General features: G+C 58.5%; 209 protein-coding genes, 7 tRNA genes, 1 other RNA gene, 3 pseudogenes and 1 riboswitch (2 of these 221 running past the window's edge). Of the genes and pseudogenes, 126 read left to right on the forward strand and 94 right to left on the reverse strand.

The annotated features are described in order from the left end of the window. The 9 genes from quiC to BLU25_RS18325 all read left to right on the forward strand — a co-directional run. On the forward strand, positions 1-245 hold the 3' end of the coding sequence (gene quiC, locus BLU25_RS18285) for a 3-dehydroshikimate dehydratase QuiC (RefSeq protein WP_016779344.1). The gene continues 1,666 nt to the left of window position 1, outside the view; 245 of the gene's 1,911 nt are visible here — the last part of the coding sequence; its start codon lies beyond the left edge, outside the window; the stop codon is at positions 243-245. 67 nt (positions 246-312) lie between these two features. Further along, a complete protein-coding gene (locus BLU25_RS18290; protein WP_016779345.1) occupies positions 313-990 on the forward strand; it encodes a TetR/AcrR family transcriptional regulator in 678 nt (225 codons plus the stop codon). A 103-nt stretch (positions 991-1,093) separates the two neighbouring features. Then, the gene (locus BLU25_RS18295) at positions 1,094-1,600 is read left to right on the forward strand and encodes an RNA polymerase sigma factor (protein WP_016779346.1); all 507 of its coding nucleotides are present in this window, start codon (positions 1,094-1,096) and stop codon (positions 1,598-1,600) included. 89 nt (positions 1,601-1,689) lie between these two features. Beyond that, on the forward strand, positions 1,690-2,688 hold the full coding sequence (locus tag BLU25_RS18300) for a FecR family protein (RefSeq protein WP_016779347.1): 999 nt from the start codon (positions 1,690-1,692) through the stop codon (positions 2,686-2,688). 128 nt (positions 2,689-2,816) lie between these two features. Next, a complete protein-coding gene (locus BLU25_RS18305) occupies positions 2,817-5,597 on the forward strand; it encodes a TonB-dependent receptor (RefSeq protein ID WP_016779348.1) in 2,781 nt (926 codons plus the stop codon). 106 nt (positions 5,598-5,703) lie between these two features. Further along, positions 5,704-6,333: a heme acquisition protein HasA gene (locus BLU25_RS18310; RefSeq protein ID WP_016779349.1), complete on the forward strand. Its 630-nt coding sequence runs from the start codon at positions 5,704-5,706 to the stop codon at positions 6,331-6,333. A 149-nt stretch (positions 6,334-6,482) separates the two neighbouring features. Continuing rightward, positions 6,483-8,228 (forward strand): type I secretion system permease/ATPase, encoded by a 1,746-nt coding sequence (locus BLU25_RS18315; RefSeq protein ID WP_016779350.1) that lies wholly within the window; start codon positions 6,483-6,485, stop codon positions 8,226-8,228. Further along, positions 8,225-9,553: an HlyD family type I secretion periplasmic adaptor subunit gene (locus BLU25_RS18320; RefSeq protein WP_083369764.1), complete on the forward strand. Its 1,329-nt coding sequence runs from the start codon at positions 8,225-8,227 to the stop codon at positions 9,551-9,553. Before BLU25_RS18315 ends, BLU25_RS18320 begins: the two co-directional genes overlap by 4 nt. Then, complete coding sequence (locus BLU25_RS18325) at positions 9,550-10,869, forward strand: TolC family outer membrane protein (RefSeq protein ID WP_037000944.1); 1,320 nt, start codon at positions 9,550-9,552, stop codon at positions 10,867-10,869. Before BLU25_RS18320 ends, BLU25_RS18325 begins: the two co-directional genes overlap by 4 nt. 118 nt (positions 10,870-10,987) lie before the next feature. On the opposite strand, the gene trmA is transcribed toward BLU25_RS18325, so the two are convergent. Continuing rightward, positions 10,988-12,076 (reverse strand): tRNA (uridine(54)-C5)-methyltransferase TrmA, encoded by a 1,089-nt coding sequence (gene trmA, locus BLU25_RS18330; protein ID WP_016779352.1) that lies wholly within the window; start codon positions 12,074-12,076, stop codon positions 10,988-10,990. Then, positions 12,073-13,368 (reverse strand): NCS2 family permease, encoded by a 1,296-nt coding sequence (locus BLU25_RS18335; protein ID WP_016779353.1) that lies wholly within the window; start codon positions 13,366-13,368, stop codon positions 12,073-12,075. The genes trmA and BLU25_RS18335 overlap by 4 nt, the downstream gene beginning before the upstream one ends. Positions 13,369-13,578: 210 nt before the next feature. Between BLU25_RS18335 and BLU25_RS18340 the strand changes: the two genes are divergently transcribed. Further along, positions 13,579-14,016, forward strand: a complete 438-nt coding sequence (locus BLU25_RS18340; RefSeq protein WP_016779354.1) for a DUF4879 domain-containing protein — start codon at positions 13,579-13,581, stop codon at positions 14,014-14,016. Between the two features lie 153 nt (positions 14,017-14,169). Here BLU25_RS18340 and BLU25_RS18345 read toward each other — a convergent pair whose 3' ends face one another. After that, positions 14,170-15,411, reverse strand: coding sequence for an MFS transporter (locus BLU25_RS18345; protein ID WP_083369765.1), 1,242 nt, complete (start codon positions 15,409-15,411; stop codon positions 14,170-14,172). Positions 15,412-15,804: 393 nt separating this feature from the next. Between BLU25_RS18345 and BLU25_RS18350 the strand changes: the two genes are divergently transcribed. From BLU25_RS18350 to BLU25_RS18360, 3 genes are read left to right on the forward strand one after another with little or no spacing between them, the layout of a single operon-like run. Then, positions 15,805-17,244 (forward strand): cytochrome ubiquinol oxidase subunit I, encoded by a 1,440-nt coding sequence (locus BLU25_RS18350; protein WP_016779356.1) that lies wholly within the window; start codon positions 15,805-15,807, stop codon positions 17,242-17,244. 3 nt (positions 17,245-17,247) lie between these two features. Further along, positions 17,248-18,255 carry a cytochrome d ubiquinol oxidase subunit II gene (cydB, locus tag BLU25_RS18355; RefSeq protein WP_016779357.1) on the forward strand — a complete coding sequence of 336 codons (1,008 nt, stop codon included), beginning with the start codon at positions 17,248-17,250 and terminating at the stop codon, positions 18,253-18,255. A 57-nt stretch (positions 18,256-18,312) separates the two neighbouring features. Beyond that, complete coding sequence (locus BLU25_RS18360; RefSeq protein ID WP_016779358.1) at positions 18,313-18,480, forward strand: DUF2474 domain-containing protein; 168 nt, start codon at positions 18,313-18,315, stop codon at positions 18,478-18,480. A gap of 247 nt (positions 18,481-18,727) precedes the next feature. On the opposite strand, the gene BLU25_RS18365 is transcribed toward BLU25_RS18360, so the two are convergent. After that, on the reverse strand, positions 18,728-19,852 hold the full coding sequence (locus tag BLU25_RS18365; protein WP_016779359.1) for a methyltransferase: 1,125 nt from the start codon (positions 19,850-19,852) through the stop codon (positions 18,728-18,730). A gap of 26 nt (positions 19,853-19,878) precedes the next feature. Between BLU25_RS18365 and BLU25_RS23475 the strand changes: the two genes are divergently transcribed. Next, positions 19,879-20,019, forward strand: coding sequence for a hypothetical protein (locus BLU25_RS23475; RefSeq protein WP_016779360.1), 141 nt, complete (start codon positions 19,879-19,881; stop codon positions 20,017-20,019). Here the strand turns inward: BLU25_RS23475 and BLU25_RS18370 are convergent. Beyond that, entirely contained in the window at positions 20,005-20,718 is a 714-nt protein-coding gene (locus tag BLU25_RS18370; protein ID WP_081481012.1) for a helix-turn-helix transcriptional regulator, read from the reverse strand. The two genes, BLU25_RS23475 and BLU25_RS18370, sit on opposite strands and share 15 nt — an antisense overlap. A gap of 373 nt (positions 20,719-21,091) precedes the next feature. Here BLU25_RS18370 and BLU25_RS18375 point away from each other — a divergent pair, with 373 nt between their 5' ends. Then, a complete protein-coding gene (locus BLU25_RS18375) occupies positions 21,092-21,868 on the forward strand; it encodes a ferredoxin--NADP reductase (protein ID WP_016779362.1) in 777 nt (258 codons plus the stop codon). Between the two features lie 70 nt (positions 21,869-21,938). On the opposite strand, the gene mscL is transcribed toward BLU25_RS18375, so the two are convergent. Beyond that, positions 21,939-22,352 carry a large-conductance mechanosensitive channel protein MscL gene (gene mscL, locus BLU25_RS18380; protein ID WP_016779363.1) on the reverse strand — a complete coding sequence of 138 codons (414 nt, stop codon included), beginning with the start codon at positions 22,350-22,352 and terminating at the stop codon, positions 21,939-21,941. 266 nt (positions 22,353-22,618) lie between these two features. Here mscL and katB point away from each other — a divergent pair, with 266 nt between their 5' ends. The 6 genes from katB (at position 22,619) to yjiA (ending at position 29,770) form a co-directional block, all read left to right on the forward strand. Continuing rightward, positions 22,619-24,160: a catalase KatB gene (katB, locus tag BLU25_RS18385; RefSeq protein ID WP_016779364.1), complete on the forward strand. Its 1,542-nt coding sequence runs from the start codon at positions 22,619-22,621 to the stop codon at positions 24,158-24,160. A 135-nt stretch (positions 24,161-24,295) separates the two neighbouring features. Further along, positions 24,296-24,826 (forward strand): ankyrin repeat domain-containing protein, encoded by a 531-nt coding sequence (locus BLU25_RS18390; RefSeq protein WP_016779365.1) that lies wholly within the window; start codon positions 24,296-24,298, stop codon positions 24,824-24,826. Between the two features lie 45 nt (positions 24,827-24,871). Next, positions 24,872-26,239: a DNA repair protein RadA gene (gene radA / locus BLU25_RS18395; protein WP_083369766.1), complete on the forward strand. Its 1,368-nt coding sequence runs from the start codon at positions 24,872-24,874 to the stop codon at positions 26,237-26,239. A 136-nt stretch (positions 26,240-26,375) separates the two neighbouring features. Further along, positions 26,376-28,442: a carbon starvation CstA family protein gene (locus BLU25_RS18400; RefSeq protein WP_083369767.1), complete on the forward strand. Its 2,067-nt coding sequence runs from the start codon at positions 26,376-26,378 to the stop codon at positions 28,440-28,442. 15 nt (positions 28,443-28,457) lie between these two features. Further along, on the forward strand, positions 28,458-28,655 hold the full coding sequence (locus tag BLU25_RS18405) for a YbdD/YjiX family protein (RefSeq protein ID WP_007937254.1): 198 nt from the start codon (positions 28,458-28,460) through the stop codon (positions 28,653-28,655). A gap of 146 nt (positions 28,656-28,801) precedes the next feature. Beyond that, a complete protein-coding gene (gene yjiA, locus BLU25_RS18410; protein WP_016779368.1) occupies positions 28,802-29,770 on the forward strand; it encodes a GTPase in 969 nt (322 codons plus the stop codon). Between the two features lie 96 nt (positions 29,771-29,866). Here yjiA and BLU25_RS18415 read toward each other — a convergent pair whose 3' ends face one another. The 3 genes from BLU25_RS18415 to BLU25_RS18425 all read right to left on the reverse strand — a co-directional run bounded on the left by BLU25_RS18415 (position 29,867) and on the right by BLU25_RS18425 (position 35,779). Further along, entirely contained in the window at positions 29,867-30,421 is a 555-nt protein-coding gene (locus BLU25_RS18415; RefSeq protein ID WP_083369768.1) for a hypothetical protein, read from the reverse strand. A gap of 145 nt (positions 30,422-30,566) precedes the next feature. Then, on the reverse strand, positions 30,567-31,820 hold the full coding sequence (gene glyA, locus BLU25_RS18420; RefSeq protein ID WP_016779370.1) for a serine hydroxymethyltransferase: 1,254 nt from the start codon (positions 31,818-31,820) through the stop codon (positions 30,567-30,569). Between the two features lie 98 nt (positions 31,821-31,918). Next, positions 31,919-35,779 (reverse strand): sensor domain-containing protein, encoded by a 3,861-nt coding sequence (locus BLU25_RS18425; RefSeq protein ID WP_083369871.1) that lies wholly within the window; start codon positions 35,777-35,779, stop codon positions 31,919-31,921. A gap of 475 nt (positions 35,780-36,254) precedes the next feature. On the opposite strand from BLU25_RS18425, the pseudogene BLU25_RS18430 reads away from it, so the two are divergent. Next, positions 36,255-36,530, forward strand: a pseudogene (locus BLU25_RS18430) (transposase); the annotation flags it as partial. A gap of 1,158 nt (positions 36,531-37,688) precedes the next feature. Here the strand turns inward: BLU25_RS18430 and tnpC are convergent. Both tnpC and BLU25_RS18440 read right to left on the reverse strand, forming a co-directional pair. Then, positions 37,689-38,507, reverse strand: a pseudogene (gene tnpC / locus BLU25_RS18435) (IS66 family transposase); the annotation flags it as partial. Positions 38,508-39,074: 567 nt separating this feature from the next. Continuing rightward, on the reverse strand, positions 39,075-40,001 hold the full coding sequence (locus BLU25_RS18440; RefSeq protein ID WP_016779374.1) for an alpha/beta hydrolase: 927 nt from the start codon (positions 39,999-40,001) through the stop codon (positions 39,075-39,077). Positions 40,002-40,122: 121 nt separating this feature from the next. Here BLU25_RS18440 and BLU25_RS18445 point away from each other — a divergent pair, with 121 nt between their 5' ends. Continuing rightward, positions 40,123-41,061 carry a LysR family transcriptional regulator gene (locus tag BLU25_RS18445; protein ID WP_016779375.1) on the forward strand — a complete coding sequence of 313 codons (939 nt, stop codon included), beginning with the start codon at positions 40,123-40,125 and terminating at the stop codon, positions 41,059-41,061. A gap of 180 nt (positions 41,062-41,241) precedes the next feature. Here the strand turns inward: BLU25_RS18445 and BLU25_RS18450 are convergent, their stop codons facing one another. Further along, positions 41,242-42,153, reverse strand: a complete 912-nt coding sequence (locus BLU25_RS18450; RefSeq protein ID WP_016779376.1) for an AraC family transcriptional regulator — start codon at positions 42,151-42,153, stop codon at positions 41,242-41,244. 110 nt (positions 42,154-42,263) lie between these two features. Between BLU25_RS18450 and BLU25_RS18455 the strand changes: the two genes are divergently transcribed. Next, positions 42,264-42,605, forward strand: a complete 342-nt coding sequence (locus tag BLU25_RS18455; protein ID WP_016779377.1) for a carboxymuconolactone decarboxylase family protein — start codon at positions 42,264-42,266, stop codon at positions 42,603-42,605. Between the two features lie 177 nt (positions 42,606-42,782). Then, on the forward strand, positions 42,783-43,358 hold the full coding sequence (gene rclC / locus BLU25_RS18460) for a reactive chlorine resistance membrane protein RclC (RefSeq protein WP_016779378.1): 576 nt from the start codon (positions 42,783-42,785) through the stop codon (positions 43,356-43,358). Positions 43,359-43,622: 264 nt separating this feature from the next. Here rclC and BLU25_RS18465 read toward each other — a convergent pair whose 3' ends face one another. Together BLU25_RS18465 and BLU25_RS18470 are read right to left on the reverse strand one after the other, a co-directional pair. After that, positions 43,623-44,336 (reverse strand): DUF3987 domain-containing protein, encoded by a 714-nt coding sequence (locus BLU25_RS18465; RefSeq protein WP_016779379.1) that lies wholly within the window; start codon positions 44,334-44,336, stop codon positions 43,623-43,625. A 305-nt stretch (positions 44,337-44,641) separates the two neighbouring features. Further along, complete coding sequence (locus BLU25_RS18470; RefSeq protein WP_016779380.1) at positions 44,642-45,172, reverse strand: hypothetical protein; 531 nt, start codon at positions 45,170-45,172, stop codon at positions 44,642-44,644. Positions 45,173-45,638: 466 nt separating this feature from the next. Between BLU25_RS18470 and BLU25_RS18475 the strand changes: the two genes are divergently transcribed. Next, complete coding sequence (locus BLU25_RS18475) at positions 45,639-46,619, forward strand: IS5 family transposase (protein ID WP_034113392.1); 981 nt, start codon at positions 45,639-45,641, stop codon at positions 46,617-46,619. 394 nt (positions 46,620-47,013) lie between these two features. Next, on the forward strand, positions 47,014-47,283 hold the full coding sequence (locus BLU25_RS18480; protein WP_011077892.1) for a hypothetical protein: 270 nt from the start codon (positions 47,014-47,016) through the stop codon (positions 47,281-47,283). Positions 47,284-47,426: 143 nt separating this feature from the next. Here the strand turns inward: BLU25_RS18480 and BLU25_RS18485 are convergent, their stop codons facing one another. From BLU25_RS18485 to BLU25_RS18505, 5 genes are all read right to left on the reverse strand, one after another. After that, the gene (locus tag BLU25_RS18485) at positions 47,427-47,702 is read right to left on the reverse strand and encodes a type II toxin-antitoxin system RelE/ParE family toxin (RefSeq protein WP_016502317.1); all 276 of its coding nucleotides are present in this window, start codon (positions 47,700-47,702) and stop codon (positions 47,427-47,429) included. Continuing rightward, positions 47,702-47,974 (reverse strand): CopG family ribbon-helix-helix protein, encoded by a 273-nt coding sequence (locus tag BLU25_RS18490; protein ID WP_016502318.1) that lies wholly within the window; start codon positions 47,972-47,974, stop codon positions 47,702-47,704. The genes BLU25_RS18485 and BLU25_RS18490 overlap by 1 nt, the downstream gene beginning before the upstream one ends. A gap of 13 nt (positions 47,975-47,987) precedes the next feature. Then, entirely contained in the window at positions 47,988-48,401 is a 414-nt protein-coding gene (locus tag BLU25_RS18495) for a hypothetical protein (protein ID WP_016502319.1), read from the reverse strand. Positions 48,402-48,407: 6 nt separating this feature from the next. Then, entirely contained in the window at positions 48,408-49,148 is a 741-nt protein-coding gene (locus BLU25_RS18500) for a GIN domain-containing protein (RefSeq protein ID WP_016779382.1), read from the reverse strand. 426 nt (positions 49,149-49,574) lie between these two features. Beyond that, positions 49,575-50,906, reverse strand: coding sequence for a hypothetical protein (locus tag BLU25_RS18505; RefSeq protein ID WP_139803977.1), 1,332 nt, complete (start codon positions 50,904-50,906; stop codon positions 49,575-49,577). Between the two features lie 183 nt (positions 50,907-51,089). On the opposite strand from BLU25_RS18505, the gene BLU25_RS18510 reads away from it, so the two are divergent. Further along, complete coding sequence (locus tag BLU25_RS18510) at positions 51,090-52,352, forward strand: hypothetical protein (protein ID WP_016779384.1); 1,263 nt, start codon at positions 51,090-51,092, stop codon at positions 52,350-52,352. Here BLU25_RS18510 and BLU25_RS23990 read toward each other — a convergent pair. The 7 genes and pseudogenes from BLU25_RS23990 to BLU25_RS18545 form a co-directional block, all read right to left on the reverse strand. Then, positions 52,349-52,582 carry an ATP-binding protein gene (locus BLU25_RS23990; RefSeq protein ID WP_081481013.1) on the reverse strand — a complete coding sequence of 78 codons (234 nt, stop codon included), beginning with the start codon at positions 52,580-52,582 and terminating at the stop codon, positions 52,349-52,351. The genes BLU25_RS18510 and BLU25_RS23990 overlap by 4 nt on opposite strands. A 10-nt stretch (positions 52,583-52,592) precedes the next feature. Beyond that, positions 52,593-52,742 (reverse strand): annotated as a pseudogene (locus BLU25_RS23995) (heavy metal sensor histidine kinase); the annotation flags it as partial. Between the two features lie 205 nt (positions 52,743-52,947). Next, positions 52,948-53,991, reverse strand: coding sequence for a YVTN family beta-propeller repeat protein (locus BLU25_RS18525; RefSeq protein WP_016779387.1), 1,044 nt, complete (start codon positions 53,989-53,991; stop codon positions 52,948-52,950). A 153-nt stretch (positions 53,992-54,144) separates the two neighbouring features. After that, positions 54,145-56,481 (reverse strand): heavy metal translocating P-type ATPase, encoded by a 2,337-nt coding sequence (locus BLU25_RS18530; RefSeq protein ID WP_050483177.1) that lies wholly within the window; start codon positions 56,479-56,481, stop codon positions 54,145-54,147. 2 nt (positions 56,482-56,483) lie between these two features. Then, positions 56,484-56,738 carry a DUF2933 domain-containing protein gene (locus BLU25_RS18535; RefSeq protein ID WP_029611223.1) on the reverse strand — a complete coding sequence of 85 codons (255 nt, stop codon included), beginning with the start codon at positions 56,736-56,738 and terminating at the stop codon, positions 56,484-56,486. Between the two features lie 97 nt (positions 56,739-56,835). Continuing rightward, complete coding sequence (locus BLU25_RS18540; RefSeq protein ID WP_016779390.1) at positions 56,836-57,372, reverse strand: cupredoxin domain-containing protein; 537 nt, start codon at positions 57,370-57,372, stop codon at positions 56,836-56,838. A 169-nt stretch (positions 57,373-57,541) separates the two neighbouring features. Then, the gene (locus BLU25_RS18545; RefSeq protein WP_029611224.1) at positions 57,542-57,895 is read right to left on the reverse strand and encodes a co-regulatory protein PtrA N-terminal domain-containing protein; all 354 of its coding nucleotides are present in this window, start codon (positions 57,893-57,895) and stop codon (positions 57,542-57,544) included. A 208-nt stretch (positions 57,896-58,103) separates the two neighbouring features. On the opposite strand from BLU25_RS18545, the gene BLU25_RS18550 reads away from it, so the two are divergent. The 5 genes from BLU25_RS18550 (at position 58,104) to BLU25_RS18570 (ending at position 63,208) form a co-directional block, all read left to right on the forward strand. Next, entirely contained in the window at positions 58,104-58,793 is a 690-nt protein-coding gene (locus BLU25_RS18550) for a heavy metal response regulator transcription factor (protein ID WP_016779392.1), read from the forward strand. Continuing rightward, positions 58,790-60,178 carry a heavy metal sensor histidine kinase gene (locus BLU25_RS18555; RefSeq protein ID WP_016779393.1) on the forward strand — a complete coding sequence of 463 codons (1,389 nt, stop codon included), beginning with the start codon at positions 58,790-58,792 and terminating at the stop codon, positions 60,176-60,178. The genes BLU25_RS18550 and BLU25_RS18555 overlap by 4 nt, the downstream gene beginning before the upstream one ends. 359 nt (positions 60,179-60,537) lie before the next feature. Then, complete coding sequence (gene copC, locus BLU25_RS18560) at positions 60,538-60,921, forward strand: copper homeostasis periplasmic binding protein CopC (protein WP_016779394.1); 384 nt, start codon at positions 60,538-60,540, stop codon at positions 60,919-60,921. A gap of 3 nt (positions 60,922-60,924) precedes the next feature. Further along, positions 60,925-61,863 (forward strand): copper homeostasis membrane protein CopD, encoded by a 939-nt coding sequence (gene copD, locus BLU25_RS18565; protein ID WP_016779395.1) that lies wholly within the window; start codon positions 60,925-60,927, stop codon positions 61,861-61,863. Between the two features lie 541 nt (positions 61,864-62,404). Then, complete coding sequence (locus BLU25_RS18570) at positions 62,405-63,208, forward strand: AbiJ-NTD4 domain-containing protein (RefSeq protein ID WP_016779396.1); 804 nt, start codon at positions 62,405-62,407, stop codon at positions 63,206-63,208. 395 nt (positions 63,209-63,603) lie between these two features. On the opposite strand, the gene BLU25_RS24000 is transcribed toward BLU25_RS18570, so the two are convergent. Next, positions 63,604-63,870: an MbcA/ParS/Xre antitoxin family protein gene (locus tag BLU25_RS24000; protein WP_081481014.1), complete on the reverse strand. Its 267-nt coding sequence runs from the start codon at positions 63,868-63,870 to the stop codon at positions 63,604-63,606. 341 nt (positions 63,871-64,211) lie between these two features. Then, the gene (locus BLU25_RS18580; protein ID WP_016779399.1) at positions 64,212-64,547 is read right to left on the reverse strand and encodes a helix-turn-helix domain-containing protein; all 336 of its coding nucleotides are present in this window, start codon (positions 64,545-64,547) and stop codon (positions 64,212-64,214) included. Between BLU25_RS18580 and BLU25_RS18585 the strand changes: the two genes are divergently transcribed. Continuing rightward, a complete protein-coding gene (locus BLU25_RS18585; protein WP_228795879.1) occupies positions 64,533-65,039 on the forward strand; it encodes a hypothetical protein in 507 nt (168 codons plus the stop codon). The two genes, BLU25_RS18580 and BLU25_RS18585, sit on opposite strands and share 15 nt — an antisense overlap. A gap of 516 nt (positions 65,040-65,555) precedes the next feature. Here the strand turns inward: BLU25_RS18585 and BLU25_RS18590 are convergent. Genes BLU25_RS18590 through BLU25_RS18605 form a run of 4 tightly spaced genes read right to left on the reverse strand, consistent with a single transcriptional unit; the run spans position 65,556 to position 71,039 of the window. After that, positions 65,556-65,954 (reverse strand): hypothetical protein, encoded by a 399-nt coding sequence (locus tag BLU25_RS18590; RefSeq protein WP_016779401.1) that lies wholly within the window; start codon positions 65,952-65,954, stop codon positions 65,556-65,558. Positions 65,955-65,956: 2 nt separating this feature from the next. Then, entirely contained in the window at positions 65,957-68,194 is a 2,238-nt protein-coding gene (locus BLU25_RS18595; RefSeq protein WP_016779402.1) for a hypothetical protein, read from the reverse strand. Continuing rightward, positions 68,191-69,777, reverse strand: a complete 1,587-nt coding sequence (locus BLU25_RS18600; RefSeq protein ID WP_016779403.1) for a tyrosine-type recombinase/integrase — start codon at positions 69,775-69,777, stop codon at positions 68,191-68,193. Before BLU25_RS18600 ends, BLU25_RS18595 begins: the two co-directional genes overlap by 4 nt. After that, entirely contained in the window at positions 69,774-71,039 is a 1,266-nt protein-coding gene (locus BLU25_RS18605) for a site-specific integrase (RefSeq protein ID WP_016779404.1), read from the reverse strand. Before BLU25_RS18605 ends, BLU25_RS18600 begins: the two co-directional genes overlap by 4 nt. Positions 71,040-71,186: 147 nt before the next feature. On the opposite strand from BLU25_RS18605, the gene ettA reads away from it, so the two are divergent. Further along, positions 71,187-72,881, forward strand: a complete 1,695-nt coding sequence (gene ettA, locus BLU25_RS18610) for an energy-dependent translational throttle protein EttA (protein ID WP_016779405.1) — start codon at positions 71,187-71,189, stop codon at positions 72,879-72,881. Between the two features lie 362 nt (positions 72,882-73,243). Next, the gene (gene gdhA / locus BLU25_RS18615; protein ID WP_016779406.1) at positions 73,244-74,581 is read left to right on the forward strand and encodes an NADP-specific glutamate dehydrogenase; all 1,338 of its coding nucleotides are present in this window, start codon (positions 73,244-73,246) and stop codon (positions 74,579-74,581) included. A 118-nt stretch (positions 74,582-74,699) separates the two neighbouring features. Here gdhA and BLU25_RS18620 read toward each other — a convergent pair whose 3' ends face one another. The 3 genes from BLU25_RS18620 to BLU25_RS18630 all read right to left on the reverse strand — a co-directional run bounded on the left by BLU25_RS18620 (position 74,700) and on the right by BLU25_RS18630 (position 77,429). Further along, complete coding sequence (locus BLU25_RS18620; protein WP_016779407.1) at positions 74,700-74,993, reverse strand: chorismate mutase; 294 nt, start codon at positions 74,991-74,993, stop codon at positions 74,700-74,702. Between the two features lie 14 nt (positions 74,994-75,007). Then, positions 75,008-76,861: an Lnb N-terminal periplasmic domain-containing protein gene (locus BLU25_RS18625; RefSeq protein WP_016779408.1), complete on the reverse strand. Its 1,854-nt coding sequence runs from the start codon at positions 76,859-76,861 to the stop codon at positions 75,008-75,010. Between the two features lie 79 nt (positions 76,862-76,940). Continuing rightward, positions 76,941-77,429, reverse strand: coding sequence for a DUF3015 domain-containing protein (locus BLU25_RS18630; RefSeq protein ID WP_029611228.1), 489 nt, complete (start codon positions 77,427-77,429; stop codon positions 76,941-76,943). Between the two features lie 273 nt (positions 77,430-77,702). On the opposite strand from BLU25_RS18630, the gene BLU25_RS18635 reads away from it, so the two are divergent. Beyond that, positions 77,703-80,141 (forward strand): Lon protease family protein, encoded by a 2,439-nt coding sequence (locus BLU25_RS18635; RefSeq protein ID WP_083369769.1) that lies wholly within the window; start codon positions 77,703-77,705, stop codon positions 80,139-80,141. Between the two features lie 283 nt (positions 80,142-80,424). Beyond that, a complete protein-coding gene (locus BLU25_RS18640; RefSeq protein WP_016779410.1) occupies positions 80,425-80,742 on the forward strand; it encodes a PA4575 family protein in 318 nt (105 codons plus the stop codon). A gap of 8 nt (positions 80,743-80,750) precedes the next feature. Here BLU25_RS18640 and BLU25_RS18645 read toward each other — a convergent pair whose 3' ends face one another. Beyond that, on the reverse strand, positions 80,751-82,583 hold the full coding sequence (locus tag BLU25_RS18645; RefSeq protein WP_016779411.1) for a hypothetical protein: 1,833 nt from the start codon (positions 82,581-82,583) through the stop codon (positions 80,751-80,753). 142 nt (positions 82,584-82,725) lie between these two features. Here BLU25_RS18645 and BLU25_RS18650 point away from each other — a divergent pair, with 142 nt between their 5' ends. After that, a complete protein-coding gene (locus BLU25_RS18650; protein ID WP_016779412.1) occupies positions 82,726-83,214 on the forward strand; it encodes a TIGR00645 family protein in 489 nt (162 codons plus the stop codon). Between the two features lie 143 nt (positions 83,215-83,357). Next, positions 83,358-83,975, forward strand: coding sequence for an FKBP-type peptidyl-prolyl cis-trans isomerase (locus tag BLU25_RS18655; RefSeq protein WP_016779413.1), 618 nt, complete (start codon positions 83,358-83,360; stop codon positions 83,973-83,975). A 62-nt stretch (positions 83,976-84,037) separates the two neighbouring features. Here the strand turns inward: BLU25_RS18655 and BLU25_RS18660 are convergent, their stop codons facing one another. The 3 genes from BLU25_RS18660 to BLU25_RS18670 all read right to left on the reverse strand — a co-directional run bounded on the left by BLU25_RS18660 (position 84,038) and on the right by BLU25_RS18670 (position 85,990). Then, positions 84,038-84,310 (reverse strand): PA4570 family protein, encoded by a 273-nt coding sequence (locus BLU25_RS18660; RefSeq protein ID WP_083369770.1) that lies wholly within the window; start codon positions 84,308-84,310, stop codon positions 84,038-84,040. A 189-nt stretch (positions 84,311-84,499) separates the two neighbouring features. Continuing rightward, entirely contained in the window at positions 84,500-84,841 is a 342-nt protein-coding gene (locus BLU25_RS18665) for a zinc ribbon domain-containing protein YjdM (RefSeq protein ID WP_016779415.1), read from the reverse strand. A 180-nt stretch (positions 84,842-85,021) separates the two neighbouring features. After that, positions 85,022-85,990 carry a polyprenyl synthetase family protein gene (locus tag BLU25_RS18670; protein WP_016779416.1) on the reverse strand — a complete coding sequence of 323 codons (969 nt, stop codon included), beginning with the start codon at positions 85,988-85,990 and terminating at the stop codon, positions 85,022-85,024. 240 nt (positions 85,991-86,230) lie between these two features. Between BLU25_RS18670 and rplU the strand changes: the two genes are divergently transcribed. The 5 genes from rplU (at position 86,231) to BLU25_RS18695 (ending at position 89,996) form a co-directional block, all read left to right on the forward strand. Then, a complete protein-coding gene (gene rplU, locus BLU25_RS18675; protein WP_007901869.1) occupies positions 86,231-86,545 on the forward strand; it encodes a 50S ribosomal protein L21 in 315 nt (104 codons plus the stop codon). A 34-nt stretch (positions 86,546-86,579) separates the two neighbouring features. After that, positions 86,580-86,855 (forward strand): 50S ribosomal protein L27, encoded by a 276-nt coding sequence (gene rpmA / locus BLU25_RS18680; protein WP_003443913.1) that lies wholly within the window; start codon positions 86,580-86,582, stop codon positions 86,853-86,855. Between the two features lie 197 nt (positions 86,856-87,052). After that, positions 87,053-88,279, forward strand: a complete 1,227-nt coding sequence (cgtA, locus tag BLU25_RS18685; RefSeq protein WP_016779417.1) for an Obg family GTPase CgtA — start codon at positions 87,053-87,055, stop codon at positions 88,277-88,279. 122 nt (positions 88,280-88,401) lie between these two features. Continuing rightward, positions 88,402-89,520, forward strand: a complete 1,119-nt coding sequence (gene proB, locus BLU25_RS18690) for a glutamate 5-kinase (protein ID WP_029611229.1) — start codon at positions 88,402-88,404, stop codon at positions 89,518-89,520. Between the two features lie 14 nt (positions 89,521-89,534). Further along, positions 89,535-89,996, forward strand: coding sequence for a CreA family protein (locus BLU25_RS18695; RefSeq protein ID WP_016779419.1), 462 nt, complete (start codon positions 89,535-89,537; stop codon positions 89,994-89,996). 275 nt (positions 89,997-90,271) lie between these two features. Here BLU25_RS18695 and rpsT read toward each other — a convergent pair whose 3' ends face one another. Next, a complete protein-coding gene (gene rpsT, locus BLU25_RS18700; RefSeq protein ID WP_003443902.1) occupies positions 90,272-90,550 on the reverse strand; it encodes a 30S ribosomal protein S20 in 279 nt (92 codons plus the stop codon). Between the two features lie 251 nt (positions 90,551-90,801). Here rpsT and murJ point away from each other — a divergent pair, with 251 nt between their 5' ends. From murJ to ispH, 6 genes are all read left to right on the forward strand, one after another. Further along, entirely contained in the window at positions 90,802-92,340 is a 1,539-nt protein-coding gene (gene murJ, locus BLU25_RS18710; RefSeq protein WP_016779420.1) for a murein biosynthesis integral membrane protein MurJ, read from the forward strand. Between the two features lie 118 nt (positions 92,341-92,458). Next, entirely contained in the window at positions 92,459-93,409 is a 951-nt protein-coding gene (ribF, locus tag BLU25_RS18715) for a bifunctional riboflavin kinase/FAD synthetase (protein ID WP_016779421.1), read from the forward strand. Beyond that, a complete protein-coding gene (gene ileS / locus BLU25_RS18720) occupies positions 93,406-96,237 on the forward strand; it encodes an isoleucine--tRNA ligase (protein ID WP_016779422.1) in 2,832 nt (943 codons plus the stop codon). The genes ribF and ileS overlap by 4 nt, the downstream gene beginning before the upstream one ends. Next, complete coding sequence (lspA, locus tag BLU25_RS18725; protein ID WP_016779423.1) at positions 96,230-96,748, forward strand: signal peptidase II; 519 nt, start codon at positions 96,230-96,232, stop codon at positions 96,746-96,748. Before ileS ends, lspA begins: the two co-directional genes overlap by 8 nt. Further along, complete coding sequence (gene fkpB, locus BLU25_RS18730) at positions 96,741-97,178, forward strand: FKBP-type peptidyl-prolyl cis-trans isomerase (RefSeq protein WP_016779424.1); 438 nt, start codon at positions 96,741-96,743, stop codon at positions 97,176-97,178. Before lspA ends, fkpB begins: the two co-directional genes overlap by 8 nt. Before the next feature lie 65 nt (positions 97,179-97,243). Further along, positions 97,244-98,191 carry a 4-hydroxy-3-methylbut-2-enyl diphosphate reductase gene (gene ispH, locus BLU25_RS18735; RefSeq protein WP_016779425.1) on the forward strand — a complete coding sequence of 316 codons (948 nt, stop codon included), beginning with the start codon at positions 97,244-97,246 and terminating at the stop codon, positions 98,189-98,191. Here the strand turns inward: ispH and BLU25_RS18740 are convergent. Continuing rightward, complete coding sequence (locus BLU25_RS18740; RefSeq protein ID WP_016779426.1) at positions 98,188-98,694, reverse strand: GspH/FimT family pseudopilin; 507 nt, start codon at positions 98,692-98,694, stop codon at positions 98,188-98,190. The two genes, ispH and BLU25_RS18740, sit on opposite strands and share 4 nt — an antisense overlap. A 249-nt stretch (positions 98,695-98,943) precedes the next feature. On the opposite strand from BLU25_RS18740, the gene pilV reads away from it, so the two are divergent. The 5 genes from pilV to thiO are packed head-to-tail and all read left to right on the forward strand — an operon-like array spanning position 98,944 to position 101,931. Beyond that, the gene (pilV, locus tag BLU25_RS18745) at positions 98,944-99,153 is read left to right on the forward strand and encodes a type IV pilus modification protein PilV (RefSeq protein ID WP_081481015.1); all 210 of its coding nucleotides are present in this window, start codon (positions 98,944-98,946) and stop codon (positions 99,151-99,153) included. Beyond that, positions 99,150-99,833: a PilW family protein gene (locus BLU25_RS18750; RefSeq protein ID WP_016779428.1), complete on the forward strand. Its 684-nt coding sequence runs from the start codon at positions 99,150-99,152 to the stop codon at positions 99,831-99,833. The genes pilV and BLU25_RS18750 overlap by 4 nt, the downstream gene beginning before the upstream one ends. Before the next feature lie 9 nt (positions 99,834-99,842). Next, a complete protein-coding gene (locus BLU25_RS18755; RefSeq protein WP_016779429.1) occupies positions 99,843-100,385 on the forward strand; it encodes a pilus assembly PilX family protein in 543 nt (180 codons plus the stop codon). Positions 100,386-100,395: 10 nt separating this feature from the next. Continuing rightward, entirely contained in the window at positions 100,396-100,797 is a 402-nt protein-coding gene (locus tag BLU25_RS18760) for a type IV pilin protein (protein ID WP_016779430.1), read from the forward strand. 33 nt (positions 100,798-100,830) lie between these two features. Then, positions 100,831-101,931 carry a glycine oxidase ThiO gene (gene thiO, locus BLU25_RS18765; RefSeq protein ID WP_016779431.1) on the forward strand — a complete coding sequence of 367 codons (1,101 nt, stop codon included), beginning with the start codon at positions 100,831-100,833 and terminating at the stop codon, positions 101,929-101,931. Between the two features lie 254 nt (positions 101,932-102,185). On the opposite strand, the gene BLU25_RS18770 is transcribed toward thiO, so the two are convergent. Further along, positions 102,186-102,416: a PP0621 family protein gene (locus BLU25_RS18770; RefSeq protein ID WP_016779432.1), complete on the reverse strand. Its 231-nt coding sequence runs from the start codon at positions 102,414-102,416 to the stop codon at positions 102,186-102,188. 118 nt (positions 102,417-102,534) lie between these two features. After that, the gene (locus tag BLU25_RS18775) at positions 102,535-103,548 is read right to left on the reverse strand and encodes an outer membrane protein assembly factor BamD (RefSeq protein WP_016779433.1); all 1,014 of its coding nucleotides are present in this window, start codon (positions 103,546-103,548) and stop codon (positions 102,535-102,537) included. Positions 103,549-103,696: 148 nt separating this feature from the next. On the opposite strand from BLU25_RS18775, the gene rluD reads away from it, so the two are divergent. The 9 genes from rluD to BLU25_RS18820 all read left to right on the forward strand — a co-directional run bounded on the left by rluD (position 103,697) and on the right by BLU25_RS18820 (position 109,083). After that, positions 103,697-104,659 carry a 23S rRNA pseudouridine(1911/1915/1917) synthase RluD gene (rluD, locus tag BLU25_RS18780; protein WP_029611231.1) on the forward strand — a complete coding sequence of 321 codons (963 nt, stop codon included), beginning with the start codon at positions 103,697-103,699 and terminating at the stop codon, positions 104,657-104,659. After that, complete coding sequence (pgeF, locus tag BLU25_RS18785; RefSeq protein WP_016779435.1) at positions 104,656-105,390, forward strand: peptidoglycan editing factor PgeF; 735 nt, start codon at positions 104,656-104,658, stop codon at positions 105,388-105,390. Before rluD ends, pgeF begins: the two co-directional genes overlap by 4 nt. A gap of 120 nt (positions 105,391-105,510) precedes the next feature. Further along, positions 105,511-108,078: an ATP-dependent chaperone ClpB gene (gene clpB / locus BLU25_RS18790; protein WP_016779436.1), complete on the forward strand. Its 2,568-nt coding sequence runs from the start codon at positions 105,511-105,513 to the stop codon at positions 108,076-108,078. A gap of 306 nt (positions 108,079-108,384) precedes the next feature. Next, positions 108,385-108,460 (forward strand) — tRNA-Asn (locus BLU25_RS18795). A gap of 9 nt (positions 108,461-108,469) precedes the next feature. Then, positions 108,470-108,546: transfer RNA gene (locus tag BLU25_RS18800), tRNA-Pro, on the forward strand. A 5-nt stretch (positions 108,547-108,551) separates the two neighbouring features. Next, positions 108,552-108,627 (forward strand) — tRNA-Lys (locus tag BLU25_RS18805). A gap of 92 nt (positions 108,628-108,719) precedes the next feature. Next, positions 108,720-108,796, forward strand: a tRNA-Pro gene (locus BLU25_RS18810). 119 nt (positions 108,797-108,915) lie between these two features. After that, positions 108,916-108,991, forward strand: a tRNA-Asn gene (locus BLU25_RS18815). A 16-nt stretch (positions 108,992-109,007) separates the two neighbouring features. Beyond that, positions 109,008-109,083: transfer RNA gene (locus BLU25_RS18820), tRNA-Lys, on the forward strand. Between the two features lie 252 nt (positions 109,084-109,335). Here the strand turns inward: BLU25_RS18820 and BLU25_RS18825 are convergent. Continuing rightward, a complete protein-coding gene (locus BLU25_RS18825) occupies positions 109,336-110,868 on the reverse strand; it encodes an amino acid permease (RefSeq protein ID WP_083369771.1) in 1,533 nt (510 codons plus the stop codon). Positions 110,869-110,883: 15 nt separating this feature from the next. Continuing rightward, a complete protein-coding gene (gene glsA / locus BLU25_RS18830) occupies positions 110,884-111,837 on the reverse strand; it encodes a glutaminase A (RefSeq protein WP_016779438.1) in 954 nt (317 codons plus the stop codon). Between the two features lie 171 nt (positions 111,838-112,008). Between glsA and BLU25_RS18835 the strand changes: the two genes are divergently transcribed. Continuing rightward, the gene (locus tag BLU25_RS18835) at positions 112,009-113,406 is read left to right on the forward strand and encodes a glutamate decarboxylase (protein WP_016779439.1); all 1,398 of its coding nucleotides are present in this window, start codon (positions 112,009-112,011) and stop codon (positions 113,404-113,406) included. 197 nt (positions 113,407-113,603) lie between these two features. Here the strand turns inward: BLU25_RS18835 and BLU25_RS18840 are convergent, their stop codons facing one another. From BLU25_RS18840 to BLU25_RS18855, 4 genes are all read right to left on the reverse strand, one after another. Further along, positions 113,604-114,905 (reverse strand): NAD(P)/FAD-dependent oxidoreductase, encoded by a 1,302-nt coding sequence (locus BLU25_RS18840; protein WP_016779440.1) that lies wholly within the window; start codon positions 114,903-114,905, stop codon positions 113,604-113,606. A 66-nt stretch (positions 114,906-114,971) separates the two neighbouring features. Beyond that, positions 114,972-115,145 (reverse strand): DUF3094 family protein, encoded by a 174-nt coding sequence (locus tag BLU25_RS18845; protein ID WP_016779441.1) that lies wholly within the window; start codon positions 115,143-115,145, stop codon positions 114,972-114,974. Between the two features lie 54 nt (positions 115,146-115,199). Continuing rightward, positions 115,200-115,727, reverse strand: coding sequence for an MOSC domain-containing protein (locus BLU25_RS18850; RefSeq protein WP_083369772.1), 528 nt, complete (start codon positions 115,725-115,727; stop codon positions 115,200-115,202). Continuing rightward, positions 115,724-116,353: a DUF1780 domain-containing protein gene (locus BLU25_RS18855; RefSeq protein WP_016779443.1), complete on the reverse strand. Its 630-nt coding sequence runs from the start codon at positions 116,351-116,353 to the stop codon at positions 115,724-115,726. Before BLU25_RS18855 ends, BLU25_RS18850 begins: the two co-directional genes overlap by 4 nt. Positions 116,354-116,462: 109 nt before the next feature. On the opposite strand from BLU25_RS18855, the gene BLU25_RS18860 reads away from it, so the two are divergent. Further along, positions 116,463-117,149, forward strand: a complete 687-nt coding sequence (locus BLU25_RS18860) for an energy-coupling factor ABC transporter permease (RefSeq protein WP_083369773.1) — start codon at positions 116,463-116,465, stop codon at positions 117,147-117,149. A gap of 102 nt (positions 117,150-117,251) precedes the next feature. On the opposite strand, the gene yacG is transcribed toward BLU25_RS18860, so the two are convergent. From yacG to BLU25_RS18880, 4 genes are read right to left on the reverse strand one after another with little or no spacing between them, the layout of a single operon-like run. Continuing rightward, positions 117,252-117,455, reverse strand: coding sequence for a DNA gyrase inhibitor YacG (gene yacG, locus BLU25_RS18865; RefSeq protein WP_016779444.1), 204 nt, complete (start codon positions 117,453-117,455; stop codon positions 117,252-117,254). Next, a complete protein-coding gene (coaE, locus tag BLU25_RS18870) occupies positions 117,452-118,075 on the reverse strand; it encodes a dephospho-CoA kinase (RefSeq protein WP_016779445.1) in 624 nt (207 codons plus the stop codon). The genes yacG and coaE overlap by 4 nt, the downstream gene beginning before the upstream one ends. 1 nt (position 118,076) lies before the next feature. After that, positions 118,077-118,937 carry a prepilin peptidase gene (locus tag BLU25_RS18875; RefSeq protein ID WP_016779446.1) on the reverse strand — a complete coding sequence of 287 codons (861 nt, stop codon included), beginning with the start codon at positions 118,935-118,937 and terminating at the stop codon, positions 118,077-118,079. Between the two features lie 2 nt (positions 118,938-118,939). Beyond that, entirely contained in the window at positions 118,940-120,157 is a 1,218-nt protein-coding gene (locus tag BLU25_RS18880; RefSeq protein WP_016779447.1) for a type II secretion system F family protein, read from the reverse strand. Between the two features lie 211 nt (positions 120,158-120,368). On the opposite strand from BLU25_RS18880, the gene BLU25_RS18885 reads away from it, so the two are divergent. The 4 genes from BLU25_RS18885 to BLU25_RS18900 all read left to right on the forward strand — a co-directional run bounded on the left by BLU25_RS18885 (position 120,369) and on the right by BLU25_RS18900 (position 123,053). Continuing rightward, positions 120,369-120,776, forward strand: a complete 408-nt coding sequence (locus tag BLU25_RS18885; RefSeq protein WP_016779448.1) for a pilin — start codon at positions 120,369-120,371, stop codon at positions 120,774-120,776. Positions 120,777-120,876: 100 nt separating this feature from the next. Next, positions 120,877-120,952, forward strand: a tRNA-Thr gene (locus BLU25_RS18890). A gap of 116 nt (positions 120,953-121,068) precedes the next feature. Then, the gene (locus tag BLU25_RS18895; protein WP_016779449.1) at positions 121,069-122,559 is read left to right on the forward strand and encodes a DNA-3-methyladenine glycosylase 2; all 1,491 of its coding nucleotides are present in this window, start codon (positions 121,069-121,071) and stop codon (positions 122,557-122,559) included. Positions 122,560-122,561: 2 nt separating this feature from the next. Next, positions 122,562-123,053 (forward strand): methylated-DNA--[protein]-cysteine S-methyltransferase, encoded by a 492-nt coding sequence (locus tag BLU25_RS18900; RefSeq protein WP_016779450.1) that lies wholly within the window; start codon positions 122,562-122,564, stop codon positions 123,051-123,053. A gap of 154 nt (positions 123,054-123,207) precedes the next feature. Here the strand turns inward: BLU25_RS18900 and nadC are convergent, their stop codons facing one another. Further along, complete coding sequence (gene nadC, locus BLU25_RS18905) at positions 123,208-124,056, reverse strand: carboxylating nicotinate-nucleotide diphosphorylase (RefSeq protein WP_016779451.1); 849 nt, start codon at positions 124,054-124,056, stop codon at positions 123,208-123,210. 401 nt (positions 124,057-124,457) lie between these two features. On the opposite strand from nadC, the gene BLU25_RS18910 reads away from it, so the two are divergent. The 3 genes from BLU25_RS18910 to ampE all read left to right on the forward strand — a co-directional run bounded on the left by BLU25_RS18910 (position 124,458) and on the right by ampE (position 127,380). Further along, the gene (locus tag BLU25_RS18910; RefSeq protein ID WP_016779452.1) at positions 124,458-125,900 is read left to right on the forward strand and encodes a DUF1631 family protein; all 1,443 of its coding nucleotides are present in this window, start codon (positions 124,458-124,460) and stop codon (positions 125,898-125,900) included. 83 nt (positions 125,901-125,983) lie between these two features. Further along, on the forward strand, positions 125,984-126,547 hold the full coding sequence (ampD, locus tag BLU25_RS18915; RefSeq protein WP_016779453.1) for a 1,6-anhydro-N-acetylmuramyl-L-alanine amidase AmpD: 564 nt from the start codon (positions 125,984-125,986) through the stop codon (positions 126,545-126,547). Beyond that, positions 126,544-127,380, forward strand: a complete 837-nt coding sequence (ampE, locus tag BLU25_RS18920) for a regulatory signaling modulator protein AmpE (protein WP_016779454.1) — start codon at positions 126,544-126,546, stop codon at positions 127,378-127,380. The genes ampD and ampE overlap by 4 nt, the downstream gene beginning before the upstream one ends. Before the next feature lie 149 nt (positions 127,381-127,529). Here ampE and BLU25_RS18925 read toward each other — a convergent pair whose 3' ends face one another. Together BLU25_RS18925 and cra are read right to left on the reverse strand one after the other, a co-directional pair. Further along, on the reverse strand, positions 127,530-128,333 hold the full coding sequence (locus BLU25_RS18925) for a TatD family hydrolase (protein WP_016779455.1): 804 nt from the start codon (positions 128,331-128,333) through the stop codon (positions 127,530-127,532). Between the two features lie 2 nt (positions 128,334-128,335). Then, positions 128,336-129,331: a catabolite repressor/activator gene (cra, locus tag BLU25_RS18930; RefSeq protein ID WP_016779456.1), complete on the reverse strand. Its 996-nt coding sequence runs from the start codon at positions 129,329-129,331 to the stop codon at positions 128,336-128,338. Positions 129,332-129,670: 339 nt separating this feature from the next. On the opposite strand from cra, the gene ptsP reads away from it, so the two are divergent. Genes ptsP through BLU25_RS18945 form a run of 3 tightly spaced genes read left to right on the forward strand, consistent with a single transcriptional unit; the run spans position 129,671 to position 135,221 of the window. Then, positions 129,671-132,532 carry a phosphoenolpyruvate--protein phosphotransferase gene (ptsP, locus tag BLU25_RS18935; RefSeq protein ID WP_029611236.1) on the forward strand — a complete coding sequence of 954 codons (2,862 nt, stop codon included), beginning with the start codon at positions 129,671-129,673 and terminating at the stop codon, positions 132,530-132,532. Further along, the gene (gene pfkB / locus BLU25_RS18940) at positions 132,532-133,473 is read left to right on the forward strand and encodes a 1-phosphofructokinase (protein ID WP_016779458.1); all 942 of its coding nucleotides are present in this window, start codon (positions 132,532-132,534) and stop codon (positions 133,471-133,473) included. Before ptsP ends, pfkB begins: the two co-directional genes overlap by 1 nt. Before the next feature lie 11 nt (positions 133,474-133,484). Beyond that, positions 133,485-135,221 (forward strand): PTS fructose-like transporter subunit IIB, encoded by a 1,737-nt coding sequence (locus BLU25_RS18945; RefSeq protein ID WP_016779459.1) that lies wholly within the window; start codon positions 133,485-133,487, stop codon positions 135,219-135,221. 143 nt (positions 135,222-135,364) lie between these two features. Here BLU25_RS18945 and BLU25_RS18950 read toward each other — a convergent pair whose 3' ends face one another. Then, complete coding sequence (locus BLU25_RS18950) at positions 135,365-137,911, reverse strand: PepSY domain-containing protein (RefSeq protein WP_016779460.1); 2,547 nt, start codon at positions 137,909-137,911, stop codon at positions 135,365-135,367. A 234-nt stretch (positions 137,912-138,145) separates the two neighbouring features. Further along, a complete protein-coding gene (locus BLU25_RS18955) occupies positions 138,146-140,446 on the reverse strand; it encodes a TonB-dependent receptor (protein ID WP_083369774.1) in 2,301 nt (766 codons plus the stop codon). A gap of 218 nt (positions 140,447-140,664) precedes the next feature. Between BLU25_RS18955 and BLU25_RS18960 the strand changes: the two genes are divergently transcribed. The 4 genes from BLU25_RS18960 to BLU25_RS18975 all read left to right on the forward strand — a co-directional run bounded on the left by BLU25_RS18960 (position 140,665) and on the right by BLU25_RS18975 (position 144,563). Then, positions 140,665-141,345: a Fe2+-dependent dioxygenase gene (locus tag BLU25_RS18960; RefSeq protein ID WP_016779462.1), complete on the forward strand. Its 681-nt coding sequence runs from the start codon at positions 140,665-140,667 to the stop codon at positions 141,343-141,345. Between the two features lie 3 nt (positions 141,346-141,348). Further along, entirely contained in the window at positions 141,349-142,119 is a 771-nt protein-coding gene (locus tag BLU25_RS18965) for a tetratricopeptide repeat protein (protein WP_016779463.1), read from the forward strand. Positions 142,120-142,303: 184 nt separating this feature from the next. After that, positions 142,304-143,533 (forward strand): alpha-xenorhabdolysin family binary toxin subunit A, encoded by a 1,230-nt coding sequence (locus tag BLU25_RS18970; protein ID WP_016779464.1) that lies wholly within the window; start codon positions 142,304-142,306, stop codon positions 143,531-143,533. Positions 143,534-143,570: 37 nt separating this feature from the next. Further along, the gene (locus tag BLU25_RS18975; protein WP_016779465.1) at positions 143,571-144,563 is read left to right on the forward strand and encodes an alpha-xenorhabdolysin family binary toxin subunit B; all 993 of its coding nucleotides are present in this window, start codon (positions 143,571-143,573) and stop codon (positions 144,561-144,563) included. 44 nt (positions 144,564-144,607) lie between these two features. Here the strand turns inward: BLU25_RS18975 and BLU25_RS18980 are convergent, their stop codons facing one another. The 5 genes from BLU25_RS18980 to BLU25_RS19000 form a co-directional block, all read right to left on the reverse strand. Beyond that, positions 144,608-145,771 carry a type III PLP-dependent enzyme gene (locus BLU25_RS18980; RefSeq protein WP_083369775.1) on the reverse strand — a complete coding sequence of 388 codons (1,164 nt, stop codon included), beginning with the start codon at positions 145,769-145,771 and terminating at the stop codon, positions 144,608-144,610. 443 nt (positions 145,772-146,214) lie between these two features. Continuing rightward, positions 146,215-147,372, reverse strand: a complete 1,158-nt coding sequence (locus tag BLU25_RS18985; protein WP_016779467.1) for an osmoprotectant ABC transporter ATP-binding protein OsmV — start codon at positions 147,370-147,372, stop codon at positions 146,215-146,217. Continuing rightward, positions 147,369-148,022: an ABC transporter permease gene (locus BLU25_RS18990; RefSeq protein WP_016779468.1), complete on the reverse strand. Its 654-nt coding sequence runs from the start codon at positions 148,020-148,022 to the stop codon at positions 147,369-147,371. Before BLU25_RS18990 ends, BLU25_RS18985 begins: the two co-directional genes overlap by 4 nt. Positions 148,023-148,036: 14 nt before the next feature. Further along, a complete protein-coding gene (locus BLU25_RS18995) occupies positions 148,037-148,930 on the reverse strand; it encodes a glycine betaine ABC transporter substrate-binding protein (RefSeq protein ID WP_016779469.1) in 894 nt (297 codons plus the stop codon). Between the two features lie 24 nt (positions 148,931-148,954). Continuing rightward, positions 148,955-149,671, reverse strand: a complete 717-nt coding sequence (locus tag BLU25_RS19000) for an ABC transporter permease (protein ID WP_016779470.1) — start codon at positions 149,669-149,671, stop codon at positions 148,955-148,957. Between the two features lie 339 nt (positions 149,672-150,010). On the opposite strand from BLU25_RS19000, the gene BLU25_RS19005 reads away from it, so the two are divergent. The 4 genes from BLU25_RS19005 to BLU25_RS19020 all read left to right on the forward strand — a co-directional run bounded on the left by BLU25_RS19005 (position 150,011) and on the right by BLU25_RS19020 (position 155,049). Continuing rightward, complete coding sequence (locus BLU25_RS19005; protein ID WP_016779471.1) at positions 150,011-151,594, forward strand: peptide chain release factor 3; 1,584 nt, start codon at positions 150,011-150,013, stop codon at positions 151,592-151,594. A 287-nt stretch (positions 151,595-151,881) separates the two neighbouring features. After that, positions 151,882-154,131 (forward strand): S-type pyocin domain-containing protein, encoded by a 2,250-nt coding sequence (locus tag BLU25_RS19010; protein WP_016779472.1) that lies wholly within the window; start codon positions 151,882-151,884, stop codon positions 154,129-154,131. Beyond that, positions 154,131-154,394 (forward strand): bacteriocin immunity protein, encoded by a 264-nt coding sequence (locus tag BLU25_RS19015; protein WP_016779473.1) that lies wholly within the window; start codon positions 154,131-154,133, stop codon positions 154,392-154,394. The genes BLU25_RS19010 and BLU25_RS19015 overlap by 1 nt, the downstream gene beginning before the upstream one ends. 343 nt (positions 154,395-154,737) lie before the next feature. Then, the gene (locus tag BLU25_RS19020) at positions 154,738-155,049 is read left to right on the forward strand and encodes a hypothetical protein (RefSeq protein ID WP_016779474.1); all 312 of its coding nucleotides are present in this window, start codon (positions 154,738-154,740) and stop codon (positions 155,047-155,049) included. 163 nt (positions 155,050-155,212) lie between these two features. Here the strand turns inward: BLU25_RS19020 and BLU25_RS19025 are convergent, their stop codons facing one another. The 9 genes from BLU25_RS19025 to BLU25_RS19065 all read right to left on the reverse strand — a co-directional run bounded on the left by BLU25_RS19025 (position 155,213) and on the right by BLU25_RS19065 (position 167,199). Then, positions 155,213-156,187 carry a peptide ABC transporter ATP-binding protein gene (locus BLU25_RS19025; protein ID WP_016779475.1) on the reverse strand — a complete coding sequence of 325 codons (975 nt, stop codon included), beginning with the start codon at positions 156,185-156,187 and terminating at the stop codon, positions 155,213-155,215. Next, entirely contained in the window at positions 156,187-157,155 is a 969-nt protein-coding gene (locus tag BLU25_RS19030; RefSeq protein ID WP_016779476.1) for an ABC transporter ATP-binding protein, read from the reverse strand. The genes BLU25_RS19025 and BLU25_RS19030 overlap by 1 nt, the downstream gene beginning before the upstream one ends. Before the next feature lie 10 nt (positions 157,156-157,165). Beyond that, positions 157,166-158,077 carry an ABC transporter permease subunit gene (locus BLU25_RS19035; protein ID WP_029611237.1) on the reverse strand — a complete coding sequence of 304 codons (912 nt, stop codon included), beginning with the start codon at positions 158,075-158,077 and terminating at the stop codon, positions 157,166-157,168. Positions 158,078-158,087: 10 nt separating this feature from the next. Further along, positions 158,088-159,098: an ABC transporter permease subunit gene (locus tag BLU25_RS19040; protein ID WP_016779478.1), complete on the reverse strand. Its 1,011-nt coding sequence runs from the start codon at positions 159,096-159,098 to the stop codon at positions 158,088-158,090. Between the two features lie 74 nt (positions 159,099-159,172). Further along, the gene (locus BLU25_RS19045) at positions 159,173-160,768 is read right to left on the reverse strand and encodes an ABC transporter substrate-binding protein (RefSeq protein WP_016779479.1); all 1,596 of its coding nucleotides are present in this window, start codon (positions 160,766-160,768) and stop codon (positions 159,173-159,175) included. An 85-nt stretch (positions 160,769-160,853) separates the two neighbouring features. Next, positions 160,854-162,218, reverse strand: a complete 1,365-nt coding sequence (locus tag BLU25_RS19050) for an OprD family porin (RefSeq protein WP_016779480.1) — start codon at positions 162,216-162,218, stop codon at positions 160,854-160,856. A 328-nt stretch (positions 162,219-162,546) separates the two neighbouring features. Then, on the reverse strand, positions 162,547-164,145 hold the full coding sequence (locus BLU25_RS19055; RefSeq protein ID WP_016779481.1) for an ABC transporter substrate-binding protein: 1,599 nt from the start codon (positions 164,143-164,145) through the stop codon (positions 162,547-162,549). 298 nt (positions 164,146-164,443) lie between these two features. Further along, entirely contained in the window at positions 164,444-166,069 is a 1,626-nt protein-coding gene (locus BLU25_RS19060) for an ABC transporter substrate-binding protein (RefSeq protein ID WP_016779482.1), read from the reverse strand. 413 nt (positions 166,070-166,482) lie between these two features. After that, positions 166,483-167,199, reverse strand: a complete 717-nt coding sequence (locus BLU25_RS19065; RefSeq protein ID WP_016779483.1) for an SIMPL domain-containing protein — start codon at positions 167,197-167,199, stop codon at positions 166,483-166,485. Positions 167,200-167,527: 328 nt separating this feature from the next. Between BLU25_RS19065 and BLU25_RS19070 the strand changes: the two genes are divergently transcribed. From BLU25_RS19070 to BLU25_RS19090, 5 genes are all read left to right on the forward strand, one after another. Then, on the forward strand, positions 167,528-168,790 hold the full coding sequence (locus BLU25_RS19070; RefSeq protein ID WP_016779484.1) for an ATP-binding protein: 1,263 nt from the start codon (positions 167,528-167,530) through the stop codon (positions 168,788-168,790). Further along, the gene (locus tag BLU25_RS19075; protein ID WP_016779485.1) at positions 168,783-169,343 is read left to right on the forward strand and encodes a response regulator transcription factor; all 561 of its coding nucleotides are present in this window, start codon (positions 168,783-168,785) and stop codon (positions 169,341-169,343) included. Before BLU25_RS19070 ends, BLU25_RS19075 begins: the two co-directional genes overlap by 8 nt. A gap of 141 nt (positions 169,344-169,484) precedes the next feature. Continuing rightward, a complete protein-coding gene (locus BLU25_RS19080; protein ID WP_016779486.1) occupies positions 169,485-171,200 on the forward strand; it encodes an ABC transporter ATP-binding protein/permease in 1,716 nt (571 codons plus the stop codon). A 55-nt stretch (positions 171,201-171,255) separates the two neighbouring features. Further along, complete coding sequence (locus tag BLU25_RS19085; RefSeq protein WP_016779487.1) at positions 171,256-171,750, forward strand: hypothetical protein; 495 nt, start codon at positions 171,256-171,258, stop codon at positions 171,748-171,750. Between the two features lie 51 nt (positions 171,751-171,801). Continuing rightward, positions 171,802-172,089 carry a PA4642 family protein gene (locus BLU25_RS19090; RefSeq protein ID WP_016779488.1) on the forward strand — a complete coding sequence of 96 codons (288 nt, stop codon included), beginning with the start codon at positions 171,802-171,804 and terminating at the stop codon, positions 172,087-172,089. A gap of 460 nt (positions 172,090-172,549) precedes the next feature. On the opposite strand, the gene mqo is transcribed toward BLU25_RS19090, so the two are convergent. Both mqo and BLU25_RS19100 read right to left on the reverse strand, forming a co-directional pair. Further along, positions 172,550-174,058 (reverse strand): malate dehydrogenase (quinone), encoded by a 1,509-nt coding sequence (gene mqo, locus BLU25_RS19095; RefSeq protein ID WP_016779489.1) that lies wholly within the window; start codon positions 174,056-174,058, stop codon positions 172,550-172,552. Positions 174,059-174,752: 694 nt separating this feature from the next. Then, complete coding sequence (locus tag BLU25_RS19100; protein WP_016779490.1) at positions 174,753-174,986, reverse strand: hypothetical protein; 234 nt, start codon at positions 174,984-174,986, stop codon at positions 174,753-174,755. Between the two features lie 156 nt (positions 174,987-175,142). On the opposite strand from BLU25_RS19100, the gene BLU25_RS19105 reads away from it, so the two are divergent. Continuing rightward, positions 175,143-175,727, forward strand: coding sequence for a YajG family lipoprotein (locus BLU25_RS19105; RefSeq protein ID WP_016779491.1), 585 nt, complete (start codon positions 175,143-175,145; stop codon positions 175,725-175,727). Between the two features lie 60 nt (positions 175,728-175,787). On the opposite strand, the gene BLU25_RS19110 is transcribed toward BLU25_RS19105, so the two are convergent. Together BLU25_RS19110 and BLU25_RS19115 are read right to left on the reverse strand one after the other, a co-directional pair. Further along, positions 175,788-175,994, reverse strand: a complete 207-nt coding sequence (locus BLU25_RS19110) for a hypothetical protein (RefSeq protein WP_016779492.1) — start codon at positions 175,992-175,994, stop codon at positions 175,788-175,790. A gap of 178 nt (positions 175,995-176,172) precedes the next feature. Further along, on the reverse strand, positions 176,173-177,339 hold the full coding sequence (locus BLU25_RS19115; RefSeq protein ID WP_037000949.1) for a 1-acyl-sn-glycerol-3-phosphate acyltransferase: 1,167 nt from the start codon (positions 177,337-177,339) through the stop codon (positions 176,173-176,175). A gap of 105 nt (positions 177,340-177,444) precedes the next feature. Between BLU25_RS19115 and BLU25_RS19120 the strand changes: the two genes are divergently transcribed. The 4 genes from BLU25_RS19120 to BLU25_RS19135 are packed head-to-tail and all read left to right on the forward strand — an operon-like array spanning position 177,445 to position 179,434. After that, on the forward strand, positions 177,445-177,627 hold the full coding sequence (locus tag BLU25_RS19120) for a CPXCG motif-containing cysteine-rich protein (protein WP_029611238.1): 183 nt from the start codon (positions 177,445-177,447) through the stop codon (positions 177,625-177,627). 12 nt (positions 177,628-177,639) lie between these two features. Next, positions 177,640-177,900, forward strand: coding sequence for a putative signal transducing protein (locus BLU25_RS19125; protein ID WP_029611239.1), 261 nt, complete (start codon positions 177,640-177,642; stop codon positions 177,898-177,900). Between the two features lie 51 nt (positions 177,901-177,951). After that, complete coding sequence (locus BLU25_RS19130; RefSeq protein ID WP_016779496.1) at positions 177,952-178,578, forward strand: SOS response-associated peptidase; 627 nt, start codon at positions 177,952-177,954, stop codon at positions 178,576-178,578. A gap of 34 nt (positions 178,579-178,612) precedes the next feature. Next, on the forward strand, positions 178,613-179,434 hold the full coding sequence (locus BLU25_RS19135) for a M48 family metallopeptidase (RefSeq protein WP_016779497.1): 822 nt from the start codon (positions 178,613-178,615) through the stop codon (positions 179,432-179,434). 154 nt (positions 179,435-179,588) lie between these two features. Here BLU25_RS19135 and BLU25_RS19140 read toward each other — a convergent pair whose 3' ends face one another. From BLU25_RS19140 to BLU25_RS19150, 3 genes are all read right to left on the reverse strand, one after another. Continuing rightward, the gene (locus BLU25_RS19140; protein WP_029611240.1) at positions 179,589-180,173 is read right to left on the reverse strand and encodes a TMEM165/GDT1 family protein; all 585 of its coding nucleotides are present in this window, start codon (positions 180,171-180,173) and stop codon (positions 179,589-179,591) included. 90 nt (positions 180,174-180,263) lie between these two features. Continuing rightward, a riboswitch (yybP-ykoY riboswitch) is annotated at positions 180,264-180,385 on the reverse strand. A gap of 49 nt (positions 180,386-180,434) precedes the next feature. Further along, on the reverse strand, positions 180,435-181,433 hold the full coding sequence (locus tag BLU25_RS19145) for a class I SAM-dependent methyltransferase (protein WP_016779499.1): 999 nt from the start codon (positions 181,431-181,433) through the stop codon (positions 180,435-180,437). A 30-nt stretch (positions 181,434-181,463) separates the two neighbouring features. Further along, the gene (locus BLU25_RS19150) at positions 181,464-182,429 is read right to left on the reverse strand and encodes a 2-hydroxyacid dehydrogenase (protein WP_016779500.1); all 966 of its coding nucleotides are present in this window, start codon (positions 182,427-182,429) and stop codon (positions 181,464-181,466) included. Between the two features lie 80 nt (positions 182,430-182,509). Here BLU25_RS19150 and BLU25_RS19155 point away from each other — a divergent pair, with 80 nt between their 5' ends. The 3 genes from BLU25_RS19155 to BLU25_RS19165 all read left to right on the forward strand — a co-directional run bounded on the left by BLU25_RS19155 (position 182,510) and on the right by BLU25_RS19165 (position 186,015). Next, a complete protein-coding gene (locus tag BLU25_RS19155; protein WP_016779501.1) occupies positions 182,510-183,139 on the forward strand; it encodes a LysE family translocator in 630 nt (209 codons plus the stop codon). Between the two features lie 240 nt (positions 183,140-183,379). Continuing rightward, on the forward strand, positions 183,380-185,137 hold the full coding sequence (locus tag BLU25_RS19160) for a DUF1302 domain-containing protein (RefSeq protein ID WP_016779502.1): 1,758 nt from the start codon (positions 183,380-183,382) through the stop codon (positions 185,135-185,137). 155 nt (positions 185,138-185,292) lie between these two features. Continuing rightward, positions 185,293-186,015: an OmpA family protein gene (locus BLU25_RS19165; RefSeq protein ID WP_016779503.1), complete on the forward strand. Its 723-nt coding sequence runs from the start codon at positions 185,293-185,295 to the stop codon at positions 186,013-186,015. A 215-nt stretch (positions 186,016-186,230) separates the two neighbouring features. Here BLU25_RS19165 and BLU25_RS19170 read toward each other — a convergent pair whose 3' ends face one another. Continuing rightward, complete coding sequence (locus BLU25_RS19170; RefSeq protein ID WP_016779504.1) at positions 186,231-186,665, reverse strand: Z-ring associated ZapG family protein; 435 nt, start codon at positions 186,663-186,665, stop codon at positions 186,231-186,233. 139 nt (positions 186,666-186,804) lie between these two features. Between BLU25_RS19170 and BLU25_RS19175 the strand changes: the two genes are divergently transcribed. The 3 genes from BLU25_RS19175 to zapE all read left to right on the forward strand — a co-directional run bounded on the left by BLU25_RS19175 (position 186,805) and on the right by zapE (position 190,006). Beyond that, the gene (locus BLU25_RS19175; RefSeq protein ID WP_016779505.1) at positions 186,805-187,440 is read left to right on the forward strand and encodes an alpha/beta hydrolase; all 636 of its coding nucleotides are present in this window, start codon (positions 186,805-186,807) and stop codon (positions 187,438-187,440) included. Between the two features lie 24 nt (positions 187,441-187,464). Beyond that, entirely contained in the window at positions 187,465-188,820 is a 1,356-nt protein-coding gene (locus BLU25_RS19180) for a tryptophan--tRNA ligase (protein ID WP_016779506.1), read from the forward strand. A 91-nt stretch (positions 188,821-188,911) separates the two neighbouring features. Further along, positions 188,912-190,006, forward strand: coding sequence for a cell division protein ZapE (zapE, locus tag BLU25_RS19185; protein ID WP_029611241.1), 1,095 nt, complete (start codon positions 188,912-188,914; stop codon positions 190,004-190,006). 47 nt (positions 190,007-190,053) lie between these two features. Here zapE and BLU25_RS19190 read toward each other — a convergent pair whose 3' ends face one another. From BLU25_RS19190 to BLU25_RS19200, 3 genes are all read right to left on the reverse strand, one after another. After that, positions 190,054-191,076, reverse strand: a complete 1,023-nt coding sequence (locus BLU25_RS19190; protein ID WP_016779508.1) for an asparaginase — start codon at positions 191,074-191,076, stop codon at positions 190,054-190,056. Positions 191,077-191,214: 138 nt separating this feature from the next. Then, positions 191,215-192,150: a GlxA family transcriptional regulator gene (locus BLU25_RS19195; protein ID WP_169905546.1), complete on the reverse strand. Its 936-nt coding sequence runs from the start codon at positions 192,148-192,150 to the stop codon at positions 191,215-191,217. Positions 192,151-192,333: 183 nt separating this feature from the next. Then, positions 192,334-193,374: an NADP(H)-dependent aldo-keto reductase gene (locus tag BLU25_RS19200; protein WP_016779510.1), complete on the reverse strand. Its 1,041-nt coding sequence runs from the start codon at positions 193,372-193,374 to the stop codon at positions 192,334-192,336. Between the two features lie 246 nt (positions 193,375-193,620). On the opposite strand from BLU25_RS19200, the gene rplM reads away from it, so the two are divergent. The 7 genes from rplM to BLU25_RS19235 all read left to right on the forward strand — a co-directional run bounded on the left by rplM (position 193,621) and on the right by BLU25_RS19235 (position 198,528). After that, complete coding sequence (gene rplM, locus BLU25_RS19205; protein ID WP_007917032.1) at positions 193,621-194,049, forward strand: 50S ribosomal protein L13; 429 nt, start codon at positions 193,621-193,623, stop codon at positions 194,047-194,049. A gap of 14 nt (positions 194,050-194,063) precedes the next feature. Beyond that, positions 194,064-194,456 carry a 30S ribosomal protein S9 gene (gene rpsI, locus BLU25_RS19210; protein WP_003216038.1) on the forward strand — a complete coding sequence of 131 codons (393 nt, stop codon included), beginning with the start codon at positions 194,064-194,066 and terminating at the stop codon, positions 194,454-194,456. 254 nt (positions 194,457-194,710) lie between these two features. Then, positions 194,711-195,304, forward strand: coding sequence for a ubiquinol-cytochrome c reductase iron-sulfur subunit (gene petA / locus BLU25_RS19215; RefSeq protein WP_083369776.1), 594 nt, complete (start codon positions 194,711-194,713; stop codon positions 195,302-195,304). Then, on the forward strand, positions 195,304-196,515 hold the full coding sequence (locus tag BLU25_RS19220) for a cytochrome b (protein ID WP_016779512.1): 1,212 nt from the start codon (positions 195,304-195,306) through the stop codon (positions 196,513-196,515). Before petA ends, BLU25_RS19220 begins: the two co-directional genes overlap by 1 nt. Further along, complete coding sequence (locus BLU25_RS19225; protein WP_016779513.1) at positions 196,515-197,294, forward strand: cytochrome c1; 780 nt, start codon at positions 196,515-196,517, stop codon at positions 197,292-197,294. Before BLU25_RS19220 ends, BLU25_RS19225 begins: the two co-directional genes overlap by 1 nt. Before the next feature lie 186 nt (positions 197,295-197,480). After that, positions 197,481-198,098, forward strand: coding sequence for a glutathione S-transferase N-terminal domain-containing protein (locus tag BLU25_RS19230; RefSeq protein WP_016779514.1), 618 nt, complete (start codon positions 197,481-197,483; stop codon positions 198,096-198,098). A 16-nt stretch (positions 198,099-198,114) separates the two neighbouring features. Next, a complete protein-coding gene (locus BLU25_RS19235; protein ID WP_016779515.1) occupies positions 198,115-198,528 on the forward strand; it encodes a ClpXP protease specificity-enhancing factor in 414 nt (137 codons plus the stop codon). Positions 198,529-198,582: 54 nt separating this feature from the next. Here the strand turns inward: BLU25_RS19235 and BLU25_RS19240 are convergent, their stop codons facing one another. The 4 genes from BLU25_RS19240 to BLU25_RS19255 all read right to left on the reverse strand — a co-directional run bounded on the left by BLU25_RS19240 (position 198,583) and on the right by BLU25_RS19255 (position 202,026). Further along, the gene (locus tag BLU25_RS19240; RefSeq protein ID WP_016779516.1) at positions 198,583-199,164 is read right to left on the reverse strand and encodes a BON domain-containing protein; all 582 of its coding nucleotides are present in this window, start codon (positions 199,162-199,164) and stop codon (positions 198,583-198,585) included. Beyond that, positions 199,161-199,754: a phosphoheptose isomerase gene (locus BLU25_RS19245; protein ID WP_016779517.1), complete on the reverse strand. Its 594-nt coding sequence runs from the start codon at positions 199,752-199,754 to the stop codon at positions 199,161-199,163. The genes BLU25_RS19240 and BLU25_RS19245 overlap by 4 nt, the downstream gene beginning before the upstream one ends. Positions 199,755-199,888: 134 nt before the next feature. Further along, positions 199,889-200,254, reverse strand: a complete 366-nt coding sequence (locus BLU25_RS19250; RefSeq protein ID WP_016779518.1) for a YraN family protein — start codon at positions 200,252-200,254, stop codon at positions 199,889-199,891. Next, the gene (locus tag BLU25_RS19255; protein WP_016779519.1) at positions 200,254-202,026 is read right to left on the reverse strand and encodes a penicillin-binding protein activator; all 1,773 of its coding nucleotides are present in this window, start codon (positions 202,024-202,026) and stop codon (positions 200,254-200,256) included. Before BLU25_RS19255 ends, BLU25_RS19250 begins: the two co-directional genes overlap by 1 nt. Before the next feature lie 235 nt (positions 202,027-202,261). Between BLU25_RS19255 and rsmI the strand changes: the two genes are divergently transcribed. The 18 genes from rsmI (at position 202,262) to lpxC (ending at position 221,792) form a co-directional block, all read left to right on the forward strand. Beyond that, entirely contained in the window at positions 202,262-203,116 is an 855-nt protein-coding gene (gene rsmI / locus BLU25_RS19260; protein ID WP_037000951.1) for a 16S rRNA (cytidine(1402)-2'-O)-methyltransferase, read from the forward strand. A gap of 140 nt (positions 203,117-203,256) precedes the next feature. Continuing rightward, positions 203,257-203,610, forward strand: an RNA gene (gene rnpB / locus BLU25_RS19265) — RNase P RNA component class A. 355 nt (positions 203,611-203,965) lie between these two features. Then, complete coding sequence (mraZ, locus tag BLU25_RS19270) at positions 203,966-204,421, forward strand: division/cell wall cluster transcriptional repressor MraZ (protein WP_016779521.1); 456 nt, start codon at positions 203,966-203,968, stop codon at positions 204,419-204,421. Then, the gene (gene rsmH, locus BLU25_RS19275; protein ID WP_016779522.1) at positions 204,418-205,365 is read left to right on the forward strand and encodes a 16S rRNA (cytosine(1402)-N(4))-methyltransferase RsmH; all 948 of its coding nucleotides are present in this window, start codon (positions 204,418-204,420) and stop codon (positions 205,363-205,365) included. Before mraZ ends, rsmH begins: the two co-directional genes overlap by 4 nt. Continuing rightward, complete coding sequence (gene ftsL / locus BLU25_RS19280; protein WP_019823808.1) at positions 205,362-205,655, forward strand: cell division protein FtsL; 294 nt, start codon at positions 205,362-205,364, stop codon at positions 205,653-205,655. Before rsmH ends, ftsL begins: the two co-directional genes overlap by 4 nt. Next, the gene (locus BLU25_RS19285) at positions 205,652-207,400 is read left to right on the forward strand and encodes a peptidoglycan D,D-transpeptidase FtsI family protein (RefSeq protein WP_083369777.1); all 1,749 of its coding nucleotides are present in this window, start codon (positions 205,652-205,654) and stop codon (positions 207,398-207,400) included. Before ftsL ends, BLU25_RS19285 begins: the two co-directional genes overlap by 4 nt. Then, entirely contained in the window at positions 207,400-208,863 is a 1,464-nt protein-coding gene (locus BLU25_RS19290) for a UDP-N-acetylmuramoyl-L-alanyl-D-glutamate--2,6-diaminopimelate ligase (protein WP_083369778.1), read from the forward strand. The genes BLU25_RS19285 and BLU25_RS19290 overlap by 1 nt, the downstream gene beginning before the upstream one ends. Continuing rightward, positions 208,856-210,223, forward strand: a complete 1,368-nt coding sequence (locus BLU25_RS19295) for a UDP-N-acetylmuramoyl-tripeptide--D-alanyl-D-alanine ligase (RefSeq protein WP_016779525.1) — start codon at positions 208,856-208,858, stop codon at positions 210,221-210,223. Before BLU25_RS19290 ends, BLU25_RS19295 begins: the two co-directional genes overlap by 8 nt. Continuing rightward, positions 210,223-211,305: a phospho-N-acetylmuramoyl-pentapeptide-transferase gene (gene mraY / locus BLU25_RS19300; RefSeq protein WP_083369779.1), complete on the forward strand. Its 1,083-nt coding sequence runs from the start codon at positions 210,223-210,225 to the stop codon at positions 211,303-211,305. The genes BLU25_RS19295 and mraY overlap by 1 nt, the downstream gene beginning before the upstream one ends. A gap of 5 nt (positions 211,306-211,310) precedes the next feature. Then, positions 211,311-212,657 (forward strand): UDP-N-acetylmuramoyl-L-alanine--D-glutamate ligase, encoded by a 1,347-nt coding sequence (gene murD / locus BLU25_RS19305; protein ID WP_029611244.1) that lies wholly within the window; start codon positions 211,311-211,313, stop codon positions 212,655-212,657. Further along, positions 212,654-213,868: a putative lipid II flippase FtsW gene (gene ftsW / locus BLU25_RS19310; protein ID WP_016779528.1), complete on the forward strand. Its 1,215-nt coding sequence runs from the start codon at positions 212,654-212,656 to the stop codon at positions 213,866-213,868. Before murD ends, ftsW begins: the two co-directional genes overlap by 4 nt. Then, positions 213,858-214,928 carry an undecaprenyldiphospho-muramoylpentapeptide beta-N-acetylglucosaminyltransferase gene (murG, locus tag BLU25_RS19315; RefSeq protein ID WP_016779529.1) on the forward strand — a complete coding sequence of 357 codons (1,071 nt, stop codon included), beginning with the start codon at positions 213,858-213,860 and terminating at the stop codon, positions 214,926-214,928. Before ftsW ends, murG begins: the two co-directional genes overlap by 11 nt. Next, the gene (gene murC / locus BLU25_RS19320) at positions 214,921-216,381 is read left to right on the forward strand and encodes a UDP-N-acetylmuramate--L-alanine ligase (protein WP_016779530.1); all 1,461 of its coding nucleotides are present in this window, start codon (positions 214,921-214,923) and stop codon (positions 216,379-216,381) included. The genes murG and murC overlap by 8 nt, the downstream gene beginning before the upstream one ends. Beyond that, the gene (locus BLU25_RS19325; protein ID WP_016779531.1) at positions 216,378-217,334 is read left to right on the forward strand and encodes a D-alanine--D-alanine ligase; all 957 of its coding nucleotides are present in this window, start codon (positions 216,378-216,380) and stop codon (positions 217,332-217,334) included. Before murC ends, BLU25_RS19325 begins: the two co-directional genes overlap by 4 nt. 4 nt (positions 217,335-217,338) lie before the next feature. Beyond that, positions 217,339-218,205, forward strand: a complete 867-nt coding sequence (locus BLU25_RS19330; RefSeq protein WP_029611245.1) for a cell division protein FtsQ/DivIB — start codon at positions 217,339-217,341, stop codon at positions 218,203-218,205. Positions 218,206-218,220: 15 nt separating this feature from the next. Beyond that, a complete protein-coding gene (ftsA, locus tag BLU25_RS19335; protein WP_016779533.1) occupies positions 218,221-219,480 on the forward strand; it encodes a cell division protein FtsA in 1,260 nt (419 codons plus the stop codon). Positions 219,481-219,553: 73 nt separating this feature from the next. Further along, positions 219,554-220,768 carry a cell division protein FtsZ gene (gene ftsZ / locus BLU25_RS19340; RefSeq protein ID WP_016779534.1) on the forward strand — a complete coding sequence of 405 codons (1,215 nt, stop codon included), beginning with the start codon at positions 219,554-219,556 and terminating at the stop codon, positions 220,766-220,768. A gap of 112 nt (positions 220,769-220,880) precedes the next feature. Next, entirely contained in the window at positions 220,881-221,792 is a 912-nt protein-coding gene (lpxC, locus tag BLU25_RS19345; protein ID WP_016779535.1) for a UDP-3-O-acyl-N-acetylglucosamine deacetylase, read from the forward strand. A 50-nt stretch (positions 221,793-221,842) separates the two neighbouring features. Here lpxC and BLU25_RS19350 read toward each other — a convergent pair whose 3' ends face one another. From BLU25_RS19350 to BLU25_RS19380, 7 genes are all read right to left on the reverse strand, one after another. Next, a complete protein-coding gene (locus BLU25_RS19350; protein WP_083369872.1) occupies positions 221,843-223,321 on the reverse strand; it encodes a GGDEF domain-containing protein in 1,479 nt (492 codons plus the stop codon). A gap of 101 nt (positions 223,322-223,422) precedes the next feature. Continuing rightward, positions 223,423-224,916: a sensor domain-containing diguanylate cyclase gene (locus BLU25_RS19355; RefSeq protein ID WP_016779538.1), complete on the reverse strand. Its 1,494-nt coding sequence runs from the start codon at positions 224,914-224,916 to the stop codon at positions 223,423-223,425. Between the two features lie 86 nt (positions 224,917-225,002). Next, entirely contained in the window at positions 225,003-226,322 is a 1,320-nt protein-coding gene (locus BLU25_RS19360; RefSeq protein WP_016779539.1) for an OprD family porin, read from the reverse strand. A 190-nt stretch (positions 226,323-226,512) separates the two neighbouring features. Then, positions 226,513-226,737, reverse strand: coding sequence for a hypothetical protein (locus BLU25_RS19365; RefSeq protein ID WP_016779540.1), 225 nt, complete (start codon positions 226,735-226,737; stop codon positions 226,513-226,515). A 300-nt stretch (positions 226,738-227,037) separates the two neighbouring features. Then, positions 227,038-228,435, reverse strand: coding sequence for a heavy metal sensor histidine kinase (locus tag BLU25_RS19370; RefSeq protein WP_050901270.1), 1,398 nt, complete (start codon positions 228,433-228,435; stop codon positions 227,038-227,040). Continuing rightward, positions 228,410-229,084, reverse strand: a complete 675-nt coding sequence (locus BLU25_RS19375; RefSeq protein WP_016779542.1) for a heavy metal response regulator transcription factor — start codon at positions 229,082-229,084, stop codon at positions 228,410-228,412. Before BLU25_RS19375 ends, BLU25_RS19370 begins: the two co-directional genes overlap by 26 nt. Continuing rightward, positions 229,065-229,206: the final stretch of a multidrug efflux RND transporter permease subunit gene (locus tag BLU25_RS19380; protein ID WP_016779543.1), read on the reverse strand. 2,963 nt of this gene lie beyond the right edge of the window; 142 of the gene's 3,105 nt are visible here — the last part of the coding sequence; its start codon lies beyond the right edge, outside the window; the stop codon is at positions 229,065-229,067. Before BLU25_RS19380 ends, BLU25_RS19375 begins: the two co-directional genes overlap by 20 nt.

A 229,206-nucleotide genomic window follows, 5' to 3' on the forward strand; every position in this document is an offset into this window, starting at 1 on the left:
CCGCACGCTTTGACTTCGATGATGAGTTCTTGAGCGAACTGGCTTATTTCAATGTCTTGTATGACCGCGATGCGCAAGGCGGCGAGCTGTTTCATGTGTACACCGAAGCCTTTGAAGGGCGGTTTTTCTTCGAGCTGCTGCAGCGCAAAAACGGCTATGCCGGCTACGGCGCAGCGAACGTTGCGGTGCGGTTGGCGGCGATGGCCAAGTCGCGCAGTGGCGCGGCGCGTCAGGCAAAGTTGTAGGGCGACTTCCTTCATGGGGCAGGGCGCCCCATAATCGCCAGCACTTCAACCTGGCCGTGAGCCTTAAATGACCAAGACTCCAGAAGTCGACACCGGCGCCACGGCACCGGCAGTCGAACCGCGTAAAAGCCGCAAGAACAACCCCGAGAAGACGCGGGAAAACATCCTGCAAGAAGCCATTGTCGAGTTCGTCGAACAAGGCCTGGCGGGGGCGCGGGTGGACGCGATTGCCGAGCGCACCAAAACCTCCAAGCGCATGATCTATTACTACTTCACCAGCAAGGAGCAGCTCTACGTCGAGGTGCTGGAGAAGCTCTACGGCGAAATCCGCAGCATCGAAAGTTGCCTGAATCTGGATCAGCTTGAGCCGGTGGAGGCGATTCGGCGGCTGGTGGAGTTCACCTTCGATCACCACGACATGAACGCGGATTTTGTGCGCATCGTCAGCATCGAAAATATCCACAAGGGTGAATACATCAAGCGTTCGGAAGGCATCAAGGCCATGAACGACACGATCGTGCAGGCCCTTGAAAACATCCTGCAGCGTGGCGTTGAACAACGGGTCTTCCGCACCGGGCTCAACCCGCTGGACGTGCATTTGCTGGTCAGCTCATTCTGTTTTTACCGCGTATCGAATCGCTACACCTTGGGTGAAATCTTCCAGGTCGACTTTTCCGATCTGCAGGTCAAGCAGCGTCAGCGCGACATGATGTGCGATGCCGTGTTGCGCTATTTGCAGGCGTGAGCAGGCGACACACTTTGTACTAATGAAACACAATACCAATTGAAAATCATTCTCGACAAAAAGTAAGATAGCGGCCCCTTTCCTTCATGCTCAGGGAGTCGGTTTGTTGGATACGGATCTCAAGGGCTTGTTCCTCAAGCATGCCAGTACCCTGCGCGGGTATCTGGCGCGCAAGGTGCGAGACCCACAGCTGGCCGCGGACCTGGTACAGGAAAGTTTTCTGCGCATGGCCGAGCGTGGCCGCAAGGAGCAAATCGACAACTCCCCCGGTTATCTGTACCGCATTGCCGGCAACTTGCTGGTCGATCATATCCGTCAGGAAACCCGGCGCAAGACCGACTCGGTCACCCACGAAGCCCTGGCTGAAATCGAAGACGAAATGGCAGGGCTGGAGGCCCAGGCGATGGCTGAACAACAGCGCAGGGCTCTAAAGCAGGCATTGTCCGAATTGCCCGAACGCACCCAGGAAATCTTCCGTCTCAACCGCATCGAGGGCATGACCCACGCCCAGGTTGCTCGCCATCTTGAAATTTCCGACAGCTCAGTGCAAAAGCATCTGTCGAAAGCCTTGGCTTACGTCATGCAGCGCCTACAAGAACCCGAGAAATAACTTTCAACTATGTAGATGAACGGCTTACTGAGTTTTAGCCGGCGAGACGTCACTGCTTATATATAACGAGAAATAGAGATTCACACCTGATGAGCCAAGGCCCCGAACAGCAGAGCATTACTGAAGCGGCCGCCGAGTGGGCGGTGCGTCTGCACGCGGGTGCGTTGAGCGAGGAGGCGCAGGCGCAACTGGAGCAGTGGCTGGCGGCCGATACGCGCCACCCCGAGGCCTTGCGCTTTGCCGAGCAGACCTGGGCCGCGCTGGGGGATTTGGCACTTGAGCCGCGGCCTGTAGCCCATCGCCAGCGACCAGCAGAAGCCCGGCCCGCGCCGGTTACACGCCGTCGACGGCCGTTGCGCTGGGTCGGGCGTGCGGCAGTGCTGTCGCTGGTGCTGGCTGTCGGCTGGTTTAGCGGCCCGACGTTGCTGATACAGATGCAGGCCGACTACCGCACAGGTGCGGGAGAAATCCGCACGGTTCAGCTCGATGACGGCAGTTCGGTGCAGCTGGATGCCTTCAGTGCCATCAGCATCGACTACGACAGCGGCGAGCGGCGCATCAGCCTGCTGGCAGGTTCGGCGGTGTTTGATGTCGCCCCGATGGGCGAAGCTGAAACACGACCTTTTGTGGTGCAAAGCGCGGGCGGGCGTACCCGGGCGTTGGGCACGCAATTTGTGGTGGGCCGCGAAAGCCGCGATCAGGCCTGGGTCGGCGTGCTGCAACACAGTGTCGAGGTCAGCCTGCAGGCGCCACCGGCTCAAGGCGCGGCGCAGCAAACCCTGGAAGAGGGGCAGAGCGCCCGCTACAGCGCGGCGCAGGGTGTAGAAAAACTGCCCGGTTTTGATTTGAGCGCGGCCACCAGCTGGCGCCGTGGCGTGCTGGTGTTTGACCGCCAGCCACTGGGCCATGTGATCGAACAGCTCAACCGCTATCGCCCCGGCCAGATCATCTTGGCCAATCCGGCCCTGGCCAGTCGACAGGTCAGCGGCGTATTCCGCCTCGAAATGCTCGACAGCGCCCTGCACACCCTCACCCAGGAGTTGCAGGTGCAGCGCGTCGAACTGGCGGGCGTAAGCCTGGTGTATTGAGTCACCACAAAGCTCTCCAGCACTTTTTGAAAATTAATCGCAAAAACCTTTACTGACTTTTCCCCCATCTTACGTCTTGCTATTGAGATTCATTCGCAAAGCAGCTCGTAAGCCTGGGGAAAATAAAAATGATGGGTATTCAGCGCAAAGGGGTGCAGTCCGCAAGCCGGTTAGCCTTTGCAGTTCATGTCGGGATTGTCGCCCTGTTGGCGACGCAAATGCCGGTGCAGGCCGCAAATAAGATCAGCAGCGCCGTTCAGCAAGAATTTATTGCCTTCCACATCCCGGCCCAGCCGCTGGACAAGGCCGTACTGATATTTGCCGAGCAAGCCGGCCTGCAAGTGCTGTTTGACAGCCAGATGCTGCGCGGTCTGAGCTCCGTGGCGCTGAATGGCGACCTGGGTGTTCAGGAAGGCCTGGCGCGCTTGCTGGGCAACAACCCGGTGGAGTATCGCTTTACCGGCGAGCGCCAGATCACCCTGACCCGCGTCAGCGGCGAACACAACGGCGCCCTGGCCTTGGGCACTACCTCGGTGACGGCCAGTGAGGGTAATACTGCGGATTGGGTGTACCAGACTCCATCTTCCGTCGCTGTCATCACCCGCGAGCAAATCAACAAGCGTGCCCCCCGTCACGCCGCTGACATGCTTGAAGAAACCGCAGGCGTGTACACCGCCGTCAATCAGCGTGACCAGGGCCTGTCGGTCAATATCCGCGGGATTCAGGACTATGGCCGGGTCAACATGAACGTTGACGGCATGCGCCAGAACTTCAATGTCAACGGCCACCAGCAACGCAATGGCGTGATGCTGATCGACCCGGAAATGGTCTCCAGCGTTGAAATCGACAAAGGTGCCCAGTCCGGTATGGGCGGTGCTGGCGTATTGGGAGGCATTGCCAGCTTTAACACCCTGCAAGCCAGCGAGTTCCTGAAAGACGGCAAAGAGTACGGCGGGCGCATCCGGGCTGGCAGCGGTATCGGTAAATTGGGTAATGGCACCTATTTCAATGGCGGTGGCGTCTTCGCATTTGGCAATGATCTTGGCGATGTTTTGGTCGCTTATAGCGAACGCCATTTTGGTGACTACCGTACCGGTCGGCAAAACGCCGATAACCTGGGCGTAAATATTCTCAGCAAGAACAAATATCGCGAAGCCTGGAAAGACTGGCTGTCCAGTGAAGTAGGCGATACCGGCAGTGTGACCCGTTCGCAGATGGTCAAGTTCGGGCTGAACCTGCCCAACGACCAGCGAGCGCAGTTCACTTACCTGGAAACCGACAGCGATAGCGCTGACGCATGGACCAACCTCAATGCGACGAAGGATGGTTATGACTATGTTCGTACCGGTAAAAGCAATATCAATACCGGCAACCTGGCGCTGGACTACAGCTACAACCCGGATAACGAGCTGATCGACTTCAAAAGTAAACTTTATTACGTCAATACGCAGCTTGATCGACGTAATGCCCCCCACAAAGCGTCGGCTGATAGTGGTAATGCATTTGATGGTTACGAAGATGAGTTTCGCACCAGTACATGGGGCTTTCAGGTAGAAAACACGTCCCGGTTTGACTTCAACAACTACGGGCAACTGAGCTGGAACTATGGCCTGGAGAGTTATCAGGACATCTTTAAGTCCAAGAACAATCTGGTGCCTGCAGAGAATGAGACCGATCTGCCCTGGGTTGAGGGTGCTGACCCGGAAGGTAAACGTACCATGGCCAGCCTGTTCAATAACCTGCACTACCAGTACAGCTATTGGCTGACGCTGGATGCCGGGTTGCGTTATGACCGCTATCGTCTGGAAGGCAAGACAGGCATGAGCTTATGGCAAGCGCCAGTCACTCCAGGGGAGAATGGTGGCGAGGTGATGACATCGGGGAGTTCTGTAAGAAATGTTTATTTCTATGATTCCGATCGTGAAGAAGGCAAGTTTTCTCCGACGTTTGGTATAGGGGTAAAACCCGGAGTTGACTGGTTGCAGTTTTATGGGCGGTGGGGTCAGGGCTGGCGCCCGCCGGCGGTGACTGAGGTGTTTATGACCGGGCGGCCCCATGGGGGGAATGCGCCGGAGCGGGTTTACCCCAATCCATACCTGAAAGCTGAGGAAAACCAGGAATGGGAGTTCGGGTTAAATATCTTTAAAGAATCCCTGTTCTTTAATAATGATCGGCTCGGGGTGAAAGTTGCTTACTTTGATAACAACATCAAGAACTTCTCGTTTTTAAATTATGGCGTCTCTCTACCAGGTTCGGACGAAATTTCCACGCCGGGTCGTTCGGCATATGTGAATAACCTGGCTGAGACCCGTTTTCGAGGTGTCGAATATCAGTTGAACTACGACATGGGGCGGTTGTATACCAATCTGAGTTATACGCATATGATTGGCAGTAATGACTTTTGCTCAAATGAATTCTATATGGGTGGGGCCAAAAAAAGGGGTGAGGTTATTAAGATAATCAAAGTGCCCTATACCCGGCCTAATGGCACGATTGGCTACACCAATACTCGAGTCTCTGAATGGCTCGATGACCCTGACAGAAACAACGCAATCACTTGCGGGGCTATCATGGGTAATGCGGCGCATATACCCGCAGATCGAGGGTCTCTAACGGTCGGAGCTCGTTTTCTTGAGCGGCGCCTGGACACTGGGATACGCTTGCGCTACAGCCCTGGTAATGACGCGAGCCTGAATGAGTGGAGTTACAACGGTATAGAGCAAGCACTCTGGCCTAAATACAGCGTGTACGACCTGTATGCAAGTTACTGGCCGACGAACACGTTGAATATTACCTTGTCGTTAGAGAACGCTACCGACGAAGCCTACTTTGTGGCCATGGGAGATGCCAGCAACTTGAGCATGGCGCGCGGTCGGACATTGAGCGGCATGCTCGAATATAAATTCTAAATAACGGACTGTTTGCTTCGTTATATAAAAGATTGCTCGTTGTGAGCAAAGGCGTGCATCGCTGTGCGCCACTTCACTGAAACTATCTAAGGAAGAAACTCAAGTCATGACTATTTCGATTAACTACAGTTCGTTTATTGGTTCTGATTCGATTGGTGACGTACTCAGCGACTGGGCTCAAGGTTTTAAAACTGCGGGTCACGGTCTAAGTAATACCGGTGGTTTCAACAGTGGTGTTAGCGCTCAAGATGGTGAGCAGTATGCGACGCATGGTGCCAATAAGTCGGACTACGCCTTTATCGCAGGAAGCGATACCAACAATGGCCTGCATTATGTGTATGACCCTAAAGTCTCTGCTGGCGACAACATGAACCACTACCTGTGGGGTGAACTGGACAGCGTGAGTCTGGGTGAAGTGCTGACTGGCGGTTCGGGCAGCGCGTTTGGCCTGGGCGACTACACCGTCTCCTTCAATGGCCTCGACCTGTCTGCCGCCAGCGATGCCGGCCGTGCGGGCAACGCTGTTCAGGACGTGATCTACGGCCTGATGAAAGGCGACGTATCGGGTCTGGAAGGCGTGCTCAACAACCTGCTGAGCGGGTTCGGCCTGAGCACCGATTCGACCTTCGACCAGCTGGCTGCGGCTGGCCTGGCTCACGCCGATGCACCGCTGGCGGCTGATATCAGCCTGATTGGCGTGCTGGATGTGGCTCAGGACTGGGCACTGGCGGCGTAACTCCCGCCCACCTCAGTGAACTCCAATCCTGTGGGAACCGGGCTTGCCCGCGATTGCATCGGCACGCTCTGGCAGTCAGACCGCGCCGCTTGCATCGCAGGCAAGCCAGCTCCCACAGGGTTTTCGGCCCATTTCCTCGGAACCTTTCCATGACCCGGCCCAAAGCCAACGAGATGCTGGCTGCCTTGACGGCCTACAAACGTGCTTTTTTCAATATCGGCCTGTTCTCGGCCGTGATCAATTTACTGATGCTGGCCCCGGCGTTGTACATGTTGCAGGTGTACGACCGGGTGCTGGCCTCGGGCAATCAAATGACCCTGTTGATGCTGACGCTGATGATCCTCGGCCTGTTTGGCCTGATGGGCGCGTTGGAATGGGTGCGTAGCCAGGTGGTGATCCGCCTCGGCACGCAGATGGACATGCGCTTGAATCAGCGCGTCTACGACGCCGCTTTCGAGGCGCAATTGCGCACCGGCAGCCCGGCCGCAGCGCAGGCGTTGAATGACCTCACCAGCCTGCGCCAGTTCGCGACGGGCAATGCGTTGTTCGCGTTTTTCGATGCGCCGTGGTTTCCGGTGTATCTGTTTGTGATCTTTATGTTCAGCCCCTGGCTGGGGCTGTTGGCCTTGGGCGGCGCAGTGCTGTTGATGCTTCTGGCGTGGGTCAATCAACACGTTTCCCAGGCCCCGCTCAAGGCCGCCAGCGAGTTGTCGGTGCAGGCCACCCAGCAGGCCAGCGCCCATTTGCGCAATGCCGAGGCCATTGAGGCCATGGGCATGCTCGACACCTTGCGCGGGCGTTGGCTGGCGCAGCACACGGCCTTTTTGGCGCAGCAGAATCTGGCCAGCGAAAAAACCGCCACCGTCAGTGCCTGGTCCAAGGGCGTGCGCCTGGCCCTGCAATCCCTGGTGCTCGGCCTCGGCGCCTTGCTGGCGGTGCAAGGACAGATCACGGCCGGGATGATGATTGCTGGCTCCATTTTGATGGGCCGCGTGTTGAGCCCCATCGATCAGTTGATTGGCGTGTGGAAGCAGTGGAGCTCGGCGCGCCTGGCTTATCAACGCCTTGAAGCCTTGCTGCAATGCTATCCAGCCCGGGCGCCGCGCATGGCTTTGCCCGCGCCACGGGGCGAGCTGGCGGTGGAGCAATTGAGTGCCAGTGCGCCCGGCACCCGTCGCGCCACCTTGGCCAACCTGAGTTTTACCCTGCCGGCCGGGCAGGTGTTGGGCGTGATCGGGCCGTCCGGTTGTGGCAAGTCAACCCTGGCCCGGCTGTTGATCGGCGTGTGGCAGCCGCTGGCAGGCAAGGTGCGGCTGGACGGTGCCGAGCTGTCGCAGTGGGACAAACACCAGCTTGGCCCACACTTGGGTTACTTGCCCCAGGACATTCAGCTGTTTGCCGGCACCATCGCGCAAAATATCGCACGCTTTGCCGAGGTGGATGCCGACAAGGTACTGGCCGCCGCGCAACTGGCGGGGGTACATCAGCTGATTCTGCAATTGCCCGAAGGTTATGAAACGCGCCTGGGCGAGGGTGGTGCCGGGTTGTCCGGCGGGCAGAAGCAGCGCATCGGCCTGGCTCGCGCGCTGTACGGTCTGCCTGCGGTGATCGTGCTCGACGAACCCAATTCCAACCTCGATGAAGCTGGTGAGCAGGCCTTGTTGCAGGCCATTGCCCAGCTCAAACAGCACAAGCGAACCCTGATTTTGATCACCCACAAACCCAATGTGCTGACCCTCACCGATCAACTGCTGATTCTGCGCGAGGGCCAGTTGCAAGCCTTTGGCCCGACGGCCAAGGTGCTCGGTGCGCCCGTCGCGGCCAAACCTGCGGCGCCCAAAACGGCGATGAACGTGAGCTACCGGCTCGGTACGGCAGAGGCGAACAAGGCATGACGCAGTTAAATGCCAAGGTCGTTGGCGACAGCAATGTGCTGCAACTGGATGACACCCGCTATTCGCGCCTGGGCTGGTTGTTGATGCTCGGCGGCTTTCTCGGGTTTCTCGGCTGGGCGGCGTTGGCGCCGCTGGATAAAGGTGTTGCGGTGTCGGGCAAGGTGATGGTTTCAGGCCATCGCAAAGTGGTGCAGCACCCCAGTGGCGGGATTGTTGACCGTATCGACGTGCGCGACGGTGACAAGGTGGCCGCAGGCCAGGTGCTGATTCGCTTGAAGGAAACCCCGCTGCTGGGCCAGGCCCAATCCTTGCGCAGTCAGTTTTACGGCTCGTTGGCCAGTGAGGCACGGCTTAATGCCGAGCGCGACGGTGTGGCCAGTGTGAGTTTTCCCGTTGAGTTGACGGCATTGGCAGCCGAGCCGGAGGTAGCGTCCAACCTGGCATTGCAACGGCAATTGTTCGATAGCCGCCGTCAGGCATTGTTGCTGGATCAGCAGGGTATCGACGAGAGCATCGCGGGTGCCGAGGCGCAGCTGCGTGGGGTACGTGACTCCCAGGCCAGCAAGGTGCTGCAACGCACGGCCCTGACCGAGCAGTTGCAAGGTTTGCGTGAGCTGGCCCGTGAAGGCTATATCCCGCGCAACCGCCTGCTGGACAGCGAGCGGGTGTACGCCCAGGTGCTGGGTTCCATCAGTGAAGACTACGGCCGTATCGGCCAGTTGCAGCGACAAGTGCTGGAGATGCGTTTGAAAATTCGGCAATTGGCCGAGGAATATCAAAAGGAAGTGCGTACGCAGTTGGCCGATACCCGGGTGCGCACCGAAGATCTGCGTAACCGGCTGGCGTCGGCCGAGTTTGAACTGGCTAACAGCCAGTTGCGCGCGCCGGTGGCCGGGATTGTGGTGGGCCTGGACGTGTTTACCGAAGGCGGGGTGATTAAGCCCGGCCAGGCGCTGATGGAAATCGTACCCCAGGGCGAGCCCCTGCTGGTCGAAGCCCGGGTGCCGGTCGAGCTGGCCGATAAGGTGCACGCCGGGTTGCCGGTGGAGCTGATGTTCTCCGCCTTTAGCCAGAGCACCACGCCGCGGGTGGCGGGCGAAGTGACGCTGGTATCGGCAGATCGCCAGGTTGATGAGCGTACGGACGAACCGTATTACACGCTGCGTGCCCAGGTCAGCGAGGCGGGCATGGCCCAGTTGGCCGGGTTGCAGATTCGCCCGGGCATGCCGGTTGAGGCCTTTGTGCGCACGGGCGAGCGCTCGATGCTCAATTACCTGTTCAAGCCGCTGCTCGACCGCACCCACATGGCATTGGTGGAAGAATGACCGTGCGCCAGTTTGTATGTGGATTATTGATGGTGTGCGCGGGGCCGGTGCAGGCATTGGGGTTGCTGGACGCCTACGATTTGGCCGTGCGCAATGACCCGACCTTTCAGGCGGCCATCGAAGAGCGTGCCGCCGGCGAGGAGAACCGCGCCCTTGGCCGCTCCGCCTTGCTGCCGACCCTGTCGTGGAACTACAGCAACTCACGTAACGAGTCTGAAGTTACCCAGGCCAGCACCCGGACCGATCGCGATTACCGTAGTTACGCGGCGACCTTGACCTTGCAGCAACCGCTGCTGGACTACGAAGCCTACGCACGATTTCGGCAGGGCGCGGCGCAGGCGTTGTTTTCTGATGAGCGTTTTCGCAGCAAAAGCCAGTACTTGGCAGTACGGCTGCTCAATGCCTACAGCCAGGCCTTGCTGGCGCAAGAGCGCATTGAGCTGAGCCGTGCGCAAAAGCGTGCTTTTGCCGAGCGTTTGCAGCTTAACCAGCGATTGCTCAAGGGCGGCGAGGGCACCCGCACCGATGTGCTGGAAACCCAGGCACGGCTGAGCATGGCGGTGGCCGAAGAAATCGAGGCGCAGGACAACCAGGACGCTGCCCTGCGAGAGCTGGAGGCGATGCTTGGCGAGCCGTTGCAGATCGGGCAACTGGCCCCGCTGGCGGTACACTTTGCGATTGCGCCGCTGGAGCCGCAGCGCTTTGAAAGCTGGCGCGAGCTGGCCCTGGCCAATAACCCGGAGCTGGCCTCGCAGCATCATGCGCTGACTTCGGCCGAGTACGAGGTGGAGCGCAAGCGGGCCGGGCACTTACCCAAACTCAGCTTGTATGCCAGCAGCCGTCAGACCAGTTCTGACTCCGAGAGTACCTATAACCAGAAGTACGACACCAACAGTGTCGGTATTCAGCTCACCGTGCCGTTGTTTGCGGGGGGATCGGTGTCGGCATCGACCCGCCAGGCCGCGCGGCAATTGTCCCAGGCCCAGTATGAACTGGACGCGCAAACAGCCAGCACGCTGGTGGACCTGCGCAAGCAGTACAACCTCAATAGCAGTGCCGCGGCCAAGGTGCGGGCCTATGAAATGGCGGTGGAGTCTGCCGGTGCCCTGGTGCAGGCGACGCAGAAAAGCGTTAGTGGCGGTGAGCGGGTCAATCTGGATGTGCTGGATGCCGAACAGCAGTTGTTCAGTGCCAAGCGGGATCTGGCTGAAGCACGCTATGCGTATTTATTGGCACGGGTACAGCTCAGGTATTACGCGGGGGTGTTGAACGAGGGGGACTTGCGGCAGGTGGCGGGGTATTTTCGGGCCCATTAAACATGGCCCTATTGCGGCGTGGCCATCGCGGGCAAGCCCGCTCCCACAGGTATTGCGCTGATCCTGTGGGAGCGGGCTTGCCCGCGATTAGGTCGACACGGTGTATCAGAACCCGTGTTTACCGGCGAACCAGCAACACGCCCGATTCCATGTGGTGCGTCCACGGGAATTGGTCAAATACTGCGCAGCGCTCAATCCGGTGTGTATCGTGCAGTTGGGCGATGTTCTCGGCCAATGTCGCCGGGTTGCACGAGATATACAGGATATTGTCGAAACGACGGGTCAGCTCGCAGGTGTCCGGGTCCATGCCCGCACGCGGCGGATCGACAAATACACTGCCGAACTCGTAGCTTTTCAGGTCGATGCCCTGCAAGCGACGGAACGGACGCACTTCATTGAGGGCTTCGGTCAGTTCTTCGGCCGACAAGCGCACCAGCGTGACGTTATCCACAGCGTTGTCGCGCAGGTTGTTCAGCGCCGCATACACCGACGTCTTGCTGATTTCAGTGGCCAGCACTTTACGCACGCGGGTGGCCAGCGGCAGGGTGAAGTTGCCGTTGCCGCAATACAGCTCCAGCAAATCGTCCGACTTCTCACCCAGGGCGTCATACGCCCAGTTGAGCATCTTCTGATTGACCGTACCGTTTGGCTGGGTGAACGCGCCTTCAGGTTGTTGATAGGTGAAAGTGCGACCCGCCACTTCGAGCTTCTCGACCACATGGTCGCGACCAATCACGCTGCGCTTGCCCTTGGAGCGGCCAATCACGCTGATGTCGAGGTCTTTGGCTAATTGCTCGGCGGCGGTTTGCCAGTGCTCGTCCAGCGGGCGGTGATAGCACAAAGTGACCATCGCATCGCCGGCCAGGGTGGTCTGGAACTCCACCTGGAACAGCTTGTGGCTCAGGGCCGAGCTGGCTTGCCAGGCGGCCTTGAGCTGGGGCATCAGTTGGTTGATGCGCAGGCTGGCGATCGGGAAGTCTTCGATCAGGATCGGCGTGCGCTTGTCGTCCTGGGCGAACATCGCGTAATGACGGTCGCCCCCTTCACGCCACAGGCGGAACTCGGCCCGCAGGCGAAAGTGCTTCAGCGGCGAATCAAACACCTGCGGCTCAGGGGCATCGAAAGGCGCCAGCAGTTCGCGCAGGCGATTGGCCTTGGCTTCAAGCTCTACGGCGTAGGTAGCAGAATCAAACGGCAAGGCACTCATGCAGGAAACCAACCTAGCTTGACCACAAACAGAATCGACAGAATGATCAGCGGCGCATTCAGTTCACGGGCGCGGCCCGACAGCAGCTTGATCACGGTCCAGGAAATAAAGCCGAAGGCGATGCCGCTGGCAATGGAGTAGGTGAACGGCATGGCCAGGGCGGTGATCACCACCGGGGCGGCCACGGTGATGTCTTCCCAGTCGATTTCGGCCAGGCCGCTCATCATCAGCACGGCCACGAACATCAGCGCAGGTGCGGTGGCGAAGGCGGGAACACTGGCGGCCAATGGCGAGAAGAACAGCGCCAGCAGGAACATGATGCCGACCACGATGGCGGTCAGGCCGGTACGACCGCCGGCGCTCACGCCCGCTGCCGACTCGATGTAGCTGGTGGTGGTCGAAGTACCCAGCAGCGAACCGGCCATGGCCGCAGTGCTGTCAGCGATCAGGGCGCGGCCCATTTTCGGCATGTGGCCGTCCTTGCCCATCAGGCCGGCGCGCTTGGCAACGCCGATCAGGGTGCCGGAGTTGTCGAACAGGTCAACGAACAGGAAGGCGAAGATCACGCTGATCAGGCCGATGTCCAAGGCACCCTTGATGTCCAGTTGCAGGAAAGTCGGAGCCAGCGAAGGCGGCATCGACATCACGCCACCGAAATCGGTCACGCCCATGGCGATGGAGGCAATGGTCACGGCCAGGATGCCGATCAGCACCGCGCCGCGCACTTTCATCGCTTCAAGGGCCACGATCAGGGCAAAGCCCAGGGAGGCGAGGATCACTTTTGGCTGGGCCAGGTCGCCCATGCCCACCAGGGTGGCCTTGTTGGCAACCACGATGCCGGCGTTACCCAGGGCGATCAGAGCCAAAAACAGGCCGATACCGGCGGCAATGGCCGAGCGCAGCGGCAGCGGGATGCTGTTGATGATCCATTCGCGGATGCGAAAGATCGACAACAGGAAGAACAGCACGGCCGAGATAAACACCGCACCCAGCGCTACTTGCCAGGTATGGCCCATGTGCAGGACCACGGTGTAGGTGAAGAAGGCGTTCAGGCCCATGCCCGGTGCCAGTGCAATCGGGTAGTTGGCAATGATGCCCATCACCGCCGAGCCGATGGCCGCTGCCAGGCAGGTGGCAACAAATACGGCGCCCTTGTCCATGCCGGTCTCGCCGAGGATGCTCGGGTTCACGAACAGGATGTAGGCCATCGCCAGGAAGGTGGTGATACCCGCAAGAATCTCGGTACGCACATTGGTGTTGTGTGCTTTGAGTTGAAACAGCCTTTCCAGCATGCCAGTCCCCGTGGCGCCAAATGCGCCGTGATTAAATCGTTTTCAACAGCAAAGCACAGGCGCGGACCGCCTGAAGATTTTCTGTCTGTTGGAAAAAGCCGCGCATCATACCAGCAGCTCGTGGATATGGCTGCTTTGGTTACCCTGCGGGGCCATGTTTTATAACCTTGATGTGGCAGGCATACTGCGTGCCAGTTTTTGGAGGGACCCATGAAGCACTTCATCAAACATCTATCAGTCTGTTTTGGCCTTTTCCTGAGTGCTGCCGTCAGTGCCGCGCCGGCAATGCCCTTGAGTACCCTGGAAATTCTCAAGGTAGCGTCTGTTTCGTGCGCTGTAGAGGATGTATCGGATGGCCGCGAGCAGACCCGCTGCGATCATAACGGCCCGCATATCAAGGTGTATGTGCTGGAGCGCGGCTACGGCGGCCAGCCCAATGTGACCCTCGACGGCCAGGAAGTGGACGGCGTGCGGGCGCCGGTGTGCAATCAGGGCGAGGGGCTGGTGGCCTGCAACGGGGCAGGCACCACGGTGGGGCATGTGTATACCTTTGACCTGGGTAACAAGGACGGCGGCTGGTTCCAGTTCAGTAACAGCTCACTGGTACCACCGCACAACCGGCTGAGTGTGCGGCTATATATAAGGTAGGAGCGGCGACTTGCTCCCGTAGCAGCTGCCGAAGGCTGCGTTCGGCGACGCAATCGTCGTAAACCCGGTCGTCGCGGTAGATCTGAATCACCGAGTTGAATGGCTTTACGACTGCTTCGCAGCCGGACGCAGCCTCGCGCTGCTCGTCAGCTGCTACGCAGCAGGGGGCAAGTCAGATTTTTCTTCCACCATCCGGTCCCGATTGGCCAGCCCCGGGAACAGTTTTATCCACAGGCCGGTAACAACCAGCGTGCCGACACCGCCCAGCACTACGGCCGGCACGGTGCCCAGCCAGTGGGCGGTGGCCCCGGATTCAAATTCCCCCAGCTGGTTGGAGGCACCGATAAACAGGCCATTGACCGCGCTTACCCGGCCACGCATCTCGTCCGGGGTCTCCAGTTGCACAAACGAGGCGCGGATCACCATGCTGATCATGTCTGCCGCGCCCAATACCACCAGCACCGCTAACGAGAACCAGAACGAGGTCGACAGGCCAAACGCGATGGTTGCGACCCCGAATACGCCCACGGCGGTAAACATCACGCGCCCCACCTTGCGCTCCACCGGGAACCTGGCCAGCCACAATGACATCAGCAGGGCGCCGACTGCCGGTGCCGAGCGCAACATGCCCAGGCCCCAGGGGCCGGTCAGCAGAATGTCCTTGGCAAACACCGGCAGCAGCGCCGTGGCGCCGCCCAGCAGCACGGCAAACAGGTCCAGGGAGATGGCCCCCAGCACGTCCGGGCGGCTGCGGATAAAGCGGATGCCCGCCAGCAGCGAGTCCAGCGTGGCCTTGGCCTTGTTCAGCGGCAACTGACGGGCGGGCAGGGTGCTCATCAACAGGGCGGCAATCAGGTACAGCGCCACGCTCGGGCCATATACCCACACGCTGCCAAACGCATACAGCAGGCCACCAAATGCCGGGGCAACGATGGTGGCCGATTGCTGCGCCGCCTGTGCCGCCGCCACGGCCCGCGGGAACAGTTCCACCGGCACAATCGAAGGCAGCAGCGCCTGGGTGGCGGGCATTTCGAAGGAGCGGGCAGCACCCAGCAAAAATGCGAGGATAAAGATCATTTCCCGGGTGATATGGTCGCTGGCACTGCTGATGGCCAGTGTCAGGGCAATCATTGCCTGTAGCGACTGGCACACGGCAGCCACTCGGCGCCGGTCATAGCGGTCGGCCACATGCCCGGTGTGCAGCATAAACAGCAGGCGCGGGGCGAACTCGATCAAGCCCACCCAACCCAGGTCCATCACATTGCCGGTGAGCTGGTAGAGGTTCCAGCCAATGGCCACGGTGAGCATTTGAAATGCACTGGCGGTAAAGATACGGGCAAACCAGAAGGCCACAAATGGCCGATGACGGCGAAGCAGAAGAGGTTGGCTGGTCATGTAGGAAGATCGTGGTCGAGGGCAGGGGAGGTCGAGATTATCACTGTTTTGTAACAAGAAATGACTCAAAACATCACATCAGCCGAGGTCCGCATTGCGGGCTTGCGTCGATTCCCTGCACTTCTTGCAACGGTCTATATCAAGGGCTGAGGCATCATGTCACGCGACAACAAACCACATTAGCCGTGTGTCAGGAATGGACTACTCTTTCATCCATGCTTGATCCAGATCAAAGCCCTTCGGGTTTTATCTGGGTGGCCAGCCGGCCAGATCCCTTACGGTTGTGGATAAAAAGCGGGCACCGATTCGCTGCGGCCACGGCTTGCGAGGGTAGTTGGATACAGGCGCGATGCCTGTGTCCCCAACGACCTGATACCTGATAGAGGAAGACTTATGTTCGGTTTGGAGGCTCTCGATCTCGCCCGAATTCAGTTCGCGTTTACCGTGTCGTTCCACATTCTTTTTCCCGCCATTACCATCGGTCTCGCCAGTTATCTGATGGTGCTCGAAGGCATGTGGCTGAAAACCCGTGACGACACTTACCGCGATCTGTACCACTTTTGGTCGAAGATATTCGCCGTCAACTTTGGCATGGGCGTAGTGTCGGGCCTGGTCATGGCCTATCAGTTCGGGACCAACTGGTCGAGGTTCTCGGACTTCGCCGGTGCAGTCACCGGGCCACTACTGACCTATGAAGTACTCACCGCATTCTTCCTTGAAGCAGGCTTTCTGGGGGTCATGTTGTTTGGCTGGAACCGCGTCGGTCGCGGGATGCACTTTTTCTCGACCGTCATGGTGGCCATCGGCACGCTGATTTCGACCTTCTGGATCCTGGCCTCCAACAGCTGGATGCAGACCCCGCAAGGTTTCGAAATCATTGATGGCCGGGTTATTCCGGTGGACTGGCTGGCGGTGATTTTCAACCCGTCGTTCCCCTACCGCCTGGCCCACATGGCCACGGCTGCCTTTGTCGCCACGGCGTTCTTCGTCGGTGCTTCGGCCGCCTGGCACCTGTTGCGCGGTCGCAACACGCCGGCCATTCGTCGCATGTTTTCGATGGCGATGTGGATGGCCCTGGTGGTTGCGCCGGTGCAGGCCTTTATCGGTGATGCCCACGGGTTGAATACCCTTGAGTACCAGCCGGTGAAAATCGCCGCGATCGAAGGCCACTGGGAAAACAAACCGGGTGAGCCAACGCCGCTGATCCTGTTCGGCATTCCCAACATGAAAACCGAGACCACGGACTACAAGATCGAGGTGCCGTACCTGGGCAGCCTGATCCTGACCCATAGCCTGGACAAGCAAATCCCGGCGATGAAGGACTACCCGGCAGCGGATCGCCCGAACTCGACCATCGTGTTCTTTACCTTCCGCATCATGGTTGCGCTGGGCATGCTGATGATCTTTATCGGCCTGTGGAGTGTGTGGCTGCGCAAACGTGGCACGTTGTACGAGAACCGCTGGTTCCTGCGCCTGGTGCTGTGGATGGGGCCATCGGGCCTGATCGCGATCCTCGCGGGCTGGTTCACCACCGAGATTGGTCGTCAACCGTGGGTGGTCTACGGGCTGATGCGCACTGCTGATGCTTCGTCCAACCATAGCGTCACGCAAATGAGCATCACGCTGGTCATGTTCGTACTGGTGTATTTCTCGCTGTTCGGTGTGGGTCTGGGCTACATGATGCGTCTGGTACGCAAGGGCCCGATCACTCACGAAGGCGATGACGACACCCACGGTGGCCCAGGCCAGCAACGCACGCCTGCCCGTCCTCTGTCTGCGGCCCATGAGGGTACAGATGAAGGCCACAGCGACAGCCTGACTAAGGGGAATTGAGTCATGGGTATTGATCTGCCACTTATCTGGGCAATCATCATCATCTTCGGGATCATGATGTATGTGGTCATGGACGGTTTCGACCTCGGGATCGGCATCCTCTTCCCCTTTATCAAGGGTGAGAAAGACCGCGATGTGATGATGAACACGGTCGCCCCTGTCTGGGACGGTAACGAAACCTGGCTGGTACTGGGCGGTGCAGCGCTGTTTGGCGCCTTCCCGCTGGCCTATTCGGTAGTGTTGTCGGCGTTGTACCTGCCGCTGATCCTGATGCTGATGGGCCTGATCTTCCGCGGCGTGGCCTTTGAGTTCCGCTTCAAGGCGCGCCCGGAAAAACGCCATATCTGGGACAAGTCCTTTATTGGCGGTTCGCTGGTGGCTACGTTCTTCCAGGGCGTGGCGCTGGGGGCCTTTATTGATGGCCTGCCGGTCGTCAATCGCCAGTACGCCGGTGGCGGGCTGGACTGGCTGTCACCGTTCACGGTGTTCTGCGGTATTGCCCTGATCGTGGCTTACGCCTTGCTCGGCTGCACCTGGCTGATCATGAAGACCGAAGGCGAGCTGCAAGAGCGCATGCACAAGCTGGGTCGTCCGTTGGCACTGGCCGTGCTGGCATTGATGGGTGTCGTCAGCCTGTGGACGCCGCTGGCGCACACTGACATTGCAGCTCGCTGGTTTACCCTGCCGAACCTGTTCTGGTTCCTGCCGGTACCGATCCTGGTGCTGGTAACCATGTACGGTTTGATCAAGGCAATCGCGCGCAAGGCTCACTACACACCGTTCCTGTTGACCCTGGTGCTGATCTTCCTGGGTTACAGCGGCCTGGGCATCAGCTTGTGGCCGAACATCATCCCGCCTTCGATCTCGATCTGGGATGCGGCAGCACCGCCGCAAAGCCAGGGCTTCATGCTGGTGGGTACGCTGTTTATCATCCCGTTCATTCTGGGTTACACCTTCTGGAGCTACTACGTGTTCCGCGGCAAGGTCACCCACGAAGACGGTTATCACTAGTAGCAAGTGCCGCTGTGGCCCGAGGGCCACAGCCTTTTCCCCAAGAGGAGGCCCGACATGGCTGGCAAGGATTATCTACACGACGTGCAAGAGTGCGAAAAGAAGCCTTTATGGCAACGCATAGGCTGGCTGCTGGTGATCTGGACCGGCAGTGTGGCCACCCTGGCAGTATTTGCCTGGCTGATCCGCATGTTTATGACGGCGGCAGGCATGAAAAGCCACTGACTTCCCATCCCGTTGCCTTGCAGCTACGGTTTTATGACCCGCTTCGGCGGGTTTTTTTTCGGCTGGATTTTGTAGGTGTGAGGCTTTCGCGAGCAAGCCCGCTCCCACATGGATGGGCATCGCAAAACCTGTGGGAGCTGGCTTGCCTGCGATGCAGGCGCTGCGGTGAGTCAGGCAGGTTGAGGTGATGCTATCGCGGGCAAGCCCGCTCCCACATGGACGGGCATCGCAAACCTGTGGGTCTGCCTTACTTGCGCGCCTTCAGGATCACAAACTTGGGTGTAGCGGCCACTTGCTCGACGCCGCGGAACAGCTTGGCCAGCTTGCTGTGATAGCCCAGATGGCGGTTACCGACGATATACAGTGCGCCGCCCACGACCAGCGCTTCACGCGCTTGCTGGAACATGCGCCAGGCCAGAAAGTCCCCCACCACTTGTTGCTGGTGAAACGGCGGGTTGCACAGCACCACGTCCAGTGAGTCCGGCGCCTGGCTTGCCAGCCCGTCATCAGCCCGCACAGTCACTTCACGATCACCCAGCGCCGCCTGCCAGTTTTCACGCGCAGACTGCACGGCCATAAATGACTCATCGACCAGCGTGTACTGTGCCTGCGGGTTGGCCAGGGCACTGGCAATGGCCAGCACCCCGTTGCCACAGCCCAGGTCGGCGACCCGGGCCGAGCCCAGGTTTTTCGGCAGGTGCGGCAGGAACGCCCGGGTGCCGATATCCAGGTCTTCGCGGCAGAACACGTTGGCGTGGTTGAGCAGCTCGATGGCCGGCCTGTCCAGCTTGTAGCGGGTAGGGTACGGCGAGGTAAAGGGCCCCAGGCCCTGTGCAGTGGCGATCAGCAGGCGGGCCTTCTTGACCGCCAGAGACGCGTGCATCGGACCGATATAGCGTTCCAGCAGGTCGCCAGCGGCGCGAGGCAGGTGTTTGACCATCGCCCCCGCGATCACTTGGGCGCCCGGAGCCAGTTGGCCTTGCAGGCGGATCAGCTGCTCTTCAAGCAACGCCAGGGTTTTCGGTACGCGCACCAGCACACAGTCGAAAGGACCGATAAGCGGCTCGCTGGCCGGGATGATCGAGACCGCATCGTAAGCATGACCATTGCGCACCAGGTTTTTTTCCAGTGCTTGCATGGCCAGGAAAGAGTCACTGCTGCTGGTGACCTGCAGGGTCCCGACCAGGCTGACCGCCAAGGCTCCAAAACTGTCATTGAGCACCAGCACCCGGCTATTTGCGGGCAGCGCCTGTTCGGCCAAGTGATTAAGCAAATACTCATCCGCCGCATCAAAGGCCTGCAAGGGCTCATTTTGCTGCTCGGGTTGGCGGATCAGACGAAGTTGGGCGAAAGGGCTTTCTAGCACGGGCATTTATACAAACTCTGAGGAATCAACTGTTGCGTGGCCTGGCCCTGAGGGCGCCGGGCAAGCAGAAGAGTCCGTGGGTTTTACAGGTGGCCGTGATTTTACTTTTTTTTACCGCAGATTACCTGATGCGTTTATTGCCGCTGGGCAGCGCAGGTTTACAACAGGCCTAACTTGGCTGCCATGACCACTGCGGAGGTTTTGTTGTTGGCACCCAGTTTTTTCATGGCGCTGCTGATATGGAAGTTCACGGTCCGGGTGCTCAGGCCCAGGATCATGCCGATATCGGAGGCGATTTTACCGTCGGCAGTCCACTTCAATACCTCCAGCTCGCGGCACGATAGGCGGATGATATGAATCTCCAGCCGGTGATGCAGGTGGCAGCGTTCGAGCATGGCACTGTGCAGCTGGTTGCAGAGCCACAATACTTTTGCGGCTTTCTCGGAAAATTCGCCTTCGGTCACCGGATGGCTGCTTCTGGCAAGGCTCAGCATGCTCACTACACCATTGGGGTCGTGCACCGACTGCGACCATCCATACGTCAGCCCGAAGGTTTGCGTGGCTTTCCATTGATCTGGGGCTTCGCGAAAGATCTCGCTGCTCCAGAGGATGGGCGCGATCGACAGTTGGCAGTGGTTTACAAGTGGGTTCTTATGGGTGAAAGCACCTTTTTCATACCGCTCTACATAATCATTTGGATAGTTTGTTATTACTTTGCTATTCGTTGTGATATTTCCAAGTCGAGGGATCATTCGAAAGAAAAAAAAGTCAAAGCCGTACTCTTCTATCCGTTTGAGTGTATCTGAACAAAGTTCCGCTTCGCTTCTGCAAACAACAGGGGGAGTTTGGCTGATTAAATGATGTGAAGTCATAAGGCGCTCCTACGGCCCGCCAGTCAGTGGGTGGTGATGTTATGGGAGGGTGATAATTTTATTTTAGGTGCTGTTTCAGATATTGCTAAGTATTTAATAAGTTGCTTTTGCTGCATGAGAATCTATTGGGGTATAAGTGGGGTTGGAGCACTTTTTGGGCAAGTTTAGTTATGCGTTTTTGAGTGCCTGTATATAGCAGTCGCCGGATGATTAATAGGGCTGGCGCCTGAACCTGCATGGCGTCACTCTCGCCCGGCCCGCCTTTGCCCCCGTGTTTGCGACGCGGCAAGGTGTCGCAAAGCCAGCACAAACCATCGGTGTTTCTCGGCGCGCCTTTGCGCGACACTAGGGGTATTCGCCAATGGAGTGCCCCATGACTGCCAGTGCAGAAAAATTCACCCAGCAGACGATCCTCGACGTCACGCCGCTGACGCCCAGCCTGTTCACCCTGCGTACCACACGCGATCCGGGCTTTCGCTTTCGCGCCGGGCAGTTCGCCAGGCTGGGGGTGACCAAGGCCGATGGCAGCACGGTGTGGCGCGCCTATTCAATGGTCTCGTCACCCCATGATGAGTTTCTGGAGTTTTTTTCGATCGTGGTGCCAGGCGGGGAATTTACCAGTGAACTCAATCGCCTGGAAATTGGCGACACCTTGCTGGTGGAGCGTCAGGCCTTCGGTTTTCTGACCCTGGACCGCTTTGTCGACGGCCGTGACCTGTGGTTGCTGGCCACCGGAACGGGTATTGCACCGTTTCTGTCGATCCTGCAGGATTTTGAAGTGTGGGAAAAATTCGAGCGTATCGTGCTGGTTTACAGCGCTCGCCATGCCTGCGAGCTGGCCTATCAGGAACTGATCGCCGGGTTATGCAGCCGTGAATACCTGGCCGAGTATGCGCACAAATTGGTCTATATACCGATTGTTACCCGGGAACAGGTTCCCGGTGCATTGAACGGGCGCCTTACTGCGCTGATTGAAAATGGCGAGCTTGAACAGGCTGCAGGCATTGCGCTCTGCAGTGAATACTCGCGGGTCATGTTGTGTGGTAACCCACAAATGATCGATGACACGCGCAAGTTGCTCAAGGCGCGCAACATGCAATTGAGTCTAAGCCGTCGGCCAGGACAAGTTGCAGTTGAGAACTATTGGTAGTTGTTTGTATTGTGTTTGACATCAAAAAAACAATGGCGCCCCAAAGGGCGCCGTTGTTTTTATTGAGCACTTATGGCCGGTTATTCTGAACTTTGAGCAAGTCGCGAATTTCGCCCAGTAGTTCTTCTTCTTTGGAAGGCAGTGGCGGTGCGCTCGGAGCGACTGCCTCTTCGCGTTTCAGGCGGTTGATTGCCTTTACACCCATAAAGATAGCGAACGCGACGATAATAAAGTCGATCACGCTCTGGATGAATTTGCCGTAGGCCACCACCACTGCTGGCGCATCGCCAGCTGCGGCTTTCAGGGTAATGGCCAGGTCACTGAAGTCCACCCCGCCAATCAACAACCCCAGCGGTGGCATGACAACGTCCCCCACAAAGGACGAAACGATTTTGCCGAATGCCGCGCCGATGATAATACCGACGGCCATATCGACCACGTTCCCTTTGACCGCGAAGGCCTTGAACTCACTTATCACGCCCATAGGTTATTCCTTGTTACAGATGAGGTTGGTGGGTGCAGTGTAAATCAGCATGGCTGATCTTGCCCGCGCAGCTGTTTGCGGGTAATCAATCGACCCGCTTGACCGTCAGAAGTTTTCTATTGGCGCTCATTACGCGATTGAAGGGTTCAATACCAGACCTTTTTCTCAATGGCTGGCTTGAGACCTTTCTATTTAGAATTTGCCCCGCAGGCCTCTAGCCTTTGGTCAGCGCCCCATAGCGCAACCAATAACCAGAGGACTTTCGCATGACCACCCCCCTAGGCTTCGGCGCGCTTTCACAGCGCCGCCTGCTGTGTGTATTAAGCGCCAGCCTGCTGTCGGTTACGGCCCAGGCCGCCACGTTGACCCGTGACAACGGTGCCGCTGTCGGTGATAACCAGAACTCGCAAACCGCCGGGGCCAATGGCCCGGTGCTGCTGCAAGACGTGCAACTGCTGCAAAAGCTGCAGCGCTTTGACCGCGAACGCATTCCTGAGCGTGTTGTGCATGCTCGCGGCACCGGCGCTCACGGTACGTTTACCGTGACCAATGACCTGAGCGACCTGACCAAGGCCAAGGTATTTGCCAAGGGCGAAACCACTCCGGTATTTGTGCGTTTCTCGGCCGTTGTCCACAGCGCCCACTCGCCAGAAACCCTGCGCGACCCGCGCGGTTTCGCGACCAAGTTCTACACCGCAGACGGCAACTGGGACCTGGTGGGCAACAATTTCCCCACCTTCTTTATCCGTGATGCAATCAAGTTCCCGGACATGGTTCACGCCTTCAAGCCTGACCCGCGTACCAACCTGGATGACGACTCGCGCCGCTTCGACTTCTTCTCCCACGTTCCAGAAGCCACGCGTACCCTGACCGAGCTGTACTCCAACGCAGGTACCCCGGCCAGCTACCGCGAAATGGACGGTAACGGCGTACATGCCTATAAACTGGTCAACGCCAAGGGTGACGTGCGCTATGTGAAGTTCCACTGGAAGAGCCTGCAGGGGCTGAACAACCTTGACCCGAAACAAGTGACACAGGTTCAGGGCCAGGACTACAGCCACATGACCAACGATCTGGTCACGCATATCAACAAGGGCGACTTCCCCAAGTGGGATTTGTATGTGCAGGTGCTCAAGCCTGAAGAGCTGAAGACCTTCGACTTTGATCCGCTGGATGCCACCAAGATCTGGCCGAACGTGGCTGAGCGCAAAGTCGGGCAAATGGTCCTGAACCGCAACCCGGCCAATGTCTTCCAGGAAACCGAGCAGGTCGCTATGGCCCCGGCCAACCTGGTGCCAGGCATCGAGCCTTCTGAAGACCGTTTGCTGCAAGGTCGGGTGTTCTCCTATGCCGATACCCAGATGTACCGTTTGGGCGCCAATGCCATGCAATTGCCGATCAACGCTCCTCGTGTCGCGGTAAATAATGGCAACCAGGATGGTGCGATGAACCTGGGCCACACCACCTCGGGTGTGAACTACCAGCCGAGCCGCCTGATGCCGCGTGAAGAGCCGCAAGCCGCGCGCTACAGCGAAATGGCGCTGTCGGGTACTACGCAGCAGGCGAAGATCCAGCGTGAGCAAAACTTCAAGCAGGCCGGTGATCTGTACCGCTCATACAGCAAGAAAGAGCGTCAGGACCTGATTGAAAGCTTCGGCGGCTCGTTGGCGACAACGGACGACGAAAGCAAGCACATCATCCTGTCGTTCCTTTACAAGGCTGATCCCGAATACGGCACTGGCGTAGCCAAAGTGGCCAAAGGCGATCTGGGCCGGGTCAAGGCGCTGGCTGCCAAGCTGGTGGATTAACCTCTGACCCTCACCCCAACCCTCTCCCGGAGGGAGAGGGAGCTGATTTGCGGTGATTTTGAATACGCACGCGGTCAGTCCCCTCTCCCTTTGGGAGAGGGCCAGGGTGAGGGGCTTTTGATTCAGGTGAGCACCATGCGTATTTTCATTACCCTGGCCTTGATGTTGATCAGCGGCCTGAGCCTGGCTGACGGTCCCGATGTCCGGGTCCAGCTTCAGGATTACTATTTCGACGCCGCCCGCCGAGGCGATGTGGCGATGATCGATACCTTTATCGAATCCGGTTACACCCTCGATATTCAAGACAGCAAAGGCTATACCGCGCTGATTCTGGCGGCCTACAACGGCCAGCCCGAGGCGGTGGAGCATTTGCTCAAGGCCGGCGCCAATGCCTGTGTGCAGGACAAACGCGGCAACACAGCCCTGATGGGCGCGATTTTCAAGGGCGAACTCAAGATTGCCCATCGCCTGATGGCGACTGACTGCAACCCCGATCAGCGCAATGGTGCAGGGCAGACGGCGGCCATGTATGCGGGACTGTTCAAGCGGGTTGAGCTGCTCAATGACTTGTCCCGTAAAGGCGCCGACCTGAATACCGAAGACGCGGCAGGCAACAGTGCCGCCCGGCTGGTCAATGGTGAAATCCGCATGCCGGTAGCGCGCTGATCCAGGCCCAGTGGGCTATCATCGCGGTTTTTCCGTGGAGTTCAGATGGCCAAGCCCAAGCGCATTTACGGCTGCACCGAGTGCGGCGCAACGTTTCCCAAGTGGGCCGGACAGTGCGGCGAGTGCGGCGTCTGGAACACCCTGGTCGAAACCATCGTTGAAAGCGGTGCTGCCGCGCCGCCCAGCGGCCGTACCGGCTGGACCGGGCAACAGGCCCAGCTCAAGACCCTGGCTGAAGTCAGCATTGAAGAGTTGCCGCGCTTTTCCACGGCCTCCGGCGAGCTGGACCGGGTGCTCGGTGGCGGGCTGGTGGATGGCTCGGTGGTATTGATCGGCGGCGACCCTGGGATCGGAAAATCCACCATCCTGCTGCAAACCCTTTGTCAGATGGCCACCCGCATGCCGGCGCTGTACGTCACCGGCGAGGAATCCCAGCAACAAGTGGCCATGCGCGCCCGGCGCCTGGGGTTGCCCCAGGATCAGCTCAAGGTAATGACCGAGACCTGTATCGAAAGCATCATCGCCACCGCCAAGCTCGAAAAGCCCAAGGTCATGGTGATTGACTCGATCCAGACCATCTTTACCGAGCAGCTGCAATCGGCCCCCGGCGGCGTGTCGCAAGTGCGCGAAAGTGCGGCCTTGCTGGTGCGATATGCGAAATCCAGCGGTACGGCGATTTTCCTGGTGGGCCATGTGACCAAAGAAGGCGCACTGGCCGGGCCGCGGGTGCTGGAGCATATGGTGGATACCGTGCTGTATTTCGAGGGCGAGTCCGACGGGCGCCTGCGTTTGTTGCGAGCGGTAAAAAACCGTTTTGGCGCGGTCAACGAGCTGGGTGTGTTCGGCATGACCGATAAGGGCCTGAAAGAAGTCTCCAACCCTTCTGCAATTTTCCTAACCCGTGCTCAGGAAGAAGTCCCGGGCAGCGTGGTGATGGCCACCTGGGAAGGCACCCGTCCGATGCTGGTGGAGGTGCAGGCGTTGGTGGACGACAGTCATATGTCCAACCCGCGCCGCGTTACCTTGGGCCTGGATCAGAATCGTCTGGCCATGTTGTTGGCCGTCCTGCATCGCCACGGCGGTATTCCTACCCATGACCAGGATGTGTTCCTCAACGTGGTCGGCGGGGTCAAGGTGCTGGAAACCGCCTCTGACCTGGCGTTGATGGCCGCCGTAATGTCCAGCCTGCGCAACCGTCCGCTGCCTCACGACCTGTTGGTGTTTGGTGAGGTGGGCTTGTCGGGCGAAGTGCGTCCGGTGCCAAGCGGTCAGGAGCGGCTTAAAGAAGCGGCCAAGCATGGCTTCAAGCGCGCCATCGTGCCCAAGGGCAACGCCCCCAAGGAATCGCCGCCGGGCCTGAAGGTGATTGGCGTGACCCGTCTGGAACAGGCGCTGGATGCGTTGTTCGAGTAGATCTGCAACCGGGTTGCGTCGTCTGCCGAATAACCGCAAAAGAAGGCTCTAGACCAACGTTGGGGGCTGGTCTTTAGAGCCAAGAGCGCTAAACTCCGGGGGCAGTCTTTCTTGTCCAACTGGCCGGAATTAAAAAATGAATAATAAAAATAGCCTGCTACGCCACATTCCGTGGCTGGTGTTGGCAATTGTAGGAGCCTGCGCCCTTGGCGTAGTGGCATTACGCCGGGGCGAGGCGATCAACGCCTTGTGGATTGTTGTGGCAGCCGTTGCCATCTATCTGGTTGCTTATCGTTATTACAGTCTGTTTATCGCCACCAAGGTGATGCAGCTCGACTCCAGCCGCGCAACGCCTGCGGTGCTCAACAACGACGGTCTGGACTATGTGCCGACCAACAAGCACATTCTCTTTGGTCATCACTTTGCTGCCATCGCTGGCGCTGGCCCTCTGGTCGGGCCGGTATTGGCCGCACAAATGGGCTACCTGCCGGGCACGCTCTGGCTGATCGCCGGGGTGGTGCTGGCCGGTGCGGTGCAGGACTTTATGGTCCTGTTCATGTCCACTCGCCGCAACGGTCGCTCACTGGGTGACATGGTGCGCGAGGAAATGGGCAAGATCCCGGGCACCATCGCGCTGTTTGGCTGCTTCCTGATCATGATCATCATCCTCGCGGTGCTGGCACTGATCGTGGTCAAGGCCCTGGCCGAGAGCCCGTGGGGCATGTTCACGGTGATGGCGACCATCCCGATCGCGATGTTCATGGGCATTTACATGCGCTACATCCGCCCGGGTCGCATCGGTGAAATCTCCGTTGTCGGCGTGCTGCTGCTGCTCGGTTCCATCTGGCTGGGGGGCCAGATTGCGGCGAGCCCTGAGTGGGCCCCGGTGTTCACCTTCACCGGTACGCAAATCACCTGGATGCTGATCGGTTATGGTTTTGTTGCTGCAGTGCTGCCGGTGTGGCTGGTGCTGGCACCGCGTGACTACCTGTCCACATTCCTCAAAATCGGCACCATCGTTGCGCTGGCGATCGGCATTCTGGTCACCATGCCCGAGCTGAAAATGCCTGCGCTGACCCAGTTCACCGATGGCACTGGCCCGGTCTGGAAGGGCGGTCTGTTCCCGTTCCTGTTCATTACCATTGCCTGCGGTGCGGTATCGGGCTTCCACGCGCTGATTTCCTCGGGTACTACGCCCAAACTGCTGGATAACGAAAGCAACGCCCGTTACATCGGTTACGGCGGCATGCTGATGGAGTCCTTTGTGGCCATTATGGCGATGGTTGCCGCTTCGGTGATCGAGCCGGGCGTGTACTTCGCCATGAACAGCCCGGCAGCCATTGTCGGCGGTGATGTGGTCACGGTGGCGCAGAACATCACCAACTGGGGCTTTGCCATTACCCCGGATGCGTTGACCGCGCTGGCCAAGGACATCGGTGAAACCACCGTCCTGGCCCGTGCCGGCGGCGCCCCGACCCTGGCGGTCGGTATCGCGCAGATCCTGCACAACGTGCTGCCGGGCGAAAACACTATGGCGTTCTGGTATCACTTCGCCATTTTGTTTGAGGCCCTGTTTATTCTGACGGCCGTTGACGCCGGTACCCGTGCTGGCCGCTTTATGTTGCAAGACTTGCTGGGCAGCTTTGTGCCTGCACTCAAGCGCACCGAGTCGTGGGGCGCCAACCTGTTGGCCACCGGCCTGTGTGTGGCGATGTGGGGCTACCTGCTGTATCAGGGCGTGATCGATCCACTGGGCGGTATCAACACCCTGTGGCCACTTTTCGGTATCTCCAACCAGATGCTGGCGGGTATCGCGCTGATGCTGGCTACCGTTGTGCTGATCAAAATGAAGCGCCAGCGCTACATTTGGGTGACCATGCTGCCAGCTGTCTGGCTACTGATCTGCACCACCGTGGCAGGCTTTATCAAGTTGTTCGACGCCAACCCGGCGGTGGGCTTCCTGTCCCTGGCCAACAAATACAGCACTGCGCTGGAAGCCGGCCAGGTGATTGCCCCGGCGAAAAATATCGACCAGATGCAACACGTGATCATCAACGCCTACACCAACGCCGGTCTGACCGTGCTGTTCCTGTTCGTGGTGTTCAGCATTCTGTTCTTTGCGATCAAAGTGGGTGTCGCTGCATGGGGCACCAAGGAACGTACGGATAAAGAGTCGCCGTACCAAGCCATGCCGGATGTTTGATAGAGGGTTGCAAGCATGTTCAATGACCTGAGTCGCCTCGGTAAATACCTCGGTCAGGCCGCCCGCCTGATGGTCGGCATGCCCGACTACGACAACTACGTCGAGCATATGCAAACCAAGCACCCGGACAAGCCGGTGATGAGCTACGAGGCGTTCTTTCGTGAGCGCCAGGAAGCCCGTTACGGCGGCAAGGGTGGGCCCAAATGCTGTTAACCCGTCAGGGTTGAGCTGTATCTGACTGTGGGAGCGGGCTTGCTCGCGATTCAGGCGGCACGGTGTGACTGACACACCGCGCCGTTCTTATCGCGAGCAAGCCCGCTCCCACATTTGTTTTGGCGTTTTGTTTAAGGAGGCACTGCATGACCTCTCCAATCCCCGTCACCATCCTCAGCGGTTTTTTGGGGGCCGGTAAAACCACCTTGTTGCGCTACCTGCTCAAGGCCGAGCACGGCCTGAAAATCGCCGTGATCGAAAATGAGTTCAGCGATGCCGGGATCGACACCCAGTTGCTGGGCGACGAACCGGTGCAAGTCATGACCCTGGCCAATGGTTGCGTGTGCTGCACCATCCACACCGACCTGACCAAGGCGCTGTACCTGCTGCTCGAGCGCCTGGACAGCGGCGAAATCGCCTTCGACCGCCTGGTGATCGAATGCACCGGCCTGGCCGACCCGGCACCGGTGGCGCAAACTTTCTTTATCGATGGAGAACTGCGCGAGCGTTACCTGCTGGACGGCATCATCACCCTGGTGGATGCGGCCCACGCCGATGTGCATTTGAGCCAGACCATCGCCCAGGCGCAGATCGGTTTTGCTGACCGCCTGTTGGTGAGCAAGCGCGACCTGGTGGATGACGCCACCTTTGACGCGTTGTGCGAGCGCTTGACCCGTATCAACCGCCGGGCGCCGATCCGTGTGGTTGAGCACGGCAAGATCGACCTGGCCGAGTTGCTGGATGTGCGCGGGTTCAACCTCAATGCCGACCTTGGCGGTGGCCTGAGTTTGCGCCCGGTGCAACCCGCGGCGTCCGTCGACCGCATTTCCAGCCTGGTGCTGCGCACTGACAAGCCGCTGGATATCGACAGCCTCAGCGCATTCATGAACGAGTTGCTGGAAGATCACGGCAAGCAATTGCTGCGGTACAAGGGCGTGCTGAGCATTGCCGGTGAGGATCGACGCCTGGTGTTTCAGGGTGTGCTGAAGCTTTATGGGTTCGACTGGGACACCGAGTGGGCCGAAGGCGAGGCGCGGGAAAGCGTGATGGTGTTTATTGCCGATGATCTGCCCGAAGCCAAGATCCGCGAGGGTTTTGCGCGGCTTGGGGCCTGAGTGATGGCTGACCCTCTTCCTGCGGGAGAGGGTCAGGGGCTTTTGCTTTTATGTCTTAAGGTGATTAAGGAAGTTTCATACAGCTTTAAGCTGAAATTAATAAGCCACGCTCCTTGCAATAATACTTAAAAGAAATACCGCTTTGTGGTGTTCGGTTGTTTCGCCAAGGTACTGGTGGGGGGAGCTCTTGGTTCTTCTGATGCCGATAAACTTGTGGTTGTGCGTTTTAAGTGTGATCAGTGTGTGGGCTTCATTTAAGTTGCTTCCTGTAACTATCCGGTTGTCTTGGTCAAGTAATGTGAAAGTCAGTGGATGCTTGAGTGTCGGACTTCTCGCATGGAGTATATCCATATGGTTTTTCCCCAGCCGATGCCGGTCATACTGGCCCGGGTGTTTGATATGTATTTCATAACCCTTGGCGGTGTGCCGGAAGTATAGCTTGAGCGCCGCCTTGACCCCGCCTGTGGCGTGGGACTGAAGGCCCATTGTGGCGGAATCGTCCCGTAACTGTGGTTTGCCGGAAAAAACCCCGCCACTGCCGAGCAAGTCAGTCACCATGACCGGCGGGCCAAAAAGTGCCCCTAAAAGATTCAGGTTGTGGTTGGGCACTTGCAGAGTGGCGATAAAGGATTGTTGTGTATCGTTTGCCATTGTCTGAACTCTGTTGTCGATAAAAAGCGATAAGGTTCAGACTAGGTTGTTATTGTTGCGAGGTGATCAGTCATGTGTTTCAAAATAACAGAGGCAATAAAAAAGCCCGGCGTAAACGCCGGGCTTTTTATTCAGCTATTTACACTCAGTTGCCGTATACCGGCAGCTTGGCGCAAATGGTTTTGACTTTCTCGCGAACGGCGTCGATAACGGCTTCGTTGTTGATGTCAGCCAGGATGTCGCAGATCCAGCCTGCCAGTTCACGGCATTCTTCAACCTTGAAGCCGCGAGTGGTCACAGCCGGAGTACCGAAACGCAGACCCGACGTTACGAACGGGGAGCGTGGATCGTTCGGTACGGAGTTCTTGTTCACGGTGATGAACGCTTTGCCCAGAGCGGCGTCAGCGTCTTTACCGGAGATTTCCTGCTTGATCAGCGACAGCAGGAACAGGTGGTTTTCAGTACCGCCCGATACCACGTCAAAGCCACGCTCGATAAATACCGAAGCCATTGCCTGAGCGTTTTTCACCACTTGTTGCTGGTAAGCCTTGAACTCTGGTTGCAGGGCTTCCTTGAAGCACACGGCCTTGGCGGCGATAACGTGCTCCAGCGGGCCGCCTTGCGAACCCGGGAATACAGCCGAGTTCAGCTTCTTCTCGATGTCGGCGTTGGCTTTGGCCAGGATCAGGCCGCCACGCGGGCCACGCAGGGTTTTGTGAGTCGTGGTGGTCACCACGTCAGCAAATGGAACCGGGTTCGGGTAAACGCCAGCAGCCACCAGACCAGCTACGTGAGCCATGTCCACGAACAGGTAGGCGCCAACCTTGTCGGCGATTGCGCGGAAACGCGGGAAGTCCAGAACCTGCGAGTAGGCAGAGAAACCGGCCACGATCATTTTCGGCTTGTGCTCAACGGCCAGGCGTTCAACTTCGTCGTAGTCGATCAGGCCATTGGCGTCGATGCCGTACTGGATGGCGTTGTACAGCTTGCCCGAAGACGAAACGCTGGCACCGTGGGTCAGGTGACCGCCGTGAGCCAGGCTCATGCCCAGGATGGTGTCGCCAGCCGACAGCAGGGCCAGGTAAACGGCACTGTTGGCCTGGGAACCGGCGTGCGGCTGAACGTTGGCGTAATCGGCGCCGAACAGTTCTTTTGCACGGTCGATAGCCAGTTGCTCTACCACGTCTACGTATTCGCAGCCGCCGTAGTAGCGCTTGCCTGGGTAGCCTTCGGCGTATTTGTTGGTCAGAACCGAGCCTTGAGCTTCCATGACCGCTGGGCTGGTGTAGTTTTCCGAAGCGATCAGCTCAATGTGTTCTTCCTGGCGCTGAGCTTCTTGCTCCATGGCGGCAAAAAGGTCGGCGTCGAACTTGGCAAGTGTCAAATCACGGCTGAACATGGCGGTCCTCAAGGATCGGGGGCAGAAAAGGAGGGCATTCTAACCCAATGGGTTTTATCTGGCATATGAATGCGATTCACGGTGTGCATCTGAGTGCTTCAAGCTTGCAGCTGTGAGCTTGCCGCTTGCAGTTGTTCCACCAGTTGCTCGGCTGGCATCGGGCGCCCGAACAGGTAGCCTTGCACTTCGTCGCAGCCGTGTTCGCGCAGGAAGTCCAGTTGCTCGTGGGTTTCCACGCCTTCGGCGATCACCGCCAGGTTCAGGCTATGGGCCATCGCAATAATGGCCCGGGCAATCTGCGCGTCTTGCTCGCCGCTGGGCAGGCCGTCGACAAAAGTGCGGTCGATTTTCAGGACATCGATGGGGAATTGCTTGAGGTAGTTGAGCGACGAATAGCCGGTGCCAAAGTCATCCACGGCAATGCTCAGACCGAGGTTTTTCAGGCTGGCGAGGATATGCAGGGCTTCGCTGACTTCGCGCATCAGGATACTTTCGGTCAGTTCAAGCTCAAGGCAGGCCGGGGACAGGCCGGTTTCCTTGAGGATAGTGGCGATGCGCGTACCCAGTTGGCCATCGGAGAACTGGCGCGCCGAGATATTCACCGACACCTTGGGCACCCGCACCTTGGCCTGGTGCCAGTGCTTGAGCTGGCGGCAGGCCTCTGCCAGCACCCAGTCGCCGACTTCCACCACCAGGCCCAACTCCTCGAGTACCGGGATAAAGTCGCCAGGTGGCACCAGGCCACGCCTTGAGTGGTTCCAGCGCAGCAGCGCCTCGACGCCGGTCAGGCGCTTGCCGTCGCCGCTGAATTGCGGCTGGTAGAACAGGATGAACTCTTGCTGCTCCAGGGCATGGCGCAGGTCACTCTCCAGTTCCAGGCGCTCCAGGGCGCTGGCGTTCATGTCCGCCTGATAGAACTGGAAGTTGTTTTTGCCGCGCTCCTTGGCGTGGTACATGGCAGTGTCGGCGTTTTTCATCAGCTGGCTGAGTTCGTTGCCGTCTTGCGGGCTCAGGGCAATACCAATACTGGCGGTCACAAAAAACTCGCGGCTTTCGAGCACGAAAGGTTTTACCAGGCTGGCGAGGATCTGCTCGGCCACGTTGATAGCCCGGTTCAAGGCCTGCTGGCGGGTGGTGCGCGGTTGCAGGAGGAGGGTGAACTCGTCACCGCCCATGCGCGCCACGGTATCGTCGTCACCGACGCAGGCCAGCAAGCGGATGGCCATGTCCTTGAGCATGCGGTCGCCAGCGGCGTGGCCCAGGGAGTCGTTGATCGGCTTGAAACGGTCAAGGTCGAGGAACATCAGTACCACCCACGACTTGTTACGCTCTGCCTGTTGCAGCGCGGTGTGCAGGCGGTCCTGGAACAGGGTGCGGTTGGGCAGGTGGGTCAGGGCGTCGTAATAGGCCAGGCGGTGAATGCGCTGTTCACTGGCCTTGCGCTCGCTGATATCACTGAAGAAACACACATAGCTCGCCAGATCGCCTTCATCATCGAGCACCGCCGTGATGCCGACCCAGGCCGGGTAGTGTTCGCCGTTCAGGCGCTTGAGCCAGACTTCACCCTCCCAAGTGCCATGCACATGCAGTTGCTTGAGCACATAGGTCAGGTGCGCACGCTGCTGGGCATCGACGGTGAGCATGCTTGGCAGCTGGTCGAGCACCTGCGCCACGGCGTAGCCGCTGACCCGGCTGAAGGCTTCGTTGGCCTGCACGATATAGCCAGCGGGGTCAGTAATGAGGATGGCCGAGGTGGAGTGTTCAAACACCGTGGCGGCCATGCGCAGGTCTTTTTCGGCGCGGCGCTGCTGACTCATGTCGCGGCCTACGCCCAGAATCCCCTCAAAACCATCGTTCTCATTCCACACCAGAACTAGGCGCAACTCGATGGGCACCTTGTGGCCGTCGGCGCGCAGGCAGTCGAACAAAAACAGCTGGGTTTGTACCTGGGCGCGCAGGGCCGACAGTTGCTGGGGCTTGTGCAGTGCGGCGCGGATGCGCTCGATCAGGCTGTTGACCCCTTCCAGTTGTTGTGGGGTGGCGATGATCGATTGCCAGCCATTGTCGAACACCCACTGCGCCTCATACCCCAATACGGTTTGTATGGACGGGCTCAGGTAGTTCATGCGCAACGAACTGTCGGTCGAGAAAATCACGTCGCTGATGCTTTCGGCCAGCATCCGGTAGCGTTGCTCGCTGTCACGCAATGACTCGCTGGCTTCGATCTGGTCGGTGATGTCCTTGGCCACCCCGACAATGCGCGTGACCTGGTTGCCAGTGTCACGGGCGAACGCCTGCTCGCGGATGTCGAAGCGCCGCCAGGTGCCTTGCTGATGGCGAAAGCGCAACTGGCATTGCAGCAGTTGCTTGTAGCCGTTTTCCCGCTGCTCTTTGCGCAACTGGTGATAACGCTCGGCGTCTTCGGGGTGCAGCAGCAACTCCCAGAAGTACGCGCCCATTTCTTGCAGCTCGACCGCGCTATAACCCAGGGTATGACCCAGGTGGTGGTTGCTGAAGATGATCCGCTGGCTGATCACATTTTGTACATAAAGATGGTCGGGCACGGTGCGCACCACATCGGACCAGAAACTCTCGCGCTCTTGCAGGGACAGTTCGATCAGCTTGCGGCTGGTAATGTCGCTGATGCTCAGGATCACCGCGTGGTAATCCTCGTGATCCGCAGGCAGGCGCAGCACCAGCCATAAATGCTGGTCGCGGCCATTGGCATCGGTAAGTTTTATTTCCAGCTCAAGTTGCTGTTGTTGCTCAAGCACGGCCTCGACGATCTGATAGCCAATGGCCGTGCTGGTCGACGGGCAACCGTTGATCAGCTTGTGCCAGGCGCCATCACCGGAGTCGACCTCCAGCAGTTGCATGGCTACCTGATTGACCTCGGTGATGCGCAATTGCTCGAACAATTGACGGCGATGCTCGGGGTGATCGCCCAGCCATTGTTTGAGGGCGTCGCCGTTGTGAAGTTTTTCGCGGTCGAGAAACCCCGGCAGGCTGGACAGGTCGAGCACGCACAGGGCGACGCCGGTGCCTTCGAAAATATCGTGATAGCGCCGCCGGCCTTCATGCAGCTGGCGCTGACGGCGGCGCATGTTCAGCAGGGCAATGATCGGCAGCAATGAAAACAGCAGGCCAAGCAGGCATTTGCCAATCAGCCCGGGCAGCAGGTGCTCGATCGCCTGGCGGTCATTGAACAGCCCGCGCAGTTGCCAGTCGCTGTGGTTGATGGGCGTCAACAGAACGGTGTCTTCTTCATCCTCCGGGTTCAGGGTGGAGGCAGGGGTGACGTTTTTATCCGCCCGGCTGAGGACTTTGCGGGTCTGGCTGTTCTCCACCAGCCATTGCGGCCTTTGGCTGCTGGCATTCTGATGGGTCAGGTTTTGCAGCAAGTCCGGGCTCATGCGCAGCAGCCAGTAGCCATTGATGGTGCCACTGGGCTGGCGCAGCAACAGATAGATGACGCTGGCGTCACGGTTATTGCTGAAGTAATAGCCCTCGGTGCGGCTGCGCGACGGGCTGTGCCGGATCCAGTCCGCCAGGTTAGCGGCATCGGGGCTGGTGCCCAGGCTGTCGAGCAGGATTTCGCCTTCAGGGCTGACCAGTGCCAGGCTTTGCAAGGCGGGCAGGGACTGGCTCAGTTGTTTGACCAGGGCCTGTTGCTGGCGCACGGTTTTCGGCGACTTGTCCACAGGCAGCAGATTGAGGGCGGTTTCAGCGCGCAGGGCCATGCTCAGGCCAATGTGGTCGGCCAGGTCGGCACTGTAATTGATGCTGGCCTGGCGCTCTTGCTGCAGGGTTTCCTGGAACTGTTCGATCAACAACCAGAACAGCATGGCCAGCAGCAGTAAAACCAGCGCCGCCAATGCACTTTTCAGCGTTCCGCGCACAGGCGTCCCCAATAATGGGTTGGACGCTTTGACAATAGTGGGCGCGGTGACATTGGGCAACTTGTGATCCTGCAATTTGGCGGCAATGGCGCGAGGCCCCCTAAAGGCGCCAAGCATGCCTTGGGTTGTGGCAAAGTGCCAGTCCTCTGGTCTGCGCTGGTTTGCCCTGCCTCGCGCATTCAGGTAGATTCTGGCGTCTACATTTGTGCTTTTTCTGCGAGCAGGCATTGATCTCGATCAGTCCCTGACTTTCTGCTATGGCCTGATCCGGGCATTGCTCGCGCCTTATTCACCCGTCACTGACCCTAGGTTCTCCATGGCTCAATACGCTTATCTACCCTATTAGATTTTAGTCATGTTTTACGATCTGAAGCCGAGCCCTGACGGTTACTAGTTCTCCAGCCTACCCAGCATTTTTTCGCTCTCAGTCCTGCATCAGGGCAAAGATTTTAGTTAGGTTTTGATGATTTTGAGCCAATTTCAACTCCAAAACTTAACTTTTCTAAGCGTGCCTCCTTGTCAGGTATCACGATGCAGATATATACGCTGGGAACATGATGCTGTATCGGAGGAAATGCAGAACCTGCTGAGCAAATCACCGGAGATAATGCAAGTCCGAAAGCGGACGGTTGAGCATCCCTTCGGGACGCTAAAGCAATGGATGGGTGCGACGCGCTTCCTGACCCGAAGGCTGGCCGGAGTGAGCGCAGAGTTGAGCTTGAATGTGCTCGCCTATAATTTGAAACGGGTTATGAAAATCATCGGCGTTAATGGTTTGATGAAGGCGCTGTCGGCGCAAAAAAAAGGCTGACTTTGGCCCATCCGAGAGGCTGTAAAGCAGCGTTGACCTGTTCCAGGTCGCTACCCAGACCCGAGGCATTTACTGTGCGATCACTCAGCCAACGAACGTCAATGCTTCAAGACGATAGGGCCCATGAGCGTTTTTACACACTCTGGGCCGTTTTCTGCCTGTGGCGAGAGGCAAAAACCGGCCAAAAGAAGGCGGCCGGCATCGGAGCTGCTCCTAGCACGAATTCGCAAAACTCAGGTAACTGACTCCCCAGAAATGTCGACAATGCCGCACCGCACCAGCACTCTTAACGATCCGCACACTGAGCTGGCGTACAAAATATAGGAAGGTCTAGCGATATCTAGTGATGTATAGCGAATTTCGCTATACATCACTAGATATCGCTATATTTCGCGCATTGCTCGATCACCGATGACCGCGTATCTACATGCGCTGCCGCCCAAACTCAAGATTCGAGTCGCAGATGGCAGTAATTTTAGCGGAGTTCAGTTCATCGTAACGGGCGACTACCGGCCAAAAGCGGCTGCTCGGATATGTCTACGAATCAAGGGGCGATTCAATATTCAACTCATTTAGGAAACGATGATTATGAGCAAACAACCGAAAAACCCAAGCCGCCCGAGCCACGAACACGCACCTCGTCCGGTAGTTCCTAATCTGCCAAGCACCACAGGCAACAAGTCCGGCAGTGATCGCGGCAACTATCCACCAGCGAAATCTAAGTAATCGCACAGGTATGACAGGCTATGGGGGATGGATTTTTCCTCTGCCTGTCATACTTTTACACGCATCAATCGCGATGGATTAGCCTGATATTTGTAACCGTCTGGCCAAGTCACCTACCGAACTCCAGCATTAAGGGCGATGGTGTCCGCGTATTTTTAAGCGAACGCGATCACCCTTATCGCTAGGATTTCCATGCGCCAACGTAGTTCTTACCCCAAGTCGTTCAAAGCCTAGGTCGTCCAGAAAGCGCAATGCGGCAAGGTGTGGTTGCGCGGCCATTTTCGGTTAATATTTTCTGAGTGTTCGGCGCACATTTTAAGAAAATCTTGGCGCGGTTAAGAAAATCTAGCCAACGACAGGGGGAAAATGGGAAATCTAATGGGGGTTACGCCCATTAGATCAATGCGATGGAGCTACCCAATGGTGCGGCAGCTACCGCGTAAGCACATCCTTGAGATAGCCATACGGGTCATGCCCGTTCATGCGTGCCGACTGATTCAGGCTAATGATTGCCGCAGCCCGTTTTCCGCTGAGCAACGACCCTGCGAAGAGCCAGTTTTTGCGTCCAAGCGCCCATGGCCTAATTTGGTTTTCCGCCCAATTGTTGTCTATGGCTACGGCCCCGTCATTGAGGTAGCGCGACAGCGCTGCCCAGCGTTTCAGGCTGTAATTGAGTGCTCTGCTGATGGCCGTGCCTTCGGGCACCAGATCTCGCGGGGCGAGCATCCAGGCATGAAATGCGTCGATGATCGGCGCTGCTTTTTCCTGCCGTATTCGCTTCCGGACACCCGGTTCCAGTTCGCGTACGTCTCGTTCAATTTCATACACGGCAGCGATGTAGTGCAGCGCTTTTTCGGCAATCTGGCTTTTGTTGGTCGCGTGCAAATCAAAGAATTTCCGACGCGCATGCGCCATGCAGTCGATCTCGGTGACGCCCAGTTCAAAGCCTGCCTTGTAGCCAGCGAAGTCATCGCAGACCAGCTTGCCCTTCCAGTTTCCAAGGAGGTTTCGGGCATGTTCGCCAGTGCGGCTCGGGCTGAAGTCGTAAACGACCGCCGCCAGATCGGAGAACTCGCTTGTGGCATAGGCCCAGACGTAAGCGCGGTGAGTTTTCTTCCCGCCAGGCGTCAGCATCTGTACCCGAATCCATTTATGGACGAGGTTAGCGTTGAGGTTGTGAGTCAAGGTGACGTTGGCAATTGAGGTGTCAGCCTGCGCGCACTCGGAGATGACTTGGGCCTTGAAAGACTTGGAGTAAGAACGGCGTTTTTGTGGCATGGGCGTCCGCTTTAAAAAGGCTAAAAATGGTCTCCACTTAAATTTAAGTGGGCATCATTGCCTCAAGCGACGGTGTCAGGAAGATGTGTTGCCCGGACGGTTACGCTTCGACCTGGAGTTCTCCGGGGTAACATTGACGACTCATGGCACCTCCAAGTCCCATCATGGGGGTTGGAGGTGCCTACAAAACCCGAGGCGATTCATGCCTCGCATCATATGCGCGAAGAGATGCCACTTCCCTAGAAGCAAACTGAGAGCGAATCTGACGCGTCCGACACAGACGTCTGCGTCACATACACCTGGGTGCCCAAATTCTCAATGCACCAGATCATCAAGACTGGGGCGAATGCACCCTTTCGGCCAATAGCGGTCATCGACCGTCAACTAAAGCAGGGGCGACTCAACATGAGCGCCGGAAAAACTCTAGCTTTGGGCCTCGTCGTCAGCGCAGGCTCATACCCATCCTGGGTTAGCACCTTTGCTTTAATGTCAATGTGTTAACTGCGACAGCCGGGATAGTTGTCGCGGCTGATCTACGCGTTAAGGATTAGCCTCGGCCAAGCCTGCTTCAATGAAGCGCACCGAACTCTCCATGGCCTGCTGACCTTCTGGCAGCATGGTGGCGTAGAAGTGCCAGGCGTGGAACATCGCAGGCCATACTTCCAGGTTTACGCGAACGCGGTTATCAGCCAGGTGAGTTGCAAGGCGCATTGCATCACTCAACATCAGCTCGTTCTCGCCGATCTGCACCAGGATTGGTGGAAGACCGGTGACGTCCGCGAACACAGGTGAGGCCAGAGGATGATTGGCCAATGTGTCGCCTAGGAATGCTCTGGCGAGGATGTCCAGGACAGGCTTGGAGTTCAGAGGATCCAGACCTTCACGGTTGCTCATGGAAGCACCGGTGTGTTCAAGGTTCGCCCATGGTGAGATGGAGGAGCCAACCGCAGGCAATGGAAGCCCTTTCGACTTAGCAGCAACCATGATGCTGACAACCATCGCGCCGCCAGCCGACTCGCCAGAGAACGCAATTTTGTTAGCTGGGATTTTCTGCTCAAGCAGCCATTCGTAGGCGCGCAATGTGTCGTCAACAGAGGCTGGGAACTTGTGCTCAGGAGCAAGACGATAGTCTGGCATGTACACACGAGCACCGAGCATTTTCGCGTAATTGCCTCCGATGCCGTGGTAGCCGTCTGGACGACCTACAATGTAGGCGCCGCCGTGGATATACATCACTACTGCGTCAGTTTTGATCTCGTCCGGAGTAACCAGTGTGCCGGGTACGCCGCCCATGTTGACTGCTTCGAATTTAACGCCAGCTGGCGCTGGATTTTGCGCGAGCATTTTTGCGTAAGAGTCGCGGATGTCGCTCATTTTTGTGGTGGTATCAATTCCCTTAAGAACGGGTACCAGATCGCTAAGGCTGTTGGCCCAGGTTTGGACGGCTGCTTGGACTTTAGTGTTCATAATGACCTCAATTGATCGATGGGAGTGGATTAGCTAATTGAGATACTATGCTTAGTATTGGGGAATAGGGTTCCCCATAACAGGTGCTAAGCCGCCCGAACGTTGAGATCCTTGAGGCCCCATGGAACTCCATAACCTGAATGATATCGCAGCGTTTGTAAGCTCGGTAAACGCTGGAAGCTTCACTGCGGCGGCCAAGCAGCTTGGCCTTACGCGCTCTGCAGTGGGGAAGTCGATAGTCAGGCTCGAGGCTCGTTTACAGGTACGTTTACTGAATCGTACTACGCGCAGTTTAAGCATGACGGATGACGGCCAGGTTCTGTATGAGCGTTGCGTGGGCGTTCTTCAGGATCTGGACGACGTGGAGGATGCCCTTGCGTTTCGTCGTTCAACACCCAGTGGGCGACTGCGGATGAGCCTGCCGGTAGCATTAGGCAGACTTCATGTCCTTCAGCACATCGAGTGCTGTCTTAAGGATTGGCCCTCCTTGAGCGTCGATATCACATTTTCCGACAGGCTGGTCGATCTGATCGATGAGGGATTTGATTTGGCCATGCGCATCGGGCCACCGAAGGAAGACTCTCGGTTGCTCACGCGTACCGTGGCCTATCAACAAATGATTACCTGCGCTTCACCCAAGTATCTGGCTGAGCATGCCGAGCCCAAAACGCCTGAGGATTTGTCCGAGCACCAGTGCCTGCATTTCGTGAGCGGTGGGAGATTGCTTCCTTGGAATTTTCGCGTGAATGGTAGCTCCGTGCCCGTTACTCATGGTGGAAGGCTACAGATGGACAGTGCTGAGTCATTGCACCAGTCAGCTGTCGCTGGCCTAGGCATCGCGACTCTTCCTTCCTATGTGGTAAATGACGATTTGAGGAGCGGCAAACTCGTTCAATTGCTCGCAGGGTATGCAGAGGCCGCAGAGCCTATTCGGGTGATTTACCCTAGCAAGCGACATCTCTCTCCAAAAATTCGTCTCTTCATCGATAAGCTTGTGGAGGCTTGGTCGCCTTGTCCGCCATGGGAGCGTGATTCGGCAATTCCTACGTTTGCACCCTAAGCGAAGCCGTCTGGCTGAACCGACGCTCAGACACCCTAGATCACCTCGACCTTAATCATGGCGTCTGTATTTCCAACAGTTTACAACTCAAATATTTGAAGGGACGCTATTGGCCGCTCTCCGCCGATCACAACAGGCAGAAAACGGCCATCTCTGGTCACCCCTACCTAAGTGACAGCTCTAAATTCTGCGGCGCATTCTCCCTGGAGGCGCCCCATAAACCTCCTTAAATTTTTTGCTGAACGCCGCCTGCGATTGGTAACCAACCTGCAAGGCAATATCTTTTAATCCCAGATGCGAATGACTCAGCAGGCTGAACGCCAATTCCATACGGACTTGCGTAAGCAATACCCATGGCGACACACCAGCCACACGAACGAACGCCCGCATGAAAGATGCTCGGGACATGCACGCGATATCTGCTAGATTTTGGATGATCCACTCGTGCGCAGGATCAGCCAACATCGCCTGCCATACGGGGCCCAGACGTTTATCGCTGAGCAAGGCGAGCGTGCCGATGTCTTGGCCATGGCTAGATAGATGGGCGCGAAGGATCAGGGTGAATAACGCCTGAGAAAGAGCATCGAGCAAAAATTTTGCTCCAATCTGATCGCCGTCTGCTTCCCCGCGTAATAAATCGACCAGAGACTGTAATGGTCCATCCGCTGGGAGCGTGCCGCTGGGTATCAACAGGTAGTCAGGTAATGAAGCAAATAGCAACGAAGTTCGGTTGAAGTGAAAGCAGCCGCATAGCATGTCCAGATCCGCACTCACGCCGCCAATGCGATGTATGGGCAATATGCCAGCGTCGATACGCTTTGCCGATACCAATGTTGGCGCAACAGCTTTGCCCGGACTATGCAGCACATGCGGCGCACCACCCGGCAGGAGCAGAACGTCGCCGGCGCGCATAGAAAGACGCTGCCCGCTTGGAAGCTCCACCCGACACTCACCCGACAGCACCACGTGGTATGGCGCTTTGCCCAGCGCTTCCTGCTCATGCTCCAGGGACCAGTCACCCTGAAATTGGCAACGTAAATCCAGACTGCCACGAACATTGGCGAGGCTGATGAGCTTGTCGATCGAATTCATTTGAGCGCATCGCAGAAAAAACAGAGCGTATCGAACTAATCAAAATAGGACTAGGGCATACACTAAACAAGGTTAAACATTACACCCAACCCCCCTCAGGAGTTACCGCAATGTTCATTAACTGGTCCGAATTATTACCCTCCATCCAGAAAGCTTTCGGCGCGCTGGGCAAAAGTAATCCAAAAATGGTCAAAGCCTACATGGCCCTCGGAGAAGCCTCTGCCGAAAACGATGTGCTCGACACCAAGACCCGCGAATTGATCTCCATTGCAGTCGCCATCACTACACGCTGCGACGGCTGTATTGCAGCTCACACTGATGCGGCCATTAAGGCTGGTGCGAGCCGCGAGGAAGTGGCTGCGACCTTGGCCACTGCGATCTCGTTGAACGCAGGCGCCGCTTATATTTATTCACTGCGCGCTCTTGAGGCGTACGACACCTTGAAAAAATAGCTCTTTCGCCATAACTCCACCGGCCCCGCACACTTAAACGTGCCGGGGCTTACCTGATACATCCAGACGTCAGCCACTTGTTGAGACGATCGAACAATAACTTGAGCATGACGCACAAAAGCGTCTCGCGGCTAAGCCTCAGACTGGTTTCACATTCCAAATATTCGGATAAGTCTGATGCTCGCTTCATTCACTACATGGCTGCAATTCATCAGCAAGCTCGACACCCTTGGCACACACCTCATGAGACTGGCGATCGCCGTAGTTTTCTTGTGGATCGGGGCGCTCAAATTCGCGCCTTACGAAGCCGATAGCATTACCCCATTTGTCGCCAACAGCCCGTTTATGTCTTTTTTTTATGAACATCCCGAGGATTACAAGGCACACCTGACCCACGAGGGTGAATTGAATGCGGAAAAGCGCGTCTGGCAGACCGCAAATAACACATACATCTTTTCCAACGGCCTGGGCGTAGTAGAAATTCTGATCGGTCTGCTGGTGCTTTCCAACCCGATCTCGCGACGCGCCGGTCTGCTTGGTGGGGCGCTGGCCTTCGGTACACCGCTGGTGACCTTAACCTTCCTGCTCACCACACCTGAAGCCTGGGTACCGGATCTTGGTGATGGTGAACATGGCTTTCCATTCCTGTCTGGTGCAGGACGCCTAGTGCTCAAAGATCTCTTGATGCTGGCCGGCGCTCTTCCGGTGATGGCTGATTCCGCCCGTCAGTTATTGCAAGAGCGGCGCCCCTAGTTTTCTTTTAAAGCCTTGAAATCTGAATCGCCTCAAGCTTCGTAGATACCTCCGAGAGGCTGCTTGTGGCCGACTCCGGCCTGATTCGGCAGATTCAAAGCGGTCGGCTAGCAGGTACTGGCGGTTGTTTCCAGCGTTCAGGTACGTCAATTTGAGCGCTGAATTACTTCTCCCAACTAGGAAACGGTGCCTACAAAACCTACAGAACTTAGTTTCGTAGGTTTTGTAGGTGGCTTTGATGGTCTTTTGAGTGCACCCGTCGGGTCAAGGCAACGTTTTTCGCCAGACATAGCGTGTCGATGGGCGGCCACCTTTCTCACCGGCAACCTTGTAGCCAACGATGAAGTCGTGTTCAACCAGAATTGCGAGCGCATTATTCACGGCGTCTTGCGAGCCCAATCCCGTCCAATCCTTCTGACGCACCTCTCGGGCAGTAAATGCCTCGGGCAATTTCTGCTGGCGCTCCAGAATCAGTCGCGCAGCGATTAGTGGTGCGTTGATTGCCGCTCCGTACAGCCGCTGGGCGTGGCTCATCAGGTATTTCGCCCAGCTGATGGCGCGTTCAGTGGACTTAGCGCCCACGGCTTCCCGTCCGCCTTCAATCAGCTCAAATAGGAGGGCCAAGCCTGCAATGGTTTTCGGCATTTTCAGGTAATGGGATTGCAATGCGGGGTGAAGATGATCGCTCCGGCTTGCTTGCATGTGGGAGGTATACCAGGCGATAAACTTCTCCTGCGCTTCTGGAGTAAATCTGAGGGCAGAGTGAGGCTCATCAGGTATCTGGTCGAGCTGTTCGATAACCTCCGAGACGCGCTCAGCGGCGATTTTGTTCGGCCAACGGTCGATATAGCGCCACTCTCGAACATCGTCGGGATATACCGCCAGCTGCAGGCGCTGAATCAGGCCGTCATCCAGTTCGCCGCTGACGGCAGCGTTTACGAGGGACGCAATTCGTGAGGGTTGAATTCCACCGATCAACGATAAACAACATGACTTGATATAAATGGTTCCTCGGCCAACACGGTCATAGGTGAATGAGCCGATTTCTGCCTGTCACCAAGAGCTGCAATCGACCCGTAACGGACACTACGTTTCACCAGCGCTCAGGGGAGAAATTGCTGTCTGCCGATTCCATTGATTCGGCTGCCTTCCGCGGTTTTGGTGTCCAGCGTACTGGTCCGATCATCAGCAGCGATGATCTAGCCGGTGGCCTGGCCCTGGTTCGCGCAACGCGCCATGCTTGGCACTTGGCGGGGTTCTGGATAGCTCAGGAAGCAAATGAGCTATGCTTCCGCTGCAAGGCAACTACTGATGGCGCTGCTGATGCTGTCTGCTTTGGCGCGGGCGCTATCGACGTATTGGTTCGCCTCACTCGTTCCCGGCAGGGGAGCTTCATTAGCAGTCCACGTTCCTCTAATTTTCAGATTCGTGAATTCGTAAACTTGACCTACAGCAGACTGGCTTTGAGTCAGGGAAAAGGCTATTGCATAAGTTAGAGGCGTACCCATCGTCATTGGGACAATGAACGTCACCTGATCCTTACCCTGAACAGTGATTCTGGTCTTGGAGGGGTTGAACAACGGGGCGCCGTTAATCCCAGGCACATTCTGCGCAAAGCAGAACTGAAGTGCATCAGTGCCCGCCTGCTGGCCTGCCTTTGCGATCCTAATGGACTCTACGCTGTAACTGCCGTATTGATTTTTGACAATAGAAACGCCATCAGGCGCGGGCTGATAGGGTTTCACTTCCATTGCAGCACAGCCCACAAGCGATGCTGTGAGGGCGCAAACACCCAGAGCTGGGAAAATTTTCATGAAGTTCCATTTCCAAAAGATCCAAGAACCCGAAGGTATCAAATTGCCAGCTATCTGGTTTACGCCTACTCAGTAGTGTCGGTGCGATATGAGATCGATACCGGCAAGATAGTGGTCGCGTAGCCCGCAAGCGATGCTGCGGTGGCCAGCGGTGACCGCACGATTGCTGCCGTCGTGACCGTCAGTAATCGGCCAGGAGCGGACATTTCTTGACCTCCTCTTAGGGCGATGGTGTACACCTATTTTAAGTGGACACCATTTTTAGCCCCACAAGCGGATCGCCATGCGCCAACGAACCTCCTATCCAAAGCCTTTCAAAGCCCAAGTCGTCCAGGAATGCCTGCGACCGGGCGCTCTGTTGTCGATGATGTATCCCGCCTTGAGCTGATTCGTGACCTGCTAGGGAATCTCCGAACAAGTTTTCAAATGTGCTGAAATACGCCTGACCACCTGATCCGAGCCGCCTATGAGCCAGATGAGCTTTTCCGATTTCGAATACGCCGGCAAGCGCAAGCAGACACGCCGCGAACGCTTCCTCGCCGAGATGGATCAGGTCGTGCCCTGGACGGGTCTGCTGGGCCTGATCGAGCCGTTCTACCCCAAGGCCGGTGGCGGCAGAAAACCCTATCCTCTGGAAACCATGCTGCGTATTCATCTGTTGCAGAATTGGTTTTCCCTGAGCGATCCGACCATGGAAGAAGCGCTCTACGAAATCACGCCCATGCGCCAGTTTGCACGTTTGACCTTGAGCGCCCCGATACCTGAAGACACCACGATCATGAATTTCCGGCACTTATTGGAAAAGCATCAGCTTGCACCTGCAATCCTCGCGGTCATCAATGGTTATTTGCAGGACAAAGGCATGTCTCTGCGTCAGGGCACTATCGTCGATGCCACCATTATTCATGCTCCCAGTTCGACTAAAAACGAAGAGGGAAAGCGCGACCCTGAGATGCATCAGACCAAAAAAGGTAACCAGTATTTCTTCGGAATGAAGGCCCATATTGGCGCTGATGTCGAGTCCGGCTTGGTTCATCACGTCCACGGCACCGCCGCCAACGTCGCCGATGTCACACAGGTCGCCGAGCTTTTGCATGGCGAAGAAAATGCAGTGTATGCAGACGCCGGATACACCGGCGTTGAGAAGCGTGAAGAGCATGAAAATCGTGAAGTGATCTGGCAAATCGCGGCGCGCCGCAGCACCTATTCCAAGTTGAATAAACGCAGCGTGCTCTACAAGGCCAAGCGCAAGATTGAGTACTGCAAAGCCCAGACACGGGCCAAGGTCGAACATCCGTTTCGGGTGATCAAATGCCAATTTGGGTACGTGAAAGTGCGCTTTCGTGGGCTGATGAAAAACACGGCTCAGTTGACCACATTGTTCGCCCTGTCGAACCTGTGGATGGCTCGAAAACAACTGATGGGTATGGGCGAGTTGCGCGCTTAACATGGAAAACCGGGCGAAAAACGCCCTCGATGAACACTGCATCAGGTCGTTTTGAGCAAATAGCGCTGCGTGCCGTGCAAATTACGACTTGCGGCCGCCGCGCAGCAAGTTGATCGGAGCATCCCTAGAGGGGGTAATAGATAAACCGCACCGTCCACGAACTGATTGCGTCGTCGCAACCTAGTGGATTGAGCGGTTAATTCATTTATCCACCGGTAACGATATACTGTGCGTCCAATGCCATGGATTGGTTATGCGCATGGCTCGACCGACTTTCCCCATTCGCTCGAAATATATTTTTTATGATACACTATCCCAGCTGTTATTTTCTGGAACAATGAAATAATTAATATTATCATAAACAACAAATCGATAATAATAAAGAGGATCATATATGTCGGATCAAGAGTTAATACTAGAGCAACTCCGTAACGTGAATTATGATAAGTTAAGCAAACAAGATATCGTAACAATGCTAGATGCAGGGGAACAGACTCTAGAAAATATGGCAGCATCAAGAAAAACTGCCATTGATATAATAGCAGAGGCAATGAACCAAACAAAGAATACGCTTGAGGCACTTGATTATTCTGGAAAGGTAGAAGTTGAAATCAGGAAAAATCTCAGCATACTGAGAGAGCTACTGATGACTGGCGATCTATAGTCCCCTAGACTGGGCGAATTAGCACAGGAGGTTGGCCTTGGATTAGGGGAGCCTACAGAATTCGGAAAAAATCGTACGCTAAGGTTTTCTGATCAGTCGTAGGCTCGCCAGTTTGATGTATTCCGTTCCTGGCCCAGCCAAACCTATCGGTCTTCGCGGGTGTGCCACAGGCGCAGTAGGTAGATAGTGGAATCCACTATCTCGTAACGCATCTCGTAATGGCCGATCTGAATTCGGCGCACATCCCGTGGATCGAATTCTTCCAGGCGTTCGCCAATGCGCGGGTTGGCCAGCAGCGTGGAAGGTGCGGCTGTGAGTTGCTGCACTGTTCGTGCGGCGGCAGGCTGATTCACCGACGCCAGAAACTCATACAACCGGGCAATGTCGGAAAGCGCCTTGCTTGTCCACTTCAACTCCATCAGCGCGGTACCGGCAACGGAGTGTCAGTGCTGAGGCTTTCAGCCCAGGCCTGGACAGCTTGATGATCGATCACGCGACCAGCATCCACATCGGCCAATGCCTCACGGGTCAGGCGACTACGTTCTTCTTCCTGGTCTATCCAGGCGGCCAGAGCCTGCTTGACGATCCAGTTCTTGGAGCGTTCCAGGCGCTCAGCCATCAAATCGACCTTTTCGGCCAGTTGCACAGGGACGTGAGCCGTGACGGATCGGGTTTTCGCGGTGGTTGCCATGATGGGGTTACTCCTAATCAATGGTAGGTACAAGGTGCATGCTCTGCCGGCGTTCAGTAACCGCCGCTTCCGATGCCATCCGGCGCAGAGTGACGGCATGTTCGCTGGCCTGGCGGGCACCGGCCTCATCGCCATTAGTTTTGAGCTTGTTGGCCTGCCATTCAGACGCTTCAGCGCCGGCAAGTAACGACGTGGCCAGCGTTACTTTTGGACGAGACTTTTCACGCTGCTCCTGCGCGCCTCGCTGACGTTCGACAACCTGCGCGGCCTCGTTGGCCGTGATACGCAAGTTGGTGCGAGCAATGTCAAAGCTGCCATCGGCGTTTGTGGCCTCGGGCGCTTCGAGGCAGGTTTGCATCGAATCCACTGCCGTCAACAGCTTGTCGATCTGCTGCAACAGCTCGGTTCGTTCTTGGTCATTCTTCATGGAGCGTCACTTCTTCTTGAACTTGATGTCGCCTGAGCCGGCAACGGAATGGTCGCGGGTCGGCGGGTTACCGCGTACCACGATGTCACCGGAACCCGCCACGCGTGCCTTCACTGAGTCGCTGACATAGGCGTCGATATCACCGGAGCCGACTACCGACAGTTTGGCGGACGTAGCGACCAGCTCGCTGGCGTCCACGTCGCCCGAACCGGCTATCTCGGCGTCCAGAAGACCCACGCGACCAAAGGCCGTGATATCGCCCGAACCTTGGATGCCTAGATCGAGGACGGTCTGCTGAAGGTCGTACAGGGTCACGTCGCCACTGCCCTTGATGCGGATACTGGGGGCTTCAGGCAATGCGATTCCAACGATGCTTCGCCCCTTGGACTGCATAGTGACGCCGCCGTGGCGTCCACCGACATTGATCGTTCCGCCCACGAAAATGTTGCCGGTACCAGAAACGTGAATATTGCCCCCATAGCCGCTAATGGAAATGCCCTCCTGCTCGATGATCAGCTTGTCACCCTCGAAGCGGGTCTTGATGTTACGAATGGCTTCCACGTTTTCCCCTGTCACGACCAGGTGCGCTGATGACGAGCGAAAGAACACAACATCAACCGCCCCCTTGATCACAATTTTGCTAACTGGGTGGATGGGGCGCTCTTCCTTCTCGTAGTTGGCAGCACGCTCCCATGCGGAATCGCGATGGTTGGCATCCTGGTGCGTCAAAGGGCTGGATTGGCTCATCATCTATCCTTTGTGATTTATTTTGAGTGACTTTGCCATAGCTCGACTCAGGGTTAATCATAGTGAATAATAATGAGCTGTCAATCGATCCGTCAGGTTGGGCTATACCTCAATCAGGCGTCAGGACGATTACTCGCCCCCGTCAGAGTAGGGTCTATTCCTGCATTTTCTGACGCTATGGCGTCCACCTCTACGACCTCAACCTGACAGACAGAGCGCTTAGCGTACGAAATTTCCATTTTCTCTATTCGCCCCATAAAGCACCTCGCTTGTCGTGTTCGGGTTGAGTATAGGGTGTAGCCCAAAGCATCATTGCGGCTCAGAAAAAGGAAAGCGCGCAATTTGACCAGTTTTTGGCAAAGCACGGACATCCCGCAGACAAGATGAGAAAGTAACCGGTTGCTCTACCTCGACCGCCACCAATCGCTACAACGCTGACTTGGTCGACCCGGACGTTTCGGGGGTTGTGTAGACGGGCGCAAAGCCACCGCCGGAGGTGCGAAAGTTGGTGGTTTGGCCCTGATACATGCGGGCGCTCACCCATTGCACCTTGGCGTCATAAGCGTACACGCGGAGGTCGAACTTCATGGGTATGGGCAAGTTGACCTCCCCGGTTGATCTATCGCTTGGTTTGACAATCGCCTGCGCCACATAGTCGCCCGCCAGGATATCCTGCCAGACTCCTCGGGTGAGCTTGTCGCCCCGGTAAGCAGCTCGGCTGCCAAATCCTGCAACTGGTTTGAAGAAAAGACTGCGGCGCGCCGTCCATAGACGCTGCTGATCGCTGGCCCTAACCACTTCTGTGTGGGGAACGTGCTCCAACAACACTTCTTGGATGGCTTGTGGCACACCGAGAGACTCTAACTGCGCCGCGTCGCTGAAGAGGGCTAGCCGGCGTTTGTCGGCATAAAGGGCATGGGATTGAGGATGCGGCGTCAACACAACGCCTTGATGGAGATATGCCTCGCGCAAAGCCGCACTGGTGGGTTGCTCCAGGTAGAAGTCTGTCAGCCGGTTGTACACCAGATCAATGACTAGATCGTCGTGCCATAAGGCGCTTTCACGCCAGTCCAGAGTGGCCGGATCGGCAATGACTGCACGTATGCCGTGTCGTTCGAATAATTGTTGGAAGAGCAAAAACTCAGGGTACAAATATTGATCCTGAGGTGATGAGTCGACGATGGCAATGGTTTTTAGCGGCCCACTACGTCCGGCAAGCAGCCACTCGTGACGGAACATCTCCACCATGGATTTTTCGAAGAATTCAATCTGGGCCAGCGTGGGTGCCATCGCCCCCAATTCAGCACAGCAAGCCCGGTGTGCCCGGGCCATCACGGCATTGAGCATCGCGCCACCGGCGTTGGTGTTGATCTCGATGAGTCCGAGGGGGCCGTCGTTGAGGTGGAAGTCATAGCCAAAGAAAACGCCAAGCGGACCCGTCGAGGTCAGCTGCGCGACGGTTGGCGCCCCCGCCAGGACAAGCTCGCGGTATGCGGGCATGGCCACCACAGACTCAACAGCCCTTACGACTTCCGCCATGCGCTGTATCTGCTGCGCCGCCACGAATACAGGCTGGGAGGCAAACAGGTAGGGGCAGCGCTGTCGAACCATCGTCGACAGCGCTGCCGTACCCAGCTCCGAGTCCAGCGCATGAGCCAATGCATTCTGGTCAAGGCTGAGACAGAAGCACTCCTGGTTCAATAACTCAACAGCGCCGCTTGATGCGCAAAGGTCTTGCGGCGGCAAGCTGGTATTCATAACCATGTACCGACCCAGGTAAGGCTGCGTTGAACGTGAAAATTCGGTCCCGTGCGTTGATACATACCATAGTAATCGCGCAGCCCGAAAAATGAAAATCCCCGGTGCGGCCCGCTGGTGGCCTTGTCGCTGAATACGACAAAGTTCGATACAGTCAAGCGAACTGAAACGGACGGAAATCCAATGCATAACACCGTTGCCCTACTGATTGACTACTGGAAGGCAGATCCCCACGGCACGTACAACACCTGGTTTCTCTGGGAGGAACGCCTGAAGAACTTTCGCTCGATCCGGCGGGGTATTGGCCAGGTGGTACGCGATATCGATGCGGGAACTTTCGGAAATGCTTATCGAGGCTCGTCCTTGCAGACGGTCGTGGGGTCGGTTGCTGAGCAACGGCAAATATTCAAAGGCGCTGACCATGCTTTCTTGTGGAAACCCAAACTGCGCATCCCGGATATTTATGAGCATGAGATCAATCAACGCGCTTTTGCGAGGCTGCTGAATGCCTGCGACTGCTGCGACACTGCGGAGGCCGTGATTGAAGCGATCCAAAAGATCGATGCGCTCAAGATCAAGGGCCTGGGACCAGCCGTCGCCAATCTGCTCTATTTTATTCATCCGACTCTGGTTTGTCCCTTCAATACGGCTATCGTCAACGGTTTCAATGCTGTCACGGGAAGCAACGTGAAGTTGGGCCGATGGGACCATTACCTCTCCATGCGCGAGGGACTGATTCGCCTGAACGAACAACACCGCCACAAGCTGTCCAATGATTTGGGTGCTATCGCCGGCTTGATGTTTGATGTCGGCAGCGGCCGCTACGCTGCGCCCCCGCGTCTGGAGGACCCTGGCGTGATTGCCCTGTGGGAGCGCGATCTGCAACGCGTCCGTGAAGAGTCGGCCGCCGCGCAAAAGCAGTGGCTGCTGGCTCGGGAGAGTGATGCCACCCATACCCAGATCCAAGGCTGGTTGCGAGACATGGGCATGTCGCTGGGCTTCGATGTCTGGATTGCATCGAATGATCGCGGACGCGAACACGCAGACGGTTTTCTGGGGGACGGCTGCCTGCAGCAATGGCCGGGTGGCAATGGGCAAGGTCTGGATTCGGTTCGACTGATTGACGTCGTCTGGCTCGAGCGGGGCAGCGCACAGGTTGCAGCGGCGTTTGAAGTCGAGCACTCCACATCCATTTACTCGGGGATCGTACGCATGCTAGACCTTGCCCTGGGTACGCAGGTAGGCGCCGCCAGCACCTTGTTTCTGGTCGCCCCCGACAATCGCCGCGATGAGGTTGCGCGGCAACTCAAGAGACCCGCTTTCTCGCGGGTATCCGAGCTGGGCATCCGGTATCTTCCCTACAGCCAACTTAAAGAGCATAGGGAAACGATTGGGCGATTCGGCTCCAGTATCAAACCGTTGATGGAGATTTCCCAACTGCTCTAACTTTTCCTGGCCGAGGCTTGGCGGACTGCTTCATAAGCCGGAAATACCAATGTGAAAGGCGTTTCGCCATCCTTTTGGCTGCGCACCCGGACTTGTCCGCCATGGGACAACATGATGGAACGCACAATGGCCAGGCCGAGCCCGGTACCGCCACCGGAGCGCGCACGGCCGGAAAACGCAGTAAAAGCGATCAAAGACCCGCTCCAGATGGGCTGGGGCGATTCCCTCACCCACGTTGGTCACCGCCAAGGTAACGCTTGGGCCTTCTGCAGCGATGGCTAAGGTGACCTTTGAATTGGAAGCGGCATGACGGACAGCGTTAGACACCAGATTGGTGATTGCACGCTGCACCAGCAAACGGTCTCCCAAGATTTTTGCATCTCCGGTCACTTCCAAAACGATGCCCTTGTCTTCAGCGATCAGAGACAAATAGTCAGTTACCCGATTCGCTTCGTGAGTGATCGCTATGTGTCGAACATGACGGGTTTCTGAAACAGCAGGCTAAACGCCTGCTCGCAGGCGGCGTTGCGGGCTTCGCGGATTTTTTCCAGGGCTTGGGTCACGCTCCCTGCGGCTGCACGCGACGGTCAAACCGTCAAGGCGTCACGCTGATGCCGTTGGGGCCCTTGCCTACAGGAACGGTCTTCGTGACCTTGCGGTCCTTCACGTCGAGCACTGAGACCGAGTTGGCGTAGGTGTTGGTAACGTATGCGTACCGTCCGTCACGGTCGACGACCACGCCATGAGCACCGGCGCCAGTCACGACTGTCTTTACGACCTTGAAGCTCTCAAGATCGATCAGGCTGACGGTGCGGCCAGGCTTCTTGCTCGTACCCTGGTTGGCCACCAGCAGCATGCGCGAATTGGGCGTGGCGTACAGCTGGATAGGCACCGTTCCGACGGCGACCTTGCGAATCACCTGGCGCGTGGCCGGGTCTATCACGGCGACTGCGTTTTCCTCCGACAGCGACACCAAGACAAGACGACCGTCCGGCGTGAAGCCGACTTGAGCCGGACCCTTGCCTACCTGCACCTGCGCGATCTCCTTCTGGCTGACGGTATCAATGACCGACACCGTGCCGCCCTTGAGGTTGGCGACGTAGGCCTGCTTGCCGTCCGGACTGATGCGAAGACCGTGGGGAAACTTACCGACCGGAATTGTGGCGACAACACTCTGCGCCGATGTGTCAATCACACTCACCGTGTCGTCGCCGCCGTTGGTGACGTAGGCAAAGCGGCCATCTGGCGACACCACCACATGGGCCGGGTGCGTGCCGACCGGCACCTTGGCGATTACCGCGTCACTACTGGTATCAATGGCCCAAACGGCTCCTACCGTCGCCATCGCGCTGTGTTCACCTTTGACCATTTCCTTATGCACAGAGCCAGCCGCCTGATCAGGCTCGCCGTTATTGGTCACCCATACGACCTTTCCGTCGGGCGATACCTGCACGTTGTGCGGTGTCTTGCCGACGCGCACGCTTGCCAGTGTCTTGAACGTCGCGGCATCGAGCACGCTGACCGTGTCAGCGCCCTCATTGGCCACATACACCTTGTCAGCGGCCCATGTAGCGCCGGACCAGGCCAGCAGCCCGATCTGTATTGCCGTTAAAAACCACTTACCTTTACTTGTCAGCATGATTAATCCTTATTGAGAAAATAAAACTTCTATCGTCAGGCCTCAGCCTGCGGCGGCCCGTCTTGGATGCCATTACCGGCCACGCCGCCTCTAATCTTGTGATTCACCTCCTTGACCGTGACAGCCGCCGTTGATACCACCAAAACAGCGGAGTCATACGCGTCTGTTTCGCAGCCGCAAAGCGTTGCCGATCACCGACACCGAACTCAAGCTCATGGCCAGCGCGGCAATCAGCGGCGACAGCAGCCAGCCGGTCAGCGGATACAGCACGCCGGCCGCAATCGGGATGCCCAGCGCGTTGTACAAAAAGGCAAACATCAGGTTTTGCTTCATGTTGCCCACCGTGGCTTCCGACAATGCGCGCGCAATCGCAATCCCGCGCAGATCGCCCTTGACCAGCGTGATCTGGGCGCTGTTCATCGCCACGTCGGTCCCGGTGCCCATGGCCACGCCGACATCGGCCTTGGCCAGCGCCGGCGCGTCGTTGATGCCGTCGCCCGCCATGGCCACCACGCGGCCTTCCTTTTGCAACCTTTCCACCAGCAGCAGCTTGTCGGCCGGCTTGACCTCGCCATGCACCTCGTCGATGCCCAGGCGGGCTGCAACAGCCTTGGCCGTGGTCAGGCCGTCGCCGGTCGCCATCACGATGCGCAGCCCCGAAGCCTTGAGCGTCGCCAAGGCTTCCGGCGTGCTGGCTTTGATCGGGTCGGACACGGCCAGCAGGCCCATCAGCTGGCCATCGACTGCCAGGTGCATCACGCTGGCGCCTTCTGCGCGCAAGGCCTCGGCCTGCGGCACCAGGGCAGCGACCGAGACGCCGATCTGCTCCATCAGCGTGGTGTTGCCCAGCGCCAGTTGACGCCCTGCCACCTGCCCACGCACGCCGATGCCCGAGCCGGACTCGAAATTCTCGGGCTTGTCGAGCAGCATGCCGCGCTCGCGGGCGGCGCGCACGATGGTTTCGGCCAGCGGGTGCTCGCTGCCCTGGTCCAGGCTGGCGGCCAGGCGCAGCACCTCGTCGGCATCAAAGCCGGGCGCAGGCACGGCGCGCTCGAACGTCGGACGGCCCTCGGTCAGGGTGCCGGTCTTGTCGATGATGAGGGTGTCGATTTTTCGCATGTTTTCGATCGCTGCAGCATCGCGGAACAGCACGCCGTGCGTTGCGCCGCGACCGGTGGCGACCATGATGGACATCGGCGTGGCCAGGCCCAGCGCGCAGGGGCAGGCAATGATCAGCACCGACACCGCGTTGATCAGGCCGAACACCCAGCGCGGCTCGGGACCGAACAGGCCCCAGCCGAGGAAGGCCAGCAGGGCGATCCCCATAACGGTGACGACAAAGTAGCCCGCCACGACGTCGGCCATGCGCTGCATCGGCGCCCGGGAACGCTGGGCCTGCGCCACCATCTGCACGATCTGGGCCAGCATTGTGGTCGCGCCTACATGTTCAGAGCGCATCACCAGTGCGCCGCTGGTGTTGAGCGTGGCGCCGATCACCTTGTCGCCCACGCGCTTGGTGACCGGTATCGGCTCGCCCGTGAGCATGGATTCATCGACCGAGCTGCCGCCTTCAGTTACCACGCCGTCCACTGGCACCTTCTCGCCAGGACGAACGCGCAGCAAGTCGTCCACATGTACATGGTTCAGCGGGATATCCTCTTCGGTGCCGTCCTCCCGGATGCGGCGGGCGGTCTTGGGCGCCAGGCCCAGCAGCGACTTGATGGCCGCCGAGGTCTGCGACCGGGCCTTGAGTTCGAGCACCTGGCCCAGCAGCGTGAGCGAGATGATCACGGCGGCCGCTTCAAAGTACACGGCGACGCGGCCCATGGAGATGAACGAGGCCGGGAACACCTGCGGCGTGACCGTCGCGACCACGCTATAGACGAAAGCCGCACCGGTGCCCAGACCAATCAAGGTCCACATGTTCGGACTGAGGTTCACCACGGACTGCCACCCGCGCGTAAAGAACGGCCATCCGGCCCACAGGACGATGGGGATCGACAGCACCAGTTCGACCCAGCTCTGCACGGTCATGTCCATCCACTGGAAACGGTGGCCGAACATGGCGAGAACAAAGACCATGCCTGTCAGCGGCAAGGTCCACCAGAAGCGGCGCTGAAAATCGCGCAATTCGGGGTTCTCATCGTCGTCGAGTTCCGGCAGCAAGGGCTCCAGCGACATGCCGCATTTGGGGCAGTTGCCCGGATGGTCCTGACGTATCTCGGGGTGCATCGGGCAGGTGTAGATGGTGCCGGCGGCCGCTGGCGCTGTCTCCGCCGGTGGTGCCAGCGTGAGGTATTGCAGCGGATTCGCCGCAAACTTGCCCTGACACTTGGTGCTGCAGAAGTAATAAGGCCGGCCCTCGTGCGTTAACTTGTGAACAGACTGCTCCGTGACGGTCATGCCGCACACCGGATCACGTAGACCTTCACCTTGGGGGTTTAATGGATGGGAGTGACTATGGTCGTGGTGGCTCGTGTTGGTGGCCATGATTATTTTCCGTCCTCATCCTTGTTGGCTTCTGCCTGATCACCATCTCGACCATGCCCTCCATGGCCATGTCCAAAAAAATGCATCAAAGGACAAATCAACAGGATCAGATAGGGTAAATCAGGCGAAACATGGCTGAAATGTTCCCTGACCACGTAGAAAGCGCTGATCGCAACCAGCATGATCAGTAAGACACCCGTTTTGCTCCTCCAGAAAGACGAAGGAGCGTTTTCAACCGAATGCTGATGGTTAGTCATGATGTAGTCCCCACTGTCCTCGCAAAAGTTGCGGTGACGTCTGCGACTGAGAGTAGTCAACGCTCGCTTTGAGGCGGTGATATCGATCAAGCCACGTTTACTTCACTTCAAACTGACCAACCATTCCTGATTGGTAATGACCTGGTACGTTGCAGGCGAACTCCAGCCCAGCGCTCTTGGTGAACGTCCAAATGAGCTCTTTGGTTGCGCCAGGTTCGATCAAAACACTGTTGGGATCGTTGTGCTCCATCCCGACCATCTTCATTCCTCCCATGCTGTGTCCCATATCGTTCATGCTTTGCCCGGACCCAATAGGCGTGAGCGTGCCGTTCTGGAACATGGCTGCCATCTCTTTTTGGTGAGCAGCATGTGCAGCTGCGTTACCAATATTGAATTCATGCAGCAGCGAACCTTCGTTGCGCAGGACGAATCGAACCGTCTCTCCGGGTTTGACATTGATGTTTTTGGACGCGAAGAAAATGTCGCCCATTTTCACCTCAACGGTGCGGGTAACCTCGGCAGCGGTTCCAGGTTGACCAATGTCATCTTTGCCATGCCCCACACTAGCCATGGCTGTAGCACCGAAAAATAGAGCCATTGTCGCGATAACAGGGGTACAAAATTTAGCGTTCATAGTGACCTCAAGGATGAGCGAGAAAAACACTCGTTATGTTAAAGCGACTGAGCTGCCAGTTAACTGACCTGAGCACTACATTTCTGTCAGTTTTTAAAATAAACAACGGCGTCTAAGCGACGTCGTTTGTAATCGCAATTAATTGCGAAAAGCCTTGAAAACAGGATATTTACTGATGGTTTTCTGAAAGCATTAGTTTGTGTTCGCGTTGCATTTGGTTCAAAACGTCATCGACGATTTTGTCGTGCTTCTCCATCCAGGCGAGATGCTGTTGGGGCGACATTGATGCATCGGGATGGTCTTGATGGAGTTGGCTCATGATCTCGCCAAGCATTTTCATGTGGTCTGCCATGTGCACATGGCGTTGGCCCGCTGGGGCTTTTTCGGCTTGAATCAGAACGGTTTCCGCTTTATTACGCATGTTTTCCATGCGTTCCATCACTCGATCTCCGCCGCCCTCAGCCCAAGCCGAGGCCGAGAGCAGGATCGAGCCAACCAGAAACACGGTTTTGAGATAGCTCATGGGAAGCTCCTTGATAGGGATGGTGTCCGACTCCTGAGGATTTTTCTCTCTGGAGAGTCGGATGAGCACTTGACGGTGTTCATGGGCAAACTCTAGACAACGCTTGCTGACATCAACCTGAAGCCAGAATTACATTTCTGTCAGTTTCTGGTTGGCTGGGCTAATTCGTTGCAAACTCAGCCCCATCATCACTTCGAGAGCCACTCCTATGAGACTGCTGGTTGCGGAAGACGAACCGAAAATAGGTATCTACTTGCAACAGGGCCTTACTGAGGCTGGGTTCAACGTTGATCGTTTCACCAATGGTACTGAGGCCCTGCAACACGCCTTGAGCGAAGCGTATGACCTACTGATTCTTGACGTCATGATGCCCGGTCTGGATGGGTGGGAAGTGCTTCAGAAGGTGCGTTCGGCAGGAAAAGATGTACCGGTGTTATTTCTGACTGCGCGAGACCGTGTTGAAGATCGCGTTAAGGGGCTTGAGCTCGGAGCGGATGATTACCTGATCAAGCCCTTCGCATTTTCTGAATTGCTGGCCCGCGTCAGAACACTACTGCGTCGCGGTAATGGCGTGCCCTCGCCAACCAGTATGAAACTGGCCGACCTAGAGGTTGACCTGCTCAAACGCAGGGCCATTCGGGGGGGAAAACGCATAGACCTGACGGCCAAAGAGTTTGCGCTGCTGGAGTTGCTGCTCCGTCGCCGGGGCGAAGTGCTGCCGAAGTCGCTCATCGCCTCGCAAGTTTGGGACATGAATTTCGACAGCGATACCAACGTAATCGAGGTTGCGGTGCGCAGGCTCAGGGCGAAGATTGATGACAGCTTTGAGGTCAAGCTGATCCACACCGCACGTGGTATGGGCTACATGCTTGATGCACCGGATTCGGAATCAAAATGAACCGTCTGTCCCTGACTACACGCATGAGTCTGATGTTCATGCTTGCGGTAACAGCTGTGCTCACTGTCGCCGGAGTCAGCTTTAACCGCCTCAGCCAGCATCACTTCAAAATGTTGGATCAAGAGGCTCTAAACGAAAAACTCCACTCGACCCAGAGAATCCTGGGGGAGCTGAAGAGCATCGATCAATTCGGCGAGTTAAAGCCCGAGTTACAGGCTCTGCTCGGGGCTCACCGTAATTTGACAGCCGTCATCCTAGACGATGACGGGAGGCTACTTTTCGCTGACCCAGGGCCAGTCAATGTTCCGGAGGAGTTCCTCACGACCACCAACAATAATTTTTGGGAATGGCAGAACCAAGAGCAGATGTTCCGGGGCTTGACTGCTCAAGCGATGGTGACCGGTCGGGACAAGCCGCTGACCGTGATCTTGGTTTTTGATGTTACTGAGCACATGTTTTTCTTCGAGACGCTCCAGCGATGGTTCTGGATAGGGCTGGTGATCAGCGCGCTCGTCAGTGTGGGGCTGGGCTGGTTGGTTGCCCGCAGTGGCATGCGTCCTATTCGTCAGGTGACCATGGTCGCTGCGTCGATGTCGGCCAAATCACTTAAAGAGCGCATTCCATTAGCGTCTGTTCCAAAAGAGCTTCAACAGATGGTGTCGTCGTTCAACGCGATGTTGTCACGTCTGGATGATGCTTTTGTCCGGTTATCAAATTTCTCTGCCGACATTGCTCACGAACTGCGCACACCGGTCAGTAATCTGATGACCCATACCGAAGTGGTGCTCTCTAGAAAAAGGGATATTGAGGACTACGAAGACAATCTGTATTCGAATCTGGATGACTTGAAGCGTATGTCTCGGATGATCGACGACATGCTCTTTCTGGCTAAATCTGACAACGGCCTAATCCCCCATGAGAACAAACCGATAGACCTATTGGAGGTCGTGGAGAAGCTGCTTGAATACTACCGCCTGCTGGCAGATGAGCGCGGCATCAACCTGACGGTTTCAGGTGGAGGGAGTGTTCGGGGCGACGTACTAATGCTGCACAGAGCTATCTCGAATCTGCTTTCTAATGCGCTGCGGTACACCCCGGAGGGGAGGACCATCAATGTCGATATCCGACAGAGAAGTACCTCGACATTTGTGGTCGTGGAAAACCCAGGAGAAACCATTGCACCCGAACACCTTGAAAAGCTCTTCGATCGATTTTATCGCGCGGATCCGGCACGCCGTGAAGGGAGCCCCAGCAACGCTGGACTGGGGCTCTCAATTACGCGGTCGATCGTAGAAGCCCATGAAGGCAAGATCTGGTGCACCTCATCCAATCGAAAAACAGCCTTCCATATGGAATTTCCTAATGCCGGATCGAAATGTGCCTAGCCTCGCTCAGGCGCTGTCTTGGAGCAAAGGTCGCGGCCTTTGCTCCAAGACGGATTGACCGAAAGGCTTCAGAGAGAAAGCCAAGGTAACGCACATCGGGAAAATAAAAAGCCACGATGACAACCCTCAATTCTGGACCAGAGGGCACGCGCAAAGCTTACTGAAATGTAATCGAATGGTCGGCAGTCATGTGGCATCGTGTCCTAGCTCTATAACGCGGTCATCCTGATCCACTACCTGGGTTCAGTACGCGGCATACGCTTGGTATTCGCTTGTGGTTTTAACCGGAATTGAGAAGTAAAACCAGATCTCCCCCCACCCAACCTCGAACCAACAGCTTATGCTGTGAGGAGTCTTGCATGTCATTCTTTAAAACTACTACCGTAGTTGCTGCACTTACCGCCGGTTTGCTCGTGAGCGCTATCGCTCAGGCGCATCCAAAGCTGATGTCTTCGACCCCTGCGGACGGCTCGACGTCTGCGGCACCTTCCAAGATCGAGCTGCACTTCTCGGAGAACCTCACGACTCAGTTCTCGGGAGCGAAACTGATCATGACTGACATGCCGGGTATGCCGAATTCACCTATGGGCGTTAAGGCTGGTGTCGCAGGCGGCGACGATCCGAAAATGATGGTTATCACGCCCGCCGCTCCGCTAACCACTGGTACTTATAAGGTCGAGTGGCGTGCGGTCTCTTCCGACACTCATCCCGTCACTGGCAACTTCTCTTTTAAAGTGAAATGATCCATGAGCGACTCAATCAACATCGCCGTTCGTTTTGCTCTTTATATGGACCTCATGCTGCTGTTTGGATTGGCCATTTTTGGTTTGTACAGCCTTAGGGGAAAAGAGCGAGTGTCCGGCGCCGTCTTGAACTTTGAGTCGCTCATTTTCGGCACAGCAGTTATTGGTGTGCTTCTGTCTCTTATCTCTATGCTTTTACTTGCTAAAGCAATGAGCGGTGTTTCAGAGTTTAGTGAGCTTCATCGTCACATTTTTGAGATGGTCATCACGGGGACCGACGTCGGGCTCATGTGGATGGTCCGAATAGCTGCCCTGGTTCTAGCGGGTATCGGCTTGACGCTAAACAAACGCTTTCCGACCCTCAGCTTGTGGGTGGTTACCTTGTGCGGTGCGATCGCGCTAGCCACCCTCGCCTGGACTGGGCATGGCGCTATGGATGAAGGCGACCGGCGTTACATACATTTCGCCAGCGACATCTTCCACCTGTTCGCAGCAGGAGGCTGGCTGGGCGCTCTGGCGGCATTCGCTTTATTGCTACGTACGAAGGTACTCAATGGCGAACAAGAGGTGCGAATTCTCTCTCGAGTGCTTACTGGGTTTGAATCAGCCGGTGCATTGATTGTAGTGAGCCTAGGCATTACCGGCATAGTAAATTATCTATTCATTGTAGGCCCAACACTAAATGGTGTCGTGTTTAGCACTTATGGTGCACTGCTTTGTTTGAAAATTTTACTATTTGCAGCAATGCTTGTATTAGCCACGATGAACCGGCTCCACTTGAGTCCACTTTTAGAACGATCGATCAAAAGCGGAGAATACACTGTCGCCGTTAATTCTTTGCGACGCAGCATGGCCATAGAGTTCTCAGTAGCGATAATAATAGTGTGCCTGGTCGCCTGGCTAGGAACCTTGAGCCCAGAGATGGATATGGGCACCGTATAGAGGGCGGCCCAAATGCATTCCTACGGCGAACGACCGTAAAGGGTCGATTCTGTTGAAAAAATCGGATTTTCAGCTCGCCGGAGCTCAGGCAGGACCACCACCGGAGAACCTAATAACCACATTGAGTGGTTTCTCGGCCCTTCGTTGACCTTTGCTGCTCTGTTAATGGGTTAGTTTGAGGTTTTTACTTCGTGCAGGCGCACCTATCCCGTAGAAGGTGGCCCTTGAGATGCAAGTTTGGCCAGACGTCGCAGGTTCTGTACCGCATCCTCTCAATATTGATGGTGTTGTAAATGATTGACTGCGCCAGTTGCTCCTCGGCCTTACTGAATCTGATGCCCTCGCCGAGAATCCCTCGGGCCAGACCTGAGGCCGCTCCTCAAAGGTCGTGGCTTGAATCGATTGCTGCGGGTGAGTGCGTAGTCTTCAGGCCAAGTCAAGCGTCGATCCCCGTTATCTATCCCAAGCCCGGAATGTCAGGCATTATCGCGCCAGATCGCTTTGGCGATTTGCCAGTGGACTAGGTTAGGCGGAGGGTAAGGTGAAGGACTCATTTTCAAGGCGTCACGGTTTCTCGCAGGTCGATGAAGCCGAAATCACTGTCCGGGAAGACGCACCGCAAGCGCTGCAGGAGTATCTGATTCAATTGAGCTACGAATGTGGTCTCAAGCCATCAGACCTGCGCCAAATAATCTGCCAGACATTGAAGGTCTTGCCCGACAAACAGAACTGGAGTGAGAGGCCCAATATCCACGAGGAAAACGTTCGGCGGCTTGAGCAGTGCAAGTGGTTCAAGGTGTATGACGTCATTGAGCGGCTCGATGATTACCTCGGGAACCGTAACTATGACTCTGACGTGTACGAGCACTTCACTACTGAGCTGAACGAGTTCTTTATAGAGCACGGCATAGGGTGGAAGCTGCTGGAAGGTCGCATCGAAATCCGTGGTTCTGAATCCTTTGAGCAGGTTTTGACCTCGGCGAAAGAAACTGAGCATCAACATGGGCACGTCACGGCCAGCAAGGAATTGCACCAGGCGATTGCTGATCTCTCACGCCGACCGTCTCCAGACCCGACGGGGGCAATACAGCATGCCATGGCTTCGCTGGAGTGTGTCGCTCGGCAGGTCACTGGTGACCAACAAGCGACCCTCGGGAAGATCATGAATGATTCCCGAACTCTGATTCCAGCGCCATTGGATCAGGCTGTCATCAAAACCTGGGCGTATGCCTCGGAGTTCGGGCGGCACATCCAAGAGGGGCGCGAGCCGTCTTTCGAAGACGCAGAGCTCGTAGTTGGCCTGTGCGCCTCGGTCAGCAGCTATTTGATCAAGAAATCGAAGTGACTTAAGAGGGCTCACAAGATGATCTGGGAGAGCTGGTACTGGAAACAACCGCTGCTAGAGATGGCAGATCGTCTTGAGCACCTCAAAACGGCCAGTGCCCTGTCTGATGAAGAACTTGCCCAGGTGGAACGCAAGTGATGGAGGGAGGCGCGGAGGCGTTCGAGCGACGCTATCAACGCTTGGGGGAGAGGTCTGATTAGGACTGACCATCGGGCGAGCGTTGCTCTGGTGAATGCGATAAGGACTCGGCAATGACGAAGGGTTGGGGAATCCCATAGGACTTTGAAATAAATGTTAGGGCTATGCGTTTGCCGGCTGCCACAGTCGGTCATCATAGACAAGCCGGGTTCAGGATTCGACAACACCTCCACAGGGCAACGCCAATCATAAGGATGTTAGACGTAAACGCCATGTTCAATCTGATTCAAGAACCTATCCACATCTTCATAACCTAAACGCGTCGACAACATATCGCATGGGACTTGCCATCCTAGCCCGTAGGCCGGATCACGCAACCAGCGTTCGGCATGCTTGCGCGTTCCAAATACCCGCGTTGCTATCATCAGAACCTGCTCGGACCGCCCCACGAAGCACCTGTGAACCATGCTCCAGCACGCAATTGGGGCGCTAGGGCTTAACGCAACTATCTGCAAATCATTCATAGATTACATCTCGAAGATGTCACCGTTTAACCGCACAGCCTGCCAATCGGTTCTATTTCCCTACCTTTCTGCACGGCGATTTCGAGTAACCTCCCTCGTTTTTCAGACCTCTTCTGTAGCAGCTCTCGGGCTTCCGCTTCCATTTGAGCGGCATCATGCCATTTACGGGTTTTGATTTTGCGCCGGCCTTTCATTCCATCTTCTCAATGTCAGTAATCATTACTATCAGCAGCCGCCGAATTACGCACCGCGCACCATAGTCACACCGCACAGGATAGCTCAGCCCTTGCTGCGGCTCATGCGAATGATGGTAGGGCCGGAAGCGCCCACACCAAGACAGCTTATCGGGGTGAAGGCCCAATAATTTCCGTTCGAATTCGATCCATCATTGAGTCCAGCGTGACGGTTTCGTCCATAAAAAGGTAACACTGCGTCAAAATCGTCAAAGGATGTACACCCATGGCAGCGGCCAGCGCTTGAACCATTTCAAGCGTAGGGCCCTTTCCGCCGCCTTCCAATTGGCTCAGGTAAGTCTGGCTGCTATGCCCCGCGAAGTCTTCCTGGTTGAGATGACGAGACTTCCTCATCTGTCTCAACGCCTTACCAAATGCCTGTTTCAGCTCCATTTTTTTCATTCCCATAAAAGGAATGATGAAGCCGTCTTGAACGTCAGACATCCATTAACTATTGTTAATATTTTGGGAGTTTTTTCAATGTTCAAAACGTATAGACATGCAGAGCTCAGCCCTGCAGCCGTTTTCGGTGGTGGCGTCGCCAGCTACTGGCAGTTCGTTGAGCTGGAGGTACACCATCCCTGGTTCTACATCGAATTGGTGAGGGATTATGGCGACGACATCGTGGGCAGCATGTTGATGGTCCCAACGGTGCCGATACTTCAACAGATGCTTTCGGAGTTGGATGAACGCTCATGGTTCGGCCAAGCACACCTGATGTCTCCTGGCCATCTACGAGGAGGTGACAACTGGAAAATGGAGCCACTGATTGAGGTAGGTGTTGCTCAAGACAATAAAGGTGAGGTCGAAGGGTATCTGTTCAAGGTTGCGGGAGGAGTCAGTTACAGCACCCACCACTCACGCGATCACAGCAACCTAAAAGTGACTGAGATAATTTTCTCCGCAGATCGCGATTTGCGAGCTCATGGAGGGTGACAGTCCTTAGCAGTCGGCCACGAATCAGGAATCTCTTAGGAGAGGTCTGATTGCTATCAAGTTCGCTTGGCCGTTCTTTGCGTGGTGACTGCATTTGCTCCGCGAGGCAATCTGCGAACCATTGGAGGGACTCAAATTGCATCGCTGAGCGCAACAGGTGCAAATCGCTGACTCGAAAATACCCACGATGCCTGATCGAAGTTCTCCAGTGTCAAGGCCTTCATCATTTTGACCGGAAACCTTCACCCGAGGGCTGATCTGAATTGCACTCGTGCCATCCATAAGCATCACCGGGTTTAGACCTCTTTCCTACAGAAGCTGCTTAAGCACTGCCAAATCGATGAGAACGTAGCAAGCATATTTCTCCTGCATGAACAGCACTGTATTGGCAGGAGACATCGTGACGGTAACTGTCGGTCGACACTACGAGGTCGTTGACCAAACGACAGATGTGAAGATGGTCAACTCCAAGTCAGCTGGAATGCGAACGGCTGGTCAGTACGCGCTATTGCGCAATCATGTCTTCTTTTGAAGCTGTGAAACCGGCCGCTCCAACATTGATTGCGTTAGCCCATGCATATCGGCATTGGCTTGCCAGATCAAAAAACGGCTATGCATATCTCGAACAGCAGCTAACAGCTTCTGATTGTTCGCTGTCAGTTTCTCAATGTGCTCGTTGGCTGCCTGAATATCGCTAATCCAGCCCGGTTTCAGCTTCTGAGCCTTCAATGCCGCCTTGCAATTCTTCATCGCTAAATCCACGGCAGGTAGATTCATCAGAGACTGGCGAGCACGACTGATACCCAGTTTTTCTTTGCAGGCCTCAACGAGCAAAGGCCAGGTCAGCTTCGGCTCTGACCATTCCTCAATCAGCTTAATGATGCGTTTCTCATCCTTTGGCGTTAAATGCCCCATCGTTAACCCTCGATCTCATCAAGCAAAGCTAAGACGTCATCCAACGATGACAACGCCTCTTGCGCCTGGTTCTCTTCAATGACTTTGACCTCGATCAGCCCCGACATTGCGGCGGCATTTTTGGTCAGCGTCCAACCGTTATCGGCGTTCCACACAATGTCACCGTTTTCGAGTTCGGAGTTTTCCAGCATTTGGATTAGCGCCTCGCACTTAAAGAGCTTCTCACCCAGTTTTTTGGCCGACTCCGATGCCCCAAACACGCCACGAGACTGTGCATCCATGGCTTTATCTAGGCGGCGTTTAAGGTCGTCGCGTTCTTCCATGAGGTTGCCCAGCTTCACGTCATCCCCTTTGACGCAACCGAGCCGCCCGCAGTCCAAACAGGCACCCATTTTCGGGCAGGGCTCGGACGCGAAGTTGTGCACACAAACGCCGAGATGGGTTTGATGAATAATGCGGTCCTGCTCACCCTCGCGCAGTTCCCTCACCTCAACCAGGTTCAGCGGCTGATTGGTTTTGATCTTGTCCAGGCGCTGAGCAGCGGTGCTGTGCTTCGTTTTGGGGTGGTAAGCTGCAACCCTTTGGGTGCGATCCTCGATGGTCTCATGGTTGTAGACTGACCCCATCGTCGTGCGTCCGGAGAAGGCGTCAATTAGGAGCTGCGACAGACCGGCCTGGTGCATTGCCGTGTTCAATTCGTGCCGAAACGCGTGCGTGTTGACCTTGACACCGGGGTAGCCATGGCGCTCGAACAGACTTTTCCTTGCCGCAGTGTTCGTACTGCCTAATTGCGTCTTCATTCGGTTAGGGTTCGCCGCGATCTCTACGCCAAACCCGTGCGTCACAGCACTGCCACCTGCGTCTTCAGCCAGCGCTCCCGTGCGCACGGTGAACAAGGCATCACGAAACTTCACCCGCGCCTTGCCCTCCGTGTACGGCGTGGTGTAGGGAAAATCCTTTGGGAGATACTTCTCACGCAGCAGCACATTGAGCGTGCGCAGCGTGATCACACACCGATCGTCAAACTCAACACCCTGGACTCCTGGCTTGTCTTTCACGTATATCCGCGTCCCTTTACTGGCATCAAAACCATAGCGAATCTCGGCCAAGAGTACTCGGGCGGCGGGGCTGAGTGCTTTTTTCTGCTCCATGGGTTTTAGTAAACCCCTTTGGAATGTACTTCGCGGGTTGTGGTTCTCATGAACACTGAGTTTCAGCGCGGCACAGGCTTCGGCATAGGTGAGCGGTTCATCAGGCCCCTTGAGTGGCAGCCCTTCATGGGGCGGAAACTCATCGGGATGCTCTTCCAGCCAGGCGACGTAAGCCCGCGCCTCATCGGTGATCGGTTTCAGTAAGGTGATGACCCGCTCGACGACCGGCTCCATCTCGGGCTTGATGACTGGCTTCAGCGTGACCTGGTTTGTCTTTTCCGCGTACCAGCGCAGGAACATGCGCCGGTTGCCGTGGGTATCCTCTTTGAACACGCGACAATCCAATTCAACATCCGCCAACTCACCCACGCGACTCGGGGCGCTCAGCAACAGCGCACAGGCGGTTGTCACAATGATATCCAGAGGGCGGGTCAATTCGTTAGTGAACACTTCCCCGAGCGCTTTGATCGCTTCGGGGTTGGGCAGTTTCTGTTCCCGATCCGCTTTTTGCTGCTTGAGCGTGCCACGCGGTTTCAACGTCAGCGGAGAGGTCCACCGAAAATCGGTCTTGAGCAGTTTTTTGGCCTGCATAAGGGTGATGAGGGCCTCAAGCGCCTTGCTGTTAGCGTATGCGTTGTTGCCTTTTGTCCAGTGACGACTCAGGTGCTCGCACGCTCTATTGCAGACAGCGGCGGACACCTGCGTCACATCCCGCGTGCCGGTCAGCTCGACCAACGCGGCTTCCAGCACCTTCAGGGCACTCAGCCAGTCTCTAATTACCTTTTTCTGCAAATACACCCGTCGGTACACCATGATGGCCTTGGCAAACTCCGTGAAGGGTGCCTGTATCGCCCTTGGGGCTGCCTTGGTCGATCCCAACGCTGTGAAGCTACAGCTTTGGACGCCATGGCTGTGCCAACTGCCGTCCTCCCAGCAAATACTCGAGTGCACGCGACTGGGAATGCCTTTGGGCAGGGTCTGTTTTGCCCATTCGATAAACGCCGCGAGCTGAGTCTCCGCAGCAAGTTGGCTCCTGGGCTTGAAATCAAGAATGTTGTTCGTCGGTTCAGAATCAAACGCATCGGTCATTCGCCTTTCCTCCCTGATTGGCGCGTGGCCTCACAATCCAGAATCACCTTGCGGCACGCCAGAATGGCCCGATCCCAGAGCACGCCGGTCGTTTTATCCGTGGCAATGGTTTGCGCTCGCCGACGTTCCAATCGCTCAAGGACCGCGCGGTGATTGGCGTACAGAAGGGGTTGGAATTTTCCGCATGCGTAACAGGTAAAGGGCGCATCGAGATGGCAGGCGGCAGTGGCACCGCACACTGCCAGATCCTCGATTTGTCGATCCGCTCGGTCCCCGTTTTTTGCTGAGGTGCGATCCGTGACGATCATCCCGGTGAACGCATTCACAACCAAGGCCAGATGGTCGCTCATCTTCGCGTCGATCAAGGCCAGCAGCTCCGGCGACACCTGGCGGTACTTTCGCACTGTCCGAGTATTGTTGTGCATCAATGCGCTGGCCATCGTCCACTCATCCACCCCGGCATTGGACAGGTCCGTGCCGAGGGTGTGCCTGAGCCGGTGCCCCCGCGTCACTTTCAGCGGCTGATGGGTGCGAGGCGAAATCGGAAAGCCCTCCATCCGCTCGATGCGATCAAGCCATGCCTGAACCGTGCCTGCTCCAACATGAAAGATTGGCTGCGCCGCCTCTTCGAGCGCTTTTTGCAGGGGGCTATCGAGTAAAACGGGGGGATTCACCCGATCCGGAAGTTTTGCTTCATCATCCAGCTTCCGACGAAAGAGCGGCAAATTCTCAATGGCTGCATCCCAGTCGGTGCGGACTGGATAGGTTTGCCAGAGTTGCGCCAGAACCATGGCCTTGTAGGCCTGCACGGTGTTGTACAGGTCCTCATCCAGACTGAAGGTTTCGGACTTTGCTCGCCAACCCGCCTCGCCGTCTTTTTGCTTTGCCCAATGAAACCTGACCTTGCAGCCCTGATCGGTCTTCGTGAAATCACCAAAAACCATCATGCGCACCTGAGCGCCACGCTGCCCGTAAATCATCAACAGACGCAGATACAGGTATTGCTCGGGATCTAGCTGACCGTGACAGAACTGCTCATGTATCCATTGGTGTAGCGCGTCCTGCTCCACTTGGGTGAGCGGGCCCTGTTCGGGGTCCAGGCTGAGGATCACATCGTGGCTGGATCTCTTTTTTCTGGGCAGTGCCTGGTAGGCCTCGATCAGGGATTGCGGCGGACGTTGTTCGAGGGATTCGCAGGCGCTCCAAAATGCCATGAAAGCGGCGAGCTGACTGAACTCGCTGACGTTAAAGCGCTCCCGCAGAGCGATCAGGTGATCGTCGTTGAGCGGGTCAAGACCGGCCTGAGCAGCCCGCGACAACACACTGGCGACTTTAGCAACCGAGCTCGTTGCATGATCAGCCATTCGATAGGCCAGGGCAGCGTGAAACCAGGGATGCCAATCCGGCGAGACGCAAGCAAGGGCCGCTTTCCAGTTGACTGGGCTTCTGGCCGATTTATCGGGTTTCCACATGGGGTGAGTCGGTATGAACACCTCCCCACATTTCGCCAAGCGAGGCGTGCTCAGCCATGCATCGAGGCTGTCCTTCGTGGGGGCCTGAAGTGCTTCGACGGCAATGTTCACTCTGAACCTCCTTGTGTCGTGCCGGCCTTCTGACGGATGGCCTTAAACCGCTCGGCCCGTTTCTGTATCGCTTTGTCTGCCTCTTCCTTCCAGAATTTCGCGCCGTAGCGGCCTGGCATGTCCGATCCGGGACTCCAGCCGAACATCCATGTGAGGGTCTTTTGAACTTGCGTGGTGCGATCCTCTGGCGTGAGCGCTGCCAGTTCCTCACGCATGCTTTCCAGCATCGTGTAGACCGCGTCATGTCTCAGAATATGTGGGTGCACATGAGCCAGTTCCGGCGCTATTTCTCGGACCCTGGATAGAACGCCATCGATTGCTTTGATGGTCAGAGGGCCACCCTCATTTCGCTTGTGCGCCACCAGCAAAAACGGATGCTTTCTCGCTTGCGATGTGCCGCTACGGGGCTTTCTGTGGCGATAATTCGATTCGTACTCAGTGATCGCGTCATACAGGTCATCGGTCATCACCAGCATGCGCTCGTGGGTTTTGAATTGCGGGGCCATGGTTCGTGGATCGAGGCTCTCATCCTCCAGGTTGACCACCGCTAGTTGACGACTGTGCCAGTGAATATCGCTGGTCTTGATCAGCAGCATCTCGGAGCGTCGCAGCCCCATGTCGAGACCCAACAGCAAAATGATGTAGTTACGCAGCCTGATGGCTTTATCTGGAAAGGGGTTCTCGGCGCTATCCGGATGCATGATTTCCAGCAGTCGAGTTCGCTCCTGGCTTGTCAGCCCCTTCATCTCATCGACTCGCGTATTTTTCCACGCAGGGCTGGCCGCTTTGATCTTGCGGTTGATGCGCTTCTTCAGATCGTCAACCGCCGCATATCTCGTTGAGTGATCACCCAATTTGTCATAGAGGAAGGCGACATAGTCGCGTACCGCCTCGATTCGCTGCTGCGCATGAACTTTGCCAACGGATTTGTAGGCAGTCGGATGCAAACGCATCCCTGCATACTTCATGGCCAAGGTTTCCTTGCGAAACCCCGCGTCCGACACAAATCTAGAAAGCTCACTGTCTGTCAGGTATTGGCTGTGAGGGTGCTGTTCGAGGCGAGAAATCAGATCAATGGAGGAAAAGGACAGAAACTGCTCAAGCACAATCAGATGCTCAAGGTACTTCTTTGTTGTTTCCAGTGCTCTGCCGGAGTGCTCCATGGTGATGTAAAGATTGGGGTAGTAAACCGGGATGCAGTCTTGCACCAGCAGCTTTCTACGAGCACCATTCACAATCTGCTCTATGACCTGGAAATCCATGTTGCTTCCTCATAAAACATAACTTTTCTAAGTATAGTCAGGAACAGGGTAAGGTCAATGCAAAACCTAACGTTTTGCTTTCCAGAATTTAAGCGTTTTCGCTACCATTAAAGCACTGAAAACACAGGATTAAAGGCGAATCAAACCATGTCAAAAAGTGACAAAGCAGGCAAAACAGGCTCTTACGTTTTCACCATGCATCGGCTGGGCAAAGTTGTGCCGCCGAAGCGGGAAATCCTGAAAAACATCTCCCTGTCGTTTTTCCCGGGCGCCAAAATCGGCGTGCTGGGCCTCAACGGTTCGGGTAAATCCACCCTGTTGAAAATCATGGCGGGCGTTGACACCGAGTTCGACGGCGAAGCGCGTCCGATGCCAGACCTGAACATCGGCTACCTGCCGCAGGAACCGCAGCTGGATCCAAACAAGACCGTACGCGAAGTGGTGGAAGAAGCCGTGAGCGTGATCAAGGACGCCCAGGCGCGTCTGGATCAGGTTTACGCCGAATACGCCGACCCGGATGCCGACTTCGACAAGCTGGCCGCTGAACAGGCCAAGCTCGAAGCCATTTTGCAAGCTGGCGACGGCCATAACCTTGAGCGCCAGCTGGAAGTCGCCGCCGATGCGCTGCGCCTGCCGGCCTGGGATGCCAAGGTCGAGCACCTGTCGGGTGGCGAGAAGCGCCGTGTGGCCCTGTGCCGCCTGCTGCTGTCGGCCCCGGACATGCTGCTGCTCGACGAACCGACCAACCACCTGGATGCTGATTCGGTGGCCTGGCTGGAGCACTTCCTGCACGACTTCCCGGGTACCGTGGTTGCGATTACGCACGACCGTTACTTCCTGGACAACGTAGCAGGCTGGATCCTGGAACTTGACCGCGGTGCGGGCATTCCTTACGAAGGCAACTACTCGGGCTGGCTGCAAGCCAAGTCCGATCGTCTGGCTGCCGAATCCAAGCAGCAGTCGGCCCATGAAAAGGCCATGAAAGACGAGCTGGAATGGGTGCGTAAAGGCGCCAAGGCGCGTCAGTCCAAGTCCAAGGCCCGTCTGCAGCGTTTCGAAGAACTGCAATCGCAGGAATTCCAGAAGCGCAGCGAAACCAACGAAATCTACATCCCGGCCGGTCCGCGCCTGGGTGACAAGGTGATCGAGTTCAAGAACGTATCCAAGGGTTATGGCGATCGCGTGTTGATCGACAACCTGTCGTTCGCCATGCCTAAAGGCGCCATCGTCGGCGTGATCGGCGGTAACGGTGCCGGTAAGTCGACCCTGTTCCGCATGCTGATGGGCAAGGAACAGCCGGATTCGGGCAGCATCGAAATCGGTGACACTGTGCAACTGGCCTGTGTGGACCAGAGCCGTGACGACCTGGATGGCAGCAAGACCGTATTCCAGGCGATTTCTGACGGTTCCGATGTGATCCGCATCGGTAACTACGAAATCCCGTCGCGTACCTATGTAGGTCGTTTCAACTTCAAGGGTGGCGATCAGCAGAAGTTCGTCAAGGACCTGTCCGGTGGTGAGCGTGGTCGCCTGCACCTGGCACTGACCTTGAAAGAGGGCGCCAACGTGCTGCTGCTCGACGAACCGTCCAACGACCTTGACGTTGAGACCTTGCGTTCGCTTGAAGAAGCCCTGCTGGACTTCCCTGGCGCCGCCATTGTGATCTCTCACGACCGGTGGTTCCTTGACCGCGTCGCGACTCACATCCTGGCGTACGAAGACGACTCGCAGGCGATCTTCTTCGAAGGTAACTACACCGAGTACGAAGCTGACCGTAAAAAGCGCCTCGGCGAAGCGGCTACCCTGCCGCACCGTGTGCGTCACAAAAAACTGGCCCAGTAAGGGCAGTTTGCAAGAAAAGACGGAGCCCCTCGGGGCTCCGTTTTTTTTTAGCAGAGCAATACTGTCCCTGTGGGAGCGGGCTTGCTCGCGATGGCATCACCTCGGTTTGCCTGGAAGGCCGCGGCGACTGAATCGCGAGCAAGCCCGCTCCCACAATGGGATTTTGGCGTTTATAAGTTGGTGCAAAACTGGGTACAAGAAGTATTTTTTTGGTGCGCAAAACCCCGATAAATCGGTGCGATTTATATAAATGCACCATTTAAATTCATAACTGCGACATTTTGCGCTGTCGCGGTGCCACATGAATTGATAAAGTTCCGGTCAATCTCCGTTTAACGACAATAAATTTGCCGAGACTTACCATGATCGAATCCGTCGACCAGTTCCTTGCCCGCCTGAAAAAACGTGACCCGGACCAGCCTGAATTCCATCAGGCAGTGGAAGAAGTTCTGCGCAGTCTGTGGCCATTTCTTGAAGCCAATCCCCATTACCTGACTTCAGGCATTCTTGAGCGCATTTGCGAACCTGAGCGTGCGATCGTGTTCCGCGTTTCCTGGGTGGATGACGAAGGCAAGGTGCGGGTCAACCGCGGCTTCCGTATCCAGATGAACAGCGCCATTGGCCCGTACAAGGGCGGCTTGCGTTTCCATCCGTCGGTGAACCTGGGCGTGCTCAAGTTCCTGGCCTTTGAGCAGACGTTCAAGAACTCCCTGACCTCGCTGCCTATGGGCGGCGGCAAGGGTGGTTCGGACTTCAACCCCAAGGGCAAGAGCGACGCCGAAGTCATGCGTTTCTGCCAGGCCTTTATGAGCGAGCTGTATCGCCATATCGGTTCGGATGTTGATGTGCCAGCAGGCGACATCGGTGTTGGTGCGCGCGAAATCGGCTTTATGTTTGGCCAGTACAAGCGCCTGAGCAACCAGTTCACTTCCGTACTGACCGGCAAGGGCATGAGCTATGGTGGCAGCCTGATCCGCCCTGAAGCCACCGGCTTTGGCTGTGTGTACTTCGCCCAGGAAATGCTCAAGCGCAGCGGCCAGCGTATCGATGGCAAGCGCGTGGCGATTTCCGGTTCGGGTAACGTGGCGCAATATGCGGCGCGCAAGGTCATGGACCTGGGCGGCAAAGTGATCTCGCTGTCGGACTCCGAAGGCACGCTGTACTGCGAAGCCGGTCTGAGCGAGGAGCAGTGGGAAGCACTGATGGAGCTGAAAAACGTCAAGCGCGGCCGTATCAGCGAGTTGGCGGGGCAATTCGGCGTGGAGTTCCTGGCAGGCCAGCACCCGTGGAACCTGGCATGTGATATCGCGCTGCCATGTGCGACCCAGAATGAGCTGGACGCCGAGGCGGCGCGTACATTGCTGAGCAATGGCTGCGTTTGTGTGGCAGAAGGCGCGAACATGCCGACTACCCTGGAAGCGGTCGATGTGTTTATCGAGGCCGGTATTTTGTTCGCACCTGGCAAGGCATCCAACGCCGGTGGCGTGGCGGTCAGCGGGCTGGAAATGTCGCAAAACGCCATGCGCTTGCTGTGGACGGCGGGCGAAGTGGACAGCAAGCTGCACAACATCATGCAGTCGATCCACCATGCCTGCGTACATTACGGCGAAGAAAACGGCCGGATCAACTATGTAAAAGGCGCGAACATTGCCGGTTTCGTCAAAGTCGCCGACGCGATGCTGGCGCAGGGCGTGGTGTAAGCCCCTCCCAACCCCTGTGTGGGAGCGGGCTTGCTCGCGATGCAAGCGACGCGGTGTATCTGTTGCATCACGTCGATCCAATCGCGAGCAAGCCCGCTCCCACAGAGGGGGGGGCTGTCTATTTTGCAAGCGCCTGATGCTCCGTCAGTTCCTGTTCGATAAAGGCCGCGATCATGGCGCGGTACACGCTCTCAGTGACGTCCGGGTTGGCGCCCAGTTCATCGGCCAGGGCCCGTACCTTGCCGATTACCTGTTCAACCCGTTGCGGCGCCCTGACCGCATCGCTGTCTTTCTTGAAACGTGCCGCTTGCGATACGTAAGCCCCGCGCTCGGCGATCAAGCCGACAATCTGGCGATCCAGCCCGTCGATTTTCTCGCGCACTTGCTCAAGGGAATCACAGTTAACAGCCATGTCTTAAAAACTCCTTAGTAGTGATACCACTTCAACTCCAGCATCACCTCGTTGACGGGGGTGGTCAGCTTGCTGAATTCACGCTGTGCGCTCAGGCGCAGACCCAGATTGCGCGAAACTTCCCATTGCTGATTCAGGCTCAGGCTACGACGGATTTCACCGTTGGTGAAGTAGTCGCCCTTGGCTTCCAGGCTCAGGTTGCCCACCGGGTTACGCCACAGTAGCCCCGTATCAAAGCCGGCTGCAGGGGCCACAAACGCCGCGAAGTCGTTGTTGTGCTCGATGCGCACCGTCCCGAGCGCAAAACCGAGCAGGTTGTCCGCCAATTGCCAGGTACCACCTGCACCGCCGTTGACATGGCTGACCAGGTTTTCGTCGCCGTGTTTGCCCAGCACCCGCTCCAGCCCGCCGCCCACTTGCCATGACCAGGGTTGCAGCAGGTCATTGCGCGGCGTCAGGGAGCGGATATTGGCCAGGTCCAGTTGCTGCACTTGCCACTGGTTGCCTTCGTACTGGCGCAGCTTGAGTTGCAGGATTTCAATCTGCGCGCCCAGGGGGAAGCCCGGGCCGTTGTCGTTGAGGTCGTGGTAGGCCATGCGCAAGCCGTATTCGGCAAATGCCTTGTCGTCACGGCTACCGGCACCCAGTTGCCAGGTGCGCGACTCATGGCCGTTTTCGGGCAGCTCGGGTTTTTCCACCTGCAATTCGGGCGCCGGGTTCTGGTTGATCGCCCGCAACAGTTCAAAGCTGCGCTGTGAGCGCGCGGGGTCACGCTCAAGGCCATTGGCCCGGTAACGCTCAAGCCGGTAGGCGGCGTCGATAATCAGTGCCTGGCGCGCTTTGGGCAGCGCCTTGAATGTCGGGTTTTGCAACTGGGCCTGATCGGCGCTGACCTGCAATACCCATTGCTGTTCTTCGGGGTCGAGGGCTTTGGCCCGGTCCAGCAATTCACGTTCACGGGACGGGCGGTATTCGATGCTTTCCACCAGCCCGGCTTCCTTGACTGCTTTTACCGTGTCGGTAGGGATTGCGGTCAATGGAAACTGCGTGGTCAGTTGCAGGCCGGGGCGGGCCACTTGCAACAGCTCCAGCAGGCGATAGGAGCAGTTTTCGTCGAAGAAGAAATAGTCGAACTGGATCTGCTTGAGTTCCCACACATGCTCAACCATGCGCTGGGTTTCTTCGGGTGTCAGATTGAGCCGGTATTCCCACAGGTCGCGGTTTTCCAGGCTGCGGTATTCCGAGAGTTTTTCCTGGTAGGGCACCAGCGCGAACAGGCCCGGATAGCCACCGGCCAAGCCCTTCCAGGCATACAGGATGCTGTTGTCGGAACCCTCGATATAGGCGCCGAAGTTGATCGCATAGCTGAGCAGGGCGGTCTTGTTGTGTTGCACGTCGGCCTGGTCGATGCGTAGCAGGGTATGGCCGAACATGGAGGACGGGCTGTTGAGGTAGGCCGCCGGAAAAATCATCACCGTACTGTGTGGTGCAACGTCCTTGAACCACTGCGTGAACTCTGCGCACTCGGCCTTGGGCAGATCGTTCAGGTTCAGTTGGGCCTTGAGCCAGCGGGTGCGGGCCGGGTAGACGCATTGCGGGTGCTTGTCGCCCAGGCTCAAGGGCGCATACAACGCCTCGACGGTAGCGCGCAGTTCGGCATCGGGGTGATGGGCGCCGTCGGGGGCGAGAAAGAATTTGTCGTCGCTGACATAGCTTCGCCAGCCGCTCAGCTTGCCGGCTTCGTAATGCCCCAGTGAGATCCAGAACGGGTCGTTGGCCAACTGCTGCACACGTTGATCGTCGATATGGGGTGCGGCATACAGCGGGGCGCAGGCACAGAGCGCCAGGTAGGCAAGGCGTTTGAGCATGTTCGGCAACTGTTGTCAGACGAAGGGAAGTGAAGCAGGAGAATACCCGCTCCGGGAGGAGCGGGCAGGTCTCATTGACTTACGCCGCGGTGGCGTACTTGGCCAGGCGTGCATCGCCCTTGAGGATGGCCAGGGTGTTGGAGTGAACGTCTTCAGCCGTGACATCGGCCTTGCTGAAGATCTGCTGGAAGTGCTCGTGGGTGACGGCGGCGAAGTGCTCGCGGTCTTCAGGGGCGACGCCCAGGACCACCGCGTAAGTGGTCAGTGCTTCGCCATTGCCTTTGGCCATGTCTTCGGACAGCTCGTTCATCATGCCATTCATGGCAATCCACGATTTGCCGCCGTAGGTCAGGGCGTCCTTGGTGGTACAGCCGTTGGTGCCGGAGGTCATGCCGAAGGTGGCGTTGCCGGACGTGCCGTTGGTGGTGGATGCCAGGAAGTGGGCAGGGGTGCCACGCTGGCCCTCGAACAACATGTTGCCCCAACCGCAGTTCGGGCCGCCCGGTGCCTGGGCCATGGCATTGAGGGAAACAACTGTAAAGAGAGTACCAAGAAGAATCCGTTTCATAAGCTGTGTTCTCTATAGGTGTGCAACCAATGGACAAGGGTTTCTGGCCCTGAAGCGCCAGTACGGGCCAGTTATGCCTTCCAGCCGCGTAACAGCTTGGAGTCTAGGCACGATCGGCAGGTTCCGTGATTTTTTGTAAAACAATCTCTGCCGGAACACATTTCACCCCCGTAAACACTGGGGGGCGAGTTTTCCCGTGTTGTACGCCTTGCCAGTGATGTACAGCCAGCGCCAGAATGCTGCCATCTGCCCCGCCCGATGTAAGGAAGCCCGATGCCTGATTCTGTTGCCACCAGCTTGCGTCTAGCGCCTGATGCGCTAACCCGTCCTTTTTCTGCTGAACAGTTCAGCTTCTCGAACACCAATGATCTGGAACCTTTCCGCGGCATTCTCGGCCAGGAACGTGCGGTCGAAGCCTTGCAGTTCGGCGTGGCCATGCCTCGCCCGGGTTACAACGTATTTGTCATGGGCGAGCCGGGTACGGGTCGCTTCTCGTTCGTCAAACGCTACCTCAAGGCCGAGGGCAAGCGCCTGAAGTCGCCGAGCGACTGGGTCTACGTCAACAACTTTGACGAACCCCGCGAGCCCCGAGCCCTGGAATTGCCTTCCAGTAGCGCGGGCGCTTTTATTGGCGATATCAACCATTTGATCGACAACCTGCTGGCAACCTTCCCGGCCGTGTTCGAACACCCGACTTATCAACAGCGCAAAAGCGCGATCGATCGCGGTTTCAATCAGCGTTATGACCGCGCCCTGGATGTGATCGAGCGCCTGGCCCTGGAAAAAGGCGTGGCGTTGTATCGCGACAGCAGCAACGTGGCCTTCACGCCGATGAGCGATGGCAAGGCGCTGGACGAAGCCGAATTCTCGCAATTGCCTGAAGCCGATCGCGAACGCTTCCACGAGGATATTTCCGAACTGGAAGAGCGACTGAACGAAGAGCTGGCCAGCCTGCCGCAGTGGAAGCGCGAGTCGAACAACCAGCTGCGCCAGTTGAATGAAGAAACCATTACCCTGGCCCTGCAGCCATTGCTGTCGCCGCTGTCGCAGAAGTACGCCGAAAATGCTGCGGTGTGCGGCTATCTGCAGGCGATGCAGGTGTACCTGCTGAAAACCGTGGTCGAGCAACTGGTCGACGACAGCAAGACCGACGCCCAGGCGCGCAAGCTGCTCGATGAGCAGTACCTGCCGAGCCTGGTGGTGGGCCAGCCGCTCAGTGGCGGCGCACCGGTGGTGTTCGAGCCGCACCCGACCTACGACAACCTGTTTGGCCGTATCGAATACAGCACTGACCAGGGCGCGCTGTACACCACCTATCGCCAGCTGCGCCCCGGCGCCTTGCACCGTGCCAATGGCGGCTTTCTGATTCTTGAAGCCGAGAAAATGCTCAGCGAGCCATTTGTCTGGGATGCCCTCAAACGCGCCCTGCAATCGCGCAAGCTGAAAATGGAATCGCCGCTGGGCGAGATGGGCCGCCTGGCCACCGTGACCCTTAACCCGCAGGTTATCCCGCTGCAGGTCAAGGTCATCATCATCGGTGCGCGCCAGCTGTATTACACGTTGCAGGACCTGGATCCGGACTTCCAGGAGATGTTCCGCGTACTGGTGGATTTCGACGAAGATATCCCGATGGTCGACGAGAGCCTGGAGCAGTTCGCCCAATTGCTCACCACCCGCACCTCGGAAGAGGGCATGGCGCCATTGACCGCCGGGGCCGTGGCACGCCTGGCCACCTACAGCGCGCGCCTGGCCGAGCATCAGGGACGTTTGTCGGCGCGTATTGGCGATCTGTTCCAATTGGTCAGCGAGGCGGACTTCATCCGTCACCTGGCGAGCGACGAGATGACCGACGCGGGCCATATCGAGCGTGCCCTCAAGGCCAAGGCCACCCGCACCGGGCGTGTGTCGGCGCGCATCCTCGATGACATGCTGGCGGGGATCATCCTGATCGACACCGATGGCGCGGCCGTGGGCAAGTGCAACGGCCTGACCGTGCTCGAAGTCGGCGACTCGGCGTTTGGCGTGCCTGCACGAATTTCCGCCACGGTGTACCCGGGTGGCAGCGGCATTGTCGATATCGAACGCGAGGTTAATCTGGGCCAGCCGATTCACTCCAAGGGGGTGATGATCCTGACCGGGTACCTGGGCAGCCGTTACGCCCAGGAGTTCCCGCTGGCGATTTCGGCCAGTATCGCGCTGGAACAATCCTACGGTTATGTGGATGGCGACAGTGCGTCGTTGGGTGAGGCTTGTACGCTGATCTCGGCACTGTCCAAAACACCGCTCAAGCAGTGTTTTGCCATTACCGGTTCGATCAACCAGTTCGGCGAAGTGCAGGCGGTGGGCGGGGTTAACGAGAAGATCGAAGGCTTCTTCCGCCTTTGCGAAGCGCGTGGGCTGACAGGCGAGCAGGGTGCGATTATCCCGCAGGCCAACGTAGCGACCTTGATGCTCGACGAGAAGGTTCTGCAGGCAGTGCGCGAGGGCAAGTTCCATGTGTACGCGGTACGCCAGGCCGATGAGGCTTTGAGCCTGCTGGTGGGCGAGCCTGCCGGTGAACCGGATGCCGAGGGCCAGTTCCCTGAAGGCAGCGTTAACGCCCGAGTGGTCGAGCGGTTGCGGGTGATTGCTGAAATGATCAACGACGACGACCTCAAGGAAGCCGAAAAGGAGTTGTTGGCGGAAGCCCTGGCCGCAAAAAAACCGGCCTGATCCCTTAAAGCGAAACCTGTGGGAGCGGCAAGCGCGCGGATTGTGTGAGCTGGCTTGCCTGCGATGCAGGCAGGCACAGTCTGTCATGGCCCTCGCGGCGTTGGCATCGCGGGCAAGCCCGCTCCCACAGTTTTGCGATGCCAATCGACAAAGCCGTTGGTCATTGGCGACTTTTCATACTCAGAATTTCTTCTATTCTGATGGCATGGACACAACTGTCGTCACTGGATCGATGCAGCCCGTAGTCTGCGGCTGAAGACAGGCTCTACCGAGGGTCGCCGTCATGTCGCGCAACCTTTGCCTTACTCGCCAATGCTTGGGCCTGGTGACCCGTATTGAATGCAGCATTCGACCGCTGGCAGGCAATAACGGGATGTGGACGCTGCTCTTCGCCGCTGGCCTGGCAGGCGAACAACCCTCCACGATCAAGGCGCAGGGCCCTTTCCCCGGGCCGTTCGTGGCCGAAACCATTCTTGAATCCATCGTTGAAAGCCTGACCCTGCATGGCTATCAACTGGCTGACGATCCGCAAATCTGGTGCCTGCATGTGCAGGCCCAGCTGCGTCAGATCAATGGCGGGCGTTGTCAGGCCTTGCGCTAGGCAGTGTTTTAGCGTGGTGTGCTGGCTTCCGGGGCCTTGTCGAGTTTGACTTCAAACCCGTACTCGACAGGGTTGAGCGCGGTGCGGGCATAGCTTTCCAGTTGGGTCGGCTGACCATAAAAGTAATGCACGTCGAACACCGGCGGGCCATCGGGCTCGGTGCTGTGGCTGACGGCAGTCACTTCCTTCAGATAATTCCCCGTATCGTCCTTGGCAAAAAAGCGCCAGGCCTCGGCCGGGAACACGTTTTGATCAACGATCAGGGCATTGCCCTTGAGCTCAAGGCCTTTGGGCAGGTGGGCGATATCCAGCACCTGTTTGTCGATATCCGCGATAAACAGCGGGATTGAGCCAACCGCATAGGCCGGAGTTTCGGGAAACAGGTTCAGGTCGTAGGTGATAACGCCTGCGTGCGGGTCCACATCGAAGGCTTCGGCAGGCAATTCCAGCGGCTCGCTGCGATTGCCCTTGTCGTCTTCGGCAAAGAAGGTGACCGGCGCGTCAGACTTGTCCGGGAGCGCACCGAGCATTTCGCTGTTGAACGTAGCCGGGTGGCTGAACTCCAGGGACGCGGCGCTGGCATCTTCCACTGACTGGCTGATCACTACGCTCTTTTCCAGTTGCTCGGGTGCCAGCGTGGCGTCTTTTAGCGCGTTGGCGGCCTGATCGTCATACACCACGACGTTGAGCGCCAGGGGCTGGATCTCTTTACCCACCACGTTTTTGTCCAGCATGCGCACCGGCAGGTCGAGGGCCTTGCGGGTGACGATAGCGCTTGAGAAATCGAGCACATTGATATCGACATTGGCCACCGTGCCGTTGAAGAACACCTTGCTGTAGTGGTGCGGGTGCAGCTGGTCGAAGGCCTTCTGCTCGTTATCCAGTTGCTGCTCGAACGCGTCACTCCAGGCGGTTTGCTTGAGCATCTCGGCCAGTTGTTGCTGATAAAACGCCAGTTGCTCGGCATTTTCGTTGATCGATCCCGAACGTGTAAGGAACTGCCCGCTTGCGTCGCGGGCCTGGATGATCAGCGGATTGAGCGGGGTGTCGCGCACTTGCTCGGCCAGGGGAGCGCTGTTGACGATGTCCACCTCTGCAAAGTTCTTGCCCAGTGCCAGCAGGGTGACGCTGATTGTGCCGTCGGTCCGGGTTTTACCCACGTCCTTGGCCGTGAGGTTGAAGTTGACCACTTTGCCAGGCGCGATGACTTCGACCTTGCCCTGTAGGGTCATGGGCTGGGGCTGTTGGGTATTGGCGGTTTCAACCCCGTCGATATAGGGGTAAGTGACAGTCAGGTCGTCGGGGTTGCTCAGGTTGGCGCTGGAGGGGCTTAGCTGGATACCCGGGTCGCTTTCGGACCACTCCGGCTGGAAGGGCACCACTTGTTTGTTGCTCAGGGTCACCGACTGCCATTCCAGGGCATGGGGGAACGGGAACTCGGCTGCACTGTTGAGCGGAAACGGGAATACCGGTTCCAGGTCCGTCAGGTAATCGGAGCTTGAGGCCTTGCGCAGTACAAACAAGCCGTTGATATAGGTATCGGTAAGCGCCTGGCTGCTGGGGTAGTGCTTGAGCAATGCCAGGTCATCGGCGCCGTATTCGGTCTCGATCGGCTTGTCCTGCAGTTTGAGGCGCGCACGTTCGAGCAACAGCAGGGACCCGCCGAGGTCGGCCACAGCATCTTTGAGTTGCTGATCCTTGATGCCGTCCAGGCTCTGTTCGAACGCTGCACTGCGCTGCTCCAGGCTGGCCTGCTGGTGTTCGTCGTCAGGAGAACAGCCGCCGACCGCGAGCAATGCCATCGAGAACCCAAAACAAGCCAAGGGGAATCGCAGATCCATGGTTCGGTTTTCCTGTCCGTAAACAATGCTGAGGGTGTGGACACTAGCAGAAAATGTTTTTACAGGCTGTTTCCAGCCCTTTAACACGGTGCTTTTCTCACTGATATACTCGCGCCCATTTTGTTACGTCCTGTGAGATTCAATGGAACGCTTTATCGAAAATGCAATGTACGCCTCGCGCTGGATTTTGGCGCCAATTTACTTCGGGCTTTCGCTGGGCCTGCTGGCTTTGGCGTTGAAGTTCTTCCAGGAAGTGTTTCATGTAATCCCCAACGTGTTTGCGCTAACTGAGTCGGATTTGATCCTGGTCATCCTGTCGCTGATCGACATGGCGCTGGTGGGCGGTTTGCTGGTGATGGTGATGATTTCCGGCTACGAGAACTTTGTCTCGCAACTGGATATCGACGAGCACAAGGAGAAGCTCAGCTGGCTGGGCACGATGGACTCCACCTCGTTGAAAATGAAAGTCGCGGCATCGATCGTGGCGATCTCATCGATCCATCTGCTGCGGGTATTTATGGATGCACGCAATATCGAGACCGAGTACCTGATGTGGTATGTGATCATTCACATGACCTTTGTGGTTTCGGCGTTTGCGATGGGCTACCTGGATAAATTGACCAAACACTAAGGGCTGCCCGCAGGTTGCGCGCCAACCCGGGCTGCGAAGGCTTTGGGGGCTGTGGTAGTCTGCTGGCCCTTTTTTGGTTCGGGGTGTTCGCCAGCCGCGGCTAGCGCGGTTTTTCCGGGCACCCCCCACAGCGGAGCAGTGTTATGTCCGAAGTAAATCTGTCGACCGACGAAACTCGCGTCAGCTACGGCATTGGCCGTCAGCTGGGTGACCAGCTGCGCGACAACCCGCCACCTGGCATCAGCCTGGACGCCATCCTGGCTGGCCTGACTGACGCTTACGCGGGCAAGGAAAGCCGTGTAGGTCAGGAAGAAATGTCGGCAAGCTTCAAGGTGATCCGCGAGATCATGCAAGCTGAAGCAGCTGCCAAGGCAGAAGCTGCAGCAGGCGAAGGCAAGGCTTTCCTGGCTGAAAACGCCAAGAAAGACGGCATCACCACCCTGGCTTCCGGCTTGCAATTCGAAGTTGTGACTGCCGGTGAAGGCGCCAAGCCATCGCGTGAAGACACCGTGCGTGTTCACTACCACGGTACCCTGATCGACGGCACTGTATTTGACAGCTCCTACGATCGTGGTCAGCCAGCTGAATTCCCGGTTGGCGGCGTGATCGCCGGCTGGACTGAAGCCCTGCAACTGATGAACGCCGGCAGCAAATGGCGCATCTATGTGCCGAGCGAACTGGCTTACGGCGCCCAAGGCGTTGGCAGCATTGCTCCGCACAGCGTGCTGGTATTCGACGTTGAGCTGCTGGACGTTCTGTAAGAACCCCAGGGTTTGACGTTGGCTGCGGGTTTGCTGGCAAACCCGCAGCTACATCGGCGCCGTCATATTTGTAGCTTGGCGTGGTGCGGGTGAGTGTCAGTTGTACCGCACGGGCGCAATGCCCGGGCATAGCAGAACAGGAACAGATTGCGTACCAGTTCCTTGAGCACTACCGGCTCGCTTGAGTTGAGCCCGGTGAAATCCAGGTCGCCCTGATCCTGCAGCTCGTTGAGTGCTTCTTCTTCCAGTACCGCACAGACTTCCCCGGTTTCCCGATGCAGGATTCGCAGGTATGGGTGTGGACGGTCCAGCCAGGCATCAATTAAATAAGTCATGGTCGTCATCTCCTTGATGAATACCAATGAGAATAATTCTTATTCAATTAATAGCAAGTGCCTATTGGCGGATTTCTGATCTTTCTGCGTTAGAACTGCTGCGGATCAAAGTGGCTGGCTTTTTGATATTGCTTGGCGGGGAGGGTGAAGCACCTTCCTGCGCAGGGCGCAGAAAGGCATGCAGCAGAATCAGACTTTACGCACGAACTCGGACTTGAGCTTCATCGGGCCGATGCCGTCGATCTTGCAGTCGATATCGTGGTCGCCGTCGCACAGGCGGATGTTCTTGACCTTGGTGCCCACTTTGACCACCAGGGAAGTCCCCTTGATTTTCAGGTCCTTGATCACGGTGATGGTGTCACCGTCGGTCAGCACAGTGCCTGCGGAGTCCTTGTAGACTTTTTCATCGCTGGCTTCTTCAGCTACGCCATTGGCGGACCACTCATGGGCGCATTCCGGGCAGATCAGCTGGGCGCCGTCTTCGTAGGTGTATTCGGAATTGCATTTTGGGCAGGGTGGCAACGTGCTCACTAAAGCTCCTTAAGAATCAGGCTGGCTAAAAGGCGCGCATTATATAGGGTTTTAGTGCGGGGCGGGGGATAGCAGGGCAGATTGAACGTGTGGGAGCGGGCTTGCCCGCGATGCAGGCGCCGCGGTGCATGTGTTGCACCGCAGCGATCCAGTCGCGAGCAAGCCCGCTCCCACAGGTAGTCAGTGTGTACGTGCTACCGCAAATTCGCTCAATTCGACCAGCGCATCGCGGTATTCGCTTGGCGGCAGGGCTTCGAGGCATACAATCGCACGGGCCACATAGTCGCGGGCCAGTTGTGCGGTGTATTCCAGTGAGCCGGAGGCCTCGACAGCCGCGCGGATGCTTTCCAGGTCTTCGATGCCGCCTTTCTGGATGGCCTTGCGCACCAGGGCTGCCTGTTCAGGCGTGCCTTCGCGCATGGTGTAGATCAGCGGCAGGGTCGGCTTGCCTTCGGCCAGATCGTCACCGACGTTCTTGCCCAGGGTTTCAGCATCGCCGCGGTAGTCGAGCAGGTCGTCCACCAGCTGGAACGCCACCCCCAGGTGATCGCCGAAGGTGCGCAGGGCTTCGCTCTGCTCGGGCGTGGCGCCTGCCAGCGCCGCAGCACTGTGGGTCGAAGCCTCGAACAGCATCGCGGTTTTGCCGCGGATGACTTCCATGTAGGTTTCTTCGGTGGTGCTGGCGTCGCGCACCTTGGACAGCTGCAACACTTCGCCTTCAGCAATGATGCGGGTGGCTTGCGACAGGATTTTCATCACTGGCATCGAGCCAAGCTCAACCATCATCTCGAAGGAGCGCGAGTACAGGAAGTCGCCGACCAATACGCTGGGGGCATTGCCCCAGGTGGCGTTGGCGGTCTTGCGGCCACGGCGCATGCCCGACATGTCGACCACGTCGTCGTGCAGCAGGGTCGCGGTATGCAGGAACTCGATGGTTGCGGCCAGCAGGCGCAAGTCGTCGCCTTCGCGACCCAGGGCCTTGCCACACAGCAACACTAATAAAGGACGCAGGCGCTTACCGCCGGCCGAAGTAATGTAGTCGCCGATTTTTGAGACCAGCGGTACGCGTGAAGTCAGCTGCTTCTTGATGATGCCATCGACGGCGCTAAAATCGTCCGCCACCGCGCGGTAGAAAGCTTGGGGTTGCATCAGCGACAGGTGCTCCAGAAGGGTTGCGCGGCATGCTAGGTCGGGGGGCTGGGCCTGTCAAGGCGGATGGACGGCCCCTTGCAAGCCTGACTTGGCTTGCGTACAATCGCGCACCCTGAACTTCCTGGGCAGCACCTGCCTTACGCAATTGCATCTGGGCCGTTCCAGCCCCATGCAGCCATGCCAGCCAATACCTTTACCTATAAAGCGCTGGGTGAGCAGGATTATCGGAGAAATACCATGTCGTACGCAGTAATCGTTACTGGTGGCAAGCAATACAAAGTAGCTCCAGGTGAATACCTGAAGATCGAAAAACTGGAAATCGCTACCGGCGAATCCGTAACTTTTGATCGCGTTCTGTTGGTCGCCAATGGCGACGACGTTAACATCGGCGCTCCAGTTGTACCTGGCGCCACTGTTGTGGCTGAAGTGATCTCCCAAGGTCGTCACGATAAAGTCCGCATCATCAAGTTCCGTCGTCGTAAGCACCACATGAAGCGTATGGGCCACCGCCAGTGGTACACCGAGATCAAAATCACCGGTATTCAGGCTTAATTTCAGCCTAATTCCTCACTAGGAGAATTGACTCATGGCACACAAAAAAGCTGGTGGTAGTACCCGTAACGGTCGCGACTCAGAAGCCAAACGCCTTGGCGTGAAGATGTATGGCGGCCAGGCTATCATTCCGGGCAACATCATCGTGCGTCAGCGCGGCACCCAATTCCACGCTGGCTACGGCGTTGGTATGGGCAAAGATCACACCCTGTTCGCGAAAGTGGAAGGCGTGATCAAGTTCCAGGTTAAAGGCGCCTTCGGTCGTCGCTATGTAAGCATCGTTCCGAAGACTGCAGTCGTCGCGGCGTAATAGCTTGGTAGCTGGAAGAGCCCTGTCTTGCGACGGGGCTTTTTCGTTTGTGGGGTGAGTCTCTTGCAAAACTGTTTGTATGGGCTGCTGGCGCTGGATTTAACGGTCGTTGATTGAGGTCGCTGCGCTCATTTTTGCAAGAGTCTTATGTCTTGGTTTTTAACGGCTCGTCCTAATGACGAGAGGCGCGTTTTGATATGAAGTTTGTTGATGAAGTATCGATCAAAGTAAAAGCAGGCGACGGTGGTAACGGTTGCATGAGTTTCCGTCGTGAGAAATTCATCGAGAACGGTGGCCCAAACGGTGGTGATGGTGGTGATGGCGGCTCGATCTACATGATCGCCGACGAAAACCTCAACACCCTGGTTGACTACCGTTATACCCGTCACTTCGATGCCCAGCGTGGCTCGAACGGCGGCAGTACGGATTGCACCGGTCGCAAGGGTGAAGACCTGGAGCTGCGTGTTCCGGTCGGTACCACGGTGATCGACGCTGGCACCCAGGAAATCATCGGTGACCTGACCAAGGCCGGCCAGCGTTTGCTGGTGGTGCATGGTGGCTGGCACGGGCTGGGCAACACCCGTTTCAAATCCAGTACCAACCGTGCGCCACGCCAGACCACGCCGGGCAAGCCGGGTGAGCAGCGTGACCTGAAACTGGAATTGAAGGTGCTGGCTGACGTTGGCCTGCTGGGCTTGCCGAACGCTGGTAAAAGTACCTTTATCCGTTCGGTGTCTGCAGCCAAGCCGAAAGTGGCGGACTATCCGTTTACTACCCTGGTGCCAAACCTGGGTGTGGTCAGCGTGGATCGCTGGAAGAGCTTTGTGATCGCCGATATTCCTGGCTTGATCGAAGGGGCTTCCGATGGCGCGGGCCTGGGCATTCGCTTCCTCAAGCACCTGGCGCGTACCCGCCTGTTGTTGCATCTCGTCGACATGGCGCCGGTGGAAGGTACTGAAAGTGCTGCTGATACCGCTGAAGTCATCGTTAACGAGCTGACCAAGTTCAGCCCTTCGCTGGCTGAGCGTGATCGCTGGCTGGTGCTGAACAAGTGCGATTCGCTGCCTGAAGACGAGCACGATGCTCGCGTCAAGGAAGTGGTTGATCGTCTTGAGTGGACCGGTCCGGTGTATGTGATCTCGGCGATTGCCAAGATCGGTACCGACAAGCTCTGCCATGACATCATGCGTTATCTGGAGGATCGTGCTGATCGTCTGGCTGCTGACCCTGCTTACAAGCAAGAGTTGGCCGAGCTGGATCAGCGCATCGAAGATGAAGCCCGTGCGCAGTTGCAGGCCCTGGATGACAAGCGTGCCCTGCGCCGCAGCGGCGTGAAGAGCGTCCATGACATCGGTGAAGATGACTGGGACGAAGAAGATGTAGATGATGAAGATGGTCCGGAAATCATTTACGTCCGCGACTGATTCGTTGCAGTAAACTACAGCGCCGCTCAATGAGCGGCGTTTTAGCATCTACGAATTGGTAATCATAAATAATTCCATGGCAGCGCTCGGTCGCGCTGCTCTCAGGCATAGGTTGGATGAAGATGCGGAGCAAGGTGACGGGTGCGCAGCGCTGGGTTGTCAAGATCGGCAGCGCGTTGCTGACAGCGGATGGCAAAGGCCTGGATCGCGCAGCGATGGGCGTTTGGGTGGAGCAGATGGTGGCGTTGCACGAGGCTGGCGTTGAGCTGGTGCTGGTGTCTTCGGGTGCTGTGGCGGCCGGCATGAGCCGTTTGGGCTGGACGGTGCGACCGAGTGCCATGCACGAGCTGCAAGCGGCTGCGGCCATTGGCCAGATGGGCCTGGTGCAGGCCTGGGAGTCGAGCTTTGCCGAGCACTCCCGGCATACCGCGCAAATTCTGCTGACCCATGACGACCTGTCTGATCGCAAGCGTTACCTCAATGCCCGCAGCACGTTGCGTGCGCTGGTGGAGCTGGGTGTGATCCCGGTCATTAACGAAAATGACACGGTGGTCACCGACGAAATCCGTTTTGGTGACAACGATACGCTGGCAGCACTGGTGGCCAATCTGGTCGAGGCTGATCTGCTGGTGATCCTGACCGATCGCGACGGCATGTTTGACGCTGATCCGCGTATTAACCCTGATGCCAAGATGATCTACGAGGCTCGTGCCGATGACCCGGCGCTGGACGCTGTGGCGGGCGGTACCGGTGGCGCGCTGGGGCGTGGTGGCATGCAGACCAAGCTGCGTGCGGCGCGGCTGGCGGCACGTTCCGGGGCGCACACGATCATCGTGGGTGGGCGTCTGGAGCGGGTGCTGGATCGTCTGAAGGCGGGCGAGCGCCTGGGCACCTTGCTGTCCCCTGAGCGTGGTCTGTTGGCTGCACGCAAACAGTGGCTGGCCGGGCATTTGCAAACCCGTGGCACGCTGGTGCTGGATGAGGGGGCTGTAGCGGCTTTGTCCAAGGGCAATAAGAGCCTGCTGCCGGTTGGGGTCAAGGCGGTGCAGGGCGGTTTCCGTCGTGGCGAGATGGTGGTGTGTGTGGCGCCGGACGGGCGGGAAATTGCCCGTGGCCTGGCCAACTACAGTGCTGCTGAAGCGCAAAAAATCATCGGGCAGCCGTCGGATGCGATTGTCGCTGTGCTGGGGTATATGGCGGAGCCTGAATTGGTGCACCGCGATAACCTGATTCTGGTTTGATTTTGAGGTGTGATATGCGCTTGATTGGCGGTTTGTTGGGGTTGATGCTGGCAATGCCGTTGCTGGCGTCGGCTGAAGAGATTGGTTCGGTATCGACGGTTTTCAAATTTGTCGGGCCCAATGACCGCATTGTGGTCGAAGCATTTGATGATCCGAAGGTGGACGGTGTGACTTGCTACCTGTCCCGCGCCAAGACGGGCGGTATGAAGGGTGGTCTGGGGTTGGCCGAGGATCGTGCCGAGGCGTCGATTGCGTGCCGTCAGACCGGGCCGATCAGCTTCAAGGGCGACCTGAAGGATGGTGATGAGGTGTTCAAGGAGCGCACTTCGCTGGTGTTCAAGACCATGCAGGTGGTGCGTTTTCTCGATAAAAAGCGCAATACGCTGGTGTATCTGGTGTACAGCGACCGCTTGATCGAAGGCAGTCCGCAGAATGCCGTAACGGCAATCCCGATTTTGCCGTGGCCACACGAGTAACGTTGTTCAAGAAAAGCCGCGCTTGTCGCGGCTTTTTTTTGCCGATTTTTATTCCGGATCTGTAGCAGCTGCCGAAGGAGCGAGGCTGCGTTCGGCGGCGAAGCTGTCGTAAAGCCGGGTTTTGCTGTGTGTCAGACAAGCTTGGGTTTGAATATTTGCGGTCGCTGCGCAACCGAACGCAGCCTCGTTCCTTCGGCAGCTGCTACAAGGGTGTCGCTTAAATCGCAGGCAATAAAAAACCGACCCTAAGGTCGGTTTTTTAACAAGCTTGTCGCTTAAGCGGCAGTCGCAAGGTTCAACGCCTTGACGTGGCCATTCAGGCGGCTCTTATGGCGAGCAGCTTTGTTCTTGTGGATGATGCCTTTATCGGCCATACGGTCGATAACAGGTACAGCCAGAACATAAGCAGCTTGCGCTTTAGCAGCGTCTTTTGCGTCGATGGCTTTAACTACATTCTTGATGTAGGTACGAACCATGGAACGCAGGCTGGCGTTGTGGCTGCGACGCTTCTCAGCCTGTTTTGCACGTTTTTTGGCGGAAGGTGTGTTGGCCACCGTCGAGCTCCTCGAAAGACTTTTGGGAAATAACAAACAAAATAGGCCGCGAATCATGCCGATGACGAGAACTCTTGTCAAGGGCGTTTGATGCGATCCGCTGAGTGGTGGATCGAGGCAGACGGGATATTTATTTCCGGCGCTTGACCTGTAAACTCGCGAGCTTGGCTCTGTGCTGTTGCGGCGCGCAGTATCGCATAAGTGGGCGCTTTGTTCGCCAGCTCTTTCTCTAATAGGCAAAAACTCTTTCAATGAATTTGCTCAAGTCGTTGGCTGCCGTCAGCTCAATCACCATGATTTCCAGGGTTCTGGGCTTCATTCGCGACACCATTATTGCGCGTGCCTTCGGTGCCGGAATGGCCACGGATGCGTTCTTTATTGCCTTCAAACTGCCCAATCTGCTGCGCAGGATCTTCGCCGAGGGGGCTTTCTCCCAGGCATTTGTGCCCATTCTGGCCGAATACAAGAGCCAGCAAGGTGAGGAGGCGACCCGTACTTTCGTTGCTTATGTCGCCGGGCTTTTGACCCTGGTGCTGGCCATTGTCACCGTGCTGGGCATGGTGGCGGCCCCCTGGGTTATCTGGGCAACGGCTCCAGGGTTCGCCACGACTCCGGAAAAATTCGAGCTGACCAGCGACATGCTGCGGGTCACTTTCCCTTATATATTGCTGATCTCGCTGTCATCCCTGGCCGGGGCGATCCTCAATACCTGGAACCGTTTTGCCGTACCTGCCTTTGTGCCGACCTTGCTGAACGTCAGCATGATTGTGTTTGCATTGTTCCTTACGCCGTATTTCGATCCTCCGGTCATGGCCCTGGGCTGGGCCGTGCTGGTGGGGGGGCTGGCGCAGTTGCTGTTCCAGCTGCCGCATCTGAAAAAAATCGGCATGCTGGTATTGCCGCGCCTCAATCTGCGCGATACCGGTGTGTGGCGCGTGATGAAGCAGATGTTGCCGGCCATTCTGGGTGTGTCGGTCAGTCAGATTTCGCTGATCATCAATACGATTTTTGCTTCTTTCCTTGTCGCCGGTTCGGTGTCATGGATGTACTACGCGGACCGCCTGATGGAGTTGCCGTCGGGGGTTCTAGGGGTGGCGCTGGGCACGATCCTGCTGCCAACCCTGTCCAAGACCTACGCCAATAAAGACCGCCAGGAATATTCGCGGATTCTCGACTGGGGCCTGCGCCTGTGTTTTGTGCTGGTGCTGCCATGCTCGCTGGCGCTGGCCATTTTGTCCGAGCCGCTGACGGTTTCACTGTTTCAGTACGGCCAGTTCACGGCGCTGGATGCGGCCATGACCCAGCGAGCATTGATCGCTTATTCGCTGGGGCTGCTGGGGATCATCATTATCAAGGTGCTGGCCCCAGGCTTTTATGCACAGCAAAATATTCGCACCCCGGTCAAGATTGCGGTATTCACCCTGGTAGTGACGCAGTTGCTTAACCTGGTGTTTATTGTGCCGTTGCAGCATGCGGGCCTGGCACTGGCCATCAGCGTGGGCGCCTGTATCAATGCCGGGTTGCTGTTCTGGCAGCTGCGTCGGCAAAAACTGTTTGTCGCCCAGCCAGGCTGGACCAAATACCTGTTCAAGCTGGTGCTGGCCGTAGCCGTGATGTCCGCGGTATTGCTGGGCTTGATGCAGGTGATGCCGGCCTGGGATCACGGCAATATGCTGGAGCGTTTTATTCGCCTGGGCGGCTTGGTTGTCGCGGGCGTGCTGGCGTATTTCGGCATGCTGCTGTTGCTGGGCCTGCGTTTGAAAGATTTCGCGCGCAAGTCACTTATGTAAGCTAATGACGGGTCAGACGTCGATTTTGTCGAAATGACCTGATTTGCCTTGCGCTGTTGCCTGTCGTACTGGGCTGGGTGTGGTTATAATCGACCACTTTATGAGCAAGAAGCGCGTTATGCAGCTGGTTCTAGGCCTTCACAATTTGCGGCCCCAGCATCGGGGCTGTGTCGCCACTATTGGCAACTTTGACGGTGTACACCGTGGTCACCAGGCAATCCTGGGCCGGCTGCGTGAGCGTGCGCTGGAGTTGGGCGTGCCCAGCTGCGTGGTGATTTTCGAGCCGCAGCCGCGCGAGTTCTTTGCCCCGGACACGGCGCCGGCACGTCTGGCCCGGTTGCGCGACAAGCTGCAACTGCTGGCTGACGCCGGTGTCGACCGGGTGCTGTGCCTGGCGTTCAATCAACGCCTGTGCAAGCTCAGCGCCGCCGAATTCGTCGATACCATCCTGGTCGACGGCCTGGGTGTGCAGCACCTGGAGGTCGGTGACGACTTCCGTTTTGGCTGCGACCGCGTCGGCGACTTTGATTTCTTGCAACAGGCCGGGCAGATGCAGGGCTTTACCGTCGAGGCGGCGCAAACCGTCGAGCTTGACGGTGTACGCATCAGCAGCACGAAGGTGCGTGATGCCCTGGCTGGCGGCGATTTCGCCCTTGCAGAGCGCTTGCTGGGGCGTCCTTTTCAAATCGCTGGGCGGGTATTGCACGGGCAAAAACTGGCGCGCCAACTGGGCACGCCGACCGCCAATATCCAGCTCAAGCGTCGTCGTGTGCCGTTGACCGGGGTGTACCTGGCCAGCGTCGAGATCGATGGCAAGACCTGGCCCGGCGTCGCCAATATCGGCGTGCGGCCAACCGTAGCAGGGGATGGCAGCGCCCATCTTGAAGTACATCTGTTGGATTTCGCCGGCGATCTGTATGGTCGGCGTTTGAACGTGGCATTCCACCACAAGCTGCGTGATGAGCAGCGTTTCGCCTCCCTGGAGGCGCTCAAGACGGCGATCAATGCGGACGTCGCCGCCGCCCGAGCCTATTGGCTGGGTCAACCGCTTAAAAAGAGCCTGAAATGACCGACTACAAAGCCACGCTAAACCTCCCGGACACCGCCTTCCCAATGAAGGCCGGCCTGCCACAGCGCGAACCGCAAATTTTGCAGCGCTGGGACAGCATTGGCCTGTACGGGAAGTTGCGCGAGATTGGCAAGGATCGTCCGAAGTTCGTACTTCACGACGGTCCTCCGTATGCCAACGGCACTATCCATATCGGTCATGCGCTGAACAAGATCCTGAAAGACATGATCATCCGCTCCAAGACCCTGTCGGGTTTTGACGCGCCGTATGTGCCGGGCTGGGATTGCCACGGTTTGCCGATCGAGCACAAGGTTGAAGTGACTCACGGTAAAAACCTGCCTGCGGACAAGACCCGCGAGCTGTGCCGTGCCTACGCCACCGAGCAGATCGAGGGCCAGAAGTCCGAGTTCATCCGTCTGGGTGTGCTGGGTGACTTTGCCAACCCGTACAAAACCATGGACTTCAAAAACGAAGCCGGCGAAATCCGTGCCCTGGCCGAAATCGTCAAGGGCGGTTTCGTGTTCAAGGGTCTCAAGCCGGTGAACTGGTGCTTCGATTGCGGTTCGGCCCTGGCCGAAGCTGAAGTTGAATACCAGGACAAGAAATCCGCGGCCATCGACGTTGCCTTCCCGGTTGCCGACGAGGCCAAACTGGCCGAGGCCTTTGGCCTGGCAGCCCTGAGCAAGCCGACCGCAATCGTGATCTGGACCACCACCCCGTGGACCATTCCGGCCAACCAGGCACTTAACGTCCACCCGGAATTCACCTACGCGCTGGTCGATGTGGGTGACAAACTGCTGGTCCTGGCTGAAGAGCTGGTCGAGTCGTGCCTGGCGCGCTACAACCTGCAAGGTTCGGTGATCGCCACCACCACCGGTTCGGCGCTGGAGCTGATCAACTTCCGTCACCCGTTCTACGACCGCCTGTCGCCGGTTTACCTGGCCGAGTACGTTGAACTGGGCGCCGGCACCGGCGTGGTTCACTCCGCCCCGGCCTACGGCGTAGACGACTTCGTGACCTGCAAAGCCTATGGCATGGTCAACGACGACATCATCAACCCGGTGCAAAGCAATGGCGTGTATGTGCCATCGCTGGAGTTCTTCGGTGGCCAGTTCATCTGGAAGGCCAACCAGAACATCATCGACAAGTTGATCGAAGTCGGCTCGTTGATGTTCACCGAAACCATCAGCCACAGCTACATGCACTGCTGGCGCCACAAGACCCCGCTGATCTACCGCGCTACCGCGCAGTGGTTCATCGGCATGGACAAGCAGCCGACCACAGGCGATACCCTGCGCGCCCGTGCGCTGCAGGCTATCGAAGATACCCAGTTCGTACCGGCCTGGGGCCAGGCCCGCCTGCACTCGATGATCGCCAACCGTCCGGACTGGTGCATCTCGCGTCAACGCAACTGGGGTGTGCCGATCCCGTTTTTCCTGCACAAGGAAAGCGGCGAACTGCACCCGCGCACCGTCGAAATGATGGAAGAAGTGGCCAAGCGCGTTGAGCTTGAAGGTATCGAGGCCTGGTTCAAGCTGGACGCCGCCGAACTGCTGGGCGACGAAGCGCCGCTGTACGACAAGATCAGCGACACCCTGGACGTATGGTTCGATTCGGGCACCACGCACTGGCATGTACTGCGCGGCTCGCACCCTATGGGTCACGAGACCGGCCCGCGTGCCGACCTGTACCTGGAAGGCTCCGACCAGCACCGTGGCTGGTTCCACTCCTCGCTGCTGACCGGTTGCGCCATCGACAACCACGCGCCGTACCGCGAGCTGCTGACCCACGGTTTCACCGTGGACGAGGCTGGTCGCAAGATGTCCAAGTCGTTGGGCAACGTGATTGCACCGCAAAAGGTCAACGACACCCTGGGCGCTGACATCATGCGTCTGTGGGTTGCCTCGACTGACTACTCGGGTGAAATCGCGGTTTCCGACCAGATCCTGCAGCGTAGCGCAGATGCCTACCGGCGTATCCGCAACACCGCACGCTTCCTGCTGTCGAACCTGACCGGCTTCAACCCGGCCACCGACATCCTGCCTGCCGAAGAAATGCTGGCACTGGACCGTTGGGCGGTGGATCGCGCGTTGTTGCTGCAGCGCGAGCTGGAGCTGCATTACGGCGAATACCGCTTCTGGAACGTGTACTCCAAGGTGCACAACTTCTGCGTGCAGGAGCTGGGCGGCTTCTACCTGGATATCATCAAGGACCGTCAGTACACCACTGGTGCTGACAGCAAGGCCCGTCGTTCGTGCCAGACCGCGCTGTTCCACATCTCCGAGGCGCTGGTGCGCTGGATCGCACCGATCCTGGCATTCACTGCCGACGAGCTGTGGCAATACCTGCCGGGCGATCGCAACGAATCGGTCATGCTCAACACCTGGTATGAAGGTCTGAGCGAGCTGCCGGAAGGCACCGAACTGGATCGCGCCTACTGGGAGCGGATCATGGCGGTCAAGGTTGCGGTCAACAAGGAGATGGAAAACCTGCGTGCAGCCAAGGCCATTGGCGGCAACTTGCAGGCGGAAGTCACCCTGTTCGCCGAAGATGCCCTGGCAGCGGACCTGGCCAAGCTGAGCAACGAACTGCGCTTCGTGCTGATCACCTCCACCGCCAGCGTTGCACCCCTGGTGCAGGCTCCAGCGGATGCCGTGGTGACCGAAGTCGCCGGCCTCAAGCTCAAGGTGGTCAAGTCGGCCCACGCCAAGTGCGCCCGTTGCTGGCACTGCCGTGAAGACGTCGGTGTGAACCCGGAGCACCCGGAAATCTGCGGTCGTTGCGTCGACAACATCAGCGGCGCCGGTGAGGTACGTCACTATGCCTAATACCAGCACTACCGGGCGCTTCGGGCGCCTGGGCTGGCTCTGGTTGACGGTGCTGGTCCTGGTCATTGACCTGACCAGCAAGGTCTACTTCGACAACGCGCTGCAGATGTACCAGCAGATCGTGGTGATCCCGGACCTGTTCAGCTGGACCCTGGCCTACAACACCGGCGCGGCTTTCAGCTTCCTGGCCGACAGTGCTGGCTGGCAGCGCTGGCTGTTTGCATTGATCGCGGTGGTGGTCAGTGCCGTGCTGGTGGTCTGGCTCAAGCGTCTGGGGCGCAATGACACCTGGTTGGCCATTGCCCTTGCCCTGATCCTGGGCGGCGCGCTGGGTAACTTGTATGACCGTATTGTTTACGGCCATGTGGTCGATTTCATTCTGGTGCATTGGCAAAATCGCTGGTACTTCCCTGCGTTCAACTTCGCCGACAGTGCGATTTGCGTAGGTGCCGTGATGCTGGCGCTGGATATGTTCAAAAGTAAAAAGTCCGAGGAAACCGCTCATGACTGAGCAGCGTATTGGTCAGAACACGCAGGTCACGCTGCATTTTGCTTTGCGTCTGGAAAATGGCGACACCGTCGACAGCACCTTCGACAAGTCCCCGGCCACCTTCAAGGTCGGTGATGGCAGCTTGCTGCCAGGGTTTGAAACGGCGTTGTTCGGTTTCAAGGCGGGTGACAAGCGCACACTGGAGATTCTTCCGGAAAACGCCTTTGGCCAGCCAAACCCGCAAAATGTGCAGATCATTCCGCGTTCGCAGTTCAAGGACATGGAGTTGTCGCAAGGCTTGCTGGTGATCTTCAACGACGCGGCCAACACCGAGCTTCCGGGTGTGGTCAAAGAGTTTGATGACGAGCAGGTCACCATTGATTTCAACCACCCGCTGGCAGGCAAGACCCTGACCTTCGACGTGGAAATCAAAGACGTTCAAGCGCTGTAATTCAGTGCCCGGCTGTGGCCGGGCCTGATTGGCATTATTTTTCTGCGCGTCCCACGAGGCCCAGCATGCATATCAAACTCGCCAACCCCCGTGGCTTCTGCGCCGGGGTGGACCGTGCGATTGAAATCGTCAATCGCGCTCTGGAAGTATTCGGTCCGCCTATCTATGTTCGCCACGAAGTGGTGCACAACAAATTTGTCGTTGAAGACTTGCGCTCCCGCGGCGCAATCTTTGTCGAAGAACTGGATCAGGTGCCGGACGACGTCATCGTCATCTTCAGTGCCCATGGCGTTTCCCAGGCTGTGCGTACAGAGGCTGCGGGTCGCGGTCTTAAAGTTTTTGATGCGACCTGCCCGCTGGTCACCAAGGTGCATATCGAAGTGGCGCGCTACAGCCGTGACGGCCGTGAGTGCATCCTGATTGGCCATGCCGGTCACCCGGAAGTTGAAGGCACTATGGGCCAGTACGACGCCAGCAATGGCGGCGCGATCTACCTGGTCGAAGATGAAAAGGACGTCGCCAACCTGCAGGTCAAAGACCCCGAAAAACTGGCCTTTGTAACCCAGACGACCTTGTCGATGGACGACACCAGCCGAGTGATCGACGCCCTGCGTTCGCGCTTCCCGGCCATTGGCGGGCCGCGCAAGGATGATATCTGCTACGCCACGCAAAACCGTCAGGACGCGGTCAAGCAACTGGCCGACGAGTGCGATGTGGTGTTGGTGGTGGGCAGCCCGAACAGCTCCAATTCCAATCGCCTGCGTGAACTGGCTGAGCGCATGCAGACCCCCGCCTACCTGATCGACGGTGCCGAAGACCTGCAAAAAAGCTGGTTCGACGGTGTGAAGAGCATTGGTATCACAGCAGGTGCTTCGGCCCCTGAGGTGCTGGTGCGTGGCGTGATCCAGCAATTGCATGCATGGGGTGCAACCGGTGCCGATGAGCTGGCCGGCCGTGAAGAGAATGTTACGTTCTCCATGCCCAAAGAGTTGCGCGTTCGCGCCATCACCTAAGCGTGCCTGCATAACGCCTGTGCAGTTTTATCGCTGCGCAGGCTAATGCGCCCGCTCTTTGCCAGCACAACTTGATAGTGGCTCTGTGCAGTCCTTGCCTGACAAACATGCAGTGTGCCTGCTTGAAAAGCGCCCCCAATCAGCTGGGGTTCGCCCAGCGGATTAAACCGCACATACTGTTTAACCGGTGCATTGCCCGCAATGGGTATGCGTCCACCGCCCTGTGACTCGACCAGCACCGGGTTGCTCTTGTCCAGGTGGCCTTGCCCGCTCACGTCCAGAATCGTCCGCCAGCCTCGGCTCCAGTTATTTTCGCGTGGATAAACCACTACATATTGCTGGCGCAGCAGTGCTTGGGCGCGGGCGTTGCGCAGGCTGCTGGCCAGTTGTTCGGCAGCGACCTGGCGCTGTTGATGCTCGATAAGGGTGTTATAGGCCGGGCTGGCAAATCGGGCCGTAATCGCCACGATCATCAGCGTCAGCAGCAGCTGGGTCAAACTCATGCCACGTTGATGCACCTTGTCCTCCCTGGACCTTGCAGGTGTGTTTTCTCGGTATAGCTGAGCCTGGCGCTGCAGGTTTCAGGCAATGGTTTCATCATGTTTTCTGACTCTTAATTGCTCACGAAGTCAGGTGAAAAATCGGTTTGGCTTGCTTGGCTTCGTCCTACCTTGCAGCGCCGTGGAGGAGGCTAGGCTTTTATCTGGGCGGCACAGGGCGTGCCGTCGACTTTTCTGATATGGACGATTCGGATGCCTCGATTAGATAAAAGCCGGCAACGCGGGATGAGCTTGATCGAAGTGCTTATCGCGCTGTTGATTCTGTTTATCAGCCTGTTGGGCTCTGCCGGTATGCAACTCAGTGCTTTGAAGCACACGGCCAGCGCGCTGATAACTACCCAGGACAGTTTTATTGCCTACAGCCGGCAGGAGCAGGTCCGCGCGCAGACGGGTTCATCATGAGCAGCCCGCGTTCAGGTTTTGGCCTGATTGAACTGATGGTGGCCCTGGCCCTGGGGATGCTGGTGGTACTGGGCATGACGCAGTTGTTTGCAAGCAGTCGCGAGGCTTATCTGGGCCAGCAGTCATCGGCCATGCTGCAAGAGGATGCGCGCTATGTGCTGAGCAAACTGGCTCGGGAGATTCGCATGGCGGGCATGTTGGGCTGTCTGTCGGCCGATCATATTGTTGATGCGCCTGCGGCGTTCAAGACCCCGGTTTCCTGGCAAGGGGGGGTATTGCGCATGATCAGTTCGAGCGCAGGCCTTCAGTCTGCCAAACCGGACTGGACAGTGGTTTCGGACTGTACAACCGTCGCCAGGGCCTACCCCGGGGCAAGGTTGAGCTTGGCGCCGGGTGAAACAGCGTTCCCCCTGCGTGAGTTGTTTTATCGTTTTGAGCAGGGGCAGTTGAAGGTCGGGCCCAATAAAACGGTGCTGCTCGACAACGTGGCGGCATTTGACGTGAGCTTTGGCGTGGTTGATTCGGCAAGTGCGCACTCTGCGCTGCGTTATGAGCGTCACTTGGTCGAGGGGGCCCGACTGCGCAGCATCCGTATCGGCCTGACATTGCGCGACCGCACGGGGCGGGCCAAAGACCAGGCCTATCAACTGGAAGTCGCTTTGCGTAACCGGCTGGCTTAGGGGGTGCCTATGCCTGTGTCATTCAAGTGTCAGCGCGGCATGGCACTGCTGATCAGCCTGGTAGGCATGGTACTGCTCGGCCTGATCGGGATGGCGGCGATGGTCAGTGCGACGCAACAGGAAAAAATGGCAGCTGGCGTTCAGCACGCCAACCACTCATTTGAGGCGGCGGAAGCGGCGCTTGGAAGTGGCGAAGCGTGGCTTCACAGCGCATGGGCCAGGCTTTTGCCCTGCGCTTCGCCAGCAAGCTGCAACCCGCCCCTGGAAGCCCGCACCCAGACCGTGGCGGGCATTGATCCGGTATCCAGTGTGCTTTGGGTCAGTGTTGCGGATGGGTTATATGGCGTCCAGAACCTTGGCCCAAGCATTACCCCGGCCCATTTGCCGGCGACCACCACGACGGGTTTGTATCGAGTGACCGGCATTGGCTGGCATGGGCAATCACGCACGGTGCTGGAAAGTATCTATGCGCGTTATCAGGGGTCGGATAACACTTCGCAAGCGAGTGTTGCCCCGGTTTTTCAACGGGTCATGTGGCGGCAGCTGCAATAGGAAGCACCCAATGTATCGACCTGCAGCAGGTTTTACCCTGATCGAACTGATGATCGTTGTGGTGATCATCGGTATCCTTGGTGCATTCGTTTATCCGCTGTACGGCGATTATGTAAAGCGGGCCTATCGCTCTCAAATCATCGTCCTGATGATGGAGCAAGCCCAAAGTCTTGAGCGCTTTTACACCAGGAACGCGGTATACAGCGGTGTGAAAGGCCTCAGTTCAGGTAATCAGCACTACCACATAAGTGCAGAGCTTGCCGATCACGGCTACCGGCTGGAGGCGACTCCCAGGCAAGGTTCGGCAATGGCTGGGGATCCGTGCGGGAGTTTTACGCTGGCCCACACCGGTATGGCAGCAATAACCCAGGCCGCCCCTGGCCTGACACTGCAGCAGTGTTGGGGGCGCTAACGATTGATTTTGAATGACGGGCTGGATTAACAGATGGCTAGGCAGCAACGGGTGGTGATTGTCGGGGGCGGGGTTATTGGCCTGCTGACTGCGTTTAATCTGGCTGCGGATGTAGAGCAGGTGATTGTGCTGGAACGTGGTGGGGCAGGGCAGGAGTCCTCCTGGGCGGGCGGAGGTATTGTTTCGCCGCTTTATCCGTGGCGCTACAACCGTGCCGTTACGGCACTGGCGCATTGGTCGCAGGACTTTTACCCGCAATTGGCCAAGCGTTTGTTTGCCTCGACAGGGATTGATCCTGAAGTACACACCACCGGGCTGTACTGGCTGGATCTGGACGATGAGGCCCAGGCGCTGGAGTGGGCCGGGCGCGAAGGGCGACCACTGGCTGCGGTCGATATGTCGGCGGTTCATGATGCGGTGCCCGTCCTGGGCAGCGGCTATGCGCACGCAATTTATATGGCCAATGTGGCCAATGTGCGTAACCCGCGGCTGGTCAAATCACTGAAGGCTGCGTTGCAGGCCATGCCGAATGTCACTGTGCATGAACAGTGCGAGGTGCTCGGGTTTGTGCGCGAGGGCGACAGGGTGTGCGGGGTCAATACGGCCCGGGGTGAGATTCGCGGTGATGAGGTGGTGTTGTCGGCGGGTGCCTGGAGCGGCGAATTGTTGAGCGGGCTGGGGCTGGAGTTGCCTGTGGAACCGGTCAAGGGCCAGATGATCCTGTACAAGTGCGCGGCTGACTTTTTGTCGTGCATGGTGTTGGCAAAAGGGCGTTATGCCATTCCGCGTCGCGACGGTCATATCCTGATCGGCAGCACGCTGGAGCATGAAGGCTTTGATAAAACCCCGACCCTCACGGCCCTTGAGAGCCTCAAGGCTTCGGCAGTCGAATTGATCCCGGCCTTGGCCGATGCGCAAGTGGTTGGGCACTGGGCCGGGCTACGGCCGGGCTCTCCCGAGGGCATTCCGTATATTGGCCGGGTAGCGGGCTTTGACGGCTTGTGGCTTAACTGCGGGCATTACCGCAACGGGCTGGTGCTGGCGCCGGCGTCCTGCCAGTTGTTCGCAGACTTGCTGCTGGGGCGTGAGCCGATTATCGACCCGACGCCTTATGCGCCAGCGGGGCGGGTCTGATCATTGGTAAACAAAAAATCCATGTAGATACTCTGTTGCAGGTCAAACCCAGCCAAAAGCCCCTCACCCTAGCCCTCTCCCGGAGGGAGAGGGGACTGACCGCACGTGGCCTCAAAATCTCCACAGATCAGCTCCCTCTCCCTCCGGGAGAGGGTTGGGGTGAGGGGCTTTCAGCCATCACTTTTTCCCCAACTGGTAGCTGCCTCGTTCCTTCGGTAACTGCTACGAAGATCTCGTGTAGTTGCGAATTGGGCTTAACCCCTTGGCTTTGGCCCTTGCTCCAGATGCTGTTGGGTGCAATACCACTCCTGCCGCTGGCTCAGGGCGCGGTCACGGGGTAGGTGTACGCCACAGTGGGCGCAGCGCACCATTGGCTGAGCGCCCGGGTCGACCGGCTTTTTACTCTCGGCCATGCCGGCCTTGTATTTGCGCCACAGCCAAACACCCGCAGCAATCAGCGCAGCCCAGATCAGTAAACGAAGCATGGTTATTCGCTATTCGAGAAAAGATGCACCAGTTTAGCCAAGGACCTGGCAGGCGCACAGCGGCAAATCAAACATAAAAAAAGAGCCCCGCAGGGCTCTTTTTTCAGGCGCTGAACAATCAGTCGAACAGGCCCAGGGTCATGTAGCTGAACCACGAACGGCTTTTGCCTGGTGCCTCTGGCTCTTCGATGATGTTGCCATCGGCATCTTTTGGCTTCAGTTCGGCCGGGATTGCATCCTTGGCATCCTGATACTGCTTCTGGATGTCCATGTTTGCACGGGTTTCACCCGGTGGCAGCGGTGTGCTGGATTCGATCAGGCCCAGGGTGGCCTTGCTCAGCCACGAGCGGTTATCCGAGTCGGAAACCTGTGGCACAAACTGGCCGTCTACCAGGCTCGGGTGGTCCGGGTAGTTGGTTTTGAGCACTTCAAGGCTGGTGCTGGCCAGCTGGTCGAGGTGCATGCGCTGGTAAGCCTCGACCATCACCGCCAGGCCGTCGCCGACCGAAGGGGTTTCCTGGAAGTTTTCGACCACATAACGACCACGGTTGGCGGCGGCTACATAAGCCTGACGGGTCAGGTAGTAATCGGCTACGTGGATCTCATACGCGGCCAGCAAGTTGCGCAGATAAATCATGCGCTGCTTGGCGTCGGGTGCGTAGCGGCTGTTGGGGAAGCGGCTGGTGAGCTGGGCGAACTCGTTGTAGGAGTCGCGTGCAGCGCCCGGGTCACGCTTGGTCATGTCCAGCGGCAGGAAGCGCGCCAGCAGGCCCACGTCCTGGTCAAACGAAGTCAGGCCCTTGAGGTAATAGGCGTAATCAACGTTGGGATGCTGTGGATGCAGACGGATAAACCGTTCGGCAGCCGACTTGGCCGCTTCGGGCTCGGAGTTCTTGTAGTAGGCATAAATCAGTTCAAGCTGGGCCTGGTCGGCGTAGCGCCCGAACGGGTAGCGTGACTCCAGGGCCTTGAGTTTGGCGGTAGCACTGGTATAGCTGTGGTTGTCCAGGTCGGCCTGTGCCTGCTGGTACAGCTCCACTTCGCTGAGGTTTTCGTCAACGACTTCTTTAGTCGACGAGCAAGCGGCGGTCAGTGCGAGGATGGCGATCAGCAGCAGGTGTCTCACTTGCATGGCGGCTTGCGTCCCTATGACGGCCGCTGTCTTGGGCGGGTCCGTCCTGTTATGATGAGTGCCCCGTGAAAAGCCTCGGGGCAAAAGACGCCGTATTTAACCACAAGCGCGCAGCCGAAACCAAAGGCTTGGCGCGGTCCTGATGAGCATGTCCGAGAAAATTCAACTTCGCGAAGAGGTGCCGTCCGAACTGGGTGGCCAACGCCTCGATCAAGTCGCCGCACAATTATTCGCTGAGCACTCGCGCTCGCGCCTTTCCGCCTGGATCAAAGACGGCCGCCTGACTGTGGACGGAGCCGTCATACGCCCCCGTGACATCGTGCACGGCGGTGCCATCCTGGAGCTGACTGCAGAGCAGGAAGCCCAGGGTGAGTGGATCGCTGAAGACATCCCCCTGGACATCGTCTACGAAGACGATGACATCCTGGTCATCAACAAGCCTGCGGGCCTGGTGGTGCACCCGGCTGCAGGGCATGCCAGCGGTACTTTGCTCAATGCCTTGCTGCACCACGTACCGGACATTATCAATGTGCCGCGTGCGGGGATCGTGCATCGCCTGGACAAGGACACCACCGGTCTGATGGTGGTCGCCAAGACCATCCAGGCGCAGACGCAACTGGTTACACAGTTGCAGAGCCGCAGTGTCAGCCGTATCTATGAGTGCATCGTTATCGGTGTCGTCACCGCCGGGGGCAAGATCGACGCGCCCATCGGCCGTCACGGCCAGCAGCGCCAGCGCATGGCGGTTATGGAAGGCGGCAAGCAGGCGGTGAGTCATTACCGTGTGCTTGAGCGTTTCCGTTCCCACACCCATGTGCGGGTCAAGCTGGAAACCGGGCGCACGCACCAGATTCGTGTGCATATGTCTCACATCAACTTCCCGTTGGTCGGAGACCCTGCCTACGGCGGTCGCTTCCGTATTCCGCCGTCTGCCAGTGTGACGATGGTCGAGTCCCTGAAAAACTTCCCGCGTCAGGCGCTCCATGCCCGTTTCCTTGAGCTGGATCATCCGACGACCGGTAAGCGCATGAGCTGGGAATCGCCTCTGCCAGACGACTTTGTCTGGTTGTTGACGTTGCTCAAGCAAGACCGTGAGGCATTTATCGGGTGAATACCTTCCTGATTCCTGACTGGCCTGCGCCGGCAGGCATCAGGGCCTGTGTGACCACCCGTGCGGGCGGCGTCAGTGTGGCGCCGTTCGACAGCTTCAACCTGGGCGACCATGTGGGCGACGATCCAGTTGCCGTTGCACACAATCGCCAACGCCTTACCCATATTTTTGACGTACAGCCCGCCTGGCTTAGTCAGGTTCACGGGGTTGTGGTCGCACCTGCCAATCCGCAGCTGATAGTCGAAGCTGACGCCAGCTGGACTGCAACACCTGGAATTGCCTGCACGGCAATGACGGCGGATTGCTTGCCTGCGCTGTTTTGCGACCGTGCCGGTACCCGTGTTGCAGCCGCCCATGCCGGCTGGCGCGGGCTGGCGGCAGGCGTGCTTGAAGCCGCAGCGCAAAGCCTCAATGTAGAGCCCCGGGAGATTCTTGTGTGGCTTGGCCCGGCGATTGGCCCCAAGGCGTTTGAGGTCGGGGGCGAGGTGCGGGAGGTTTTTATCAAAGATCTGCCCCAGGCTGAAGCCGCCTTTGTGCCCAGCATCAATGCCGGGCGTTATATGGCTGATATCTATGAGCTGGCGCGTCTGCGTCTGGCCCGTTTCGGTATCACGGCTGTGTACGGTGGCGGTTTTTGTACCGTGACCGACCCGCGTTTCTTCTCCTATCGGCGCAGCCCCAATACTGGCCGTTTCGCATCACTGGTCTGGATCGAAAGACCGTCCAGCTGATCCAGGTCATTCGACCAACGCTTGAAACTCTCGTAATCGCCCGCATCTACTATGGTATCTGGCAGGTTTCTTCATTCAGGAGTTTCCATCCCTCCGGCCTGCTCATAAGGAAGGTGACGAATGCGTATAGATAGATTAACCAGCAAGTTGCAATTGGCGTTGTCCGATGCCCAGTCATTGGCCGTTGGCCTCGATCATCCGGCGATCGAGCCCGCGCACTTGATGCAGGCATTGCTGGAACAGCAGGGCGGTTCAATCAAGCCGCTGCTGATGCAAGTCGGTTTCGATGTAAACAGCCTGCGTAAAGAGCTGACCAAAGAGCTGGATCAACTGCCAAAAATCCAGAATCCTACTGGCGACGTGAATATGTCGCAGGATCTGGCGCGTCTGTTGAACCAGGCAGACCGCCTGGCGCAGCAAAAGGGCGATCAGTACATCACCAGCGAAGTGGTATTGCTGGCCGCGATGGACGACAACAGCAAACTGGGCAAGTTGTTGCTGGGCCAGGGTGTGAGCAAGAAAGCCCTGGAAAACGCCATCAATAACCTGCGTGGCGGCGAAGCGGTCAATGACCCCAACGTTGAAGAGTCGCGCCAGGCGCTGGACAAGTACACCATTGACCTGACCAAGCGCGCCGAAGAAGGCAAGCTCGACCCGGTTATCGGTCGTGACGATGAAATTCGTCGCACCATCCAGGTCCTGCAGCGCCGTACCAAAAACAACCCGGTACTGATCGGTGAGCCTGGCGTGGGTAAAACCGCGATTGCCGAAGGTCTGGCACAGCGGATCATCAACGGCGAAGTGCCTGACGGCCTTAAAGGCAAACGCCTGCTGTCCCTGGACATCGGTGCGTTGATTGCCGGTGCCAAGTTCCGCGGTGAATTTGAAGAGCGTCTGAAAGCGGTGCTCAACGAGCTGTCGAAACAGGAAGGCCAGGTCATCCTGTTTATCGACGAATTGCACGTCATGGTCGGCGCCGGTAAAGGCGAGGGCGCAATGGATGCGGGCAATATGCTCAAGCCTGCATTGGCTCGCGGTGAGTTGCACTGCGTGGGTGCGACCACGCTCAATGAGTACCGCCAATACATCGAGAAGGACGCCGCACTTGAGCGTCGCTTCCAGAAAGTACTGGTGGACGAGCCGAGCGAAGAAGACACCATCGCGATCCTGCGTGGCCTCAAAGAGCGTTATGAGGTTCACCACAAGGTGGCGATTACCGACGGCGCGATCATTGCCGCGGTCAAGCTCAGCCATCGTTACATCACTGACCGGCAATTGCCTGACAAGGCGATTGACCTGATGGATGAAGCGGCCAGCCGCATCCGCATGGAGATCGACTCCAAGCCTGAGGTGCTGGACCGTCTTGAGCGTCGCTTGATTCAACTCAAAGTTGAAGCTCAGGCGCTGAAGAAAGAAGAAGACGAGGCAGCGAAAAAGCGCCTCGAGAAATTGCAGGAAGAAATCGAGCGTCACGAGCGTGAATACTCGGACCTGGAAGAAATCTGGACCTCGGAAAAAGCCGAAGTGCAGGGGTCTGCCCAGATCCAGCAGAAAATCGAGCAGGCGCGCCAGGAGCTTGAAGTGGCCCGCCGCAGCGGTAACCTCAACCGCATGGCCGAGTTGCAGTACGGGATCATCCCTGATCTGGAACGCAGCCTGCAGATGGTCGACGAGCACAGCGAAAAAACTGAGAACCAGTTGTTGCGCAGCAAGGTGACCGAAGAGGAAATCGCTGAAGTGGTATCGAAGTGGACGGGTATTCCGGTCTCCAAGATGCTCGAAGGCGAACGCGACAAGCTGATGAAAATGGAAAGCCTGTTGCATGAGCGCGTGATCGGTCAGGACGAGGCGGTTGTGGCGGTGTCCAACGCCGTGCGCCGTTCCCGTGCCGGCCTGAGTGATCCGAACCGGCCAAGCGGCTCGTTCATGTTCCTCGGCCCGACCGGTGTGGGTAAAACCGAGCTGTGCAAGGCGCTGGCCGAGTTCCTCTTTGATACTGAAGAGGCGATGGTGCGGATCGATATGTCCGAGTTCATGGAGAAACATTCCGTGGCTCGACTGATTGGTGCGCCACCAGGCTATGTGGGTTACGAGGAAGGCGGTTACCTGACCGAAGCGGTACGGCGCAAGCCTTACTCGGTGATCCTGCTGGATGAGGTCGAGAAGGCTCACCCGGACGTGTTCAACGTGTTGCTGCAAGTGCTGGAAGACGGTCGCCTGACTGACAGCCATGGTCGCACCGTAGACTTCCGCAACACGGTGATCGTGATGACCTCCAACCTGGGTTCTGCACAGATCCAGGAGCTGGTGGGCGATCGCGAAGCGCAACGTGCAGCGGTGATGGATGCGGTCAGCACGCACTTCCGTCCGGAGTTTGTGAACCGGATCGACGAAGTGGTGATCTTCGAGCCTCTGGCCCGTGATCAGATTGCCGGCATCGCCGAGATCCAGTTGGGTCGTCTGCGCAGCCGTCTGGCGGAGCGTGACCTCAGCCTTGAGCTGAACCAGGATGCTCTGGACAAGCTGATTGCGGTGGGTTACGACCCGGTTTATGGCGCACGCCCTCTGAAACGGGCGATCCAGCGCTGGATCGAAAACCCGCTGGCGCAACTGATTCTGTCCGGTCAGTTCTTGCCAGGCACCACCGTGACAGCCAGCGTGAAGGACGACGAAATCGTCTTCGCATAAGGTTTGAAGGCGGTGTTTTAAGAGAGGCCTCGCTTTGCGAGGCCTTTTTTTTCTAGGGTGTTGATCTGTAAGGAAAACGCTTGTAATATGCGCCCCGCAGCAAGCAACCCGGAACGGCAACTTGGCCCAAACCGAGACGCCCGCTAGAAGAGCTAAGTAATTGTCTTCTAACGAAAAATAAGGGTTGACAAGGCTTCTAAAGCTTGTAGAATAGCCGACCTCAGAGACGCCAACGCAGCGATGCGTAGAACTCGAAGAGTGTTGCAAAGCAGTAAGGCAACAACGTTACAAATTGAAATATGTAGTTCCGCGATAGCTCAGTTGGTAGAGCAAATGACTGTTAATCATTGGGTCCCTGGTTCGAGTCCAGGTCGTGGAGCCATTTTCAAACCGGGGTATAGCGCAGTCCGGTAGCGCGCCTGCTTTGGGAGCAGGATGTCAGGAGTTCGAATCCCCTTACCCCGACCATTTTTGGGTCGTTAGCTCAGTTGGTAGAGCAGTTGGCTTTTAACCAATTGGTCGTAGGTTCGAATCCCACACGACCCACCATTTTTGGCTCCAGTTCGCTGGGGTTAGATCTTAAGATCAGAGGCCAAAAGCACTGATCGAAGAAGGCGCCTCTTGAAGGTGCTTTTTTTTACCGGGGTATAGCGCAGTCCGGTAGCGCGCCTGCTTTGGGAGCAGGATGTCAGGAGTTCGAATCCCCTTACCCCGACCATTTTCTGCCCGGCAGTAATGGGTGTAGAAAATAAGGCGCTGATGCCAGTCGCATCAGAGGCCATAAAAGAGCGTCCGCAGGGGCGCTTTTTTATTTACGTTTTAATTGAAGTATGTAGTTCCGCGATAGCTCAGTTGGTAGAGCAAATGACTGTTAATCATTGGGTCCCTGGTTCGAGTCCAGGTCGTGGAGCCATTTTCAATGTACTTTTGGGTCGTTAGCTCAGTTGGTAGAGCAGTTGGCTTTTAACCAATTGGTCGTAGGTTCGAATCCCACACGACCCACCATTTTATAAAAAAAGCGTCCATTGGACGCTTTTTTTATGCCTGCAATAAACGTAACCCTGTAGTCGCAGCCTTCGTGCCGCAATAACTACAACCGCGCGTAGCAGCTGCCGAGGAACGAGGCTGCGTCCGGCGGCGGAGCCGTCGCAGAGTCAAACTCTGCGGTGTGCCTGATAAAATCAAATCTCGGCTTTACGACGGCTACGCCGCCGGACGCAGCCTTCGTTCCTCGGCAGCTGCTACTAGGTTATTGCTTCAGCTTGGGTTTGCAGCCTTGTCATCCGCGTCCTGAAGATCCTGCAGCGCGGCCGAATACTGATCCGCTTCTGCCTTGGGCACCATCTGCCATGACGGCTTGCGCAATGCATAGAAGATAAACGGCGGTACACCTGCCACGATCAACCCCAGCAACAAGATCCCCGCATATTCGAAAAACGGCATGCTGCTGAAGCTGTTGGGCGGTATAAAGCCGAAAATCAGTGCTACGCAGGTCGAAAATAACCCCAGATAACACCAGCCGTGCAGGCCCTTGAGCACATAGCCACGTTTTACATTGGGCTGTGTTTTGCGCAACTTCATGGCCGCCATAAACATAAATACGTAAATGATCAGGTACATCAGTGCTGCCATCGCACTGATCATCCAGAAGGCATCAGATACGTTGTCGAGAAAGATGTAAATCGTCGACAGCAAGGTGACGATAATGGCCTGTAAATACAGAATGTTTTTTTGCACGCCTTTTTTGTTCACTTCCTGCATTACCGGAGGCAGCATCCCGGCCTTGCCGACAAACAGCAAGCCGGTAGACGGCCCGGCAGTCCAGGCCAGTACGCCGCCCAGTGCACCGATAATCAGCAAGATGGCCATGATCGGGGTGGCCCACGGCATGTCGAAACCCTGGAAGAACGCCGCGTAAGCCTGGATAACCCCGGCGGTGAGGCTGGTTGAGTCCGCAGGCACCACCAGCGAAATCGCCACCGTGGGCGGGATAAACACCAGCAGGATCATAAAAAAGGCCAACAGAATCGCCCGGGGCATTTCCTTTTGCGGGTTACGCAATTCGCGCGCGTGAATGGCGTTCATTTCGATACCGGCAAACGCCAGGAAGTTACTCACAATCAGGACCAGGCCGGTGATGGCGCCGGTAAATTCCTGCCAGAAGTCCGGGTGCAGGTTGCGCGAGCCGGATTTGACCGTGGAGTGGGTATCGAAAATGGCCGGGATCAGGGCATCCCAGGTCAGTGGCGTTGCCGATTTATGCCCCAGCACCAGCCAGGCCACGCCCAGCAAAACCAGGAGCGCGGCGGGCAATGCAGTGCCCAGCAGCATGAACCAGGACGTCAGTTTCGACAGTGCGGTCAGCCCGTTCAGTGCCACAAATGTCGATAGCCAGTACAAAACAATGATAACTGCCGCAGTAAATACCCCGCTTTTGGCCAGCTCCGGGTTGATCAAATAGGCCATGGTGCTGGCGCCAAACCCGAGCACGATGGGGTACCAGACCACCACTTGCACCCACATGAACCACATGATGAAAAAGCCCGGCCGGTCGCCGTAGGCTTGCCTGACCCAGCCATAAATCCCGCCATTCCAGCCTGTGCCCAGTTCAGAGGCGACCAGGGATACCGGAATGAAAAACAGCAGTGCCGGGATGACATAGAGAAACACCGAACCCAGGCCATAGACGGCCATGCTGGGCAACGAACGAATACTGGCAACAGCGGCAACCATCATGAAGCAGATGGTCAGCCAGGACATGTAGGTTTTAGCTTTGCTGGTGGTAGCCATAATTAGTCCGCCCCCTTACGCGAATTCGTGCAGCAGGCTCAGATTGAGCGTGCGGCTAAGGTATTCGGCAGCCAGTTGACCGCGAACGCTGTTACCGGCCACATCCAGCGGCGGGGCAAAGGCGGCGATGGCGCACACGCCCGGAACCACAGCCAGAATCCCGCCGCCAACCCCGCTTTTACCCGGCAGGCCGACTTTGTAGTACCAGTCCCCCGTGGTGTCATACAGGCCATTCAAGGTCATTTCGGAGAGGATTGGCGCCACGTTCCTGGCCTGCACCGCGCGTTTTCCGGTAATCGGATTGACGCCGCCATTGGCCAGGGTTGCGCCCATGATCACCAGGTCATGGCAGGTGATCGCCACGGAACATTGGCGGGTGTAGACGGCACACACTTCCATCGGGTCGGCGTGCATATAGCCGTAACTCTGCAGCAGCCAGGCAATGCCACGGTTGTGCTGGTTGGTCTTGGCTTCGGATTGATACACCTCGTCGTTGACTGTCAGGCCGCGCCCGGCGAAGAGGTTGTAGGTCGTCTGGATCTGGTCCCAACGGGCTTGCGCCGTGTCGGCCTCAAGCAAGCTGACGGTGGCCATCGCCCCTGCATTGACGAAAGGGTTGAGGGGTCGCCCCTTGTGCAATTCCAGGGCAATCACCGAGTTGAACGGCTCGCCGGTAGGGTCGCAACCGATTTTGCTGCGCAAGGCTTCAGGCCCCACTTCATCGAGCACATGGGCGAGGGTGAATACCTTGGAAATCGACTCGATGGCGAAGGCATATTCGGTATCGCCCACCTCGGCATGGGTGCCGTCGCAGAACATGATGCTGATGCCGAAAAGATGGGATGGCACTGAGGCCAGGTAAGGAATATAGCTGGCATTCTTGCCGTGCTGGTTGCTGGCAAACCGTTGCAGGGCTTGGTCCAGCGCCTGTTTTACCGTGGTGTCGACGGTCGTGGGTCTTTGCTTCATCGTGCTCGCTCCGTGAGTACTTTCAAGATCCGAGACTATAGATCGGAAAATGCACGATGGTCGGAAATCGGACGGCAGACCTCAAATGCTTGTCTATGCTGGCTTGGCCGAAGTTGAGCCAGAGTGACCAGGGCGGGCTCACAGGTTGACCACTACTCAAGGAGAGTTCATATGGCACTGCACCGTATCAAGCGCAACAAGGACGTCGATCCCGTATTTGGTTCTTCTGCGCTGGCTCATGCCGCTGCGATCAAGCTGTTCCCCGAGGCTGAGCAAGCGCCAGGGGAGGTTTATCAACTGGTCCACGATGAGTTGTATCTGGATGGCAACTCCCGGCAGAACCTGGCGACCTTTTGCCAGACCTGGGAAGAGGATGAGGTCCACAAGCTGATGGACCTGTCGATCGACAAGAACATGATCGACAAGGATGAGTACCCCCAGTCTGCGGAATTGGAAAATCGCTGTATTCATATGCTGGCGGACTTATGGCATTCGCCGGCGGCGGCCACCACCATCGGTACTTCCACGGTCGGTTCCAGTGAAGCCTGCATGTTGGGTGGCCTGGCTGCCTTGTGGCGCTGGCGTGCGGTGCGCAAGGCGGCAGGCAAGCCGACCACTGCACCGAATATGGTGTGCGGCCCGGTACAGGTGTGCTGGCACAAGTTTGCCCGTTACTGGGATGTCGAGATTCGTGAAGTGCCAATGTCTGAAGGCCATTGGTTCATGACCCCCGAGGACATGCTGGAGCGGGTCGATGAAAACACCATCGTGGTGGTACCGACCTTTGGCCAGACGTTCACCGGCCTGTATGAAACCGTAAAGCCGTTATCCGATGCCCTGGATGATCTGCAAAAAAGCACCGGGCTGAGCGTTGACCTGCACGTCGACGGCGCAAGTGGCGCGATGTTGGCACCCTTTTGTGCGCCGGACATTCTTTGGGATTTCCGCGTGCCGCGGGTCAAGTCCATCAGTACCTCCGGGCACAAGTTCGGCCTGGCGCCACTGGGCGCGGGCTGGGTAGTGTGGCGCGACGAGAAGGAGCTGCCTGAAGGGCTGGTGTTCCATGTGAATTATCTGGGGGGCGATATGCCGACGTTCGCCCTGAATTTTTCACGCCCGGCCGGGCAGATCATCTCGCAGTACTACAACTTCTTGCGCCTTGGGCGTGAAGGTTATGAGCGTATTCATTCCGCCTGCTACCAGACGGCGCAGTTTCTCGCGGCTGAGCTGGTCAAGGTCGGGCCGTTCGAGATGCTCTATAACGGTGATCCGCAGTTGGGGATTCCGGCGTTGACCTGGCGTCTGAAGCCGGGGGCGAAAACTTCTTACTCGCTATATGACCTGGCAGACCGGTTGCGTACCCGTGGTTGGCTGGTGCCCGCGTACAGCTTGCCGGCAAATGTCGAGAACGTCGTGGTGCAGCGGATTCTGGTGAAGCAGGGTATGTCGATCGACATGGCCAAGTTGTTGCTGGAGGATTTTGTGCGCGCGGTGCAATTCTTTGATGAGCATCAGCCCCACGGCTTTAAAGGCCGTGAAGCCGAGGCGGGGAATCACGCAGGGCGTTAACCCGCCCCGCAATTCTATGGTGCGCTGCAAGCCGCTTTCGTAGCAGTTGCCGAGCTTGCGAGGCTACGTCCGATGGCGAAGCAATCGTAAACACTGAGTGCAGGGTGTGACTGACACTCCATAGTGTTTGATGTTACGACTGCTACGCAGCCGGACGCAGCCTCGCAGGCTCGGCAGCGGCTACAAGCGCCACGGTGTTAGTGCAGTTTCAGGCGCGGCTCGGTGCCGCGTCCGATTCTGCTGCCCAGCATCAGCATCAAGGTGCGGAAGGTGCCATACAGTGCCATCTGGTGCATGCGGTACAGCGAGATGTAGAACATCCGCGCCAACCAGCCTTCCAGCATGACCGTACCCATCAGGCTGCCCATCAAGTTACCCACAGCCGAAAAGCTCGACAGGGAAATCAGCGAGCCATAATCGCGGTAGGTGTAGTCCGGCAGCTGAGTTTTGCCTTCAAGTCGCAATTTCAGCGACTTGGCCAGCAACGACGCCTGCTGGTGAGCGGCCTGGGCGCGAGGTGGCACCAGCTTGTCGGTGCCTGGTTGCGGGCAGGCAGCGCAATCGCCAAAGGCAAAAATATTGTCGTCACGGGTGGTTTGCAGGGTAGGGCGGACCACCAGCTGGTTGATGCGGTTGGTTTCCAGGCCCGCGATGTCCTTGAGAAACCCTGGCGCACGAATCCCCGCAGCCCAAACCTTCAAACTCGCTGGAATCACCTGACCATCTTTGGTGATCAAGCTGTCAGCTGTGACTTCGCTGACGGCGGAGTTGGTCAGCACTGTGACCCCGAGCTTCTCCAGGGTTTTATGCACAGGCCCGCCAATACGGTCCGGCAGGGCAGGCAGTACCCGTGGGCCCGCTTCGATCAGGGTGATATGCATGTTTTCCGGTTTGATCCGGTCCAGGCCGTAGGCTGCCAGTTCGTGGGCGGCATTGTGCAGTTCGGCTGCCAGTTCGACCCCGGTTGCGCCTGCACCGACAATGGCCACGCTGATCTGTTCGAGCGCATCGCTTTGCCCGGCGTGGGCACGCAGGTAATGATTGAGCAATTGCTGGTGAAATTTTTCGGCCTGCTTGCGGGTATCGAGGAACAGGCAGTGTTCGGCCGCGCCTAGGGTGCCGAAGTCATTGGTGGTACTGCCCACCGCAATCACCAGGGTGTCGTAAGCCAGCTCGCGGGCAGGCACCAGTTCCTCGCCGTTTTCGTCGAGGGTTGTCGACAATGAGATCTTTTTCAGTTCGCGATCCAGCCCGCTCATGCGGCCCAGCTGGAATTGAAAGTGATTCCATTTGGCCTGGGCGACGTAGTTGAGCTCGTCTTCCGATGAGTTCAGCGAACCGGCAGCGACTTCATGCAGCAGCGGTTTCCAGATATGGGTCAGGTTGGCATCGACCAGCGTGACGCTGGCCTTGCCGCGCTTGCCCAGAGTCTTGCCCAGGCGGGTCGCCAACTCCAGGCCGCCGGCGCCGCCGCCGACGATAACAATACGATGGGTCATGGGTATCACTCACAAGGCTAGAAAAGAATTCTGTGCCTGAGGGGGCCTGGGCGAGCGCAATGCAGCTCATAGCGCCAGGTAACTCAGGAGGCGGCTCAAAAGGCCCATGCCGATGACCGCGACCACCACGATGGCAAGGAGCAGCCAAGGCCTGAAAGGCCGGCGCTCAACCTGATTTTGTGGCAGTTGAAGGTACTCTTCGACACGCTTCAGATCATCGGGGTTCAGACGGCTGGGCATATTTTTGGCCTCGTCAAATAGACGTTGCAGGGTGTGTAAAAGCTACAGCATTGATCAACCGGGATGAAAAGAAGCATAGCCGTGCGGCCCCAACGGCTCGACCCGCAGTTCGTCGTCTAGACGAATGATCCCGCTTTCGATTACCCGGGCCGTAATCCCGCCGTGGCCGCGTACCGCCTGGAACGTCCCGCGGCCAAGGCGCTGTTCCAGGCGCGCGCAGGGCTGGCACCAGCCGGTGGTTTCGAGGATGGCCTGGCCAACCCTGAAACGCCGGCCTTTGAGGCTGAACAGGTTAATCCCGCTGACCACCAGATTACGCCGCAAGTCCTGCGCCAGGATCGGCTGATCCGCTGTGCGCCCCAGCAGCGAGTTGATAACGGCCAGATGTTCCCATTGTATCAGGGTCACCTGGCGAGCATTACAGGCGCCGGGCCGGGCATGATCGCCGGTCAGTCCGGCTTCGCGGCGGGCTTCTACCGCGTCCAGTTCGAGCATGTCTGCCCGGGACTCGGGGCGCACGCCAATCCAGCGTACGCGGCCGGTTTGCGGGACTTCGGCCATAAGCTCCTGCAGCGGGCTCACAGGCTGATGCCCACATCAAAAATAATGCTGCGCCCCAGGTTGTTGCGCAGAAAGTCCGGTGCGTCCGGCTGGGCAAACAGCACCCGGGCAAAGGTCGGGCCTACCAGCGACAGCGAACGCCAGCCCTGGCGCAAATATTCAGTGGGCGGCGGAAAGTGGCTGTTAAGGTCCAGCACTTCGCGCTTGAGGCTGGAAAATGCAATGATATCCAGCTGACTCAGGTCGATATCGCGCTCTTTGTAGTTGGTGGCTTTTTTATGCAGGGTCGGACCCAGGCGCTGCAACAGCTTGCTCGCCGGAATCCGTTTGGGCCGCGCTTCGCGCCTGACCAATTGGCTCAGGGAATAGGCGCTGCGCCTGCGCTGCAGTTCTGCACGCCATTCATCGTTCAGGCGTCGGCCTTCATCGAGCACAAAGAACACTTCAAAGCGTGCGTCGCCGAACAGCACGTCAGGAGGTTCCTGGCCCGCCTGCAGGAAATCTTCACTGTGGTAGGGGATATTCAGGCCTTGCAGCAGGCGCTGGCAGACCCAACGCTCACGCTCCCATTTGCGGGCATTGGATAAAAAGGCATTGGCTTGCTCGGCCTGGATGGTGAGCAGGCGTAGATAATCTGAGTCGTCCATGCACGCAGCTTAGCCTTGAAACAGGTGTTACTGAAAGTCCGGGTGTAGACTCAGGCGCATCCACCAGGGAGGGTTGAGCGGTGTGTTTTGAACAGGCAGGGCAAGGCAGATGATCGGTACGCAGGTGTTATCCACACAAACGCTGGTGATCGGCTGGCTGATTTATGTTCCCGTTGTGCTGTGGGCCATCTGGCGCACGCCCTGGGTTGAGCTGTTTAGCGACACACGGCGCCAGCACCTGTTGTTTGGCACGGTGTTCGGGCTGTTTTTGCTGTGGCTGGTACGGCGCGACTTTGAGGGCGGGGTGTCTTATCACTTTATTGGCCTGACAGTGGTCACGTTGCTCCTCGACTGGCCACTGGCGGTTGTCGGTGCCCTTCTGGCGCAAGTGGGTCTGGTGCTGCTGGGGCGTCAGGAACTGGCCGCGATGGGGGTCAATGGCGTGCTGCTTATTCTGTTGCCGATTGCCGTGACCGAAGGCTGTGCGCGCATGGTCGAGCGGGCGCAGCCGCGTAATCCCTTTGTGTATATCTTCTGCTCGGGTTTTTTTGCCGCAGCGTTGGCGGCGTTGCTGTGTATCGGGGCGGTACTGGGTGTGTTGTGGCTGGACGGGTTGTTTGTGATGCCGTTCTGGCTGGAGGACTTTGTCGGTTATCTGTGGCTGATCATCTTTCCCGAGGCGTTTATCAACGGGATGCTGGTTACCGCACTGGTGGTGTTCTGCCCCGAGTGGCTTGAGACCTTCAACCGCACTCGCTACCTGGCGGCACCGTGGAAGGATGATGGCCCCGAGTAAATGGCCTTGCCCTGTGGGAGCCGGGCTGCCCGCGATGGTATCGCTGCGGTTTACCTGACAGGCCGGGTTGCCTGAATCGCGAGCAAGCCCGCTCCCACGTTATTAGTGCAGGCGTTCGCTCAGGTCTTCAGAAAACAGATCATCTTCAGCATCCGGGCTGACCGGGATCTTGTGTTCCTCGCTGGCCCAGGCGCCCAGGTCGATCAGTTTGCAGCGGTCAGAGCAAAACGGGCGAAACGCGTTGGTGGTATCCCATTGCACGGCTGTGCCGCAGGTCGGGCAGTCGATGGTCATAGGTTTGGTCATGGTTGGCCTCCACGCAGAGTTAAATAAAAGTGATGCAGGCGCTCGACCTCAGTCTGCAGCGCCTTCAGATCCTTGTCATTGACCAGCACATCGTCAGCGTGGCGAAGGCGATCTTCGCGGCTGGCCTGTGCCTTGAGAATGGCCTGGACCTGCTGTTCGCTGGTGTTGTCGCGCAATAGCGTGCGTTGTATCTGCAAGGCTTGCGGTGCATCGATCACCAGTACGCGTTGGGTTGTCGTGTATTGGCCGGACTCGATCAACAGCGGCGAAACCAGAATGGCATAAGGCGATTGTGCCTGCGCCAGATTGTCCGCGATCTCTTCACGAATCAGCGGGTGCAGCAGTGCTTCAAGCCAGCGGCGTTGCTCGGGGTCGGCAAAGATCAGGTTGCGCAATGCGCCGCGGTTGAGTTGCCCGTCGGCTTGCAGCACCTGCGTGCCAAAGTGTTCGGCAATCCTGGCCAGCGCCGGGCGCCCCGGCTCAACGACCCAGCGCGCCGCATGATCAGCGTCCACCACATGTATGCCCATCGCGGCAAAGTGCTCGGCAGCGGCGCTTTTGCCACTACCGATACCGCCGGTAAGCCCGAGAATCCAGGGTTTGGAGGGTGGAGTCATCATGTCAAACCGAAACCTGCCAATAGAAGCCGGTTATTTGACCACCCCAGAGCAATGCAATCCAGCCGGCAATTGCCAGATACGGTGCAAAAGGGATCGGGGTACTGGTCCTGGCCCGGCGCAAGAGCAACAGCCCAACCCCTGCAGCGGCCCCCAGCAGTGAAGACAGCAGGATGGTCAGCGGCAGAACCGCAACCCCGCCCCAGGCGCCGAGCACGGCCAGTAGCTTGAAGTCGCCGTAGCCCATGCCGTCCTTGCCGGTGATCAGTTTGAACATCCAGAACACCGACCACAGGCAGGCATAGCCCAGCGCTGCGCCCCATACGGCCTGCCCCAGTGTGGTGAACAGGGAGAAGCTGTTGAGCAGCAAGCCCAGCCAGAGCAGCGGGAAAACCAGAACGTCGGGCACGATTTGATGCTCGGCATCGATCAGGCAAATGGCGAGTAACCCCCAGGTCAGCACCAGCATCCAGCCTGCCTGGGCGCCAAAACCGAAATGCCAGGCAACAAAAGCCGACAATGCCGCGCAGGCCAGCTCCGTAAGGGGGTAACGCAGGCTGATCGGGGTTTTGCAGTGTGAGCACTTGCCGCGTAAAAACAGGTAGCTCAGCAGCGGAATGTTCTCCCGGGCGCGCAGTGAATGCTGGCAATCGGGGCAGTGGGAGCGCGGGCGCAGCAGGTTATACACAGGGCCCCTGGCAGGCTCGGGCAAGCCCAGTATGTCGCGCGCCTGGGCCTGCCAGTCCCGTTCAAGCATCTGGGGCAAGCGCCACACCAGCACATTGATAAAGCTGCCCACCAGCAAGCCGAGAATCAGGGCGCAGGCGATAAACGCGTCGGGGTGATGGCTCAGCAATTCAATCATGCTCAGATTACCTGGCCCAGGTTGAAGATCGGCAAGTACATGGCGATGACCAGCCCGCCAACCATAACTCCAAGTACCACCATGATGATCGGCTCCAGCAACGTTGTGAGGTGGTCGACCTGTGCGTCGACCTCGCTTTCATAATAGGCGGCAACGTGGTCCAGCATGCTGTCTAATGTGCCGGATTCTTCGCCAATTGCTGTCATCTGAATTGCCATGCCCGGGAATACTCCGACTGCAGCCATTGCCACATGGATCGGGCTACCAGTCGCAACCTGTTGTTTGAGCCGCAGCACCGCGTCCTTGTGCAGGTTATTGCGCGTGGCGCTGGCGACACTGTTCAGCGCTTCGAGCAATGGCACCCCGGCAGCCAGGGTGGTCGACAGCGTGCGCGCAAAACGGGCGATGGCTGACATGTGCAGCAGATTGCCCAGCACGGGCAAATGCAGCAGCCAGCGATCAATGCGTTGGCGCAAGGCCGGGCAATGTTTGTAGCGATGATGAAGGCCGGCCAGAATGACGCCGCACACACACAGCAGCCACAGGCCATGTGCCAGCAGGCCATCAGACAGGCCGATGACCCACAAGGTCAGCGCCGGCAGTTGCGCATCGAATGAGCGGAACACGCCCTGAAACTGCGGCACCACTGCGATCAGCAAAATACTGCACACCCCCAGCGCCACCAAGAGCACGGCACTGGGGTAGGTCATGGCTTTTTTGATTTTCTTTTTCAGGGCTTCGGTTTTCTCCCTGTAGGTCGCTACCCGTTGCAGCATGACGTCCAGCGCCCCGGCCAGTTCCCCCGCTTCTACGAGGCTGCAAAACAGCGGGTCGAAATGTGCCGGTTTTTTGCGCAGTGCTGCCGCCAGGCTGGTGCCTGCGCCGATGTCCTGTTTGAGTTCGGTGACCTGCTGGCGCATGGCCCGGCTCTCGAAACCGTCGGCGATCACCCCCAGGGCTTGCTGCAAGGCAATGCCGGCGCTGATCAGGGTTGCCAACTGGCGGGTGAACAGGGTGATATCCAGCGCCGTGATGGATTTGCCTGCATCGCGATCGCGACTGTAATGGCGGCGGATTTTACTAACGGTAATACCTTGGCGGCGTAGTTGGACCCTGATCATGGCGTGGCTGTCAGCCGAGATCTGGCCACTGGTTTTAACGCCGTTGCCATCTGTGCCTTGCCACCGGTAGAGGGTGTTTTTAACGGCCTGTGTTGCCATGCATCGATCCTTGGAGCGCTGCGCGCCCGGCTGTGTTTTCAGACCAAAGACTAGATGCACTGCGCTTTGGCCCGGCAACTGGAAGGTGAGCAAACGTGTCTGCGATGCAGTTGTGGAGCAACGGCCCACTAACCTTGATAGCCTGTGCGCACTTTTTTGCCTGCACAGCATTGCCTGGCACCCGTGGGTGCCCCTTTTCTGGAGACTTCATGTGAAACAACAACAAGGCTTCACCCTGATCGAACTGATGATTGTGGTTGCCATCATCGGTCTGATTGCTTCGTTCGCATTTCCGGCTTACCACGAGCATGTGATGAAGACCCGTTTTGCCGAGGTGAACACCATCAGCAACACTTACAAGACGGCCGTTGCCCTGTGCTACAGCCAGACCAATGATTTGATGGCCTGTGATGCCGGCACCAACGGTATCCCGGGACCGGCCGAAGCCACGGAAAACCTGGCCGCGGGCATGACAGTGGTCGATGGCGTGATCACCCTGGCAGGGACCCAGGCCGCAGGCGGTTGGGTCAGCGTACTGGTACCGACCCCAGGCAATTCCGGCAGCACCCTGATCTGGACGCAAAACGGTACTTGCCTGGCCAGCGGTGCCTGCAAATAGCCAGTGATTGGCCCACTACCGATGTGCTGGCCTGCTTGCACTGCGGCCCGCATCGCCGTAATTGCCGGGCATTTGCGTCGGTGCTAGCGTTACACATACCGCCGGTGTAGCTCAGTCGGTAGAGCAGCGCACTCGTAACGCGAAGGTCGCAGGTTCGATTCCTGTCTCCGGCACCATTTCAAAAGCCATCCGGTCAATGCCGTGTGGCTTTTTTCGTTCTTGCGCAACGCCTGGCACATTGACGTCCGAAAATGGCGAGAAGCGGCAAAAGCGCGATGCTATTCTGCGGCCCATGACCACAGATAACAGCCTGTCCACGCCCAGCACCGCAGCCTGCGAAATCGCTCGCCTGAGCCGCGATGCGCGATTTGACGGGGTGTTTTTCACTGCCGTGCTCAGTACCCGGATCTACTGCCGCCCCGTGTGCCCGGCCCGTGCGCCAAAAGCCGAAAACGTGGTCTATTACCCCAGCGCAGCAGCGGCTCAAGCCCAAGGCTTTCGCCCTTGTTTACGTTGTCGGCCCGAGCTGGCACCGGGCAATCAGCTTTGGTTGCAGGGCGAGCATTTGGTGGCGCGAGCCTTGAAGCTCATTAATGAGGGTTACCTGGCCGAGCACTCACTGGAGGAGTTGGCCGAGCGCATGAACATCGGCGCGCGGCAATTGCGTCGTCTGTTTGTTCAGTACCTCGGGGCGCCGCCGATGGCCGTGCATGCCACCCAGCGCCTGCTGTTTGCCAAGCAACTGTTGACCGAAACCGACCTGTCGATTACTGAAGTGGCAATGGCATCCGGCTTTGGTAGCCTGCGTCGTTTCAATGCGGCCTTTGCCGAAGCCAATCATGCCGAGCCGCGTGCCTTCAGGCGCAGCCCAAAGGCAGGGGCAGACAAGGCACTGGTGTTGCGCCTGGGCTATCGCCCGCCTTATGACTTCGCGGCCTTGTTGGGTTTTTTGCAGACCCGCGCTTTGCCCGGTATCGAACAGGTCGATGAGCGCAGCTATCAGCGGGTGTTTGGCCATTCTGACGCCCCCGGCTGGTTGCGGGTCAGTGCCTGGCCGGGTGAACAGCATGCGTTGCAACTGGAACTGCGCAATGTGCCGCCCGGGCAGATGCTGGCGGTCGTCACGCGGATCCGGCGCATGTTCGATCTGGATGCCGACCCGCTGGCTATCGCCCGCACCTTGAGTGCCAGCACGCTGCTGGCGCCTGTGATCGGGCGTTATCCGGGGCTGCGCTTGCCAGGTGGCTGGGACGGTTTTGAGGTGGCGGTGCGAGCCGTACTGGGGCAGCAAGTCAGCGTGGCTGCTGCACGCACCCTGGCCAGTCGAATCGTGCAGCGTCATGGCGTTGCCATTGAGGCCGACCAGGGCTCGGGGCTGGATCGGTTGTTCCCCGGCCCCGAGCAGTTGGCTCAGGCTGATCTTGGGCAAATGGGCATTACCCAGGCACGGATCAACACGATTCAGGGGATAGCGCGTGCACTGATGGAGGGCCGCGTCGACTTCGCCGTGGAGCAACCCCTGGAACGTTTTATCCAGCGCTGGGTGCAACTGCCCGGCATTGGCGAATGGACCGCGCATTACATTGCCATGCGCGTGCTCAAGCATCCTGATGCGTTTCCGGCGGCGGACCTGATTCTGCGCCGCGAAGCCAACCCCCAGGGCGAGCCGTTAAGTACCAAGAGGCTGCAGGCACTGGCTGAAAGCTGGCGCCCGTGGCGAGCTTATTCAGTGATGTATTTATGGCGTGCGGCGACCGATTCGGCTGCTGCCCGCAAGGTGTGAACATGACACAGATTTACTACGACTGCATGCCATCACCGATTGGGCCGTTGTTCTTGGTCGCCGATGATGCAGGTTTGCGCGAAGTGCGTTTTGAGCTGGACCGTCGGCCCCATGCACCGCAGGAAGGTTGGGTGCATTCGCCACAAAAGCTCGCAGAAGTTCGCCGTCAGCTGGAGGAATATTTTGCGGGTGAGCGTCAGACGTTTGACCTGTTTCTCAAACCGCTGGGCACCGACTTTCAGCAGTCGGTCTGGCAGGCGCTGACCACCATTCCTTATGCGCTGACCACCAGTTACGGCCAGATTTCGCAGCAGATCCACCGGCCCAAAGCGTCCCGTGCAGTGGGGGCGGCGAACGGGCGCAATCCGATCCCGATCATCATCCCGTGCCACCGGGTGATTGGCAGCAATGGCACCTTGACCGGTTTTGCCGGTGGTCTGGCAGCCAAGCAATGGCTGCTGGAACATGAGATCAAGTGCCGCCGGCACGACTGATACATATGCCATGGTTTTGCCATCGCGAGCAAGCCCGCTCCCACAATGTCGCCGCAAGTCCAGTGGGAGCTGGCTTGCCTGCGATGCAGGTACTGGGGGCTGTCAGGAAAACCGTGGTGATACCATCGCGAGCAAGCCCGCTCCCACAGGGGGGTTACAGGCTTAGCCGCATCGACAAGTCCACTGCCTTTACATCCTTGGTCATAGCACCAATGGAGATGTAGTCGACACCGGTTTCGGCGATCGGCCGCAAGGTCGTCTCGTTGATGCCGCCGCTGGCTTCCAGCTTGGCCTTGCCCGCGTTCAGGCGGACCGCTTCGCGCATGTCAGCCATGCTCAATTCGTCGAGCATGATGATATCGGCCCCTGCCGCCAGCGCTTCCTTGAGTTCTGCCAGGCTTTCAACTTCGATCTCGACCGGCTTGCCCGGGGCGATCTTGTGCGCAGCGCTGATGGCCTGGGCAATGCCACCGCACGCGGCAATGTGGTTTTCCTTGATCAGGAATGCGTCGTAAAGCCCAATACGGTGATTGTGGCAGCCACCGCAGGTCACTGCGTATTTCTGCGCCATACGCAAACCTGGCAGGGTTTTACGGGTGTCCAGCAGCTTGACCTGAGTGTCCGCCACTTGATCGGCCAGATGCTGTGCATGGGTGGCGACGCCTGACAGCATCTGCAGGAAGTTCAGTGCGCTGCGTTCGCCGCTGAGCAGCGAACGGGCCGGGCCTTCCAGGTGAAACAGCACCTGGTTGGGGCTTACGCGCTCGCCATCAGCCACCTGCCAATGCACGGCAACCCGTGGATCAAGCTGGCGAAACACAGTATCGACCCAGGCGGTACCGCTGATCACCGCCGCTTCACGGGTAATGATCGTGGCTTTGGCCAGGCGCTCGGCCGGGATCAGCCGTGCAGTGATATCGCCGCTGCCAATGTCTTCGGCTAACGCACGACGCACGTTGGCTTCGATTTCGGCAGTGAGGTCGGCCAGGCGTAAATTCGGCATAACGAGCTCCACAAACAAAGTGCGCCGATTATAGGGGCATGCCACGGGGGAACCCAAGGTGTGCGAAGAGTCACATGCAAATACCTGCAATGTGCTGTTTTCGGCACTTTGAGCATTAATTTGCCCCTGCATTCATTCAAATGAAGAGTCCGCTGGTACAAGCGCCATCTTTTACAAGATAATCCGCCTTGCGATTGGCGCCATAGCTTTGACGTGCTGCCATAGCTATAAATTTCGATACACCGGCCAGTGCTCGAGCGCCTGCCGGTTTCTGTTTGTGAGCGTCAAAAATGGCTCTGACCACGCGCGTTCACTGGCAAGCGAAGAGACCCTTCAGGGAGGCCAGGATGCAAAATGACGGGAAAGTGGGGCCTGGGCACAGGACCACCACGGAGTTGGCGATGCACTCGCCGCTTGCCCGCCTGCCTGTGATCCTGCTGCAGGTTCATGACAAGGCTGCCCAGCAGCTCAGAAACGACCTGCAGGTGTTGTTTGAAAACGCTGACGCCACGCTCTTCAAAATGGCTGACAAGGCGCAGAACGACACCGAGCAAAGCCTGTTTTTCGAGGCCATGCGCGATGTGCGGCTAAAACGCAAAAGCATTGAGCGCGGGTTTCTTGAGCGTCTGTTCGAGGCCTTTATCCGGCTGACCCAACCCGATGTGAGTGAACCTACCCTGCCGGGCATTGCACCGGCGCAAGCGGTGTTCTCGCTGATGGCCAATGATCTTGAGCGCACGCAAGTGACTCATGCGATGGTGACGCGGGTGCTGACCCGCAGCCAGTTGGCCTTGTGCCAGTTAAGCACGCGTCTCAATACCCTCAGCTGTGTACCGCTGGATGAGCACAACAACCCGCTGGGCCCGGCGATGTTGTGTGAGTATTTTTTGCAGGCCAAGCGCGACCAGGGCATGGACATCAAGGTCAAGCTGATCATGATGCGCCTGTTCGAAAAGTACCTGCTTGACCAGACCGGGCAGTTGTACGCCGATGCCAACCAACTGTTGATCGCCACGGGTGTGCTGCCTGACCTGTCCGACCGGGCCTCATGCTGCGCCGCCAAGGTGGGGATCCATGCGCAAGCATTGCCCGAGGCCAGCGAAGACGCGAGCAAGCTGGTGGGGCTGATTTTTGAATACATCCACGATGACAGCAATCTGTCGCAACCGTTGCGCAAATTGCTCGCGCTGCTGTGTGAGCCGATGCTGCAGATCGCTCGATGCGATCAGAATTTTTTCAGCTGTGACAGCCATCCGGCCCGACGCCTGTTAAACGTCATGGCCGATGCCGCGATCGGTTGGGATGCCTGCACCGATAGCTGCAACGATCCGCTCTACCGTAAGGTCGAGCATGTGGTACTGCAGTTGGCCCGCTATGCCGGCAATAACCCGGCGTTGCTTGAATCCTTGTTGCATGACTTTTCGATGTTCACCCGCGGCGAGCGCAGCCGCACCGAGTTGCTTGAGCAGCGCACCCGAGATGCCGAGCAGGCCAGGCGCCGTCTGGCGCTGCAACCGGACCCGGTGCAGCCGTGGCCATTGCCGGCTCTCGATGAACAGGGCCATCTGGGTTTGCTGTTGGTCAGCCAGCTGCGTATTGGCAGCTGGATCGAGTTGCAGGAAGAGGGCTGCACGCAGTTGCGTTGTAAGTTGATTACGATTCTGGAGCCGGACGGTACGCATATCTTTGTAAACCGTATCGGGGCCAAGGTGCTGGAAAAGAGCCGCAACGATTTAATCGTGCAACTGCGCAACGGCAGTATCCTGCTGGTGGATGACCGTCTGTTGGTCGACCGGGCGCTGGAGTCGGTGATAGACAGTTTGCGGCAGTCCGGCGCGGAGTAATCACGCCCGGCACAGATTGCTCCCCATCGACGCGCGCATCGCGGCATACTGGGCCTTTGGTTTTGCCTGTCGAAGGAGCCTGTATGCAGATGGACCCCGCGAGCGGCTGGTTTCATGGCGTGCGCCATTGCCCGTCACCCAACTTCAATGCGCGTCCGAGCGACGAAATCTCCCTGTTGGTGATCCACAACATCAGTTTGCCGCCGGGGCAGTTCGGTACCGGCAAGGTGCAGGAGTTCTTCCAGAATCAACTGGACGTCACAGAACATCCTTACTTTGCAGGCATCATTGACCTGAGGGTAAGTGCGCATTTTCTGATTGAACGTGACGGCGCAGTCACCCAGTTTGTCTCCTGTTTTGATCGTGCCTGGCATGCGGGGGTTTCGAGTTTCGAGGGCCGGGAAACCTGCAATGATTTTTCCCTGGGCATTGAGCTTGAAGGCACCGATGATCTGCCCTATACGGATGCGCAATATCAGGCGCTGACGGCCTTGAGCCGACAATTGCAGGCGGCTTTTCCCGCCATTAGCGGGCACCGGGTATGTGGCCACAGCGACGTGGCACCCGGGCGCAAGACCGATCCGGGGCCGGCTTTTGACTGGCAGCGCTTTCGCAGCGCGTTGCAGCACACAGGAGATAAACAATGAGTTTTGTGGTGTTACTGCTGGCGATTCTGGTCGAGAAATTCTCGGGCGTACGTCAGCGCCTGCAGCGTGATGGCGGCTGGTTGCGCGAGCTGCACAAGCTGGAAGCCAGCCCTGGTTTGGGCAACAAGCCCTGGTGGGTGCTGTTTATCCTGATTGCGTTGCCTGCAGTGGTATTGGGTTTGCTGCTGGTGGTGTTGCACCCGGTGGCTTATGGCCTGCTGGCGCTGCCAATCCATCTGCTGGTGGTGATTTACAGCCTGGGGCGTGGCGATCTGCTGGGGGGGCTGGGGCCGTTTCGCGACGCCTGGCGCCGGGGTGATCTGCAGGCGGCCGCTCATGTGGCCGAGCGTGACCTGCGGGTAACTGCTGACAGCGGTGAGCAATTGCTGGAGAACGTGCAGAGGCACCTGCTGTGGCAGGCCTATCAAAGCTTCTTTGCAGTGATTTTCTGGTACTTCCTGCTGGGTCCGGTGGCGGTCTTGAGTTATCGCCTGCTGGCCCTGGCGCAGGAACACAGCCAGAACCCGGCGCTGGTCGAACGTGCCGGGCAATTGCGCCATGCCTTTGACTGGTTGCCGGTGCGGCTGCTGGCGGCCAGCTTTGCCCTGGTGGGCAACTTTGCGGCGGTCAGCCGGGTGATGCTGCATGAATTGCTGAGCTGGGACATCAGTGCTGCGCAGCTGATCGACAAGGCCGGTTGTGCCGCCGCCGAAATCCCTGTGCCGCAGCTTGGGCCTGAAGGCGTGAGCAGCCTCGACACCCTGTGGGCCTTGCTGCTGCGTGCGGCGGTGCTGTGGTATGCGTGCTTTGCGGTGTGGGCGTTGTTGCTCTGACAGCACGTAACCCCTGTCGATACTCTGTTGCTGACGAGTAGGACGAGGCTGCGCGGCAGTCGTAAAACCATGTAACCCGGTGGTTCAGGTGTACTGCGGTTACGAGGTTTGCGACCGCTTCGCGCTCGAACGCAGCCTCGTACTACTCGTCAGCGACTACAGGGAGCGAGGTCAGGCTTCCAGCCAAACAGCTCGCAGGTATTGGTGGTACTTGCACTTGCCAGGGCGTCAGGGCTGATGCCCATTACCTCGGCCAGTGCCCGGCAAATATCGGGCAGGTGCTGCGGACTGTTGCGCTGGTTGGGGTACATGGCCGGGGCCATGTCGGGCGAATCGGTTTCCAGCACGATGGCGTCCAGCGGCAGGTCGACGATCACCTTGCGCAGGCGCAAGGCCTGTGGCCAGGTCGCAGCGCCGCCCAGGCCCAGCTTGAAGCCCAGCTTTATATACTCGCGGGCTTCTTCGCGACTGCCGGCAAATGCATGCACGATCCCGCCGCGCTGCAGCTTGAAGCGCTTGAGGGTGGCAATCACTTGCGCGTGGCTACGGCGCACATGCAGCAGGGCGGGCAGGGCAAAGTCGGCAGCCAGCTGTAATTGGGCTTCAAACAGTTGTTGCTGGCCCTCGCGGTCAAGCTCGGGCAGAAAGTAGTCCAGGCCAATCTCACCCACGGCACACACTTGCGGGTGCCCCGCCAGACGGCTCAGCCATTGCCCCAGTTCAACCACATGCTCGGGGCGATGCTCGTTGAGGTACACCGGGTGCAGGCCAAACGCGGCATACAGCTGACTGTCGGTTTGGACCAGGTCCCACACGCGCTGCCAATTGCTCTGGTAGACCCCCAGTACCACCATTTTCTCAACCCCCAACGCCCGACTGCCTGCCAGTAACTGCGGGCGGTCAGCATCAAAGTCCGGGAAGTCGAGGTGGGTATGGGTGTCGATCAGTTGCATGCTCAGGCCTGGTGGATACGCTGTTTGAAGTTACGCGCAATGGCATGGATACCGGGCACGTAGTTTTGCTCTTCAATCGCAGCCAGCGCCAGGTTCAGGGCTGTTTCGGCAATCAGTTTGTGTTGTTGGCCCATCGCATTGACTGGCAGCGGCAGGAAATCCAGCAGCTGTGTGTCACCAAAGGTGGCCAGGCGCGATGGCGGGCGCTGAGTCGGGTGTTCCAGCAATGCATCGAACATCCCTTGCAGCAGCACATAGGAGGTGGTGATCAGCGCATCGGGGAAGTGCCCCTGGCGTGCCAGCAGATCATCAATGATGCGCCGCCCGCATTCGCGGCTGAACGCGCTGCCGTGTTCGATCAACACTTCGCCCTTGAACCCTTCGACCGCTTGCTTGAAGCCGGCTTCACGCGCCTGGCTGACGCTCAGTTCAGGACGCGCACCGATCAGTACAATCTGACGCGGCAATGGCTGCAGCAGGCTGCGGGTCAGTTGCAGGCTGGCTTCGCAATCATCGCTGATCACCGAGCAGAAGCGCTCCGGCTCCAGGGTCCGGTCAATGGCAATGATCGGCATGCCCAGGTCTTGCAACTGGCGGTAGCTGTCATCGTCTGCGGGCAAGCAACTGGCCACGAACAGGGCATCGCAGCGACGGGCACGAAACAACTTGAGCAATTGGCGCTCGCTGTCCGGCGCATCGTCGGAGCTGGCGATCAGCAACTGATAGCCACGGGCACGGGCACCTTGCTCAAGCTGCTTGGCCAGGCGCGCATAGCTGGGGTTTTCCAGATCCGGCAGGATAAACCCCAAGGTGCGCGTATGTCGGCTGCGCAGCCCGGCTGCCTGCGGGTTGGGCGTGAAGCCGTGCTCCTCGACCACCGCACGCACGCGCTCGACCGTGCTGCTGCTGATGCGCTGCTGTTCGGCTTTTCCATTGATGACATAGCTGGCAGTCGTTACGGAAACACCTGCCAATTGAGCGATATCACTGAGTTTCACGCCGAATATTCCTTATTTTTTGTAGTACATGTCGACATTCTGGCCAATCCTAACCGATAAAGGCAGCCGACCATCGTCTGCCTTGGGTGCGCTGTATCTATTTGCGACATCTGCCCGCTGCCGCCAGGCAATACGACAAGTTGGACTTCAAGCGCGGGCAATTATGCAGTAACGTGCCGGGTATTCTTGATTAAACGTTTCAGCCGCCGTATTTAAAGGCGCCTGTCCTGGTAGCGATGTGTTTGCCACACATCTGCTGACGCAGCCCGGGACGGGCGACCTAAGCTGACTTAATTCAAAACAATACCGGTTGCCATTGAGTACCGGAAAGGAGAACGCATGCTCGAGCTCACTATAGAGCAGATATCCATGGGCCAGACGGCTGTGGATAAATCTGCGGCGCTGCAATTGCTGGCCGATAAACTGGTTGCCGATGGCCTGGTGGCCGAAGGTTATCTGAGCGGCCTGCAAGCGCGTGAGGCTCAGGGCTCGACCTTTCTGGGCCAGGGCATCGCCATCCCCCACGGCACCCCTGAAACCCGCGAGCTGGTGTTTACCACGGGCGTGCGTTTGCTGCAGTTCCCTGAAGGGGTGGATTGGGGCGATGGTCAGATGGTGTACCTGGCGATTGGTATTGCGGCCAAGTCCGACGAACATTTGCGTTTGCTGCAACTGCTGACCCGTGCCCTGGGCGAAACCGATCTGGGCGAGGCCCTGCGCCGCGCCAGCTCTGCCGAGGCGTTGCTCAAGCTATTGCAGGGCGCACCGCAAGAGCTGGCGCTGGATGCCCAGATGATTGGCCTGGGCGTTTCTGCTGACGACTTTGAGGAGCTGGTATGGCGCGGCGCCCGTCTGTTGCGTCAGGCCGATTGCGTGAGCAATGGCTTTGCTGCCGTCTTGCAACAAGTCGATGCGCTGCCGCTGGGTGATGGCCTGTGGTGGCTGCACAGCGAGCAAACCGTCAAGCGTCCGGGGCTGGCGTTTGTGACCCCCGACAAACCGATGCGCTATCTGGGCCAGCCGTTGAGCGGCCTGTTTTGCCTGGCCAGCCTCGGTGAAGCCCATCAGGCCTTGCTGGAACGCTTGTGTGCGCTGCTGATTGCCGGTCGCGGCCATGAACTGGGCAATGCCACCAGTCGCCGTGCCGTGCTGGAAGTACTGGGCGGTGAGCTGCCGGCCGACTGGCCAAGTGCCCGTATCCCTCTGGCCAACGCCCACGGCCTGCATGCGCGGCCGGCCAAGGTGCTGGCGCAACTGGCCAAAAGCTTTGAAGGCGAAATTCGCGTCAGGATCGTCGATGGTCAGGACTCGGCCGTTTCGGCCAAGAGCCTGAGCAAGCTGCTGAGCCTGGGTGCCCGTCGCGGTCAGGTGCTGGAGTTTGTCGCTGAACCAACTATCGCCAATGATGCACTGCCTGCACTACTGGCTGCAGTTGAGGCCGGTTTGGGTGAAGAAGTCGAGCCGTTGCCGACCTTGGCCGAAGCTGTGCCCGGGGTAGCCGAAATCGCTACGCTGATCACCGCCCCGGCGGCTGGCAGCACGCTGCAGGCCATTGCTGCTTCGCCCGGCATTGCCATTGGCCCGGCGCATATACAGGTGCTGCAAACGTTCGATTACCCGCTGCGTGGCGAGTCCTGCGTGGTCGAGCGAGAGCGTCTGCAAAAAGCCCTGAGTGAAGTGCGCAAGGATATTGAAGGCCTGATTACGCGCAGCCAGTCCAAGGCCATCCGCGAAATCTTCATTACCCACCAGGAAATGCTCGACGACCCGGAACTGACCGATGAAGTGGATTCGCGCCTCAAGCAGGGCGAAAGCGCTGAAGCGGCGTGGATGTCGGTGATCGAGGCTGCTGCGCGTCAGCAGGAGTCCTTGCAGGATGCCCTGCTCGCCGAGCGGGCAGCCGACCTGCGGGATATTGGCCGTCGTGTGCTGGCCCAGTTGTGTGGCGTCGAAACTCCGGCTGAGCCTGATGAACCGTATGTGCTGGTGATGGATGAGGTCGGGCCTTCGGATGTGGCGCGCCTTGATCCGGCGCGGGTGGCGGGTATTTTGACCGCCCGTGGCGGTGCGACGGCGCACAGCGCGATTGTCGCCCGTGCCCTCGGCATTCCGGCCCTGGTGGGCGCTGGGGAGGCGGTGTTGCTGCTTGCGCCGGGCACTGAGCTGTTGATTGATGGCCAGCGCGGTCGCCTGCATGTATCCCCTGACGCAGACGCCTTGCAGCGCGCCACGCAAGAGCGCGACAGCCGTGAGCAGCGCCTGCTGGCAGCTTCCGCCCGACGCCATGAGCTGGCGGTGACTCAGGACGGGCATGCGGTGGAAGTGTTTGCCAATATCGGCGAAAGCAAAGGCGTCGCCTCTGCGGTGGAGCAGGGTGCCGAAGGCATTGGCCTGCTGCGCACCGAACTGATTTTCATGGCCCATTCGCAAGTGCCGGACGAGGCGACGCAAGAAGCCGAATACCGCCGTGTGCTCGATGGTCTGGCCGGTCGACCGCTGGTGGTGCGCACGCTGGACGTGGGCGGCGACAAACCGCTGCCGTACTGGCCGATCGAGAAAGAAGAAAACCCGTTTTTGGGTGTGCGTGGTATTCGTCTGACCCTGCAACGCCCGCAAGTGATGGAAAGCCAGTTGCGCGCCCTGCTGCGCTCGGCGGACAACCGCCCGCTGCGCATCATGTTCCCGATGGTGGGCAGCGTGGCCGAGTGGCGCGCCGCCCGCGACATGACCGAACGTCTGCGTCTGGAAATCCCTGTATCTGACCTGCAACTGGGGATCATGATCGAGGTCCCGTCCGCCGCCTTGCTGGCGCCGGTGCTGGCCAGGGAAGTGGACTTTTTCAGCGTCGGCACCAACGACCTGACCCAGTACACCCTGGCCATCGACCGTGGTCACCCGACCCTGTCGGCCCAGGCCGACGGTCTGCACCCGGCGGTGTTGCAACTGATCGACATCACCGTGCGTGCCGCCCATGCCCACGGCAAATGGGTGGGCGTTTGCGGCGAACTGGCGGCCGACCCGCTGGCCGTGCCAGTACTTGTCGGTCTTGGCGTGGACGAGCTGAGCGTGTCGGCGCGCAGCATCCCCGAGGTTAAGGCGCGGGTGCGCGAATTGAGCATGGACCGTCTGAAAACCCTGGCCGCCGAGGCATTGAGCGTCGGCAGCCCGGATGAAGTCCGTGCCTTGGTGGAGGCGCTCTGATGGCCCGTATTCTGACCGTTACCCTCAACCCGGCACTGGACTTGACCGTGCGCCTTGCTCAGTTGCAGCCGGGCGAAGTCAACCGCAGCCCGCTGATGCTGACCCATGCCGCCGGCAAAGGCCTGAACGTCGCGCAAGTGCTGGCTGATCTGGGCCACACACTGACCGTGAGCGGTTTTTTGGGCGAAGACAATGCGCAAGCGTTCGATGCCCTGTTCAAGCGTCGCGGTTTTGTCGATGCCTTTATCCGCGTGCCCGGCGAAACCCGCAGCAATATCAAGCTGGCCGAAGACGACGGTCGTGTCACCGACCTTAACGGGCCGGGGCCGCAGGTTGGCGCACAGGCGCAGCAAACGTTGCTCGATACCCTCGAACGCATTGCTCCCGGGCATGACGCGGTCGTGGTGGCTGGCAGTTTGCCCCGGGGCGTCAGCCCGCAGTGGTTGCACGATCTGCTGCTGCGCCTTAAGGGCATGGGGTTGAAAGTGATCCTGGACACCAGCGGCGAAGCCTTGAAGCAAGGGCTGGCGGCAGGCCCGTGGCTGATCAAGCCCAACAGTGAAGAACTCAGCGATGCCCTGGGCAGCGATATCAGCAGCCTTGCAGCGCAGATTGCTGCGGCATCGCGCTTGCAGGCGCAGGGTGTCGAGCATGTAGTCATTTCCCACGGTGCAGAAGGCGTGAACTGGTTCAGCCGCGCACCGGCCTTGCAGGCGTTGCCGCCCAAAGTCAGCGTCGCCAGCACGGTGGGCGCAGGCGATTCGCTGCTGGCGGGCATGGTCCACGGTTTGCTCAGCGGCCACAGCCCCGAGCAGACCCTGCGCACCGCCACGGCCATTGCGGCAATGGCCGTTACCCAGATCGGTTTTGGTATCAGCGATGCGGCGCACCTGGCGACGCTCGAAAGCGGCGTTCGCGTTCGCCCCCTGACAGAAGAATAAAAGGAATCCACATGAAATTAGCCATTGTGACGGGCTGCCCCAACGGCATGGTGACCAGCGTGCTGTGTGCCCGCTTGCTTGACGCTGCGGCGCAGCGCCAGGGCTGGAGTACCAGCGTTGAAGTCCACGACCCCAAGCACCCAGAGCGCCAGTTGTCGGCGGCGACCATCGACGAAGCCGAGTGGGTGTTGGTGGTCAGCAGCACACCGCTGGATATGCAGCGTTTTATCGGCAAGCGGGTGTTCCAGAGCACCCCGGCCCAGGCCCTGCAAGATGTAGAAGCGGTATTGCAGCGTGGTGTGCAGGAGGCTGAGGTCTACGTTGCTGCGGCGCCATCGGCTGCGGATAAAAACGCACAGAAAGCCCCGAAAATCGTTGCCGTCACTGCCTGCCCTACGGGCGTGGCGCACACCTTTATGGCGGCGGAAGCCTTGCAGCAAGCGGCCAAGCGCTTGGGCTACGATCTGCAGGTCGAGACCCAGGGGTCGGTAGGTGCGCGCAACCCGTTGAGCGCCGAAGCCATCCGCGATGCCGATGTGGTGCTGTTGGCGGCAGATATCGAGGTACCGACCGAGCGTTTTGCCGGCAAGAAAATCTATCGTTGCGGCACCGGTATCGCCCTCAAGCAGGCCGAAGCCACACTGAACAAGGCGTTGAGCGAAGGGCAGCAAGAGAGCGCTGCGGCGGCTGGCGGAGCGCCTGCCAAGCAAGAAAAGACCGGCGTCTACAAACACCTGCTGACGGGCGTGTCCTTTATGCTGCCGATGGTGGTGGCGGGCGGTTTGCTGATCGCGCTGTCCTTCGTGTTTGGCATTGAAGCTTATAAAGAGCCTGGCACGTTGGCGGCGGCGCTGATGCAGATCGGTGGTGATGCCGCGTTCAAACTGATGGTGCCGTTGTTGGCGGGTTACATCGCCTACTCGATTGCCGACCGCCCGGGCCTGGCGCCGGGGATGATCGGCGGCCTGTTGGCGAGCACCTTGGGGGCCGGGTTTATCGGCGGGATCATTGCCGGATTTATCGCCGGTTACTGCGCCAAGGCGATCAATCGCTATGCGCGGTTGCCGCAAAGCCTTGAAGCGTTGAAACCGATTTTGATCATTCCGTTGTTCGCCAGCCTGTTTACCGGTCTGGTGATGATTTACGTGGTGGGCAAGCCGGTTGCCGGAATGCTTGAAGGCCTGACCCATTTTCTCGACAGCATGGGCACCACCAATGCCATCCTGCTCGGTGTATTGCTGGGCGGCATGATGTGCGTCGACCTGGGCGGGCCGATCAACAAGGCGGCCTATGCGTTTTCGGTAGGGCTGCTGGCTTCGCAAAGTTATGCACCGATGGCGGCCACAATGGCTGCTGGCATGGTGCCGCCGATTGGTTTGGGCATTGCCACGTTCCTGGCGCGCCGCAAGTTCGCCCAGACTGAGCGCGAGGCTGGCAAGGCTGCGCTGGTACTGGGGCTGTGCTTTATTTCTGAAGGGGCAATCCCGTTTGCTGCCAAGGACCCGCTGCGGGTGATCCCGGCGAGCATTCTGGGTGGGGCACTGACAGGGGCACTGTCGATGTACTTCGGCTGCAAGCTGATGGCACCGCACGGTGGCCTGTTTGTCATGCTGATCCCGAACGCGATCAACCATGCGCTGCTGTACTTGTTGGCGATTGTGGCAGGTAGCTTGCTGACGGCGGTGGTGTACGCAGTGATCAAGCGGCCGGAGCCGGTTGAAATGGCGCTGGAGACGGCCAAAGCATAAAACAATCCCCGCTCCCACAATGTCACCGTAAATCCAGTGGGAGCTGGCTTGCCTGCGATGCAGGCGCTGCGGTCTGTCAGGCAAACCGTGGCGATGCCATCGCGAGCAAGCCCGCTCCCACAAGAGCTGAGCAGCTTGTCCGACTAATACACATCCCGCCGATAGCGCCCTTGCTCGATCAGCAGCTCCACCGCTTCAGCCCCCAGCATGTCGATCAGCGCCTGATCCACACCCGCCGCCATCCCTTGCAAACTGCCACAGATATAAATCGCCGCGCCTTCAGCCAGCCATTGGCGTACTTGTGCGGCAGATTCACGCAAGCGGTCCTGCACATACACTTTCTGCGCCTGATCCCGTGAAAACGCCAGATCCAGCCGCGCCAGGTCACCGCTGGCCAACCAGCCTTGCAGCTCATCGCGGCAATAGAAGTCGTGTGCAGCATTGCGCTCGCCAAAGAACAACCAGTTGCGCTGCTGGCCCTGGGCAATGCGGGCCTTGAGCAAGCTGCGCAGCCCCGCCAGCCCGGTGCCATTACCGAGCAGGATCAGCGGCACCGGTTCGGCGGGCAGGTGGAAGCCACTGTTGCGCCGCACGCGCAGGCTGATCGCCGAACCGACGGCGGCATGCTCTGTGAGCCAGCCCGAACCTATCCCCAGGCTGCCATCAGCATGCCGCTCCTGACGCACGATCAACTCCAGCACACCGTCCTGCGGGATCGAGGCAATGGAGTACTCGCGCATGTTCAGCGGGATCAGCGCGTCTACCAATGCCTGGGCATGCATGCCCACCAGATGGCCGCGATTTTCCGGCAACTGGCGCCCCGCCAGGGCCTGGGCCAGGGTTTCTTGCAGACCATCGAGTTGCACCAGGCTGTCAGCCGACAGGCCCAGCCCTTCCAGGAAATGCTCAACCGCCCAGCTCGATTGTCGCGGTATGACTTCTACCAGGTCACCGGCCTGCCATGAAACATTGGCGTCTGGCGCGTCGAGCCCCAGCAGGTAAACCCCCGAGCCACTGCTACCGGGGTTGAGCAGCTTGCGCTCAGTCAGGGTCCAGTTGTTATAGCTCGGCGCCTGCCAGTGTGTGCCCGGTGCGCCGCCGGTGAGCTGGCTGAGTTGTTGCTGCCAGTGATGCAGGGCCTCGGCGTCACCGCTGTCGACCTGCACCGGGCTAAACAGCGCTTGTGCGCCGCGCTCGCTCAGCCATTGCTGGATACGTGTGGCAAAGCCGCAAAAGTGCGGGTACTGACGGTCACCCAAAGCCAGTACGGAGTATTTGAGAGCATTCAAGCCCAGGGGCTGGCCGAGGATTTTGCGTTCAAAACCCCGTGCGCTGTCGGGCGCTTCACCATCGCCAAAGGTGCTGACCACGAACAGGGCATGATTGGCTTGCTGCAAATCATCTTCACTGAGCGCACCCAATGGCTGGACCCTTACTGGCAAGCCCGCGGCCTGTAATTGCCCGGCTGTCTGCCAGGCCAGTTGCTCGGCAAAGCCGCTTTGGCTGGCAAAGCCGATCAGCCATGACGAGGCATCGCTGCCCGTGTCGGCAAAACCCTGGCGAGCTTGCTTGATCTGACGCTTTTTGCGGCGACGGTCCAGATACAGCAACCAGCCGGTAATAAAGAACAGCGGCATGGTCAGGCTGGCGACAGTCACCAGCACGCGCCCGGTGATGCCCCAGTAGCTGCCGGTGTGCAGCGCGTAAATGCTGGTCAGCAATTGCGCCTTGTAGCTCTTGTCGTCATAGCGCTCGACTTTTTTGACCGCACCGGTGGCCGGGTCGAGCACGATCTGGTTGAAGGCGCGCTCGTGGGGTGAGGTGTTCAGCAGGTAGAACACCGTTGCAGGCTGGCCGGCCACTGGCGGCATACGCACGTTGTACAAGGCCAGGTCTGGCCCGGCGGTCTTCTGGATGCTGGCCCAGATGGCGTCGTAATCGGCGACCGGCGCAGGGCCGGTCGGGCCGCCCTGGCCACGGGGGCCGCGACCACCGCCCTGGCGCTGTTCACCGCTCGGGGCATCGGACAGGAGTTTTTGCAGGCCCTGGTTGTACCACTCGTACGACCACGACAGGCCGGTCAGGGCTGCCAGCAGATAAAAGACCATGCACCAGGTACCCGCTACAGCATGCAGGTCCCAGTTGAAGCTGCGGCCTTTCTTCGCCCAGTCCAGGGTCAGCCAGGCGCGCCAGTTCAGCGCCTTGCGCGGCCAGCGCAGGTACAGGCCCGACAGGCAGAAGAACACCAGCATCAGGGTACAGGCGCCGGTGATCTGGCGACCGCTCTGGCCCATTGCCAGGAAGCGGTGCAATTGCAGCATCAGGTCGAAAAAGCCCTGGCCATTGGCCTCACCCTGATAGGTGCCGGTGTAGGGATCGACATAACGCAACTGGCCACGGCGTTCGCCCGGTGGCGGGGTAAAGAAAACCCGTGCGGCGGTGCCGCTGTCCACGCCCACCCACAGCATGGCGACTTGCTTGCCCTCGGTGGCCTCGACCCGGCGCACCAGCTCGGCAGGTGGCAATACGCCGCTGTCGAGTTTTTCGACCTTGAGCACCGAAGGGTTGAGCAAGTTCAGCAACTCGTCCTGAAACGACACCGTGGCACCGGTTATCCCCATCAGGGCCAGAACCAGCCCGGCGGTTATGCCGAAAAACCAGTGCAGCTGAAACAGTGTTTTCTTAAACACGACGACCGCCTTGCTTGCTCAATTGAATTCATCACGGCGCAGTATGCCGTGTACGTCAGTTCTACACGCTTCAGAATCTGTAGCCGCTGACGAGGCACGAGGCTGCGATGGGTTGCGCAGCGGCCCCCGTTGGCGCTCCTGCGGCCCGCATCGCAGCCTCGTGCCTCGTCAGCGGCTACACACAAAAGCCCCGACCATCAGATGGGCGGGGCTTTTGTTCAGCTCAACTTCGAATTAGAAGTGGAAGCTGGTGGTCAACAAGGCGGTACGGCCTGCGGCCTGGCTGGCAAAGTGCGCAGCGTAGGCTTTGTCGTAGTAGGTCTTGTCGGTCAGGTTTTGTACGTTCAGTTGCAGGTCGATGTTTTTGGTCAGCTTGTAGCTGGCCATTGCGTCGTAGCGAGTGTAAGCCGGGACGTAAACGGTGTTGGCCGTGTCGCCGTAGACTTCGTCAACATAGAACGCACCGCCGCCGATGGTCAGCTTTGGCATCACTTCATAGGTTGTCCACAGGCTGAAGCTGTTTTTCGGGGTGTTCGGCATTTCATTGCCTTTGTCCGAAACGGCTGCGGTATTGATAGTGCCATTACGGTTGGCTTTCTGGCCCGGATCAACCAGCTCGCTTTTCAGGTAGCTGTAGCCTGCAAACACTTGCCACTTGTCAGTGATCTTGCCACTGGCCGACAGTTCCAGGCCGTCAACGCGAGACTCACCGGCGTTTTCGTAGGTGAACGAGTCAGTCAGTACGCGAGTGTTCTTTTTCTCGGTACGGAAGATGGCTGCAGTCAGCGACAGACGATCGTGGAACACGTCCCACTTGGTGCCCAGTTCGTAGTTAACGGTTTCTTCCGGCTTCAGGTCGCTGGTGATGGTGCTGCCTGGAGCAACCAGGCCATTGCCTTCAACGCCTTCACCCACCACGCCGCCTGGCGGAGTAGCCGAGGTCGCGTAGGACAGGTAAACGCTGCCGTTATCCAGTGGCTTCCAGACCAGGCCGGTCTGCCAGTTGAAGAAGTGGCTGTCGTTCGAGGCCTTGGTACGACCACTCGCCGCATTGGTGTTGGCGGTGGTGCTGAAGGCGTCGTAACGCAGGCCAGCGTTCAACAGCCACTTCGGATCCAGCTCGATGGTATCGAACACATAGGCGGCTTTGGTCACGCCCACGGTGTTGGTGCCGTAGTAGTTGCGCGCTTCAGTACCGGTCCACACATCGTTCGGGTTCGGGTTGGACAGCGAGGTGCACTGGCCGCCGCTGTTACCGACTTTGTCCGGCGTGCAGTTGGGGTTGCTGTTCGGGGTCACGGTGTAACCGCTGGCACGGGTTTCTTCACGAGTGAATTCAACACCGGTGGAGTAGTTGTTCTTGAAGCCCATAACCTGGAAGTTGCCGAACAGGTCAGTCTGGTTGGTGGTGGTTTCGGTGGTCGAAACACGGGTATTGGCACGACGCCATACGGTGCCGTACTGGTTGACGTTGTGCTGGCTGTCGTCCGGCTGGGTGAGGATGTAGTCCTGGCCGGTGTTGCCGTGGCGGAAGGTGTTTTTCAGGGTCATCGCATCGCTGAAGTCATGCTCGAACGAGATGGTGCTGATATCCACACGGGTCTTGCGGAAGTCACGGTCTTTGAGGCCGTAGAAGTTTTTGCTGTCGCCGCCATCGTCCGGTTTGTCGTGGACGTGAACTGCGGTCTTGGAACTGTTGCTGTAGCCGTATGGAATGCCCGAATCCGGCAGGTCGTTGCTTTCCAGGTGGTAGTAGCTGACGTTCAGACGGTTTTCAGTACCCAGGCCGAAGGTCAGCGATGGCGCTACGCCCCAGCGGTCGTAGTTGACCGATTCGCGGCCTGCGACGTTCTGTTCGTGGCTCATCAGGTTCAGACGGAACGCTGCGGTGTCCAGGAACTGACGGTTTACATCCAGGGTGTAGCGACGGGTCTGGTCGGAGCCGTAGGTGAAGCCGCCATTGAGGAAGTCACCCGCCTTGGCGGTCTTGCTCACCATGTTCAGGCTGCCGCCAGCCGAGCCACGACCACCGAAAGTGGAGTTCGGGCCTTTGCTGACTTCGATCGATTCGATGTCGAAGATTTCGCGGGTCTGGCCGCCAGCATCGCGCACGCCGTCCAGGTACATGTCGGACTGTGCGTCAAAACCACGAATGAACGGACGGTCGCCCTGTGGGTTGCCGCCTTCGCCTGCGCCGAAGGTGATGCCTGGCACGGTGCGCAGGGCGTCTTGCAGCGAGGTGGCTGCGGTGTCCTGCAGCACTTGCTGCGGGATCACGGTGACAGAGCGCGGCGTATCAACCAGCGGTGCGGTGTACTTCTGGGAGCTGGCTTTCTCGGTCTGATAAGACTTGTCGGTCTGCTCGCCGGTAACCGTGGTCGCGCCAAGGGAAATACTGCTGCCCTGGGCCTTGCTGTCAGTGCTTTCGGCAGCCTGAACCAGAGGGCCTGCAGAGGTCGCAGTAATTGCGACACCGATGGCCGAAGCCAGTAAACGCGGTGAGCTGACGGGTATTTTTAATTGTTGGCGCGACATTTGAAGATCCCTTCCCCCAGAATTTGAGCCGCGAAATATATGGCAAACAATTCTGACTATCAATTGAGAGGCATTACTATTTGCGCTGAATTTACATTCTTTACAAATTGCCTTTACGGTTTTTTCACACTCGTTCGTCTACGGGCCTCTTAACAAAGTTTTACACAGACAATAAGAATCAATACCATTGCCATCCCTTTGCTATCAGGTATTGCGTCATGTTGCTGCATATCCCCGGCTTGTTCTCCCGTGAAGAGGTGCAGCGCATCCGTGAGGCGCTGCAGCAGACCGAGTGGGCTGACGGCAAGATCACCGCAGGTTTTCAGTCGGCCAAGGCCAAGCACAATCTGCAATTGCCCGAAGACCATCCACTGGCCAAGGAAATCGGCGCGGCGATGATTGATCGGCTGTGGAAAAATCCGCTGTATATGTCAGCGGCCTTGCCACACAAGGTGTTTCCGCCGTTGGTGAACTGCTACACCGGGGGCGGCAGTTTCGACTTTCATATCGACAATGCCGTGCGCCAGCCCAAGGGCAGCCCCGAGCGGGTGCGCACCGATCTGTCGGCCACCCTGTTTTTCAGCGACCCCGAGGACTACGACGGCGGCGAGCTGGTGATTCAGGACACTTACGGTGTGCAGCAGGTCAAGCTGCCTGCTGGCGACATGGTCTTGTACCCCGGCACCAGCTTGCACAAGGTCAACGCCGTTACCCGTGGTGCACGCTTTGCGTCGTTTTTCTGGACCCAGAGCCTGGTGCGCGAAGACAGCCAGCGCACGCTGCTGTTTGAAATGGATGGCGCGATTCAGCAACTGACCCGCGACGTTCCTGATCACCCCTCGCTGATCCAGCTCACCGGCACCTACCACAACCTGCTGCGTCGCTGGGCCGAGGTGTAAGTCATGAGCTTTCAACTACGTCGTGAAGAAGTGCTCGACGGTGCGCAACTGAGCGCCATGCTGGCTGAAAACCCGGGCAAGGCGGCCCAGGCCATTTTAATCGCCGCCAAGCAGGGCATCGTCGATGGCCAGGCCTTGCTCGGGCAGATTCTGCTCGACGGCCAGGGCATTGAGCGCGATCCGGTGCTGGCCAAGCGCTGGTTTCAGATCGCCGCCAATTCTGGCCACCTGATGGCCCGCAATATGTTGGGGCGCTGCTGGGAACATGGCTGGGGCGGGCCTGTGGACTGCACCCTGGCCAGCCTGGAATACCGCCAGGCCGCCGAGGCGGGGCTGGACTGGGCGCTCTACAACTACGCCAACCTGCTGGCCACCGGCCGCGGCGTGGCGCCAGACCAGGGGGCGGCATTCAAGCTGTACCGGGTCGCGGCGCAGGCGGGCCATGCCAAGTCGATGAACCTGGTGGGGCGCTACCTCGAAGAGGGGGTGTATTGCCCGGGCGACAAGCAAGCGGCCTGGGTCTGGTATGAGCGCTCGGCCCGGGGCGGTGATTTTCGTGGCCAGTTCAGCCATGCCTCGGTCCTGGCCGAGGCCGGGCGTATTGATGAAGCGTTGACCTGGTTTGAGCGCGCCCTGGCCGGCGGCAACCTGAATTTTCTGCGGGTAAGCCTGGCGGCCCTGCTTGAAGCCCGCGACCTGCGTGTCAGGGCCATGAGCGAGGCCTGGCAAGCCCGTATCCATACGTTGCAGAGCAGCCCTGTGCAAAACAGATGACAGCGCGGCGGTTAATACTCGTACGCTGTTGTTTATCGCGTCCGAGTACGCGCTGGTTAGTTGGGGTAACTATTCATTTTTATTTACGCTCTGGTCTTACACAGTTGCAGGCTACCCGGTAATTGTTTGATGCCCTTTAAAACATGATGCTGCACAGCAGGATCATTGTTTAAAGGGAATTAATATGCAGGTTCAAAATGTTGCGCCCCCTGGCGGCGCTGAAGATACCCGCCCGCTTGAAGAGATGAGTGCACTTGAAGCGGCCATCTACTTGCCGTCGCAGTATATTCAAATGCTCGCGGGTGAAAAAACCGCTGCTGTTTCCAGGGACGAGTTGGGCTTTATTGTCCGGCGCAGTGATATCCAGAGTGTCCGTGCGTATGTGCGCGAGTCCAGGGCATTGCCCGTAGAGTACACCAAGGTCGTGGCCTGGCTCGGCGCCGACACGGCGAGTGTCGCGGGGCTGGAGCCGGCCAGTATCCAGTCGTTTCATCAGCGTGTGGTGCAACATGCCGCCAGTTGGGCCGTGCTGGAGCGCGATACCAAGGAACTCAGCCGACAACTCAACCGTTTCTCCGACGGGTTCATCACCACGGCCAACAGCATTATCGAGTTGATCAATAAAGTCGAACTGGACCGTTTCCTAAGTGGCACGCTTGACGAACTGACCCAGGCAGAAGAAGCCGAGCTTAAAAAGATTGTGCTCAGCGCAACCGAGCTGAGAGCTGTGGGTATCGTCAGGGACTATGTGCTGCTTATCAAGCAGGATACCGAGGCCTACATCAAAAAAACCCATGCCGTGGGCGCACTGGCGGCCGAGTTTGAGCGTGTGTTGTCGGATGAGCTGATTCACCAGGTAAATGCCAAGCTCGAAGCGTATGCCAAGGCGGGGCTATCGGCTGAGCGCAAGTTGCTGACTGCGCGCATCAAGGAACTGGACAGTGAAATCGAGCAGTTGATCAGGGACTACCGCTCGCATGTGCTGTACGGGCATTCGGGGATCTTTCTTGGGCCTATCGGGCTGGCGATTACCGGCGGGATTTTCGGGGTCAAGGCTGAGAGCATACGCGCGCGGAAAAACAAGCTGATCGCCGAGCGCGATCTTGCCAGGCAAGGCAGTCAGGAGCAGGAACGTCTGGCTGTAGCCCTGGACACCACCCAGCAGCGTTTCACGGATTTGCGCAGCCGTATGCTCGGCGCCGAGCAGGGCGCCAGGCAACTGGCACAGGTCTGGGGTTATATCGCCAAATATCTGGATGAGGCAGCGTTTGAACTCAAAGGGGTCAATACCCTTGCCCGATTACACAAGTTCAAACTTGATTTTGCTCAGTTGTTGAACCCTTGGATGCGTGTCAAGGATTACAGTTTTTATATCGCACTGGTGTTTGATGACATGGTGGATGGGCGTCAGTAAACAAGGAAGTGAATACTTGAACAGGGAGATTGATGTTATGGGTTATGACAATCCCGATATGCCGGGTGTTATCGAAGGCTTGAAAAAATTCCATGCGGTGGCGGTCAATCATGAATACGATTTTATTCCGTCGCTCCAGGAGCGTTTGGGGCAGGCAGCCAGGTATTTGAGTCAAAGTGTGCGTGCTGTTGCTGATAAGGCCAGCAATCTTGAAGTGATGGTTGAAAGTGCCGGGCTCGACGAGCTCCTCCAGCAGTGGATCATTGTTCAGGGCCATACCCGTCTGGCTGCCGGTATACAAGCATCGGCGATCAATACGTTAAGTGATACTTTTTTTCAGCGGGTCAGCCGTATTGCAAGTGCCGCCAGGGCGGCGAAAGAACAGATCGAAATGCGCGCAGTGGAAGGTGAAGGGTTGAACCTGGAGCATTATTCGGACCCGCTGCTGATTTATGACGCGGCCAGGCTCGAAGAACTGGAGCAGCAGGCCGTTGACCTGCAGGTCGAAGAAGATCGGCTGCGTGCAGACAAGCAGGTGATTGACGCAGCGGTAACGCTTTTGCAATCACGAACCTGGCTCGACCATGTGCGTGACTTGCTGCCCACACCGGAGCAAATCCAGGGATTGGTCAGCACCGCCCTGGTGGGAAGGGCGGATGCAGACACCGTGATTGCCGCCCTTGAGCGTTTGACCCAGTACCTGGGCGTTTATGACGGCGGGTTCAGGCTGTTTTCGCTGACTGAAGCGCGCAACAAGATAAGCGACAGGTTGGTCGACCTGAGAACCTTGAGCAACAAGAACAAGACGGATGCGCGAGTGCTGCAGGAGCGCGCGCAAAAGATCAGGCGCCACGCGGAGCTAGTTGAGGTGCGTGCCTGCTGGGTTGCCAATATAAGGCTGGTGGCCAAGGGGATGGGGGTGTTCATTGCCCGGGTGCGTGCGACCACTGAAGTCGATGAGCACTTGCTGCGTCAGACTTCGGCCGAGCTGGCGGGGTTTCTGGGCTTTTTGCGGCGCATCAGCCGCTAGACGATATCGACAGCCCCCCGCACGCGAGTGCGGGGGGCATGTGCTTACAGGTAGAACGACTTCAGCGGCGGGAAACCGTTGAATTCGACGGCGCTGTAGCTGGTGGTGTAGGCACCGGTCGACAGCCAGTAGAGGCGGTCACCGATGGCCAGGTTCAGGGGCAGGCCGTACTTGTAGTTTTCATACATGATATCGGCGCTGTCGCAGGTTGGACCGGCGATCACCACTTCTTCCATTTCGCCTTTTTTCTCGGTCCAGATCGGGAACTTGATGGCTTCATCCATGGTTTCGATCAGGCCCGAGAATTTGCCCACATCGGTGTATACCCAACGCTCAACGGCAGTGCGCGATTTACGCGCAACCAGTACCACTTCGCTGACCAGGATCCCGGCGTTGGCAATCAGCGAGCGGCCCGGCTCCAGGATGATTTCCGGCAGGTCGTCACCGAAGTCTTCCTTGAGAAAGCGGATGATTTCTTCAGCGTAGGTTTCCAGGCTGTTGGTGCGGGTGATGTAGTTGGCCGGGAAGCCGCCGCCCATGTTGATCAGCTTGAGGACGATGCCGTCTTCTTCTTTAAGACGCTCGAAGATCACCTTGACCTTGGCAATGGCCGCATCCCACACGCTGATATCGCGTTGCTGGGAGCCAACGTGGAACGAAATGCCGTAAGGCACCAGGCCCAGGTCGCGGGCCAGGATCAGCAGGTCCATGGCCATGTCGGTCTGGCAGCCGAATTTGCGCGACAGTGGCCAGTCAGCCGTGGTCGAGCCTTCGGTCAGGATGCGCACATAGATTTTCGAGCCCGGTGCTGCCTTGGCGATGTTGCGCAGGTCGGCTTCTGAGTCAGTGGAGAACAGGCGCACGCCTTTCTCGTAGAAGTAACGAATGTCCTTGGATTTCTTGATGGTGTTGCCGTAGCTGATGCGGTCCGGGCCAACGCCTTGGGCCATCACCTTGTCCAACTCGTAGATCGAGGCGATGTCGAAGTTCGAACCTTTGTCGCGCAGCAAGTCGATGATTTCGACCGCCGGGTTGGCTTTGACGGCGTAGTACACCTTGGCGAATTCGAAGCCTGCACGCAGGTCATCGTAGGCCTTGCTGATCATGGCGGTGTCGATCACCACGAACGGGGTTTCCTGGGTGTCAGCGAAGGCCTTCATTTTCTGGAAGGTATCGCGCGCGTAATAGTCTTCGACCTGAATCGACATGCTGGGGGACTCCTGTGGCAAACGTCATAAATAAATGGGTGCAGCTGAACATCCTCCGTATCCCCACTTTGGTTCGCCTACTTCCCAAGGCATGTCCGCCGAAAGCAAAAAAGGTAAATGGACCTTGCTGTCTCGTCGTCAGTACTTGAGCCGGATGGATCGTTTCCAGCATGGATGTTCGGCGCGAACTTTAGGGCGTGAGTGCCCACAGATCAACAAAAAATGTCGCGTTTTTGCACGAGTTCGTCGTAGGGGGGAGAGACGGCTATTTATGTAACCGACTGTGATGACAGCGCAGAGTTCACGCAGGAGAAAATCAAAGGCCCCTCACCCCAGCCCTCTCCCGGAGGGAGAGGGGGGTGATTGGCGGCGTTGCGCACATCTGCTTTTGCCTTTAGTCCCCTCTCCCTTTGGGAGAGGGTTAGGGTGAGGGCTGCGATTGATCAGGCCAGCGCGATATCCGCCGGCGACACAATACTGGTCTTGGCCCCCCGGGAACGGCCCGAGCTCAGGTAGGCGGCAATCGATTCCTGGGTCACTTCACCCAGGAACACCCGCTCGGCATCCATCACCGGCAGCCACGAACGGTTGAACTCGTACATGCGCGACAGCAAGATGCGCAAGTGTTCGTCATACGCTGCCGTGGCGTTGAATTCACGCAGGTACTGGCCACAGGTGCCGCTCTGGCGATGCAGGTCGCGACGACGCACATAGCCCAGTGCCTTGTTGTCGGCACAGGTGACCACCACATAGCGGCGGTCCAGTTCGTCCATCAGCTCCAGCGCTTCGGCCACCGGGGTTTCCGGGCTCACCGACGGTGCGTTGTCCGCAGCGTCTTCTGCTTTTACCAGCAGCAGACGTTTCAGGGTGCTGTCCTGGCCGACAAAGTTGCTCACGAAGTCGTCCGCCGGGTGGGCCAGCAGGGTGTCCGGGTGATCCATCTGCAGCAGCTTGCCGCCACGGAAGATGGCGATCTTGTCACCCAGCTTGATGGCTTCGTCGATGTCGTGGCTGACCATGATCACGGTCTTGTTCAGCGCACGTTGCATCTCGAAGAATTCGTTCTGGATCATTTCACGGTTGATCGGGTCGACCGCGCCAAAGGGTTCATCCATCAACAGCAACGGCGCATCGGCGGCCAGGGCGCGAATCACGCCGATACGTTGTTGCTGGCCACCGGACAGCTCACGCGGGTAGCGATGCAGGTACTGCTTGGGTTCGAGTTTGATCATGCTCATCAGTTCGCGGGCACGCTCATGGCACTTTTGCTTGTCCCAGCCCAACAGGCGCGGCACCACGGTGATGTTCTCCTCGATGGTCATATTGGGGAACAGACCGATCTGCTGGATCACATAACCGATATTGCGACGCAGGGTCACCGGGTCGAGGTCGGTGGTGTCTTCGCCGTTGATCAGGATCTTGCCCGAGGTGGGCTTGATCAGGCGGTTGATCATTTTCAACGTGGTGCTTTTGCCGCAACCCGAAGGCCCGAGGAACACGCAGATTTCGCCTTCGTTGACGGTCAGGCTTACCGAGTCCACGGCTTTGACGTCTTTACCGTTGCTTTGGAAAGTTTTGCTGAGGTTTTGAAGTTCGATCATTTGAGCAGTCCTTTTGGAGTCAGCGAGCGTTGCAGCCATTGCAGAAGCAGGTCGGCGATGATGGCCAGAACACTGACCAACACGGCGCCGACGATCAGCATCGACATGTCGCTACGGCTGATTGCAGCAAGAATAAGTACACCCAGACCGCCAGCACCGATGGTGGCAGCGATGGTCATTACCCCGATGTTCATCACCACGGCGGTGCGCACACCGGCCAGGATCACCGGTACGGCAATCGGCAGTTCAACCATGCGCAGGCGCTGGCTGAAGGTCATGCCGATGCCGCGGGCCGCTTCGCGAATCCCCGGTTCCACGCCGGTGAGGGCGAGGAAGGTGTTGCGCATGATCGGCAGCAGCGAGTACAGGAACACGGCGGTAATGGCCGGCATCGGGCCCAGGCCCTGGCCGAACTTGGAGTAGAACGGCAGCAGCAGGCCGAACAGGGCGATCGACGGAATGGTCAACAGCACCGTGGCGCTGGCCTGCAGCGGGCCGGCCAGTGACGGGAAGCGCGTCATCAGCACGCCCAGCGGCACGCCGATGAGGATCGCGAGGATCACCGCGATGCCGACCAGGCTGATGTGCTGTAGGGTCAAATGCAGGACCTGCGACCAGTCCATGTGGGAAAAGGCGTTTAAAAATTCCATGTCTTCTCCTCTATTCAGTTCAGTGGATGCTGGCGCAGGAAATCTGCGGCGACTTTGGACGGGCTTTCGTGGTCAACGTCGACCCGGGCGTTGAGCTGGCGCATGGTTTCGTCGTCAAACAGGTCCGCCAGCGGCTTGAGCAGACCTTCGAGTTCCGGGTGGGCGTCCAGGTACTCTTTGCGTACCACCGGGGCGGCGGTGTAGTCCGGGAAGTAATGCAGGTCGTCGTCGAGCAGCTTCAGGTTGAAGGCGCTCAGGCGACCGTCCGTGGTGTAGACCAGGCCGGCAAACACCTGGCCGTTTTTCAGGGCGGTGTAGACCAGGCCTGCGTCCATCTGACGGATATTGCGACGGGTCAGGTCCAGGTCATACAGCTTGACCATGCCCAGCAAACCGTCGGAGCGGTTGGCAAACTCGGTGTCCAGGGCCACCAGCGCTTTTTTGTTTTCCGGTTCGCGCAGGGCCTTGTTCAGGTCGCTGACGCTGTTGATGCCCGGGAACTCCTCAGCCACCTTTTGCGGCAGAGCCAGGGCATAGGTGTTGCTGAACTTGGACGGGTGCAGCCAGATCAGTCCCTTTTTTGCATCGACCTCTTTTACCCGGTCGTAGGATTGCTGGCTGTCCAGCTTGTCGGTGATGTGGTTGTAGGCCACCAGCGAAACACCAGTGTATTCCCACACCATGTCCAGTTGCCCGGACTCATGGGCCGAGCGCGCCAGGCTGCTGCCCAGCCCGCCAGTCACCTGGGCGTTGTAGCCCTTGCTGTTGAGGTATTGCGAAGTGATTTCCGCGAGCAGGGTTTGCTCGGTAAACACCCGCGCCCCAATGCGAATCAAGGGTTTTTCGGCGGCCTGTGCAATTCCTGCACACAGCAGGATGCAGCCTAGTAAAAAGCTAATTTTTTTCATGGGTATTCCTTTCTCAGCCAGACCTTAAGCAGGTCGCAGACCGCGTTCCAACCACCGGCGGCTGACCAGTATCACCAGGCCGTCGAGCAGCAATGCCAGCAGCGCAGTACAGGCCGCGCCAAGGATCAGTTGCGGCTGATTGTTAAGGGCGATGCCGGGGAAAATCAGGCTGCCCAGGCTGTTGGCGCCGATCAGGAACGCCAGGGGGGCGGTACCGACGTTGATCGCCAGTGCCACGCGCACACCGCCCATGATGATGGGCACGGCATTGGGTAGCTCGACCCGCCACAGCACCTGGCGCGGGGTCATGCCGATGCCGACGGCGGCTTCCTTGAGTGAGCCCTGGACGTTTTTCAGGCCTTCATAAGTGTTGCGCACAATGGGCAGCAACGAGGCGAGAAACAGGGCGAAGATGGCAGGCCCGCTGCCGATGCCGAGGAAGCCCAGGGCGATGGCCAGTACGGCCAGAGGAGGCACGGTGTTGCCGATGTTGAAGACTTGCATGAAGCGTTCCGCACGTCCGGCCATTGAAGGTCGGCTGAGGAAAATGCCGGCAGGTATCCCTACAAGGAGGGCCGCGAACATTGAAGCGAGTACCAGGTACAGGTGGGCTTGCAGGTAGAACAACAAATCATCTTGATAGTGTTCGATAGTGCTGATGCCGATCCAGTGGACCAACAGGGCCAGAAGCGCGATAACTACCGCACATCCTATAAGCCCTTTTCCATAGCGATTCGCCATAGACGGACTCCTTTTTTTTCAGTCGGCGAACACATCGTCGTGTGGCAAGGCCATTCCTGGCTGCCGGCAATATGTTCGCGAAGAGCAACAGGTGGTGGCGAAAATGCGCCCTCAGCACCTGTCATTAGCGCAGCCTCGTCAGGCTAACTTGCTGATATTTCAGCCCCTGACGCTTTGTCGTATCAGGAGAGTGGACGCCTCCACTGTTTAAAAGGTTCACATTTTTTACGGCACATTGCCACCCTTGTCCGACGAGCCACGGTTCCAACGGTGGCTGCACAGCCCGTATTTGGGCTATAATCCGCGCCCTTTTTTGAATCAATCGTCAGGCGATTTCCCATGACCAACCAGGCCGCCGAAGTCGCGAAACGCCGCACTTTCGCCATTATTTCCCACCCCGATGCGGGTAAGACCACCATCACCGAAAAGCTCTTGCTGATGGGTAAGGCGATTGCTGTCGCCGGTACGGTGAAATCGCGAAAGTCCGACCGCCATGCCACCTCCGACTGGATGGAAATGGAGAAGCAACGGGGTATTTCGATTACCACGTCGGTCATGCAATTCCCGTATCGCGACAACATGATCAACCTGCTCGACACCCCGGGCCACGAAGACTTCTCCGAAGACACCTACCGCACATTGACGGCGGTCGACTCGGCGCTGATGGTCCTCGACGGCGGTAAGGGTGTTGAGCCTCGTACCATCGCCCTGATGGACGTTTGTCGTCTGCGTGACACGCCTATCGTCAGCTTTATCAACAAACTCGACCGCGACATTCGCGACCCGATCGAGTTGCTGGACGAGATCGAAGCAGTCCTGAAAATCAAGGCAGCGCCGATCACCTGGCCGATCGGCTGCTACCGTGATTTCAAGGGTGTTTACCACCTGGCGGACGACTACATCATTGTCTACACCGCCGGTCACGGTCACGAACGCACCGAAACCAAGATCATCGAAAAACTCGATTCCGACGAAGCCCGCGCGCATCTGGGTGACGAGTACGATCGTTTTGTTGACCAGTTGGAGCTGGTTCAGGGCGCTTGCCATGAATTCAACCAGCAGGAGTTCCTGGATGGTCAGTTGACCCCGGTGTTCTTCGGTACGGCACTGGGCAACTTTGGTGTTGACCACGTGCTCGACGCGGTAGTGGACTGGGCGCCGAAGCCGTTGGCCCGTGTTGCCAACGAGCGCACGGTCGAGCCGGTAGAAGAGAAATTCACCGGTTTTGTGTTCAAGATCCAGGCGAACATGGACCCAAAACACCGCGACCGCATCGCCTTTATGCGCATTTGCTCGGGCAAGTACGAAAAGGGCATGAAAATGCGCCATGTGCGCACCGGCAAGGACGTGCGTATCGGCGATGCCCTGACGTTCTTCTCCTCCGAGCGTGAACAGCTCGAAGAGGCCTTTGCGGGCGATATCATCGGTTTGCACAACCACGGCACCATCCAGATCGGTGATACCTTCACCGAGGGTGAGAGCCTGAGCTTTACCGGTATCCCGCACTTTGCCCCGGAACTGTTCCGTCGCGTGCGCCTGCGCGACCCGCTCAAGTCCAAGCAATTGCGCCAGGGCTTGCAGCAACTGGCCGAAGAGGGCGCCACCCAGGTGTTCTTCCCGGAGCGCAGCAACGACATCATTCTGGGCGCCGTGGGTGTGCTGCAGTTCGACGTGGTCGCCAGCCGCTTGAAGGAAGAATACAAAGTGGAATGCTCCTACGAGCCGATCACCGTGTACTCGGCGCGCTGGATTGATTGCGACGATAAGAAGAAGCTTGAAGAGTTCAGCGTCAAGGCGGTGGAAAACCTGGCTGTGGACGGTGGTGGTCACCTGACCTACCTGGCCCCGACTCGCGTTAACCTGGCGTTGATGGAAGAACGCTGGCCGGATGTGAAATTCCGCGCAACCCGCGAGCATCACTAAACACTCCGGTGTCTGGTTGAAAAAAGCGAAGCCCTTGGGCTTCGCTTTTTTTTTGCGCAAATTTTGTAGTCACTGCCGAAGGCTGCGATCGCGGCCTGAGTAGCGCGAAGGCCCTGTAGTCCTAATCGCAGCCTCCGGCAGCGGCTACAAAATTATGGGAACTTTCTCTCGTTATTTATAGATACTTGCTTGGCTGTTGAGGTGTATTTCATAAATTAATGTGCGTAACGCGCGTTATTAAATTCATTGGTCGTATCGAGATCGGGTAATGAAAGGAGTGCAGCTCAATGCCTAATGATGTAGACAAGTATTTGGGGCCTCACAGGAAAATTGGTCCTGACTCATATGAGTTGGCGCCATATCCCATTGTAGGGAAATGGGAGTCAGATATTAAGTTTGGTGGCGGATACAACTCATGGGGGCTGAATGAAGGGCCGCGCAGAGGAGAGGGCGGGCCGAGCAATATTCATGAAGTTGCAAAGCCAAATGTTGTTGCGGAATTCATGAATGAACAAATCCACAATCAGGCAGATATTGATGGCGACTATATTGCCCGATTCAAAAATCTCTTGGGTGATATTGGTCGGGAGCTGCAAGAAAGAAAATTGCTTGCCCAGGGCGCCAAGACACACGGAGCTGCGGACTCAGCGGTAATAGATCAACAGGTTGCTTTGGAGCTTATTGAGTCGAAAAGGCAACAGTACACATCCATTGCGCCTGATATATATGGGCTTTATGGGCAAAGTCCCTATTTTTTGATGACGTTGCTGTCGAGCCAGAAAATAAACGATTTTTTTAACAGGGATAATGGAAGTAATCCTCGCGAAAGTTTTATGGCGTTGTTCGCCCAGTTTGATCATGTGTATAAATCGGCAATGGCTCTCAAGGTGCTTGCTCTTTCCACGGATATGCTTGCGGGCAAGCTTGCCGAATTGGCGCAGCAAGTAGAGCGCATGCAAGGTGCTGCCAATGACGCAGCTGCTTATCAGCGTTTGGGCATTATCAACCAGGAGCAGGCTATACACGCTCAGCAACTGCCGCAGTTCCTCCATACCGAGTTCGTCACTGCGGCGGGTTCAGTGGCAGGTATGACGGCCTCTGAAGCGTTGAGCCACTTCAAGGAGACGCTGACAAGCATGGCCGCGTCTAAAACTGCTGAAATCAAACCTGTTTCCGCGGCCCCGCCGCTCAGCAGGGGCGGGATTACAATCAACTTTCCAGCAGAGAATCCGAAAATCAAGGCTCCTTTGAGCAAGCCTGAGCTGGAGGCGCTCAACGAGTTGGTTTACTTGCAAACTCATACGAACTTGGGAACCAAGTGGTTGAGTTATCACGATGCCTTATTGAAGGCTGAGTCGGCCAGGCATCTTGCGATAACCGGTAATTCATTTGGGGGGCTGGCTGAGCGGGCAAAGCGAATTGAACACACTATTCGTAAAGCCAATACGTTTAGTGCACCGGGTCCATCATCAGCGACAAGCCCCCTGCTTGTCACTTCGGCGGGGACTGTAGCGGTTATTGATGCAGCGGCGGTTACTCTGCAAGCGGCTGTACGTTCTGCCATTAGCGCCTTGTCCGGTTTGGTCGCGGGTACTGCTTCGGGGCTTTTGGTGGGTGTGTCTGCCTTGGTGTATTCGCCCAAGCTGGCAAATGGCGAATTGCCTGAGCGCTATGCATTTAGTACGCCGCTCTCGGATTTGGCGCCTGGGCTCAAGGATGATCTATCAACTATTGCTGCCGCCAATGGCAATGTTGATCTGCCAGTGCGTATCAGTTCTAAGACAGCTGCAGATGGGCAGTCTGAAGTTTTTGTCGCTTTGGCGGATGGCATAACTGTGCCGTCGAAAGTCAGGGTTGTAGCTGCAACGTTCAACGCCCAGCAGAATGTTTACAGCGTAACCACCGAAGATGTACCACCAAGGACGTTGACCTGGACACCCATCGTCGATCCGGGGAGTAGCTCGACTACTTCCCCTGCCGAGCAACCAGTGCCAACGGTCTACACTGGCGCCACTGTCACGCCGGTGACGGGAAGAATTGATGCCTTCCCGGGACTTGCTGAAGCGGGTTTTAATGATTTTATTACGGTATTCCCGGCGAGTTCCGGTTTACCGCCGCTGTATGTGATGTTCAGAGACCCCCGTGAGGATGCAGGGGTTGCAACGGGGATGGGGCAGCCAGTGACAGGCATTTGGTTGGGGACTGCGGCGCAGGGTGAGGGGGCTCCTGTACCGTCACAGATTGCTGATCAGCTTCGGGGGAGGGAGTTCAAGAATTTCAAGGCGTTTCGAGAGGCGTTTTGGGTAGAGGTAACGAAAGATCCGGTGCTGTCACAGCAGTTTATAGCTCCAAATAGAGCTCGAATGAGCATTGGTAAAGCAGCTAAGACCAGAAAAACTGATGCCGTGGGCAAGCGGTCCACATTTGAAATTCATCATGTCCATGAAGTCGCTAAGGGGGGAGATATTTATAATGTTGAGAATATGTTGATCTTGACCCCCAAGCGTCACTTGGATATTCATAAAGGAGCTAAATAATGGAGCTGAAAAGCAGTTTCTCAGAGTATACGGAAGCCGAGTTCTTGGTGTTTATGAAAGAAATATTCCAGGAGAACGTTGCTGAAACTGATGAGCACCTTGACAAACTTCTGGAGCATTTTGAAAAGATCACTGAGCATCCTGAAGGGACAGATCTTATCTACTATGCCGCATCTGATTTGGACAGCACGCCAGAAGCTATAACCAAGAAAGTCAGTGAGTGGCGAGCCGCCAACGGTAAGCCTGGCTTCAAACCGGCTTAATTGTTGCTTGTTCAGCCCAGCCATCCAGTGATCATGAGTGGCTGGGCTTTTTATTGGCTCAACAACTGTGGTTATCAACTCAACTATCTAATGCATATGTTTCCTGTAGGCGCTGCCGAAGGCTGCGATCGCGCCCGAAGCAGTTTACGACTGCTACGCAGCCGGACGTAGCCTCGCGCTGCTCGTCAACTGCTACAAGGGAGCGTATGCCCCGCCATACAGTATCGACAAAAGCGGCTGTGTTACTCCGAATGGGTATATCGCAACCTGCGTGTTTCTGGAAAAGCTAAAGGGGGCGAACTAGGTTTAAAGGGTATTTCTCACACACAGGATGGAAATCTCCATGAAGCTTTTTCAACGCATTGTGCTGTTGCTCAAGGTGCTGGTGCTGCTGACGGTGAGTGCTTCGGCCGCTTGGGCCAGCAACCCGCTGAGCAGTGCCGGGGCAGGGTTCTCGGCTATGGGCGTGCCGGGGCCGACGATTCATGCCATCTACAAGTCGGATTCGGAACCGGGTGATCAGGGCCAGGGCGGCAGTTCGGGGGATGATGACCAGACCGACGGTGACGGCGGCGCAGATGGTGGTGGTAGCGGTGACGGTGGGGATAACGGCGATGATGGTGACGCGGGGGACGAAGGCGATAGCCAGACGTAGTGGTGTGCACATATGTGTAGCAGCTGCCGAAGGCTGCGTTCGGTTACGAAGCAATCGTAAAACCTGAGCGTGCGGTGTGTCTGTTACTCCGCGGGCCTCGATTTTACGACGGCTGCGCCGCCGAACGCAGCCTTCGTTCCTCGGCAGCTGCTACGGGTCGTGTTTAGCTCTGTAAAAACTGCTCCGCGTGATGGCACGCAACCTGGCGGTTATCGAGCACCCGCAACGCCGGCTCGACTGTGCTGCACAGCTCCGTGGCATACGGGCAGCGCTTGTGGAAGGCGCAACCCGATGGCGGGTTCAGCGGGTTGGGCAGCTCGCCGACGATCTTGATCTTCGGCTTGAGCGGGTCCGGGTGGATGGTCGGGGTGGCCGACAGCAGTGCCTGGGTGTAGGGGTGCAGCGGCCGGGTGTAGATCTCTTCCTTGGGGCCCATTTCTACCGGGCGGCCCAGGTACATCACCAGTACCGTGTCAGCCACATGCCGCACCACCGCCAGGTTGTGCGAGATAAACACGTAGGCAGTGTTGAACTCTTGCTGCAAATCCATAAACAGGTTGAGCACCTGCGCCTGGATCGATACGTCCAGCGCCGAGGTCGGTTCATCCGCCACCAGCACCTTGGGTTGCAGCATCATGGCCCGGGCCAGGGCGATACGCTGGCGCTGGCCGCCCGAGAACATATGCGGGTAGCGCTGGTAATGCTCGGGGCGCAAGCCAACCTGTTTCATCATGGCCTGGACTTTTTCGCGACGTTCGCTGGCGTTCAGTTTGGTGTTGATCAATAGCGGTTCAGCCAACTGGTCGCCGATTTTCTGCCGTGGGTTGAGCGAGGCGTAGGGGCTCTGGAACACCATCTGTACGTCTTTGCGCAGTTGCTTGCGCTCGGCTTTGTTGGCCCCGGCGACTTCTTGCCCGGCAATTTTCAACGAGCCCGAGGACGGTTCTTCAATCAGGGTCAAGGCGCGGGCCAGGGTGGACTTGCCACAACCGGACTCGCCCACCACGGCCAGGGTTTTGCCGGCTTCCAGTTCAAATGACACGCCGTTAAGTGCGCGCACCAGGGCATGGCCTTTGAACATGCCACGGGACACTTCGTAGTGACGGGTTAGGTCGCGGGCGGTAAGAACAACAGTCATTACGCCACCTCCTGATTCAAGGGGAAGAAGCAGCGCACCTGGCTGTGAGCCTGTTGCTCCAGCGCAGGACGTTGTTGACGGCATTGTTCTTGTACATACGGGCAGCGCGGTGACAGCAGGCAGCCTTTGGGCCGGTCATAGCGGCCGGGCACGATGCCGGGCAAGGTCGACAGACGGGCAGCGCCCATGCTGTGTTCCGGGATCGCGGCCAGCAGCGCCTCGCTGTACGGGTGCGCCGGTACATCAAACAGCCCCGGCACGTTGCCCACTTCCACGGCCTGGCCGGCGTACATCACGCATACCCGCTGGGCGGTTTCGGCTACCACGGCGAGGTCGTGGGTGATCAGCACCAGGCCCATGTTCTGCTCCCGTTGCAGGCTGAGCAGCAGGTCCATGATCTGCGCCTGGATGGTCACGTCCAGGGCGGTGGTCGGTTCGTCGGCAATCAGCAGTTTGGGTTCTCCGGCGATGGCCATGGCAATTGCCACGCGCTGGCTCATACCGCCCGACAATTGGTGCGGGTAGGCATCCATACGGCTGGCGGCTCCCGGGATTTCAACTTTTTCCAGCAGCTCGATCGCACGTTTGCGCGCCGCCTTACCGGACATTTTCAGGTGCAGGCGCAGCACTTCTTCGATCTGGAAGCCCACGGTGTAGCTGGGGTTCAGCGCGGTCATGGGGTCCTGGAAGACCATCGCCATGTCTTTGCCGACGATCTGCCGACGTTGACGGGCGCTGAGGGTCAGCATGTTCTTGCCATCGAAGGTCAGGGCGTCGGCGGTGACGATACCGGGGTGCTCGATCAGGCCCATCAACGCCATCATGGTCACGGACTTGCCCGACCCCGACTCGCCGACAATCGCCAGGACTTCGCCTTTATCCACCGACAGGCTCAGGCCGTCGACTACGGGGACGGCGCTGGCGTCGCCAAAGCGCACGTTGAGATTCTTGATTTCTAACAGTGACATGGGAATCCCCTCAGGCGGCGTTTTTGAGTTTCGGGTCCAGCGCATCGCGCAGACCGTCGCCCATCAGGTTGATTGCCAGCACGCTGAGCAAAATGGTCAAGCCGGGCAGGCTCACGACCCACCACGCACGTTCGATATAGTCGCGGGCCGAGGCCAGCATGGTGCCCCACTCCGGGGTTGGCGGTTGCACGCCAAGGCCGAGGAAGCCCAGGGCTGCAGCGTCGAGGATCGCCGAGGAGAAACTCAGGGTGGCCTGCACGATCAGCGGTGCCATGCAGTTGGGCAGCACGGTGATAAACATCAGGCGCGGCAGGCTGGCACCGGCCAGGCGGGCAGCGGTTACATAGTCGCGGTTCAGTTCACCCATCACGGCGGCACGGGTCAGACGTACATAGGACGGCAGCGAGACCACGGCAATGGCGATCACGGTGTTGATCAGGCCAGGGCCGAGGATGGCGACAATCGCCACAGCCAGCAGCAGGGACGGCAGGGCCAGCATGATGTCCATCAACCGCATGATGCCCGGGCCCATAAAACGCGGGAAAAACCCGGCAATCAGGCCCAGGATCACGCCCGGAATCAGCGAGATCACTACCGACGACAAACCGATCAGCAGCGACAGGCGCGAGCCTTCGATCAGTCGTGACAGCAGGTCACGACCTAACTCGTCGGTGCCCAGCAAAAATTGCCACTGGCCGCCCTCCAGCCACACCGGCGGGGTCAGCAGGAAGTCGCGGTATTGCTCGCTCGGGCTATGGGGGGCGACCCACGGCGCGAAGATCGCGCAGAACACAATGATGCACATGAAAATCAGGCCCGCGACGGCGCCCTTGTTGCGGGAGAAGGCGTGCCAGAACTCTTTGTAAGGCGATGGATAAAGCAGGCTTTGATCCACTTCGGTCGTGCTTGGGGAGTTACTCATGGTCAGGATCTCAGCGCTGGTGACGGATGCGTGGGTTGGCAAAGCCGTAGAGGATGTCGACTACGAAGTTGACCAGAATCACCAGGCAGGCGATTAGCAGGATGCCGTTTTGCACCACGGGATAGTCCCGGGCGCCGATGGCTTCGATCAGCCATTTGCCGATACCCGGCCACGAAAAGATGGTTTCGGTCAGTACGGCACCGGCCAGCAGGGTGCCCACTTGCAGACCGACCACGGTCAGTACCGGGATCAGGGCGTTGCGCAGGCCATGCACAAACACCACGCGGGCGGGCGACAGGCCCTTGGCGCGGGCAGTACGGATGTAGTCTTCGCGCAGCACTTCGAGCATCGATGAGCGGGTCATCCGCGCGATCACGGCCAGCGGGATGGTGCCCAGCACAATGGCGGGCAGGATCAAGTGGTGCAGCGCGTCCCAGAAGGCTTCGGGCTCGTCGCTGAGCAGGGTGTCGATCAACATGAAGCCGGTCTTTGGTTCGATGTCGTACAACAGGTCGATACGCCCGGACACCGGGGTCCAGCCCAGGCCCACGGAGAAGAACATGATCAGGATCAGGCCCCACCAGAAGATCGGCATCGAATAACCCGCCAGGGAGATACCCATCACCCCGTGGTCAAACAATGAACCACGCTTGAGTGCTGCGATCACTCCCGCCAGTAGCCCGAGGATACCGGCGAACAACAGTGCGGCGCTGGCCAGTTCCAGTGTGGCGGGGAACAGCGCGGAAAATTCGCTCCATACGCTTTCACGGGTACGCAATGACTCGCCCAGATCACCATGTGCCAGCTTGGTGATGTAGTCGATGTACTGCTCGTGCAGCGGCTTGTTCAGACCCAGGCGCTCCATGGCCTGGGCGTGCATTTCGGGGTCGACCCTGCGTTCACCCATCATGACTTCGACCGGATCACCCGGAATCATGCGAATCAGGGCAAAGGTGAGCAAGGTGATGCCGAAGAACGTGGGGATCAACAACCCCACTCGGCGGGCAATAAAACTAAACATCGTTTGGTGTTCCTTATCAGCCGGTCAGGCAGGTCCGCCAGGGTTCAGGTAAACCCCGGCGGGTTTTTATTGTTCTACTTCACCTGGGTTGTGGCGAAGTTGTTGTTGGTCAGGGGGCTAAGGGTATAGCCCTCGACATTTTTACGCATCGCAGTAAACAGCATAGGATGGGTTACGTTGATCCAGGGTTGGTCCTGATTAAAAATCACCTGTGCCTGTTGATAGAGCCCGGCCCGCTGGGAGGGTTCAGTGATACCGCGGGCTTTGGTGATCAGGGCTTCGAAGTCCTTGTTGCACCAGCGCGCGTAGTTCTCGCCGTTTTTCGCCGCCTCGCAGCTGAGCATCGGGGTGAGGAAGTTGTCCGGGTCGCCGTTGTCGCCCCCCCATCCGGTCGACACCAGGTCATGTTCGCCATTTTTGGCGCGCTTGAGCATTTCGCCCCATTCCATGACCCGGATATCCAGCTTGAGGCCGATTTGCGCCAGGTCGGACTGCAGCAATTGCGCACCCAGCATCGGGTTGGGGTTGGTCGGGCCGCCGCCATTACGGGTGAACAGGGTCAGTACTGTGCCTTCGGGCACTCCGGCTTCCTTGAGCAGGGCCCGGGCCTTGTCCAGGTCGCGGGGCGGCCGCGCAATGCTGGTGTTATAGCCCAGCATGGTCGGCGGGTAGGGGTTGATGGCCAGCAGGGCATTGCCTTCACCGTGTACGGAGTTCAGGTAGGTCTGCTTGTCAAAGGCCATGTCGATGGCTTTGCGCACGCGCACATCGCTCAAGTACTTGTGGCTGGTGTTCATGGCGATGTAGCTGGTCATCAGGGCGGCCAGCTCATCGACCTTGAGGTTGGAGTCCTTGCGGATGTTCTTGACGTCATCGGGCTTGGGGTACAGCGCGATCTGGCATTCGTTGGCCTTGAGTTTTTGCAGGCGCACATTGCTGTCGGTGGCGATGGCGAAGATCAGGTTATCGCTGGGCGGCTTGCCGCGAAAATAATCCGGGTTGGCCTTGAAGCGTACCTGGGCATCCTTGTTATAGCGCACGAAGATAAACGGGCCGGTGCCGATGGGCTTGTTGTTGAGGTCGGCGGTTTTGCCGGACTTGAGCAACTGGTCGGCGTATTCGGCGGAATAGATGGAGTTGAACGGCATGGCCACGTCGCGCAGGAATGGCGCTTCAGGGTGGTTGAGGGTGATTTTCACCGTCATGTCGTCCACTTTCTCGACGCTTTTGAGCAGATTCTTGAAGCCCATGCTTTCAAAGTAGGGGTAACCGACCAACGACAGTTTGTGCCACGGGTGATTCGGGTCCAGCTGGCGCTGAAAACTCCAGATCACATCGTCGGCGTTCAGGTTTCGGGTCGGTTTGAAATAATCGGTGGAGTGGAACTTCACGCCGGGGCGCAGGTAGAAGGTGTATTCAAGGCCGTCGGGGCTGATGTCCCAACGCTCGGCCAGGGCCGGTTCCACATCGGTACTGCCGGGGGCGAAGTCGGCCAGGCGGTTGAGGATGGTTTCAGCCGAGGCGTCGGCGGTAACGGCGGTGGTGAACTGGACGATGTCGAACCCTTCAGGGCTGGCTTCAGTGCAGACCACCAGGTTTTTCGCGCTCACACTGACAGCGGTGCTGAGCAGTGCCGCGGCCAGGGCGGTGCGTAGCGGAAGTCTCTTCATAGCAACCCTCTCCAAATCGGGTGAGCCAGCGTAACGACTACGGCTGATTCGTCGAATCAGCCGCGATCTTTGGGTTGTAAGCTTTTTACAAAATGTTGAACGGGATGGTCGTGACCAGGCGGAATTCGTTGATGTTGCCGTCAGACTGGTTTTTGCTGGCACGGTGCGTGGTGTAGGTGGCACGAATCGCGGTGGCTTTCAGCGGGCCACTTTGAATTGCATAGGACGTGCCAACGCTGTACTCGTAATGGGTTTCGCCGTCCATGTTCTTCACGTCGTAGGCGGTGCCTGTGTACTTGGTGCCGTCGATATCCCAGCCACGAGCGTGGTAGGCGTTGAACTTGAGGCCCGGAATGCCGTACTGCGCCATGTTGATGCTGTAGGCCAGTTGCAGGGATTTCTCGTTCGGGCCGTTGAAGTCCGACAGCAGTGAGTTGGCCAGGTAGATGCCGTTGGTTTCGTGCAGGTAGTCGAAGTACTCGTCACCGACGATTTGCTGGAACGACAGGCTGACCGTGTGAGCCTGATGGTTCAGGGCGAAGGCCAGGCTGTAGGCATCGTTGTTGATGTTGCCCAGGGCCTTGCTGCCGGTATCCAGGGTCTTGTAGTAGTTGAAGTTGGTGTTCAGGGCCAGTGTGGCGCTGTCGCCCATGTCGTGGACGGCGCCGAAGTAGTACTGGTTCCAGAAGTCTTCAACGTGGGTGGCGTACAGCGTGGTCTTCAGGCTTTTGAGCGGCTGGTAGTTGAGCCCGGCAACGCTGGCGCGATCGGTCTCGATCGTGGAAGGGCCGTATTCGCTGCGAAACTTGCTCAGGCTCGACTCGGTTCGCGGGGATACGCGGTCAAAGGAGCCGGCATCGAACGACAGGTTGTTGAACTCTTCGCTATGCAGGCCCACCCCTTGAAAGCTGGAAGGCAGTGCCCGGTTACCGATCACATCGATGGTCGGGCTGCTGAAGTTCTGTCGGCCGACGGTCAGCGTGGTGTTGGAGATGCGCGCGCTGAGGTTGGCCAGGCCCAGTTTGCTCCACTGGCCGACTGCGTCGCCGTCGCTGTGGGTCAGGGTGCGGTTGTTTGGCCCGGCGATGTCCTTGGCGTCGCGGTCCAGTGCTACGGCGTTGTACGCCGCTACCTGGGTGCTGAAACCGACGGTGCCTTCGGTGAAGCCCGAGGTGTAGTTGAGGATGGTGCCCTGCACCCAGTTGATCCGGCGCGGGGTGGACTCACGGGTACCGTGGTTGTTGTAGCTGAAGCGGTCATCGCGACGGCGAAGCTCGTTGGCGTACCAGTTGCGGGTAGTGCCGCCCAGGGTCTGGTCTTCGATAAAGCCCTTGGTCTCGCTTTGAGCGCTGGTGGCTTTCAATTCGGTGGGCATAAATTCATCGGCATTGGCCATCGCCGTGATGCTGCTGATGGACAAGGCCAATAACGCGCTGCTGGTGAGTTTCATGGTTGAGGCTCCTCTTTGGTTTCTTCTTTTTATGGCCGGTCTTTTTTTGTGTTGACTCGGCTGTTGTGAAACGCTTTAAAGCATTGCAAACGTTTGCCAGCTACCCGATAGGCGAAGTTTGAGCGGGCCATCAGAAGAGTGGCCTGCTGATACCGCACTGTTGTTCACTGAACCGGCTTCTGCCTCTGTGGGAGCGGGCTTGCTCGCGATGGTCGTTAACGATGACGCGTATTTACTGAGTAAATGCCGCGCCCTGAAGACCATCGCGAGCAAGCCCGCTCCCACACTTGACCAGCGTCACTGCTGATACCGGGGGTTGTCGGGCAAGTTAGTCCTTGAGGCTCACACCCGAGAAGGCGTTACGCCCAAAGGGGCTGACCGTGAAACCTTCGACCTTGGCGCTCAGCGGCTGGTTGACCGTAGAGTGCGCAATGGGGGTGATCGGCACCTGTTGCTTGAGCAACTGCTGGGCCTGTTTGTAGAGCACCGTGCGCTGGTCGCGATCGGTCACGACCTTGGCGTTCTTGACCAGGGTGTCGTATTCCTTGTTGCACCACATGGAGTAGTTGTTGCCGCCAATCGCGTCGCAGCTGTACAGGGTGCCGAGCCAGTTGTCCGGGTCACCGTTGTCGCCGGTCCAGCCGATCAGGCTGATATCGTGCTCGCCGTTTTTGGTGCGCTTGATGTACTCGCCCCATTCATAGCTGACGATCTTGACCTTGAGGCCGATCTTGGCCCAGTCCGACTGCAGCATCTCGGCCATAAGCTTGGCGTTCGGGTTGTAAGGGCGCTGTACGGGCATGGCCCACAGGGTAATCTCGGTACCGTCCTTGACCCCGGCGGCCTTGAGCAGCTCCTTGGCTTTTTCCGGGTTGTAGGCGGCGTCGGTAATGGTCTCGTCGTAGGACCACTGGGTCGGCGGCATGGCGTTGACGGCTTTCTGGCCTGCGCCCTGGTAGACGGCTTTGAGGATCTCGTCCTTGTTGACCGCCATGTCCAGTGCCTGACGCACTTGCAACTGGTCAAACGGTTTGTGCTGCACGTTGTAGGCGATGTAACCGAGGTTGAAACCGGGTTTTTCGATGACCTGCAGCTTAGGGTCGGCCTTGAGCCCGGCAACGTCGGCAGGGCGTGGGTTAAGCGAGACCTGGCACTCGTTTTTACGCAGCTTTTGCATGCGCGCCGAGGCATCGACACTGATCGAGAAAATCAGGTTGTCGAGTTTGACCTGGCTCGGGTCCCAGTAGTCCTTGTTGGCGGCATAGCGAATGTTGGAGTCTTTTTGGTAACGCTGGAACACGTACGGGCCGGTGCCCACAGGCTTCTGGTTAATGTCGCTGGGCTTGCCGGACTTGAGCAACTGGTCGGCATACTCGGCCGACAGGATCGCGGCAAAGCTCATGGCCAGGTTCTGGATAAAGGCGGCGTCCACCGTGTTGAGCTTCATGACCACGGTCATCGGGTCGGTTTTCTCGACGCTGGCGATGTTCTTGTCCAGGCTCATCCCGGTGAAGTACGGGAACTCGGTCGGGTAGGCCTTGCGGAACGGATGCTCGGGGTTGAGCATGCGGTTGAAGGTGAAGAGCACGTCATCGGCGTTGAAGTTGCGGGTCGGGGTAAACCACTTGGTAGTGTGGAACTTGACCCCGTCACGCAGATGGAACGTCCAGGTCAGGCCGTCTTCGGAAACATCCCAGCTCGTCGCCAGGGCCGGGATCGCGGCGGTGCCACCCTTTTCAAATTCGGCGAGGCGGTTGTAAATCGGCTCGGACGCGTCGTTGTCGGTGGCGGTGGTGTATTGCGCAGTATCAAAACCGGCCGGGCTGCCTTCGGAGCAAAATACCAGGCTGTTGGCGGCACTGGCGAGCGGGCTGCCGGCAAGTACGCCGGCGCTGATAAGTACAGATAAAACCAGAGGGTTGCGCATGGCGTTCCCTATCCTTCTTCTTGTTTTTGAGTCCTGAGCGCGCCTTGATCGAAGGCGTACGGTTCAGGGCGTCGATTTCATCATCTACGCAACCGCACCCTTGCAATGGACTGGCTGTTTGTCGACGTTAAGCAGTCGGCATTCACCGGTAAATGCATGGGGTCTGACAAAACTGTAGGAATTGTCTCTGCGTCCTATAGCCTCTGATGTAGTCAGAAGTGGCTTTAGGCTGTAGGTGATTTCCACCGTCCTGGTAGATAAGTGAATGCAGCCTTATAGCCGCATTCACCGGTCCTTGTTATTTGCCGACGCTGACTCCGTAGAAGGAGTTCAGGCCAAACGGACTGATCTTGAAATCTTCTACGTTTTTGCGCATGGGTTGATACACCGTCGAGTGTGCGATAGGTGTCATCGGGACCTGGCTTTTGAGTCGTTGCTGCGCCTGTTGGTACAGTTTTGTGCGCTCTGCAATATCGGTGGTGGCCTTGGCGGCCTTGACCAGTTTGTCGAACTCCGGGTCGCACCATTTGGAGAAGTTGTTGCCTTCCAGCGAGTCGCAGCCAAACAGGGTGCCGAGCCAGTTGTCCGGGTCACCGTTGTCGCCGCTCCAGCCAATCAGCATCGCGCCGTTTTCGCCGCCTTTGGAACGTTTGATGTACTCGCCCCATTCGTAGCTGGTGATCTTGGCCTTGATGCCGATTTTGCTCCAGTCCGACTGCAGCATTTCAGCCATCAGCTTGGCATTGGGGTTGTAAGGGCGTTGCACCGGCATGGCCCACAGCACGATCTCGGTGCCCTCCTTGACGCCGGCTTCCTTGAGCAGTTGCTTGGCTTTTTCCGGGTCGAAAGGCGCGTCCTTGATGCTGGTGTCATACGACCACTGGGTCGGCGGCATGGCGCCAACGGCCAGTTGGCCTGCACCCTGGTACACCGAGTCGATGATCTGCTGCTTGTTCACCGACATGTCCAGGGCCTGGCGAACCTTGAGCTGGGCCATCGGGTTGGGTTCGTTGCTGCCCTTGATCTTGTCCATCACGTTGTAGGCGATGTAACCGAGGTTGAAGCCCGCTTGATGGGGCATCTTCAGATTCGGGTCTTCACTCAGGGCCTTGAGGTCGGCCGGACGCGGGAAAAGCGTGACCTGACACTCGTTCTTCTTGAGCTTCTGGACGCGTACCGAGGGGTCGGTGGTGATGGCGAAGATCAGGTTGTCGATCTTGACGTCTTCTGGCTTCCAGTAGTCCTTGTTGCCGGTATAGCGGATGTTCGAGTCTTTCTGGTAGCTCTTGAACACAAACGGGCCGGTGCCGATCGGTTTCTGGTTGATGTCGGCAGGCTTGCCTTCCTTGAGCAGCTTGTCGGCGTACTCGGCGGACTGGATGGAGGCAAAGTGCATCGCCATGTTCTGGATAAACGCGGCATCGACCGAGTTCAGGGTGAACTTGACGGTCTTGTCATCGATCTTTTCCACCTTGGCGATGTTTTTATCCATGCCCATGTCGGTGAAATAAGGGAATTCGGTGGGGTAGGCCTTACGGAACGGCATGTCCTTGTCGAGCATGCGGTTGAACGTGAAGAGCACGTCGTCGGCATTGAAATCACGGGTCGGCTTGAAGTACGGCGTGGTGTGGAACTTGACGCCATCGCGCAGGTGGAAGGTCCATGTCAGGTTATCCGGCGAGACATCCCAGCTGGTAGCCAGGCCGGGCTCCACCTTGGTGCCGCCACGTTCGAACTGGCTCAGACGGTTAAAGATGGTCTCGGCCGATGCATCGAAGTCAGTACCAGTGGTGTACTGGCCCGGGTCAAAACCTGCCGGGCTGCCTTCAGAGCAAAACACCAGGTTGGAAGCCGCGTGGGCGAAAGGTGCACTTGCCAACAGGCTGGCGCCTACTAAAAACGGAATGACCGCGTGTTTGAACATGGTGGCCTCATGATTTTTATCATTTTTGGTTTGAGGGCGACCTTGTGAGTCGACCCGGCGATACTTATGCACAGCCCATACCCAATGCAATATCCGAAAGCGGTTGCTGATTAAAAACGTGGAACGATCGTACAAGAATGTCGCTTTTATATAAGTTATGACGCATTTGATCGTTTGCGTCGGTGTTTTTGACGCATTTGCTTACACGTTTTGCGACTTCTGCCACGGTGGCTGCACTGTTTCAGGTCAGCGTTGTTACTTATTCAGACTACCGTTCAGGAAAGTGCCGATTAGTGACATCGAGCTTGGGGGCGCGTTGTTTAATACTAGGACGGTCTGCCGGGTTTTTCCCGCGGGCATAAAAAAGCCCCTGGCGCGCGGGGGCGTCAGGGGCTTGTGCGGTGGAGCCAGGTTTACTGCATCTGGACTTCGATCACGCCGTCGGCGCTCATGCTGACTTCGCTGGTGCCGGCTTCGACTTCAGGCGTGGGCGCTGAGTCCATTGCCGGGGCGGCGGCTTTCATCATCATTGCGCTACGCAGGTAAGGTTGCGGATAGCCGTTGGTGTTGAGGTTCAGGTTGACGATCTTGTAACCCTTGCCACCCAGTGCGTCGGTGGCCAGTTGGGCGCGGGCCTTGAACGCATTGACGGCATCCTTGAGCAGCGCATCTTCGCTGGTTTTGCGCGTGGCATTGGCGACAGTGAACTGCATGCTGCCCATTTTCAGGGTTTGCATCAGATCGCCGGTAAGCTTGGACAGGGCTGCAAAGTCGGTGCTTTCCAGGCGCAGCTCTGCACGTTCACGCCAGCCGGTGATCTTCTGGGTTTTATTGTCGTAAATCGGGTAACTGTTGCGATTGCCCTGGCGCAGGGTGACTTCCTTGACCGATTTGGCCTGGCCGATGGCTTTGTTCATCGCGGTGGTGATTTCTGCGGCCAGCTTGGCGGCGTCGGTGTTTTGCGCTTCGGTGTAGAGCGTCACGATCATCAAGTCGCGAGGCACTTCCTGGCTGGCTTCGGCACGCAGGGAAATCTGGTTGTAGTGAATGTCGTCAGCCAGGGCCGGCAGGCTGGCAAGCGCGCCGATGCTCAGGGTCAAAAGGGCAGCGGTGCGTTGGAAATTGGACATGGAAGCTCCTTGAGTGAGGACAGTAATGGCCATATGACTCTAATTAACGGCTATCAGTTCGCCCAATTACATTTTTGATACATATGGCGGCTATTTCTTTGTCCACTGTGGGAGCGGGCTTGCTCGCGAAGCAGGCACCGGTGTCTGTCAGCCAGACCGCGTCGAAGCCATCGCGAGCAAGCCCGCTCCCACACAGTTTGCCCAGATGCAGGCCATTAGCCGCTTTTTCATAAAAAACACTGTGGCTCTTTGCCGCACTTTTGCCTGTCAGGCCGCCTGCTTGGTTATACTCCCGGTGATCCGCCTGGAGCGCTCATCAGGAGAGCTCATGCTCGCCCCCGTTCAGTTATTGTCCGCAACTCGCCAGAACCTCTGGCGTCTTACGTTTATCCGCATGTTGGTGCTGGCCGCGCAAGCGGGTTCAGTGGGCTTTGCCTATCTGTTCAACCTGCTGCCGCTGCCGTGGTTCCAACTGAGTATCACCCTCGGCTTTTCCATGCTGTTGTGCGCGTTTACCGCAATCCGGTTACGCACCACCTGGCCGGTCACCGAGCTGGAATACGCCCTGCAACTGACCTGTGACCTGTTTATCCACAGTGCCCTGCTGTACTTTTCGGGTGGCTCGGCCAACCCGTTTGTATCGTATTACCTGGTGCCGCTGACCATCGCCGCAGTGACGCTGCCGTGGCGCTATTCGTTGGTGTTGACCGGGATTGCGCTGGCGCTCTACACCTTGTTGCTGTCGCAGTCTTTTCCGATAGACACGGTGCCGTTCTTCCGCGAAAAGCTGCAGATTTATGGTATGTGGTTGAGTTTTGCCCTGTCTGCGGCCGTGATTACGTTCTTTGCCGCCAAGATGGGCGAAGAGCTGCGCCGCCAGGAAGAGCTGCGTGCCCTGCGCCGTGAAGAGGGCCTGCGCGACCAGCAATTGCTGGCCGTGGCCACGCAGGCGGCCGGTGCGGCCCATGAACTGGGCACGCCGTTGTCGACCATGAGCGTGCTGCTCAAGGAGATGCGCCGCGATCACCTTGATCCCGAATTGCAGGACGATCTGAGCGTGCTGCAGGATCAGGTCAAGATGTGCAAGGAAACCCTGCAGCAACTGGTGCGTGCCGCCGAGGCCAACCGTCGGCTGGCGATTGAAGTTCAGGACGTTACGCAATGGCTGGATGAAGCCCTGAACCGCTGGCACTTGATGCGCCCCGAAGCCACCTATCGCTTCCAGTGCCTGGGCCATGCTCCGGTGCCGCGCCTGGCGCCGCCACCGGATTTGACCCAGGCGCTGCTCAACCTGCTCAACAATGCCGCCGATGCGTGCCCGGAAGGGCTTGAAGTGACGGTGGACTGGGATGCGGTTGATCTGACCATCAGTATCCGTGACCACGGTCCGGGTGTACCGTTGGCCATCGCCGAGCAAATCGGCAAACCCTTTTTTACTACCAAGGGCAAAGGCTTCGGTCTGGGCCTATTCTTGAGCAAGGCCAGCGTGACCCGCGCTGGCGGCTCGGTAAAACTCTACAGTCATGAGGATGGCGGTACGCTCACTGAGCTGCGCCTGCCACGTGTCGCCCGAGGAAATGAAAATGAGTGAAGAAATTCAGGTCGAAGGCGAAGAGCTGCCGCATTTGTTGTTGGTAGATGACGACGCCACTTTTACCCGCGTGATGGCCCGCGCCATGAGCCGCCGCGGTTTTCGCGTCAGCACCGCCGGCTCCGCCGAAGAAGGGCTGATCCTAGCACAACAGGACCTGCCCGATTTCGCGGCGCTGGATCTGAAAATGGACGGTGACTCCGGCCTGGTCCTGCTGCCCAAGCTGCTGGAACTCGACCCGGAAATGCGTGTGGTGATCCTCACCGGTTATTCGAGCATCGCCACCGCTGTCGAAGCTATCAAGCGCGGGGCCTGCAACTACCTGTGCAAACCTGCCGATGCCGATGACGTGCTCGCCGCCTTGCTGTCCCAGCATGCCGATCTGGAAACCCTGGTGCCGGACAACCCGATGTCGGTTGACCGCCTGCAGTGGGAACATATCCAGCGCGTGCTGGGTGAGCATGAAGGCAATATTTCGGCCACTGCCCGCGCCCTGGGCATGCATCGGCGTACCTTGCAGCGCAAATTGCAGAAGCGTCCGGTGCGACGCTGAACGGGAGCTGTAGGCGCGTGCAATGCACCTTGCATGCTGACGGCTACAGCTTCTAACCTGTAACAAGACGTGTCCCAGCGTCGTGGGCCGGTCGTCCTGACCGGCTTGCAGGTTGCTCTTTACTCCCAACGAGCCTGAACGATGAATCAGAACGCTGAGCCTTCTGTCGTGAATGATGCTGTGCGTGGGAATTTCATCCCTCGGGTCTGGCGCCTCATAACCCCTTACTGGCGCAGTGAAGAACGTACCAAGGCGTGGTTGCTGTTGATCGCCGTGGTCGCCCTGTCGCTGGTCAGCGTGGGCATCTCGGTGTGGATCAACCACTGGTACAAGGACTTCTACAACGCGCTGGAAAACAAGGATGCCAAGGCGTTCTGGAGCTTGATCGGCTACTTCGGGATCATTGCTGCGGCAGGTATTGTCGGTGCGGTGTACAGGCTCTATTTGACCCAGATGCTGACCATTCGCTGGCGTCGCTGGCTGACCGAGCAGCACTTCTCACGCTGGCTGGCGCACAAGAACTACTACCAGCTGGAGCAGGGCGGTTATACCGACAACCCTGACCAGCGCATCAGTGAAGATATCAATTCGTTCACCGACAGCACGCTCACCCTGGGCCTGGGGTTGATCCGCAACGTAGTCAGTCTGGTGTCGTTTTCGATCATCCTGTGGGGTGTATCGGGCAGCATTGAGGTTTTTGGCATCACCATTCCCGGTTACATGTTCTGGTGCGCACTGTTGTACGCCGCCGTGGGCAGCTGGCTGGCGCATCTGATCGGTCGACGGCTGATCGGCCTGAGCAACCAGCAACAGCGCTTCGAAGCTGACTTGCGTTTCTCGATGGTGCGGGTGCGCGAAAATGCCGAAAGCATTGCCTTGTACAACGGCGAGGCCAATGAGCATGAGCGCCTGAGTACCCGATTCAACAAGGTCTGGAAAAACTTCTGGACGCAAATGAAGGTGCAAAAACGCCTGACGTTTTTCACTGCCGGTTACTCGCAGATCGCCATTATCTTTCCGTTTGTCGTGGCCGCGCCGCGCTACTTTGCCGGCAAGATCGAGCTGGGCGAGCTGATGCAAATCAACTCGGCCTTCAGCAATGTGCAAGAAAACTTCAGCTGGTTTATCGATGCCTATGTGACTCTGGCGGCATGGCGTGCCACCTGCGATCGTCTGCTGAGCTTTCGTCAGGCCATGACCGACAATGAGCAGCGCTTGCCGGCGATTGATGTACAGCACCAGGGCGAAGAGTTGCAGATCAAAGACCTGAGTCTCGATCTGGCCGATGGTCGGCCGCTGTTGCATGGCGCCAGCCTGCAGGTGCAGGACGGTGAGCGGCTGATGCTCAGCGGGCGCTCCGGCAGCGGTAAAAGCACCTTGCTGCGGGCGATGGGCGGGCTGTGGCCGCGGGGTGGCGGGGCGATCCGTTTACCGCGTGAGCGGGCGCTGTTTTTGCCGCAAAAACCCTACTTGCCCATCGGCACCTTGCGCGATGCCCTGAGTTATCCACAGACCGGCGAGACCTACAGCAACGAGTGTTATGAACAGGTGCTGCGCACGTGCCGCCTGGAGCATCTGATCTCCAAGCTCGACGAGGTTAACCACTGGCAGCGGCTGCTGTCGGGTGGTGAGCAGCAGCGCCTGGCCTTTGCCCGGGCGCTGCTGTATCGCCCGCAATGGCTGTATATGGACGAATCGACCTCGGCAATGGATGAGGAGGACGAAGCCATGGTGTACCAGGCCCTGATCGATCAACTGCCGGGCTTGAGCATTATCAGTGTCGGCCATCGCAGCAGCCTTGCGCGCTTTCATCCACAGCATGTGCGGATCGTCGAAGGGCAACTGGTTGCGCAGTAGAAGGGGCGGGCGGGCAACATGCTAGAGTGCTGCTTCCCGCTTTCTGGATCCTGACATGAGCCTTCTATTTCGCAGTGCGGCCGTGAGCCTGCTGCTGGCCAGCCTGCCTCTGGCGGCGGCACCTGTTGCTACGCCGTTGTTGCATGGGCAGTTTCTGCCTGCCGACGACCTGCAGTTGCGCAGCGAGGTGCCCGAGCAGCAACAACTGATGCTGGTTACCTCGTACTCGGTGGTGGTGGGCAGCCAGCGCCAGTCCAACCAACAGCCGATCCCGGTCACTTCGCCCTTGCTGGTGCGCTTGAAGGGCAAGCCCATGAGCCAGGGTGCGACCGTGCGCCAGGTGCTGATTTCGTTCGATGGTGAAAGCAAAAGCCTTAAAAAGCCTGTGTTCGACAGCAAGACCCGAACCCTGAGCCTTTCCTACCCGCAGAGCCAGTACCGCGTGGTGATTGACCTGCTGCGCAACGACACGCTCTATGTACAATTTTTGACCTATGCCAATGGCCATATTTGGGCCGACTTGCACACCGGCAGCGTGCGCGCACGATAAGCCTTGGGTAAACTGCGGGCCCCGTGAAGTATCAGCAGGCTGGAGCCGGATATGCGTAAAGACAAAAAGCAGTTGATTGGTGACGAGATCGGCGACGAGCAGATCAAGTTGTTCCTGGACTTTGAGCCCGTGGACGCCACTTCGCCGTCGCTGCACAAACTGATCAAGGCTTACCGCGGCCTGCGCATCGATGACTTTGGGCGCTTCCTGACTTTCTTCAAGGAAGCCGGCTACGACCTGGATGGCAAAGACGAACAGGGTCAGACGTTCGTGGACATCATCAAGGACCAGCGCAATGCAGACGAGTACATCGAGCTGATCGACCAGGCTCGCGGTTGACCCACCCCCTGTAGATACTCTGTTGCAGATCAAGCCCTATTGTGGGAGCGAGCCTGCTCGCGAACGACCTTCGCGAGCAGGCTCGCTCCCACAGTTGCAGTGTTCCTGCAGCTGCTACGGATCTTGTTTCGTGTTCTGATTCATGAGTTACCTTGCATTGGGCTTACGCCTTTGCAGCGGCCCGATACAGGGCAACAAAAAAGCCCCTCACCCCAACCCTCTCCCGGAGGGAGAGGGGGCTGATCTGTGGAGATATTGAGGCCACGGGTGGTCAGTTCCCTCTCCCTCCGGGAGAGGGCTAGGGTGAGGGGCTTTTGATTGGGCTCGACCTGCTACAGAGTATCCACAGAGTAAAGAGTTACACACGCTTTACAGTGCCCCGAATCAGGGCAACAAAAAAGCCCCTCGCCCTGAAACAGGGCGAGGGGCTTTTTTTGACGTGTGAAACGTCAGTGTGGCATTACGCGATGCTGGTATTGGCGCTCTGTGGTGCAACCAGTTCCAGCAACTCGGAGTTGCGGGTGCTGATTTCACGGTACAGGTCGGCGTCGGTTTCGAGGACCTTTTCCCGTGCCGGGAAGATTTCCTTGAGCTTGGCCGCCCACTCGCCGGTGGCTTTTTGCGCAAAGCAGCGTTCGATCAGGTCGAGCATGATCGAAACGGTGACCGAAGCGCCTGGCGAAGCGCCCAGCAGAGCGGCCAGCGAGCCGTCCTTGGCCGCAACCAGTTCGGTACCGAACTGCAGGACGCCGCCCTTTTTCGGGTCTTTCTTGATGATCTGCACCCGTTGCCCGGCAATCTCAAGACGCCAGTCTTCAGCCTTGGCCTGCGGATAGAAACGACGCAGTGACTCCAGGCGTTGCTCCATCGACTGGCGCACTTCGCTGACCAGGTACTTGGTCAGGTCCATGTTGTCGCGAGCCACGGCCAGCATCGGCCCGATATTGCCCAGGCGGATCGACATCGGCAGGTCAAGGAACGAACCGTGCTTGAGGAACTTGGTGGTGAAACCGGCATAAGGCCCGAACAGCAGCGACTTTTTGCCATCCACTACACGGGTGTCCAGGTGCGGTACCGACATCGGTGGCGAACCCACTGCGGCCTGGCTGTAAACCTTGGCCTGGTGCAGCTTGACCACTTCCGGGTTGTCGCAACGCAGCCATTGGCCGCTGACCGGGAAGCCGCCATAGCCTTTGCTTTCTTCGATGCCCGAAGCTTGCAGCAGCGGCAAAGCCGCGCCACCGGCACCGAGGAACACGAATTTGGCATCAACGTGGCGGGTGTTGCCGCTGTTGGTGTCCTTGATGCTCACCGTCCAGCCGCTGCCGTTGCGCTTGAGGCCGGTGACTTTTTTGCTGTACTTGATCTGGGTGTCCGGTGCGCTGGCCAGATGCTTGAGCAGTTGCTGGGTCAGGGCGCCGAAGTTGACGTCGGTGCCATGCTCCACACGGGTGGCCGAGATGTGCTGGTCCGCAGGGCGGCCCGGCATCATCAGGGGCATCCACTCGGTCATCCTGGCTTTGTCTTCGGTGTATTCCATGTCGGCAAACGCATGGTGCTTGCTCAGCACTTCAAAGCGTTTTTTCAGGAAGGACACGCCTTTTTCGCCTTCAACGTAGCTCAGGTGAGGAACCGGGCTGATGAAGGACTTGCATGAACCGAAGGTGCCTTTTTGTGCCAGGTAGGCCCAAAACTGTTTCGACACTTCGAACTGGGCATTGATATGCACAGCCTTCTTGATGTCGATCGAACCGTCAGCCGCCTGCGGCGTGTAGTTCAGCTCACAAAGACCAGCGTGACCGGTACCTGCGTTGTTCCACGGGTTGGAACTCTCCGCGGCACCCGAGTCCATCTGCTCAACAACTTCCAGCTTAATGCCGGGGTCGAGCTCTTTGAGCAGTACGGCGAGGGTGGCACTCATGATGCCCGCTCCAACCAGTACTACGTCGACTGCTTCGTTATGCGCCATTAACGCGTCTCCAAAATCTACGGCACCAAATTGACGGCATAGCTGCCAGGAGTCCGGGGCGTGTGTCTGATTAGCCCCGGGCCACTCGTGGCCAGGATCGCCATGTCCGATTCTTCGCAATTTCTTGCAGCTTCAGCGGACGCCACCAACCGGGCCTTCAAGGTTCATATGAACGCATTTCAGTCCCCGGGAGGCAATTCGACTTAATGTCTAGAGCGTCCGTTCGTGCAACCAAATCCGTGAGCGGACAGGCTTCAGTCTTGTGCTGTGGAGCCGACTTCGATCCTGCTTGGTGAAGCAATTTCAGACGCTAATGGTGCATGTTCAGACGCAAAACTTTTCATTTGCTCGCCACACTCTTGTGAAGTTGTGAAACCCGTTTTTTTTTCACGCTCTTTTGGATACGTGAACCTCAAAAAAGGGCTGTCGCAAGCCAGGCACCGAACCAGGGGCCGAGCGTGATGACAGCTCTGGCAGATCATGTAAAAAGTGGGGGTTACGCCATGAAATTCAAGCGCACCAGCTTCACATGATCTGTGTGGGCGGCTCTCTGTGGGCGGTTTTGGGGTGCCAATACAAGCGCATTAGCGATGCTGCGGGGCCCGATCAGGAGACGTCCTTATAATCGGGGGGAGATTGTAGCGAAGAAACGTGGGCAATTGATCCTGTTAAATGAGTTTTATTGGTGCGTCGGTCAGAGGCCCAGCAGCGGTTGCACCGCCGAACGCCGTGCGGGTGAGGCAATACGGGCGTTGGCGGGTAGCACCTGGTGCAACCAGATAAGGCGGATTTCTTCGATTTCGACCCAGCTGTCGCCGACCGGCGGCTGTTTGCATTGCTTGAAAGCCTGGCAGCGGCCTGCCGGATCAAGGCGGGCGAAGCAGCGGTTGGGGCGGTTGAAGCCGAGCAGGGTCAAGAGCATATTCATGGCGGCACCTGTTGAGTCAGTCGTTGCGACTATGCCCTGAGCAGGTGACATCAGGATGAATTGGGCATGACAGGAGGGTGACAGCTTGCAGCTAGTTCGCAGGCGCCCGGCACCCTATACTGACGGCCTGTTATACCCAGTCCTGGAGAGATGAGCATGTTGCAACGCCTGTTGTTCGGTTTGATTACTGTGACCAGTTTGACCCTCGTCGGCTGCGCCCACAGCCCGCAACAACTCAGCCCGCAACCCAAGCTGACGACTCAGCTTGCGCCCGTGGGTCGTGGCCAGCCGGTGGTGGTGCGGGTGGTGGACGGTCGTCCTTCGCCAACCCTGGGCACCCGCGGTGGCATGTACCCGGAAACCAGCGCCATCAGCGTCAGCAGTGCCGACCTGATTCCCAAGCTGCAAGCCCAGGCTGAAGCGGCCGTGCGCCTGCTGGGTTTCACCCCGACAGCCAATGCGATGAACGCACCCACGCTGACCGTGACCCTGGCCGAACTCAAGTACCAGTCGCCCAAGGACACCATGTACGTGACTGAGGCCACCATCGGCGCGACCTTCCGCTCGGATGTGAAGAACGGTGGTCGTACCTACAGCGGCCGCTATGGTGCGTCCCTGGACCAGCGCTTCGGCATGGCGCCGAATCAGGAAACCAACACCAAACTGGTGAGCGACGTGCTCAGCGACGCCCTGACACGGGTGTTCAAGGACCCGACCATCGGTCGTTTGCTCAGCGAGTAATCGCAGGCAAAACAAAAAGCCCGAACTCGGTGAGTTCGGGCTTTTTTATGTTCGAAGGTTTCAGGCCGCTTCGGCGTACAGCTCCAGGCGGCTGACGCCGGTGAGCAAGTCTGTCTCGGGCAGGTCGGCATGGGCGTGGCCGCTCAGGGCGCAGTAAACCAGCCAGTGGCGGTCTTGTACGTTAAAGGCCAAGCCCTCGATCAATGCCTGCTGTTCGTCGCTGGGGGCGATCAGGTAAAGGCGGTCCTGGTTTTCTGCGTGCAACATGACAAGCTCCGTGTCGGTGTCGAGGGGCCACAGAGTGGCCTCTCTACATGACGATACGGTGACAGCAGAAATTACCCCTGTGGGAGCGGGCTTGCTCGCGATGCTGACGACTCGGTCGTTCTGCTTGACCTTGTTGATGCCATCGCGAGCAAGCCCGCTCCCACAAGGGTGGATGGGGTTACAGGGGCAACCCCGCCTTGATCCGGTACTGGTTACGCACCGGCATCGCATACTGCAGCACCAGATACGGGCGATGCTCGGCCGGGCAGGCGTCCAGGCGGCGTTGCCATTCCTGTTGGGCCTTGGCCAGCTCTTCGGCACCGAATACCTCGGCGGCGGTAGGCACTTGCAGCTCAGCCTCGGCCTCAGCCCACTGTGCATACGCCAGGTAGTGCACCGGAAACAGGCGATAGCCGCTGAGAATATGACGATCCATTTCCGCGGCAAGCAATTTGCTGTCCTCGAAAGGTTCGGTCACCGGGGCGGCAAAGTTCACATGCACGCGGCCTTTATAGCCGGTAATGCCGTTGGCGATGCTGGTGTCGTCTTCGCCCGGGGCCTTGCTGTAGGTGCCCGTGGTGGCGCGGATATACAGCTCGCGGGCCTTGGCCTGGTCACAGGGATCATATTCATAGCTGATCGAAACCGGCGTCAGGTTCAGCGACTGGATGACCTCGGCAAACGGCTCGTCCTTGCGGCTCATATGAAACATTTTCAGGATCGCCGAGTCGGTACGGTCATCACCGTCCTTGGCCCGGCCTTCTGCCTGGGCAATCCAGATCGACTGGCAGTCGTTACGGATCGAGTGGTTGATATAGGCCGACAACAGTTGATAGGCCGCGAGCTTTTCCCTGCGCCCGGTGATCGAACGGTGCACGATAAAGCTTTTGTTCAGGCGCATCAGGTCGCTGACAAACGGCTTTTGCAGCAGGTTATCGCCAATGGCGATGCGCGGCGTCGGCAGGCCGGCGTGGTACACGGCGTAATTGACGAAGGCCGGGTCCATCACGATATCGCGGTGGTTGGCCAGAAACAGGTAGGCGCTGCCGGATTTCAGTTGCTCGACGCCGGTATAGGTCACGCCGTCGGTGGCATGCTCAATGGTGCGGTCGACGTAAACCTCGACCTTGTCCTGCAAGGACGCAACTGAATTGACGCTGGCGAACTCTTTGCGCAGGCGATGAGCTATAAGTGGTTTTAACAGCCAGCCGAAAGCGCCAGCCAGGCGCGGAAAGCGAAAGTGGGTCAGGATATCCAGAAACGCCTTGTCGCTGAGCAGCCGGGCCAGCACTGCTGGTACTTCGGCGTCGTCGTAAGGTCGGATGCTATCGAATTGGCCCATCATGCTCTCTTGTTGGAAACGGCTAGGGTTGGTACGCAGGGCAGGGCAAAAATAATAGCCCTGCTAATAGACCGGCGATTATACGCACAAGTCACTCTGGAGACCGCGATGCTTGAAACTGAACGCTATGAATGCCCCTATTGTGGCGAGCCGGCAGAAGCGGTACTGGATCTTTCGGGGGGCGATCAAAGCTACATTGAGGATTGCCCGGTGTGTTGCCGACCGATCCTTTTCCATCTTCAGACCGATGGTCATGAATGGATGCTCGATGTGCATGCCGAGAATGAGTAGTGAGTGAAGACCATGCAACGCATCTACGAGCCGGAAAACCTGATGGAAGCCGAATTGTTGCTGGGCATGCTGGCCAGTGAAGGCATTGCGGCAACCCTGCAGGGTCGCGATTTGATTGGCGGTACCGGGGAGTTGCCGGCCTTGGGGTTGTTGGGGCTGGCGGTAGCCGATGATCAGGCGCGCTGCGCACGCGCGTTGATCGATGCGTACAATGCGGCCACGCCGGTGGCGGGCGATGAGCCCGAAAGCGTTGCAGATGTACTGATCTGCTGACGCCTGCAGCGGTTTTTTCACTGCCATATAAAAGAAGAGTTGTGCTGCCCCATGTGTGGACGTTTTGCCCTGTTTCGCTGGAACCCCGCGTTTGCAGCCTTGCCCGGTTTTCCGGCGGATCAGCAGGCCCAGTGGAACATTTCGCCCAATGATTCGGTATTGATCCTGCGTGCCGGTGCTGAGCCAGGTCAGCGAGAACTGGCGCGGGCGCGCTGGGGCCTGACTCCTGCATGGCTCACCGACCTGTCGCGTACCCCGGCCCATGCCCGTGCCGAAACCGTGGTCGAGCAGCCCATGTTTCGCGATGCCTTGCGCGAGCGTCGCTGCCTGATTCCGGCCAACGGTTTTTACGAGTGGCGTGGCACCACCCGCAAGCGCCCCTATTGGCTGACCCCGGGGGAGGGCTCCTCGCTGTTTTTTGCCGGTATCTGGGAGGCCTACCCGGTGGCTGGGCATGTGTGGCTCAGTACTGCGGTGATCACCCAGGCTGCCGCCAGCCAGCGCCGCCCGCTGATTCTGGATGAGGCCGGCCAGCAGGCCTGGCTTGACCCGCAAACCCCGCTGCATGTGCTGCAGGCACTGCTGGCCAGCCCGCAGATGGCGTTGCGCGAACGGCCTTTGGCCAATCTGGTCAATGATCCCAAACTCAATGCCCCCGAGTGCCTGACGCCGGGTTGAGATACGATGCGCAGCATCTTTATGGAGAGCTTCGATGGGTAAGTTAGCGGTAGTGTGCGCCGTGGGCGCCGGGTTGTTGCTGGGCGGCTGTCAGGCGGTGAATACCACCAATGGCGGCGCCGTGGGCGTAGAGCGCAAGCAGTACATGTTCAGCATGCTGTCGAGCCAGCAGGTTGACCAGATGTATGCTCAGTCATACCAGCAGACGGTCAGCGAGGCCAGTACCAAGGGCGCCCTGGACAAGACCAGCGCCAACGCCAAGCGCCTGCAGGCAATCGCCAACCGGCTGATTGCCCAGGCCCCGGCCTTTCGCCCGGATGCCGCGCAATGGAACTGGGAAGTGAACCTGATCAAGAGTGACGAGCTCAACGCCAACTGCGGCCCTGGCGGCAAGATCATTTTTTACAGCGGGATCATCGAACAGCTGAAGCTGAGCGACGATGAAATTGCCGCGATCATGGGCCATGAAATTGCCCACGCCTTGCGTGAGCACGGGCGTGAATCCATGTCCAAGGCCTACGGTATCGAGATCGCCAAGCAGGGTGCTGGCGCCTTGTTGGGGCTGGGCCAGGACAGCTTGGGGCTGGCCGACACGGTGGTGAACTACAGCCTGACCTTGCCCAACAGCCGCAGCAATGAAAACGAAGCGGACCTGATCGGCCTGGAGCTGGCAGCCCGTGCGGGCTACAACCCGAATGCGGCGATCACCCTGTGGCAGAAAATGGCCCAGCAATCACAGAATGCGCCACCGGAATTCATGAGCACCCACCCGGCTTCCAGCAGCCGGATCGCAGCGCTGCAAGCGGCCATTCCAAAGGTCATGCCGCTGTATCAGCAAGCGCCGAAAACCCAGTAACGGCCTGGCCCTCACCCCAACCCTCTCCCAAAGGGAGAGGGGGCTTGACCGAGTTGTTTCAAGGTTCAGTACAAGTTTTTCTGCTGTGTATTGCTCTGGAGCATCCCCCAATCGGTTCCCTCTCCCTCTGGGAGAGGGTTAGGGTGAGGGGCTTTTAAACCCAGCCGCTGATCTGCATCGCCTTGTACACCGCCACGACGGCCAGTACCACGAACGCAGTGGCAGCCAGGCGGCGGATCAGGGGCAGCGGCAGTTTGTCGGCGGCAAAGTTGCCCGCCAATACCACCGGCACGTTGGCAATCAACATGCCCAGGGTGGTGCCGATAATCACCAGCCACAAGTCCGGGTACTGCGCGGCGAGCATGACGGTCGCCACCTGGGTCTTGTCCCCGATTTCGGCAATGAAGAAGGTGATCAACGTGGTCACGAACGGTCCGTACTTGCGTGCGGTGCTGGCTTCGTCGTCGTCCATCTTGTCCGGCACCAGGGTCCACAACGCGGTGGCGGTAAAGCTCGCGGCAAGGATCCAGTGCAGCATGGCATCGCTGAAGAAGGTACTGAACCAGGCGCCTACGGCACCGGCTGCAGCATGGTTGGCCAGGGTCGCGACCACGATACCGGCGATTATCGGCCAGGGTTTGCGAAAGCGTGCGGCCAGAATAAGGGCGAGCAGTTGCGTCTTGTCGCCGATTTCGGCCAAGGCAACGATTGCAGTAGGGACAAGCAGGGAATCGAGCATCATCAGGTGGTTTCCAGGGGCGGGTCGACACGGCTATGACACGTACAGCCTCCCCGCCCCGGGTAAGGTGTTCGTGTCATAGGTCTTGTCAAACCCCGGTCCGTCTGTGCGGACACCTGGGTCGCATACGCCATGGTCTGTTGACCAAGTATGTTGACGTATGCCGGACGAGCTTGACGCTCGTGGGAGACTACTCCCCTAGGACGGAGCGGATTCTGCCTAGGCAAATCCGATCCGGCAAGCTCTTATTTTCCGGCAGGCTCAACGACGCTTGGCGCTGTAAATCCGGAAACCCTGGCCCTCGGCCTTGACCGAACAAGCGCCGAAATGCTCTTCGATCAGCGGCTGGTAGCGCAGGAAGCTGTTGGCGACAATCCGCAGTTCCCCACCTGATTTCAGATGTTTGACTGCTTTTTGCAGCAAGTTCTCGGTGGCGTGGTAATCGGTGTGCACTCCGACATGGAACGGCGGGTTGCTCAGGATCGTGTTCAAACCCATCGGCGCGGCGTCGATGCCGTTGCCGGTAATCACTTCGCCTTCCAGGCCGTTGGCGGCCAGGGTCAGGCGGCTGCTGGCAGTGGCGAAGGCATCCACGTCGAGCAAGGTGACGTTGTTGTGCGGGTAGCGACGTTTGACCGCAGCTCCGAGCACGCCCGCACCGCAACCAAAGTCCAGCACATGGCCGCTGGGCAGCTTGTCCAGATGCTCAAGCAGCAGGGCGCTGCCGCGATCCAGGCGGCCGTGGCTGAACACGCCGGGCAGGCTCACGACCTTGAGCGGGCCTTCGGCCAGCGGCAGTTCGTAATGTTGCGCCAGCTCATGCAGCACCGGTGCCGCTGGCGCGTTTTCCACGGTCACTTGCCACAGCTGGCAATGCCGCGCGCTGTCGAGCTTGCGCGGTTTGCCAAACGGGATCAGTTGCTTGGAGGCGCCTTCGATGCCGCCCTTTTTTTCACCGACCAGGAACACGTCGGCACCCGGCAGGCGGGCGGCCACGGCCTTGAGCACGTAGTCGCTCAGTTCCTTGGACTTGGGCAGAAACACCACGGCGGTGTCGAACGCCCGCTCAGGGATATCGACACCGAACTGCACGCGCCCGGCAAAACGGGCGTCGAGCACGGCCTGGTCACCGGCATGCCAGCACCAGCCGTGGGCATCGGGCAATTCGTTCAGCAACTCGTCAGCCGGCAAGCCGACCAACAGCACCGAGCCTTGAAAGTATTCAGGCTGACGAAGCAGTACTTCACTGCGCGGATCCATAATCTGCTCCTCAAAAAGGGGCGCAGTCTATCAACTGACGACCCGCAGCGCTGTACCTGTGAAGAACGCTTCGGCGTTTTGCGCCAGTTGGCCGACGATCCGCTGCCGGGCTTCACGACTGCCCCAGGCACTGTGCGGGGTGATGATCAGGCGTGGAATATCGGCGGCCAGCAGCGGGTTGCCGTCGCGGGGCGGTTCGACGCTCAGCACATCGGTGGCGGCGCCGCCCAGGTGACCGCTGCGCAGGGCGTCGGCCAGTGCCTGTTCGTCAATCATGCCGCCGCGTGCGGTGTTGACCACGAAGGCACCGGGCTTGAGCAGGGCCAACTCGCGGGCGCCGATAAAATTGCGCGTGTGCTCGGTAAGCGGGCAGTGAAATGTCAGGGCGTCGACCTGGGGCAGCAGTTCGTCGAGCGCAAGGCGCCCGGCGCGGGCCGGGCGCCCGGGGATCTGGCCGATCAGCACGCGCATGCCGAAGGCTTCGGCCAGTTTCGCCACCGCGCTGCCCAGCTCGCCGTGACCGAACAGGCCCAGGGTCTTGCCTTCCAGCTCGACAATCGGAAAGTCCAGCAGGCAGAACTGTTTCGACTGCTGCCACTGGCCATCGGCCACCGCCTTGTTGTAGTCCACCAGGCGCGTGGCCAGTGCCAGCAGCAGGCCCAGGGTGTGTTGCGCCACCGACGGCGTGCCATAGCCCTGGCAGTTGGCCACGGTGATGCCCTGGGCGCGGGCGGCCTCAAGGTCGACGTTGTTGGTGCCGGTGGCCGCCACCAGAATCAGCTTCAGGTCCGGGCAGGCAGCCAGGGTTTGGGCGTTGAGCACGACTTTATTGCTGATGGCCACACGGGCGCCTTGCAGACGCTCGATCACATTGGCTGGCGTGGTGTCTGCGCACAGCTGCACGTCGCCGAAGGCGCGACGCAGCGGGTCGAGGTCGAGATCGCCCAGGTCCAGTGAGGTGTAATCAAGGAATACGGCGCGCTGAGTGTTAGTCATCAACTGTACCTTTTGTGCTGTGAAATGAAGGCGTAATGTGGCGAGCCTAACAGAAGAAACAATTTGTAATGGAGCGGCGCATGTACTGGACAGAATTTTTGACTGTTGCCCTGATTCACCTGCTGGCTGTGGCCAGCCCCGGGCCTGATTTTGCCGTGGTGGTGCGCGAGAGCGTGACCCATGGTCGCCGCGCGGGGATGTTTACCGCCTTTGGTGTGGGCACGGCGATTTTCGTCCATGTCGGTTATTCGTTGCTGGGTATCGGCATTATCGTGTCGCAATCGATTGTGCTGTTTAACGCCCTGAAATGGCTGGCGGCGGCTTACCTGCTGTATATCGGTATCAAGGCCTTGCGGGCCAAGCCGGCCGATCCTGCGGCGCTGGCGGCCAGCTTGCCGGTGGGCGAACGCACGGCGCGCGGTGCTTTCACCTCGGGCTTCGTGACCAACGGCCTGAACCCCAAGGCGACGCTGTTTTTCCTGTCGCTGTTTACCGTGGTGATCAACCCGCATACACCGCTGTCGATCCAGGCCGGTTATGGCGTGTACCTGGCGGTGGCCACCGGGGTGTGGTTCTGCATGGTCGCGATGTTGTTCAGCCATCAGCGCGTGCGTACCGGTTTTGCCCGCATGGGCCACTGGTTTGACCGCACGATGGGCGCGGTGCTGGTGGCGCTGGGCGTGAAACTGGCGTTTACCGAGATGCATTGATCGCCAAATATCCCGTAGCAGCTGCCGAGGAACGAAGGCTGCGTCCGATTGCGAAGCGATCGTAAAACCTTTGTCTGCGGCTTAACAGGTAGGCAGCGAACTCAGGTTTTACGACGACTGCGTCGCCGGACGCAGCCTTCGTTCCTCGGCAGCTTCTACGAGGGTAGGAGTGTTCTTGTCAAAATCCAGATTTGCTTCATCCTTGCGGGCCTATCGCAGTGTGCCCACGGAGAAGTATCGATGTCCTCAGTCCACCGGTCCTGGCGCCACGCCAAGCTGGCGCTGGCAGTCAGCCTCGCGTCGACGTCCGCCTGGGGCGTGAGCTTCAATGTCGGCCCGGTCGAGGGGCAGATCGATTCCGAGTTGTCCATTGGCGCCAGCTGGTCCACCGCCAGGGCCGACAGCAAGCTGATCGGCGCCAATAACGGCGGAACGGGCCAGTCGCAGATTTCCGATGATGGCCGTCTCAATTTCAAGCGCGGCGAGACCTTCTCGAAAATCTTCACCGGCATGCACGCCCTGGAGCTCAAGTACGGCGACAGCGGCCTGTATGTGCGCGGCAAATACTGGTACGACTTCGAGCTGCAGGACGACAGCCGCCCCTTCAAGGCCATCAGTGACAGTGGTCGCCGGGCCAGTGCGCAATCGGCCGGCGCGCAACTGCTCGATGCATTCGTGTATCACAACTACGCCATTGCCGATCAACCCGGCGCGGTACGCCTGGGCAAGCAGGTGGTCAGCTGGGGTGAGGGTGTGTTTATCGGCGGCGGCATCAATGCCATCAATCCCACCGACCCCGCGGCCTATCGTCGGCCGGGCACGGAATACAAAGACGGTCTGGTGCCGGTCAATCTGTTCTATGTGTCGCAAAACCTCACCGACAACCTCTCGGCCGACGCCTTCTACCAGCTGGACTGGGAACCTTCCGAGGCGGACAACTGCGGCACATTCTTCTCTCAGTCTGACGTGATTGCCGACGGCTGCAGCGGCAACTACCGGGTGATGAGCAAGCGCTCGGCCCTGGATGTTGCCGACCTGGCGGCGCTCACCTCGGCGGGTGCAGAGGTGAACGAGGAGGGCGTGCTGGTGCGCCGTGGCGCCAACCGCAATGCGCGCAACAGCGGGCAATTTGGCGTGGCCATGCACTATATGTTCGAGCCGCTGGACACCGAGTTCGGCGCCTATTTCATGAATTACCACAGCCGCGACCCGATCCTCAGCGCCGGCGCCGCAGCGCAATCGGCCTACAACGCGGCGGCAGGCGCGGGTGGGCTGGCGCCGATGATCGTCGCCGGCAACTCCAGCTATTACGTCGAGTACCCCGAAGATATCCGCCTGTACGGTGTGAGTTTTGCCACCACGTTATCCACAGGCACGGCCTGGAAGGGCGAGTTGAGCTACCGGCCCAATGCCCCGGTACAACTCAACAGCAACGACCTGTTGTACGCCAATGTCACGTTGTTGCCCGGCCTTGCCGATGCATCGCCACTGACCGTTACGCCTGGCGCGGATGTGCAGGGTTATCGGCGCAAGGAAGTCACTCAGTTTCAGACCTCCCTGAGTCATGTGTTCGATAACGCGATGGGTGCCGATCGTCTGACGGTCACCGGCGAAGTGGGGGTGACACATGTGGCTGGCCTGGATAGCCCGTCCGGGCTGCGCTACGGGCGTGACCCGGTGTTTGGCTCCGCAGGCACTGACGGCTTCACCACGGCCACTTCCTGGGGCTACCGTGGCCGGGCGGTGTGGCAATACAACAGCGTGCTGCCCGGGGTGAACCTCAAGCCCAACCTGGGCTGGTCCCATGACGTCAGCGGCTACTCGCCGGGGCCTGACGCCAGCTTCGAGGAGGGCCGCAAGGCCATCAGCCTGGGCCTGGACGGTGAGTACCAAAATACTTACACCGCCAGCCTGTCATACACCAACTTTTTTGGCGGGCGCTATAACACCCTCAGTGATCGCGATTTCATGGCGCTGACGGCGGGGGTGAAGTTCTGAATCAGGATTTGTGGGCAGACGATCGGGCGACTATTGTTGGTGCAGTGCAAATGTTATCGATCAAAGGAATTTTTACCGTTGGTCGTGTTCCAACGCCTATAAAGGTCTAATGCCTATGGCCTTTGCCCCCAGAAAGATTGATCAGGAGCTTCACCATGTTCATTTCGCGTCGTTTGATTGTTGCTGCAAGTGCGGTTGCCTTGCTGGCCGGCTGCGCTACGCCCAACCCGTATGACAACCAGGGCCAGGCGTCTTCCGGCACGGGCTTGAGCAAGACCGCCACCTACGGTGGCCTGGGGGCTCTGGCTGGTGCTGTGGCGGGTGCTGCCATCGACCATAACAACCGTGGCAAAGGCGCGTTGATCGGCGCTGCTGTAGCGGGCCTGGGGGCTGCGGGTTATGGCTATTACGCCGACAAGCAGGAAGCAGCCCTGCGTGCGAGCATGGCCAACACGGGCGTTGAAGTTCAGCGCCAGGGCGACAACATCACCCTGGTGATGCCGGGCAACATTACCTTCGCCACCAACTCGGCCAACATTGCCCCAAGCTTCTATCAGCCGCTGAACAACCTGGCCAACTCGTTGAAGCAGTTCAACAACCAGAACCTGATCCAGATCGTGGGTTACACCGACAGCACCGGTAACTACAACTACAACATGCAGCTCTCGCAGCAGCGTGCGCAAAGCGTAGCGACCTACCTGACGTCTCAAGGGGTCAGCGGCCAGTACCTGTCGGTCAAAGGCATGGGCCCGGCTGATCCGATTGCCAGCAACGCCACCGCAGATGGTCGCGCGCAGAACCGTCGCGTGCAGGTGACCCTGGCACCAATCCCGGGCATGCAGTACCAGCAGCCGGGTCAGGTGCAGCAGTACCCTTGATCAGTACCTCGTAGCAGCTGCCGAAGGCTGCGTCCGGCTGCGCAGCAGTCGCAAACCCTGGGTGCGGGGTTTGCCTGATACACGGTGACGGCTGATCTTGCGACGACTTTGTCGTCGAACGCAGCCTGCGGCAGCTGCTACGGGTGGGCGCAAGACACACAACAAAAAGCCCCGCGATCCTTGCAGATAGCGGGGCTTTTTGTTGTGCGCAGTTTTTACTTCTTCAGGCCGTAATGCTCATCGAGCATGCCCGGGCCGTTGGGGCTCTTTGGCGCGTAGTCCAAAGGCGGCTCGGTGCTGTGCGGCGGGGTGATGCGCTCGCGATGCGGTTGTGGCACATCCGGGTGCAGGGCTGCCAGCAGGCGTTGGCGAGTCTGCTCGTCCAGGGCCAAACGGTTGGCGCCCTCGGCGAGGTGTTCTTGCACGTCCTGATAGCTCTGAGTGAGTTTCTTCACCAGGTTGGCGGTGGTATTGAAGTGGGTAACCACTTCACTTTGGTAACTGTCAAAACGTTCCTGGATGTCGTCCAGCTGACGCTGCGTGCGGTTAGGCACGGCATTGGGCAGCAGACGAGCAACCAGAAAACCAATGGCGACACCGGCAACCAGGGCGAGAGTCGGCAACAACCAAATCAAGAGCGAGTGTTCCACGAGTCCTTCCTCTATAAACGGCTTTGCTTTACGTTAACGGCTCGGACCTGCGCTGTATACCGCGATGCACTCGCAAATATGTCAGACAGAATCTATCAGCTAGACGAGTCGACCCAATCTGAGGTCACGGAGTTCCCTCTTGCTTACCCGCGAAACCCCCGTAGTAATTGCTGGCCCGGTCGGCCAGCTCGAAGCCCTCTACCTTGATTCTGCTGAGCCAAAGGGCCTTGCGCTGCTGTGCCACCCCAATCCGGTACAGGGCGGCACCATGATGAATAAAGTGGTTTCGACCCTGCAGCGCACTGCCCGTGATGCTGGCCTGGTTACCTTGCGATTTAATTACCGTGGCACCGGCGCCAGTGAAGGCAGCCACGACATGGGCAGCGGTGAAGTGGACGATGCGTTGGCCGCCGCTCGCTGGTTGCGTGGCAAACACCCTGACTTGCCGATCACCCTGCTCGGTTTTTCGTTCGGCGGTTTTGTTGCTGCCAGCCTGGGTGGCCGGCTCGAAGCTGAAGGCGAGCAGCTGTCGCGGCTGTTTATGGTGGCGCCGGCAGTGATGCGCTTGCGTGACGAAGACCCTTTGCCCCACAACTGCCCGATCACGGTTATCCAGCCCGAAACCGACGAAGTGATCGACCCGCAGCTGGTCTATAACTGGTCAAACGAGCTGTCGCGCCCCCATGAGCTGCTGAAAGTGGCAGAATGCGGACACTTTTTTCACGGCAAGCTGCCCGAGCTCAAAGAGTTGGTAGCGCCACGCCTTTCGAATTGATTGCAGCCTGATAAGCGATTACCCATGACCTCTCGTACTCGTATCCTCACCGGCATCACCACCACCGGTACGCCGCACCTGGGCAACTACGCCGGGGCCATCCGCCCTGCGATCGTGGCCAGCCGCGACCCCAATGCCGATTCGTTTTACTTCCTGGCCGACTACCATGCCCTGATCAAGTGCGATGACCCGCTGCGCATTCAGCGCTCGCGTCAGGAAATCGCCGCGACCTGGCTGGCCGCCGGCCTGGATGTGGAGCGTGTGACCTTCTACCGCCAGTCCGATATCCCGGAAATCCCCGAGCTGACCTGGCTGCTGACCTGCGTGGCGGCCAAGGGCCTGCTTAACCGCGCCCATGCCTACAAGGCTTCGGTGGACAAGAACCTGGAAAACGGCGAAGACCCGGATGCAGGTATCACCATGGGCCTGTACAGCTACCCGGTGCTGATGGCCGCGGACATCCTGATGTTCAACGCCAACAAGGTGCCGGTGGGTCGTGACCAGATCCAGCACGTTGAAATGGCCCGCGACATTGGCCAGCGCTTCAACCACCTGTTCGGCAATGGCAAAGAGTTTTTCGCCATGCCCGAAGCGCTGATCGAAGAAAGCGTGGCCACCTTGCCGGGCCTCGACGGTCGCAAGATGTCCAAGAGCTATGACAACACCATCCCGTTGTTCAGCAGCGCCAAGGACATGAAAAGCGCGATTTCGCGCATCGTCACCGACTCCCGTGCGCCGGGCGAAGCCAAAGACCCGGACAACTCGCACCTGTTCACCCTCTATCAGGCGTTCTCGACGCCCGTGCAGGCGGCCGAGTTCCGCAGCGAACTGCTGCAGGGCCTGGGCTGGGGTGAGGCCAAGGAGCGTCTGTTCAAGTTGCTGGACGCCGAGCTGGGCGAGTCCCGCGAGCGTTACCACAACTTGATGTCGCGTCCTGATGATATGGAAGACATCCTGCTGGCAGGCGCGCAAAAAGCCCGCAAGATCGCGGCACCTTTCCTTACCCAGTTGTGCGAAGCGGTTGGCCTGCGTTCGTTTGTCAGCGCTGCGCAAACTGCCTCCACCAGCAAGAAAAAAGCCGTGAAGGGCCCGCGTTTTGTCAGCTTCCGTGACGAAGACGGCAGTTTCCGCTTCCGCCTGCTGGCGGCCGATGGCGAGCAATTGCTGTTGTCGCGCAGTTTTGCCGATGGCAAGACGGCGGGGCAGGTGACCAAGCAGCTGCAAGCCGGTGAGCCGCTGGATGTGCGCAGCGACGCGCTGAGCTTCAGCGTCTGGCTGGGCGACGCCTGTGTGGCCGACAGCCCGGCTTTTGCCGACAGTGCGGCGCGTGATGCGGCGATCGAAGCCTTGCGCCTGGCCCTGGTGCCAGTGCAAGACTGAGAAACTGCGACGTTTCGTCTCAGGTTTGATTGCCATTCCCAAGGGTCGTCGCTACAGTGTCGGCCCGTTTTTGTTGCCTTGCTAACGAATTATGACGCCTCTAGAACGATATCAAGCAGATCTGAAACGCCCGGACTTCTTCCACGATGCCGCGCAGGAAAACGCTGTGCGCCATTTGCAGCGTCTGTACGACGACCTGGTCGCTTCCTCGCAGAGCAAGCCCGGCCTGTTTGGCAAGCTGTTCGGCAAAAAGGAGCTGACCCCGGTCAAGGGCCTTTACTTCTGGGGCGGCGTAGGCCGTGGCAAGACTTATCTGGTCGATACGTTCTTTGACGCCCTGCCGTTCAAGGAAAAGGTGCGTACCCACTTCCACCGCTTCATGAAGCGCGTGCACGAAGAAATGCGCACCCTCAATGGCGAAAAGAACCCGCTGACCATCATCGCCAAGCGCTTCTCCGATGAAGCGCGGGTGATCTGCTTTGACGAATTCTTTGTGTCGGATATTACCGACGCCATGATTCTCGGCACCCTGATGGAAGAGCTGTTCAAAAACGGCGTCACCCTGGTGGCCACGTCGAACATCGTGCCGGACGGTCTGTACAAGGACGGCCTGCAGCGTGCGCGCTTCTTGCCCGCCATTGCCCTGATCAAGCAGAACACCGAAATCGTCAACGTCGACAGCGGCGTCGACTATCGCTTGCGTCACCTCGAGCAGGCCGAACTGTTTCACTTCCCGCTCAACGAAGAGTCCGAGAAGAGCCTGCGTGAGAGCTTCAAGGCGCTGACGCATAACTCCAACAGGGCGATCGAAAACGATGATCTGATCATCGAAAACCGCACCATCCGCGCCTTGCGCACCTGTGATGATGTGGCCTGGTTCGAGTTCCGCGAGTTGTGCGACGGCCCGCGCAGCCAGAATGACTACATCGAGCTTGGCAAGATCTTCAACGCCGTGATCCTTAGCGGTGTCGAGCAGATGGAAGTGAAAACGGACGATATCGCCCGGCGCTTTATCAACATGGTCGATGAGTTTTACGACCGCAACGTCAAGCTGATCATCTCGGCTGAAGTTGAGCTTAAAGACCTGTACAAGGGCGGGCGCTTGAACTTCGAGTTCCAGCGTACCCTCAGCCGTTTGCTGGAAATGCAGTCTCACGAATACCTGACGCGGGCGCACAAACCCTAGTCGAGAAAAAGGCCTGCACTGCAGGCCTTTTTTTTGCGCGCTCGCTTCTAGGCTTCGGCAGCCTTGAACCCCAGGCGCTGCACATGTTTGGCAACTTCGCGGCCCATGCCTGCGCCGATCAACAGCCATATCAGGATGCGCGCCTTGTACGGGCACAGAAACCCGCACATCACCGCCCCGCGGTCGATCAGGTCCATCTCGCTGCCGATAAACCCGTAGCACGCTTCGGCGGTTGGGCCTGAGCCTGTGCGGCTTGCCACCAGTACCGGAATTTCGGTGGTGATCTGGTCGATCAGGTCCACCCAGTCGACACTGACATGGCCACCGCCGAAAGCGCTGACCACCAATGCGTCATATCCCAAGGCCAGTATGTGCTCCAGCAACACCGTGTCGGCTGCCAGGGTGGTGGGCAGCAGGGCCACCCGGTGATGAATGGAGCGGGGCATGGGCAGAACGGTGCGTGCGCCAGTTTTTCGCAGATAGCAGACCCGGTTTTCGATCATCAGCCCCACGGGGCCGAACAGGGGTGAGCTGAAGGCTTCCAGAGCCATCGATGAGGTTTTACGCACATGCAGGGCCTGGTGAATCTGCTCGTTCATGACCACCAGAACGCCGCGCTTGCGGCTTTGTGTATCCAGGGCCACCCTGGCGGCATCGAGCAGATTGGCGGGGCCGTCAGCACTGGGTCGATCGCTGGGGCGCATGGCCCCGGTCAACACCAGTGACACATCGATATTCCACAGCAGATCAAGGAAAAACGCGGTTTCCTCCAGGGTATCGGTGCCTTGGGTAATGACGACGCCTTGCACCCCCAGCTTCACTTGCTCCTGGGCCCAGATCAGCACTTCAAGCATCAGGTTGAAGTCCAGGGATGCGCTCGGTATCAGGCACAGGGTGTCGACGCGCACGTCCAGCCCTTCATGCAGTTGCGAAATGCCCTCAAGCAGCGCTTCGCCAGTGAGTGCAGGGGTGGCCCCCGTGCCGGATTGTGTTGCACGCATACTCACGGTGCCCCCCAGGGCGCCGATGGAGAGTATGGGCAGGGTGTGGTGGTTGAGTTTGTGCGCCATGCTGTGTACCTCCGCCGCAGGGCCGGTAAAGCCTCTTCTTGTGGGGGCCCCCTGTTGAGGGCGTTTTTTATCAGAGGCTTTTCGGGCGAGCGGAGAAATCAGACTGTTCTGCTTGGTGTGTAGTCCATCGCTTAGTTTTTAAGCGACCTGATTTACACCTGCGTGCAGGAACTGTTGACGATACTGGTTTGGCGACAGCTCGGTATGTTGGCGAAACAGTCGCGCGAAGAAGCTGGCGTCGTCATAGCCTACGTCGTAGCTGATGGTCTTGATGCTTTTGCGGGTGGCCGAGAGCAGGCCTTTGGCGGTTTCTATGCGCAGGCGCTGCAGGTAGTGCAGGGGCTTGTCGCCGGTGGCCAGTTGAAAGCGGCGCATAAAGTTGCGGATGCTCATGCCGTGATCGCGGGCGACGTCTTCGAAGCGGAACTTGTCGGCGAAGTGCTCTTCGAGCCAGTGCTGGATTTGCAGGATGATCACGTCCTGGTGCAGCTTCTGGCCGCCAAAGCCGATGCGCCCCGGGGTGTAGTTGCGCTGCACCTCGTAAAGGATGTCGCGGGCCACGGCCTGGGCGATGTTGGCGCCGCAAAAACGCTCGATCATGTAGATATAGAGGTCGCAGGCCGAGGTCGGCCCGCCGGCGCAGTAGAGGTTGTCGGCGTCGGTGAGGTGCTTGTCCTGGTTGAGGTGTACCTGGGGGTAGCGACGGGCGAAGGTATCGAAAAAACGCCAGTAGGTTGTGGCCTCCTTGCCGTCGAGCAGCCCGGCTTCGGCGAGCCAGAATACCCCGGTGGCCTCGGCGCACAGCACGGCACCGCGGGCATGTTGTTCGCGCAGCCAGGGCACTACTTGCGGGTAGCGCTGGCAGAGGGTGTCGAAGTCATCACCGAAGGCCGGGAGGATGATGATGTCAGTGTCCTCCAGGGCGCCGTCCACGGGGAGAACCACGTCGCTGAAGCTGGTGGCCGACTTGCCGTCGGGGCTCACCAGGCGGGTTTCGAAGGTGGGGGTCAGGCCTTGGCCCAGTTGCTTGCCGTGACGCAGGCTGGCGAGGTGAAAGAAGTCCTTGGCATGCATCAGGGTCGAGGCGAACACCCGATCGATGGCCAAAATACTGACACGCCGCAGGGGCGTGGAGAGTTGATTAGACATAGACATATTTTGATTATTCTTATAGGTGAAATTGGTCAACTTGCGGCTGGATCGTCTTATGTTTTTTCCTGTGTGTCCAGAGGTTGCTGCTTTTGTGGGGGCGGTGGGTCAAGGTGCCGGGTTTGGCTGGTCCTTGTGGATCGCTTCAATGCCCGCCAGCACGTCATCCGACAGCTTCAGGTCGTGGCTGGCAATATTGCTTTTGAGTTGCTCCATCGTCGTGGCGCCAATGATATTGCTGGTAACGAACGGTTGGCGGGTAACGAAAGCCAGGGCCATTTGCGCCGGGTCCAGGCCATGTTCGCGGGCCAGGGCCACATAGCGCTCGCTGGCAGCCACGGCCTGCGGGTTTGAATAGCGCGAGAAGCGGCTGTAGAGGCTCAGGCGGCCTTTTGGCGGTTGGGCGCCGCCACTGTACTTGCCAGTGAGCATGCCGAACGCCAGGGGCGAGTAGGCGAGCAGGCCGCATTGTTCGCGAATGGCGATCTCCGCCAGGCCCACTTCAAAGCTGCGGTTGAGCAGGCTGTAGGGGTTCTGGATCGATACGGCGCGTGGCCAGCCGCGGCTTTCGGCCAGTTGCAGGAACTTCATGGTGGCCCACGGCGTTTCGTTGGACAGGCCGATATGGCGGATCTTGCCGGCCCTGACCTGCTCGTCGAGCGCTTCGAGGGTGTCTTCCAGCGGGGTAAAGGCTTCGTCGGCGTTGTGGCTGTAGCCCAATTGGCCGAAGAAGTTGGTGCTGCGCTCCGGCCAGTGCAACTGGTAGAGGTCGATCCAGTCGGTTTGCAGGCGCTTGAGGCTGGCGTCCAGGGCTTGCACGATATGGGTGCGGTTGTGCTTGAGGTTGCCGTCACGGATGTAGTCGATACCGTTGCCGGGGCCGGCGATCTTGCTGGCCAGGATCCAGTCGGCGCGATCACCGCGCTCCTTGAACCAGTTGCCGATATAGCGCTCGGTAGTGGCGTAGGTTTCGGCCTTGGGCGGTACCGGGTACATTTCGGCAGTATCGATAAAATTGATGCCGGCATCTTTGGCGTAAGCGATCTGCTCGAAGGCTTCAGCCTGGGTGTTCTGCTCGCCCCAGGTCATGGTCCCGAGGGCGATTGCGCTTACGTTCAGGTCGGTGCGGCCAAGCTTTCGGTAGTCCATCGGGTGCTCCTTCGGGTAAACAAACATAAAAGCAGGTTGTAATTTTTTGCGCAATCTGGATAATTGCCCACCTCTTTCTGCAGTGGAAGTGATGCGCCGCCTGCCGAAGAATCTTGCCGTTGAACGGACGCGCTGACCCGAGCCCCCGATAGCGTCTGTATCCGGCTGCCTTTGACTTGTCAAAGTACGCACTATTCAGTAAGATCCGCCGTCTAATTTACAGGGCGGCCCCTGAGGCTATAAAGAATGAAAACTTTTACTGCTAAACCAGAAACAGTAAAGCGCGACTGGTTTGTCGTCGACGCTGCTGGTCAGACCCTGGGTCGTCTGGCCACCGAGATCGCGAGCCGTCTGCGTGGCAAGCACAAGCCGGAATACACTCCGCACGTTGACACCGGTGACTACATCGTTGTTATCAACGCTGAGCAAATCCGTGTTACTGGTGCTAAAACCACTGACAAGATGTACTACTCTCACTCCGGTTTCCCGGGCGGGATTAAGTCGATCAACTTCGAAAAGCTGATCGCCAAAGCTCCTGAGCGCGTGATCGAGACCGCGGTTAAAGGCATGCTGCCTAAAAACCCACTGGGTCGCGACATGTACCGTAAGCTGAAAGTCTATGCGGGCGCTGCTCACCCTCATACTGCTCAGCAGCCCCAAGAACTGAAGTTTTAACGGAATAGTTCATTATGTCGGCGACTCAAAACTACGGCACTGGCCGTCGTAAAACCGCAACCGCTCGCGTTTTCCTGCGTCCGGGTACCGGTAACATCTCCATCAACAACCGCACTCTGGAGAATTTCTTCGGTCGCGAAACTGCCCGCATGGTAGTTCGTCAGCCGTTGGAACTGACTGAGACTGTCGAGAAATTCGACATCTACGTCACCGTGATCGGTGGTGGTGTAAGTGGTCAAGCTGGCGCAATCCGCCACGGTATCACTCGCGCACTGATGCAGTATGACGAAACCCTGCGTGGCGCTCTGCGCAAAGCTGGCTTCGTTACTCGCGATGCTCGTGAAGTTGAACGTAAGAAAGTCGGTCTGCGTAAAGCGCGTAAGCGTCCGCAGTACTCGAAGCGTTAATTCGCAGCTTCGTTCAAAAAAGCCCAGTCTCCTTCGGAGCTGGGCTTTTTTTATGGGCGATGATTTAACGGTGTGACAACTTGCCACATCCAGCAAACGCCTATACTACAAGGCCTGTAGCCGCCCCAGAGCGGTAATTACCTTGTAAGACTAGGGGCTTTTCATTACCATTCTGCAAAATTTTTATAAGTAATAGATGCATATTTAGTAGATGCCTGATTTAACAGGCCACAAAGCTGATGGGAGAGGACTGAATGAGCAATGACGGCGTAAATGTCGGCCGGCGTCGCTTCCTCGTAGCAGCCACATCCGTGGTGGGTGCTGCAGGAGCGGTGGGGGCGGCGGTCCCGTTCGTGGGGTCGTGGTTTCCCAGTGCCAAGGCGAAAGCCGCTGGCGCACCGGTGAAAGTGAATATTGCAAAGGTTGAGCCAGGTCAGCAAATGATTGCTGAGTGGCGTGGTCAGCCGGTATTCATCGTACGTCGCACCGAGGAGATCCTGGCAAACCTGAAGAAGATTGAAGGGCAGCTCGCTGACCCGGACTCCAAGCAATCTGATCAGCCAGCTTATGTGAACCCCGAGTTGCGGTCGATCAAGCCAGAGATTCTGTTGTTGATCGGTATTTGCACCCACTTGGGTTGCTCGCCTACATTCCGTCCCGAGGTCGCGCCTGTAGATCTTGGCAAGGACTGGGTCGGTGGCTATTTCTGCCCTTGTCATGGTTCGCACTATGATCTGGCCGGCCGCGTCTACAAGGCCCAACCAGCCCCGCTGAACCTGCCAGTACCGCCCTACTACTATGAGACGGACAACATTGTTGTCGTTGGCCTCGATGGGGAGAACGCGTAATGAGCAAGTTCATGGATTGGGTAGATGCCCGCTTCCCCGCCACCAAGATGTGGGAAGACCACCTCAGCAAGTACTACGCCCCGAAGAACTTCAACTTCTTCTATTTCTTTGGTTCTCTCGCATTGCTCGTTCTGGTTAACCAGATCGTGACCGGTGTGTGGCTGACCATGAGCTACACGCCGTCGGCTGAAGAAGCCTTTGCTTCTGTCGAATACATCATGCGTGACGTCGAATACGGCTCAATTCTGCGCTTGCTGCACTCTACCGGTGCATCGGCGTTCTTTATCGTCGTTTACCTGCACATGTTCCGTGGCCTGCTCTATGGCTCGTACCAGAAGCCCCGCGAGCTGGTCTGGCTGTTCGGCATGATGATCTACCTGGCCCTGATGGCTGAAGCCTTTATGGGTTACCTGCTGCCTTGGGGGCAAATGTCCTACTGGGGCGCCCAGGTGATCATTTCGCTGTTCGGTGCAATTCCGGTGATCGGTAACGATCTGACCCAGTGGATTCGCGGTGACTACCTGATCTCCGGGATTACCCTGAACCGCTTCTTTGCCCTTCACGTCGTGGCCTTGCCTATCGTGATCCTGGGTCTGGTGGTGCTGCACATTCTGGCCCTGCACGAAGTCGGCTCCAACAACCCTGACGGCGTGGACATCAAGAAGCACAAGGACGAAAACGGCATACCGCTGGACGGCATTCCGTTCCACCCGTACTACACCGTCAAAGACATTGTCGGCGTGGTGGTGTTCCTGTTTATCTTCTGCTCGATTGTGTTCTTCTTCCCGGAAATGGGTGGTTACTTCCTGGAAAAACCGAACTTTGAACAGGCTAACGCCTTCAAGACGCCGGAGCACATTGCCCCTGTCTGGTACTTCACGCCGTTCTACGCGATCCTGCGGGCCATCCCGGACAAGCTGCTTGGCGTCATTGCCATGGGCGCCGCGATTGCCGTGCTGTTCGTGTTGCCGTGGCTTGACCGCAGCCCGGTCAAATCCATGCGCTACAAGGGCTGGATGAGCAAGGTATGGCTGTGGGTGTTCTGCATCTCCTTCGTGATCCTGGGCGTGTTGGGTGTATTGGCACCGACCCCGGGCCGCACGCTGCTGTCGCAGGTGTGTACGTTCCTGTACTTCGCCTACTTCATTCTGATGCCGTTCTACACCAGGCTTGAGAAGACCAAACCGGTTCCGGAAAGGGTGACTGGCTGATGAAAAAGCTATTTGCTGTATTGATGCTCGCGGTAATGCCTGTGTTCTCCTTTGCGGCAGAACAGGGTGTGCAGCTCGACAAGGTCGACATCGATGTTTCTGACAAGGCGGCCCTGCAGGACGGCGCGCGTACATTCGCCAACTACTGCATGGGCTGTCACAGTGCCAAGTTCCAGCGTTACGAGCGCGTAGCCGACGACCTGGGCATCCCCCATGAAGTCATGCTTGATAACCTGGTGTTCACCGGTGCCAAGATTGGCGATCACATGAAGATCGGCATGCAGCCCAACGATGCCAAGGCCTGGTTCGGTGCAGCACCGCCGGACCTGACCCTGGTAGCCCGTGTGCGCGGCACCGACTGGCTGTACAGCTACCTGCGTGCCTTCTACGAAGACCCGTCGCGCCCCTGGGGTGTGAACAACAAGGTCTTCCCGAACGTAGGCATGCCTAACGTGCTGGCACCGTTGCAAGGTCGTCAGGTCATCGGTTGCAAGCAAGTTCAGATCGTCGAAGACGGCAAGAAGCAGTATGATCCGCTCACCGGCACGCCTTTGACCCATGAAGCGTGCGACCAGCTGACAGTGCTGCCAAAAACCGGCGCCCTGACAGAAGAGCAGTTCGATGAGAAGATCAAGAACCTTGTGACCTTCCTGGCCTACTCGGCCAACCCGGTGAAGCTGGAGCATCAGCGCATCGGTACTTACGTGCTGATCTACCTGGCCTTCCTCTTTGTATTCGCTTATCTGCTCAAGCGCGAATACTGGAAAGATGTGCACTGATATAGTTACACGCAATGCTGTTAATCGTGCGCGCCCAAGGGTGTCTCTGAAAAGGTAACAGTGCAGGTCGGGTGGCAGGTGGGGTCAATGACCTTGCCTGCCACCCGGGTTGCGGTTATCAGAGGCGTTCCTTGGGCGCGTTCGTTTTTCTGCTCCCGATAATTTCAACAAGCGAGGAGGACCGCCATGGGCGTGACCAATCGGTTGGCCTGTTACTCCGACCCCGCCGACCACTATTCCCACCGAGTGCGCATTGTGCTCGCAGAGAAAGGTGTCAGCGCCGAGATCATCAGTGTGGAGGCGGGCCGTCAGCCGCCGAAGCTGATCGAAGTGAACCCCTACGGCAGCCTGCCAACCCTGGTCGATCGTGACCTGGCGTTGTGGGAGTCGACCGTGGTGATGGAATATCTGGATGAGCGCTACCCGCATCCGCCGTTGCTGCCGGTTTACCCGGTCGCGCGGGCCAATAGCCGCCTGCTGATCCATCGCATCCAGCGCGACTGGTGTGCGCTGGTTGACCTGATCCTTGATTCGCGGACCAAGGAGCCGGCGCGTGTGCAGGCCCGCAAGGAGCTGCGCGAAAGCCTGACGGGTGTTTCTGCATTATTTGCCGACAAACCTTTTTTCCTCAGTGATGAGCAAAGTCTGGTCGACTGCTGCCTATTGCCGATACTCTGGCGCTTGCCTGTTTTGGGTATTGAATTGCCGCGGCCAGCCAAGCCGTTGCTCGACTATATGGAGCGCCAATTTGCGCGTGAGGCTTTCCAGGCGAGTCTGTCTGGTGTCGAACGCGACATGCGCTAAGGCTTAGGAGCCCTCGATGAATTCAAGTCGACCTTATCTGGTGCGTGCGCTCTATGAGTGGATCGTTGATAACGACTGCACTCCGCACATGCTGGTTAACTCTGACTACCCCAAGGTGCAAGTGCCTGCGGGTTTTGCCAGTGACGGGCAGATTGTCCTGAATGTTTCGCCAACCGCCGTGCGTCAATTGCACATGGACAACGAAGCAGTAAGCTTTGAAGGGCGTTTTGGTGGTGTGCCACACACGTTGTACGTGCCTATTGCCGCAATCCTGGGCGTTTACGCCCGTGAGAATGGCCAGGGCATGGTGTTCGACCTGGAAGAGCCTCTGGAGGCTGATGACGAGGTTGAGCCGGATGATGACGGTCCGCCGCCAGGCTCAGAGCCGCCGCGCCCTACAGGCCGACCAAGCCTGAAAGTGGTGAAGTAATAAAAAAGGCGACCTGAAAAGGTCGCCTTTTTTGTGCCTGGCAGTTGGGGGCTGTCAGTCGATGTACTCGAAGAGTTTGACGATTTTCTGTACCCCGGAAACGCTCTGTACCAGGCTGGTGGCACGGGCGGCTTCCTGCTTGGTGACCAGGCCGAGCATGTAGACGATGCCGTTCTCGGTGACCACCTTGATGCGCGAGCCGGGAATGGCGCTGTCGGTCAGCATCTGGGTCTTGATCTTGGTGGTCAGCCAGGCATCGTTGTTGCGTGCCAGGATCGACGACGGTGCCATGACCTGCAGCTCGTTGTTGACCTTCTTCACCCGCTGCACTGCAGCAGCGGCCTGTTCGGCCTGGGCCTTGAGGTCGGCGCGCGGAGTCTGGCCGGCCAGCAGCACGATGCCGTTGTAACTGGTGACAACAATGTGCGAGCCGGTGTCCAGGTCAGGGTTGGCCTTGGCCACGTTCACGGCAACTTTGGTTTCGATCAGGGAGTCATCGATTTTGCTGCCGAAGGTGCGGGTGCCGCGATCATCCTCAATGGGCTTGTCACGGGTGGCGGTCAGTACCGAACTGCAGCCGGCGGTCAGACCAAGACACAGGGTCAGGGCTACCAGGCCTAGGCGATTAAAAGTCATTCTTCACTCCCGAACAGTTGGCTGTCGATCAGATCGCACAAGCAGTGGATCGCCAGCAGGTGGACTTCTTGAATACGTGCAGTGACATTGGACGGAACGCGGATTTCCACATCCTCGGGCAGCAGCAGCGAGGCCATGCCGCCGCCGTCGCGGCCAGTCATGGCGACCACGATCATTTCGCGGTCATGGGCCGCCTGGATCGCCTGGATGATGTTGGCCGAGTTGCCGCTGGTGGAAATGGCCAGCAACACGTCGCCGGGCTGGCCGAGGGCGCGGATCTGCTTGGAGAAGATCTCGTTAAAGCTGTAATCGTTGGCGATCGAGGTGATGGTCGACGTGTCGGTGGTCAGTGCGATGGCAGGCAGGCTCGGGCGCTCGCGTTCGAAGCGGTTGAGCAGCTCGGATGAAAAGTGCTGGGCGTCGCCTGCCGACCCGCCATTGCCGCACGAGAGCATCTTGCCTTCGTTGAGCAGGGCGTTAACCATCACCTGGCTGGCTTGCTCGATATGGGGGGCGAGCACTTCCATTGCCTGCTGCTTGGTGTCGATGCTGGCCTGAAAAAGCTGGCGGATCCGGGATTGCATGTCCATCTATGTGACCTTAAGTAGGGCGGCTGGTCGGGCGTGATCCAGGTGTTGCTGGGTGACTTCCCGGCACAAGAATGTGCAGCCCGCAAAGCAAAGCAAAATCGTTAAAAAAGGGTGCTGGAATCGGCCTGGCAGCGCTACTGGCTGTCAAAGGCATTCCGTAGCCAGTTCAATCGGGGTGTTGTGCTGTCCATTGTCACTACGTCAAAGCGGCACGGGTGATTGGCCCAGCGCGCTTGTTGCTGCAAAAAGTGCTGGGCGGCCAGTACCAGCTTTTGACGCTTGCGTGCATCAATGCTGGCCAGTGCGCCACCCCATTGCGCGTGTTGGCGGTAACGAACTTCGACGAATACTACTGTATCGCCGTCAAGCATGACCAGATCCAGCTCGCCACGCTTGCATGACCAGTTCTGCGCCAGCAGGCGCAAACCCTGTTGCTCAAGATGCCGCAGCGCCAGGCGCTCGGCATCCTTGCCAGCTTGCTGGCTTGAGCGTTCGTGCATCAGTTGATCGTAGCCGGCAAGCGTTGGGGCTGGCCATTGGTGAATTCGGCCCACGGCAGCTGGCGTTCCACGCGCTGTGTCGGGCTCATGCTCAGGCTGCCGGACATACCGTCAATCCGGCTGTCGGGCAGGGCCTTGAGCTGGCCCAGGCTCGGTGCCAGGCGGTAGGCGTCAATGCCCATCGCGTACAGGCGCCCCAGGCTGCCACCGGCTTGTGGCCATTGTGCGGTCACTTGCTGGCGCAGCGGGTTGCTCGGATCGAGCAGCCAGGGGGTTTCGCAGAAACGGATGCCGTTCATGTCGTTGTACTGGTTCTGGTCGCCGCTGGCGCTGAACACATGGGACGTCGCGTAAACCGGCAGGTCGCCAGCGTACTGGTAGTTCAGGGTCGGTTTGATCTGCTGAGCCTGCTGCGGGGTGGCGGCGAGGAACAGGAACTGCATGTCCTGGCGCCGTGTTGGCTCGGCCGAACCGCCGTTTTTGCGCAGTTGCACCAGATCGGCGACTTGCTGGGCCAGGGCCACAGGCTTGTCGATATGCTCCACGCCGACAAGGGTGCCGCCGTGGGCTTCCCATTCCTGGCGGAAGGCCTTGAGTACGCGGTCGCCCCATTCGCCGACCGGCACCATCGCGCCGGCGCGGGTCAGGCCGTCGGCCCGGGCGCGACGCGCCACTTCACGGGCTTCGTCTTCAGCCGCCAGACCGAACTGGAACAGTTGCGCCGGGCCTTGTGTGCCTTCGCTGTAGTTCAGGGCCAGGGTGGTGATCGGCAATTGCTGGCGGGTGCTGAGTTGCTTGACCAGGGATTTCTCCAGCGGGCCCACCACCAGTTGCACGCCGTCGGCCTGGGCCTGACGGTAGAAGTCGTCCAGGGAGGTCAGGCGTGAGCTGTCATAGAACTGAATGCTTGGCGGGTTTTGCCCGGCTTGTTGGGCCTGGTAGTGCGCAGCCATGAAACCATCACGCAGGGCCTTGCTCACCGAGGCCAACTGGCCGTCCTGTGGCAGCAGCAGGGCGATTTTGGTCAGGGGCTGGCTGGCCAGTTCCTTGAGCTTGATCAGCGGTGTCGGCAGCTGGAGGGCGGCCGGATGAGCCGGGTTCTGCGCGCGCCACTGGTCAATGGCGTTCTGTTGGTCTTGCAGGGTGCCGGCGCTCTTTACGGCCAGGGCCAGGGATATCCAGCCGCCCAACACATCATTGCTCTGGCTGTGCAGTTGCTCGACCGGCAAGCTGGCCACCAGCGCCCAGATAGCGTCGTTGTTGCTGGTGGCGGCTTCGCCGGTCAGGTTCGGGCTCAGCGCTGCGCGTTCGCGGGCGGCGGCCAGGGCCTGGCCGTCAGCCTCCAGGGCGCGGGCATGGACAGTGCGGGTGCGCACTTGCAGGTCCACTGGCAGCTCGGCCAGGATCGCCGTGCTTGGATGGTTCAGGGCAGCGACTGCGGCCTTGGGGTCATTGCGGCTCATCGCCAGCTCGGCTGCCAGGGTGTTGGCAAAGACCTGTTGGGCGGGCTTGAGTGAGTCCAGCGGGACCATGGCCAGGATCTGCGCGGCGCGAGCATTGTTTTGCTGGCGCTGGGCAAGATCGGCTGCCGACAGGCGGAGCAGGGCGGCTTTTTCCGGGTTGGTGCTCTCGGCGGCCTGCTGGAGCAATTGCTCGAGGCTGGCATCCGGGGTCCGTGGAAGTTCGCCAAGGCTGGACGAGGGCGAGCTGGCGCAAGCCGCCAACAGGGCAGCAAGGCAGAGGGCAGTGAACAGCCGCAGGCAAGCGATCATGTAGTGTTCCTGATACTCGATCAAATGAGTTGGGAAGTGTACCCAAGCACTGGCCGGGGCGCGATGTTAGCGGCAATAAAGCCTGAATTTAGATGCGTTCTGTACGTTGTGGCAGTAAAAGTTTACCCGCTTGGCGTTTTGCGGCCTGCAGGGTGGGTGCGTTCATGAGGGCTCTACGCGCTACAATGGCGCCTTTAACTCTTATGAGGTGTGCGTTTTGACTGCTCCAGGTGATTTGAATTCCGTTCTTGGCTCACTTTATGTGGTGGCCACGCCCATCGGTAACCTGGACGACATCAGTGCGCGTGCGCTCAAGGTATTGCGTGACGTGTCGCTGATTGCGGCCGAAGACACGCGCCACTCCCTGCGCTTGATGCAGCACTTTGGTATTTCCACGCCGCTGGGCGCCTGTCACGAGCACAACGAGCGTGATGAGGGCAGCCGTTTTATCCAGCGTTTGCTGGCGGGTGAAGATGTGGCGTTGATCTCTGATGCCGGTACGCCGCTGATTTCCGATCCGGGTTATCACCTTGTGCGCCAGGCACGGGCGGCCGGGGTCAAGGTTGTGCCCGTGCCGGGTGCCTGTGCCTTGATCGCCGCCTTGTCGGCTGCAGGCCTGCCTTCGGATCGCTTTATCTTTGAGGGGTTCCTGCCGGCCAAGGCCGTCGGGCGTCGTTCGCGCCTGCAGTTACTTAAAGAAGAGCCGCGCACGCTGATTTTTTACGAGGCGCCGCACCGTATTCTTGAGTGCCTGCAAGATCTTGAATTGGTATTTGGGCCTGAGCGTCCGGCATTGCTGGCGCGAGAGCTGACCAAAACCTTCGAGACGCTCAAGGGCTTGCCTTTGTCCGAGTTGCGCGCTTTTGTTGAAAATGACAGTAATCAGCAGCGCGGCGAGTGCGTGGTTCTGGTTGCCGGCTGGACTGCGCCTGAAACAGAAGAGGCGGTCAGCAGTGAAGCGATGCGTATTCTCGACTTGTTGCTTAAAGAGATGCCACTCAAGCGTGCAGCTGCACTTGCCGCTGAAATAACCGGTGAGCGCAAAAACGTCTTGTACCAAGTTGCACTTGAAAAGCAGAAAGCAGAGTAACGATTGATATCAAGTGATGGCTTTTTGATATTTTTGCAGGGCTGACCCCGTGACTAAAGGCCGCAACTCAGGCAAATCAACCTGCCTTGCGGCGTTTAACGCTTGTTCTATACGCTCTGTACAGTTAATCTTCGCGCCGGAGAGTCGATTGGACAGTCGCTGCCCTCTATGAAAATTAGGGGGGGGAGGAAAGTCCGGGCTCCATAGGGCGAAGTGCCAGGTAATGCCTGGGAGGCGTGAGCCTACGGAAAGTGCCACAGAAAATAACCGCCTAAGCGCTTCGGCGCCGGTAAGGGTGAAAAGGTGCGGTAAGAGCGCACCGCACGACTGGCAACAGTTCGTGGCTAGGTAAACCCCACTTGGAGCAAGACCAAATAGGGTCCCAAGGCGTGGCCCGCGCTGGGACCGGGTAGGTTGCTAAAGATGTCCAGTGATGGCCATCGTAGACGAATGACTGTTCACGACAGAACCCGGCTTACAGATCGACTCTCCACCTTTTTCTCTTATGCTTGCCCTGCAGGCAGATTGCTTTACTCGAAGTCGCTTTATCCCCCGCTATTCAATGTCAGAATATTTCCCGACGTAATGCCGAAAAGTTCTTACTCTTAACAAACTACTTTAAGTTTGAAGTCTAGAGCTTTGAATTGGCAGCACGTCGCTGGTCAAAAAATCCCTCCGCTTACTGCTCCACGTCTGTTTCCCCTCCTAAATCTCCGTTATGTAAGGGTTTTCCTGTAGGCCGCTCCTTGACGGTGGTGTGGGCGCATTCCTATAGTGTGCATAAGTGGCGAAAAGTGGCATGAAGTGGGTTTTTTAGACGTAAAACGCTAATATTTGGAGATGCGACCAGTGTTTCGCGGAGCCAACGCAATCAGTCTCGATGCCAAGGGCCGACTCGCAATGCCGAGCCGGTACCGTGACGAGCTGATTTCGAGGAGCGCCGGGCAACTGATCGTGACCATTGATGCGGTCGATCCCTGCTTGTGTGTGTACCCGCTGGATGAGTGGGAACTGATTGAAACCAAACTTCGGGCGCTGCCTTCATTGCGTGAAGAAAACCGCCGTTTGCAACGTCTGTTGATTGGTAACGCCGTCGACCTTGAGCTCGATGGCAGTGGTCGTTTTCTGGTACCGCCCCGCTTGCGCGAATATGCCCGACTGGACAAGCGCGCAATGCTGGTGGGCCAGCTGAACAAGTTTCAACTGTGGGACGAGGATGCCTGGGAAGCGGTTTCTGCCGCCGACCTTGCAGCCATTCAACAACCGGGCGCGATGCCTGACGAACTGCGTGATTTAATTCTGTGACTATAGATAGCGGCTTCAACCACATCACCGTACTGCTCGACGAAGCCGTAGAGGCTCTCGCCGTACGCCCTGATGGATGCTATCTGGATGGCACCTTCGGTCGCGGCGGACATAGCCGCCTGATACTCCAGAAGCTCGGCCCTGAGGGGCGTCTGCTCGGGTTTGATAAAGATCCACAAGCGATTGCCACCGGGCAAGCGCTGGCGGCCGAAGACGGCCGCTTTGTCATTGTGCAGCGCAGTTTTGCCGAGATGGGATCCGAAATTGCCGAGCGCGGCCTGGCTGGCAAGGTCGATGGCGTGCTGCTCGACCTGGGCGTGTCTTCGCCCCAGCTGGACGACCCGGAGCGTGGCTTCAGCTTTATGAACGACGGCCCCCTGGACATGCGCATGGACCCGGACCGCGGCATCAGTGCGGCCGAGTTCGTCAACACGGCGTCCCAGGAAGAAATCGCCCGCGTGTTCAAGGAATACGGCGAAGAGCGTTTCTCCGGGCGCATGGCGCGCGCGGTTGTCGAGCGTCGCGACATCAAGCCGTTCGAACGCACTGGCGATCTGGCAGAAGTCCTGAAAGTGGCCAACCCGGCCTGGGAAAAGGGCAAGCACCCGGCAACCCGTACTTTCCAGGGCCTGCGCATTCATGTGAACAACGAACTGGGTGATCTTGAGGCGGGCCTTGAAGCTGCCCTTGAGTCCCTGGCGATCGGCGGCCGCCTGGTCGTTATCAGCTTCCATTCGCTGGAAGACCGCATCGTCAAACTGTTCATGCGCAAACTGGTCAAGGGCGAACCTGACAACCTGCCACGCGGCTTGCCCGTGCAGCACGTTGCCTTTGTTCCGAAAATCAAGATTCATGGCAAGGCACAAACCGCGTCTGAAGCCGAACTCAAAGCCAATCCGCGCTCGCGCAGCGCTGTCATGCGCGTCGCGGAGAAGCTTCGTTGAACAAGCTCTTCGCCAAACCACTTCCCGGCGGAAGTTTTTTCATGCTGCTGTTGTTTATTGGCGTGCTGGTTTCGGCTGTGGGCGTTTCTTATAGCGCCCATTGGAACCGCCAGTTGCTCAACACCCTGTACGGGGAGCTGAGTGTGCGTGACAAGGCGCAGGCAGAATGGGGCCGGTTGATTCTCGAACAGAGCACCTGGACTGCCCATAGCCGTATCGAAACCCTGGCGAGCGAACAACTGAAAATGCGCATTCCGGGCGCAGCAGAAGTTCGAATGGTGGCGCCATGATCAAACTCGAAGGCGCGCTCTATCCGTGGCGTTTTCGTGTGGTGCTGGCCTTGCTGGCACTGCTGGTAGGCGCAATCGCGTGCCAGATCGTTTATCTGCAAGTGATCGACCATGACTTCCTCAAGGGCCAGGGCGATGCGCGCAGCTTGCGGCATATCCCTATCCCTGCTCACCGAGGCCTGATTACCGACCGTAATGGCGAGCCATTGGCCGTGAGTACGCCGGTGACCACCCTGTGGGCCAATGCCAAGGAAATGCAGGTTGCCAAAGACCGTTGGCCTGCATTGGCGCACGCGCTTGGGCAAGATCCCAAGGTGCTCACTGCGCGCCTGGAGCAGCAAGCCAATAAAGAGTTTATCTACCTGGTCCGGGGCCTGACCCCTGAGCAGGGCCAGGTCGTGCTCGACCTCAAGGTGCCGGGCGTTTATGGCATTGAAGAGTTCCGTCGCTTCTACCCGGCGGGCGAAGTGACCGCGCACATGGTCGGCTTCACCGATATCGACGACAAGGGTCGGGAAGGCGTCGAACTGGCCTATGACGAGTGGCTGGCCGGTGTTCCGGGCAAGCGACAGGTCATCAAGGACCGGCGCGGGCGTCTGATCAAAGACGTGCAAGTGACCAAAAACGCCAAGGCAGGGAAGACCTTGGCGTTGTCGATTGACCTGCGCCTGCAATACCTGGCCAACCGCGAGCTGCGCAATGCGCTGGTCGAGAACGGCGCCAAGGCCGGCAGCCTGGTGATCATGGATGTGAAGACCGGCGAGATTCTGGCCATGGTCAACCAGCCCACCTATAACCCCAACAACCGTCGCAACCTGCAACCGGCGATGATGCGCAACCGCGCCATGATCGACGTGTTCGAGCCGGGTTCCACGGTCAAGCCGATCTCCATGAGTGCGGCCCTGGAAACCGGGCGCTGGAAGCCTACCGACAAGGTTGAGGTCTACCCGGGCACCCTGCAGTTGGGCAAATACACCATTCGTGACGTATCGCGCACCGAAGGTCCGGTCCTCGACCTGACCGGCATCCTGATCAACTCCAGTAACGTGGGCATGAGCAAGGTGGCCTTCGATATCGGTGGCGAAGCGATTTTCCGCCAGATGGCCAAGATGGGCCTGGGCCAGGACACCGGCCTGGGTTTCCCGGGCGAGCGTGTGGGCAACCTGCCCAACTACCGTGAATGGCGCAAGGCGGAAACCGCGACCCTGTCTTACGGCTATGGCGTTTCCGTAACCGCTATCCAGTTGGTCCACGCCTTTTCGGCCCTGGCCAACAACGGCAAGCTGGCACCGCTGACCCTGCTCAAGACGGACAAGGACAAGCCGGTTCAGGCCGCTCAAGTGATGCCCGAGCAAGTCGCCAAAACGGTGCAGGGCATGCTCCAGGAAGTAATTGAAAACCCGCGTGGTGTATGGCGTGCCAAGGTTCCGGCGTATCACGTCGGCGGCAAGTCGGGTACGGCGCGTAAAACCTCTTCCGGTGGCGTCAAGGGCTACGCAGTCAACTCCTACCGTTCGCTGTTTGCCGGCTTTGGCCCCATGAGCGACCCGCGCTACGCGATCGTTGTAGTGATTGATGAGCCGAGCAAGGCGGGCTACTTCGGTGGTCTGGTATCGGCTCCGGTATTTAGCAAAGTCATGTCCGGCACCCTGCGTTTGATGAACGTGATCCCGGATAACCTGCCAACGGCAGCGGAGCAACAAGCAGCGGCAGCCGCTGCAGCAGCCAAAGGAGGGCGCGGCTAATGTCCCTGAGCCTGAACAAGATTTTTCCTCACGCCGGCCACGATCTGCTGATTCGTGAACTGAGCCTCGACAGCCGCACTGTACGCGCAGGTGATTTGTTCCTTGCGGTGCCTGGCGGCAAGCTCGATGGTCGTGAACATATAGCCGATGCGCTCAAGCGCGGTGCGGCTGCCGTGGCGTATGAAGTGGACGGCGCTGATGTGCTGCCCATCTCTGCGGTGCCGCTGATTCCGGTCAAAGGCCTGGCGGCGCAGTTGTCAGATATCGCCGGGCGCTTTTATGGTGAGCCTAGCCGTCATTTGAATCTGGTCGGGGTCACTGGCACCAACGGCAAAACCAGCGTTACGCAGCTGGTGGCCCAGGCGCTCGACCTGCTGGGTCAGCACTGCGGCATCGTCGGTACCCTGGGCACCGGGTTCTTTGGCGCGCTGCAAAGCGGCCGTCACACCACGCCGGACCCGATTGCCGTACAAGCCATGCTGGCCGACCTGAAAAAGGCCGGGGCCAAAGCGGTGGCGATGGAGGTTTCCTCCCACGGTTTGCATCAGGGCCGTGTCAGTGCCCTGGCATTCGACGTTGCCGTGCTGACCAACCTGTCCCGCGATCATCTGGACTACCACGGCACGATGGAGGCTTACGCTGCCGCCAAGGCCAAGCTGTTTGCCTGGCCGGACCTGCGTTGCCGCGTGCTCAACCTTGATGATGAATTCGGTCGTCAACTGGCCGGCGAAAAACACGATTCGCGCCTGATCAGCTACAGCCTTGAAGACGCCAGCGCCACCCTGTATTGCCGTGATGCGACCTTTGACGACGACGGCGTGCGCGCCACCGTGGTCACGGCGCAAGGCGAGCATCTGTTGCGCAGCTCCCTGCTGGGGCGTTTCAACCTGAGCAACGTATTGGCTGCCGTTGGCGCCTTGCTGGGGCTGGACTACCCGCTGGATGAAATTCTCAAAGTGCTGCCCAAACTGGAAGGCCCGGTCGGGCGCATGCAGCGTTTGGGTGGCGGCGACAAGCCGCTGGTGGTGGTCGACTACGCCCACACCCCGGATGCCCTGGAAAAAGTCCTGCTGGCCCTGCGCCCGCATGCCAAAGGTCAGCTGCTGTGCCTGTTCGGCTGTGGCGGCGACCGCGATCGCGGCAAGCGCCCGTTGATGGCGCAAGTGGTTGAACGTTTGGCTGACGGTGTACTGGTCACTGATGACAACCCGCGCAGCGAAGCACCGGGGCAAATTTTCGATGACATCCGTGAAGGTTTTATCGCTCCGCAGGACGTCACGTTTGTTGCGGGCCGTGGCGATGCCATTGCGCAACTGATCGCTGGTGCCAGCGCCGATGACGTGATTGTGCTGGCCGGTAAAGGTCATGAGGACTATCAGGAAATCAATGGCGAGCGCCATGATTTCTCTGATCTGGTCGAAGCCGAAAAAGCCCTGAACGCCTGGGAGGTCGCCCATGCTTAAGCCTCTGTTGCTAAGTGAAGTGGCCGCTGCCCTGCAAGGGCGTGTGGTCGAGGCCGACTGCCGGTTCAATGGCGTCAGCATCGACAGCCGGGCGATCACCAAGGGTCAGCTGTTTATCGCACTGACCGGGCCGCGCTTCGACGGTCACGATTATCTGAATGAAGTGGCCGCCAAGGGCGCCGTTGCCGCCCTGGTCGAGCGCGAAGTGCCGGAATCGGCACTCCCACAGCTGGTGGTTGCGGATACCCGCGAAGCACTTGGCCGATTGGGTGCGCTCAATCGTGCCGGCTATGACAAGCCGGTCGCGGCGATCACTGGCTCCAGCGGCAAGACCACGGTTAAAGAAATGCTCGCCTGCATCCTGCGCACCCGTGGCCCGGTGCTGGCGACCAAAGGCAACCTGAACAACGATCTGGGCGTGCCATTGACGCTGCTCGAACTGACCGCCGAGCATACGGCTGCGGTCATTGAGCTGGGTGCTTCGCGGGTCGGCGAAATTGCCTATACCGTGGCCATGACCCAGCCCCATGTGGCCGTGCTCAACAATGCCGGTACTGCCCATGTGGGCGAGTTCGGCGGCCCGGATAAAATCGTCGAGGCCAAAGGCGAAATCATCGAAGGGCTGAAGGCCGACGGCATCGCTGTCCTGAATCTGGATGACAAGGCATTCGCCATCTGGAAGAACCGGGCTGCAGGGCGCAAGGTGCTGAGCTTTGCCCTGAGCAACCCTCAAGCCGACTTTTATGCCAGTGACCTGAGCCGTGACGCTCGCGGCTGCCCGGGCTTCACCTTGCACAGTCCGTTGGGTAGCGAGCGGGTACAACTTAACCTGCTGGGCACCCATAACGTGGCCAATGCACTGGCTGCCGCGGCCGCTGCTCATGCCCTGGGCGTGTCGCTGTTTGGCATCAAAACCGGCCTTGAGGCGGTGTTGCCGGTCAAGGGCCGTGCCGTTGCGCAAGTGACCGCAAGCGGCCTGCGAATTATTGATGACACTTACAACGCAAACCCCACCTCAATGTGCGCTGCCGTTGATATACTCGCCGCCTTTTCCGGCCGCACCGTCCTGGTGCTCGGAGATATTGGCGAACTGGGTGAGTGGGCGGAGCAAGGACATCGTGAAGTAGGCGCTTATGCCGCCGACAAAGTTTCAGCGCTCTATGCGGTGGGACCCATGATGGCTCATGCCGTCACTGCTTTTGGACACCAGGCTCGTCACTTCGCCAATCAGGCTGACCTGATCAAGGCGCTTCGCGCTGAGCACGAAACAAACACCACTATTTTGATCAAGGGCTCGCGTAGCGCTGCGATGGAAAACGTCGTTGCGGCTCTGTGCGGTTCCAGCGGGGAGAAACATTAATGCTGCTGCTGCTAGCGGAGTATCTGCAACAGTTCTACAAAGGCTTCGCGGTCTTCCAGTACCTGTCCCTGCGCGGGATTCTCGGGGTGCTGACCGCGTTGACCTTGTCGCTGTGCCTGGGGCCGTGGATGATCCGCACCCTGCAAAACCGTCAGATCGGCCAGTCGGTGCGTAATGACGGCCCGCAATCGCACCTGTCCAAATCCGGCACCCCGACCATGGGCGGCGCGCTGATTCTGTCGGCCATCGCCATCAGCACGCTGTTGTGGGCTGACCTGAGCAACCGTTATGTGTGGGTCGTGCTGATCGTGACCCTGCTGTTCGGCGCCATCGGCTGGGTTGACGACTACCGCAAGGTCATCGAGAAAAACTCCCGTGGCCTGCCGAGCCGCTGGAAGTATTTCTGGCAGTCGGTCTTCGGCCTGGGTGCAGCGATCTTCTTGTACGTCACGGCGCCAAGCGCGGTGGAAACCACCCTGATCCTGCCCATCCTCAAGGATGCCAGCATCCCGCTGGGTATCGGCTTTGTGGTACTCACCTACTTTGTGATCGTAGGTTCGAGCAACGCGGTCAACCTGACTGACGGCCTCGATGGCCTGGCGATCATGCCGACCGTGATGGTAGGCGGCGCGCTGGGTATCTTCTGCTACCTGTCGGGCAACGTGAAATTTGCCGATTACCTGTTGATCCCGTATGTCCCGGGCGCGGGTGAGTTGATCGTGTTCTGCGGCGCATTGATTGGCGCCGGCCTGGGCTTTTTGTGGTTCAACACCTACCCCGCGCAAGTGTTTATGGGTGACGTCGGCGCACTGGCGCTGGGCGCAGCCCTGGGCACCATCGCCGTAATCGTGCGTCAGGAAATCGTGCTGTTCATCATGGGCGGTGTGTTCGTGATGGAAACCCTCTCGGTGGTGATCCAGGTAGCGTCCTTCAAGTTGACCGGCAAGCGGGTGTTCCGCATGGCGCCGATTCATCACCACTTTGAACTCAAGGGCTGGCCTGAGCCGCGAGTGATTGTCCGTTTCTGGATTATCACCGTGATCCTCGTGCTGGTTGGCCTTGCCACACTGAAGCTGAGGTAGAACCTGTGTCTCTGATCGCTTCTGACCACTTCCGCATCGTTGTCGGCCTCGGCAAGAGCGGCATGTCCCTGGTGCGCTTCCTGGCGCAGCGGGGCGTGTCGTTTGCCGTGGCAGACACGCGGGAAAACCCGCCGGAGCTGGCCACGCTGCGCCGTGACTACCCGCAAGTGGAAGTGCGTTGTGGCGAGCTGGATGTCGACTTCCTGTGCCGCGCCGACGAGCTTTACGTGAGCCCCGGCCTGGCCCTGGCGACACCGGCCCTGCAAGCCGCAGCGGCGCGTGGCGTGAAGCTGTCGGGCGATATCGACCTGTTCGCGCGTAACGCGAAAGCACCCATCGTGGCAATCAGCGGTTCCAATGCCAAAAGCACCGTAACCACCCTGGTCGGCGAAATGGCTGCAGCAGCCGGCAAGCGCGTGGCCGTCGGTGGCAACCTCGGCACGCCGGCGCTGGACCTGCTCAGCGATGATATCGAGCTGTACGTCATGGAGCTGTCGAGCTTCCAGCTGGAGACCACCAACCAGCTGGGTGCTGAAGTGGCCACCGTGCTCAATGTCAGCGAAGACCACATGGACCGCTACAGCGGCCTGCCTGCGTACCACCTGGCCAAGCACCGGATTTTCCGTGGCGCCCGCCAGGTGGTGGTCAACCGCCAGGATGCCCTGACCCGTCCGCTGATGAGCGAAGGTCAGCCGTGCTGGACCTTCGGCCTGGGCGCGCCGGACTTCAAGGCCTTCGGCCTGCGTGAAGAAAACGGCGAAAAATACCTCGCCTTTGAATTCCAGAACCTGATGCCTGTGCGCGAGCTGAAGGTGCGTGGCGCCCACAACCAGGCCAATGCCCTGGCGGCGCTGGCGCTGGGGCATGCGGTGGGTCTGCCGTTCGACGCCATGCTCAGTAGCCTGCGCAACTTCACCGGCCTTGAGCACCGCTGCCAGTGGGTGCGCGAGCTTGACGGCGTGAGCTACTACAACGATTCAAAAGCCACCAATGTCGGTGCCGCGCTGGCTGCCATTGAAGGCCTGGGCATGGACATGGACGGCAAGCTGGTGCTGATCGCCGGCGGTGACGGCAAGGGTGCCGATTTCAGCGGCCTGCATGATTCCGTGGCCAAGTACTGCCGCGCCGTGGTGCTGATGGGCCGTGATGCTGGCCTGATCGCCGACGCCCTGGGCGACGCCGTGCCGCAAGTGCGCGTCGCATCGCTGGACGAAGCCATCGCACAAAGCCGCGCCCTGGCCCAACCAGGTGATGCGGTGTTGCTGTCGCCGGCCTGCGCCAGTTTCGACATGTTCAAGAACTACGAAGAGCGCGGCCAGTTGTTCGCCCGCGCCGTGGAGGTGCTGGCATGATATTCGGCATCCTCAAGCCTTATCCTTCGCCGCTGGTCACGGGTCGTGGCATCGACCTCGACTTCCCGTTGCTGGCCGGTTGCCTGGCCTTGCTCGGCCTGGGCCTGGTGATGATCACCTCGGCATCGTCCGAAGTCGCCGCGCTGCAGTCGGGCAACACCCTGTACCACATGATCCGCCACCTGTTTTACATCGTCCTCGGCCTGGGCGCGTGCATCATGACCATGATGGTGCCGATCGCGACCTGGCAACGCATGGGCTTCATGTTGCTGATCGGTGCATTCGGCTTGCTGGTGGCGGTACTGATCCCGGGCATTGGCCGTGAGGTAAACGGCTCGATGCGCTGGATCGGTTTCAGCTTCTTCAACGTGCAGCCTTCAGAAATCGCCAAGGTCTTTGTGGTGATCTACCTCGCGGGGTATCTGGTACGCCAGCAAAAGGAAGTGCGCGAAAGCTGGATGGGCTTTTTCAAGCCATTTATCGTGCTGCTACCGATGGCCGGCTTGCTGCTGATGGAGCCCGACTTCGGTGCCACCGTGGTAATGATGGGCGCTGCGGCTGCCATGTTGTTCCTCGGCGGTGTGGGCCTGTTCCGCTTCGCCCTGATGGTGGCGCTGGCAGTGGGCGCGGTGTTTGTGCTGGTACAGGCACAACCGTACCGGATGGCGCGTTTGATCACCTTTACCGACCCCTGGTCTGACCAGTTCGGCTCCGGCTACCAGTTGACCCAGGCCCTGATCGCCTTTGGTCGCGGCGAGTGGTTTGGTGTCGGTCTGGGCAACAGCGTGCAGAAGCAGTTCTACCTGCCTGAAGCGCATACCGACTTCGTGTTCTCGGTACTGGCCGAAGAGCTGGGTGTGGTCGGTTCGCTGCTCACCGTGGCGCTGTTTGTGTTCGTGTGTGTGCGTGGCATGTATATCGGCATGTGGGCCGAGCGCGCCAAACAATATTTCTCGGCTTATATGGCCTACGGCCTGTCGTTCCTGTGGATCGGCCAGTTCCTGATCAATATCGGGGTGAACGTCGGCCTGCTGCCCACCAAGGGCCTGACCCTGCCGTTCCTCAGTTATGGCGGCAGCTCGCTGGTGATTTGCTGTGTGTGTATGGGCTTGTTGCTGCGCATCGAGTGGGAGAGCCGTACCCACCTGGGCAGTGAAGAGACCGACTTTAAAGAAAGCGACTTCGCAGAGGAGCCGACCCATGGGCGCTAATGTGCTGATCATGGCGGGCGGCACCGGTGGCCACGTGTTCCCGGCGCTGGCCTGCGCCCGCGAATTCGAAGCCCGTGGCTACACCGTGCACTGGCTCGGTACGCCCCGAGGCATCGAGAACGAACTGGTCGAGCCGGCCGGTTTCAAGCTGCACCTGATCAACGTGGCGGGCCTGCGTGGCAAGAGCAAGCTGTCGTTGCTCAAAGCGCCGTTCGTGCTGCTCAAGGCGCTGTTCCAGGCGCGCAAGATTATTCGCCAGCTCAAGCCGGTCTGCGTGCTCGGGTTTGGTGGCTATGTGACTGGGCCTGGCGGGCTGGCGGCGAAAACCTGTGGCGTGCCGGTGATCATTCACGAGCAGAACGCGGTCGCCGGTACGGCCAACCGTTTGCTGGTGCCGATGACCAGCCGCGTGTGCGAAGCCTTCCCGGGTACTTTTACGGCCTCGGACACGCTGCGCAGCACCGGTAACCCGGTACGCCCCGAGCTGTTTACCCTGGCGCCACGCGCGCCGCTCGAAGGGCGCAAGGCGCGCCTGCTGGTGCTGGGCGGCAGCCTGGGCGCCGAGCCGCTGAACAAGTTGTTGCCTGAAGCCCTGGCCCTGGTGCCGGCGGACATTCGCCCTGAAGTGTTTCATCAGGCCGGCAAGCAACATGACCAGATCACCGCCGAGCGCTATGCCGCGGTCGGCGTCGAGGCTGACGTACAGCCTTTTATCAAGGATATGGCCCACGCCTATGGCTGGGCCGACCTGGTGGTTTGTCGCGCAGGCGCGCTGACCGTCAGTGAACTGGCTGCGGCCGGTCTGCCATCGCTGCTGGTGCCATTGCCCCACGCGATTGATGACCATCAGAGCCGTAACGCCGACTTTTTGGCACGCGAGGGCGCCGCCTTCCTGATGCCACAAGCGACAACTGGCGCAGCCGAACTGGCTGCACGCCTGACAGAGGTTTTGATGCAACCGGAACGACTCAACAGCATGGCGGCCAATGCCCGCCGCCTGGCCAAACCCGATGCGACCCGCAACGTTGTAGATATCTGCCTGGAGGTGGCCAATGGTTGAGAATCAAAAAGCTATGCCACAACCGGAAATGCGCCGCATCCGTCGCATCCACTTCGTCGGTATCGGCGGCGTGGGCATGTGCGGTATCGCCGAAGTGTTGCTCAACCTGGGCTATGAAGTCTCGGGTTCGGACCTGAATGCATCGCCGGTGACCGAGCGCCTTGAATCGTTCGGTGCGCACATCTTTATCGGCCACCGTGCCGAGAACGCCGCCAACGCCGATGTGCTGGTGGTGTCGAGTGCCGTGAACACCTCTAACCCCGAAGTGGCCAATGCCCTGGAACGTCGTATTCCAGTGGTGCCACGCGCCGAGATGCTGGCCGAGCTGATGCGCTACCGCCACGGTATCGCCGTTGCCGGTACCCACGGCAAAACCACCACCACCAGCCTGTTGGCTTCGGTGTTCGCGGCCGGTGGCCTGGACCCGACGTTCGTGATCGGTGGCCGCCTGAATGCAGCCGGTACCAATGCACAGCTGGGTACCAGCCGTTACCTGATTGCCGAAGCAGATGAGAGCGATGCCAGCTTCCTGCACCTGCAGCCGATGGTTGCGGTGGTCACCAACATTGACGCCGACCATATGGCGACCTACGAAGGCGACTTCAACAAACTGAAGAAGACCTTTGTCGAGTTCCTGCACAACCTGCCGTTCTACGGTCTGGCCGTGCTGTGCCTGGATGATCCGGTGGTGCGTGAAATCCTGCCGCTAGTCAAGCGCCCGACCGTGACCTACGGCTTCAGCGAAAACGCTGACGTGCGTGCAATCAATGTGCGCCAGCAGGGCATGCAAACCTTCTTCACCGTGTTGCGCCCGGAGCGCGAGCCGCTGGATGTGTCGGTCAACATGCCGGGCAACCACAACGTGCTCAATGCCCTGGCCACCATCTGCATTGCTTCCGATGAAGGCATCAGCGATGAAGCCATCGTTCAGGGCTTGTCGGGCTTTGAAGGTGTGGGCCGACGCTTCCAGGTTTATGGCGAGCTGCCAGTTGAGGGCGGCAGCGTGATGCTGGTCGACGACTACGGTCACCACCCGACCGAAGTCGCGGCCGTGATCAAGGCCGTGCGCGGTGGCTGGCCGGAGCGCCGCCTGGTGATGGTGTACCAGCCGCACCGTTTCAGCCGTACCCGTGACCTGTACGACGATTTCGTCCAGGTACTGGCCGACGCCAACGTCCTGCTGTTGATGGAAGTCTACCCGGCTGGCGAAGAGCCAATCCCGGGTGCCGACAGCCGCCAGCTGTGCCACAGCATCCGCCAGCGCGGTCAGCTGGACCCGATCTACATCGAGCGCGGCGTTGAGCTGGCGCCGATCGTCAAGCCGCTGCTGCGTGCTGGCGACATTCTGTTGTGCCAAGGGGCGGGCGATATCGGCCGTCTGGCACCACAACTTATCAAGAGCCCGCTGTTCGCCGGCGCTGTTGCCGCTACCAGTGAAGGAACGTTGAAATGACTGCTGCCTACGCCAATCTGTTCTCGACCATTGCCCCTGCCGATTTTGGCCGCGTGGCCGTGCTGTTCGGCGGCAAAAGCGCTGAGCGTGAAGTCTCGCTGAAGTCAGGCAACGCCGTGCTGGGCGCGCTGCAAAGCGCCGGTGTAAATGCTTTCGGCATTGACGTGGGTGATGACTTCATCACCCGCATCACCAGCGAAAAAATCGACCGTGCATTTATCATCCTGCACGGCCGTGGCGGCGAAGACGGCAGCATGCAAGGCCTGCTGGAATGCCTGGGCATCCCCTACACCGGCAGCGGCATCCTCGCTTCGGCGCTGGCCATGGACAAGTTGCGCACCAAACAGGTGTGGCACAGCCTGGGTATTCCAACGCCACGTCACGCGGTGCTGAGCAGCGAAGCCGATTGTATTTCTGCGGCCAAGGAACTGAGCTTCCCTTTGATCGTCAAACCGGCTCATGAAGGTTCAAGTATCGGTATGGCCAAAGTGAGTAACGTGGACGAGTTGATCGTCGCGTGGGCCGATGCCAGCAAGTACGACTCGCAAGTGTTGGTTGAGCAATGGATCACCGGTCCCGAGTTCACCATCGCCACCCTGCGTGACCAGGTATTGCCGCCGATTGCCCTGGGTACGCCCCACAGCTTTTACGACTACGACGCCAAGTACGTGGCCAACGATACCCAGTATCGGATCCCGTGCGGCCTCGACAGTGCCAAGGAACAGGAGCTCATGGACCTCACGGCGAAAGCCTGCGAGGCGATCGGCATTGCCGGTTGGGGCCGTCTGGACGTGATGCAGGACACCGCAGGCCAGTTCTGGCTGCTGGAAGTCAACACCGCGCCGGGCATGACCGATCACAGCCTGGTGCCGATGGCGGCCAAGGCGGCGGGTCTGGATTTCCAACAGCTGGTGCTGTCGATTCTGGCGGCCAGTTTAGAGGCGCGGGGTTAAGTCCATGCAAGGTGCATCGCTTCGTCATCAACCACCTGCTCCCGGCCGCAAGCCGGTGCCGCGTGGCGCCAGCCGGATGGTGGCGAAAGAACCGATGTCGGTGCGTTTGCCAAAAGCCAATTTCGGCTTTTTGAAAGCCCTGTTCTGGCCGGTGCTGTTGGTAGCACTGGGGTATGGCACCTACGAAGGTGCGCAGCGTTTGATGCCGTATGCGGATCGGCCGATCACCAATGTCAATGTGCAGGGTGACTTGACCTATATCAGCCAGCAAGCCGTGCAACAGCGTATTGCTCCGTATGTGGGAGCGAGCTTCTTCACGGTGGACCTGGCTGGCATGCGCACCGAGCTTGAGCAGATGCCCTGGATCGCCCACGCCGAAGTACGCCGTGTGTGGCCCGATCAGGTGGTGATCCGTCTTGAGGAGCAACTGCCGGTGGCGCGCTGGGGTGATGAAGCCCTGCTCAACAACCAGGGCCAGGCGTTCACCCCGCGTGAGCTGGCCAACTACGAACACTTGCCGCAGCTGTTTGGTCCACAACGGGCCCAGCAGCAGGTGATGCAGCAGTATCAGGTGTTGAGCCAGATGCTGCGTCCGATGGGCTTTTCCATAGTCCGGCTGGAATTGCGTGAGCGCGGCAGCTGGTTCCTGACCACCGGAGCCGGCAGTGCAGGGCCTGGGATCGAGCTGCTGTTGGGGCGCGATCACCTGGTAGAAAAAATGCGTCGCTTCATAGCCATCTATGAAAAAACGCTGAAAGAACAGATTACAAACATAGCGCGCATCGATTTGCGTTATGCCAACGGATTGGCCGTCGGCTGGCGGGAACCTGTGGCACCCACGATAGCCCAACCCGCTGTCGCGAAGAATTAAGAAGAGGCAGGACCCATGGCAAACGTGCAAAGCGGAAAAATGATCGTCGGTCTCGATATCGGCACCTCCAAGGTGGTGGCGCTGGTGGGCGAGGTCGGTGAAGACGGTACGATCGAAATCGTCGGTATTGGCACGCATCCGTCCCGGGGCCTGAAGAAAGGCGTGGTGGTGAACATCGAGTCCACCGTGCAATCGATCCAGCGCGCTATCGAAGAAGCGCAGCTGATGGCCGGTTGCCGGATTCACTCGGCGTTTGTCGGCGTGGCCGGCAACCACATCCGCAGCCTGAATTCCCACGGCATCGTGGCGATTCGTGATCGTGAAGTCAGCACCGCCGACCTTGAGCGCGTGCTCGACGCGGCTCAGGCTGTTGCGATCCCGGCTGACCAGCGTGTGCTGCACACCCTGGCCCAGGACTATGTAATCGACAACCAGGAAGGCGTGCGTGAGCCACTGGGCATGTCGGGCGTGCGTCTGGAAGCCAAGGTCCACGTTGTGACCTGCGCCGTGAATGCTGCCCAGAACATCGAGAAGTGCGTGCGCCGCTGTGGCCTTGAGGTGGACGACATCATCCTCGAGCAACTGGCGTCGGCCTACTCGGTGCTGACCGATGACGAAAAAGAACTGGGCGTGTGCCTGGTGGATATCGGCGGCGGTACCACCGACATCGCGATCTTCACCGAAGGCGCGATTCGCCACACGGCGGTGATCCCGATTGCGGGTGACCAGGTGACCAACGACATCGCGATGGCGCTGCGTACACCGACCCAATATGCCGAAGAAATCAAGATTCGTTACGCCTGTGCACTGGCCAAGCTGGCTGGCGCCGGCGAAACCATCAAGGTGCCAAGCGTGGGCGATCGTCCACCGCGTGAACTGTCCCGTCAGGCCCTGGCCGAAGTGGTCGAGCCGCGTTACGACGAGCTGTTCACCCTGATTCAGGCCGAGCTGCGTCGCAGCGGTTACGAGGACCTGATCCCGGCGGGCATCGTGTTGACCGGTGGTACTTCAAAGATGGAAGGCGCGGTCGAACTGGCCGAAGAGATCTTCCACATGCCGGTGCGTCTGGGCGTGCCGCACAGCTTCAAGGGCTTGACCGACGTTGTGCGCAATCCGATTTACTCCACCGCTGTGGGCTTGTTGCTGTACGGGCTGCAAAAGCAGTCAGACGGTATCTCCATATCGGGTATCAGCAACCGCGACAACTACAGCAGTGACGAACAAAAAGCCCCTGTGCTTGAGCGCCTCAAGCGCTGGGTGCAGGGCAACTTTTAAAGCTTGAGCTGTAAACAGATTCAAAGCAGTAGAAGTAGGCGAAAAAAACTAGAGAACTGAAAGGAGAGGGACCATGTTCGAACTCGTAGACAACATCCCGCAAAGCCCGGTAATTAAAGTTATCGGTGTTGGTGGTGGCGGTGGCAATGCTGTTAACCACATGGTTAAGAGCAACATCGAAGGCGTGGAATTCATCTGCGCCAACACTGACGCACAAGCGCTGAAAAGCATTGGTGCGCGGACCATCCTGCAACTGGGCACTGGCGTGACCAAGGGCCTGGGTGCCGGCGCGAACCCTGAGGTCGGTCGTCAGGCTGCCCTGGAAGACCGCGAGCGCATCGCTGAAGTGTTGCAGGGCACCAACATGGTGTTCATCACCACGGGCATGGGCGGTGGTACCGGTACCGGTGCTGCGCCGATCATTGCTGAAGTGGCCAAGGAAATGGGCATCCTCACCGTTGCGGTGGTGACCCGTCCGTTCCCGTTCGAAGGTCGCAAGCGCATGCAGATCGCCGACGAAGGTATTCGTCTGCTGTCCGAAAGCGTCGATTCGTTGATCACGATTCCGAACGAAAAACTGCTCACCATCCTGGGTAAAGACGCGAGCCTGCTGTCTGCGTTCGCCAAGGCCGATGACGTACTGGCCGGTGCCGTTCGCGGTATCTCCGACATCATCAAGCGTCCGGGCATGATCAACGTCGACTTTGCCGACGTGCGCACCGTGATGAGCGAAATGGGCATGGCGATGATGGGCACTGGCTGCGCCAGCGGTCCGAACCGTGCTCGCGAAGCCACCGAAGCGGCCATCCGCAACCCGTTGCTCGAAGACGTGAACCTGGAAGGCGCTCGCGGCATCCTGGTGAACATCACCGCCGGTCCTGACCTGTCCCTGGGTGAGTACTCCGACGTGGGTAGCATCATCGAAGCCTTCGCTTCGGAGCACGCGATGGTCAAGGTCGGTACTGTTATCGACCCGGACATGCGCGACGAGCTGCATGTCACCGTGGTTGCTACTGGTCTGGGTGCAAAAATCGAGAAGCCGGTCAAGGTTGTCGACAACACCCTGCAAGCTTCCTACGCAGCTTCTTCGGCACACAGCGCCCCTGTTCGTCAGGAAGCGCGTACCGAGCGTCAGGAACAACCGGTGGTCAACTACCGTGATCTGGACCGCCCGACTGTGATGCGTAATCAGGCCCAGCAAGGCGCGACGACCGCTGCCAAGCTCAACCCGCAAGACGATCTGGATTACCTGGACATCCCGGCTTTCCTGCGTCGTCAGGCTGATTAATGAAATCAATCAGGGGGATTAAGGTGATTGGTATTCAGCAAAGGCTCGGTCTGCTATTATCGCCAGCCTTTGTTGATACCAGTTCGCAATTTGCGCTGAAGCGGCCAATGCCATGATTAAACAACGCACCCTGAAAAATATTATCCGTGCCACAGGTGTCGGCCTGCACTCCGGTGAGAAGGTCTACCTGACCCTCAAGCCTGCGCCTGTGGACACCGGCATCGTGTTTTGTCGTGCAGACCTTGACCCTGTTGTGCAGATCCCTGCGCGCGCGGAAAACGTCGGCGAGACAACGATGTCGACCACGTTGGTCAACGGCGACGTAAAAGTAGACACGGTAGAGCACCTGCTCTCGGCCATGGCTGGCCTGGGGATCGATAACGCCTACGTCGAACTCTCCGCGTCTGAAGTCCCGATTATGGACGGTAGCGCCGGACCTTTCGTGTTCTTGATTCAATCTGCCGGCCTGGAAGAACAGGACGCGCCGAAGAAGTTCATCCGCATCCTGCGTGAAGTGACAGTGGAAGATGGCGACAAGCGCGCCACTTTCGTCCCTTTCGAAGGGTTCAAGGTGAGCTTCGAGATCGATTTCGATCACCCGGTTTTCCGTAACCGCACCCAAAGTGCAACCGTGGATTTTTCCAGCACTTCGTTTGTAAAAGAAGTCAGCCGCGCACGCACCTTTGGTTTCATGAGTGATATCGAGTACCTGCGCAAGCACAACCTCGCACTCGGCGGTAGCGTGGAAAACGCCATCGTGGTCGACGCGGATGGTGTACTGAACGAAGACGGCCTTCGCTATGAAGACGAATTCGTGAAGCACAAGATCCTCGACGCAATTGGCGACCTTTACCTGTTGGGCAATAGCCTGATCGGTGAATTCAAGGGCTTCAAGTCTGGCCATGCTCTGAACAACCAGCTGATTCGCAAGCTGCTTGAAGAGACTGATGCATGGGAAGTCGTGACCTTTGAAGATGCCAGCACTGCACCGATTTCGTACATGCGTCCGGTTGCGGCAGTTTAAGTAAAACTTCTTTCTCTAGTTTTTGAAGGCCACCCTCGGGTGGCCTTTTTTTATGGCGCGGGTTTGGGTATCAGGGCATTGACCCCGGTTTCATTGATGTCCATGACCCGGTTGCGCCCGCGTTTTTTCGCCTGGTAGAGCGCCTTGTCGGCGGTTCTGAGCAGTTGCTCCTGATCGTCACCGGGTTTGGCGTAGCGGGTGCAGGCACCCAGGCTGATGGTCAGTTTCGGGGTGTCGGGGTTGGCGGGCTCCATCTGCTCGACCGCGACGCGAATTTTCTCGGCGAGCAGGCGCGTGCCCGCCGCGTCGGTTTCGGTCAGCACCACTGCAAACTCTTCACCGCCATAGCGCGCCGCCAGGTCTGCGGGGCGGCGCACATGGGCCTTGATGGTCTGTGCTACCTGGCGCAGGGCTTCATCCCCGGCCTGGTGGCCGTAGTTGTCATTGAAGGCCTTGAAGTGGTCGATATCGATCATGATCAGTGACAGCGGCGCCCCCGAGCGCTGTGCGCGGCGCCATTCCAGATCCAGGGTCTTGTCCAGCATGCGTCGGTTGGCCAGCCCGGTCAGCGGGTCGGTGGCGGCCAGGGCGGCGAGTTCGCCTTCGGCGCGCTGGCGCAGGCGCAGTTCGCGCACCAGCAGCCAGGTCAGCCACAGCAAGCCCAGGCACAGCAGCAGGGTTGCGCTGCCGATCAACAGGGCGGTGTGCCGCCAGTTGCTGAAAATATGCTCGGTGGACAAGGCCACCACCACCAGCAGCGGCAGCTCGCTGACCTGGGCAAAGTTGTACAGGCGCTGCAGGTGATAGATGCCGGATACGGCGGTAAAGCTGCCGTAGCGCTCGGTTAAAAAGCGCAGGAAGATCGGCGTGTGCCCCAGGTCCTGGCCGGTATAGAACATGGTGGTGGCCGGGTACTGGATCAGCATGATGCCTTCGGTGCTGACCAGGCTGATATTGCCGGTAGGCCCCAGGTCCAGGCCGCGAAACAGGTTGTGAAAGTAACTCAGCTTCATCAGGGCCACGGCGACGCCGCCAAACTTGCCGTCGGGGGCAGTGATCCTGCGGCTGAGCACCAGGGTCCAGTCATTGGGGGTGTCGCTGGCAGGCAGGGGGCGGCTGATAAAGATGCCTTCGCTTTGCGCCTTGAGGTGAACCTTGAACCAGGGCTGCTGGCGGGCGTTGTCGAGCAGGGGCACGACCGGGCGTGAGCCGGCAATCACCTTGCCTTCGGCATCCAGCACAAAAAAGCCGGCATTGGACGGCGCTTCGGCGGCTCTGTCGAACAGCAAGGGCTGTTGCGTCTGCGGCGAAAGCGAGGCCAGCGCCTGGCTTTGCACCAGGCTGACCAGGCTGTTGAGCGCTGAATCATAGGTGGACAGGGTATTGCGGATATCACGGCTGATCAGTTGCACGATATTCAACGCAGAGCGCGCCGCATCATCTTCGGTATTGCGATACTCCCTGACCAGCAGGTAGCCGACGATGCTCAGGATCGTAACCACCGACAAGGCGCTGGCCCAGACCAGCATGCGGCGGGTGATAACCGGTGTGCGCAGATGATATTTAATGGCTTGACCCTCTGAAGAAAAAACCATGCACAACGGGCCTTTCATTCAAGGCGGATACTCACTCAAGACAACTCCGGGGCACTGATGACGCAATTGCGCCCGGCCTTCTTGGCTTGATACAGGGCCTGATCGGCGCTGTTGATCAAGCCTGCAAGCTGGTCGCCAGGTTTCACCTGGCGGGTACTGACTCCCATGCTAGTGGTGAGCCGGCGATGGGTGGGCGTCAATGGTTCCAGTTGCTCGACTGCCTGGCGAATACTCTGCGCCAGGTTATACGCGCCACTGGCATCGGTATCGCTCAGCACGACCGCAAACTCTTCGCCACCATAACGGGCCGCCAGATCGGTGGAGCGGTGCATACAGTGCCGGATTGTCTGCGCCACACGCTTCAGGGCCTCGTCCCCGTCCTGATGACCATAGGTGTCGTTGAAGTTCTTAAAGTGGTCAATGTCGAACATGATCAGCGACAGCGGTTTGCCTGAGCGCTGTGCCCGTCGCCATTCCTGTTCCAGGGTCTGGTCCAGCTTGCGTCGGTTGGCCAGCCCGGTCAGCGGGTCGGTGGTTGCCAGCGCCTCGAGCTGGCGTTCGGCACGTTGGCGCAAATGCAATTCACGGCCCAGCAACCAGGTGAGCATCAGCAGGGCGCCACATAACAACAGCGTACCGATACCGACCAAAATGGCGTTGCGCCTCCAGGCGCTGAATACATCGTCAGTGGCCAGTGAGACCACCACAATCAAAGGCAGGTCACCGACCTCGGAGAAGTTGTACAGCCGCTCTTCGTCATCAATGCTGGAGAGGGCGATAAAACTGCCCCTGTGTTCCTGCAGGAAGCGGATAAACACGGGGTTGTTGCTCAGGTTGGTGTGCGCGTCGGCGGCGTCCGGTTCGGGGTGCTGGGTCAGTGGTGTGCCATCGGTGCTGATCAGCCGGATAAAGCCGTGGGGTTCCAGGACCAGTCGCTGGAACAGGGTCTTGAAATAGTCCAGCTTCATCTGCGCCACCGCCACGCCGAGAAACCTGCCATCAGGGCCGGAGATCCGCCGGCTGAAGCTGATGCAGCACATGCCCTGGTTTTCGGCCGAGTCAAAAGGGTGGGAGATAAACAGGTTGTCACTGGTGGAGTCACGGTGTTCCACAAAACTTGGCCAGTGGCTGAAGTTGACTTTGGGGGGGGCTAGTGTGCGGGAGTCGGCCACCAGATCGCCCTGGTCATTGAGCAGGTAAAAACCGCCATTGGCCGGGGTCTGTTCGGCTTTGTCGAACAACAGCATGTGTTGCAGCGGCTGGGAGACACTGCTCAGGTCACTGCGTTTTGATACGTCGATCAGTGTGTTCAGCGCCGAGTCGTAGAGATCGACGGTGTTTTGGACATCACGCCCGACCAGTTGCACGATATTGAGTGAGGTGCGGATGGCGGCCAGTTCGGCGGTGCGGTGTTCGCGCACCAGCAGGAAGCTGACGATGCTCAGAATGGCAATGATTGAAACGGTTGTAGCGCCGATCAGCAGGCGTAGGGTGAGCACGTTATTGCGCAAGATATGCTTGATGGCCATGCTCGCTGTCGCCCTGGGTGCGGCCCCATAAAATGAATGCAATCATATAAAAAGGCCAGCTTAAAAGCTGGCCCTTTGGTCATGGATTAGAACACATCAATAGGATAGTCGACGATTACCCGGTACTCATCAACATCGTTATCCACGCTCTGGTACGCGGTGTTGCCGCGGTTGGTGGCCCAGCGCAGGGTCACAGCCAGGTCCTTGGCCTTGCCTTCCTGAATCACGTATTTGAGCCCCAGGTCACGTTCCCAGTGATGGGCGTTCTTGCCTTCGGGGTTGTACCAGTTGCTGTAGCCGATGCTGTTGGGATCAGCCTTGGTCAGGTCCAGCTCACCGCGTGAGTACGACGCACTGGCTGTGAGGCCGGCGATGCCGAGGCCGGCAAAGTCATACTCGTATTGCAGCTTCCAGGAACGCTCGTTGGGGCCGTTGAAGTCCGAGTACTGCTGCGAGTTGTCCAGGTAAACGCTGTCGCCCTGATAGATATAGTCAAAGGGCGTATTGCCGTTGACCCGCTGGTACACCGCCGTCACCTTGTGGCCGTCGATGCCCAGGGCCAGGTGCAGGCTGAAGGTGTTGTTGTCGATATCGCCCAGCAGTGCCTTGCCGGTGTCCTGGGTGTGATAGAAGTGCAGGCCGGGGTTGAGGGTGACGCCCTCGCTCAGCGTATGGGTGTAGTCGAAGTCGTAGTAGTACTGGTTCCAGATGTCCTGCAACTGGGCTGCGTACAGGTTGCTGGTGATTTCCGGTACGCCGCTCCAGGACGCGCCAGCCCAGGTGATGTGCTTGCTGCTCTGGTCGCCCAGGTCACCGTAGGTGGTGGTCAGGCGACGCATGCCGCTCTGGTTGTAGGGCTTGTCGAAACTGACCTGGCCGCCTTCGAACATCCAGCCCTCGAAGCTGGTGTTGGTCAGGCTGACACCGCGAAAGGTCTGCGGCAGCATGCGGGTTTCACCGCCGGCGATTACCGGGTTGGTGAGGAACATGTCACCGGCTTTAAGCACGGTATCGAAGGCGCGCATTTTCAGTGCGGCACCGGCAGACGAAAAGGCAGTGGGCGCTTTGCCGTTGCCATCGCTGACCGGCAGGATGCTGCTGCCATCGGTGCCGCCGCCGCCATCGAGCTTGAGCCCGAGCAGGCCATAGGCATCCAGGCCGAAGCCAACGGTGCCTTGGGTGAAGCCCGACTCGAACTTGCCGATAAAGCCCTGGCCCCATTCCTTGCTGTCATCGGCATGGGGGCTGCGGATATCGTGGTTCATATAGTAGTTGCGGGCGTGAATCTTGAGGCTGGAACCTTCGACAAAACCGTCTTGGGTAGCGTCGTCATCGGCGTGGGCGAAGGTTGGGATCGTTGCAGCCAGGGCAATGAATAACGGACTGAGTTTGAGTGATGTCTTCACCAGTTTGTTGCTCCTTGAGAGTGGCGGCAGTTTTTATTTTCTTTGCAAATTCTGTTCTTGTTTGAAGGCATGCCAGTGCCGGGCATGTTTTTTTAAAACAAAAAAAAGCCGCTATGATAGCGGCTTTTGAAACAATCAGTCACATGTGTAGGCCGTGACTGACTGGGTCGGGAAGTCTGCGGGTGTGCGATCAGCTGTCCTGGACATCATCGCTGACGCTGGCTTTGGCCTGTTCAGGCTGCGGTTTTGCGTCGTTTTGATGACGTGCTGTCAGCTCTGCCTGATGTTGTTCAAATGTGGCTGCGCGGGCCGCATTTTGTGCGACAAAGGCAGGGGATTCTTCCGCCATGGCCAGGGGCGACAACAACAAAGACGACAAAACGAAAACGCTAGCCATACCCATACTGCTGGACATTTCAAAGACCTTCTTGCTTAGCAAGTGCTGTGTGATGGGTTAAATCTATAGCCCCGGGCGGGGGCGAAAAAGCCATGTTTTCGACAAGGACTTTTGCGTTTTGGGTAACAAATGCGCAAAGCAGCGGTTTAGACGTATAGCCGTGTAGCCGCTGCCGAGGAACGCAGGCTGCGATCGAGTGCGAAGCGCTCGTAAATCCTGAATGCACGTTTTTTCAGGAAAAACGTGGAGTCTGACCTTACGACGGCTTCGCCGCCGGACGCAGCCTGCGTTCCTCGGCAGCTGCTACAGGGCTACAGGTCACGTCGGCAAATACAACCCGAACGTATTGCGCCCGCCGGCGCTGCGTACAAACACCTCGCCGCCATGCATCTGTGCAATCGCCTTGACGATGGCCAGCCCCAGCCCGTGGTTGGCGCCGCTGTTGTGGCGGGCGGCGTCGACCCGGTAGAAACGCTCGAACAAGCGCGGCAAGTGCTCCCCGGCAATCGGCTGCCCCGGATTGCTCACGCTGATCGTGGCCTGCCCGGCGGTTTGCTCGATCAGGACCTCGATCACTTGCCCGGCCTCGGTGTGCTGCACGGCATTGTTCAGCAGGTTGATCAACGCCCGGCGCAGGTGGGCTTTTTCGATATTGACCCGCGCATCGCCCCTGACTTGCACCACAACCCGGGCGTCCTCAAGAATGAACTCCAGGTATTCCAGGGTCGTCGCCACTTCGTCAGCCAGGGACGCGCTGGTCAGTTTGCTGGCCTTGCTGCCCTGGTCGGCGCTCGCCAGGAACAGCATGTCGTTGATGATGTTGCGCAGCCGCTCCAGCTCTTCAAGGTTGGATTGCAGCACCTCAAAGTAATGCTCGGCCGAGCGCCCGCGGGTCAACGCCACCTGGGTCTGGCCGATGAGGTTGGTCAGTGGTGAGCGCAGTTCATGGGCCACGTCGGCATTGAACGACTCCAGCCGGGTCCAGGCCTGCTCCACGCGGTCCAGGGTCGAGTTGAAGGCGCTGACCAGTTGGTCCAGCTCCGGCGCCAGGGGCGCCAGGTGCAAGCGCCCGGACAAGTGCGGCGGTGCCAGTTTTTGTGCGGCCTCAGACAGCTTGACCAGTGGCTTGAGACCGATGCGCGCCACCCAGTAGCCGAGCAATGAGGCCAGCAGCACGCCGATGCTCGCCAGGCTAACCAGCGCAATCAGCAGGTGATGCTGGGTCTGGCGAAAGGTCTGGGTATCGATGGCAATCAGAAAGCGCAGGGCCGGGCGCTGTTCCCTGGCGGGTATTTCGCTGCTCAGCACCTTGAACGGGTAAGCCTCGCCGGGCAGGTGCAAGTCGCGCACGCCCACTGGCCCTTGGGCAAATTTGCGCACGGCGGCCTCGGGGTTACCGTACTCATAAGCCGGGTCTGAACTGATTGCCCAAAAGCGGATGCGTTTGTCCTCTTCGCTGAGCAGTTTGAGCTTGGCGCTCATCTTGGCCCAGTGCTCGGGGTTGCCGTAGCGGTTGATAGATGACTCAAGCACGCTGTAGCGCGCATCCAGCTCTGCTTCAGGCAGGCGGCCGATGCTTTTGTCGACCTGCTGGTACAGCGCCCCGCCGATCAATACAAACACCAGCAACGCCACCAGGGCGAACATCGCACTCAAACGCAGGGCGATGGAGTTCAAGGCCGTGAATCGCTTAAACACTGCGCCGCTCCAGCACATAGCCCATGCCGCGAATGGTGTGCAGCAGCTTGTGCTCGAATGGCCCGTCGAGTTTGGCGCGCAAGCGCTTGATCGCTACTTCGACCACGTTGGCGTCGCTGTCGAAGTTGATATCCCAGACCATCTCGGCAATGGCGGTCTTGGACAGGATTTCACCCTGGCGCCGCGCCAGTACGCTGAGCAGCGAGAACTCCTTGGCGGTCAGGTCCAGGCGGGCGCCGGCGCGGGTAGCCTTGCGGCTGATCAAATCTATCCACAGGTCGTCGACGCTCACCTGCACCGGCTCGTGGCCGCCGCTGCGACGGGTCAGGGCTTGCAGGCGGGCGACCAGTTCGAGAAACGAAAACGGTTTGCCCAGATAATCGTCGGCGCCTTCGCGCAGGCCGCGAATCCGGTCTTCGACCCGCTCACGGGCGGTGAGCATGATCACCGGGGTTTGCTTACGCGCCCGCAAGGCCCGCAGCACGCCAAAGCCGTCGAGCCCCGGGAGCATGACATCGAGCACGATCACCGCGTAATCACTCTCCATCGCCAGGTGCAGCCCCTCGATGCCATCGCGGGCCACATCCACCGTATAGCCTTGCTCGGTCAGCCCGCGGTGCAGGTAGTCGGCGGTTTTTTCTTCATCTTCAATAATCAGAACGCGCATGACCCGCCTCAGTGATCGGTTTGGAACGATGGAACAGTCGCTCAAGCCACAAGTATATGACCGGCGTGGTAAACAGCGTCAGCGCCTGGCTCACCAGCAGCCCGCCGACCACGGCAATCCCC

This window comes from Pseudomonas fragi (genome assembly GCF_900105835.1).
Taxonomy (GTDB): domain Bacteria; phylum Pseudomonadota; class Gammaproteobacteria; order Pseudomonadales; family Pseudomonadaceae; genus Aquipseudomonas; species Aquipseudomonas fragi.

Coding starts and splice junctions, on each gene's coding strand:
- BLU25_RS24000 (WP_081481014.1), bottom strand. CDS start 63,870: ATGAATGATTTGCAGATAGTTGCGTTAAGCCCTAGCGCCCCAATTGCG.
- BLU25_RS19180 (WP_016779506.1), top strand. CDS start 187,465: ATGACCTCTCGTACTCGTATCCTCACCGGCATCACCACCACCGGTACG.
- cydB (WP_016779357.1), top strand. CDS start 17,248: ATGGGTATTGATCTGCCACTTATCTGGGCAATCATCATCATCTTCGGG.
- BLU25_RS18650 (WP_016779412.1), top strand. CDS start 82,726: ATGGAACGCTTTATCGAAAATGCAATGTACGCCTCGCGCTGGATTTTG.
- BLU25_RS18875 (WP_016779446.1), bottom strand. CDS start 118,937: ATGATTGAATTGCTGAGCCATCACCCCGACGCGTTTATCGCCTGCGCC.
- copC (WP_016779394.1), top strand. CDS start 60,538: ATGTCATTCTTTAAAACTACTACCGTAGTTGCTGCACTTACCGCCGGT.
- BLU25_RS18620 (WP_016779407.1), bottom strand. CDS start 74,993: ATGGCTGTTAACTGTGATTCCCTTGAGCAAGTGCGCGAGAAAATCGAC.
- BLU25_RS19090 (WP_016779488.1), top strand. CDS start 171,802: ATGCGTAAAGACAAAAAGCAGTTGATTGGTGACGAGATCGGCGACGAG.
- BLU25_RS18755 (WP_016779429.1), top strand. CDS start 99,843: ATGCCTGTGTCATTCAAGTGTCAGCGCGGCATGGCACTGCTGATCAGC.
- BLU25_RS19080 (WP_016779486.1), top strand. CDS start 169,485: ATGAATCAGAACGCTGAGCCTTCTGTCGTGAATGATGCTGTGCGTGGG.
- BLU25_RS19140 (WP_029611240.1), bottom strand. CDS start 180,173: ATGCTCGATTCCCTGCTTGTCCCTACTGCAATCGTTGCCTTGGCCGAA.
- BLU25_RS19155 (WP_016779501.1), top strand. CDS start 182,510: ATGTACTGGACAGAATTTTTGACTGTTGCCCTGATTCACCTGCTGGCT.
- BLU25_RS18625 (WP_016779408.1), bottom strand. CDS start 76,861: ATGCTCAAACGCCTTGCCTACCTGGCGCTCTGTGCCTGCGCCCCGCTG.
- BLU25_RS18535 (WP_029611223.1), bottom strand. CDS start 56,738: ATGACTAACCATCAGCATTCGGTTGAAAACGCTCCTTCGTCTTTCTGG.
- BLU25_RS18910 (WP_016779452.1), top strand. CDS start 124,458: ATGCACTCGCCGCTTGCCCGCCTGCCTGTGATCCTGCTGCAGGTTCAT.
- ribF (WP_016779421.1), top strand. CDS start 92,459: ATGCAGCTGGTTCTAGGCCTTCACAATTTGCGGCCCCAGCATCGGGGC.
- glyA (WP_016779370.1), bottom strand. CDS start 31,820: ATGTTCAGCCGTGATTTGACACTTGCCAAGTTCGACGCCGACCTTTTT.
- BLU25_RS18750 (WP_016779428.1), top strand. CDS start 99,150: ATGAGCAGCCCGCGTTCAGGTTTTGGCCTGATTGAACTGATGGTGGCC.
- proB (WP_029611229.1), top strand. CDS start 88,402: ATGCGGAGCAAGGTGACGGGTGCGCAGCGCTGGGTTGTCAAGATCGGC.
- ampE (WP_016779454.1), top strand. CDS start 126,544: ATGAGTTTTGTGGTGTTACTGCTGGCGATTCTGGTCGAGAAATTCTCG.
- BLU25_RS18540 (WP_016779390.1), bottom strand. CDS start 57,372: ATGAACGCTAAATTTTGTACCCCTGTTATCGCGACAATGGCTCTATTT.
- BLU25_RS18655 (WP_016779413.1), top strand. CDS start 83,358: ATGTCCGAAGTAAATCTGTCGACCGACGAAACTCGCGTCAGCTACGGC.
- BLU25_RS18405 (WP_007937254.1), top strand. CDS start 28,458: ATGTTCAATGACCTGAGTCGCCTCGGTAAATACCTCGGTCAGGCCGCC.
- BLU25_RS18455 (WP_016779377.1), top strand. CDS start 42,264: ATGTTCATTAACTGGTCCGAATTATTACCCTCCATCCAGAAAGCTTTC.
- BLU25_RS19070 (WP_016779484.1), top strand. CDS start 167,528: ATGCTCGCCCCCGTTCAGTTATTGTCCGCAACTCGCCAGAACCTCTGG.
- lspA (WP_016779423.1), top strand. CDS start 96,230: ATGCCTAATACCAGCACTACCGGGCGCTTCGGGCGCCTGGGCTGGCTC.
- ftsW (WP_016779528.1), top strand. CDS start 212,654: ATGATATTCGGCATCCTCAAGCCTTATCCTTCGCCGCTGGTCACGGGT.
- copD (WP_016779395.1), top strand. CDS start 60,925: ATGAGCGACTCAATCAACATCGCCGTTCGTTTTGCTCTTTATATGGAC.
- BLU25_RS19240 (WP_016779516.1), bottom strand. CDS start 199,164: ATGACTTTTAATCGCCTAGGCCTGGTAGCCCTGACCCTGTGTCTTGGT.
- glsA (WP_016779438.1), bottom strand. CDS start 111,837: ATGAAGCAAAGACCCACGACCGTCGACACCACGGTAAAACAGGCGCTG.
- BLU25_RS18505 (WP_139803977.1), bottom strand. CDS start 50,906: ATGAATACCAGCTTGCCGCCGCAAGACCTTTGCGCATCAAGCGGCGCT.
- trmA (WP_016779352.1), bottom strand. CDS start 12,076: ATGAGTGCCTTGCCGTTTGATTCTGCTACCTACGCCGTAGAGCTTGAA.
- mraY (WP_083369779.1), top strand. CDS start 210,223: ATGCTGCTGCTGCTAGCGGAGTATCTGCAACAGTTCTACAAAGGCTTC.
- BLU25_RS19045 (WP_016779479.1), bottom strand. CDS start 160,768: ATGAAGAGACTTCCGCTACGCACCGCCCTGGCCGCGGCACTGCTCAGC.
- BLU25_RS19105 (WP_016779491.1), top strand. CDS start 175,143: ATGTTGCAACGCCTGTTGTTCGGTTTGATTACTGTGACCAGTTTGACC.
- BLU25_RS19125 (WP_029611239.1), top strand. CDS start 177,640: ATGCAACGCATCTACGAGCCGGAAAACCTGATGGAAGCCGAATTGTTG.
- mqo (WP_016779489.1), bottom strand. CDS start 174,058: ATGGCGCATAACGAAGCAGTCGACGTAGTACTGGTTGGAGCGGGCATC.
- BLU25_RS19250 (WP_016779518.1), bottom strand. CDS start 200,254: ATGCACGAACGCTCAAGCCAGCAAGCTGGCAAGGATGCCGAGCGCCTG.
- BLU25_RS18635 (WP_083369769.1), top strand. CDS start 77,703: ATGCCTGATTCTGTTGCCACCAGCTTGCGTCTAGCGCCTGATGCGCTA.
- BLU25_RS18450 (WP_016779376.1), bottom strand. CDS start 42,153: ATGAATTCGATCGACAAGCTCATCAGCCTCGCCAATGTTCGTGGCAGT.
- BLU25_RS18325 (WP_037000944.1), top strand. CDS start 9,550: ATGACCGTGCGCCAGTTTGTATGTGGATTATTGATGGTGTGCGCGGGG.
- yjiA (WP_016779368.1), top strand. CDS start 28,802: ATGACCTCTCCAATCCCCGTCACCATCCTCAGCGGTTTTTTGGGGGCC.
- BLU25_RS19110 (WP_016779492.1), bottom strand. CDS start 175,994: ATGTTGCACGCAGAAAACCAGGACCGCCTTTACCTGATCGCCCCCAGC.
- BLU25_RS18900 (WP_016779450.1), top strand. CDS start 122,562: ATGACACAGATTTACTACGACTGCATGCCATCACCGATTGGGCCGTTG.
- rclC (WP_016779378.1), top strand. CDS start 42,783: ATGCTCGCTTCATTCACTACATGGCTGCAATTCATCAGCAAGCTCGAC.
- BLU25_RS19195 (WP_169905546.1), bottom strand. CDS start 192,150: ATGCATGCCAAGGACTTCTTTCACCTCGCCAGCCTGCGTCACGGCAAG.
- pilV (WP_081481015.1), top strand. CDS start 98,944: ATGCCTCGATTAGATAAAAGCCGGCAACGCGGGATGAGCTTGATCGAA.
- BLU25_RS19160 (WP_016779502.1), top strand. CDS start 183,380: ATGTCCTCAGTCCACCGGTCCTGGCGCCACGCCAAGCTGGCGCTGGCA.
- BLU25_RS19220 (WP_016779512.1), top strand. CDS start 195,304: ATGAGCAAGTTCATGGATTGGGTAGATGCCCGCTTCCCCGCCACCAAG.
- BLU25_RS18335 (WP_016779353.1), bottom strand. CDS start 13,368: ATGCTGGAAAGGCTGTTTCAACTCAAAGCACACAACACCAATGTGCGT.
- BLU25_RS18980 (WP_083369775.1), bottom strand. CDS start 145,771: ATGTCGATTCAGGTCGAAGACTATTACGCGCGCGATACCTTCCAGAAA.
- BLU25_RS18370 (WP_081481012.1), bottom strand. CDS start 20,718: ATGACTTCACATCATTTAATCAGCCAAACTCCCCCTGTTGTTTGCAGA.
- BLU25_RS19040 (WP_016779478.1), bottom strand. CDS start 159,098: ATGTTTAGTTTTATTGCCCGCCGAGTGGGGTTGTTGATCCCCACGTTC.
- BLU25_RS18990 (WP_016779468.1), bottom strand. CDS start 148,022: ATGGAATTTTTAAACGCCTTTTCCCACATGGACTGGTCGCAGGTCCTG.
- BLU25_RS18835 (WP_016779439.1), top strand. CDS start 112,009: ATGGCACTGCACCGTATCAAGCGCAACAAGGACGTCGATCCCGTATTT.
- BLU25_RS18660 (WP_083369770.1), bottom strand. CDS start 84,310: ATGACTTATTTAATTGATGCCTGGCTGGACCGTCCACACCCATACCTG.
- BLU25_RS18475 (WP_034113392.1), top strand. CDS start 45,639: ATGAGCCAGATGAGCTTTTCCGATTTCGAATACGCCGGCAAGCGCAAG.
- BLU25_RS18895 (WP_016779449.1), top strand. CDS start 121,069: ATGACCACAGATAACAGCCTGTCCACGCCCAGCACCGCAGCCTGCGAA.
- BLU25_RS18860 (WP_083369773.1), top strand. CDS start 116,463: ATGATCGGTACGCAGGTGTTATCCACACAAACGCTGGTGATCGGCTGG.
- BLU25_RS19005 (WP_016779471.1), top strand. CDS start 150,011: ATGACCAACCAGGCCGCCGAAGTCGCGAAACGCCGCACTTTCGCCATT.
- BLU25_RS18320 (WP_083369764.1), top strand. CDS start 8,225: ATGACGCAGTTAAATGCCAAGGTCGTTGGCGACAGCAATGTGCTGCAA.
- BLU25_RS18315 (WP_016779350.1), top strand. CDS start 6,483: ATGACCCGGCCCAAAGCCAACGAGATGCTGGCTGCCTTGACGGCCTAC.
- BLU25_RS19020 (WP_016779474.1), top strand. CDS start 154,738: ATGAAGCTTTTTCAACGCATTGTGCTGTTGCTCAAGGTGCTGGTGCTG.
- BLU25_RS18995 (WP_016779469.1), bottom strand. CDS start 148,930: ATGAAAAAAATTAGCTTTTTACTAGGCTGCATCCTGCTGTGTGCAGGA.
- BLU25_RS18375 (WP_016779362.1), top strand. CDS start 21,092: ATGACTGCCAGTGCAGAAAAATTCACCCAGCAGACGATCCTCGACGTC.
- mscL (WP_016779363.1), bottom strand. CDS start 22,352: ATGGGCGTGATAAGTGAGTTCAAGGCCTTCGCGGTCAAAGGGAACGTG.
- BLU25_RS19000 (WP_016779470.1), bottom strand. CDS start 149,671: ATGGCGAATCGCTATGGAAAAGGGCTTATAGGATGTGCGGTAGTTATC.
- BLU25_RS18740 (WP_016779426.1), bottom strand. CDS start 98,694: ATGAGTTTGACCCAGCTGCTGCTGACGCTGATGATCGTGGCGATTACG.
- BLU25_RS18670 (WP_016779416.1), bottom strand. CDS start 85,990: ATGCAACCCCAAGCTTTCTACCGCGCGGTGGCGGACGATTTTAGCGCC.
- BLU25_RS19035 (WP_029611237.1), bottom strand. CDS start 158,077: ATGAGTAACTCCCCAAGCACGACCGAAGTGGATCAAAGCCTGCTTTAT.
- BLU25_RS18510 (WP_016779384.1), top strand. CDS start 51,090: ATGCATAACACCGTTGCCCTACTGATTGACTACTGGAAGGCAGATCCC.
- petA (WP_083369776.1), top strand. CDS start 194,711: ATGAGCAATGACGGCGTAAATGTCGGCCGGCGTCGCTTCCTCGTAGCA.
- BLU25_RS18640 (WP_016779410.1), top strand. CDS start 80,425: ATGTCGCGCAACCTTTGCCTTACTCGCCAATGCTTGGGCCTGGTGACC.
- BLU25_RS18590 (WP_016779401.1), bottom strand. CDS start 65,954: ATGGGGCATTTAACGCCAAAGGATGAGAAACGCATCATTAAGCTGATT.
- BLU25_RS18500 (WP_016779382.1), bottom strand. CDS start 49,148: ATGAGCCAATCCAGCCCTTTGACGCACCAGGATGCCAACCATCGCGAT.
- ispH (WP_016779425.1), top strand. CDS start 97,244: ATGCATATCAAACTCGCCAACCCCCGTGGCTTCTGCGCCGGGGTGGAC.
- BLU25_RS19245 (WP_016779517.1), bottom strand. CDS start 199,754: ATGGACATGCAATCCCGGATCCGCCAGCTTTTTCAGGCCAGCATCGAC.
- nadC (WP_016779451.1), bottom strand. CDS start 124,056: ATGCCGAATTTACGCCTGGCCGACCTCACTGCCGAAATCGAAGCCAAC.
- ptsP (WP_029611236.1), top strand. CDS start 129,671: ATGCTCGAGCTCACTATAGAGCAGATATCCATGGGCCAGACGGCTGTG.
- BLU25_RS18550 (WP_016779392.1), top strand. CDS start 58,104: ATGAGACTGCTGGTTGCGGAAGACGAACCGAAAATAGGTATCTACTTG.
- BLU25_RS19120 (WP_029611238.1), top strand. CDS start 177,445: ATGCTTGAAACTGAACGCTATGAATGCCCCTATTGTGGCGAGCCGGCA.
- BLU25_RS19015 (WP_016779473.1), top strand. CDS start 154,131: ATGGAGCTGAAAAGCAGTTTCTCAGAGTATACGGAAGCCGAGTTCTTG.
- BLU25_RS18440 (WP_016779374.1), bottom strand. CDS start 40,001: ATGAACACTAAAGTCCAAGCAGCCGTCCAAACCTGGGCCAACAGCCTT.
- ileS (WP_016779422.1), top strand. CDS start 93,406: ATGACCGACTACAAAGCCACGCTAAACCTCCCGGACACCGCCTTCCCA.
- murJ (WP_016779420.1), top strand. CDS start 90,802: ATGAATTTGCTCAAGTCGTTGGCTGCCGTCAGCTCAATCACCATGATT.
- BLU25_RS19055 (WP_016779481.1), bottom strand. CDS start 164,145: ATGCGCAACCCTCTGGTTTTATCTGTACTTATCAGCGCCGGCGTACTT.
- BLU25_RS18470 (WP_016779380.1), bottom strand. CDS start 45,172: ATGAAAATTTTCCCAGCTCTGGGTGTTTGCGCCCTCACAGCATCGCTT.
- BLU25_RS18770 (WP_016779432.1), bottom strand. CDS start 102,416: ATGCTTCGTTTACTGATCTGGGCTGCGCTGATTGCTGCGGGTGTTTGG.
- BLU25_RS19115 (WP_037000949.1), bottom strand. CDS start 177,339: ATGATGGGCCAATTCGATAGCATCCGACCTTACGACGACGCCGAAGTA.
- BLU25_RS18530 (WP_050483177.1), bottom strand. CDS start 56,481: ATGGCCACCAACACGAGCCACCACGACCATAGTCACTCCCATCCATTA.
- BLU25_RS18340 (WP_016779354.1), top strand. CDS start 13,579: ATGAAGCACTTCATCAAACATCTATCAGTCTGTTTTGGCCTTTTCCTG.
- rpmA (WP_003443913.1), top strand. CDS start 86,580: ATGGCACACAAAAAAGCTGGTGGTAGTACCCGTAACGGTCGCGACTCA.
- BLU25_RS18445 (WP_016779375.1), top strand. CDS start 40,123: ATGGAACTCCATAACCTGAATGATATCGCAGCGTTTGTAAGCTCGGTA.
- BLU25_RS19290 (WP_083369778.1), top strand. CDS start 207,400: ATGTCCCTGAGCCTGAACAAGATTTTTCCTCACGCCGGCCACGATCTG.
- BLU25_RS18605 (WP_016779404.1), bottom strand. CDS start 71,039: ATGGATTTCCAGGTCATAGAGCAGATTGTGAATGGTGCTCGTAGAAAG.
- yacG (WP_016779444.1), bottom strand. CDS start 117,455: ATGACCAAACCTATGACCATCGACTGCCCGACCTGCGGCACAGCCGTG.
- BLU25_RS18345 (WP_083369765.1), bottom strand. CDS start 15,411: ATGACCAGCCAACCTCTTCTGCTTCGCCGTCATCGGCCATTTGTGGCC.
- BLU25_RS18645 (WP_016779411.1), bottom strand. CDS start 82,583: ATGGATCTGCGATTCCCCTTGGCTTGTTTTGGGTTCTCGATGGCATTG.
- BLU25_RS18840 (WP_016779440.1), bottom strand. CDS start 114,905: ATGACCCATCGTATTGTTATCGTCGGCGGCGGCGCCGGCGGCCTGGAG.
- BLU25_RS19365 (WP_016779540.1), bottom strand. CDS start 226,737: ATGTCCAGCAGTATGGGTATGGCTAGCGTTTTCGTTTTGTCGTCTTTG.
- BLU25_RS18525 (WP_016779387.1), bottom strand. CDS start 53,991: ATGCTGACAAGTAAAGGTAAGTGGTTTTTAACGGCAATACAGATCGGG.
- zapE (WP_029611241.1), top strand. CDS start 188,912: ATGACGCCTCTAGAACGATATCAAGCAGATCTGAAACGCCCGGACTTC.
- BLU25_RS19190 (WP_016779508.1), bottom strand. CDS start 191,076: ATGGCGCACAAACTCAACCACCACACCCTGCCCATACTCTCCATCGGC.
- BLU25_RS18760 (WP_016779430.1), top strand. CDS start 100,396: ATGTATCGACCTGCAGCAGGTTTTACCCTGATCGAACTGATGATCGTT.
- lpxC (WP_016779535.1), top strand. CDS start 220,881: ATGATTAAACAACGCACCCTGAAAAATATTATCCGTGCCACAGGTGTC.
- katB (WP_016779364.1), top strand. CDS start 22,619: ATGACCACCCCCCTAGGCTTCGGCGCGCTTTCACAGCGCCGCCTGCTG.
- cgtA (WP_016779417.1), top strand. CDS start 87,053: ATGAAGTTTGTTGATGAAGTATCGATCAAAGTAAAAGCAGGCGACGGT.
- BLU25_RS18630 (WP_029611228.1), bottom strand. CDS start 77,429: ATGAAACGGATTCTTCTTGGTACTCTCTTTACAGTTGTTTCCCTCAAT.
- BLU25_RS19355 (WP_016779538.1), bottom strand. CDS start 224,916: ATGGCCATCAAGCATATCTTGCGCAATAACGTGCTCACCCTACGCCTG.
- coaE (WP_016779445.1), bottom strand. CDS start 118,075: ATGATGACTCCACCCTCCAAACCCTGGATTCTCGGGCTTACCGGCGGT.
- BLU25_RS18580 (WP_016779399.1), bottom strand. CDS start 64,547: ATGTCTGACGTTCAAGACGGCTTCATCATTCCTTTTATGGGAATGAAA.
- BLU25_RS19065 (WP_016779483.1), bottom strand. CDS start 167,199: ATGTCCAATTTCCAACGCACCGCTGCCCTTTTGACCCTGAGCATCGGC.
- BLU25_RS18775 (WP_016779433.1), bottom strand. CDS start 103,548: ATGCAAGTGAGACACCTGCTGCTGATCGCCATCCTCGCACTGACCGCC.
- BLU25_RS18970 (WP_016779464.1), top strand. CDS start 142,304: ATGCAGGTTCAAAATGTTGCGCCCCCTGGCGGCGCTGAAGATACCCGC.
- ftsZ (WP_016779534.1), top strand. CDS start 219,554: ATGTTCGAACTCGTAGACAACATCCCGCAAAGCCCGGTAATTAAAGTT.
- BLU25_RS19255 (WP_016779519.1), bottom strand. CDS start 202,026: ATGATCGCTTGCCTGCGGCTGTTCACTGCCCTCTGCCTTGCTGCCCTG.
- murC (WP_016779530.1), top strand. CDS start 214,921: ATGGTTGAGAATCAAAAAGCTATGCCACAACCGGAAATGCGCCGCATC.
- clpB (WP_016779436.1), top strand. CDS start 105,511: ATGCGTATAGATAGATTAACCAGCAAGTTGCAATTGGCGTTGTCCGAT.
- BLU25_RS19375 (WP_016779542.1), bottom strand. CDS start 229,084: ATGCGCGTTCTGATTATTGAAGATGAAGAAAAAACCGCCGACTACCTG.
- BLU25_RS18945 (WP_016779459.1), top strand. CDS start 133,485: ATGAAATTAGCCATTGTGACGGGCTGCCCCAACGGCATGGTGACCAGC.
- thiO (WP_016779431.1), top strand. CDS start 100,831: ATGGCTAGGCAGCAACGGGTGGTGATTGTCGGGGGCGGGGTTATTGGC.
- BLU25_RS18845 (WP_016779441.1), bottom strand. CDS start 115,145: ATGCCCAGCCGTCTGAACCCCGATGATCTGAAGCGTGTCGAAGAGTAC.
- BLU25_RS18955 (WP_083369774.1), bottom strand. CDS start 140,446: ATGTCGCGCCAACAATTAAAAATACCCGTCAGCTCACCGCGTTTACTG.
- radA (WP_083369766.1), top strand. CDS start 24,872: ATGGCCAAGCCCAAGCGCATTTACGGCTGCACCGAGTGCGGCGCAACG.
- BLU25_RS19235 (WP_016779515.1), top strand. CDS start 198,115: ATGAATTCAAGTCGACCTTATCTGGTGCGTGCGCTCTATGAGTGGATC.
- BLU25_RS18360 (WP_016779358.1), top strand. CDS start 18,313: ATGGCTGGCAAGGATTATCTACACGACGTGCAAGAGTGCGAAAAGAAG.
- BLU25_RS18545 (WP_029611224.1), bottom strand. CDS start 57,895: ATGAGCTATCTCAAAACCGTGTTTCTGGTTGGCTCGATCCTGCTCTCG.
- BLU25_RS18350 (WP_016779356.1), top strand. CDS start 15,805: ATGTTCGGTTTGGAGGCTCTCGATCTCGCCCGAATTCAGTTCGCGTTT.
- BLU25_RS18960 (WP_016779462.1), top strand. CDS start 140,665: ATGTTGCTGCATATCCCCGGCTTGTTCTCCCGTGAAGAGGTGCAGCGC.
- BLU25_RS18825 (WP_083369771.1), bottom strand. CDS start 110,868: ATGGCTACCACCAGCAAAGCTAAAACCTACATGTCCTGGCTGACCATC.
- BLU25_RS18495 (WP_016502319.1), bottom strand. CDS start 48,401: ATGAAGAATGACCAAGAACGAACCGAGCTGTTGCAGCAGATCGACAAG.
- BLU25_RS18985 (WP_016779467.1), bottom strand. CDS start 147,372: ATGATCGAACTTCAAAACCTCAGCAAAACTTTCCAAAGCAACGGTAAA.
- BLU25_RS19145 (WP_016779499.1), bottom strand. CDS start 181,433: ATGGATCCGCGCAGTGAAGTACTGCTTCGTCAGCCTGAATACTTTCAA.
- BLU25_RS18300 (WP_016779347.1), top strand. CDS start 1,690: ATGAGCCAAGGCCCCGAACAGCAGAGCATTACTGAAGCGGCCGCCGAG.
- BLU25_RS18365 (WP_016779359.1), bottom strand. CDS start 19,852: ATGCCCGTGCTAGAAAGCCCTTTCGCCCAACTTCGTCTGATCCGCCAA.
- BLU25_RS18975 (WP_016779465.1), top strand. CDS start 143,571: ATGGGTTATGACAATCCCGATATGCCGGGTGTTATCGAAGGCTTGAAA.
- rplU (WP_007901869.1), top strand. CDS start 86,231: ATGTCGTACGCAGTAATCGTTACTGGTGGCAAGCAATACAAAGTAGCT.
- BLU25_RS19010 (WP_016779472.1), top strand. CDS start 151,882: ATGCCTAATGATGTAGACAAGTATTTGGGGCCTCACAGGAAAATTGGT.
- rpsI (WP_003216038.1), top strand. CDS start 194,064: ATGTCGGCGACTCAAAACTACGGCACTGGCCGTCGTAAAACCGCAACC.
- BLU25_RS18490 (WP_016502318.1), bottom strand. CDS start 47,974: ATGGCAACCACCGCGAAAACCCGATCCGTCACGGCTCACGTCCCTGTG.
- BLU25_RS18305 (WP_016779348.1), top strand. CDS start 2,817: ATGATGGGTATTCAGCGCAAAGGGGTGCAGTCCGCAAGCCGGTTAGCC.
- BLU25_RS19030 (WP_016779476.1), bottom strand. CDS start 157,155: ATGTCACTGTTAGAAATCAAGAATCTCAACGTGCGCTTTGGCGACGCC.
- BLU25_RS18965 (WP_016779463.1), top strand. CDS start 141,349: ATGAGCTTTCAACTACGTCGTGAAGAAGTGCTCGACGGTGCGCAACTG.
- BLU25_RS19150 (WP_016779500.1), bottom strand. CDS start 182,429: ATGACTAACACTCAGCGCGCCGTATTCCTTGATTACACCTCACTGGAC.
- BLU25_RS18415 (WP_083369768.1), bottom strand. CDS start 30,421: ATGGCAAACGATACACAACAATCCTTTATCGCCACTCTGCAAGTGCCC.
- BLU25_RS19130 (WP_016779496.1), top strand. CDS start 177,952: ATGTGTGGACGTTTTGCCCTGTTTCGCTGGAACCCCGCGTTTGCAGCC.
- BLU25_RS19225 (WP_016779513.1), top strand. CDS start 196,515: ATGAAAAAGCTATTTGCTGTATTGATGCTCGCGGTAATGCCTGTGTTC.
- BLU25_RS19060 (WP_016779482.1), bottom strand. CDS start 166,069: ATGTTCAAACACGCGGTCATTCCGTTTTTAGTAGGCGCCAGCCTGTTG.
- rluD (WP_029611231.1), top strand. CDS start 103,697: ATGTCCGAGAAAATTCAACTTCGCGAAGAGGTGCCGTCCGAACTGGGT.
- BLU25_RS19370 (WP_050901270.1), bottom strand. CDS start 228,435: ATGTGCTGGAGCGGCGCAGTGTTTAAGCGATTCACGGCCTTGAACTCC.
- BLU25_RS18595 (WP_016779402.1), bottom strand. CDS start 68,194: ATGACCGATGCGTTTGATTCTGAACCGACGAACAACATTCTTGATTTC.
- BLU25_RS19165 (WP_016779503.1), top strand. CDS start 185,293: ATGTTCATTTCGCGTCGTTTGATTGTTGCTGCAAGTGCGGTTGCCTTG.
- BLU25_RS18390 (WP_016779365.1), top strand. CDS start 24,296: ATGCGTATTTTCATTACCCTGGCCTTGATGTTGATCAGCGGCCTGAGC.
- BLU25_RS19230 (WP_016779514.1), top strand. CDS start 197,481: ATGGGCGTGACCAATCGGTTGGCCTGTTACTCCGACCCCGCCGACCAC.
- BLU25_RS19350 (WP_083369872.1), bottom strand. CDS start 223,321: ATGCTGGTCTGGGCCAGCGCCTTGTCGGTGGTTACGATCCTGAGCATC.
- ampD (WP_016779453.1), top strand. CDS start 125,984: ATGCAGATGGACCCCGCGAGCGGCTGGTTTCATGGCGTGCGCCATTGC.
- BLU25_RS19085 (WP_016779487.1), top strand. CDS start 171,256: ATGAGCCTTCTATTTCGCAGTGCGGCCGTGAGCCTGCTGCTGGCCAGC.
- BLU25_RS19025 (WP_016779475.1), bottom strand. CDS start 156,187: ATGACTGTTGTTCTTACCGCCCGCGACCTAACCCGTCACTACGAAGTG.
- rplM (WP_007917032.1), top strand. CDS start 193,621: ATGAAAACTTTTACTGCTAAACCAGAAACAGTAAAGCGCGACTGGTTT.
- ftsA (WP_016779533.1), top strand. CDS start 218,221: ATGGCAAACGTGCAAAGCGGAAAAATGATCGTCGGTCTCGATATCGGC.
- BLU25_RS19295 (WP_016779525.1), top strand. CDS start 208,856: ATGCTTAAGCCTCTGTTGCTAAGTGAAGTGGCCGCTGCCCTGCAAGGG.
- BLU25_RS18485 (WP_016502317.1), bottom strand. CDS start 47,702: ATGGAGTTGAAGTGGACAAGCAAGGCGCTTTCCGACATTGCCCGGTTG.
- BLU25_RS18400 (WP_083369767.1), top strand. CDS start 26,376: ATGAATAATAAAAATAGCCTGCTACGCCACATTCCGTGGCTGGTGTTG.
- BLU25_RS19100 (WP_016779490.1), bottom strand. CDS start 174,986: ATGAATATGCTCTTGACCCTGCTCGGCTTCAACCGCCCCAACCGCTGC.
- BLU25_RS19075 (WP_016779485.1), top strand. CDS start 168,783: ATGAGTGAAGAAATTCAGGTCGAAGGCGAAGAGCTGCCGCATTTGTTG.
- gdhA (WP_016779406.1), top strand. CDS start 73,244: ATGATCGAATCCGTCGACCAGTTCCTTGCCCGCCTGAAAAAACGTGAC.
- BLU25_RS18855 (WP_016779443.1), bottom strand. CDS start 116,353: ATGGACGACTCAGATTATCTACGCCTGCTCACCATCCAGGCCGAGCAA.
- BLU25_RS18480 (WP_011077892.1), top strand. CDS start 47,014: ATGTCGGATCAAGAGTTAATACTAGAGCAACTCCGTAACGTGAATTAT.
- murG (WP_016779529.1), top strand. CDS start 213,858: ATGGGCGCTAATGTGCTGATCATGGCGGGCGGCACCGGTGGCCACGTG.
- BLU25_RS19200 (WP_016779510.1), bottom strand. CDS start 193,374: ATGGACTACCGAAAGCTTGGCCGCACCGACCTGAACGTAAGCGCAATC.
- ettA (WP_016779405.1), top strand. CDS start 71,187: ATGTCAAAAAGTGACAAAGCAGGCAAAACAGGCTCTTACGTTTTCACC.
- BLU25_RS19135 (WP_016779497.1), top strand. CDS start 178,613: ATGGGTAAGTTAGCGGTAGTGTGCGCCGTGGGCGCCGGGTTGTTGCTG.
- BLU25_RS18290 (WP_016779345.1), top strand. CDS start 313: ATGACCAAGACTCCAGAAGTCGACACCGGCGCCACGGCACCGGCAGTC.
- BLU25_RS19285 (WP_083369777.1), top strand. CDS start 205,652: ATGATCAAACTCGAAGGCGCGCTCTATCCGTGGCGTTTTCGTGTGGTG.
- BLU25_RS18310 (WP_016779349.1), top strand. CDS start 5,704: ATGACTATTTCGATTAACTACAGTTCGTTTATTGGTTCTGATTCGATT.
- BLU25_RS19050 (WP_016779480.1), bottom strand. CDS start 162,218: ATGAAACTCACCAGCAGCGCGTTATTGGCCTTGTCCATCAGCAGCATC.
- BLU25_RS19330 (WP_029611245.1), top strand. CDS start 217,339: ATGCAAGGTGCATCGCTTCGTCATCAACCACCTGCTCCCGGCCGCAAG.
- BLU25_RS19325 (WP_016779531.1), top strand. CDS start 216,378: ATGACTGCTGCCTACGCCAATCTGTTCTCGACCATTGCCCCTGCCGAT.
- pfkB (WP_016779458.1), top strand. CDS start 132,532: ATGGCCCGTATTCTGACCGTTACCCTCAACCCGGCACTGGACTTGACC.
- BLU25_RS18555 (WP_016779393.1), top strand. CDS start 58,790: ATGAACCGTCTGTCCCTGACTACACGCATGAGTCTGATGTTCATGCTT.
- fkpB (WP_016779424.1), top strand. CDS start 96,741: ATGACTGAGCAGCGTATTGGTCAGAACACGCAGGTCACGCTGCATTTT.
- BLU25_RS18695 (WP_016779419.1), top strand. CDS start 89,535: ATGCGCTTGATTGGCGGTTTGTTGGGGTTGATGCTGGCAATGCCGTTG.
- BLU25_RS18880 (WP_016779447.1), bottom strand. CDS start 120,157: ATGGCAACACAGGCCGTTAAAAACACCCTCTACCGGTGGCAAGGCACA.
- BLU25_RS18925 (WP_016779455.1), bottom strand. CDS start 128,333: ATGCAACTGATCGACACCCATACCCACCTCGACTTCCCGGACTTTGAT.